217 protein-coding genes, 3 tRNA genes, 1 other RNA gene and 1 riboswitch (1 of these 222 cut by a window edge) are annotated in these 227,790 nt (G+C 73.3%); of the genes, 126 read left to right on the top strand and 95 right to left on the bottom strand.

Translation table 11 applies throughout. The features are described 5' to 3' along the window. From H8838_RS18315 to eccCa, 6 genes are all read right to left on the bottom strand, one after another. Window positions 1-698, bottom strand: the 5' portion of a protein-coding gene (locus tag H8838_RS18315) for a hypothetical protein (protein ID WP_181312055.1). 670 nt of this gene lie to the left of the window's left edge; 698 of the gene's 1,368 nt are visible here — the first part of the coding sequence; it begins with the start codon at window positions 696-698; its stop codon lies off the left edge, out of view. Further along, window positions 695-1,624: a hypothetical protein gene (locus tag H8838_RS18310; RefSeq protein ID WP_181312054.1), complete on the bottom strand. Its 930-nt coding sequence runs from the start codon at window positions 1,622-1,624 to the stop codon at window positions 695-697. The genes H8838_RS18315 and H8838_RS18310 overlap by 4 nt, the downstream gene beginning before the upstream one ends. Before the next feature lie 84 nt (window positions 1,625-1,708). Further along, window positions 1,709-2,140: a hypothetical protein gene (locus tag H8838_RS18305; protein ID WP_185994397.1), complete on the bottom strand. Its 432-nt coding sequence runs from the start codon at window positions 2,138-2,140 to the stop codon at window positions 1,709-1,711. A gap of 149 nt (window positions 2,141-2,289) precedes the next feature. Next, window positions 2,290-2,808, bottom strand: a complete 519-nt coding sequence (locus H8838_RS18300) for a LytR C-terminal domain-containing protein (RefSeq protein ID WP_181312052.1) — start codon at window positions 2,806-2,808, stop codon at window positions 2,290-2,292. Then, window positions 2,805-3,107, bottom strand: a complete 303-nt coding sequence (locus H8838_RS18295) for a type II toxin-antitoxin system VapB family antitoxin (protein WP_181312051.1) — start codon at window positions 3,105-3,107, stop codon at window positions 2,805-2,807. Before H8838_RS18295 ends, H8838_RS18300 begins: the two co-directional genes overlap by 4 nt. Before the next feature lie 56 nt (window positions 3,108-3,163). Next, window positions 3,164-7,156 carry a type VII secretion protein EccCa gene (gene eccCa, locus H8838_RS18290; protein WP_224766250.1) on the bottom strand — a complete coding sequence of 1,331 codons (3,993 nt, stop codon included), beginning with the start codon at window positions 7,154-7,156 and terminating at the stop codon, window positions 3,164-3,166. Between the two features lie 120 nt (window positions 7,157-7,276). On the opposite strand from eccCa, the gene H8838_RS18285 reads away from it, so the two are divergent. The 7 genes from H8838_RS18285 (at window position 7,277) to H8838_RS18255 (ending at window position 13,931) form a co-directional block, all read left to right on the top strand. Then, a complete protein-coding gene (locus H8838_RS18285; protein ID WP_185994398.1) occupies window positions 7,277-8,623 on the top strand; it encodes a hypothetical protein in 1,347 nt (448 codons plus the stop codon). Window positions 8,624-8,754: 131 nt separating this feature from the next. Then, window positions 8,755-9,069, top strand: a complete 315-nt coding sequence (locus H8838_RS18280) for a WXG100 family type VII secretion target (protein ID WP_181312049.1) — start codon at window positions 8,755-8,757, stop codon at window positions 9,067-9,069. A gap of 28 nt (window positions 9,070-9,097) precedes the next feature. Then, a complete protein-coding gene (locus tag H8838_RS18275) occupies window positions 9,098-9,391 on the top strand; it encodes a WXG100 family type VII secretion target (protein ID WP_181312048.1) in 294 nt (97 codons plus the stop codon). 127 nt (window positions 9,392-9,518) lie between these two features. Then, entirely contained in the window at window positions 9,519-10,901 is a 1,383-nt protein-coding gene (gene eccD, locus H8838_RS18270) for a type VII secretion integral membrane protein EccD (protein WP_181312047.1), read from the top strand. Window positions 10,902-10,904: 3 nt separating this feature from the next. Further along, window positions 10,905-12,320, top strand: coding sequence for a type VII secretion protein EccB (locus tag H8838_RS18265; protein ID WP_185994399.1), 1,416 nt, complete (start codon window positions 10,905-10,907; stop codon window positions 12,318-12,320). A 34-nt stretch (window positions 12,321-12,354) separates the two neighbouring features. Further along, a complete protein-coding gene (locus H8838_RS18260) occupies window positions 12,355-13,590 on the top strand; it encodes a S8 family serine peptidase (protein WP_185994400.1) in 1,236 nt (411 codons plus the stop codon). 128 nt (window positions 13,591-13,718) lie between these two features. Beyond that, window positions 13,719-13,931: a hypothetical protein gene (locus tag H8838_RS18255; protein ID WP_185994401.1), complete on the top strand. Its 213-nt coding sequence runs from the start codon at window positions 13,719-13,721 to the stop codon at window positions 13,929-13,931. Window positions 13,932-13,984: 53 nt separating this feature from the next. Here the strand turns inward: H8838_RS18255 and H8838_RS18250 are convergent, their stop codons facing one another. From H8838_RS18250 to H8838_RS18235, 4 genes are all read right to left on the bottom strand, one after another. Further along, the gene (locus H8838_RS18250; protein WP_185994402.1) at window positions 13,985-15,220 is read right to left on the bottom strand and encodes an NYN domain-containing protein; all 1,236 of its coding nucleotides are present in this window, start codon (window positions 15,218-15,220) and stop codon (window positions 13,985-13,987) included. An 18-nt stretch (window positions 15,221-15,238) separates the two neighbouring features. Then, entirely contained in the window at window positions 15,239-16,222 is a 984-nt protein-coding gene (locus H8838_RS18245) for a hypothetical protein (RefSeq protein WP_185994403.1), read from the bottom strand. Next, on the bottom strand, window positions 16,219-16,581 hold the full coding sequence (locus tag H8838_RS18240; protein ID WP_181312041.1) for a GntR family transcriptional regulator: 363 nt from the start codon (window positions 16,579-16,581) through the stop codon (window positions 16,219-16,221). Before H8838_RS18240 ends, H8838_RS18245 begins: the two co-directional genes overlap by 4 nt. A 61-nt stretch (window positions 16,582-16,642) precedes the next feature. After that, complete coding sequence (locus H8838_RS18235) at window positions 16,643-18,106, bottom strand: MFS transporter (RefSeq protein WP_224766249.1); 1,464 nt, start codon at window positions 18,104-18,106, stop codon at window positions 16,643-16,645. 88 nt (window positions 18,107-18,194) lie between these two features. Between H8838_RS18235 and H8838_RS18230 the strand changes: the two genes are divergently transcribed. Further along, window positions 18,195-18,668, top strand: a complete 474-nt coding sequence (locus H8838_RS18230) for a MarR family winged helix-turn-helix transcriptional regulator (protein WP_185994404.1) — start codon at window positions 18,195-18,197, stop codon at window positions 18,666-18,668. Between the two features lie 56 nt (window positions 18,669-18,724). Here H8838_RS18230 and H8838_RS18225 read toward each other — a convergent pair. Beyond that, window positions 18,725-18,813, bottom strand: a tRNA-Ser gene (locus H8838_RS18225). 86 nt (window positions 18,814-18,899) lie between these two features. Here H8838_RS18225 and ffs point away from each other — a divergent pair. The 7 genes from ffs to H8838_RS18190 all read left to right on the top strand — a co-directional run bounded on the left by ffs (window position 18,900) and on the right by H8838_RS18190 (window position 25,253). Then, window positions 18,900-18,989: signal recognition particle sRNA small type (ffs, locus tag H8838_RS18220), an RNA gene on the top strand. A 65-nt stretch (window positions 18,990-19,054) separates the two neighbouring features. Beyond that, the gene (locus tag H8838_RS18215) at window positions 19,055-21,154 is read left to right on the top strand and encodes a DNA polymerase III subunit gamma and tau (protein WP_185994405.1); all 2,100 of its coding nucleotides are present in this window, start codon (window positions 19,055-19,057) and stop codon (window positions 21,152-21,154) included. Window positions 21,155-21,254: 100 nt separating this feature from the next. Then, window positions 21,255-21,617 carry a YbaB/EbfC family nucleoid-associated protein gene (locus tag H8838_RS18210; protein WP_181312038.1) on the top strand — a complete coding sequence of 121 codons (363 nt, stop codon included), beginning with the start codon at window positions 21,255-21,257 and terminating at the stop codon, window positions 21,615-21,617. Between the two features lie 4 nt (window positions 21,618-21,621). Then, the gene (gene recR / locus H8838_RS18205; RefSeq protein WP_185994406.1) at window positions 21,622-22,221 is read left to right on the top strand and encodes a recombination mediator RecR; all 600 of its coding nucleotides are present in this window, start codon (window positions 21,622-21,624) and stop codon (window positions 22,219-22,221) included. Then, entirely contained in the window at window positions 22,214-22,885 is a 672-nt protein-coding gene (locus H8838_RS18200) for a DUF5063 domain-containing protein (protein WP_185994407.1), read from the top strand. The genes recR and H8838_RS18200 overlap by 8 nt, the downstream gene beginning before the upstream one ends. A 65-nt stretch (window positions 22,886-22,950) precedes the next feature. Then, window positions 22,951-24,222: an aspartate kinase gene (locus H8838_RS18195; protein ID WP_181312035.1), complete on the top strand. Its 1,272-nt coding sequence runs from the start codon at window positions 22,951-22,953 to the stop codon at window positions 24,220-24,222. Beyond that, window positions 24,219-25,253 carry an aspartate-semialdehyde dehydrogenase gene (locus H8838_RS18190; RefSeq protein WP_185994408.1) on the top strand — a complete coding sequence of 345 codons (1,035 nt, stop codon included), beginning with the start codon at window positions 24,219-24,221 and terminating at the stop codon, window positions 25,251-25,253. The genes H8838_RS18195 and H8838_RS18190 overlap by 4 nt, the downstream gene beginning before the upstream one ends. On the opposite strand, the gene H8838_RS18185 is transcribed toward H8838_RS18190, so the two are convergent. From H8838_RS18185 to H8838_RS18175, 3 genes are all read right to left on the bottom strand, one after another. Beyond that, window positions 25,237-25,449, bottom strand: coding sequence for a hypothetical protein (locus tag H8838_RS18185; RefSeq protein ID WP_185994409.1), 213 nt, complete (start codon window positions 25,447-25,449; stop codon window positions 25,237-25,239). The genes H8838_RS18190 and H8838_RS18185 overlap by 17 nt on opposite strands. A 138-nt stretch (window positions 25,450-25,587) precedes the next feature. Then, window positions 25,588-25,664, bottom strand: a tRNA-Pro gene (locus H8838_RS18180). Window positions 25,665-25,757: 93 nt separating this feature from the next. Further along, complete coding sequence (locus tag H8838_RS18175) at window positions 25,758-26,699, bottom strand: metallophosphoesterase (protein WP_181312032.1); 942 nt, start codon at window positions 26,697-26,699, stop codon at window positions 25,758-25,760. 26 nt (window positions 26,700-26,725) lie between these two features. On the opposite strand from H8838_RS18175, the gene H8838_RS18170 reads away from it, so the two are divergent. Further along, window positions 26,726-27,184, top strand: a complete 459-nt coding sequence (locus H8838_RS18170) for a GatB/YqeY domain-containing protein (protein ID WP_181312031.1) — start codon at window positions 26,726-26,728, stop codon at window positions 27,182-27,184. A gap of 3 nt (window positions 27,185-27,187) precedes the next feature. Here H8838_RS18170 and H8838_RS18165 read toward each other — a convergent pair whose 3' ends face one another. Beyond that, on the bottom strand, window positions 27,188-29,542 hold the full coding sequence (locus tag H8838_RS18165) for a transglycosylase domain-containing protein (protein WP_181312030.1): 2,355 nt from the start codon (window positions 29,540-29,542) through the stop codon (window positions 27,188-27,190). Window positions 29,543-29,816: 274 nt separating this feature from the next. Here H8838_RS18165 and H8838_RS18160 point away from each other — a divergent pair, with 274 nt between their 5' ends. Continuing rightward, on the top strand, window positions 29,817-30,122 hold the full coding sequence (locus H8838_RS18160) for a WhiB family transcriptional regulator (RefSeq protein ID WP_181312029.1): 306 nt from the start codon (window positions 29,817-29,819) through the stop codon (window positions 30,120-30,122). Between the two features lie 85 nt (window positions 30,123-30,207). On the opposite strand, the gene H8838_RS18155 is transcribed toward H8838_RS18160, so the two are convergent. The 3 genes from H8838_RS18155 to H8838_RS18145 all read right to left on the bottom strand — a co-directional run bounded on the left by H8838_RS18155 (window position 30,208) and on the right by H8838_RS18145 (window position 34,487). Continuing rightward, the gene (locus H8838_RS18155) at window positions 30,208-31,386 is read right to left on the bottom strand and encodes an ArsA family ATPase (RefSeq protein WP_181312028.1); all 1,179 of its coding nucleotides are present in this window, start codon (window positions 31,384-31,386) and stop codon (window positions 30,208-30,210) included. After that, a complete protein-coding gene (locus tag H8838_RS18150; RefSeq protein ID WP_185994410.1) occupies window positions 31,383-32,402 on the bottom strand; it encodes an ArsA-related P-loop ATPase in 1,020 nt (339 codons plus the stop codon). Before H8838_RS18150 ends, H8838_RS18155 begins: the two co-directional genes overlap by 4 nt. Window positions 32,403-33,626: 1,224 nt before the next feature. Then, window positions 33,627-34,487 carry an IclR family transcriptional regulator gene (locus tag H8838_RS18145; protein WP_224766248.1) on the bottom strand — a complete coding sequence of 287 codons (861 nt, stop codon included), beginning with the start codon at window positions 34,485-34,487 and terminating at the stop codon, window positions 33,627-33,629. Window positions 34,488-34,635: 148 nt separating this feature from the next. On the opposite strand from H8838_RS18145, the gene H8838_RS18140 reads away from it, so the two are divergent. Together H8838_RS18140 and H8838_RS18135 are read left to right on the top strand one after the other, a co-directional pair. Continuing rightward, complete coding sequence (locus H8838_RS18140; protein ID WP_181312026.1) at window positions 34,636-35,418, top strand: CoA transferase subunit A; 783 nt, start codon at window positions 34,636-34,638, stop codon at window positions 35,416-35,418. Between the two features lies 1 nt (window position 35,419). Continuing rightward, window positions 35,420-36,049, top strand: a complete 630-nt coding sequence (locus H8838_RS18135; protein WP_181312025.1) for a CoA transferase subunit B — start codon at window positions 35,420-35,422, stop codon at window positions 36,047-36,049. Window positions 36,050-36,072: 23 nt separating this feature from the next. On the opposite strand, the gene H8838_RS18130 is transcribed toward H8838_RS18135, so the two are convergent. Then, window positions 36,073-36,738 carry a response regulator transcription factor gene (locus tag H8838_RS18130; protein ID WP_181312024.1) on the bottom strand — a complete coding sequence of 222 codons (666 nt, stop codon included), beginning with the start codon at window positions 36,736-36,738 and terminating at the stop codon, window positions 36,073-36,075. Next, window positions 36,723-37,973 (bottom strand): sensor histidine kinase, encoded by a 1,251-nt coding sequence (locus H8838_RS18125; protein WP_181312023.1) that lies wholly within the window; start codon window positions 37,971-37,973, stop codon window positions 36,723-36,725. Before H8838_RS18125 ends, H8838_RS18130 begins: the two co-directional genes overlap by 16 nt. A gap of 108 nt (window positions 37,974-38,081) precedes the next feature. Here H8838_RS18125 and H8838_RS18120 point away from each other — a divergent pair, with 108 nt between their 5' ends. From H8838_RS18120 to H8838_RS18110, 3 genes are read left to right on the top strand one after another with little or no spacing between them, the layout of a single operon-like run. Continuing rightward, complete coding sequence (locus H8838_RS18120) at window positions 38,082-38,825, top strand: ABC transporter ATP-binding protein (protein WP_185994411.1); 744 nt, start codon at window positions 38,082-38,084, stop codon at window positions 38,823-38,825. Continuing rightward, complete coding sequence (locus tag H8838_RS18115; protein ID WP_185994412.1) at window positions 38,822-40,777, top strand: FtsX-like permease family protein; 1,956 nt, start codon at window positions 38,822-38,824, stop codon at window positions 40,775-40,777. The genes H8838_RS18120 and H8838_RS18115 overlap by 4 nt, the downstream gene beginning before the upstream one ends. A 10-nt stretch (window positions 40,778-40,787) precedes the next feature. Next, window positions 40,788-41,750: a hypothetical protein gene (locus tag H8838_RS18110; protein WP_181312020.1), complete on the top strand. Its 963-nt coding sequence runs from the start codon at window positions 40,788-40,790 to the stop codon at window positions 41,748-41,750. 25 nt (window positions 41,751-41,775) lie between these two features. On the opposite strand, the gene H8838_RS18105 is transcribed toward H8838_RS18110, so the two are convergent. The 5 genes from H8838_RS18105 to H8838_RS18085 all read right to left on the bottom strand — a co-directional run bounded on the left by H8838_RS18105 (window position 41,776) and on the right by H8838_RS18085 (window position 47,578). After that, window positions 41,776-43,128, bottom strand: coding sequence for an MFS transporter (locus H8838_RS18105; protein WP_185994413.1), 1,353 nt, complete (start codon window positions 43,126-43,128; stop codon window positions 41,776-41,778). A 141-nt stretch (window positions 43,129-43,269) separates the two neighbouring features. Continuing rightward, window positions 43,270-43,764 (bottom strand): Cys-tRNA(Pro) deacylase, encoded by a 495-nt coding sequence (ybaK, locus tag H8838_RS18100; protein ID WP_185994414.1) that lies wholly within the window; start codon window positions 43,762-43,764, stop codon window positions 43,270-43,272. A 41-nt stretch (window positions 43,765-43,805) separates the two neighbouring features. Next, window positions 43,806-44,306, bottom strand: a complete 501-nt coding sequence (locus H8838_RS18095) for a mycothiol transferase (protein WP_181312017.1) — start codon at window positions 44,304-44,306, stop codon at window positions 43,806-43,808. Window positions 44,307-44,366: 60 nt separating this feature from the next. After that, window positions 44,367-46,820 carry an ABC transporter permease gene (locus H8838_RS18090; protein ID WP_185994415.1) on the bottom strand — a complete coding sequence of 818 codons (2,454 nt, stop codon included), beginning with the start codon at window positions 46,818-46,820 and terminating at the stop codon, window positions 44,367-44,369. Further along, complete coding sequence (locus H8838_RS18085) at window positions 46,817-47,578, bottom strand: ABC transporter ATP-binding protein (protein ID WP_185994416.1); 762 nt, start codon at window positions 47,576-47,578, stop codon at window positions 46,817-46,819. Before H8838_RS18085 ends, H8838_RS18090 begins: the two co-directional genes overlap by 4 nt. A 141-nt stretch (window positions 47,579-47,719) precedes the next feature. Between H8838_RS18085 and H8838_RS18080 the strand changes: the two genes are divergently transcribed. After that, complete coding sequence (locus H8838_RS18080) at window positions 47,720-48,172, top strand: hypothetical protein (protein WP_185994417.1); 453 nt, start codon at window positions 47,720-47,722, stop codon at window positions 48,170-48,172. A 7-nt stretch (window positions 48,173-48,179) separates the two neighbouring features. On the opposite strand, the gene H8838_RS18075 is transcribed toward H8838_RS18080, so the two are convergent. From H8838_RS18075 to H8838_RS18065, 3 genes are read right to left on the bottom strand one after another with little or no spacing between them, the layout of a single operon-like run. Beyond that, on the bottom strand, window positions 48,180-48,920 hold the full coding sequence (locus H8838_RS18075) for a hypothetical protein (RefSeq protein ID WP_185994418.1): 741 nt from the start codon (window positions 48,918-48,920) through the stop codon (window positions 48,180-48,182). Beyond that, window positions 48,917-49,609 carry a response regulator gene (locus tag H8838_RS18070; RefSeq protein WP_224766247.1) on the bottom strand — a complete coding sequence of 231 codons (693 nt, stop codon included), beginning with the start codon at window positions 49,607-49,609 and terminating at the stop codon, window positions 48,917-48,919. Before H8838_RS18070 ends, H8838_RS18075 begins: the two co-directional genes overlap by 4 nt. Beyond that, a complete protein-coding gene (locus H8838_RS18065; protein ID WP_185994419.1) occupies window positions 49,606-50,763 on the bottom strand; it encodes a sensor histidine kinase in 1,158 nt (385 codons plus the stop codon). Before H8838_RS18065 ends, H8838_RS18070 begins: the two co-directional genes overlap by 4 nt. Window positions 50,764-50,839: 76 nt before the next feature. Between H8838_RS18065 and H8838_RS18060 the strand changes: the two genes are divergently transcribed. The 6 genes from H8838_RS18060 to H8838_RS18035 all read left to right on the top strand — a co-directional run bounded on the left by H8838_RS18060 (window position 50,840) and on the right by H8838_RS18035 (window position 55,200). Beyond that, window positions 50,840-51,007: a hypothetical protein gene (locus H8838_RS18060; protein WP_181312011.1), complete on the top strand. Its 168-nt coding sequence runs from the start codon at window positions 50,840-50,842 to the stop codon at window positions 51,005-51,007. Then, window positions 51,004-51,483 carry a RidA family protein gene (locus tag H8838_RS18055; protein WP_185994732.1) on the top strand — a complete coding sequence of 160 codons (480 nt, stop codon included), beginning with the start codon at window positions 51,004-51,006 and terminating at the stop codon, window positions 51,481-51,483. The genes H8838_RS18060 and H8838_RS18055 overlap by 4 nt, the downstream gene beginning before the upstream one ends. Window positions 51,484-51,491: 8 nt before the next feature. After that, the gene (locus H8838_RS18050; protein ID WP_224766246.1) at window positions 51,492-52,358 is read left to right on the top strand and encodes an NUDIX hydrolase; all 867 of its coding nucleotides are present in this window, start codon (window positions 51,492-51,494) and stop codon (window positions 52,356-52,358) included. Window positions 52,359-52,420: 62 nt separating this feature from the next. After that, complete coding sequence (locus tag H8838_RS18045; protein ID WP_181312121.1) at window positions 52,421-53,197, top strand: MBL fold metallo-hydrolase; 777 nt, start codon at window positions 52,421-52,423, stop codon at window positions 53,195-53,197. Between the two features lie 46 nt (window positions 53,198-53,243). After that, a complete protein-coding gene (locus tag H8838_RS18040; RefSeq protein WP_185994420.1) occupies window positions 53,244-53,618 on the top strand; it encodes a VOC family protein in 375 nt (124 codons plus the stop codon). Window positions 53,619-53,691: 73 nt separating this feature from the next. After that, the gene (locus H8838_RS18035) at window positions 53,692-55,200 is read left to right on the top strand and encodes an acetyl-CoA hydrolase/transferase family protein (RefSeq protein WP_224766245.1); all 1,509 of its coding nucleotides are present in this window, start codon (window positions 53,692-53,694) and stop codon (window positions 55,198-55,200) included. Here H8838_RS18035 and H8838_RS20105 read toward each other — a convergent pair. Further along, on the bottom strand, window positions 55,092-55,499 hold the full coding sequence (locus tag H8838_RS20105; protein ID WP_224766244.1) for a sigma factor: 408 nt from the start codon (window positions 55,497-55,499) through the stop codon (window positions 55,092-55,094). The genes H8838_RS18035 and H8838_RS20105 overlap by 109 nt on opposite strands. Window positions 55,500-55,568: 69 nt before the next feature. Next, the gene (locus tag H8838_RS18025) at window positions 55,569-56,246 is read right to left on the bottom strand and encodes a Crp/Fnr family transcriptional regulator (RefSeq protein ID WP_181312006.1); all 678 of its coding nucleotides are present in this window, start codon (window positions 56,244-56,246) and stop codon (window positions 55,569-55,571) included. 272 nt (window positions 56,247-56,518) lie between these two features. Here H8838_RS18025 and nth point away from each other — a divergent pair, with 272 nt between their 5' ends. From nth to H8838_RS18005, 4 genes are read left to right on the top strand one after another with little or no spacing between them, the layout of a single operon-like run. Beyond that, a complete protein-coding gene (gene nth / locus H8838_RS18020; protein WP_219924369.1) occupies window positions 56,519-57,196 on the top strand; it encodes an endonuclease III in 678 nt (225 codons plus the stop codon). Beyond that, on the top strand, window positions 57,193-57,750 hold the full coding sequence (locus H8838_RS18015) for a TlpA family protein disulfide reductase (RefSeq protein ID WP_185994421.1): 558 nt from the start codon (window positions 57,193-57,195) through the stop codon (window positions 57,748-57,750). The genes nth and H8838_RS18015 overlap by 4 nt, the downstream gene beginning before the upstream one ends. Next, on the top strand, window positions 57,747-58,463 hold the full coding sequence (locus H8838_RS18010; RefSeq protein WP_181312003.1) for an NUDIX hydrolase: 717 nt from the start codon (window positions 57,747-57,749) through the stop codon (window positions 58,461-58,463). Before H8838_RS18015 ends, H8838_RS18010 begins: the two co-directional genes overlap by 4 nt. Window positions 58,464-58,467: 4 nt before the next feature. Then, window positions 58,468-59,643: a MarP family serine protease gene (locus H8838_RS18005; protein ID WP_185994422.1), complete on the top strand. Its 1,176-nt coding sequence runs from the start codon at window positions 58,468-58,470 to the stop codon at window positions 59,641-59,643. Window positions 59,644-59,656: 13 nt separating this feature from the next. Here H8838_RS18005 and H8838_RS18000 read toward each other — a convergent pair whose 3' ends face one another. Next, window positions 59,657-60,058, bottom strand: coding sequence for a phage holin family protein (locus H8838_RS18000; RefSeq protein WP_181312001.1), 402 nt, complete (start codon window positions 60,056-60,058; stop codon window positions 59,657-59,659). A gap of 139 nt (window positions 60,059-60,197) precedes the next feature. Between H8838_RS18000 and nhaA the strand changes: the two genes are divergently transcribed. Then, on the top strand, window positions 60,198-61,607 hold the full coding sequence (gene nhaA, locus H8838_RS17995) for a Na+/H+ antiporter NhaA (RefSeq protein ID WP_224766243.1): 1,410 nt from the start codon (window positions 60,198-60,200) through the stop codon (window positions 61,605-61,607). Between the two features lie 64 nt (window positions 61,608-61,671). Here the strand turns inward: nhaA and acs are convergent, their stop codons facing one another. The 3 genes from acs to H8838_RS17980 form a co-directional block, all read right to left on the bottom strand. Continuing rightward, window positions 61,672-63,648, bottom strand: a complete 1,977-nt coding sequence (gene acs / locus H8838_RS17990; protein WP_181311999.1) for an acetate--CoA ligase — start codon at window positions 63,646-63,648, stop codon at window positions 61,672-61,674. Window positions 63,649-63,783: 135 nt separating this feature from the next. After that, window positions 63,784-65,379, bottom strand: a complete 1,596-nt coding sequence (locus tag H8838_RS17985; protein WP_181311998.1) for a solute symporter family protein — start codon at window positions 65,377-65,379, stop codon at window positions 63,784-63,786. Further along, complete coding sequence (locus tag H8838_RS17980) at window positions 65,379-65,795, bottom strand: DUF485 domain-containing protein (RefSeq protein ID WP_181311997.1); 417 nt, start codon at window positions 65,793-65,795, stop codon at window positions 65,379-65,381. Before H8838_RS17980 ends, H8838_RS17985 begins: the two co-directional genes overlap by 1 nt. Before the next feature lie 188 nt (window positions 65,796-65,983). Here H8838_RS17980 and H8838_RS17975 point away from each other — a divergent pair, with 188 nt between their 5' ends. Beyond that, window positions 65,984-67,081 (top strand): PP2C family protein-serine/threonine phosphatase, encoded by a 1,098-nt coding sequence (locus tag H8838_RS17975; protein WP_181311996.1) that lies wholly within the window; start codon window positions 65,984-65,986, stop codon window positions 67,079-67,081. A 23-nt stretch (window positions 67,082-67,104) separates the two neighbouring features. Here the strand turns inward: H8838_RS17975 and H8838_RS17970 are convergent, their stop codons facing one another. The 7 genes from H8838_RS17970 to H8838_RS17940 all read right to left on the bottom strand — a co-directional run bounded on the left by H8838_RS17970 (window position 67,105) and on the right by H8838_RS17940 (window position 74,192). Continuing rightward, complete coding sequence (locus H8838_RS17970) at window positions 67,105-68,628, bottom strand: sodium/solute symporter (protein ID WP_224766242.1); 1,524 nt, start codon at window positions 68,626-68,628, stop codon at window positions 67,105-67,107. After that, window positions 68,625-69,056, bottom strand: a complete 432-nt coding sequence (locus tag H8838_RS17965; protein ID WP_224766241.1) for a hypothetical protein — start codon at window positions 69,054-69,056, stop codon at window positions 68,625-68,627. Before H8838_RS17965 ends, H8838_RS17970 begins: the two co-directional genes overlap by 4 nt. Next, window positions 69,053-69,775, bottom strand: coding sequence for a LytR/AlgR family response regulator transcription factor (locus tag H8838_RS17960; RefSeq protein WP_185994424.1), 723 nt, complete (start codon window positions 69,773-69,775; stop codon window positions 69,053-69,055). Before H8838_RS17960 ends, H8838_RS17965 begins: the two co-directional genes overlap by 4 nt. After that, entirely contained in the window at window positions 69,772-70,896 is a 1,125-nt protein-coding gene (locus tag H8838_RS17955) for a sensor histidine kinase (RefSeq protein ID WP_185994425.1), read from the bottom strand. Before H8838_RS17955 ends, H8838_RS17960 begins: the two co-directional genes overlap by 4 nt. A 27-nt stretch (window positions 70,897-70,923) precedes the next feature. Beyond that, on the bottom strand, window positions 70,924-71,736 hold the full coding sequence (locus tag H8838_RS17950; protein WP_185994426.1) for a hypothetical protein: 813 nt from the start codon (window positions 71,734-71,736) through the stop codon (window positions 70,924-70,926). An 82-nt stretch (window positions 71,737-71,818) separates the two neighbouring features. Then, window positions 71,819-73,123, bottom strand: a complete 1,305-nt coding sequence (locus H8838_RS17945; RefSeq protein WP_185994427.1) for a calcium-binding protein — start codon at window positions 73,121-73,123, stop codon at window positions 71,819-71,821. A 109-nt stretch (window positions 73,124-73,232) separates the two neighbouring features. Continuing rightward, window positions 73,233-74,192 carry a class I SAM-dependent methyltransferase gene (locus tag H8838_RS17940; RefSeq protein ID WP_185994428.1) on the bottom strand — a complete coding sequence of 320 codons (960 nt, stop codon included), beginning with the start codon at window positions 74,190-74,192 and terminating at the stop codon, window positions 73,233-73,235. Window positions 74,193-74,218: 26 nt separating this feature from the next. Between H8838_RS17940 and H8838_RS17935 the strand changes: the two genes are divergently transcribed. Continuing rightward, the gene (locus H8838_RS17935; RefSeq protein WP_181311990.1) at window positions 74,219-74,947 is read left to right on the top strand and encodes a Fic family protein; all 729 of its coding nucleotides are present in this window, start codon (window positions 74,219-74,221) and stop codon (window positions 74,945-74,947) included. A gap of 306 nt (window positions 74,948-75,253) precedes the next feature. Here the strand turns inward: H8838_RS17935 and H8838_RS17930 are convergent, their stop codons facing one another. Next, window positions 75,254-76,048: an HAD family hydrolase gene (locus tag H8838_RS17930; RefSeq protein WP_224766240.1), complete on the bottom strand. Its 795-nt coding sequence runs from the start codon at window positions 76,046-76,048 to the stop codon at window positions 75,254-75,256. Window positions 76,049-76,190: 142 nt separating this feature from the next. On the opposite strand from H8838_RS17930, the gene ssd reads away from it, so the two are divergent. The 8 genes from ssd (at window position 76,191) to H8838_RS20355 (ending at window position 82,739) form a co-directional block, all read left to right on the top strand. Then, complete coding sequence (ssd, locus tag H8838_RS17925) at window positions 76,191-77,276, top strand: septum site-determining protein Ssd (protein ID WP_181311988.1); 1,086 nt, start codon at window positions 76,191-76,193, stop codon at window positions 77,274-77,276. Beyond that, on the top strand, window positions 77,264-78,418 hold the full coding sequence (locus H8838_RS17920; protein WP_185994429.1) for a TadA family conjugal transfer-associated ATPase: 1,155 nt from the start codon (window positions 77,264-77,266) through the stop codon (window positions 78,416-78,418). The genes ssd and H8838_RS17920 overlap by 13 nt, the downstream gene beginning before the upstream one ends. Window positions 78,419-78,435: 17 nt before the next feature. Next, the gene (locus H8838_RS17915; RefSeq protein ID WP_185994430.1) at window positions 78,436-79,272 is read left to right on the top strand and encodes a type II secretion system F family protein; all 837 of its coding nucleotides are present in this window, start codon (window positions 78,436-78,438) and stop codon (window positions 79,270-79,272) included. Next, on the top strand, window positions 79,269-80,012 hold the full coding sequence (locus H8838_RS17910; protein ID WP_224766239.1) for a type II secretion system F family protein: 744 nt from the start codon (window positions 79,269-79,271) through the stop codon (window positions 80,010-80,012). Before H8838_RS17915 ends, H8838_RS17910 begins: the two co-directional genes overlap by 4 nt. A 218-nt stretch (window positions 80,013-80,230) precedes the next feature. Then, entirely contained in the window at window positions 80,231-81,505 is a 1,275-nt protein-coding gene (locus H8838_RS17905; protein ID WP_181311985.1) for a condensation domain-containing protein, read from the top strand. 144 nt (window positions 81,506-81,649) lie between these two features. After that, window positions 81,650-81,883 (top strand): DUF4244 domain-containing protein, encoded by a 234-nt coding sequence (locus H8838_RS17900; RefSeq protein WP_185994431.1) that lies wholly within the window; start codon window positions 81,650-81,652, stop codon window positions 81,881-81,883. A 65-nt stretch (window positions 81,884-81,948) separates the two neighbouring features. Further along, window positions 81,949-82,284: a TadE family type IV pilus minor pilin gene (locus H8838_RS17895; protein WP_263458197.1), complete on the top strand. Its 336-nt coding sequence runs from the start codon at window positions 81,949-81,951 to the stop codon at window positions 82,282-82,284. Beyond that, the gene (locus H8838_RS20355; RefSeq protein WP_185994432.1) at window positions 82,281-82,739 is read left to right on the top strand and encodes an Rv3654c family TadE-like protein; all 459 of its coding nucleotides are present in this window, start codon (window positions 82,281-82,283) and stop codon (window positions 82,737-82,739) included. The genes H8838_RS17895 and H8838_RS20355 overlap by 4 nt, the downstream gene beginning before the upstream one ends. Here H8838_RS20355 and H8838_RS17885 read toward each other — a convergent pair. Next, window positions 82,651-82,968, bottom strand: coding sequence for a hypothetical protein (locus H8838_RS17885; RefSeq protein ID WP_185994433.1), 318 nt, complete (start codon window positions 82,966-82,968; stop codon window positions 82,651-82,653). The two genes, H8838_RS20355 and H8838_RS17885, sit on opposite strands and share 89 nt — an antisense overlap. A gap of 9 nt (window positions 82,969-82,977) precedes the next feature. After that, the gene (locus tag H8838_RS17880) at window positions 82,978-85,326 is read right to left on the bottom strand and encodes a DEAD/DEAH box helicase (protein ID WP_185994434.1); all 2,349 of its coding nucleotides are present in this window, start codon (window positions 85,324-85,326) and stop codon (window positions 82,978-82,980) included. Between the two features lie 122 nt (window positions 85,327-85,448). Between H8838_RS17880 and H8838_RS17875 the strand changes: the two genes are divergently transcribed. From H8838_RS17875 to H8838_RS17860, 4 genes are all read left to right on the top strand, one after another. Then, window positions 85,449-85,784 carry an STAS domain-containing protein gene (locus H8838_RS17875; protein WP_181311980.1) on the top strand — a complete coding sequence of 112 codons (336 nt, stop codon included), beginning with the start codon at window positions 85,449-85,451 and terminating at the stop codon, window positions 85,782-85,784. Between the two features lie 209 nt (window positions 85,785-85,993). Continuing rightward, window positions 85,994-88,381: a sodium-translocating pyrophosphatase gene (locus H8838_RS17870; protein WP_224766237.1), complete on the top strand. Its 2,388-nt coding sequence runs from the start codon at window positions 85,994-85,996 to the stop codon at window positions 88,379-88,381. A gap of 150 nt (window positions 88,382-88,531) precedes the next feature. Beyond that, window positions 88,532-89,056 carry a hypothetical protein gene (locus H8838_RS17865; RefSeq protein WP_181311978.1) on the top strand — a complete coding sequence of 175 codons (525 nt, stop codon included), beginning with the start codon at window positions 88,532-88,534 and terminating at the stop codon, window positions 89,054-89,056. A 25-nt stretch (window positions 89,057-89,081) separates the two neighbouring features. Continuing rightward, window positions 89,082-90,551 (top strand): DUF7059 domain-containing protein, encoded by a 1,470-nt coding sequence (locus H8838_RS17860; RefSeq protein WP_317983773.1) that lies wholly within the window; start codon window positions 89,082-89,084, stop codon window positions 90,549-90,551. Between the two features lie 6 nt (window positions 90,552-90,557). On the opposite strand, the gene H8838_RS17855 is transcribed toward H8838_RS17860, so the two are convergent. Beyond that, entirely contained in the window at window positions 90,558-92,339 is a 1,782-nt protein-coding gene (locus H8838_RS17855) for a carboxypeptidase regulatory-like domain-containing protein (protein ID WP_185994437.1), read from the bottom strand. A gap of 220 nt (window positions 92,340-92,559) precedes the next feature. Here H8838_RS17855 and topA point away from each other — a divergent pair, with 220 nt between their 5' ends. Beyond that, window positions 92,560-95,280, top strand: a complete 2,721-nt coding sequence (gene topA, locus H8838_RS17850) for a type I DNA topoisomerase (protein ID WP_185994735.1) — start codon at window positions 92,560-92,562, stop codon at window positions 95,278-95,280. 127 nt (window positions 95,281-95,407) lie between these two features. Here the strand turns inward: topA and nagA are convergent, their stop codons facing one another. Continuing rightward, entirely contained in the window at window positions 95,408-96,529 is a 1,122-nt protein-coding gene (gene nagA / locus H8838_RS17845; protein ID WP_185994438.1) for an N-acetylglucosamine-6-phosphate deacetylase, read from the bottom strand. Beyond that, window positions 96,529-97,284 carry a GntR family transcriptional regulator gene (locus H8838_RS17840; RefSeq protein WP_181311974.1) on the bottom strand — a complete coding sequence of 252 codons (756 nt, stop codon included), beginning with the start codon at window positions 97,282-97,284 and terminating at the stop codon, window positions 96,529-96,531. The genes nagA and H8838_RS17840 overlap by 1 nt, the downstream gene beginning before the upstream one ends. 66 nt (window positions 97,285-97,350) lie before the next feature. On the opposite strand from H8838_RS17840, the gene H8838_RS17835 reads away from it, so the two are divergent. After that, complete coding sequence (locus H8838_RS17835; protein ID WP_181311973.1) at window positions 97,351-98,394, top strand: SIS domain-containing protein; 1,044 nt, start codon at window positions 97,351-97,353, stop codon at window positions 98,392-98,394. Between the two features lie 12 nt (window positions 98,395-98,406). On the opposite strand, the gene H8838_RS17830 is transcribed toward H8838_RS17835, so the two are convergent. From H8838_RS17830 to H8838_RS17800, 7 genes are all read right to left on the bottom strand, one after another. After that, window positions 98,407-99,345 carry an ROK family protein gene (locus tag H8838_RS17830; RefSeq protein WP_181311972.1) on the bottom strand — a complete coding sequence of 313 codons (939 nt, stop codon included), beginning with the start codon at window positions 99,343-99,345 and terminating at the stop codon, window positions 98,407-98,409. Next, on the bottom strand, window positions 99,342-100,091 hold the full coding sequence (locus H8838_RS17825; RefSeq protein WP_181311971.1) for a copper homeostasis protein CutC: 750 nt from the start codon (window positions 100,089-100,091) through the stop codon (window positions 99,342-99,344). The genes H8838_RS17830 and H8838_RS17825 overlap by 4 nt, the downstream gene beginning before the upstream one ends. Continuing rightward, window positions 100,088-101,062, bottom strand: a complete 975-nt coding sequence (locus H8838_RS17820) for an asparaginase (RefSeq protein ID WP_185994439.1) — start codon at window positions 101,060-101,062, stop codon at window positions 100,088-100,090. Before H8838_RS17820 ends, H8838_RS17825 begins: the two co-directional genes overlap by 4 nt. Further along, the gene (locus H8838_RS17815; RefSeq protein ID WP_185994440.1) at window positions 101,046-101,936 is read right to left on the bottom strand and encodes an amino acid ABC transporter permease; all 891 of its coding nucleotides are present in this window, start codon (window positions 101,934-101,936) and stop codon (window positions 101,046-101,048) included. Before H8838_RS17815 ends, H8838_RS17820 begins: the two co-directional genes overlap by 17 nt. Next, window positions 101,933-102,577: an amino acid ABC transporter permease gene (locus H8838_RS17810; protein ID WP_181311968.1), complete on the bottom strand. Its 645-nt coding sequence runs from the start codon at window positions 102,575-102,577 to the stop codon at window positions 101,933-101,935. Before H8838_RS17810 ends, H8838_RS17815 begins: the two co-directional genes overlap by 4 nt. A gap of 36 nt (window positions 102,578-102,613) precedes the next feature. Next, entirely contained in the window at window positions 102,614-103,537 is a 924-nt protein-coding gene (locus H8838_RS17805; protein ID WP_185994441.1) for a glutamate ABC transporter substrate-binding protein, read from the bottom strand. Between the two features lie 81 nt (window positions 103,538-103,618). Then, window positions 103,619-104,371 carry an amino acid ABC transporter ATP-binding protein gene (locus H8838_RS17800; protein WP_181311966.1) on the bottom strand — a complete coding sequence of 251 codons (753 nt, stop codon included), beginning with the start codon at window positions 104,369-104,371 and terminating at the stop codon, window positions 103,619-103,621. Window positions 104,372-104,548: 177 nt separating this feature from the next. Here H8838_RS17800 and H8838_RS17795 point away from each other — a divergent pair, with 177 nt between their 5' ends. Next, the gene (locus tag H8838_RS17795; RefSeq protein ID WP_185994442.1) at window positions 104,549-105,688 is read left to right on the top strand and encodes an ROK family transcriptional regulator; all 1,140 of its coding nucleotides are present in this window, start codon (window positions 104,549-104,551) and stop codon (window positions 105,686-105,688) included. 15 nt (window positions 105,689-105,703) lie between these two features. Here H8838_RS17795 and H8838_RS17790 read toward each other — a convergent pair whose 3' ends face one another. Beyond that, complete coding sequence (locus H8838_RS17790) at window positions 105,704-107,206, bottom strand: metallophosphoesterase family protein (RefSeq protein ID WP_185994443.1); 1,503 nt, start codon at window positions 107,204-107,206, stop codon at window positions 105,704-105,706. A 164-nt stretch (window positions 107,207-107,370) separates the two neighbouring features. On the opposite strand from H8838_RS17790, the gene H8838_RS17785 reads away from it, so the two are divergent. The 6 genes from H8838_RS17785 (at window position 107,371) to H8838_RS17760 (ending at window position 112,198) form a co-directional block, all read left to right on the top strand. Beyond that, complete coding sequence (locus H8838_RS17785) at window positions 107,371-107,676, top strand: hypothetical protein (RefSeq protein ID WP_185994444.1); 306 nt, start codon at window positions 107,371-107,373, stop codon at window positions 107,674-107,676. Window positions 107,677-107,772: 96 nt separating this feature from the next. Next, entirely contained in the window at window positions 107,773-107,985 is a 213-nt protein-coding gene (locus H8838_RS17780) for a hypothetical protein (protein WP_185994445.1), read from the top strand. 325 nt (window positions 107,986-108,310) lie between these two features. Further along, a complete protein-coding gene (locus H8838_RS17775) occupies window positions 108,311-109,612 on the top strand; it encodes a hypothetical protein (RefSeq protein WP_185994446.1) in 1,302 nt (433 codons plus the stop codon). Beyond that, window positions 109,609-110,823, top strand: a complete 1,215-nt coding sequence (locus tag H8838_RS17770) for a hypothetical protein (protein WP_185994447.1) — start codon at window positions 109,609-109,611, stop codon at window positions 110,821-110,823. The genes H8838_RS17775 and H8838_RS17770 overlap by 4 nt, the downstream gene beginning before the upstream one ends. After that, window positions 110,820-111,449 carry a hypothetical protein gene (locus tag H8838_RS17765; RefSeq protein ID WP_185994448.1) on the top strand — a complete coding sequence of 210 codons (630 nt, stop codon included), beginning with the start codon at window positions 110,820-110,822 and terminating at the stop codon, window positions 111,447-111,449. The genes H8838_RS17770 and H8838_RS17765 overlap by 4 nt, the downstream gene beginning before the upstream one ends. Window positions 111,450-111,493: 44 nt before the next feature. Continuing rightward, window positions 111,494-112,198: a hypothetical protein gene (locus H8838_RS17760; protein ID WP_185994449.1), complete on the top strand. Its 705-nt coding sequence runs from the start codon at window positions 111,494-111,496 to the stop codon at window positions 112,196-112,198. A gap of 3 nt (window positions 112,199-112,201) precedes the next feature. Here the strand turns inward: H8838_RS17760 and H8838_RS17755 are convergent, their stop codons facing one another. Further along, window positions 112,202-112,987 (bottom strand): hypothetical protein, encoded by a 786-nt coding sequence (locus H8838_RS17755; protein WP_185994450.1) that lies wholly within the window; start codon window positions 112,985-112,987, stop codon window positions 112,202-112,204. A gap of 135 nt (window positions 112,988-113,122) precedes the next feature. Between H8838_RS17755 and tmk the strand changes: the two genes are divergently transcribed. Genes tmk through H8838_RS17740 form a run of 3 tightly spaced genes read left to right on the top strand, consistent with a single transcriptional unit; the run spans window position 113,123 to window position 116,525 of the window. Continuing rightward, window positions 113,123-113,782: a dTMP kinase gene (tmk, locus tag H8838_RS17750; protein ID WP_224766236.1), complete on the top strand. Its 660-nt coding sequence runs from the start codon at window positions 113,123-113,125 to the stop codon at window positions 113,780-113,782. Continuing rightward, window positions 113,779-114,948 (top strand): DNA polymerase III subunit delta', encoded by a 1,170-nt coding sequence (locus H8838_RS17745; protein WP_224766235.1) that lies wholly within the window; start codon window positions 113,779-113,781, stop codon window positions 114,946-114,948. Before tmk ends, H8838_RS17745 begins: the two co-directional genes overlap by 4 nt. Beyond that, a complete protein-coding gene (locus H8838_RS17740; protein ID WP_185994451.1) occupies window positions 114,945-116,525 on the top strand; it encodes an alpha/beta hydrolase in 1,581 nt (526 codons plus the stop codon). The genes H8838_RS17745 and H8838_RS17740 overlap by 4 nt, the downstream gene beginning before the upstream one ends. A 66-nt stretch (window positions 116,526-116,591) precedes the next feature. Here the strand turns inward: H8838_RS17740 and H8838_RS17735 are convergent, their stop codons facing one another. Beyond that, a complete protein-coding gene (locus tag H8838_RS17735) occupies window positions 116,592-117,533 on the bottom strand; it encodes a TauD/TfdA dioxygenase family protein (RefSeq protein WP_185994452.1) in 942 nt (313 codons plus the stop codon). A 170-nt stretch (window positions 117,534-117,703) separates the two neighbouring features. Between H8838_RS17735 and H8838_RS17730 the strand changes: the two genes are divergently transcribed. The 7 genes from H8838_RS17730 to H8838_RS17700 all read left to right on the top strand — a co-directional run bounded on the left by H8838_RS17730 (window position 117,704) and on the right by H8838_RS17700 (window position 124,284). Next, window positions 117,704-118,870, top strand: coding sequence for an ROK family protein (locus H8838_RS17730; RefSeq protein ID WP_185994453.1), 1,167 nt, complete (start codon window positions 117,704-117,706; stop codon window positions 118,868-118,870). 12 nt (window positions 118,871-118,882) lie between these two features. Then, window positions 118,883-120,481 carry an ABC transporter substrate-binding protein gene (locus H8838_RS17725; protein WP_224766234.1) on the top strand — a complete coding sequence of 533 codons (1,599 nt, stop codon included), beginning with the start codon at window positions 118,883-118,885 and terminating at the stop codon, window positions 120,479-120,481. Window positions 120,482-120,488: 7 nt separating this feature from the next. Next, window positions 120,489-121,448 (top strand): ABC transporter permease, encoded by a 960-nt coding sequence (locus tag H8838_RS17720; RefSeq protein ID WP_181311955.1) that lies wholly within the window; start codon window positions 120,489-120,491, stop codon window positions 121,446-121,448. Then, window positions 121,445-122,248, top strand: coding sequence for an ABC transporter permease (locus H8838_RS17715; protein WP_185994454.1), 804 nt, complete (start codon window positions 121,445-121,447; stop codon window positions 122,246-122,248). Before H8838_RS17720 ends, H8838_RS17715 begins: the two co-directional genes overlap by 4 nt. Continuing rightward, window positions 122,241-123,902, top strand: coding sequence for a dipeptide ABC transporter ATP-binding protein (locus H8838_RS17710; RefSeq protein WP_224766233.1), 1,662 nt, complete (start codon window positions 122,241-122,243; stop codon window positions 123,900-123,902). The genes H8838_RS17715 and H8838_RS17710 overlap by 8 nt, the downstream gene beginning before the upstream one ends. Window positions 123,903-123,924: 22 nt before the next feature. Then, complete coding sequence (locus tag H8838_RS17705; RefSeq protein ID WP_181311953.1) at window positions 123,925-124,113, top strand: DUF6767 domain-containing protein; 189 nt, start codon at window positions 123,925-123,927, stop codon at window positions 124,111-124,113. Window positions 124,114-124,211: 98 nt separating this feature from the next. After that, window positions 124,212-124,284 (top strand) — tRNA-Thr (locus H8838_RS17700). 540 nt (window positions 124,285-124,824) lie between these two features. Here the strand turns inward: H8838_RS17700 and H8838_RS17695 are convergent. Continuing rightward, a complete protein-coding gene (locus H8838_RS17695) occupies window positions 124,825-125,061 on the bottom strand; it encodes a hypothetical protein (protein ID WP_185994455.1) in 237 nt (78 codons plus the stop codon). A 90-nt stretch (window positions 125,062-125,151) separates the two neighbouring features. On the opposite strand from H8838_RS17695, the gene H8838_RS17690 reads away from it, so the two are divergent. Then, window positions 125,152-125,655: a hypothetical protein gene (locus tag H8838_RS17690; protein WP_181311951.1), complete on the top strand. Its 504-nt coding sequence runs from the start codon at window positions 125,152-125,154 to the stop codon at window positions 125,653-125,655. Window positions 125,656-125,916: 261 nt separating this feature from the next. Here the strand turns inward: H8838_RS17690 and H8838_RS17685 are convergent, their stop codons facing one another. Continuing rightward, on the bottom strand, window positions 125,917-126,579 hold the full coding sequence (locus H8838_RS17685; protein ID WP_185994456.1) for a hypothetical protein: 663 nt from the start codon (window positions 126,577-126,579) through the stop codon (window positions 125,917-125,919). On the opposite strand from H8838_RS17685, the gene H8838_RS17680 reads away from it, so the two are divergent. Then, window positions 126,572-127,117, top strand: coding sequence for a hypothetical protein (locus H8838_RS17680; RefSeq protein ID WP_185994457.1), 546 nt, complete (start codon window positions 126,572-126,574; stop codon window positions 127,115-127,117). The genes H8838_RS17685 and H8838_RS17680 overlap by 8 nt on opposite strands. 69 nt (window positions 127,118-127,186) lie before the next feature. Further along, the gene (locus H8838_RS17675) at window positions 127,187-127,582 is read left to right on the top strand and encodes a hypothetical protein (RefSeq protein ID WP_181311949.1); all 396 of its coding nucleotides are present in this window, start codon (window positions 127,187-127,189) and stop codon (window positions 127,580-127,582) included. Here H8838_RS17675 and H8838_RS17670 read toward each other — a convergent pair. After that, the gene (locus H8838_RS17670; RefSeq protein ID WP_181311948.1) at window positions 127,563-127,970 is read right to left on the bottom strand and encodes a hypothetical protein; all 408 of its coding nucleotides are present in this window, start codon (window positions 127,968-127,970) and stop codon (window positions 127,563-127,565) included. The genes H8838_RS17675 and H8838_RS17670 overlap by 20 nt on opposite strands. 72 nt (window positions 127,971-128,042) lie before the next feature. Then, window positions 128,043-129,659, bottom strand: a complete 1,617-nt coding sequence (locus tag H8838_RS17665) for an AMP-binding protein (RefSeq protein ID WP_185994458.1) — start codon at window positions 129,657-129,659, stop codon at window positions 128,043-128,045. Window positions 129,660-129,712: 53 nt separating this feature from the next. Here H8838_RS17665 and H8838_RS17660 point away from each other — a divergent pair, with 53 nt between their 5' ends. Next, window positions 129,713-131,071 carry a GntP family permease gene (locus H8838_RS17660; RefSeq protein ID WP_181311946.1) on the top strand — a complete coding sequence of 453 codons (1,359 nt, stop codon included), beginning with the start codon at window positions 129,713-129,715 and terminating at the stop codon, window positions 131,069-131,071. A 16-nt stretch (window positions 131,072-131,087) separates the two neighbouring features. Here the strand turns inward: H8838_RS17660 and H8838_RS17655 are convergent, their stop codons facing one another. The 10 genes from H8838_RS17655 to H8838_RS17610 all read right to left on the bottom strand — a co-directional run bounded on the left by H8838_RS17655 (window position 131,088) and on the right by H8838_RS17610 (window position 141,067). After that, window positions 131,088-131,786, bottom strand: coding sequence for a hypothetical protein (locus H8838_RS17655; protein WP_185994459.1), 699 nt, complete (start codon window positions 131,784-131,786; stop codon window positions 131,088-131,090). Window positions 131,787-131,915: 129 nt separating this feature from the next. Beyond that, window positions 131,916-132,428, bottom strand: coding sequence for a DUF1360 domain-containing protein (locus H8838_RS17650; RefSeq protein ID WP_181311944.1), 513 nt, complete (start codon window positions 132,426-132,428; stop codon window positions 131,916-131,918). 55 nt (window positions 132,429-132,483) lie between these two features. Beyond that, window positions 132,484-133,851 (bottom strand): sensor histidine kinase, encoded by a 1,368-nt coding sequence (locus H8838_RS17645; protein ID WP_185994460.1) that lies wholly within the window; start codon window positions 133,849-133,851, stop codon window positions 132,484-132,486. Next, the gene (locus H8838_RS17640; RefSeq protein ID WP_181311942.1) at window positions 133,844-134,521 is read right to left on the bottom strand and encodes a response regulator transcription factor; all 678 of its coding nucleotides are present in this window, start codon (window positions 134,519-134,521) and stop codon (window positions 133,844-133,846) included. The genes H8838_RS17645 and H8838_RS17640 overlap by 8 nt, the downstream gene beginning before the upstream one ends. A 2-nt stretch (window positions 134,522-134,523) precedes the next feature. After that, window positions 134,524-136,383: an N-acyl-D-amino-acid deacylase family protein gene (locus H8838_RS17635; protein ID WP_224766232.1), complete on the bottom strand. Its 1,860-nt coding sequence runs from the start codon at window positions 136,381-136,383 to the stop codon at window positions 134,524-134,526. Between the two features lie 45 nt (window positions 136,384-136,428). Beyond that, window positions 136,429-137,610 (bottom strand): geranylgeranyl reductase family protein, encoded by a 1,182-nt coding sequence (locus H8838_RS17630; protein ID WP_185994461.1) that lies wholly within the window; start codon window positions 137,608-137,610, stop codon window positions 136,429-136,431. Then, complete coding sequence (locus tag H8838_RS17625; protein WP_185994462.1) at window positions 137,607-138,422, bottom strand: UbiA family prenyltransferase; 816 nt, start codon at window positions 138,420-138,422, stop codon at window positions 137,607-137,609. Before H8838_RS17625 ends, H8838_RS17630 begins: the two co-directional genes overlap by 4 nt. An 8-nt stretch (window positions 138,423-138,430) precedes the next feature. Beyond that, window positions 138,431-139,459 carry an NAD(P)/FAD-dependent oxidoreductase gene (locus H8838_RS17620; protein ID WP_181311939.1) on the bottom strand — a complete coding sequence of 343 codons (1,029 nt, stop codon included), beginning with the start codon at window positions 139,457-139,459 and terminating at the stop codon, window positions 138,431-138,433. Then, a complete protein-coding gene (locus H8838_RS17615) occupies window positions 139,452-140,006 on the bottom strand; it encodes an isoprenylcysteine carboxyl methyltransferase family protein (protein ID WP_224766231.1) in 555 nt (184 codons plus the stop codon). Before H8838_RS17615 ends, H8838_RS17620 begins: the two co-directional genes overlap by 8 nt. Beyond that, window positions 140,003-141,067, bottom strand: coding sequence for a type III polyketide synthase (locus H8838_RS17610; RefSeq protein WP_181311938.1), 1,065 nt, complete (start codon window positions 141,065-141,067; stop codon window positions 140,003-140,005). Before H8838_RS17610 ends, H8838_RS17615 begins: the two co-directional genes overlap by 4 nt. 118 nt (window positions 141,068-141,185) lie before the next feature. Here H8838_RS17610 and H8838_RS17605 point away from each other — a divergent pair, with 118 nt between their 5' ends. Next, window positions 141,186-142,394: a PAS domain-containing sensor histidine kinase gene (locus H8838_RS17605; RefSeq protein ID WP_181311937.1), complete on the top strand. Its 1,209-nt coding sequence runs from the start codon at window positions 141,186-141,188 to the stop codon at window positions 142,392-142,394. An 11-nt stretch (window positions 142,395-142,405) separates the two neighbouring features. Here H8838_RS17605 and H8838_RS17600 read toward each other — a convergent pair whose 3' ends face one another. Beyond that, window positions 142,406-142,927, bottom strand: a complete 522-nt coding sequence (locus H8838_RS17600) for a PepSY domain-containing protein (protein WP_185994463.1) — start codon at window positions 142,925-142,927, stop codon at window positions 142,406-142,408. A 110-nt stretch (window positions 142,928-143,037) separates the two neighbouring features. After that, on the bottom strand, window positions 143,038-143,208 hold the full coding sequence (locus H8838_RS17595; RefSeq protein WP_181311935.1) for a hypothetical protein: 171 nt from the start codon (window positions 143,206-143,208) through the stop codon (window positions 143,038-143,040). Between the two features lie 127 nt (window positions 143,209-143,335). Here H8838_RS17595 and H8838_RS17590 point away from each other — a divergent pair, with 127 nt between their 5' ends. Together H8838_RS17590 and H8838_RS17585 are read left to right on the top strand one after the other, a co-directional pair. After that, window positions 143,336-144,661: a hypothetical protein gene (locus tag H8838_RS17590; RefSeq protein ID WP_185994464.1), complete on the top strand. Its 1,326-nt coding sequence runs from the start codon at window positions 143,336-143,338 to the stop codon at window positions 144,659-144,661. A gap of 49 nt (window positions 144,662-144,710) precedes the next feature. After that, a complete protein-coding gene (locus H8838_RS17585; RefSeq protein ID WP_181311933.1) occupies window positions 144,711-145,088 on the top strand; it encodes a hypothetical protein in 378 nt (125 codons plus the stop codon). 4 nt (window positions 145,089-145,092) lie between these two features. On the opposite strand, the gene H8838_RS17580 is transcribed toward H8838_RS17585, so the two are convergent. Both H8838_RS17580 and H8838_RS17575 read right to left on the bottom strand, forming a co-directional pair. Continuing rightward, complete coding sequence (locus H8838_RS17580) at window positions 145,093-147,660, bottom strand: SpoIIE family protein phosphatase (protein WP_185994465.1); 2,568 nt, start codon at window positions 147,658-147,660, stop codon at window positions 145,093-145,095. 77 nt (window positions 147,661-147,737) lie between these two features. Further along, the gene (locus H8838_RS17575; RefSeq protein WP_185994466.1) at window positions 147,738-148,358 is read right to left on the bottom strand and encodes a DedA family protein; all 621 of its coding nucleotides are present in this window, start codon (window positions 148,356-148,358) and stop codon (window positions 147,738-147,740) included. A gap of 87 nt (window positions 148,359-148,445) precedes the next feature. Here H8838_RS17575 and H8838_RS17570 point away from each other — a divergent pair, with 87 nt between their 5' ends. From H8838_RS17570 to treY, 4 genes are all read left to right on the top strand, one after another. Next, a complete protein-coding gene (locus H8838_RS17570; protein ID WP_185994467.1) occupies window positions 148,446-150,623 on the top strand; it encodes a SpoIIE family protein phosphatase in 2,178 nt (725 codons plus the stop codon). 128 nt (window positions 150,624-150,751) lie between these two features. Then, a complete protein-coding gene (locus H8838_RS17565) occupies window positions 150,752-151,075 on the top strand; it encodes an STAS domain-containing protein (protein ID WP_181311929.1) in 324 nt (107 codons plus the stop codon). Between the two features lie 89 nt (window positions 151,076-151,164). Then, window positions 151,165-153,354: a glycogen debranching protein GlgX gene (gene glgX / locus H8838_RS17560; protein WP_185994468.1), complete on the top strand. Its 2,190-nt coding sequence runs from the start codon at window positions 151,165-151,167 to the stop codon at window positions 153,352-153,354. Further along, window positions 153,351-157,490 (top strand): malto-oligosyltrehalose synthase, encoded by a 4,140-nt coding sequence (gene treY / locus H8838_RS20100; protein WP_224766230.1) that lies wholly within the window; start codon window positions 153,351-153,353, stop codon window positions 157,488-157,490. The genes glgX and treY overlap by 4 nt, the downstream gene beginning before the upstream one ends. 5 nt (window positions 157,491-157,495) lie before the next feature. Here the strand turns inward: treY and H8838_RS17545 are convergent, their stop codons facing one another. Next, a complete protein-coding gene (locus H8838_RS17545) occupies window positions 157,496-158,809 on the bottom strand; it encodes a hypothetical protein (protein ID WP_185994469.1) in 1,314 nt (437 codons plus the stop codon). Then, window positions 158,806-159,360 carry a SigE family RNA polymerase sigma factor gene (locus H8838_RS17540; protein WP_181311926.1) on the bottom strand — a complete coding sequence of 185 codons (555 nt, stop codon included), beginning with the start codon at window positions 159,358-159,360 and terminating at the stop codon, window positions 158,806-158,808. Before H8838_RS17540 ends, H8838_RS17545 begins: the two co-directional genes overlap by 4 nt. 118 nt (window positions 159,361-159,478) lie before the next feature. On the opposite strand from H8838_RS17540, the gene ppk2 reads away from it, so the two are divergent. Further along, window positions 159,479-160,375 (top strand): polyphosphate kinase 2, encoded by an 897-nt coding sequence (ppk2, locus tag H8838_RS17535; RefSeq protein ID WP_181311925.1) that lies wholly within the window; start codon window positions 159,479-159,481, stop codon window positions 160,373-160,375. Window positions 160,376-160,382: 7 nt separating this feature from the next. Here the strand turns inward: ppk2 and H8838_RS17530 are convergent, their stop codons facing one another. Then, complete coding sequence (locus H8838_RS17530; protein ID WP_181311924.1) at window positions 160,383-160,577, bottom strand: hypothetical protein; 195 nt, start codon at window positions 160,575-160,577, stop codon at window positions 160,383-160,385. A gap of 117 nt (window positions 160,578-160,694) precedes the next feature. Between H8838_RS17530 and H8838_RS17525 the strand changes: the two genes are divergently transcribed. Both H8838_RS17525 and H8838_RS17520 read left to right on the top strand, forming a co-directional pair. Further along, on the top strand, window positions 160,695-161,759 hold the full coding sequence (locus H8838_RS17525) for a serine hydrolase domain-containing protein (protein ID WP_185994470.1): 1,065 nt from the start codon (window positions 160,695-160,697) through the stop codon (window positions 161,757-161,759). Window positions 161,760-161,777: 18 nt separating this feature from the next. After that, window positions 161,778-162,464 (top strand): response regulator transcription factor, encoded by a 687-nt coding sequence (locus H8838_RS17520; protein ID WP_181311922.1) that lies wholly within the window; start codon window positions 161,778-161,780, stop codon window positions 162,462-162,464. A gap of 15 nt (window positions 162,465-162,479) precedes the next feature. Here the strand turns inward: H8838_RS17520 and H8838_RS17515 are convergent, their stop codons facing one another. From H8838_RS17515 to H8838_RS17500, 4 genes are all read right to left on the bottom strand, one after another. Next, window positions 162,480-162,911, bottom strand: a complete 432-nt coding sequence (locus H8838_RS17515) for a hypothetical protein (RefSeq protein WP_185994471.1) — start codon at window positions 162,909-162,911, stop codon at window positions 162,480-162,482. Window positions 162,912-162,934: 23 nt separating this feature from the next. Continuing rightward, window positions 162,935-163,312: a hypothetical protein gene (locus H8838_RS17510; protein WP_185994472.1), complete on the bottom strand. Its 378-nt coding sequence runs from the start codon at window positions 163,310-163,312 to the stop codon at window positions 162,935-162,937. A gap of 86 nt (window positions 163,313-163,398) precedes the next feature. Continuing rightward, window positions 163,399-163,995 (bottom strand): malonic semialdehyde reductase, encoded by a 597-nt coding sequence (locus tag H8838_RS17505; RefSeq protein WP_224766229.1) that lies wholly within the window; start codon window positions 163,993-163,995, stop codon window positions 163,399-163,401. 29 nt (window positions 163,996-164,024) lie between these two features. Next, window positions 164,025-166,175: an ABC transporter permease gene (locus H8838_RS17500; protein WP_185994474.1), complete on the bottom strand. Its 2,151-nt coding sequence runs from the start codon at window positions 166,173-166,175 to the stop codon at window positions 164,025-164,027. 120 nt (window positions 166,176-166,295) lie between these two features. On the opposite strand from H8838_RS17500, the gene H8838_RS17495 reads away from it, so the two are divergent. Next, window positions 166,296-166,907, top strand: a complete 612-nt coding sequence (locus tag H8838_RS17495) for a TetR/AcrR family transcriptional regulator (RefSeq protein WP_185994475.1) — start codon at window positions 166,296-166,298, stop codon at window positions 166,905-166,907. Between the two features lie 3 nt (window positions 166,908-166,910). On the opposite strand, the gene H8838_RS17490 is transcribed toward H8838_RS17495, so the two are convergent. From H8838_RS17490 to H8838_RS17475, 4 genes are all read right to left on the bottom strand, one after another. Continuing rightward, entirely contained in the window at window positions 166,911-167,234 is a 324-nt protein-coding gene (locus H8838_RS17490; RefSeq protein ID WP_185994476.1) for an STAS domain-containing protein, read from the bottom strand. 59 nt (window positions 167,235-167,293) lie between these two features. Next, the gene (locus H8838_RS17485) at window positions 167,294-168,262 is read right to left on the bottom strand and encodes an MsnO8 family LLM class oxidoreductase (RefSeq protein ID WP_185994477.1); all 969 of its coding nucleotides are present in this window, start codon (window positions 168,260-168,262) and stop codon (window positions 167,294-167,296) included. Between the two features lie 37 nt (window positions 168,263-168,299). Beyond that, entirely contained in the window at window positions 168,300-169,652 is a 1,353-nt protein-coding gene (locus H8838_RS17480) for an HNH endonuclease (RefSeq protein WP_185994478.1), read from the bottom strand. A gap of 62 nt (window positions 169,653-169,714) precedes the next feature. After that, window positions 169,715-170,785, bottom strand: coding sequence for an alpha/beta hydrolase (locus tag H8838_RS17475; RefSeq protein WP_185994479.1), 1,071 nt, complete (start codon window positions 170,783-170,785; stop codon window positions 169,715-169,717). 305 nt (window positions 170,786-171,090) lie between these two features. Between H8838_RS17475 and H8838_RS17470 the strand changes: the two genes are divergently transcribed. From H8838_RS17470 to H8838_RS17435, 8 genes are all read left to right on the top strand, one after another. Next, complete coding sequence (locus H8838_RS17470; protein ID WP_219924313.1) at window positions 171,091-172,650, top strand: peptide ABC transporter substrate-binding protein; 1,560 nt, start codon at window positions 171,091-171,093, stop codon at window positions 172,648-172,650. Between the two features lie 95 nt (window positions 172,651-172,745). Next, window positions 172,746-173,753 (top strand): ABC transporter permease, encoded by a 1,008-nt coding sequence (locus H8838_RS17465; RefSeq protein WP_181311909.1) that lies wholly within the window; start codon window positions 172,746-172,748, stop codon window positions 173,751-173,753. Next, window positions 173,746-174,690, top strand: a complete 945-nt coding sequence (locus tag H8838_RS17460) for an ABC transporter permease (RefSeq protein ID WP_219924312.1) — start codon at window positions 173,746-173,748, stop codon at window positions 174,688-174,690. Before H8838_RS17465 ends, H8838_RS17460 begins: the two co-directional genes overlap by 8 nt. Before the next feature lie 7 nt (window positions 174,691-174,697). Further along, window positions 174,698-175,753: an ABC transporter ATP-binding protein gene (locus tag H8838_RS17455; RefSeq protein WP_181311908.1), complete on the top strand. Its 1,056-nt coding sequence runs from the start codon at window positions 174,698-174,700 to the stop codon at window positions 175,751-175,753. After that, a complete protein-coding gene (locus H8838_RS17450) occupies window positions 175,746-176,756 on the top strand; it encodes an ABC transporter ATP-binding protein (RefSeq protein ID WP_185994480.1) in 1,011 nt (336 codons plus the stop codon). Before H8838_RS17455 ends, H8838_RS17450 begins: the two co-directional genes overlap by 8 nt. Before the next feature lie 47 nt (window positions 176,757-176,803). Then, entirely contained in the window at window positions 176,804-178,729 is a 1,926-nt protein-coding gene (locus H8838_RS17445) for a penicillin-binding transpeptidase domain-containing protein (RefSeq protein WP_185994481.1), read from the top strand. A gap of 79 nt (window positions 178,730-178,808) precedes the next feature. After that, window positions 178,809-179,552 carry an HAD family hydrolase gene (locus H8838_RS17440; RefSeq protein WP_181312108.1) on the top strand — a complete coding sequence of 248 codons (744 nt, stop codon included), beginning with the start codon at window positions 178,809-178,811 and terminating at the stop codon, window positions 179,550-179,552. Then, a complete protein-coding gene (locus tag H8838_RS17435) occupies window positions 179,549-182,116 on the top strand; it encodes a glycoside hydrolase family 65 protein (RefSeq protein WP_185994482.1) in 2,568 nt (855 codons plus the stop codon). Before H8838_RS17440 ends, H8838_RS17435 begins: the two co-directional genes overlap by 4 nt. Before the next feature lie 6 nt (window positions 182,117-182,122). Here the strand turns inward: H8838_RS17435 and H8838_RS17430 are convergent, their stop codons facing one another. Next, window positions 182,123-183,058, bottom strand: coding sequence for a LysR family transcriptional regulator (locus H8838_RS17430; RefSeq protein WP_181311904.1), 936 nt, complete (start codon window positions 183,056-183,058; stop codon window positions 182,123-182,125). A 93-nt stretch (window positions 183,059-183,151) separates the two neighbouring features. Here H8838_RS17430 and H8838_RS17425 point away from each other — a divergent pair, with 93 nt between their 5' ends. Further along, a complete protein-coding gene (locus H8838_RS17425) occupies window positions 183,152-183,337 on the top strand; it encodes a hypothetical protein (protein WP_185994483.1) in 186 nt (61 codons plus the stop codon). Window positions 183,338-183,346: 9 nt separating this feature from the next. On the opposite strand, the gene H8838_RS17420 is transcribed toward H8838_RS17425, so the two are convergent. From H8838_RS17420 to H8838_RS17410, 3 genes are all read right to left on the bottom strand, one after another. Further along, window positions 183,347-184,000 (bottom strand): hypothetical protein, encoded by a 654-nt coding sequence (locus H8838_RS17420; protein ID WP_181311902.1) that lies wholly within the window; start codon window positions 183,998-184,000, stop codon window positions 183,347-183,349. Next, window positions 183,972-185,291, bottom strand: a complete 1,320-nt coding sequence (locus tag H8838_RS17415; protein ID WP_185994484.1) for a hypothetical protein — start codon at window positions 185,289-185,291, stop codon at window positions 183,972-183,974. The genes H8838_RS17420 and H8838_RS17415 overlap by 29 nt, the downstream gene beginning before the upstream one ends. A gap of 77 nt (window positions 185,292-185,368) precedes the next feature. Beyond that, a complete protein-coding gene (locus tag H8838_RS17410) occupies window positions 185,369-186,355 on the bottom strand; it encodes an alpha/beta hydrolase fold domain-containing protein (protein ID WP_185994485.1) in 987 nt (328 codons plus the stop codon). A 25-nt stretch (window positions 186,356-186,380) separates the two neighbouring features. Between H8838_RS17410 and H8838_RS17405 the strand changes: the two genes are divergently transcribed. From H8838_RS17405 to H8838_RS17380, 6 genes are all read left to right on the top strand, one after another. Continuing rightward, a complete protein-coding gene (locus H8838_RS17405; protein WP_181311899.1) occupies window positions 186,381-187,334 on the top strand; it encodes a sulfotransferase in 954 nt (317 codons plus the stop codon). A 6-nt stretch (window positions 187,335-187,340) separates the two neighbouring features. After that, window positions 187,341-187,460, top strand: a riboswitch (TPP riboswitch). Beyond that, window positions 187,452-188,513 (top strand): thiamine ABC transporter substrate-binding protein, encoded by a 1,062-nt coding sequence (locus H8838_RS17400; RefSeq protein WP_185994486.1) that lies wholly within the window; start codon window positions 187,452-187,454, stop codon window positions 188,511-188,513. (Overlaps the previous riboswitch by 9 nt.) Then, on the top strand, window positions 188,510-190,165 hold the full coding sequence (locus tag H8838_RS17395) for an ABC transporter permease (protein ID WP_224766227.1): 1,656 nt from the start codon (window positions 188,510-188,512) through the stop codon (window positions 190,163-190,165). The genes H8838_RS17400 and H8838_RS17395 overlap by 4 nt, the downstream gene beginning before the upstream one ends. Window position 190,166: 1 nt before the next feature. Further along, window positions 190,167-191,207, top strand: a complete 1,041-nt coding sequence (locus H8838_RS17390) for an ABC transporter ATP-binding protein (protein WP_185994487.1) — start codon at window positions 190,167-190,169, stop codon at window positions 191,205-191,207. 9 nt (window positions 191,208-191,216) lie between these two features. After that, window positions 191,217-192,266, top strand: a complete 1,050-nt coding sequence (locus H8838_RS17385) for a phosphatase PAP2 family protein (protein WP_181311896.1) — start codon at window positions 191,217-191,219, stop codon at window positions 192,264-192,266. 200 nt (window positions 192,267-192,466) lie between these two features. Next, window positions 192,467-193,858: a C40 family peptidase gene (locus tag H8838_RS17380; protein WP_185994488.1), complete on the top strand. Its 1,392-nt coding sequence runs from the start codon at window positions 192,467-192,469 to the stop codon at window positions 193,856-193,858. 4 nt (window positions 193,859-193,862) lie between these two features. Here H8838_RS17380 and H8838_RS17375 read toward each other — a convergent pair whose 3' ends face one another. Next, window positions 193,863-194,750 (bottom strand): sulfotransferase domain-containing protein, encoded by an 888-nt coding sequence (locus tag H8838_RS17375; RefSeq protein ID WP_185994489.1) that lies wholly within the window; start codon window positions 194,748-194,750, stop codon window positions 193,863-193,865. Between the two features lie 91 nt (window positions 194,751-194,841). On the opposite strand from H8838_RS17375, the gene H8838_RS17370 reads away from it, so the two are divergent. The 4 genes from H8838_RS17370 to H8838_RS17355 all read left to right on the top strand — a co-directional run bounded on the left by H8838_RS17370 (window position 194,842) and on the right by H8838_RS17355 (window position 198,947). Next, window positions 194,842-196,857 carry an acyl-CoA dehydrogenase family protein gene (locus H8838_RS17370; protein WP_185994490.1) on the top strand — a complete coding sequence of 672 codons (2,016 nt, stop codon included), beginning with the start codon at window positions 194,842-194,844 and terminating at the stop codon, window positions 196,855-196,857. Then, window positions 196,854-197,399 (top strand): alpha/beta hydrolase, encoded by a 546-nt coding sequence (locus H8838_RS17365; RefSeq protein ID WP_185994491.1) that lies wholly within the window; start codon window positions 196,854-196,856, stop codon window positions 197,397-197,399. Before H8838_RS17370 ends, H8838_RS17365 begins: the two co-directional genes overlap by 4 nt. A gap of 106 nt (window positions 197,400-197,505) precedes the next feature. Next, a complete protein-coding gene (locus H8838_RS17360) occupies window positions 197,506-198,081 on the top strand; it encodes a carboxymuconolactone decarboxylase family protein (protein ID WP_185994492.1) in 576 nt (191 codons plus the stop codon). Then, window positions 198,078-198,947, top strand: a complete 870-nt coding sequence (locus tag H8838_RS17355; protein ID WP_185994493.1) for an RNA polymerase sigma-70 factor — start codon at window positions 198,078-198,080, stop codon at window positions 198,945-198,947. Before H8838_RS17360 ends, H8838_RS17355 begins: the two co-directional genes overlap by 4 nt. A gap of 39 nt (window positions 198,948-198,986) precedes the next feature. Here the strand turns inward: H8838_RS17355 and H8838_RS17350 are convergent, their stop codons facing one another. After that, window positions 198,987-199,523 (bottom strand): inorganic diphosphatase, encoded by a 537-nt coding sequence (locus tag H8838_RS17350; RefSeq protein ID WP_181312105.1) that lies wholly within the window; start codon window positions 199,521-199,523, stop codon window positions 198,987-198,989. 219 nt (window positions 199,524-199,742) lie between these two features. On the opposite strand from H8838_RS17350, the gene dacB reads away from it, so the two are divergent. From dacB to H8838_RS17290, 12 genes are all read left to right on the top strand, one after another. Beyond that, entirely contained in the window at window positions 199,743-201,176 is a 1,434-nt protein-coding gene (gene dacB, locus H8838_RS17345) for a D-alanyl-D-alanine carboxypeptidase/D-alanyl-D-alanine endopeptidase (protein ID WP_185994494.1), read from the top strand. 9 nt (window positions 201,177-201,185) lie between these two features. Further along, window positions 201,186-202,238 (top strand): zinc-dependent metalloprotease, encoded by a 1,053-nt coding sequence (locus H8838_RS17340; RefSeq protein WP_224766226.1) that lies wholly within the window; start codon window positions 201,186-201,188, stop codon window positions 202,236-202,238. 14 nt (window positions 202,239-202,252) lie between these two features. Continuing rightward, complete coding sequence (gene tilS / locus H8838_RS17335) at window positions 202,253-203,272, top strand: tRNA lysidine(34) synthetase TilS (RefSeq protein WP_185994495.1); 1,020 nt, start codon at window positions 202,253-202,255, stop codon at window positions 203,270-203,272. A 10-nt stretch (window positions 203,273-203,282) separates the two neighbouring features. Then, complete coding sequence (gene hpt, locus H8838_RS17330; protein WP_181311888.1) at window positions 203,283-203,834, top strand: hypoxanthine phosphoribosyltransferase; 552 nt, start codon at window positions 203,283-203,285, stop codon at window positions 203,832-203,834. Window positions 203,835-203,940: 106 nt separating this feature from the next. Then, on the top strand, window positions 203,941-206,007 hold the full coding sequence (gene ftsH / locus H8838_RS17325) for an ATP-dependent zinc metalloprotease FtsH (protein WP_224766225.1): 2,067 nt from the start codon (window positions 203,941-203,943) through the stop codon (window positions 206,005-206,007). A 95-nt stretch (window positions 206,008-206,102) separates the two neighbouring features. Beyond that, window positions 206,103-206,621 (top strand): GTP cyclohydrolase I FolE, encoded by a 519-nt coding sequence (gene folE / locus H8838_RS17320; protein WP_263458209.1) that lies wholly within the window; start codon window positions 206,103-206,105, stop codon window positions 206,619-206,621. A 32-nt stretch (window positions 206,622-206,653) separates the two neighbouring features. Further along, complete coding sequence (gene folP, locus H8838_RS17315) at window positions 206,654-207,457, top strand: dihydropteroate synthase (protein WP_185994744.1); 804 nt, start codon at window positions 206,654-206,656, stop codon at window positions 207,455-207,457. Continuing rightward, on the top strand, window positions 207,454-207,825 hold the full coding sequence (gene folB, locus H8838_RS17310; RefSeq protein WP_181311886.1) for a dihydroneopterin aldolase: 372 nt from the start codon (window positions 207,454-207,456) through the stop codon (window positions 207,823-207,825). The genes folP and folB overlap by 4 nt, the downstream gene beginning before the upstream one ends. Beyond that, entirely contained in the window at window positions 207,822-208,391 is a 570-nt protein-coding gene (gene folK / locus H8838_RS17305; RefSeq protein WP_181311885.1) for a 2-amino-4-hydroxy-6-hydroxymethyldihydropteridine diphosphokinase, read from the top strand. Before folB ends, folK begins: the two co-directional genes overlap by 4 nt. 25 nt (window positions 208,392-208,416) lie before the next feature. Beyond that, complete coding sequence (locus H8838_RS17300) at window positions 208,417-208,950, top strand: DUF3180 domain-containing protein (protein ID WP_185994496.1); 534 nt, start codon at window positions 208,417-208,419, stop codon at window positions 208,948-208,950. A 10-nt stretch (window positions 208,951-208,960) separates the two neighbouring features. Continuing rightward, window positions 208,961-209,560, top strand: coding sequence for a hypothetical protein (locus tag H8838_RS17295; protein WP_181311883.1), 600 nt, complete (start codon window positions 208,961-208,963; stop codon window positions 209,558-209,560). 114 nt (window positions 209,561-209,674) lie between these two features. Continuing rightward, the gene (locus H8838_RS17290) at window positions 209,675-210,760 is read left to right on the top strand and encodes a GNAT family N-acetyltransferase (protein WP_219924310.1); all 1,086 of its coding nucleotides are present in this window, start codon (window positions 209,675-209,677) and stop codon (window positions 210,758-210,760) included. Here the strand turns inward: H8838_RS17290 and H8838_RS17285 are convergent. Continuing rightward, window positions 210,750-211,739 (bottom strand): ABC transporter ATP-binding protein, encoded by a 990-nt coding sequence (locus H8838_RS17285; RefSeq protein ID WP_185994498.1) that lies wholly within the window; start codon window positions 211,737-211,739, stop codon window positions 210,750-210,752. The genes H8838_RS17290 and H8838_RS17285 overlap by 11 nt on opposite strands. 4 nt (window positions 211,740-211,743) lie before the next feature. Here H8838_RS17285 and H8838_RS17280 point away from each other — a divergent pair, with 4 nt between their 5' ends. From H8838_RS17280 to H8838_RS17270, 3 genes are read left to right on the top strand one after another with little or no spacing between them, the layout of a single operon-like run. Further along, a complete protein-coding gene (locus tag H8838_RS17280) occupies window positions 211,744-212,424 on the top strand; it encodes an ABC transporter permease (RefSeq protein ID WP_224766224.1) in 681 nt (226 codons plus the stop codon). Continuing rightward, entirely contained in the window at window positions 212,421-213,146 is a 726-nt protein-coding gene (locus H8838_RS17275) for an ABC transporter permease (RefSeq protein WP_185994500.1), read from the top strand. The genes H8838_RS17280 and H8838_RS17275 overlap by 4 nt, the downstream gene beginning before the upstream one ends. Next, complete coding sequence (locus tag H8838_RS17270) at window positions 213,143-214,108, top strand: ABC transporter substrate-binding protein (protein ID WP_185994501.1); 966 nt, start codon at window positions 213,143-213,145, stop codon at window positions 214,106-214,108. The genes H8838_RS17275 and H8838_RS17270 overlap by 4 nt, the downstream gene beginning before the upstream one ends. Here the strand turns inward: H8838_RS17270 and H8838_RS17265 are convergent. Together H8838_RS17265 and H8838_RS17260 are read right to left on the bottom strand one after the other, a co-directional pair. Further along, entirely contained in the window at window positions 214,105-215,148 is a 1,044-nt protein-coding gene (locus H8838_RS17265) for a phosphatase PAP2 family protein (protein WP_185994502.1), read from the bottom strand. The genes H8838_RS17270 and H8838_RS17265 overlap by 4 nt on opposite strands. Next, the gene (locus H8838_RS17260) at window positions 215,145-216,287 is read right to left on the bottom strand and encodes a glycosyltransferase family 2 protein (RefSeq protein ID WP_185994503.1); all 1,143 of its coding nucleotides are present in this window, start codon (window positions 216,285-216,287) and stop codon (window positions 215,145-215,147) included. Before H8838_RS17260 ends, H8838_RS17265 begins: the two co-directional genes overlap by 4 nt. An 89-nt stretch (window positions 216,288-216,376) precedes the next feature. Between H8838_RS17260 and H8838_RS17255 the strand changes: the two genes are divergently transcribed. The 10 genes from H8838_RS17255 to H8838_RS17210 all read left to right on the top strand — a co-directional run bounded on the left by H8838_RS17255 (window position 216,377) and on the right by H8838_RS17210 (window position 227,640). After that, window positions 216,377-217,504, top strand: a complete 1,128-nt coding sequence (locus H8838_RS17255; RefSeq protein WP_224766223.1) for a sulfotransferase family protein — start codon at window positions 216,377-216,379, stop codon at window positions 217,502-217,504. Beyond that, window positions 217,501-218,436 (top strand): glycosyltransferase family protein, encoded by a 936-nt coding sequence (locus H8838_RS17250; protein ID WP_185994504.1) that lies wholly within the window; start codon window positions 217,501-217,503, stop codon window positions 218,434-218,436. The genes H8838_RS17255 and H8838_RS17250 overlap by 4 nt, the downstream gene beginning before the upstream one ends. Before the next feature lie 185 nt (window positions 218,437-218,621). Beyond that, window positions 218,622-219,560 (top strand): Rossmann-like and DUF2520 domain-containing protein, encoded by a 939-nt coding sequence (locus H8838_RS17245; protein WP_185994505.1) that lies wholly within the window; start codon window positions 218,622-218,624, stop codon window positions 219,558-219,560. Further along, window positions 219,557-220,525 (top strand): pantoate--beta-alanine ligase, encoded by a 969-nt coding sequence (gene panC, locus H8838_RS17240; RefSeq protein ID WP_185994506.1) that lies wholly within the window; start codon window positions 219,557-219,559, stop codon window positions 220,523-220,525. Before H8838_RS17245 ends, panC begins: the two co-directional genes overlap by 4 nt. Further along, window positions 220,525-220,941: an aspartate 1-decarboxylase gene (panD, locus tag H8838_RS17235; protein ID WP_181311872.1), complete on the top strand. Its 417-nt coding sequence runs from the start codon at window positions 220,525-220,527 to the stop codon at window positions 220,939-220,941. Before panC ends, panD begins: the two co-directional genes overlap by 1 nt. A 5-nt stretch (window positions 220,942-220,946) precedes the next feature. Continuing rightward, entirely contained in the window at window positions 220,947-222,686 is a 1,740-nt protein-coding gene (locus H8838_RS17230; RefSeq protein WP_181311871.1) for an L-aspartate oxidase, read from the top strand. Continuing rightward, window positions 222,683-223,630, top strand: a complete 948-nt coding sequence (nadC, locus tag H8838_RS17225) for a carboxylating nicotinate-nucleotide diphosphorylase (protein WP_181311870.1) — start codon at window positions 222,683-222,685, stop codon at window positions 223,628-223,630. Before H8838_RS17230 ends, nadC begins: the two co-directional genes overlap by 4 nt. A gap of 2 nt (window positions 223,631-223,632) precedes the next feature. Next, entirely contained in the window at window positions 223,633-224,406 is a 774-nt protein-coding gene (locus tag H8838_RS17220) for a type III pantothenate kinase (protein ID WP_181312100.1), read from the top strand. Window positions 224,407-224,543: 137 nt separating this feature from the next. Further along, window positions 224,544-224,876 carry a histone-like nucleoid-structuring protein Lsr2 gene (locus H8838_RS17215; protein ID WP_181311869.1) on the top strand — a complete coding sequence of 111 codons (333 nt, stop codon included), beginning with the start codon at window positions 224,544-224,546 and terminating at the stop codon, window positions 224,874-224,876. 193 nt (window positions 224,877-225,069) lie between these two features. After that, window positions 225,070-227,640 carry an ATP-dependent Clp protease ATP-binding subunit gene (locus tag H8838_RS17210; RefSeq protein ID WP_185994507.1) on the top strand — a complete coding sequence of 857 codons (2,571 nt, stop codon included), beginning with the start codon at window positions 225,070-225,072 and terminating at the stop codon, window positions 227,638-227,640. Window positions 227,641-227,790: the final 150 nt, after the last annotated feature.

Below are 227,790 nucleotides of genomic sequence, written 5' to 3'. Positions count from 1 at the left end.
GCCGAGGCGGCGTCGGAGGCGAAGGGCTGCACGCCCAGGGCGCGCAGGCCGCCGCGGGCGGCGAGGGTGCCCCGCTCCCCGGTGAGCGCGGCCGCGGTGAGCATCGAGCGCATCTGCAGCCCGTCCAGGAGGCCGCCGCCGCCCTGCACGTGCTCCATCAGCTCGGGGTTGCTCTCGGCCAGGTGGCTCAGGTACGCCGCAACCCCTTCGCGGTCCAGCGCGTCGGTCTCGATCAGGCCGGCGGAGACGATCGCCCCGCCGAGCGCGACCTCGGGCGCCAGGTAGCCGATGGCGCGTCCGGCGATCGAGCCCAGCGTCTGGTACGCCGCCAGCTGCAGCTCGTCGATCCACCGGTAGGTCAGCACGGTGGCACGCACCACCAGGGCGTCGGCGTCGAGCTCGACGGAGCGGGTCAGCAGCCCGTGCTTGCCGGTCGTCGCGGCCCGGATCTCCTCCTCGGCCTCGGCGAAGGTGGCTGGCGAGAGCGGGGCGGAGGCGGCGACGTCCTCGTCGGCCAGGATGGCGGCGCCGAGGCGGGCCCGGGTGCGCAGGTCGTCCCCGGAGGAGTCGAAGAGGTCGGCCAGCGCCAGCATCTGGTGGTACTTGTCGGCGTTGACCGCCGCGTCGTTGCCGTGCTCCAGCGCCGGGGCCTGCGCCGCGCCGTCCACGTGCGGGATCTGGTCGCGCATCTCGTTCATGCGCTCACCTCCGCGAGCACCGGCGCCAGCGTGGTGGCGAGCTCGTCCGGGGCGACCCGGCGCAGCTCCAGCCGGGGCTCCTGGTCGGTGTGCCGGGGAAGCAGGGCGTGCCAGCCGTCGGCGAGCAGGGTCCAGGAGACCACGCCGACGGGCGTCGTCCGGTCGACGCCGACCCGGGCCGCCAGGACGCGCAGCCGGCCCTGCGCCTCGCCGTGCAGCGCCGCCAGGGCGGTGGCCGCGGTGGCGTCGTCCAGCGGGACGTCGTCGGCCCCCTTGACCGCGCCGCTGCGCTGGGCCACCAGCACCGGGACGAGGTCGGTGCGCCTGGCCTTGACCGCCTCGCCGACCGCGTCGACCAGCGTGTACGGCACGGAGAGGAGCTCCGGGACCGCGGAGTCCTGGAGCCGCAGGTCCTCCGGGGGCACCGGCACCCGGGCCAGCTCGGAGGCCCACTGGTCGGCGGCGAACCAGGAGAGCTCGAAGACCACCCCGTCGACGGTGCCCAGCGTGGCCACGGCACCGCCCGCCTCCCGGTGCCAGGACTTGACCCGGGTGCCGCCGGCGGAGAGGTCGATCTCCAGCGCGAGCTCGGGGGTGGCCAGCAGGCCGACCGCGCCCAGGACGCCCGGCTCGGCACCGCCGGGGCCCAGCAGCCCTCGCCGCGACAGCGTCTCGGCCGGGTCGTGCAGGGCGGCCAGGGCCGCGGCGTAGGCGGCGTCCTCGGTGGAGGCGGTGCTCGTGCCGAGGCGCGCGTCGAGGGCGTGCGTCGCCGCCGAGGTGGGCTCGTCGAAGGGCAGCGGCGCGCCGCCGGCGGCCGTCGCGAGCAGCCTCAGCTCGGGCAGGGTGACCGCGATCCTGCGGGGCAGGCCCTCCAGGACCAGGGGAGTCGGGGCGGGCGGCGGTGCGGTCAGGTCGACGGTCACCATGTCGTGGTCCCTCCAGGGGGTCCGAGGTGCGGGGTCGTACGGCGTGCTCGCACGGCCGCGGGTGGGCGTGGGGTCATCGTCGGGTCACAGCCCCGGAAGCTCGACGTCGAGCCAGTCCTTGTGCCCGCTGGGCGGCGGCACGAAGGCGACCAGGACGGCGTCCTCGGGCTCCGGCTCAGCACCGGGTCGGGCGGCCTCCAGGGTCTCGACCCGGCTCTGGGCGTCGGCGACCAGCGAGGCGACCTTGCGCTCGATCACGACGATCGAGTCCTGGCGGTGGTCCACCTCGTGCACGTGCCGGCTGAGCGACTCCGCGGCGTTCTCGTGCAGGCCGGCGGCCTCGCGCAGGTGGGCGGCCCGCTCCTTGATCCTCAGCCGCATCGCCTCGGCCGCACGGCCGCGCCACGGCACGCTCTCGGCCTGGGCGACCAGGCGGTCGGCGGTCTGGCGGAGCTCCACGGCCTGCTCGCGCAGCTGTCCCACGCGCCGGCGCATGGCTGCCGTCTCGCCGTACATCGGACCCCTTTCCGTGCTCACCGAGGATTACCCCGATCCGAGGGGGGCAAACACCGGGCACATCATTGCAGGAGTCATGGCAGGAGCCACCCTGCCAGGAGCCACCGTCGGCCCGGGGACCAGGCGACCGGGGACCGGGAGACCGGTGATCAGGAGATCTGCTCGGGGGCCATGCAGATCGTGGCGTTGGACTCGACCCCGACCGTCTCCGGGGACTTCTTCGCCCCGCGCAGGCTCGTGAAGCCGTCGCCGACCACCACCACCACGCCGGGACCGAGGTCGGGGCCCTCGACGACCCGCGCGTTGCGGAAGTGCGAGCCGACCAGCTGGACCGCGGGGTTGTTCTTGTTCTTGGCCCAGATCTGCACGCCCTTGACCGAGGTGCCCTCCGGGGCGTTCCCCGTGTCGGCGGGCACGAACCCCCGCGTGACCAGCAGGCTCAGCGTCTTGGAGGCCAGGCCGTTGCGCTTGCTGGCGTTGTAGACGCTCACCGCGACCATGTCGGGGCTGACCAGGGTGCCCTTGGAGACCGAGGTGTCGGTGCACACCGGCACCTCCACCGACTGCGGCAGCGGCCGGGTGAGCGAGCTCCAGCCCCACATCACCGAGCCGAGCAGCAGCACCACCAGCGCGGTCAGGGTCAGGGCGGAGCGGATCCGGGCGGTCATCCGGTGCTCGTCATCTCGTGCACCCGGGCGTGCAGCACGTTGCGCTGGTGCAGGGCTGCGCGCAGGGCCCGGTGCAGGCCGTCCTCGAGGTACAGATCGCCCTCCCAGGACACGACGTGGGCGAACAGGTCTCCGAAGAACGTGGAGTCCTCGTCGAGCAGCGCGACCAGGTGGAGCGTGTCCTTGGTGGTGACCAGCTGGTCCAGCCGGACCTGGCTCGGGGGGATGGCAGCCCAGTCACGGGAGGAGAGCCCGTGCTCGGGGTAGGGCCTGCCGTCGCCCACACGCTTGAAGATCACGTCGCGACTATAACGACGCCACCTGGCGGGCGGTCCAGGAAGCGACCGCCCACCGGCTACATCACCGGGTCCGTCCACGCCAGCTGGACGACCTCGGTGCCCCGGTCGCGGGTGACCAGGCGGGCCCGGCCCGGCTCCGCCTGCTGAGGCCGCACGTTGCCGATCAGCACGCCCTCGTCGCGGGGACCCGAGAGCATGATGCCGGGCATCGCCAGGTCGCGCATCGACTGGATGATCGGGTCGTAGAGCGCCCGGGAGGCGCCGCCGGCCCGGCGTGCGACCACCACGTGCAGGCCGACGTCCCGGGCCTGGGCCATCAACGGCTGCAGCACCTGCGCGGGCGAGCTCTGCGAGGTGGCGACCAGGTCGTAGTCGTCGATCACCACGAAGACCTCGGCACCCGTCCACCAGGTGCGGGTCCGCAGCTGCTCGGGCGTCACGTCCGGGCCGGGTAGACGGTTCTGCAGGTACGCGGCCAGGTCCTGGAGCGCCGGAGCGGCCTGGGTCGCGCTGGTCAGGTAGTTGAGCAGGTACTCCTCGGGGACCTCGCCGAGGAGGGCACGACGGAAGTCGACGACCACGATCTGGGCCTCGGCCGGGGTCCGGGTGCGCATGATCTCCTGGACGTAGTTGCGCAGCAGGGCGCTCTTGCCCGACTGGCCGTCGCCGAAGACCAGCAGGTGCGGCTCGGCCTCCGGGTCGAGGGTGGCCGGGGCCAGCTCCTTCTCGTTGATGCCGAGGATGAGCTCGCGGCCGAGCTGGTCGCGCCGCTTCGCCTCGTCCCGGATCGACTCCAGGGTGATGTGCTCGGGGAGCAGACGCAGCTTGGGGCCCGTGGGGCCCCGCCAGGCCGCGATGGAGCGCGCGACCAGGTCGTCGACGCCCGCGCCGAGGGTGTCGGCCTCGGCCCGCCCGTCGATCCGCGGGAGGGTGGCGAGGAAGTGCAGCTTGCCCGGCACCAGGCCGCGGCCCGGGCGGCCCACGGGGACCAGCGCCGCGACCTTGCGGTCGATCTCGGAGTCGAGCGGGTCACCGAGGCGCAGCTCGAGGCGGGAGCCGAGGATGTCGCGCATCGCGGCCCGGAAGTCCGCCCAGCGGGCGGACGCGGTGACCAGGTGCAGGCCGAAGGTGAGACCGCGGCCGGCGAGCTGCTGGATCTCCATCTCCAGGTCGTCGAACTCCGCGCGCAGCGTGCCCCAGCCGTCGATCACCAGGTAGACGTCGCCGTACCCGTCGTCGGCCGTGCCCTGGGCGCGCCGGGTGCGGTAGGTCTCGATAGAGTCGATGCCCTGCTCGCGGAAGTAGCTCTCGCGGCGGTCGACGATGCCGCTGACCTCCGCCATGATCCGGCGGACGACGTCGGGCTCGGCCCGGGTGCCGACACCGGAGACGTGCGGCAGGCGGGCCAGCGGGGCGAAGGTGCCGCCGCCGAAGTCCATGACGAAGAACTGCGACTCCAGCGGGGTGGTGGTCAGCGACAGGCTGGTCACGATGGAGCGGAGCAGGGTGCTCTTGCCGGTGCGCGGGCCGCCGACGACGGCGACGTGCCCGGCGGCGCCGGCCAGGTTCAGGGTGAGCGTGTCGCGACGCTGCTCCCGCGGGCGGTCGATCGTGCCCAGCGGGACGATCAGGCCCTTGGCGGCTCGCCAGTGCGGCGAGACCAGGCCCAGCTGCGGGTCCTCGACCAGGTCCGGCATCAGCTCGTCCAGCGTGTCCGGCACGTCGAGCGGCGGCAGCCACACCTGGTGGGCGGGCGAGCCGTGCCCGACCATCCGGGAGACCGCGACGTCGAGCATCGAGGGGGCTTCGCCCTGCTGCTTGGCCGCGGGCGCCTCCTCCTGGGCCTCGGGCTCGGGCTCGAGGGTCTGCACCTCGGCGATGGAGAACGGCAGGATGCCGCGCACCATGCCGCCCTCGTCGCGGATCACCCGGCTGCGGCCGGGCGGGGGACCGGAGACGTACGCCGCCTTGAACCGCAGCAGGGTGGACTGGTCCGGCTTGAGGTAGCCCAGACCGGGGACGGCCGGCAGCTCGTAGGCGTCCGGCACCCCCAGCACCGTGCGCGACTCGCCGGCGGAGAAGGTGCGCAGACCGACCCGGTAGGACAGGTGCGACTCCAGGCCGCGGAGCCGGCCCTCCTCGAGCCGCTGCGAGGCCAGCAGCAGGTGGATGCCCATGGATCGACCGAGCCGGCCGATGGCCACGAACAGGTCGATGAACTCCGGCTTGGCGGTGAGCATCTCGGAGAACTCGTCGACGCAGATGAACAGCGACGGCAGCGGGGCGAGGTCCTCCCCGGCGGCGCGTGCCTTCTCGTAGTCGCGGATGGAGGCGTAGTTGCCCGCAGCCCGGAGCAGCTCCTGGCGCCGCACCATCTCGCCGGACAGCGCGTCCTGCATGCGGTCGACGAGGGTGAGCTCCTCGGAGAGGTTGGTGATGACCGCGGAGACGTGCGGCATGTGCGACATGCCGGCGAAGGTGGCGCCGCCCTTGAAGTCGACGAGCACCATGTTGAGCTGCTCGGGCGGGTGGGTCATCGCCAGGCCGAGGACCAGGGTGCGGAGGAACTCCGACTTGCCCGAGCCGGTCGCGCCGATCACCAGACCGTGCGGGCCCATGCCCTGCTGCGCGGACTCCTTGATGTCCATGTGCACCAGGGAGCCGCCGTCGCCCAGGCCGATCGGCACCCGGAGCCGGTCGCGGGCCGGGCGCGGACGCCAGGCCGCGGTGGGGTCGAAGCTGTGCACGTCACCCATGCCGAGCAGCTCCATGAAGTCCGCCGGCCCGGTGATGTCTGCGCTGGCCTCGGTGGTCCCGGAGGAGACGACGTGCAACGGCGCCAGCCGCCGGGCGAACGCCTCCGCGGTGGCCAGGTCGCACTGGTCGACCAGCGCCTTGACCGGCTCCGCGCGCAGCCGGATCGCCAGCACCGGGCACTTCCCCTGCTGCTGGGGGGCCTCGGTCAGCTGCAGGCGCAGCCGGCTGGAGTCCTCCAGCTCGTCCCACCGGGTGGGCAGGTCGAGCAGGGTGACGCCGTGCAGGCCGTCCGGCGGGACGACGTGGTTGCCGGGCGGCAGGTGGCCTCCGTCGATCACCAGCAGGATGTGCGGGGTGGCAGGGCGCTCGTCGGCCCCGAACCGCGGACGCTCGCTGAGGTCGGGCGGCAGCAGCGCGCCGAGGTCGTCGAGCGAGGTGCCCACCATCCGCATGGGTCCCACGGCGTCGGACTCGCGCGCGCTCTGGGCGTGCGGGAGCCACTTGACCCAGTCCCAGTGGGCCAGGTTCGCCTCGGAGGTCAGCACCGCGACGATCAGCTGCTCGGGGTTGTGGAAGGCGGTGGCGGAGCAGATCAGCGCGCGAGCCAGCGAGCGCGACTCCTCCTCGGGGCCGCAGACCTCGACGCGGTCGAAGGCGCGCAGGTCCAGCGAGGCGGGCAGGTTGGGCTGGGTGCGGTGCACCACGAGGAGACGGTGCAGGGCCGAGGCGGCCGCCGGGTCCACCTGGTCGATCGGCGCGCTCTCCGGCGGCACGAGGTCCAGGGAGAGCGGCTGGGCGCAGAGGCCGTAGCGCACGTGCAGGTAGTGCGGGTCGCCCGTCCCGTTCTCCCAGATCCGGGTCCGCTCCTCGGCCAGCGAGGGCAGGGCGCTCGGGTCGGGGTGGCGCCAGGTGAGGGCCCGCCGCTGCTGGGCGGCGGCCTCCCGGGCCAGCTTGCGCACACCGGAGAGGTAGCGCAGGTACTCGGTGCGCGAGCCGGTCACCTGCTGGGCGCGCTGCTTCCGCTGGCGGTCGATCTGGACGACGATGAAGCCCAGGGTGGCGAAGAGGAACATGCCGGCGGCCAGGAAGCTGCGGCCGCGGCCGGCGCCGCCGCCGCCCATGGTGGCCACCAGCACGATCGAGCCGAGGCTGCCCAGCATCGGGATGGCGTTCATCAGGACGCCGGAGGCGCCCTCGTGGTCCTGCAGGGACGGTGGGGGCTGCAGGACGATCTGGCCCGTGGGCATCTCCGGCTCGTCGAGTCTGTGCCCGTTGCGCAGTGCGGTGCTCACACGTCCCCCTCCAGGACCAGCGGCTGGTCGCGGATGATGATAGGCGGAGGGACCGACCGTGCGACTACCCTCGGGGTCGACGTGGCGAGGTGAGGGGGCAGGGTGTCGGAGACTGGTGCCGTGCAGGGCCGTGGGACCTTGGCGCTCAGCGTGCACGGACCTCTGGGCGTCCTGGACCTGGTGGTGCCTGCGGGCGCGACCGCGCACGACGTCGCGCGGGCCTACGCGACCGAGTCCGGCCTGCCCTCGATCCCACTGGTCCAGACCGCCCTGGGCGAGCTGGTCGTGGCAGACCGGCCACTGCGCGAGGCCGGGCTCGAGTCGGGCGACGTCCTGGTGGCGGTCACCGGCTTCCACCGGGGCGGCGCACGGTCCCGCAAGCGCACCGTGGCCGATGTCTCGGGCGAGGTCGCCCCGCTGGCCGTGGTCGCGACCACCGCAGCCGCGCTGAGCGCCGTGCTGGCCGGCTGGTTCGCCTCGTACGCCGCCTTCGACGACCTGCGCTGGCTGGTCGCCGCGCTCCTGCTCGGCACCGGCCTCGTCGCCGCGCTGCCCCTCGGGCGGGTCACCCGGCACCGCAACGTCGCCGCGCCCTCCTTCGCGGTGGGGGCGACGTACGCCGCGTTCGCCGCCGAGGGCTTCTACCAGGCGCCCGCGGTGGCGGCGGCCTGCGCGCTCGGCGCCGCGGCCCTGGCGGCGATCGCCCGCGCCCTGGGCGACGACCGGGACGAGGAGCTGGTCGTGTGGATGGTCGCGGGCGCGGTGGTGGCCGCGGTCTGCGCCTCGGTCCTCCTCCTCGAGCTGGACGCGGTGGTGGCCTGGTCGCTGCTGGTGCTGCTGGCCATGCTCGCCACCCGGGTCGCGCCGTCGCTGGCGATCGACGTGCCCGACGACGCGCTGCTGGAGCTGGACCGGCTGGCGGTGACCGCCTGGTCGGCGCGGGAGCAGCCGCGCGGGCGCCGAGGCCGGATGATCGTGCCCGAGCCGGTGGTGCGCGACCTGGTGGCGCGGGGGACCAGGACGGTGACGGCCGCCGCGGCCGCCGTGCTGGTGGTGCTGGGAGTGGCCGCTCCGCAGCTGGTGGCCTCGGCCAGCGTCGACCTCGACGTGATCGGGGCCCGCTGCCTGCTCTTCTTCGCCGGTGGCGCGATCCTGCTGGCCGCCCGCAGCTACCGGCACGCCGGAGCTCGCGCCCTGCTGCGGCTGGCCGGCCTGTGGTGCTGGGCGGTCCTCCTGTTCGACGTGCTGTCGGCGGCGGGGCCGTCGTGGCGCCTCGGCGTCTTCGCCGGGGCGCTGGCGCTGGGGCTCATCTCCCTCGCCGCGGCGGTGGCGACCGGCCGGGGCTGGCGCTCGGTGTGGTGGGCCCGGCGGGCCGAGGTCGCGGAGACGCTCTGCGGCTCGTTCGGCATCGCCGCCACGGTGGTGGCCTCGGGTCTGTTCAGATTCTTCTGGGAAATGAACTCGTGAGGTGTTTAGCCCGACCCGGCCCGGGTAGATGCTGCCTTGTCCGGGGGCAGGGTATTCCTCCGGGAAACCCGGTGGCACCAGTCACGTCAACGTACTCCGCGGCACTCGGCCGCTGAGGGGGAAGGAACAACATGTCTGAAGCAGGTCTCACAGCGGCCGAACGGGCCCTCAGCAAGGCGGCGGACTCGGTTGAGACCGCTCGCAACGACGTCACCCAGCGCTGCAGCCAGCTGAGCGGCCAGATCGACGCGATCGGTGCCAAGTGGGGCGGCCAGGGCGCGGTCGCGTTCCGCCAGCTGCACGCGGCGTGGCAGGAGAAGCAGACCAAGATCGTCCGCGCGCTCGACGACTTCTCGGAGTCGCTGCGGCAGACCGAGAAGGACAACGTCGCCACCGACGAGGCGCGAGCCCAAGCGTCCTCCAACCTGATGAACCGCCTCGGCTGACGCCGGCCTGACCCCTAGGAGAATGACTATGTCTTTCGATGGAATCCGCGTCGACCACGGCGCCCTCGACCAGGCCTCCGCGGACCTGGTGAATGCCGCCAAGAGGATCGAGACCCGCCTCAACGACCTCGAGAACGAGCTCTCGCCCCTCGCGTCCGACTGGACCGGTTCGGCCAAGGAGAGCTACCGCCAGGCGAAGCAGACCTGGGACAACGCCATGTCCGAGATGATCGTGCTGCTCCAGCAGGTCGGGGGCGCGGTGCAGTCCTCCAACGACGAGTACCGGGCCGCTGACGCCCGCGGCGCCAACCGGTTCAGCTGAACCGACCGAGGAGGCCGGCCGTCCGTGAGGACGGTCGGCCTCCTGCGCGTCTCAGGCCCTTTAGGGTGGGGCCCTGCGTCCGGGGGAACGACGGCCTCGGCATGGATCGACGAGTGGGGATGACGAGATGAGCCAGACGGCCGCGAGCACGTCGGGACTGGTCCGCGTGACGGTGACCTCCGGGTCGCGACGCGTCGACCTCGTGCTGCCCTCGGCGGTCCCGGTCGCCGAGCTGGTGCCCGAGCTCGCCCGCAGCGTCGGCCTGCTGGACGCCTCCACCGTCTACGGCGGCTACCGCCTGGTGACCCAGGACGGCCGCCAGCTCAGCAACGAGGTCGGCCTGACCATCCAGGGCGTCGAGGACGGCGGTGTCCTCGCCGTGGTCGCGGGCTACCGGGAGGACCCGCCGCAGGTCTACGACGACGTCGTCGAGGCGATGGCCGACGCGGTCGAGCACGAGCTCAGCCCGTGGGAGCCCGAGGCCGGACGGCGTACGGCCCTGTGGTCGGCGAGCCTCCTGCTCGGCCTGGGCGCGATGGCCCTGCTGATCCAGGGCGAGAGCCTGCTGGGCGGCGTCGCCGCCGCGGTGATCTCCGCGCTGCTGGTCGCCGGAGCCGTCGTCCTGGCCCGGGGACAGTCCGAGCCCCAGGCCGCGGTGACCGTCTCCCTGCTCAGCGGCCTGTACGCCGCGGTCGCCGGCCTGGTGCTGGCCCCCGGCGAGCTGGGCGGGTGGCAGTGGCCGCTGCCGGAGGAGATCTTCGCGATGCCCCTGGTCTGCGCCGGGGCCGCGGTGCTGCTGGTCGGGGTGGTGGCCCTGGTCGGCCTGGACGAGAGCCGGGCGCTGGTGCTCCCGCTCGTGGTGGTCGGCGCGGTGCTGGCCGCGGTCGGGGGCGTCGTGCAGGTCGTCGGTGGCGAGCCGACGGTCGTGCTCACCGTGGTGCTCACCCTGGTCGTGGTGCTGGGCAACGTCTTCCCGTGGCTCGCTCTCGGCATCACCTCTACCAAGGTGGACCAGGTGGTGACGCTCGCCGACGTGACCAAGGACCCCGAGGACGTCGACCCCGCCCGGGTGGCGGCCGACGCGCGGATGGCCCACGAGATCCTGCTCTCGGTGGCGGCCACGATCGGCGTGCTGATCACCCTCGTGGCGCCGTTCACCGTCGACCGCGGCGTCGCCGGCACCCTGCTGGTGGTCATGTGCTGCCTGGCGGTGATGCTCCGCACCCGCCAGTACCGCACCCGTTCCGAGGTGCTCGCGGGCCTGGTCTCCGGGATCGCCGGCCTGGTGGCGGTCGCCGTCTCGGTGCTCTTCCTGCACCCCGACTGGCGCGCGGGCTCCGCGGTCGCGCTGGCGGTCGTGGGCGCGGTGCTGCTGGTCCTGACCCTCGCGCCTCCCTCGCCGTCGGTGCGCCGCGGCCGGATCGGGGACGTGGTCGAGTCGATCGCCCTGCTCTCGCTGCTGCCGCTGATGGTGCTGGCGGTCGGCCTCTTCGACGCGATCAGGGGCTGAGACGTGGCCACCAAGAAGGAGCTCGTCGAGGCCTACCAGTTCAGCCGCCGTCGGCTGGTCACCGCGTTCCTCAGCGGTGCGCCGGGCGGCCGAGAGGTCGAGCCGACCAAGCCGGTCCGCAGCCTGGTCGGCGGCATCGCCCTCGCGGTGCTGCTCTGCGCCGGCGCCGGCGTCGCCGGATACCTGGGCGGGCGTCCCAACTCCGACTGGAAGGCCGAGGGCAGCTTCGTCATCTCCAAGGACACCGGCGAGCAGTACGTCGTGCTGCGCGGCGGTGACGACCCGGTGATCCAGCGGGTGCCCAACTTCATCTCCGGGCAGCTGCTGCTCGGCACCGCCGAGCCGGACGTCTACACGGTCAAGGACGAGCACATCCGCAGCGTCACCCTCGGCGGCGACCTCGGCATCGAGCGTGCCCCGGCCGGGCTCCCCGGTCCCTCGGAGCTGATCACCAGCGGCTGGACGGCGTGCACCGCCGAGCGGCGGGGCATCAAGGTGCACCTCGCGGCGAGCTCCGACGCCGAGCCGGCGCCGCAGTCGGCCTTCGTCGTCCGGTCCCGCAGCGGGGCGCTGTGGCTGCTGGCCGCGAGCCCGGCCGGGCCGGCGTACCGGTTCGAGCTGCCGACCGGGGCGACCGCCCAGTCGACCCTGCTGGACTCCCTCGGCTTCGGCGCAAGCTCGCAGGCGCCCGAGGTCGACGACTCCTGGCTCAACCTCTTCCCCCTCGGCCCGGCGCTGACCGAGCAGGCGTTCGGCGTGACCCGCGGCGGCGAGCCGGTCGACTACCCGACCCAGGGCGTCGACGGGAACACCGACCTGAGCGGCTACCAGATCGGCGACCTGGTCCGTTCCGGGGAGAGCTTCTACCTGCTCGGCGACACCGGGCCGCAGATCCTGCGCGCCTTCCCCGCCGTGCTCTACACCGCGCTCGTGGCCGACCCGCTGGAGCTGCCGACAGGACTGCGGGCCCCCCGCGAGGAGGCCGGCCACCCGTCCGAGTGGCCGCTGGAGACGCCCGAGCCGCTGGTGGGCGCGGAGATGTGCGCGATGCTCGACGTGGAGGACGGCGTGAGCCACACCGTCGTCGCGACGAACCCCGGCTCCTCCGCCTCGGCGACGCAGGAGCCGGTGGCCGCGGGGTCGCACCAGGTCGTGGTGGAGCCAGCGGGCGGCGCCTACGTGCTGGCCGGCGGCAGCAACGCCGGACGGTCGGGCTCGCCGTACGTGGTCGACGCCAAGGGCGCCAAGTACGCCCTGCTCGGGCCCGCGGTGCCGGACTACATCGGCTACGGCGAGGTGGAGGCGCCGGTCGTCCCGGACGCCTGGCTCGCGTTCTTCCCCGACGGCGTGCCGCTCTCGGTCAACGCCGCCCGCGGGCTGCCGGAGGACGCGCCTGCCGGCGCCGAGGCGGCCTCGTGAGGTCGCGGTGACGCCGGCGTCGCAGGTGACGCGGGTGAGGCAGGCGCCGCGCTGGTCCGTGACGGTCGCGGCGAGCGTCCTGGCGGTCTGCGCGCCCGCCCTGCTCGTCCCTGCGCCCGCGGTGGCCCAGGCGACCGCGGAGGATCCCTGCAGCCGCGACATCCTGGCCGACAGCGAGCGCACCCGCGACGTCGCCGACGGCGTGCAGAACCTGCCGTACTCGCGGATGAACGTGCCGGACGCCCACCGGGTCACCCGAGGTGCAGGCGCGACCGTCGCCGTCGTGGACAGCGGCGTCGGCTCCCTGCCCGGCAAGCCCGTGCGCCAGGAGTCGATCGGCTTCAACGGGCCGCTCGCCTCGGGGCACGGCACCATCGTCGCCGGCCTCATCGCCGGGCCCGACGGTGTGGCGCCGGATGCGCGGCTGATCTCCGTCCGGGTCCTCGACAAGGACGGTCCCGACCTGCAGCAGGGACAGCGGGGGCTCAACTCCTCGGCCGTGGCCGCCGCCCTCCAGCGGCTGGCGGACGTGCACGCCCAGGACCCGATCGACGTGGTCAACATCAGCCTCGCCCTGCGCGACGACGACCCCCAGGTCGGGCGGGCAGTCAAGCGCCTGCTCGACCTCGACGTGATGGTGGTCGCCGCCGCCGGCAACGCCCCGCCCACCGAGGACGAGCGGGCGCCGCGAGGCACGGCGGACAACGACGCCGTGGTCTACCCCGCCGACTACCCGGGAGTGGTCGCGGTGAGCGCGGTCGGTCCCTCGCCGGACATCGACCTGACCGGCTACGTCCTGCCCAACCGGCAGACGGCGGTGGCTGCGCCGGGTGGCGGCGGCCTGTCCTACAACCTCAACGGACAGCGCTGCCAGGTGCCGACCAGCGAGATCGCCACGTCGTGGGCGACCGCCTCGGTGAGCGGCGTGGTGGCCCTGCTCCGGGCGCGCTACCCGAAGGAGAACCGGCGCCAGATCCTCGCCCGGCTGACCCGTACCGCCGAGGGCTCCGAGCTCGAGCCGAACCCGTGGACCGGGGCAGGCGTGGTGCAGGCGGCGGACGCGCTGACCCACGAGCTGTCGCCGAAGCGCGACGGGGAGCTGCGTCGTACCGAGACGGTCGAGCGCAGCGACGCGCTGGCGCCCCCGCCGCCCGACCGGCCGGACCTGTTCGGTCCCTCGCGGAGCATGCTGCTGTGGTTCGGGCTGCTGGCCGGCGCGCTGGTGGCGCTGGCCTTCGTGCTCCGTCCGCTGCTGCGTCGCCGTTCCTGACCCCGCTCCTGGCGTGATCGCCGAACGGCTCGTCCGAGTCTTTCGGAGCCCGTGGAGATCCGGAGGATTCACGCCGGGCTGCGCGGGGTACGGCGGCCGCACAGTTGACCTGGACCCGAGGAGAAGACGTGCGCAACATTCTTGGTTTGTTGATCGTCGTGTGGCTGTTGATCGGAGTCGCAGCCTCGTGGCAGCGCGGCTACTTCGGAGAGGACCGGGACGTCAGCTGCAAGACGTTCGGTGACACCGCCCTGACGATCGTGGCGGGCCCGCTCAACTACGTGGGCGTCAACCCGAAGGTCGACTGCAAGGCAGTCGACGTCCCTCAGCCGTCCAAGTAGTACACCCAGCACTCCAGCACCGGCCCCCGACGCGAGTCGGGGGCCGGTGACGGTCAGGAGGCCGGGGTCGCCCTCTTCCGGGCGCTCCGGGTGGTCTTCGTGACGACCGGGCGGGCCGGCGCCTCGGGGGCGGCCGGCTGCTCCGCGGGCGCGGACTGCTCGGCCGGCGCGGGCGTGGCCTCCGCCTGGGCGGCGGGCTTCTTGGCCGCGGCCTTGCGGGTCCGCGTCCGCGGGGCAGGGCTCTCCTGCTTCGCTTCCGCCTCGGGGGTGCTGGCGGCGGTCGTCCTCTTCCGCGTCCGGCGGGCCGGCTTGCTCGGCTCCTGCTGAGCCGGTTCGGGCTGAGCCGGCTCCGGCTGAGCCGGATCCTGCGCGGACGGCTCCGGCGCGGCCGGCTCCTGCGCGGACGGCTCGGGCGTGGCCGGTACCTGCGGGGGAGCCTCCTGCCGGGTCTGGGCGTGCTTGGTCGGCTGCTTGGCCGCCTGCTTCTTGGCGACGGCCTGCGGCTTCTCCCGGACGATCACCTGCTGGCCGGGCGGGCGCTGCACCTCGAAGGACCCGATCTCGCTGACCAGGTCGACCAGCTTGCCGTAGCCCCAGTTGCGGGAGTCGAAGTCGGGCGCCTGCTTGGCCACGTGCGAGCCGACCGCGCCCAGGGGTGCCCAGCCGTCGTCGTCGGAGCTGGCGTCGATCGCGTCCCGCAGCCACCGCATCAGCTTCGTGTCGCTCTGCAGCTCCTGGCTGCTGCGCCGCTTCGGTGCGGGCTGGTTGCGCGGAGTCCCGGCGTGGTCGCCGTCATCCTCGCGCTCGCCCGTGCTCCCGTGCTGGGCCTCGTCGCTGCCGCGGCGCGGAGGACGCAGCACGTCGAGGTAGACGAACTTGTCGCAGGCTGCCACCAGGGGCTTGGGCGTCTTCTTCTCGCCGAACCCGTAGACGGTCATGCCGGACTCCCGGAGGCGGGAGGCGAGCTTGGTGAAGTCGGAGTCGGAGGAGATCAGGCAGAAGCCGTCGAGGTTGCCGGTGTACAGCAGGTCCATCGCGTCGATGATCAGCGCGCTGTCGGTGGCGTTCTTGCCGGTGGTGTAGCTGAACTGCTGCATCGGCTGGATGGCGTGGGCGTTGTTGGCGTCCTTCCATCCCGCGAGCCGCGGCGTCGTCCAGTCGCCGTACGCGCGGCGGACGGTCGCGGTGCCGTACTTCGCGATCTCGACGAGCAGCGCCTCGATGATGGTGGGCGTGGTGTTGTCGGCGTCGATGAGCACGGCGAGCTTGGGTGAGTCGGATCGGGCCATGCGCTGAGACTAGTGCGGTCAGGCGCTGGTGCCCGCACGGCTGGCCAGAAGGGCGTTGACCAGCTCGGCCGCCTCTTCCGGGCGGTCCACGGTCACCGCGAACTCCGAGCCGGTGTCCAGCGACAGCACCAGCCCGGGCCCCCGGCGCACCACCGCGGCCCGGCCGCGGGTGCTGATCCGGTAGCCCCAGCCGCCCCACCTCATCGGCTCCACCTGCTCGGCCCGGGCCGCGACGATGCTGGTCAGCGGGCGGCGGTGACGGATCAACGGGACCGGGCCCCAGCGCACGGTGACCGCCTCGCGGTCGACCCGGACGGTCAGCCGGTGCATCAGGCCCAGCAGCACGCCGACGCCGACCAGGACCAGCGCCTCCCGCGCCACCCCGGAGGCGAGCGCCGTGCCGGCCAGCACCAGTGCTCCCGCGATCAGCAGCAGCACCCGGGACGAGGCGCGTCCGACCCAGACCACCCGCTCCTGCTCGGAGATGGTCAGGCTGGAGGCGGGGGTGGCCGGCGCCGGACGGCGCGCGCCGGTGCCCCGCACCAGCCGCCACAGCAGCCAGGCCAGTGCGGCCGGCAGGAGCACGACCACGGCGGTCCACAGGTAGGACAGGGTCACGTCGTCGGCCGAGGCCGCGCCCTCGGCGTTGAGCATCACCGTGAGGTAGACGCTCGTCATCAGCCACCCGACCCAGCCGGCGCCGAGGACGACCTCGGCGGCCACCGTCAGGTGCGCGCGCATGCCGAGCGCCGCCGTCCCCACCGCGGCGGCGGCGGCCGCGACGATCCCGGAGAGCAGCGTCATGGTCCGCACCGAGGTGGTGCCGTCCACCTCGCCCGCCGCGTTCCAGTGCCGGGGCAGCGGGTCGGGCACGGAGTCGGCGTACCCGAGCCAGAGCAGCAGCACCAGGAGCGGCGCGCCCACCAGGAGGGCCCCCGCGGCCCAGGCCCTGGCCCGGGCGGCGGTCGGGGCGGTCGGGGGAGTGCTCGAGGTCTGGCTCATGGGTGGGCCTTCCGGATCTCGTCGGCGAGCTGGTCACGGGTCAGGCCCATCCGGACCGCGGTCCGGACGAGCTCGTGGATCTGCTGCTGGAGCTGGGCGCGGTCGAAGGCGCCGGCCCCGGCGTCGGCACGTACGTGCACCCCGCGACCCCGGCGCACGTCGACCAGCCCCTCGTCGCGGAGCGTGGTGTAGGCGCGCAGCACGGTGTGCATGTTGACCGCCAGCCCGGCCGCGAGCTCGCGGGCCGGTGGGAGCTTCTCCCCGGGCTCGAGGTCGCCCGCCGCGATGGCGCCCCGCACCTGGCCGGCGATCTGGTCCGCCAGGCCGGTGGTGCTCGTGGGGTCCAACCGGATCAACATGTTCGTATCGTACTAGAACAATGCGTCTGTATGCACTCGACCGGCGGCCGGCAGTCAGCGGCTAACGGCCGCGGGAGACCGGCTCGAGCTCGCCCGGGACGGCTCCCGGCACGCCACGGGGGATCAGCAGCACGATCGCGGCTCCGAGCGCGGCGGACGCGGCGCCGACGATGAAGCACAGCCGGAACGCGTCGTGGCCCGGGATCTCCGGCACTCCCGGGGCCAGGGAGATGGTGCGCGAGCTGAGCAGGGCGGCCATCACGGCGCCGGCGACGGTGGTGCCGACCGAGCGCATCAGGGCGTTGACCCCGACGCTCGACCCCGCCTCCTCCTCGGGCACGTTCTCCAGGATCAGGGTCGGCATCGCGGCGTAGCCGATGCCCACGCCGGCCGAGACGACGCAGCTGGCCAGCATCAGCTGCCAGGGAGCGTCGGTGAGGAACGTGGCGACCACGTAGCCGAGGGAGATCACCAGGGCGCCGGCGAAGAGGGTGACCCGACCGCCGACGCGGCTCAGCATCCGGCTCGAGACGGGGGTGAAGAGCATCATCGTCACGCCGCCCGGGGCCATCCACAGCCCGGCCTGGAGGATGCTCTGGCCGAGCCCGAAGCCGGTCGCCTCGGGAAGCTGGAGCAGCTGGGGCACGACGATCGCCTGCGCCATCATCCCGAACCCGATCATCAGTGCTGCCAGGTTGGTGAGCAGCACCGGGCGCTTCACCGTGGTGCGCAGGTCGACCAGGGGGTCGCGGTGCCCCAGCTCGTAGAAGCCCCAGACCATCAGCACGACCGCGCCGCCGACGACGCAGCCCAGCGTCCTGCTGTCCGTCCAGCCCCAGCCGGTGCCCTTCGAGACGCCGACCAGGACCGCGACCAGACCGATCGCGAGCCCGATCGCGCCGACCAGGTCTAGCCGGCCGGGGTGCTCGTCCTTCACGTGCGGCACCAGGGCGGCGGTCAGGGCCGCGACCATCACCGCGAGCACGGTGGAGAGCCAGAACAGCGCGTGCCAGTCGAAGCTCTGGGCGATCCAGGCGGCCAGGGGTAGTCCGAGCGCCCCGCCGACGCCGAGGGTGGCGCTGACGGCGGCCGTCGCGGTGTTCACCAGGTGCGGCGGCGTGACCTCGCGCACCAGGCTGATCGCGACCGGGACGAAGCCCATCGCCACGCCCTGCAGCACTCGCCCGGTCAGCACCACCGGCAGCGAGCTGGAGACGGCGCAGAGCAGCGAGCCCAGCGCCAGCAGCCCGGCCGAGACCACCAGCACCGGCTTCTTGCCGGCGAGGTCGGCGATCCGGCCCGTGACCGGCATGGCCACGGCGGCTGCGAGCAGCGTCGCGGTGAGCACCCAGGAGGCGTTGCTGACCGAGGTGTCCAGCAGGCGCGGGAGGTCTCCCTGGATCGGGATGACCAGGGACTGCATGAGCGAGGCGCAGAGGCTGCCGACGCAGAGCACGGCCACCACGACCTTCGCGCTGGCCGAGGTGACGCGGGCGTCGGTGGCACCGGGTGGGGAGTCGAGCACGGGAGACCTTCCAGGTGAATATGCAATCTACACAAGCCGAGACATGTGTATGCTACTTACACATGAGGCAGAGTCAAGCGGAGCGCACGTGACGGGGCACCGGACGTCAGGACCCCTCTCGTCGGCCGAGCAGCTCGCGCGGCTCTTCGTCCACCTCGACCGGCACCGCCGGGTCGCGGAGAGCCGCGCCAGCATGGGACTGGCCGAGCGTCGGCTGATCTGGCTCTTCACCGACGGGCGGGCCCGCACCCTGCGAGAGGTCGCCCACGACCTCGGGCTGGAGCAGTCCACGGTCAACCGCCAGGTCAACGGTGCGATCGCGGCGGGGCTGCTGCACCGCTTCCGTCAGCCGGGCCAGGCCGCCCAGCTCATCGAGCCCACCCCCGAGGGTCGCAGCCGGTTCGACGGCGACGTGAACGCCCAGCTCGTGCTCTTCGAGCAGGCGCTGGCTGAGCTCGGCGACGACCAGGCCGAGCTGCTGAGGCTGCTCGGCCGGTTCGTCGAGCTGTACGGCGACGCCGTGGGGGAGTCGGCGACCCTCGCGCGACCGACCCAGGAATGACGAACGCCGGGACGGTGAGACCGTCCCGGCGTTCCGTGCAGGGTGGAGACCTGCGGTGGCGGAGGATAGGGGATTCGAACCCCTGAGGGCTGTTAACCCAACCCGCTTTCCAAGCGAGCGCCATAGGCCACTAGGCGAATCCTCCGCCGAGGAGGCTACCCGCACCGACCCGGTGCCGAGAAATCGGCCCGCGTTGGCCAGGCGCACCACCCCTCGCCTAGACTCTGCGCCAACCCCCCGTGCGGCGGCATCTCGTCGAATCCCCCAGGGCCGGAAGGCAGCAAGGGCAGATGAGCTCTGTCGGGTGCACGGGGGGCCTTTTCATGCCCGGCCAGGACTATGCGACCCCGGTGGTTCCTGTCGGGCCCGATGGTTAGGGTTCAGACGTGGACTCACCCCTTGCGCTCTACCGCCGCTACCGGCCGGAGACGTTCTCCCAGGTCATCGGGCAGGACCACGTCACCGAGCCGCTGCGCAACGCGCTCGCGGCCGACCGGGTGAACCACGCCTATCTCTTCTCCGGGCCTCGCGGCTGCGGCAAGACGACCTCGGCGCGGATCCTGGCGCGCACCCTCAACTGCGCCCAGGCCCCGGTCGCCGAGCCGTGCGGCGAGTGCGACTCGTGCCGCGAGCTCGCCACCGGCGGCAGCGGGTCCATCGACGTGATCGAGATCGACGCCGCCTCGCACGGTGGTGTCGACGACGCGCGCGACCTGCGGGAGAAGGCGTTCTTCGCCCCGGTCCGCGACCGCTACAAGATCTACATCATCGACGAGGCCCACATGGTCTCCAACCAGGGCTTCAACGCCCTGCTCAAGCTGGTCGAGGAGCCCCCGCCGCACCTACGGTTCATCTTCGCCACCACGGAGCCGGAGAAGGTCATCGCGACCATCCGCTCCCGCACCCACCACTACCCGTTCCGGCTGATCCCCCCGCGGATGCTCAGCGACTACGTGGCCGAGCTCTGCCAGCGAGAGGGTGTGGCGATCGAGCCCGCCGCGCTGCCGCTGGTGGTGCGGGCCGGTGCGGGGTCGGCCCGGGACACCCTCTCGGTGCTCGACCAGCTGATCGGCGGCTCCGGCCCGGACGGGGTCACCCACCAGCTGGCCGTCAACCTGCTCGGCTTCACCCCGGACACGCTGCTCGACGAGGTGGTGGACGCGTTCGCCGCCTCCGACGGGGCGGCGGTCTTCGGGGTGATCGACAAGGTGATCGAGTCCGGTCAGGACCCGCGCCGGTTCGCCGAGGACCTGCTGCGCCGGCTGCGTGACCTGGTGATCGTGGCGGCCGTGCCGGACGCACCCGTGACCGGGCTGATCGACGTCTCCCAGGACCATGGGGAGCGGCTCGTCGCCCAGGCCGCCCGCTTCGGCTCCGCCGACCTCTCCCGCGCCGCCGACCTGGTCGCCGCCGGGCTGATGGACATGAAGGGCGCGATCTCGCCGCGCCTGCTGCTCGAGCTGATCTGCGCCCGGGTCCTGCTCCCCGGGGCGGACCACACCACGGAGGGAGTGCAGGCGCGGATCGACCGGCTGGAGAAGCGGTTCGCCATCGTCGGCCCCGGCTCACCCTCGTCCGCGCTCTCGGCCCAGCCCGTGCCGACCGCGCCCGTGAGCCCGCCCCTGCAGCCTCCGGCGCCCCACACCCCGCTGGCCCAGGCCGCGCCTCCGACGTCCGCGCCTCCGACGTCCGCGCCTCCGACGTCCGCGCCTCCGACGTCCGCGCCTCCGACGTCCGCACCGCCGACCTCCGCTCCGCCCACGTCGGCCCCGCCGGCGCCTGCTGCCAGCCACGCGCCGTCGGGCCAGGCGAGTGACGCGCCGACCACTCCTCCGGGAGCGCCCGCAGGCGGCCTGAGCCTGGTCGACGTACGGCGGCTGTGGCCCGAGATCGTGGACGCGGTGAAGACCCGGCGCCGGCTCGCGTGGATCCTGCTCACCCAGAACGCGCAGGTGAAGGGCGTCGACGACCGGACGCTCACGCTCGGGTTCAACAACCCCGGGGCGCGCGACTCGTTCGTCAGCGGCGGCAACGACGAGATCCTGCGGCAGGCGGCGATCGACGCCGTGGGCGTCGACTGGCGGGTCGAGTGCGTCGTCGACCCCGGCGCCGTCCCGCCCGGTTCCCCCGCCGCGTCGCACACGGTGACCGCCCCGGCGGCCGCCCCCGAGAGTCGGCTGGACCCTCGTGAGCAGCACGAGCCCGGTCGGCCGCCGGAGTCCGCACCCGGCGACGGCCCGGCTGCTGGCGCGGCCGCGCCGGAGCAGGCTGCCCCCGTCGACCCGCAGGGGCTGGAGAAGGCCCGCGGGGCGATCCAGCAGACCCGCACGGGCGGACCGGTCACGCCCGGGGTCGACGAGCGCGCCCTGGCGGACGCCGCGGCCCACCCCGACGACCCCGACGCCGACTCCCAGGGTCTGGACAGCGCCGAGCTGCTCAGGCGCACCCTGGGAGCGGAGATGATCGAGGAGATCGAGCACCGGTGAGCCTCCGGTGGCACGATCCCCAGATCCCCCCGCACGCACGCCGGCCCGGGGGCACCACCCGGGCCGGGACCCAGACCCGACCAGGAACGAGGACCACCCGATGAGCCAGAACCCCTTCGACGCGCTCGGCGGAGCCGGCGGCTTCGACATGAACGCGCTGCTCGCCCAGGCCCAGCAGATGCAGGAACAGCTCACCTCCGCGCACGAGCGGCTCCAGGAGCAGCGGCTCGAGGGCACCGTGGCCGGCGGCGCGGTGACCGTGACCGTGACCGGCGGCGGCGACCTGGTCGCCGTGGCGATCAAGGCGGGTGAGTTCGACGGCAACGAGCCCGACCAGCTCGAGGACCTCGGCGACATGATCGTCGCGGCGTTCCGCGACGCCAAGGCCCAGGTCGACGCCCTCGCGGCCGAGACCCTCGGCCCGCTCGCCGGCGGCGCCGGCGGCCTTCCCGGACTGGGCTGACCTCTTGTACGAAGGCGTCGTCCAGGACCTGATCGACGAGCTCGGCCGGCTCCCCGGGGTGGGACCCAAGAGCGCGCAGCGGATCGCGTTCCACCTGCTCCAGGCCGAGCCGGCGGACGTGCGCCGGCTGGCGGACGTGCTGATCGAGGTCAAGGCCAAGGTGAAGTTCTGCTCCACCTGCTTCAACGTGTCCCAGGACGAGCAGTGCCGCATCTGCCGCGACCCCCGGCGTGACCCCACCGTGCTCTGCTGCGTGGAGGAGTACAAGGACGTCGTGGCGATCGAGCGCACCCGTGAGTTCCGCGGGCGCTACCACGTCCTGGGCGGCGCCATCTCGCCGATCGACGGCATCGGCCCGGACCAGCTGCGGATCCGCGAGCTGATGATGCGGCTCGCCGACGGGGCGGTGACCGAGGTCATCCTGGCCACCGACCCCAACCTCGAGGGGGAGGCCACCGCGACCTATCTCACCCGGATGCTCAAGCCCCTGGGGTTGCGCGTGACGCGACTCGCGAGTGGACTGCCAGTAGGAGGCGACCTCGAGTACGCCGACGAGGTCACCCTGGGCAGGGCATTCGCAGGAAGGCGGTCGGCCGATGACTGAGCACACCCCGCTCTCGAGCGGACTCACGGCGAGGCAGGAGCGCCTGCGTCGGGCCCCGGACGGCGTGGCGGGGGAACCCACCGTGCTGAGCGACGAGCTGGAGGAGTTCGCCGGCCAGATCGCCGACCAGGTGGAGAGCTTCCTGGTCGCGGTGCAGGCGGTGGCCGCCGAGGCCGACGGCGGGCGGGCGATCTCCCCGCTCCTGCTCGAGGTCAGCCAGATCCTGCTGGCCGGCGCCCGGCTGGGAGCGCAGGTCGACTTCCACCCCAGCGCCGAGTACCAGCCCGACATCGGGCCGGAGCCGGACCTCGACCAGCTGCGCCTGCGGCTGGCCCAGACCCTCGGCCCGGTCGACACCTACAGCTTCGTCTTCGATCCCTACCTGCCCGAGGTCGTCGACAGCCAGCTCTCGGACGACCTGAGCAGCATCGCCACCGACCTGGCCAACGGCCTGCGCCACTACCGCACCGGCAACGTCGTCGAGGCGCTGTGGTGGTGGCAGTTCTCCTACGTCTCCTCCTGGGGCAACCTGGCCGGCGCGGCCGTCAACGCCCTGTGGTCGGTGGTGCACCACGACCGGCTCGACGTCGAGTTCACCGGCGAGGACGACCAGGTGGCGGCGGCGAATGAGATGTTGGAGTCGCACGTTCCGACCGGAAGTTAGACTGGATCCCTGGGTCGGCCTGCGCCGACCGGGCCAGTGAAGTCGAGCGAGCAAGGTGGTCGGGCGTGAGTATTGTCGTGCAGAAGTACGGCGGCTCCTCCCTCGCCGACGCCGACGCGATCAAGCGCGTCGCCCGTCGGATCGTCGAGACGAAGAAGGCCGGGCACGACGTCGTCGTCGCGGTCTCCGCGATGGGTGACAGCACCGACGAGCTGCTCGACCTGGCACACCAGGTCTCGCCGCTCCCGCCGGCTCGCGAGATGGACATGCTGCTCACCGCCGGGGAGCGGATCTCGATGGCCCTGGTCGCCATGGCGATCTCCGACCTGGGCTTCACCGCGCGCTCGTTCACCGGTTCCCAGGCCGGCGTGATCACCGACGCGGTGCACGGCAAGGCCAAGATCATCGACGTCACCCCGGGCCGGATCACCACCGCGCTGGGCGACGGCCACGTGGTGATCGTCGCGGGCTTCCAGGGCGTCAGCGCGGACACCAAGGAGATCACCACCCTGGGTCGCGGGGGCACCGACACCACCGCGGTGGCGCTGGCCGCCGCGCTGGGGGCCGAGGTCTGCGAGATCTACACCGACGTCGACGGCGTCTTCAGCGCCGACCCGCGCATCGTCCGCACCGCCCGCAAGCTCGCGAAGGTCTCCTACGAGGAGATGCTCGAGATGGCCGCCAGCGGCGCCAAGATCCTGCACCTGCGGTGCGTGGAGTACGGCCGCCGCTACGGCATCCCGATCCACGTCCGCTCGTCGTTCAGCCAACTGCAAGGCACCTGGGTCGTCGACGACCCGAGTGAGGGAGGCACCATGGAACAGCCCATCATCGCCGGAGTCGCCCACGACCGCAGCGAGGCCAAGATCACCGTCGTCGGCGTGCCCGACAAGGTCGGCGAGGCCGCGCGCATCTTCGAGGCGCTCGCCGAGGCGCAGACCAACCTCGACATGATCGTGCAGAACGTGTCGGCGGTGGCCACCGGGCTCACCGACATCTCCTTCACCCTCCCGCGCAGCGACGGCCAGGCCGCCATGGCCGCGCTGGCCCGGATCCAGGCCGAGGTGGGCTACGAGAAGCTCCTCTACGACGACCGGATCGGCAAGATCTCGCTGGTCGGCGCGGGCATGCGCTCGCACCCGGGCATCACCTCGAAGTTCTTCGCCTCGCTGGCGAGCGCCGGGGTCAACATCGACATGATCTCCACCTCCGAGATCCGGATCTCGGTGATCGTGGCCGAGGACGACGTCGACGAGGCCGTCCGCGCCACCCACACGGCGTTCGACCTGGACTCCCACGAGGTCGAGGCGGTCGTCTACGGAGGGACCGGGCGATGACCAGCATCGGCATCGTCGGCGCGACCGGCCAGGTGGGTGTGGCCATGCGCCAGATCCTCGAGGAGCGGGACTTCCCGGCCTCGCAGGTGCGCTTCTTCGCCTCCGCCCGCTCGGCGGGCAAGGTGCTGCCCTTCCGCGGGCAGGACATCGTGGTCGAGGACGCCGCCACCGCCGACCCGACCGGGCTCGACATCGCCCTGTTCTCGGCCGGCGCCACCACGTCGCGCGCCCAGGCGCAGCGCTTCGTCGACGCCGGCGTGATCGTGGTCGACAACTCCTCGGCCTTCCGCAAGGACCCTGCGATCCCGCTGGTCGTCTCCGAGGTGAACCCCGAGGCGATGGACGACGTGATCGCGGCGGGCCGCGGCATCGTCGCCAACCCCAACTGCACCACGATGGCCGCGATGCCGGTGCTCAAGGTGCTGCACGAGGCAGCCGGGCTGAAGCGGCTCGTGGTCTCCACCTACCAGGCGGTCTCCGGCTCCGGCGTCGCCGGCGTCGAGGCGCTGGCCGGCGGGGTCGAGCGCGCCGGTGACGCCCGCGGGCTGTCCTACGACGGTGCGGCCGTCGAGGTGGGCGACCCCGCGCCGTACGTCGAGCCGATCGCCTACAACGTCGTGCCGCTCGCGGGCTCGATCGTCGACGACGGCCTCGACGAGACCGACGAGGAGCAGAAGCTGCGCAACGAGTCGCGCAAGATCCTCGGCCTCCCCGACCTCAAGGTCTCCGGCATCTGCGTGCGGGTGCCGGTCTTCACCGGCCACTCGCTGGCGGTCAACGCCGAGTTCGACTCCGAGCTGACCGTGGACGCCGCCCGCAAGCTGCTGACCGACGCCCCCGGCGTGGCCCTCGAGGACGTCCCGACGCCGCGCAAGGCGGCCGGCAAGGACCCGTCGTACGTCGGCCGGATCCGGCAGGACGAGGGCGTGGACGGCAACCGCGGGCTGGCGCTGTTCATCAGCAACGACAACCTGCGCAAGGGTGCCGCGCTCAACACCGTGCAGCTGGCGGAGATCATCGCGGCTCGCTGACCCGCGACCCCTCTCCTTCCTCGCCCGGGCCTCCCGGGCTGCTGGCATGCCTGCCTGCGGGCCGCAGGATCCATGTGGCGCCCCCCGCAGCCGCCAGGGCGGGCAGGAGCGCCTCGAACTGCTCGAAGAGCGCCAGCGCGCCCACGGTGGTGCCGCAGACGAGCAGCGCCAGGTGGTGCGGCTGTGTCGGGGTCACGGGTCTCGCCCTCCGGGTGCGGAGAATCTTTCCCAGTAATCCTAGTTGACTACTCGACTTAGGGGGAGGGTCGCCGGCGGGAAATGCACTGAGCTCCCGGACCTCAGGTCCGGGAGCTCGTCGTGCCGGGAATCAAACTGGTCGGGCTGACAGGATTTGAACCTGCGGCCTCCTCGTCCCGAACGAGGCGCGCTACCAAGCTGCGCCACAGCCCGATCGCGGACAGTGCAGGACCGCCCACGAGCATGGCGAGCATACCGGAGCGGACCGCGCCCACCGAAATCGCCCCGCCCTCACGGACACCGAGGTCAGGCCTGGTCGGTCGCGGGACTGCGGGGGACCAGGGTCAGCAGGGTGGCCTCCGGACGGCAGGCGACCCGGAAGCGCACGTAGGGGTTGGTGCCCAGGCCCGCCGAGACGTGCAGCACCGAGGAGCCCGCGTCTCCGGGGGAGGAGTCGGCCGGGTGCCGGTGCAGGCCCCGAGCGCGTGCCGGCTCCAGGTCGCAGTTGGTGGTCAGGGCGCGTCCCCCGGGCAGGCAGACCTGACCGCCGTGGGTGTGCCCGGCGATGATCGCGTCGTAGCCGTCGGCGGCGAACTGGTCGAGCACCCGCAGGTACGGCGCATGGCAGACCGCGAGCCGCAGGTCGGCGGTCCGGTCGGCCGGACCGGCGACGCGGGCCAGGTCGTCGTAGCCCAGGTGCGGGTCGTCGACCCCGGCGAAGCTGATCGACGTGCCGGCGACCTCGAGCCGGCCGAAGCCGTTGGTCAGGTCCAGCCAGCCGGCGGAGTCGAAGGCCTGCTTCAGGTCGGGCCAGGGCAGCTGGGGGACGCGGGTGTTGCGCCGCCCGTCGTCGGGCACCAGGTAGCGCAGCGGGTTGCGCATCCCGGGGGAGAAGTAGTCGTTGGAGCCCAGGACGTAGGCGCCGGGCACGTCCAGCAGCCCCCCGAGGGCGCGCGCCACCACGGGCACCGACCGCCGGTGGGCCAGGTTGTCGCCGGTGTTGATCACCAGGTCGGGGGCGAGGTCGGCCAGCGAGGCCAGCCACTCCTGCTTGCGTCGCTGGTCCGGCGCCATGTGCAGGTCGGAGAGGTGCAGCACGCGGAGCGGGCGGTGCCCGGCCGGGAGCAGCGGCACGTCGACCTCGCGCAGGGTGTACTGCCGGGCCTCCCACGCGCCGTACGCCGCCAGCGAGGCGCCGGCAGCCAGGCCGAGGCCCGCGGCCCGAGAGAGGATCTGCGTCGGAGTCACGCGGCAAGGCTGCCACACTGGAGCACATGAGCACCCTCAAGGACCGTCTCCGTGCCGACCTGACCACCGCGATGAAGGCGCGCGACGAGCTGCGCTCCTCGACCCTGCGGATGGTCCTGACCGCGGTCACCAACGCCGAGGTCGCCGGCAAGGCGCACCGTGAGCTCAGCGACGACGAGGTCGTCGACGTGCTGAGTAGCGAGGCGAAGAAGCGCCGCGAGGCGTCGGTGGCCTTCGACGAGGGTGGCCGGCCGGAGCAGGCCGCCAAGGAGCGGGCCGAGGCCGACGTGCTCGCCGACTACCTGCCGACCCCGCTGACCGCCGAGGAGCTCGAGCGGATCGTCGCCGACGCCGTCGCGCAGACCGGTGCGGCCGGCGAGGGCATGCGGGCGATGGGCAAGGTCATGGGCGCGGTGCAGCCCCAGGTCCGGGGTCGCGCCGACGGGGGAGTCGTCGCCGCCGAGGTCCGTCGCCAGCTGGGCTGACCCTCAGCCGCGGCCCTTCTTGCGCTTCTTCTTGCCCTTGGACTTCTTCTCCGGGATGTAGCCCGTGGACGGGTGCAGCACCACGGTGTCGCCCCCGCTCAGCTGGGCGCCGCCGGCGGGCGTGGTCTCCGCGACCGACCCGTCCGGCACCTCGGAGTTGACGTAGGCACCGATGGTCGGGTTGAAGCCGGCGGCCCGCAGGGTCGCCTCCGCGTCGCTCATCGACTGCCCGACCACGTCGGGGACGGTGGTCAGGGCGCCGGCGATCTGGGCGCTGTCCGGGCGCTGGAAGTCCTCGTCGGGCAGCCACTGGGAGATGACCCGCATCGCGTCACCCCACATCGGACCGGCGACGCCGGAGCCGGACGCGGCGCTGATGTAGCCGCCACCGACGGTCTGACCGCCCAGGGGGATCGGCTGGCCGTACTGGTTGGCGCCGGCGATCATCGAGGCGGCCGCGAGGTTGGGGGTGTAGCCGACGAACCACACCGCGCGTCCGCTCTGGGTGGTACCGGTCTTGCCCGCGGAGACCTGCGGCGGGGCGATGTACTGGCCGAACCCGCCGGGCTCCATCACGCCGCGCAGCACGTCGTTGACCGCGTCGCCGACCGCACCGGGCAGCACCTGCTGGCACTTGGAGGGGTACTCCTTGAGCAGGTTGCCCTGCGCGTCCTCGATCGCGGCCACCGGACGGGAGTCGCAGTGCAGGCCGCGGCCGGCGAAGGTGGCGTACGCCTCGGCCATCTCCAGCGGGCTGGTGTCGGGCACGCCCAGGGTGAACGAGGCGACCCGCTCGGCGCCGTTGCCGTACTCGTCGCCCTCGGGGTTGGTGAGCCGGACGCCCATCTTCTTGGCCAGCTCGTAGGGCTCGCAGAGGCCGGTCTCCCGCATGAGCTGGATGTAGAAGGTGTTCACCGACTCCCGGGTGCCGGTGTACATGTTCTTGGCGCCCGAGGTGGTCGAGTTGCTGACCGTCCACGGGCCGTAGTCGTAGGGCTTGCCGTCGCAGTCGATGTAGTCCTCGCGACGGACCGTCAGGGTCGGCGGGGAGTTGAACGTCTGGTTCATCGAGATGTTGCCCTGCTTGAGGGCGGCTGCGAGCACGAAGGCCTTGAACGTCGACCCGGCCTGGAAGCCGGCCGAGTCGCCGAACTCCTGGGGGACCACGTAGTTGAGGTAGGTCTGTCCCGCCGCCTTGTTCGCGCCCATCGGCCGGGACTGCGAGAGCGCCTTCACGTCACCGGTCCGGGGCTCGACCATGGCCAGCCCGCCGATCGCCTGGTCGGTGGGGTAGACCCGGTTGCGCACCGACTCGTCGGCGGCGCGCTGGTAGTCGAGGTTCAGGGTGGTGCGGATGCTCAGCCCGCCGGACTTGATCATCCGCTCGCGGTCGGCCTTGGTCTTGCCGAGCGAGCGGTCGGCCATCAGGTAGTTGACGACGTAGTCGCAGAAGAACGGCGCGGGCGAGTTCACGCAGCCGTTGGCGGCGGGCTGGATGTTGAGGCCCAGCTTCCTGCTCTTCAGCTGCGCGGCCTTCTCGTCCGGGATCACGTTGAGCTCGGCCATCCGGTCGAGCACGAGGTTGCGCCGGGAGAGGGCCCGCTCGGGGTAGTTGGTGGGGTCGTAGCCGGTGGGGTTCTTCACCAGGCCCGCCAGGGTCGCGGACTCCCTGAGGTTGAGCTGCTTGGCGTTCTTGTTGAAGAAGTGCTTGGCCGCCGCCTGGATCCCGTAGGCGCCGTCGCCGAAGTAGGCGATGTTGAGGTACCGCTCGAGGATCCACTCCTTGCTGTAGTTCTGCTCGAAGGCGATCGCGTAGCGCAGCTCCTTGAACTTGCGCGCGTACGTCTCGTCGGTCGCGGCCCGCCGCTCCTCCTTGGTCTCGGCCTGGTCGACCAGGGTGAGCTTGACCATCTGCTGGGTGATCGAGGACCCGCCCTGGACGACGCCCGCGCTGGCCTGGTTGGTGACCAGGGCGCGCAGGGTGCCGCGCAGGTCCAGGGCGCCGTGCTCGAAGAACCGGTAGTCCTCGATGGCGACGATCGCCTCGACCATCTTCCGGGAGATCTGGTGCAGCCCGACGGTGATCCGGTTCTCGTCGTAGAGCGAGGCGATCAGGTTGCCGTCGGCGTCGTAGACCGAGGTCTTCTGCGCGAGCGGCTTCGCCTCGAGCTCGGAGGGCAGCTCGTCGATGCCGCGCGAGATGTCCTCGCTGGCCGCGCCCATCACCGCCGCGAACGGCAGGGCCAGTCCGGCGGTCAGCACCCCGATGACGGTGGCGACGGCCGCCATCACGCCGAGGTGGGTCATGATCCGGCTGCGCGAGGAGTCCTCGGCCGGCCCCTGGTCAGGCTTCGACATGCACCCAATGTACGGGAGACGGGGGCGTCCTCCCCAGTCCCTGACCAGCACGGATCGCCGGGACGGAGCGGCCGCAGAGTCGCCGCAGGACCACCCGACGCCCCCTCCCGGTGCCGGATGGTCCTGCGGGACTAGTCATTGATGACTATGCAAAGTGGGCCATAAGAGTCTGTTTCGCTACCGGCCCTGGTCCATACCTTTGCTACTGGTCACAAAGCGTGAGTGGACTTCATGGGGATGTCCACCCGCATATTGAGGATCTTGGGGAGAGAACATGTGGGTCGAGGACTGGACGTCAAAGGCAGCTTGTCGGGATTCAGCCCCCGACCAGCTGTTCGTGCGCGGCGCCGAGCAGAACAAGGCCAAGCAGCTGTGCACCGGTTGCTCCGTGCGTACCGAGTGCCTCGCGGAAGCGCTCGACAACCAGATCGAGTGGGGCGTCTGGGGTGGCATGACCGAGCGTGAGCGCCGGGCGCTGCTGCGTCGGCGCCCCGGCTCCAGCTGGCGCAACGTGCTGGAGACCGCCCGCGAGGAGCACACCCGCACCGGCTCGCCCGCGAGCCCGGCCGTCCAGGTCTGAGCCCCGGCACCTGAGCAGGTCGCGGTCCGATCCCTGCGGGGCTCGGGCCGCGTCGTCGTACCCGGGCCCGGACGACCCGGACCGCTCAGCGCTCGCCGGCGAGCAGGGCCCCGATCTCGCGCAGACCCTCCAGGTCGTGCACGTCGGTCGGCAGGGCCCGCACCACCGCGGCGGGGACCGTGGGGTGCGCGGCGGCGAAGCGCTGCTCCAGGCGGGCCTCCCGGGTCACCATGGCGACCCGGTCGGCGTGCAGGCGCAGCAGCCCGGCGGTGAGGTCGCCGCGCCCGCTGCGGCGCAGCCGCTCGGCCGCAGCCGTGGCCTCCTCGGCCGAGAGCTCCACCGCGGGGGGCGGGCTGGCCCGGTTGACCACCAGGCCCGCCAGCGGCATGCCCTCCTCGCTGAGGCGCTCCACGAAGTACGCCGCCTCGCGCAGGGCGTCCTCCTCCGGCGCGGCCACCACCAGGAACGCCGTCTGCTCGTCCTGGAGCAGGGCGAAGGTCTTCTCCGCCCGCGCCCGGAAGCCGCCGAAGAGGGTGTCGAAGGCGGCGACGAAGATCTGCATGTCGCGCAGCACCTGGGCGCCGAGGATCTTGGTCAGGGCGTTGGTGAAGACGTTCAGGCCGGCGGTCATCAGCCGCGCGGGGCCGCGGGCCGGGGCCATCAGCATCCGGATGAACCGGCCGTCGAGGAAGCTGGAGAGGCGCTCGGGGGCGTCCAGGAAGTCCAGCGCCGAGCGCGAGGGTGGGGTGTCCACGACGATCAGGTCGTAGGAGCCGTCCAGCTGGGCCTGCCGGTGCACCTGGCCCAGCTTCTCCATCGCCATGTACTCCTGCGTCCCGGAGAAGGAGCTGGAGAGCGCGGTGTAGAACGGGTTGTCCAGGATCTGCTGGGCCTTCTCCGGCGAGGCCTGGCTGGTGACCACCTCGTCGAAGGTGCGCTTCATGTCCAGCATCATCGCGTCCAGCGAGCCCTTGCCGGGCACGTCCGGCACCGGGCGGGGGGTGTTGTCGAGGGTCTCGATCCCCATCGCCTGCGCGAGCCGGCGGGCCGGGTCGATGGTGAGCACCACGACGCGTCGTCCGCGCTCGGCCGCCCGCAGCGCCAGCGCCGCCGAGGTGGTGGTCTTGCCCACCCCGCCGGAGCCGCAGCAGACGATGATGCCCACGCCGGGGTCGTCGATCAGGGCGTCGACGTCGAGCTGAGGGGCCTCGAGGACGTCGGAGGCCAGCGGCCCCACCCGGGTGCGGCGGTCGCGTGTGCTCATCGGGCCAGCCCCTGTTCCTTCAGTGACTCGGCGAGCTCGTAGAGGCCGCCCAGGTCGACGCCGCCGGCGAGCAGCGGCAGCCGGTACGTCGGTCGTCCCAGCGCGTCCACGATCTCGCGCTGGCTCTCCTCCAGGGCCCGGCGCTCGGCGTGCTCGCGGGCCTCGACCAGGAGCTCGTCGAGCAGGCCCGGCTGGTCGTCGAGGTCGACCTCGGCCAGGTCGGCGCGGATCTGCTCGGTGTCCAGGGTGCCGCGGGAGGCGGCGTCGAGCGCCTCGCCGTCCAGGTCGCGGGAGCGGACCAGGTTGACCACGATCCCGCCGACCGGCAGGTCGGCCGCCTGGAGGTCGGCGATCCCGTCGGCGGTCTCCTGGACCGGCATCTCCTCCAGCAGCGTGACCAGGTGCACGGCGGTGCGCGGGGAGCGGAAGAGCGTCATCACGGTGTCGGCCTGGCTCTTGATCGGCCCGACCTTGGCCAGTCCGGCGAGCTCGCCGTTGACGTTGAGGAACTGGGTGATCCGGCCGGTCGGCGGGGCGTCGAGCACGACCGCGTCGTAGGTGACCGCGCCCTTGCAGCGCGAGTTGCGCTGCACCGCCTCGTAGACCTTGCCGGTGAGCAGCACGTCGCGCACGCCCGGCGCGATGGTGGTGGCGAACTCGATCACCCCGAACCGGTCCAGCGCCCGTCCGGCCCGGCCGAGCTTGTAGTACATCGCCAGGTACTCCATCAGCGCGGACTCCGGGTCGATGTGCAGCGCGCTCACGCTGCCCGCCCGGCCGCACTCGTCGGCGAGGCCCCGGGCGACCCGGGTCTCGGCGTACGGCAGGGGGTCGACGTCGAACATCCGGGCGATGCCCTGACGCCCCTCCACCTCGCAGAGCAGCACGTGCCGACCCGCCGAGGCGAGCGCCAGGGCGAGGGCTGCGGCGACCGTGGACTTGCCGGTGCCTCCCTTGCCGGTGACGACGTGCAGGTCGACCTGGGACCAGTCGGGGGACGGGCTGTCAGCGGTCACGTCGTCAGGATAGGCAGGTGCCGTGTACGGAGTTGTCCGGAAACGCGCCGGACGGGTCTCCGACCGCCTCGAACCACCGCGGAGCGGGCTCCGGCGTCCCTAGGATCGGGGAGCCGCTCGGGGGCCGGCGTGACCGCGTCGCTGTCGGTGTCGGTGACCTGCCGGGGAAGTCACCGACGCCGACGACCGCCGCTCGCGTGCGTTCTCTGCACGTGAAGCGGCCGTACGGCATCTCTCGGCTTAGCCTGACCCCCGCGATGGACGAGACACAGGTGGCAGGCGGCACGGGCGCCTCCCGACCGACCACGCTGGACGAGCTGGCGCTGGCTCTCCGCGAGCTGCGGGCCGACGCGGGGGACCCGTCGTACGCCGAGATCGCCCGCCGCGTGGTGCTCGCCCGTCGGGCGGCCGGACAGACCGAGGCCGAGGCGCGGCTGGCCCGCACCACGGTCTACGACGTCTTCCGCACCGGCCGGCGCCGGGTCGACACCGAGCTGGTCCTGCAGATCGTCCGCGCGCTGGGCGTCGACGACGAGGGTGTCGGCTGGTGGGCCCTGGCCTGCCGGGAGGCCCGGCAGGGGACGGCCGCCGCGCCGGCCGCGCCGGCCGCGCTGGCCGCGCCCGCGCCAGACCCTGAGCCGGTCCCCGCACCGGTGCCCGAAGCCTCCCCCGTACCGACGCCCGAAGCCGTCCCCGCACCGTTGCCCGTGCCGGACCCGCCCCCGGCCTCCAGCGCCGCCTGGACCGGCGGGCTGCTGCTCCTGGTGCTCGGCCTGTGCGTGCTCGGCAACCTCGCCGGACGGCTGCTGGTCAGCTCGCTGGGCCTGACCGTCCACCTGGACATGGGTGGCACCGCCGTGGCGGCGATGCTGCTCGGACCCTGGTGGGGGGTGGCGGTGGGCGTCTCCACCAACGCGCTGGGCTCGCTCGTCGACGGCGTGGGCAGCTCGATGCCGTTCGCGGTGGTCAACGCGGCCGGCGCGCTGGTCTGGGGCTACGGGGTGCGGCGGTGGCGGCTGGGCCGCACGCTGCCCCGCTTCCTCGGCCTCAACCTGCTGGTCGCGGTGGTCTGCTCCCTGGTCGCGGTGCCGGTGCTGGCCGCCCTGGGCGGCTCCGTGGGCCACGGCAGCGACCAGATCGTCGACAACCTGCGCGCGGCCGTCGGCAGCCCGGTCCTCGCCCTGCTCGGCGCCAACCTGGTCACCTCCTGGGCGGACAAGATGATCAGCGGGTTCCTCGCGCTGGTCGTGGTGGCCTCGGTGCCGTTCGCGCTCCGCGGGAGCGCGGTGCTGCCGACGCTGGGCGGGGCCCCGGCGCCACCCCACCCCCGGGCGCCAGCGCCCGGGTGAGGGCGTGCGCCTCCTCGAGCAGGAGCACCCCGAGCTCGCGGCGGCGCGCGGCGGAGAACCGCGCCTCGATCCCGGTCAGGCTCAACGCCCACGCCGGGAGCCCCCGGGCGTCGAAGACGGCCGCCGCCATCCCCCAGCTGCCCTCGACCAGCAGGCCGGGGTTGACCGCCCAGCCCTCTGCCCGGGTCCGGCCCACCCGCTCGCGCAGCGGAGCGCCGGCGTGCGCCTCGCCGTACGTCGGGACCAGGTCCGTCCGCGCCAGGTAGTCCTCGACCTCGCTGTCCGGCAGGTGGCCGAGGATCGCCAGTCCGGCGGAGGCGACGCCGAGGGGGAACCGGATCCCCTCGTGCAGCACGTGGGAGCGGATCGGGAAGCTGCCGTCCTCACGCAGCAGGCAGACCGTCTCGTCGCCGCGGCGGACCGAGAAGAAGGCGCTCTCCCCGGTGGCCACGCTGAGCCGGCGGACCACCGGCTGCGCCAGGGCGGTCACGTCGTACCGGGCGGAGGCTGCGGTGCCCAGCAGGTAGAGCTCGGGGCCGAGGACCCAGCGTCCGCTCTCGTGGTCGCGCTCGGTCAGGCCGGCCTCGGCCAACGAGGTCAGCAGGCGATGGGCGGTGGGGCGGGCGAGCCCGCAGGCCCGGGCCACGACGGAGGTGCCGGCGCCCTCGGGCTCGTGCTCGGCGACCGCGCGGAGCAGGGCCGAGGCGCGGCCGACGACGTCTGAGGGGGTGTCCACTGGATGAACGCTACCGTCCACCCGGGTTCGGACAGCGAGAGATCCGCGTCGACTGGGTGACCGGTCGTTGACCGCCTGCCGGTGGGGCCTCTTGAATGCGGAGACCGGGCCGGTCTCCCCAGCGGCCCCGACGATCCAGGAGGAGCCCATGGACAAGGTCGTGGCCAGCGCCGCCGAGGCGGTGGCGGACATCCCGAGCGGAGCTCGGCTCTCGGTCGGCGGGTTCGGGCTGTGCGGCATCCCCGCGGTGCTCATCGACGCGGTGCTCGACGCCGGGATCGACGACCTCGAGGCCGTCTCCAACAACTGCGGCGTCGACGACTGGGGCCTGGGCAAGCTGCTGATGGCCAAGCGGTTGCGCCGGATGGTGTCGTCCTACGTCGGGGAGAACAAGGAGTTCGCCCGGCAGTACCTCTCCGGGGAGCTCGAGGTCGAGCTGACCCCGCAGGGCACGCTCGCCGAGCGGATGCGGGCCGGCGGGTCCGGCATCCCGGCGTTCTTCACCGCGACCGGCGGCGGCACCCAGGTCGCCGAGGGCGGCCTGCCGTGGAAGTACGACGCCGAGGGCAACGTGGTCGTCGCCTCCCCGCCCAAGGAGACCCGCGAGTTCACCGTCGACGGGGAGACCCGGGAGTACGTGATGGAGGAGGGGATCGTCACCGACTTCGGCCTGGTCCGCGCCTGGAAGGGCGACCGGCACGGCAACCTCGTCTACCGCGACTCCGCGCGCAACTTCAACCCGCTCGCCGCCATGTGCGGCCGAGTGACGATCGCCGAGGTCGAGCACCTCGTCGAGCCCGGCGAGATCGACCCCAACGACGTGCACACCCCCGGCGTCTTCGTGCAGCGGGTGGTCGCCCTGACCCCCGAGCAGGCGGCGGAGAAGCGGATCGAGCGGCGCACCGTGACGCCGCGCGGAGAGGGAGCCTGAGATGAGCTGGACCCGTGAGGAGATGGCGGCCCGCGCCGCCTCGGAGCTGACCGACGGCTCCTACGTCAACCTGGGCATCGGCCTGCCGACCCTGGTGCCCAACTACGTCGCCGACGACGTCGAGCTGGTGCTCCAGTCCGAGAACGGCATCCTCGGCGTGGGCGCCTACCCGCTCGAGGGCGACGAGGACCCCGACCTGATCAACGCCGGCAAGGAGACCGTCACGGTCCGCCGGGGCGCGTCGTTCTTCGACTCCGCGACCTCGTTCGGGATGATCCGCGGCGGCAAGATCGACGCCGCGATCCTCGGCGCCATGCAGGTCTCCGCCGCCGGCGACATCGCCAACTGGATGATCCCCGGCAAGATGGTCAAGGGGATGGGCGGCGCGATGGACCTGGTGCACGGCGCCAAGCGGGTGGTCGTGCTGATGGAGCACGTCGCCCGCGACGGCTCCTACAAGATCGTCGAGGAGTGCTCGCTGCCCTACACCGGGCGCGGCGTGGTGCAGCGGATCATCACCGACCTCTGCGTCCTGGACGTGACGCCGGAGGGTCTGCGGCTCGTCGAGCTGGCGCCCGGGGTGACCGAGGACGAGGTGCGGGAGAAGACGGAGCCCGAGATCCTCGTCTGACCGCCCCGCCTCGCGGGTGTCCGTCAGCCGCGCAGGTAGGTCAGGACGGCGGACACCCGTCGGTCGCTGTCGGGGTCGAGGGGAAGCTTGGCGAAGATGCTGCCGATGTGCTTGCGCACCGCCGCCTCGCTGACGAAGAGCCGGTCCGCGATCCCCTGGTTGGTGTGACCCTCGGCCATCTGCGCCAGCACCTCGAGCTCCCGTGCGGTCAGGGCGGCCAGAGGGCCGTCGGAGCGGCTGCGTCGCAGGAGCTGCCGGACGACCTCGGGATCCACGACCGTGCCGCCCGCTGCGACCCGGTCGAGGCTCGACAGGAAGTCGCGGACGTGCCCGACCCGGTCCTTGAGCAGGTAGCCGATCCCTCCGTCGGGGGCGGAGTCGAGCAGGTCGGCGACGTAGGCGTCGGCGATGTAGGCCGACAGGACCATGACCGCGGTCTCGGGGTGCCCCGCCCTGATCGCGATGGCGGCCCGCAGCCCCTCGTCGGTGTGCGTCGGCGGCATCCGGATGTCGGTGATCACCAGGTCGGGGGTGGTGCGCTCCACGAAGGCGAGCAGGGCGTCGGCGTCGTCGACGTCGGCCAGGACCTGGTGGCCCGCCCGCTCGAGGATCCGGACCAGGCCCTCGCGGAGCAGGGCCTCGTCCTCGGCCACCACGATGCGGAGCGGGCGTACTACGGGAGCGGACATGTCATCCTCACACTCGTCGGGCCTCCCGGCGGACTGGTGATCCTCATGGACCCGTCCATCGCCTCCACCCTGAGCCGGAGCCCCTCCAGCCCGGATCCCGGCCGCGGCTCGGCACCGCCGTGCCCGTCGTCGCTGACGGTGAGCACCAGCGAGCCCGACTCGGTCCAGGCGTGGACCTGCGCCGATCCGGCCCCGGCGTGGCGTACGACGTTGGTCAGCGCCTCGCTGACGAAGAAGTAGGCGGCCGCCTCCACCGGCGCGGGAAGCCGCTCGTCGAGCGCGAGGCCGAGGTGGACCGGTACGGGCGACCGGTCGGCGACCTCGTGGACCGCCGCGGTCAGGCCGTGGTCGGTGAGCACCCGCGGGTGGATGCCGCGCACGGTGGTGCGCAGCTCGGCCAGTGCCTGCTCGGCCTGCTCGTGCGCCTGCCTGACCAGGGTGAGCGTCGGCCCTTCGGCCTCGAGCTCGGCCGACCCCAGGGTCATGGTCAGCGCCAGCAGCCGCTGCTGGACGCCGTCGTGCAGGTCCCGCTCGATGCGCCGACGCTCGGACTCGTAGGCGTCCGCGAGCCCGCTGCGTGAACGGCGTACCGCGGCGACCGCCTCGGCCAGCCTGGCGTCGGACGGGTCGAGCAGCAGGCGGGTGAGCGCGGCGTGGCCGCAGGCCAGCCAGGTGACGACGTACGCCGCGACGACGAGGAGGACTAGGCCGAGCGCCGACGCCATCCAGGGCTCGGGACCGGAGTCGATCCGCCAGCCCGCGAAGTCGATCACGTCGTCGTCCGCGAGCCACGGGGCGAGAAGCAGGATCACCGGAGCGGCGGCGACGGCGGCGGCGAGGAGCCCGACCAGCCAGCCGAGCGTGGCGAGCAGCACCAGGTGCCCGACCTCCGACCACGCCACCGGAAGCCCTCGCTGCACCCGCCACGACTCGCGCAGGCTCGGACGCTCCCCGGACTCCTCCGTGCCGTGCGGGAGGACCAGGCGCAGCCGTCGGCGTTCGAGCACGGCAGCCAGGTGGGCGAGCGCCGGCACGGCGGCGAGGACGAAGAGCCCCACCACCAGGATCACCGTCGACAGGCCGATGCCGAGGACCAGGGCGAGCAGCATCAACCAGGCCAGCCCCACCACGACCGAGCCGAGGTCGTAGGCCAGCGCACGCCACGGCCAGGCCGACAGCAGGAAGCGCCACGGGCGCCCGCGCACCGCGGTCCATGCGTCGGGAGGGCTCGTCACAGGAACGACCCTAGGCAACCGGGCGCGGCAACGGGGTAGCGCCCGCGCTACCTGAACCGGGCGCGCGGGCCCGGGTGTCGCGGAGCGCGCGCTGGTGCAGTGGGAGCCATGACCAGCACCCTGTCCCCGACCGCCGCCGCCGTGACGCTCGACGGAATCGCCCACACCTACGGCTCCCGGAGCGGGGGCGTACGCGCGCTGCGTGGCGTGACCCACGTGTTCCGCCCAGGCACCTTCACCGCGATCATGGGCCCGTCGGGCTCCGGCAAGTCCACCCTGCTCCAGGTCGCCGCTGGGCTCGAACGGCCCACGGAGGGCCATGTGCTGGTCGGCGGCACCTCCCTGGGGTCGCTCGGGCAGAACGAGCTGACCCGCTTCCGCCGTACGTCGATGGCGTTCGTCTTCCAGGCCTACAACCTGCTCGACGCCCTCACCGCGTTCGACAACGTGGCACTGCCCGCCCGGCTGGCAGGGGTCCGGGTGGACCGGGGCGCCGTGCTGGCCGCGCTGGCCCAGGTCGGCCTGGCGGAGCTGGCAGGCCGGCGCCCCGCCGAGCTGTCGGGCGGCCAGCAGCAGCGGGTCGCGATCGCCCGGGCCCTGCACGCGAGGCCGGAGGTGCTCTTCGCCGACGAGCCCACTGGAGCGCTGGACCGCCGGTCCGGGCGAGACGTGCTCGGCCTTCTGCGGGCACTGGCCGACGCGGGGCAGACGGTCGTCATGGTCACCCACGACCCGGTGGCCGCCTCCTACGCCGACTCCGTCCTCTTCCTGGCCGACGGCCGCGTCGTCGGCCACCTCGCGCAGGCGGGCGCCGACGCGATCGCGACGACCATGAACGGACTGGAGCGATGATGCTCTCCCTGGCCCGCCAGAGTGCGAGGGCGTCCTGGCGCGGCTACCTGGGTGCCTTCGTGGCGCTGGCCCTGGGGGTCGCCCTCCTCTCGTTGAGCACCACACTGGTCGGGGCGACCGACGCCACCGCCCGTCAGGAGGGGCTCACCGAGGCCCAACGTGGCCAGCTCGACGGGCTGGCCAGCATGTTCGGCATCATGGCGGCCGTCTCGATGTTCATGGCGGTCTTCGTGGTGGGCAGCACCTTCGGGTTCGTGGTCGCCGCCCGTCAGCGCGAGCTCGGCCTGCTCAGACTGATCGGCGCGACCCCGCGGCAGGTCCGGCGCCTGCTCCTGGGCGAGTCCGTCGTGGTCGCCGCGGTCGCCACGGTCGTGGGCGGTCTGCTCGGACTCCTCGCGGTGCCGGTGGCCTTCGGGCTCGTCCGGGCCATCGGTGTCACCGACCTCCACCTGCAGGCGCCCAGCCCCTGGATCGCCTGGGCGGTGGCGGCTCCCAGCGGGATGGCGGTCGCCCTGCTCGGCGCCAGGCGCTCCGCGCGGAGGGCGTCGCGGACCTCGCCCACCTCGGCGCTGCGGGAGGCGGCGGTCGTCCCGACCCGTCCCTCGCTCGGGGCGCTCGTCGTGGCGGTGACCTGCTTCGGAACCGTGCTCATCCCGTTCCTGCTCGCCTCCGAGCTGCCGCCGCTCTTCGCCCTGATCGCCTCGATCCTGCTGCCGGAGGTCGCCGTGGTCGGCATCCTGGCGATCGGCCCCGCCCTGGTGCCGCGGCTCGCGGCACTGCTGGCCCGGCCGTTCGCCGGCCGTGACGTCGGCGCCCGGATGGCGCGCGACGAGCTCCGGGCGGCTGCCCGGACGACGTCCGCCGTGGCCGCGCCGATCGTCGCGATCTCGGCGATCGCCGGGTCCCTGATGCTCGCGCTCAGCTTCACCGCGGACTGGACGAGCGCGCTCAACACCGCCCAGCTCCGAGCGCCGCTCGTCGTGGAAGGGGTCGAGCCGTCCCAAGCGGCCTCCCTGACGGCGGACCCGCAGGTCGCGGTGGCCGACGTACGGCGGCAGGTCGGCTGGCAGGTCGTCGAGGAGGGCGGGGCCGGCTACCCCGAGCAGGTCGAGGTCGTCGACCCGGTCAGCGCGGCTGCCACCCGGGGGCTGCGCGCCACCAGCGGCGACCTCGGTGAGCTGCACGGTCGCGCGATCGCCGTCACCGAGGGCTGGGTGAGTGAGTCCGGGACCGGACTGGGGGACACGGTCCGGGTCCGGATCGAGGGGGAGCGCATCGGCCTGCGTGTGGTCGCCGTGGTGCCGGAGGCCCCGGACCTGTACGGGGAGCTCCTGGTCGCCACCGACGCGGTCCCGGGCGTCGCAGGGCGACCGACCGGCACCGTCTTCGTGGCACCGCGGCCGGGCGTGGGGCCGGCGGCGCTGACCGAGCACCTCGCCGAGGACCTGAGGGGGACGCCCGCGCGGGTGCTGTCGGCGCAGGAGTGGATCGAGGACACCGATGCCCGGACCCGGCGCTCGAACGACGTCGGGCTCGTCGTCCTCCTCGGGCCGGCAGCGCTCTACGCCGGGATCGCGATCATCAACGCCACCCTGATCGGCGCCTCCCAGCAGCGCCGCCAGCGCCGGCTGCTGGTGCTCCTCGGCGCCACCCGCGACCAGGTGCGCCGAGCATCGATCTGGCAGGCCGGCCTGGTCAGCGCCACCGGGTTGCTGCTGGGCGGGACGATCACGGTCAGCCTGGGCTGGCTGATCCGGACGGCCACGACCGCCGACCTGGCGGGCACCGGAGTCGCCGTACCGCTGACGATCCCGTGGCTGCCCCTGCTGGCGACCGCGTCGACCTGTCTGGCGCTGGGCGTCCTCGCTGCGCTGGTGGGCTCGAGGAGTGCTCGTTCGGAACAGCGCGCGGATGAGACTCGGGGGAGGACGGAGCCCCCCGTCCTGGCCTAGCGTGCCAGGTATGAGCCGCCTCCTGCGCGTCGTCGCCCTGCTCGCCCCGCCCGCGCTGCTCGCCGGCGCGCTGGCCGCCCCGGTCCCTGCGGCGGCACCGCCGCCGGAGTCCCCCGTGCTGGTCTCCCCGGTCGGGGAGCTGCCGCCCGGTCCGCCGATCAGCGGACCGCACCTGGAGGGGCGACGCACCCTGGTCGACGGTGACGTGCGGATCCGCGTCCCGGCCGACATCCTGGTCGTGGGCCGGACGGGCCGGGCGTACATCGTGGAGGAGTACCGCGGCAACGTCGTCGACGTACTGCGGGTCACCCGCGACGGGAAGCGCCGGACGCTGGCCAAGGGTGTCGACGGCTCGCAACTCTCGGCCGACGGTAGCCTGCTGACCACCAGCCGGCTGGTCCGCTTCCGCACCGAGGTGCAGGTGCTGGACGCCCGCACTGGTCGCGTGCGGGCGCGCCGGACGGTGAACGAGGGGGTCTGGGCCCTCGGGGTCGACGAGCGGCGCGTCCTGCTCGGGGGCGTCGGTGGGTCCCTCGGCGGTACCCATCTGTGGTTCCACCGGGCCGGCCGGATCAAGCGGCTCAGCAACCAGAGCGCCTACATCGCCGACCTCGCCGCCGGACTCTATGCGCGGCACACCGACGACGCCGACCAGTACAGCGGCGGCTGCACCGTGATCGCCAAGATCGGCTCCGGCAAGGAGCTGTGGCGAAACTGCGGCGCCTCCGTGGACGACTTCTCGGCCGACGGCCGGTCGGTGCTGATGCGGGCCACCCTCGACGGGACGTCCGCGAGGGTCCGCACGATCCGCGGCAAGCGGGTGCTGCGCTACGCGGTGCGCTACCCCGACTCGCTCGACTACGCCGAGTGGGACACCGACGGCCGGGTCCTGCTGCACGTCGAGGACGAGGACGGGAGGAGTGTCGTGGTGGCCTGCTCCGACCTGGAGTGCACCCGGCCCACGACCTCCTGAGCCCTGACCTCCTGAGCCCTGCCGCTCAGCGGCGTACGGGCTCGTGCGACGCGGTCCGCGAGGCGGCCGCCACCGCGCCCGCGGAGCAGAGGATCGCGACCAGGTAGACCGCCACGAACGCGTCCCAGCCGGCGGCCTCGGTGCGGGCGAAGACCACGCCGGTGATCGCCAGCGCCAGTGCGGCGCTGAGCGAGTCCGCGGCCGCCAGCGCCGAGGAGTTGGCGCCCCGGTCGCGGTCCGAGGAGTGCTCGAGCATCGCCACGCCCAGGCGGGGGAAGCCGAAGCCCATGCCGGCACCGGCCAGCACGTAGGCCGCCATCGCCAGCGGCGCGGGCGCCTCGAGCCAGACCACGACCGTGAGCAGCGTGATGCCCAGCAGCACCACCGAGGTGCCGGTGACCAGGGCGCGGGTGTGGGAGATCTTCGGCAGCCGGGCCTGGGCCTGGCTGGCCAGCGCCCAGACCACCCCGACCCCGGTGAGCGCCAGGCCCGCGGTCGCGGCGGCGATGCCCCACCGCTCCTGGAGCACGAAGACGATGTAGGCCTCGGCGCAGAAGAACCCGGCGCTGAGCAGCCCGCGGGTGGCGATCACCGACGGCAGTCCGCGCCGGAGTCGTACCGTGCCGGGCGGCATCAGCCGGGAGAGGCTGAACAGCACGAGCACCAGGCAGCCGCCGGCCAGCCACAACGAGGAGTCAAGCAGCTTGACCCCGAGCACGGCGGCGCCGGCCACGACCGCCCACCCCAGCCGCGCCAGCTGGGGCGGGTCGGCCTCCTCGACGCCCGAGGGCACGGTGCGCAGGGTGGGGGTGAGCGTGACCAGCGCGAGACCGATCAGCGCCACCACCCCGAGGAAGACCCAGCGCCAGCCGAACGCGTCCGCGATCAGCGCGGCCAGGTAGGGGCCGAAGAGCGAGGGCAGCACCCAGGCCGCGGCGAAGCTGGCCAGGATCGAGGGCTGCAGCCGGCGTGGGTAGACCAGTCCGACCACGACGTACAGGACGACCGTCGCGGCGCCGCCGCCCAGCCCCTGCAGGATCCGCCCGGCGACCAGCACCTCCATCGTGGGTGCGAGCCCGCAGGCGACGAGTCCGAAGGACAGCGCGGTCAGCGCGGTCAGCAGCGGCACCGTCGGGCCGCTCCGGTCGCTCCACATCCCGGCGATCACCATGCCCACGACGCCGCTGGCCAGCGGGGCAGCGAAGGCCAGCGCGTACAGCCCCACCCCGCCGAGCTGCTGGGCGACGTCGGGCATCACGGTGGTGACCGCGAGGGACTCGAACGCGACGATGGCGATCAGGGAGAACGCAGCCACGGTGGTGGCCAGGTAAGTCGGGGAGAGGATCCCGCCCGTCGTCGGCTGCTCGGTCGTCTTCACCGGATGATGCTAGGTCTGGGGCGGAGGCGGTCCGGCGTAGGGATCCCCGCACAGCCGGGGAAACTGGGAGTTGGCGGGGGATACAGCGCGTGCCAACCCACGGGAACCCCGCACAGGCGGGGATTCGTGGGGCGGGCGGGACTAGCGGGCGATGGGGGAGTACGACGCACCCAGCAGCGTGACCAGGTCGTCGGGGGCGAGCTCCACGTCGAGGCCGCGACGGCCGCCGGAGACCAGGATGGTCTCGTGCAGGATCGCGCTCTCGTCGACCACGGTGGGCAGCAGGGTCCGCTGGCCGAGGGGGGAGATGCCGCCCACGACGTACCCGCTGCTGCGTGACGCGGCGGCCGGGTCGGCCATCGTCGCCTTCTTCCTGCCCAGCGCACCGGCGATCGCCTTGAGGTCGAGGCGAGCGGCGACCGGGACGACGCCGACCGCCAGCTCGGGGCGGTCCGAGCCGACGTCGACCACCAGCGTCTTGAAGACCCGCGCGGGGTCGACGCCGAGCGCCTCCGCGGCCTCCATGCCGTACGACGCCGCCCGCGGGTCGTGCTCGTAGGGGTGGAGGCTGAAGGCGACGCCCGCCGCCTCCAGCACCTCGGTCGCGGGGGTGCCACCACCCGCCTTCCTCGCCATGCCCCCAGGCTACGGCCGGGGACGGGATGCGGGGCCGACGGTCAGTGAGTGGCGAGGATGCCCAGCGCGTAGCCGACCTGGCCGACGTGCTGGGTGACGTCGTTGACCACGCTGACCAGCCGGACGCCGAGGGTGACGGGCGGGTCCCAGCGCTCGTCGACGATCCGCTCCGGGTCGTCGTCACCGAGCTGCGCCACGATCTCCAGGGTCCGGGCGTGCACCGCGTCGGCGTAGCCGAGCAGCAGCGCGGAGTCGGCCTGGAAGTGGCCGACCTCCTCGGTGCTCTGGCCGTAGCCGATCGCGTCCCGGTCGTAGGGGAGCGAGAACCGGTCGGCCCAACCCTGGTGCCAGACCTGGGTGCCGGAGACCAGGTCGGCCAGGTGGTCGTCCTGCACACGCAGCGCGTGCCAGGCGATCCACCCGACCGGGTTGGCCTCCGGCCCGGGCCGGGCCAGCAGCATCCCGGGCGGCAGGCCGCCCAGGTGGTCGTGCCAGGACTCGTGGGTGCGGGTGAAGAGGTCGGGGACGAGTGCGGTCCACATCCTCCGCACCGTAGACCTGCACCCGTCCCCTCACCAGCCCCCAGATCGGGCAAGCGACCGCTACTCCATGGCCAGCCCGGCGGCCGGCGCCACCCGCGAGGCGCGCCGCGCCGGCAGCACGCAGGCCGCCAGCCCGGCGAGCGCGGCCACCGCCACCACGGCGGCCAGCTGGAGCGCCGGGACGGAGAACGCCACCTCCTGGGTGACCTGGCCCACCATCACCTGGACCGCCACCCAGGCGAAGGCCAGGCCGATCGCGGTGCCGAGCACCGTGGCCACCATCGAGAGCAGCAGGCCCTCGGTGGCCATCGCCCGCCGCAGCTGGCCGCGGGTCAGCCCCATCGCCCGGAGCAGGGCGTTCTCCCGGCCCCGCTCGAGCACCGAGAGGCCCAGGGTGTTGGCGATCCCGACCAGCGCGATCAGCACCGCGATCCCCAGCAGCCCGACCACCGCGCCGGTGAGGATGTCGATCTGCTGCCCGACCCAGGTGCGCTCGGAGTAGCCGTCGAGCAGGTCCGCGCCGGTGCCGGAGGCCAGCACCGCCAGGTCGCCGCGCAGGTCCTCGGCGTCGGCGCCGTCGGCGGCCCGGACCCAGAGCGCGGAGGGGACGGTGTCGGGCGTCAGCGAGGCCAGGGTCGCGGCCGAGACCAGGCCGGCCTGTCCCCACCCGGTGCCGGTCTCCACGTCGAGCACCCGGTCGCGCCCGTCGACCCGGACGGTGACGGTGCCCTCCTCGGTCCACTGCGTCATGGCCTGCTCGTCGAAGGAGTTGGTGACCTTGTACGGCAGGTGGATCACGCCGTCGGCGGGGGAGAGGCGGGAGGCGTCGCGGGCCACGGCCGCGGCGTCGGCGACCCCCACCAGGGTGACCTCGTCGGGGGCCCCGGCCAGCCGGGCCGTCGTGCCCGGCAGCAGCAGCGCCTCCTCGACGCCGGTCAGCGCCTTCGCGCGGGTGGCGACGTCGTCGGCCAACGGCTGGTCGACCGCGAGGAGCGCGGAGTCCAGCGGGTTGGAGAGGTCCATCTCCTCGTCGACGATCGTCCGGGAGCTGTGCAGCCCGGTGAGCACGGCCGTGGTCAGGGTGACCCCCACCAGCAGCGAGGCCGCGGTGGTCGCCGTACGCCGGGGGTTGCGCACCGCGTTGCCGGTGGCGAGCCGACGTACCGGTCCGTCGCCGAGCAGCCGGCCGGCGAGCCGGATCAGCGCCGGCACCAGCACCGGGCCGAGCAGCAGGACGCCGAGGAAGGTCACGGTGCCGCCGGCCAGCATCACCACGAGGTCGCCGCGGTCGATCGCCAGGGCGAGCAGGGCGACCCCGCCGACCAGGGCGAGCCCGGCCAGGAGCAGTCGCAGCACCCCGGCGCGGGAGGCCACCTCGACGCCGGTGTCGGGGCGCAGTGCGGCGAGCGGCGCCACCCGGGTCGCGGCCCGGGTGGGCAGCCAGGCGGCCGCGACGGTGACCGCGGTGCCCACCGCGATGCTGCCCAGCACCCACGGCAGCCCGAACGCCGGCGAGCCGATCGCGTCGAACCAGATCCCGACCAGGGCCACCACCCCGGTCCCGGCGGCCATCCCGACCAGCACGCCCAGGGTGGAGGAGACCAGTCCCAGCACCAGCGCCTCCAGGCGCACCGACCGGCGCAGCTGGCGGCGGGTCACGCCGACGCAGCGCAGCAGCGCGAAGTCGCGCATCCGCTGGGCGAAGAGGATGGAGAAGGTGTTGGCGATGACCATGACCGCCACGAAGAGGGCGATCGCCACGAAGAGCAGCGCCATGATCGCCAGGTAGTCGACGCCGCGGACGATCTGGGCCTGCTGGTCGGCGACGTAGTCGGCGGTGGCCCACACGTCCACAGCCTCGTCGTCGACGACCGCGAGGGCCTGCTCGGCGGTGCCGCCCCACGCGATCGCCTCGATCCACAGGGACTCGTCGAACCGGCTCAGGTCGGCCCACGGGAGGTAGAGCGAAGCGCCGGTCATGGCCGGGGTGTCGACCAGGCCGACCACCTCGACCTCGACGGTGTCGGGGCCCGACCCGACGACCACGGTGTCGCCCACCGCCACGCCGTTCTGCTTGGCCGCGTTGTGGTCGGCGACCCCCTGGCCGGGTGCGGTCGGTTGGCGGCCGGCCACGAGGTCGAGCCACTGCAGGCTCTCCTCGAGCGGCGCCTCGGAGATCCGGACGTCGTCGCCCAGGTTCACCCCGTCGCGGGTGACCTGCTCCGTCGCGTAGCCGCGGGTGGCCGCCGGGATCCCCTGCTGGCGCGCGTGGTCCATCAGCGTGGCCGCGTCCTCGTTCCCCACGTAGCCGAGGACCACGTCGACCCCCTCGTAGGGGGCGCCGACGTCCGCGGTCAGCCCCTCGCGCATCGCGCTGGAGACGCCGCTGGTGACCATGATGAAGGTGACGCCGATGACCACGGCGACCGCGGAGGCGACGTAGCGGCGGGTGTGCCGGCGCAGCGAGGCCAGCAGCACCGTGCGCATCCCGCGGTTGAGCAGCGACCCGCTCATCGGGCGGTCCGGCGGCGCAGCGCGGTGACCAGCTCGTCCTGGCCGGGCTCGGCCAGGTGGGCGCTGATCGCCCCGTCGTGGATCACCACGACGTCATCGGCGTACGCCGCGGCGTCCAGCTCGTGGGTCACCATCACCACGGTCATCCCCAGCTCGCGCACCGAACGGCGCAGGTGGCCGAGCACCTCGGCGCTGGCCTCGCTGTCCAGGTTGCCGGTGGGCTCGTCGGCGAAGACGATGTCGGGCTGGGTGACCAGCGCGCGGGCGATCGCCACCCGCTGCTGCTGCCCGCCGGAGAGCTGGCTGGGCAGGTGGCCGAGCCGGTCGGCGAGGCCGAGCACGCCGACCACCGAGTCGTAGCGCTCCCGGTCGACCGGCCGCCCGGCCAGCTCGAGCGGGAGCAGGATGTTCTGGCCGGCGGTGAGCATCGGCAGCAGGTTGAAGGCCTGGAAGACGAAGCCGATGTGCTCGCGGCGGAAGAGGGTCAGGGCGGTGTCGTCCATCCCGGCCAGGTCGCGCCCGGCCACCGAGATGGTGCCGCTGGTGGCCGCGTCGAGCCCGGCCAGGCAGTGCATCAGCGTCGACTTGCCGGAGCCCGAGGGGCCCATGATCGCGGTGAACCGGCCCGCGGGCAGGTCGAGGTCGACCCCGCGCAGCGCGTGCACCGCGTGGTCGTCGTGTCCGTAGGTCTTGGTGAGGCCGCGGGCGGTGGCTGCGAGGCCGGTGCGGGCGTTGCCCGCGAGGTCGGTGGTGGTCATGTGACCAGACTGCCGTCGCGCCGGGCCGTTTCCGTCGGCCCGGGGACCGAACCCGGCGTACGCCGAGGGGCGGAGGCCGCCGGGTCGGCGTACGACCAGGGGAGGACGGAGACGGCTGGCCGTGGTCGGTAGCCTCGGGCCATGCTGCTCAGTCGCAACGACGTCGCCATGGCCCTCGTGACCGGGGCCGCCACCCTGATCGACCCGCAACGACTCTCGCCCAGGATGCGCCGGGCGTACCGGCTCTCCGCGACCGCCTTCGTCGGCGTCGGCGGCTATGTCGCCACGGGCCAGATGGAGGAGGACGAGCTGCTGCCGCCGCCGGTCCGGGCGGCGATCGCCGGCGGGATCGCCGGGACGGTCTACGCCACCTGGCGCGGCGCGGAGAAGCTGGACACCGCCTCCGTCGGCTGGCTCGAGCGCCGCGGGATGAAGCGCCCCCGGGTGGCGCTCGCCGTGGGCGGCACGCTGCTCACGCTGGGGATGAGCGCCCTGGAGAAGTGGGGCGAGCAGCGCGAAGCGGAGAAGAAGGTGACGGCCGCCCCCGAGGAGCAGGTCGAGGTGACGCCGGACCCGGGCGACGCCCCCGCCTGAGCGGGACTCAGCGAGCAGTGGGGGGCAGCAGGAGGGCGAGCAGCAGCGCCCAGCCCTCGGTGAGCCGCCGGCTCCCGGGGGCGGGCGGCCGGAGCAGCCCGGCCGGGCCACCGAGCACGAGGTAGGCGACCGGACCCAGCGGAGCCCCCAGCAGCACCAGCCAGGCCCACGCCGCCCGGGTCGCTCGCTGCGGGTGCTCGTGCCACGCCAGGACGGTGAAGGTGGTCAGCCAGAGCACCAGCAGCACCCAGAACGACTCCATCGGGGTCTGCCAGCCGAAGAGGGTGCCGTGGCTGGACGGGCGGTCCACCTCGACGACCCGCACGTCGGCGTCGAGAGCGGCCAGCCGGTCCGCCAGGCCCGGCTCGACCACGGGGACCCGGGCGCCCCAGTCGTCCAACGGCGTGCCGCTCCGGGCCAGCGTGGCCTGCCGTCCCGGCGTCGCCTCCACCGCCGTCGCCGCCTGCCGGCCCCAGCCCGAGCGCCAGCGCAGCTCGACGGTGGAGTAACCGCGCGACTGCGGGGCCAGCCCGCCCACCACCTCGAGCGTCTCGACCTCGCCGGCCCGCAGGTCCGCCTCGAGGTCCGCGAGCGTGGCCGGCCGGAGCGCCACGAGACTGAGCCAGACCAGGGTCACCACCCAGCCCGCGAGCAGCAGCCGCGCCAGCCACCGCACCGGCCGGCCGACAGGGGCCTCGGCGCCGACCGGTGCCGGAGCCGGGGCCGACACCGGCGCCGCGACGCTCACGCGCTGACCAGACCGGTCTCGTAGGCCAGGACCACCAGCTGCACCCGGTCCCGGGACCCGGTCTTGGCGAGGATCCGGCCCACGTGGGTCTTCACCGTCGTCTCGGCGACCACCAGGTCCGCGGCGATCTCCGGGTTGGTCCGGCCCTGGGCCACCAGCATGAGCACCTCGCGCTCCCGCTCGGTGAGCGCGGCGAGCCGGTCGTCGGTCGGCGCACTGCCCGGCTCGGGCAGCGCGGCGAAGTGGTCGAGCAGCCGGCGGGTGGTGCTCGGGGCCACCACCGCGTCTCCGCGGTGCACCGCCCGGATCGCGCCGAGCAGGTCCGGCGGGGTGGCGTCCTTGAGCAGGAACGCCGAGGCACCGGCGCGGATCGCGGCGAACGCGTACTCGTCGAGGTCGAAGGTGGTCAGCACGATCACCCGCGGGGCCTCGGGCCGGGCCAGCAGCCGACGGGTCGCCTCGACGCCGTCCATCCGGGGCATCCGCACGTCCATCAGCACCACGTCGGCGGCGGTCACGGCGAGCTGCTGGAGCGCCTCGCCGCCGTCGCCCGCGTCGCCGACGACCACCATGTCGTCCTGGCTGTCGACCAGCATCCGGAAGCCGGCCCGGACCATCTGCTGGTCGTCGACGAGGAAGACCCGGATCGGGGCCCCGGGCACACCGGTCCACTCGTGCTCAGAGCTCACCGGGGGATCCTCGCACGCACCGTGAACCCGCCACCAGGGGCCGGACCCGCCTGCACCGACCCGCCGTGCACGGCGGCCCGCTCCCGCATCCCGACCAGGCCGTGGCCGTCCCCTGGGGGCGCGGCGGCGCCGCGTCCGTCGTCACAGACCTCCAGCAGCACCTCGCGTCCGACCTCGACAGCGACCCGGACCGCGGCCGCCGGCCCGGCGTGCTTGCGGACGTTGGTGAGCGCCTCCTGGACGATCCGGTACGCCGCCAGTCCGACGCCCTCGGGCACCGACGCGGCCTGCTCGGGGTCGGGGAGCTTCGCCTCGAGATCCATCCCGGCCGCCCGCGCCTCGTCGAGGAGATGCGGCAGGTCGCCCAGCCCCGGCTGCGGGCGGACCCCGGAGTCCCCGGAGCGGAGCAGCCCGAGGAGCCGGCGCATCTCGGTGAGGGCCTCGCGGCCGGTGACCCCGATCGTCTCCAGCGTCCGCACGGCCACGTCGGGGTCCTTCGCCGCGGCGTACCGGGCGCCGTCGGCCTGCACCACGATCACCGACAGACCGTGGGCGACCACGTCGTGCATCTCCCGGGCGATCCGCGAGCGCTCGTCCTGGGCGGCGAGCTGCACTTCGCGCTCGGCGATCCGCTCCGCCTGCTCGGCGCGGTCGAGCAACGTGGCCACGTGCGCCTCGCGGGTGCGGCCCACGGTGCCCAGCGCCCACGAGGTGATGACGATCGCGCTGATGCTGAGGAAGTTGGGCAGCAGCCTGGCCCAGGTCAGGCTCAGCGAGGAGCTCCAGTCGACGGTCGCCACGGCGGCCGCGAGGACGCTGACGCCGAGCGCCGTCCAGGCTCCGGCCGCGGTCCCGAAGCGGGCCGCCGAGTAGACCGCCACCGGGAACGCCAGCTGGCTCCAGATGGGGGAGTCGATCACCAGCACCTGGCACGCCGAGGCCAGCGCCACGGCGGCGAAGGCAGCAAGCGGGCGGCTGCGCCGCCACAGCAGTGGCACGATCTGCGCGAACCCCAGGATCGTCCACCAGGGGTCGGTCCCCGCGACCGCGATCACCAGCACGGGAAGGAGCAGCCCCGCCACCAGCAGCCGGTCGAAGTAGCGCCGACCGCGTGGTCCCAGCTGCCAGGGCGCGCGGGGGCTCGGGTGCTGCATGGTCGCCAAGGTAGCCCGCGCGCAGGCCTCGTACGTCAGACCAGGGGAGGATCCTGGCGCCGAGTATGGTCCCCCCATGAACAAGTGGGAGTACTTCACGGCGCCGATCCTCAACCACGCCGCCAAGCAGATCCTGGACAACTTCGGGCAGGACGGCTGGGAGCTGGTCCAGCTGATGCCCGGCCCGACGCCCGACAACTACGTCGGCTTCTTCAAGCGCCCCCTCGGCGGAAGCTCGCTCTGATGCACCCCGAGGAGAGGCTCGCCGAGCTCGGCCTGACCGTCCCCGAGGTGGTCGCCCCCGTCGCCTCGTACGTGCCGGCGGTGCGGACCGGGTCGCTGGTGCTGACCTCGGGTCAGCTGCCGATGCGCTCCGGCGCGCTGATCGCCACCGGCAAGGTCGGCGACCAGGTCAGCGCGGAGGTGGCGACCGAGTGCGCGCAGCAGTGCGCGCTCAACGCGATCGCCGCGGTCAAGGCTGAGGTCGGGGACCTCTCCCGGGTGGTCCGGGTGGTCAAGGTGGTGGCCTTCATCGCCTCCACCCCCGACTTCACCGGCCAGCCGCAGGTCGCCAACGGCGCCTCCGAGCTGCTCGGCCGGGTCTTCGGCGACGCCGGCGTGCACGCCCGCTCCGCGGTCGGCGTCCCGGTGCTGCCGCTGGACGCTCCGGTCGAGGTCGAGATCATGGTCGAGATCGCGGCGCAGACCCCGGAGGCCTGAGCGTGCGGATGCCTCTGCCCGAGCGACTGGTCGAGCACGCCATGCGCTACCGCGACGGAGACGCGACCCCGGTCGAGCCGCGGGACGCGGCCACCGTGGTGCTGATGCGTCCCGGCGACGGTGAGCCCGACCTCTACCTGCTCCGCCGACAGACCTCGATGGCGTTCGCCGGCGGGATGTGCGTCTTCCCCGGTGGTGGGGTCGACCCCCGCGACGACGATCCCGAGGTCGCCTGGGCCGGCCCGTCGCCGGCCGAGTGGGCCAGCCGGCTCGCGGTCGACGAGGACCAGGCTCGCGCGCTGGTCTGCGCCGCGGTCCGGGAGACCTTCGAGGAGTCCGGGGTGCTGCTCGCGGGGCCTTCGCCCGACAGCGTCGTGGGCGACACCACGGGCGACGACTGGGAGGCCGACCGGGTCGCCCTGGAGAGCCGCGAGCTGCACTTCAGCGACTTCCTGGTCCGCCGCGGGCTGGTGCTGCGCACCGACCTGCTCGGCGCCTGGTCGGGGTGGCTGACGCCGGAGTTCGAGCCCCGTCGCTACCGCACCTGGTTCTTCGTCGCCTCGCTGCCCGAGGGCCAGGTGACCCGGCACGTCGGCACCGAGGCCTCCTCGGTGCGCTGGGTCGCGGGCTCCGAGGCCGTACGCCGGGTGGAGGCCCAGGAGATCGGCATGATGCCGCCGACCTGGCTCACCTGCCTGGACATCTCGCGCTACGCCGACCCCGACGAGGTGCTGGCCGCCTCCCGCGGGCGCACGGTGGAGATGTTCACCCCCGCGCTCCAGGCGGACGGGGAGGAGTGGACGCTCTCCACCCACCCGGACTACGTCGACCTGCTCGCCGAGCACTTGCGCCGGGTCGGCCGGAGCGGTCCGTGACCTGGGCCGGCGGCGGGTTCGGCGAGCGCGCGAGGTGCGTGCTGGCACCCAACCCCAACGTGATGACCCTCGACGGCACCAACACCTGGGTGCTGCGCGAGCCGGGCGCCGCGCGCTCGGTCGTGGTCGACCCCGGGCCGTCGATCCTCAGCCACCTCGACGAGGTGGCCGAGCAGGCCGGCCAGGTCGGCGTGGTGCTGCTGACCCACCACCACCTCGACCACAGCGAGGCGGCCAAGGAGTTCGCGGAGCGGATGGGCTGCGGGGTCCGGGCCCTCGACCCCGCGCACCGGCTCGGCTCCGAGGGCCTGGCGGACGGCGACGTGGTCGAGGTCGACGGGCTCGAGGTGCACGTGGTCGGTACGCCCGGGCACACCGCCGACTCGCTCTCCTTCCTGGTCCCGGCCGAGCGGGCGATCCTCACCGGCGACACCGTGCTGGGCCGGGGCACCACCGTGGTGGCGCACCCCGACGGGCAGCTCGGCGCCTACCTGGACTCCCTGGACCGTCTGCACGCGCTGGCCGACGCCCGCGAGGCGCAGGCCATCTGGCCCGGCCACGGCCCGGTGATCACCGACGCGCTGGCGGCCCTGGACCTCTACCGGGCCCACCGCCGCGACCGCCTCGCGCAGGTGGAGCAGGCGCTGCTCGCCCTGGCCGACCAGCCGACGCTGGCCCGTGCCCTGTCCGAGCTGGACCTCGCCCCCGGCAGCGGAGCGACCGTGACCCCGCGCAGCGTGGTGGAGCGGGTCTACGCGGACGTCGACCCCGTGCTGTGGGGCGCCGCGGAGCTCTCGGTGCGGGCCCAGCTGGCCTACCTGGTCGAGCAGATCCGCTAGGCCGGGACGGCGCGCGCTGTCGGCGGTGCGTGCCATGCTCCGGCCCATGGGAGAGAGCACGAAGCACCACCGGTTGGACTACCTCGAGCTTCCCGTCGACGACCTGGCAGCCGCCAAGGCGTTCTACGGCGCGGCCTTCGGCTGGGAGTTCACCGACTACGGCCCCGGCCCCGACTACGTCGGGATCAAGGGCGGCGACGGCGAGGACGAGATCGGCGGCTTCCGCCTCGATCCCGACGCGACGTCCGGAGGGCCGCTGCCGATCCTCTTCTCCGACAATCTCGACGGCAGCCTGCAGGCCGTCCGGATCGCGGGCGGGGAGATCGCGATCGGGCCCTACGACTTCCCCGGTGGTCGGCGCTTCCACTTCCACGACCCCAGCGGCAACGAGCTCGCCGTGTGGTCGCCGGCGGGTGCCTGAGGCAGGGTGTCCGCTGAAGCCGACCGGAGGACCGCATCGTCCCCGTCTCCGCGCGTTTGCGATGATCACGGGCGTGAGCTCCCGGATCACCGACCCCGACCTGCTGGCCCGTGTGACGACCGCCGAGGAGGCGGCCGCCCACATCAACCCTGGCGACAACGTGGGGATGAGCGGCTTCACCGGCGCCGGTTACCCCAAGGAGGTGCCGACCGCGCTGGCCAAGCGGGTCCTGGCCGCCCGGGAGCGGGGCGAGGAGTTCAAGATCGGCCTGTGGACCGGCGCCTCCACCGCGCCGGACGCCGACGGCGTGCTGGCTGACGCACACGCGATCTCCCAGCGGCTGCCCTACAACTCCGACCCCACGCTGCGCGCCCTGATCAATGCCGGCGAGGTCGACTACGTCGACGCCCACCTGAGCCACTCCGCGCCGTACATGTGGTTCGGCTTCTACGGCCGGCTCGACGTCGCCGTGGTGGAGGTGACCGCCGTCCTGCCCGGCGGGATGCTGGTGCCGAGCAGCTCGGTCGGCAACAACAAGACCTGGTTGGACCAGGCCGACAAGGTGATCCTCGAGGTCAACTCCTGGCAACCACGCGAGTTCGAAGGCTTCCACGACGTCTACTACAAGACGGCGCTGCCACCGCACCGGGTGCCGATCCCGCTGGACGACCCCACCGACCGGATCGGCGAGCCCTACCTGCGGGTCGACCCGGCCAAGGTGGTCGCGGTGGTGGAGACCCGGGCCCCGGACCGCAACAGCGACTTCACCGCTCCGGACGCCGTCTCCGAGGCGATCGCCGGGCACGTGCTCGACTTCCTGCGTCACGAGGTCTCGGCGGGCCGGATGCCGCCCGAGCTGCTGCCGATCCAGTCCGGGGTGGGCAACGTCGCCAACGCCGTGCTGGCGGGCCTGGGCGGCAGCGAGTTCAGCGACCTGGTGGCGTTCACCGAGGTGATCCAGGACGGGATGCTCGACCTGCTCGACGACGGCACCCTGCGCTTCGCCTCCGCGACCTCGTTCGGGCTCTCGGACGCCGGGGTGAAGCGGTTCATGGACGGGATCGACCACTACAAGGGCCGGATCCTGCTGCGCAGCGAGGAGATCTCCAACCACCCCGAGCTGGTCCGCCGGCTCGGCGTGATCGCGATGAACGGGATGATCGAGACCGACATCTACGGCCACGTGAACTCCACCCACGTGATGGGCAGCGCGGTGATGAACGGGATCGGCGGCAGCGGCGACTTCGCCCGCAACGCCTACCTCAACTTCTTCGTCTCGCCCTCGACCGCCAAGGGCGGAGCGATCTCCTCGATCGTGCCGATGGCCAGCCACGTCGACCACACCGAGCACGACGTGCACGTGATCGTCACCGAGCAGGGACTCGCCGACCTGCGCGGGCTCTCCCCGCACGACCGCGCGCGCAAGGTGATCGCGAACTGCGCGCACCCGACGTACCGCGACCGGCTGACGGACTACATGGACCGCGCGATCGCCGCCCGGCCCACCGCGCGGCACACCCCGCACCTGCTCTCCGAAGCGCTGAGCTGGCACCAGAGGTACCTGGACACCGGGAGCATGTGAGCTAGCGGGTCCGGCGTCGGGTCGGCAGCGGCGACCGGTCGGTCGTCGTACGACTCGAGCGACCGCTCGGCGAACCGCTTGCGGCGCCACCAGGAGACGTTCTGGGTGTAGAGAACCCGGCGTGCGTAGGCCTCCGGGTGACCGTCGATCCGCTCCCAGTGCCGGGCCACCTGGAGGAGCGCGGTCTGCAGCAGGTCCTCGGCGAGGTGGTGGTCACCGGTGAGCAGGTACGCCGTCCGGCCCAGGGCGCGCGAACGCGCGGCCACGAACTCGTGGAACTGCTGCTCGTCGGCGCGCATCGCCACCCCCTTCACCACTCAAGACGCGCCGGAGGGCGCATCCGGGGGGTTGTGCGGCCGAGAAGTTCCTCAGCGGGAGCGGCGGCCCAGGCGCTCGACGTCCATGATCACCACGGAGCGCGGCTCCAGGCGGATCCAGCCGCGGGAGGCGAAGTCGGCCAGCGCCTTGTTGACCGTCTCGCGCGAAGCGCCGACCAGCTGGGCGAGCTCCTCCTGGGTGAGGTCGTGGTGCACGTGCACCCCGTCGTCGGCGGTGCGGCCGAACCTGTCGGCCAGGTCGAGCAGCGCCTTGGCCACCCGGCCGGGGACGTCGGAGAAGACCAGGTCGGAGACGACGTCGTTGGACTTGCGCAGCCGGCCAGCCAGCTGGGACAGCAGCCCGCGGGCCACCATCGGGCGGCCGTCGAGCCACTTGAGCAGGTCGTCGTGGCTCAGCGAGGCGAACGCGGCGTCGGTCACGGCGGTCACCGTCGCCGAGCGCGGGCCGGGATCGAAGAGGGAGAGCTCGCCGAACATCTGCCCGGGGCCCATCACGGCGAGCAGGTTCTCCCGGCCGTCGGCGGCCGAGCGGCCGAGCTTCACCTTGCCCTCGAGCACGATGTAGAGCCGGTCACCGGAGTCGCCCTCGTGGAAGAGGACCTCGCCGCGGCGCAGCCGGGTCTCGGCCATCGAGTTGCGCAGGGCCCCGGCGGCTTCGTCGTCGAGACTGCTGAAGAGTGGTGCCTGTCGCAGCACGTCGTTGTCCACGAGAAATCCTCCGGAAGGTGTGCGGCTCGTCCCAGAAACCGTCCGCTGAACAGGTGTCACCCTCGATCCTAGCCGTGGTGGGGGTCACAGGGGGAGAAGTGGGTGCATCGACGCCCGCTCGGGCCTGCCCCTGGTAGACGCGCGCCCGCGGTCCCAGAGGTGCTGTCGGCGTCGCCACGTACCCTGGGCGCGTGCCCGCCGCCCGTACTCCGTCCGCCCGACCCCGCTCAGGACCCGGCCCTGCGGCCGCGTCGGAGAAGCCCGACACCGCGCTGGTGCGCCGGGCCCGGAAGATCGACCGGGTGCTCGCCGAGACCTACCCCGACGCCGCCTGCGAGCTCGACTTCGACGACCCGTTCCAGCTCCTGGTGGTCACCGTGCTCAGCGCGCAGACCACCGACCGCCGGGTCAACGCGGTGCGTCCCACCCTGTTCGCGGCGTACCCGGACCCCAAGGCGATGGCCGCAGCGCCCCGCGAGCACCTGGAGCAGATCGTCGGCCCCCTGGGCTTCTTCCGGGCCAAGACCGAGGCGCTGCTCAAGCTGAGCGCGGCGCTGGTCGAGCGGTACGACGGCGAGGTCCCTCCCCGGCTCGAGGACCTGGTCACACTGCCGGGCGTGGGCCGCAAGACCGCCTTCGTGGTGCTCGGCAACGCGTTCGGCATCCCGGGGATCACCGTCGACACGCACTTCGGCCGGCTGGCCCGCCGCTTCGGCTGGACCACCGAGACCGACCCGGTCAAGGTCGAGCACGCCGTGGCCGCGCTGTTCCCGAAGAAGGACTGGACGATGCTGTCGCACCGGGTGATCTGGCACGGGCGCCGGCGGTGCCACGCCAAGAAGCCGGCCTGCGGCGCGTGCCCGGTGGCCAAGCTCTGCCCGTCGTACGGCGAGGGGCCCACCGACCCGATCGTCGCGGCCGCCCTGGTCAAGACGCAGGGGCCGGCGTGAGGGCTGCCATCCGGCGCTCGGTCGCCGCGCTGACGGCCGCGCTGCTGCTCGGGCTGGTCGCGGGGTGCACGAGTGACGACGGCTCGAACAGTGGCTCGTCCGGCGGCAGCCAGGCGGCCACCCTGCCGGCCCCGCTGCCCGACGTCGAGCTCGAGGGGTTCGACGGCGGCGAGCCGCTCGACCTGGCCGAGCTGCGCGGGCCCGCCGTGGTCAACTTCTGGGCCTCCTGGTGCGGTCCGTGCCGGCGCGAGATGCCGATCCTCGAGGAGTTCGCCCAGAAGCACGCCGGCGAGGTCGAGGTGGTCGGGATCGACTTCCAGGACGTGCAGACCGACGCCGCGCGCGACCTGGTGCAGGAGACCGGCGTGACCTACCCCCTCTACGTCGACCAGGACGGTGTGCTGGACCGGGCCGCCCCCTTCCCGCACCTGCGCGGCCTGCCGTTCTGGGCCTTCGTCGACGCGGAGGGACGCGTGGTGGAGTGGCAGTTCCTGGAGATCAAGGACCTGGCCCAGCTCGAGGAGCTCGTCGAGACCCACCTGGGGGTGGCATGACCGAGAGTCCCGACCTGAGCCGGTTCCCGACCTGGCTGCACCCGGTGGTGGAGCGCTGCGGGGAGGTCACCGCCGACCACCTGACCCGGTTCGTGGTGCCGCCCGACAGCGACCCGCGGCGCGGTGCCGTGCTGATGGTCTTCGCCGAGGGCGACGACGGCGAACCGGAGGTGCTGCTCACGGAGCGCGCCCACCACATGCGCAGCCAGCCGGGGCAGGTCTCCTTCCCGGGCGGGCACATCGACCCCGGGGAGACGGTCGTCGAGGCGGCCCTGCGCGAGGCCTGGGAGGAGATCGGGCTGGCGCCCGCCGAGGTCGAGGTCTTCGGGGAGCTCCCCGAGCTGTGGCTGCCCCCGGCCAACTTCGCCGTCACCCCGGTGCTCGGCTACTGGCGCGACCGCGGCGAGGTGAGCGTGGTCAGCCCCGACGAGGTGCACGCCATCCACCACGAGCGGATCTCCGAGCTCCTCGACCCCGCCCACCGGATCAGCGTCCGCCACCCGTCGGGCTGGGTCGGCCCCGGCTTCCTCATCGGCGAGGACAAAGAGCTCATCCTGTGGGGGTTCACCGCCGGGATCATCTCGCGGCTCTTCGAGTTCCTCGGGTGGGGCACGGAGTGGGACAGGTCCAAGATGCGCGAACTTCCGGCACGCATGCTGCAAGGTGAGCAGGCACGGGCCGACCTCGCGCCCAACACCAACCTGCGGGAGTAGTCGCGTGAACGTCCTGGACTGGGTCCTCCTGGTCATCGCAGCCACGTACGCGCTCTCCGGCTACTGGCAAGGCTTCATCACCGGCGCCTTCGCCACCGCCGGACTGCTCCTCGGTGGCCTGCTCGGGGTCTGGCTGGCGCCGGTCGCCCTGGGCGACGCGGCCCCCTCGCTCTGGGTCTCGCTGGGGGCGCTGCTGATCGTCATCCTCAGCGCCTCGGCCGGCCAGGCGCTGCTGCAGTACCTGGGCGCCCGGATCCGGGACGTGATCACCTGGCAGCCCGTGCGCGCGGTCGACGCGGTGGGCGGCGCCGCGCTCAGCGCAGCCGCCGTCCTGGTGGTGGCCTGGGCGCTGGGCGTGGCGATCTCCGGCTCCCGGATCGGCGCGATCACCCCGCTGGTGCGCAGCTCGGAGGTGCTGGCCCGGGTGGACCGGACGCTCCCGGACGGGGCGGACCGGGTGCTGCAGGCGTTCAACAACGTCGTCGGGACGACGTTCTTCCCCCGCTACCTGGAGCCGTTCGCCCCCGAGCGGATCGTCGATGTCGAGCCCGGGGACGCCCGGATGCTCCAGGACCCGGACGTGGTCGCCGCCGAGCCGGCGGTGCTCAAGGTCTACGGCAGCAACGAGTGCGGGCGGGGCGTCGAGGGCACCGGCTTCCTCTACGCGCCGGGGCGGCTGATGACCAACGCCCACGTGGTGGCCGGGGTCGACGAGCCGGAGGTGGTGCTGCCCGGCGGCGCCGTCCCGGCGACGGTCGTCCACTACGACCCCGACCTGGACGTCGCGGTGCTCGCCTTCGCCGCCGAGGGCCTGCCGACGCTCGCCTTCGACCTGGAGTCCGAGCCGCGTGAGGCGATCGCCGTCCTGGGCTACCCGCAGGACGGCCCCTACGACGTGCAGAGCGGGCGGATCCGCTCCGAGCAGCGGCTGCGCTCGCCCGACATCTACGGCAACGGGGCGGTGATCCGCGAGGTGCTCTCGCTCCGCGCCCAGGTGCGTCCCGGCAACTCCGGCGGCCCGGTGGTCAACTCCGACGGACAGGTGGTCGGCGTGGTCTTCGCCGCCTCCGTCTCCGACGTCGAGACCGGCTACGCGGTCACCTCGGAGCAGGTCGCCGAGAGCGCGGCGCTGGGCGTGCGCAGCAGCGACCCGGTGGACACCGGCACCTGCGCGGGCTGACCGGGCTGAGCGGTCAGCCGCGCTTGAGGATGTCCTTGGTCTCCTGCGCCTGGTGGATCGCCCGCTGCGGCGCCTTGACCTGGCGGACCTTGCGGTAGCCGAGGAACCCCAGCAGCGCGCCGATCGCGAGGTAGACCAGGGTGACGATCAGGAACGCCCAGTGCAGGTCCAGGCCGCGCCCGTTCCAGTGCAGGAAGTAGGCGATCGTCGCCGAGAGCATGATGACGGCCAGCAGGCCGAGGAATGCGGCACCGGCGAAGAGCCCGATGCCGGTGCCACCGGCCTTGACGCTGACCTTCAGCTCGCTCTTGGCGAGCTGGATCTCCTTGTTGATCAGGGTGGAGATGTCGCGACTCGCGTCGCTGATCAGTCGGCCGATGGTCGGATCGGTGTCCTTGACCGGTTCGGTTGCCATGGCGCGACCCTACACAACCCGCGGGAGGCCTCCCAGTGGCGTTGGTACGCTGGCCCCTGGTGTGCCGGGAAGTCTGGTCGGCTCACCGGCCGACCGGCCGGTGGAAGGCTGTTCCCGACCCCCCGAAAGGGCCCTCTGCGTGAGCGCGAACGACAACTCCTCCCCCGAGCACGGCCGAAACCCGGACGACCAGGTCTGGGCCTCCGGCCCGATCTACAGCATCAGCGACCGTCCGCTGGCCCGGCTGGTGGCTCGACCGCTGCGCGACTTCCTGCGGATCGAGGCCTCCGGCTCGATCCTGCTGCTGCTGGCCACCCTGGCGGCGCTGATCTGGGCCAACTCACCGGCCGCCGCCTCCTACGACTCGTTCTGGCACACCCCGATCACCCTGGACCTGGGGATCGTCGAGCTCTCCGAGAGCCTGCAGCACTGGGTCAACGACGCCCTGATGGTCATCTTCTTCTTCGTGGTCGGCCTGGAGATCAAGTACGAGCTGGTCAACGGCGACCTGCGCGACCCGAAGTCGGCCGCGCTGCCGATCGTGGCGGCCTTCGGCGGGATGGTCGTGCCCGCCGTGATCTACCTGGCCGTCGTCGGCGGCGGCGACGGCTCCTCGGGCTGGGGCATCCCGATGGCCACCGACATCGCGTTCGCGGTCGGCGTGCTCGGGGTGCTCGGACGACGGATCCCGTCGGCTGCCCGGCTCTTCCTGCTCACCCTGGCGATCGTCGACGACATCGGCGCGATCATCGTGATCGCCGTCTTCTACACCGAGGACCTCGCCCTGGGCTGGCTGGCGCTGGCCGGGGTGCTGCTGCTGGTCATGGTGGCGATGCGCGCGCTGAAGATCTGGGCGATCTGGGCCTACGCCGTGGTCGGCGTGCTGCTCTGGTTCGCGATGCTCGAGTCCGGCGTGCACGCCACCCTGGCCGGCGTCGCGATCGGCCTGATCACCCCCGCGGTGGCGCTGCTGCGTGAGGACGTCTCCCGCACCTACGCCCAGGAGGCGCTCGCCGACAAGCGGCTGGACCCCGAGGAGCTGAGCCGGCTCCGGTTCCTGCTCAACGAGTCGGTGCCGGTCGTGGAGCGCCTCCAGACCTCGCTGCACCCGCTCTCGGCGTACGTCGTGCTCCCCGTCTTCGCGCTCGCCAACGCCGGGGTCAACCTCGGCGGCGGCGTGCTGGGCGAGGCGGTCCAGTCCGACATCGCGCTGGGCATCGTGGCCGGCCTGGTGCTCGGCAAGCCGATCGGCATCCTGCTGTTCAGCTTCCTGGCGGTGAAGATCGGCCTCGGCCGGCTGCCCGAGCACACCACCTGGCCGATGATCGGCGGCCTCGGCGCGGTCGCCGGCATCGGGTTCACCGTCAGCCTGTTCATCGCCGGGCTCTCCTTCCCCGGTGCCGAGCTGCTGACCGAGGAGGCGAAGGTCGGCATCCTCGGCGCCTCGGTGATCGCCGCGGTGATCGGTGTGGTGCTGCTGCTGGTCCTCTCGCCCAAGGACGCCGAGGCGGAGCTGGAGCCGGACCCCGAGGGCGAGGCCCGGGTCTGACGCACGACGCCCCTCGTCCCGTGCGGGACGAGGGGCGTGCGGGCGGTCCGTGAGCAGCGTCGGCTCAGTCCTCCGAGGCGGCCGCGCCGGACTCCTTCTGCTTGATCAGGTCCATCACCGTGGAGTCGGCCAGGGTGGTGACGTCGCCGACCTCCCGGTTCTCCGCGACGTCCTTGAGCAGGCGGCGCATGATCTTGCCCGAGCGGGTCTTCGGCAGCTCGGGCACGATCATCACCTGGCGGGGCTTGGCGATCGCGCCGATCTCCTTGGCCACGTGGGTGCGCAGCTCGTTGACGATGTCCGCCCCGCCGTCGCCGGCGGCGTCGCGCAGGATCACGAACGCGCAGACCGCCTGACCGGTGGTGTCGTCCGCGGCCCCGACCACGGCCGCCTCGGCGACCTTGGGGTGGGAGACCAGGGCGGACTCGATCTCGGTGGTGGAGAGCCGGTGCCCGGACACGTTCATCACGTCGTCGACCCGGCCGAGCAGCCAGATGTCGCCGTCCTCGTCCTTCTTGGCGCCGTCGCCGGCGAAGTAGAACCCGGGCCAGCGCGACCAGTAGGTGTCCTTGAACCGCTGGTCGTCGCCCCAGATCGTGCGCAGCATCGCCGGCCACGGCTCCTTGAGCACGAGGTAGCCGCCGGACCCGTTCGGCACGGACTTCGCCTCGTCGTCGACCACGTCGGCCGAGATGCCGGGCAGCGCCTTCATCGCCGACCCCGGCTTGCCGGCGGTGACGCCCGGCAGCGGGGAGATCATGATCTGACCGGTCTCGGTCTGCCACCAGGTGTCGACGATCGGTGCCCGTTCGGCGCCGATGTGCTTGCGGTACCACATGTAGGCCTCGGGGTTGATCGACTCACCGACCGAGCCGAGGAGCCGGATCGAGGAGAGGTCGAACTTCGCCGGGATGTCGTCGCCCTGCTTCATGAAGGTCCGGATCGCGGTGGGCGCGGTGTAGAAGATGGTCACGCCGTACTTCTCCACGATCTCCCACCAGCGGCCCTTGTGCGGGGAGTCGGGGGTGCCCTCGTACATCACCTGGGTGGCGCCGTTGGCCAGCGGTCCGTAGACCAGGTAGGAGTGGCCGGTCACCCAGCCGACGTCGGCGGTGCACCAGTAGACGTCCGTGTCGGCCTTGAGGTCGAAGACGCTCCAGTGCGTGTACGACGTCCCCACCAGGTAGCCGCCGGTGGTGTGCAGGATGCCCTTGGGCTTGCCGGTGGTGCCGGAGGTGTACATGACGTAGAGCGGGTGCTCGGAGTCGTGCAGCTCGGCCTCGTGCTCGGTCGAGGCGGCGTCGACGACGTCGTGCCACCACACGTCGCGGGTCTCGTCCCAGTCGACCTCCTGGCCGGTACGCCGCACGACCAGCACCTTCTCCACCTGCTGGCCCTGCGCCTCGGCCTTGACCACGGCCTCGTCGACGGCGGGCTTGAGCGCGGAGGCGTTGCCCCGGCGGTAGCCGCCGTCGGCGGTGATGATCACCTTCGCCTCGCAGTCGCTGACCCGCGAGGCGAGCGCGTCGGCGGAGAACCCGCCGAAGACGACCGTGTGCGGCGCTCCGAGCCGGGCGCAGGCGAGCATCGCCACCACGGTCTCGGGGATCATCGGCATGTAGATGGCCACCCGGTCGCCCTTGCGCACGCCGAGCTCGGTGAGCGCGTTCGCGGCCTTGCAGACCTCGTCCTGGAGCTGGGCGTAGGTCAGGTCGCGGGTGTCGTCCGCGGGCTCGCCGACCCAGTGCAGGGCGACCTTGTCGCCGCGGCCGGCCGCGACGTGCCGGTCGACGCAGTTGACCGAGGCGTTGATCGTGGCGCCGGTGAACCACTTGGCGAAGGGCGGGTTGCTCCAGTCGAGGACCTGGTCCCACTTCTGGCCCCAGTCGAGGCGCTCGGCGGCGTCGGCCCAGAAGGCCTCGCGGTCGGCGTCCGCCCGCTCGTAGGCCTCCGCGGTGACGTTGGCGGAGGCGGCGAGGTCGGCGGGCGGCTCGAAGCGGCGGTTCTCCTGGAGCAGGTTCGACAGCGTGTCGTCAGCCATGAGAGGGGACTCCTGTGTGTGGGAAGGGGTGGACTGTGACCGAGGTCTCGTCGCGACGAATGTACCCAGATCCCGCGGGACGGCGTACGAGAGGTGGGAGGGCTGCTCCCGTCGTACGCCGCCCCGCAGGGTGTCTCAGTGCACGACGGCCCGCTCGGCGCCCGCGCCGGTGAGGGCGCGGACCTCGAGCTCGGTGTAGCGCTCGGCCGCCTCGGGCTCACGCGAGGTGATCGACCCGATGAAGCCGAGCAGAAAGCCCAGCGGGATCGAGACGATGCCCGGGTTCTGCAGCGGGAACCAGGCGAAGTCGGCGTCCGGGAAGAGCGCCGTCTCCGAGCCGGAGAAGACCGGCGAGAAGATCACCAGGCCGACCGCCGAGATCAGGCCGCCGTAGATGCTCCACACCGCCCCGCGGGTGTTGAAGCCCCGCCAGAACATGTTGAACAGGATCGCCGGCAGGTTCGCCGAGGCCGCCACCGCGAAGGCCAGGGCGACCAGGAAGGCGATGTTGAGCGACTGCGCCGGGATCGCCAGCAGGATCGCCACCAGGCCGATCACGGCGGCCGCGATCCGCGACACCTTCATCTCCTCCGCCTCGGTCGCCTGCCCCTTGCGGATCACCGAGTTGTAGATGTCGTGCGCCACCGACATCGACGACGTCAGCGTGAGCCCGGCCACCACCGCGAGGATCGTGGCGAAGGCGACCGCCGCGATCAGCGCCAGCAGGATCGCCCCGCCGGTGGAGCCGACCCCGCCACCCACCACCTCGGCGAGCCTGGGTGCGGCCAGGTTGCCCGCGGCGTCGAAGTCGTCCGGGGCGATCAGCGCGGCCGCGCCGAAGCCCAGCACCAGGGTGAAGAGGTAGAAGGTGCCGATCAGTCCGATCGCCCAGAGCACCGACTTGCGGGCGTCCCGCGAGGTCGGGGTGGTGTAGAAGCGGATCAGGATGTGCGGCAGACCCGCGGTGCCGAGCACCAGGGCCAGCCCGAGGGAGATGAAGTCGATCTTGCTGGTCAGGTCGGCGCCGTACCGCAGGCCCGGCTCGAGGAACGCCTGCCCGGCCCCGTTGTTGGCGGCCGCCGCACCCAGCAGGTCGGAGATGTTGAAGTCGAACTTGATCAGCACCAGCACCACGATCAGCGCCGAGCCGGTCATCAGCAGCACCGCCTTGACGATCTGCACCCAGGTGGTGCCCTTCATCCCGCCGACGGTCACGTAGAAGATCATCAGCGCGCCGACCACGAAGATCGTCAGGTTCTTCACCCAGCCGCCCTCCACGCCGAGCAGCAGCGCGACCAGGGCGCCCGCGCCGACCATCTGGGCCAGCAGGTAGAAGATCGAGACCGCGACCGTGCTCACCGCGGCCGCGGTCCGCACCGGGGTCTGCCGCATCCGGTAGGCGAGCTGGTCGGCCATCGTGTAGCGGCCGGAGTTGCGCAGCACCTCGGCGACCAGCAGCAGCGCCACCAGCCAGGCGACCAGGAAGCCGATCGAGTAGAGGAAGCCGTCGTAGCCGTAGAGCGCGATCGCTCCGGAGATGCCGAGGAACGAGGCGGCCGACATGTAGTCGCCGCCGATCGCCAGCCCGTTCTGGAAGCCGGAGAAGCCGCGGCCGCCGGCGTAGTAGTCGGCCGCGCCCGAGGTCTGCCGGCTCGCCCAGAAGGTGATGCCGACGGTGAGCGCGACCACCGCGAGGAAGAGCGCGGCGGTGAGGATCTGGTTGCCGTCCATCAGAGGTCCGCCTCCTCGGCGCCGTCGCGGCCGGTCTCGGGCTGGTGCCCGGGGCGGGGACTGCCGGTGATTCCGCGGCCCGCCCGGTCGGCGTCGAACTCCTCGTTGAGCTGGCGGGCCAGCGGGTCCAGGTGCTTGTTGGAGTACTGGCTGTAGAGGTAGGCGATGCCGAAGGTCGTGACGAACTGGAGCAGCCCGAAGACCAGCGCCACGTTGATGTTGCCGAAGAGCACGTGGTTCATGAAGCCGGGCGCGAACATCGACATCACCACGTACAGGCCGTACCAGCCCATGAACACCGCGGTGGCGGGGATGATGAAGCGGCGGTAAAGGTGGCGCAGGCGGGCGAACTCCGGTTGCTCGGCGAGATGGTCGTAGATCGGATCGTGGCGCGCGGCCTGGTCGGATGTGCTCATGGGGGCTCCCTCCCTGGGGGTCGTGTGACGTGAGTCACCTTGGACCGGCGCGCGAGCCGGCGCGAGCCTGCGAGGTGCACGCATCGCCCAGCGGAGGCGCCGGATCGACGAACGGTCGGTGCGCCGCGACGAACGGCGCCGGGTAGCGTTCTCCCGACGGCCCACGGAGGCCGACGGAAGGCTGAGAGGTGCGGACCAGGACCGAGTGGCTGGGTGCGGCGGTGGCCACCCTGACGTTGGGCGTGCTCGTGCTCCTGGACGTCGCCCAGCGCGATGCCGCGGTGGCGCTCTCCCCGTTGTTCGCGCTCGCTCCCCTGATCGCCGCCGCGGTGCTGCCGGGGCGGGTCACCGCGCTGTTCGCGGCCGCGGCCGTGCTGCTCGCCGTGGCCGCCGGCTGGTGGAACGGGGACGCCGACACCACCCAGCACTGGGTCCGGGTCGTGGACGTGCTGCTGATGGGTGCGGCCGCGGTCGCGGTGGCCGCCTTCCGGGTCTACCGCGAGCGTCAGGTGCTCCGGCTGACCACGATCGCGGAGGTCGCCCAGCGGGCGGTGCTCCCGGTGCTGCCGGCCCACGCCCGGCGTACCGACATCGCCGTGCGCTACCAGTCGGCGGCCCGGGACGCGGTGATGGGCGGGGACCTGTACGACTGCTACCACTCGCGCAGCCACACCCGGTTCCTGCTCGGAGACGTGCGGGGCAAGGGGATCGAGGCGATCGAGCAGGCGGCCCGGGTGATCCGCGCGTTCCGCCAGGCCGCCGCCGTGCAGCGTGAGCTCGGTGTGGTCGCCGAGGACATGAGCGGCTACCTGATGCCGTTCTTCGACGAGGAGGAGTTCGTCACCGCGGTGCTGATCGACACCACCGAGGCCGGCCGGGCGTCGCTGGTCAACGCCGGGCACCCGCCGCCGCTGCTGGTGCGGGCCGACGGGACGTGCGAGTTCATCGAGGTCCCCGCGGACCTGCCGCTGGGGCTCGGGGTGAGCTTCGAGCGGCACGAGTTCACCTGGGAGCCCGGCGACCGGCTGCTGCTCTACACCGACGGGGTGAGCGAGGCACGAGACGCCCGCGGAGAGTTCCTGGACCTGCGCAGCGTGGCGCCGCTGCTGGTCGGGGGCACCGTGGACGACGCTCTCGACCGGCTGCTGGGCGGGGTCCGCGCGCACGCGGTCGGCGGCGAGCTCAACGACGACGTGGCGGTGCTGCTGCTCGAGCACACCGCCGCCGGCGACGAGTACCTCCCCCAGGCGGGGGAGCACGACTGGCGTACGTCGCTGCAGCGCTGACCAGCGCTCCAGGTCGATGGTCGCTAGCGCTCCAGGTCGACCGCCTCAGGGGTGTGCAGCCGCACCATGAACCGGCGGGCGTCGACCCGGGAGCGGCCCGCGGTGGCTCGGCTGACCAGCACCATCGTGGCGAACGCCGCCGGGACGCTCCAGGCGGCCGGCTGCCCCAGCAGCACGGTCGTCCAGCCGGTGGTCGCGGTCGTCACCAGCGTCCAGACCACCGCGAACCCCGAGCCCAGCCCGCCCACCACCAGGCCGGCGATCGCCCCCGGCGCGGTCAGCCCCCGCCACCAGATGCCCAGCACCAGCAGCGGGCAGAACGTCGAGGCCGCGACCGCGAAGGCCAGGCCGACCACCCGGGCCAGCCCCACGTCGGCCGCGGTGAGCGCGAGGACCCCGGGCACCACCACCGCGAGCACCGCGCCCACCCGGAAGGCGGCCACCCCCGAGAGGCGGCGCCCGCCGTACCTCCGCCCGGTCACGTCCTGGCCGAGCACGCCGGCCACCGCGATGGTCAGCCCCGAGGCGGTGGAGAGGAAGGCGGCGAACGCGCCGGCGGTGAGCAGGCCGGTCAGCACCTCCCCACCCAGGCCGGGCAGCATCAGCCGGGGCAGCTCCAGCACCAGCGAGTCGGCACCGCCGGTCTCGGCCAGCTCGGCGGCGTAGACCCGGCCCAGGGCGCCGTAGACGGGCGGCAGCAGGTAGAAGAGGCCGAGCAGGCCCAGCACCACGAGCGTCGTACGTCGGGCCGCCCGCCCGTCGGGGTTGGTGTAGAAGCGGACCACCACGTGCGGCAGCCCCATGGTGCCCAGGAAGGTCGCCACGATCAGCGAGTAGGTCACGTAGAGCCCCTGGGGTCCGCCCTCGCCCAGCGGGATCGACCAGCCGCCGGACCCGTCCGGGGTGCCGGCCCCGGCCGGGTTGACCGCCCCGTCGCCGACCCAGACCACCAGGAGCACGGCGGCCGGCACCAGCAGGGCGGTCAGCTTGAGCCAGTACTGGAACGCCTGGACGAAGGTGATCGAGCGCATGCCGCCCGAGGTCACGTTGGCCAGCACCACCAGGGTCACCACCAGCGTGCCCACCCACGGGGGTGCGCCGACCGCGGAGCGCAGCGTGAGCCCGGCCCCCTGGAACTGGGGCAGCAGGTAGAGCCAGCCGATCACCACCACCAGCAACGAGCAGACCGCCCGGACCGCCCGGGACTGCAGCCGGGCCTCGGCGAAGTCGGGCAGCGTGTAGGCGCCCGAGCGGCGCAGCGGGGCGGCGACCAGGACCAGCAGCACCAGGTAGCCGGCGGTCCAGCCAACGGGATACCAGAGCATGTCGGCGCCGAAGGTCAGCACCAGTCCCGCGACGCCGAGGTAGGAGGCGGCCGAGAGGTACTCCCCGCCGATCGCCGAGGCGTTCAGCCCGGGACGCACCGTGCGGGAGGCGACCATGAAGTCGCTGGTGGTGCGCGAGATCCGCAGCCCCCAGGTGCCGATCGCCAGGGTCGTCAGCGAGACCAGCACCACGCCGGTCAGCCCGGACCAGGAGTCGATCACCGGGCGTCCGCCTGCCCGTCCGGCGCGCACTCGGCCTCATCCGCCGTTCGCGCCGGCAGCGTCCCGGCGACCAGGTCGGCGAAGTCGGCCTCGTTGGCCTCGGCCCGGCGGACGTAGACCCAGCCCAGCAGCAGCAGCAGCGGGTAGACGAGCACCCCCAGCAGCAGCCACGGGATCGGCACCCCGAGCAGTCGCACCTCGGCCAGGTGCGGGGCCAGGTGGAAGAGCAGCGGCAGCGCGCCGACCGTCAGCGCCAGCACCAGCAGCACGCCCAGGGCCAGGCGGCGCTGCTCGCCGACCAGGCTGCCCATGAGGATGTCGCCGACCCGGGTGCCCGCGTCGATGTCGGGGGTGCCTGGTCGCCGTGCCGCTCCGGTACGCCGAGGCGGCCCGGTGACCCGGACCCGTTCGGGCGGCGCCGGGCTCATCGCCGCACCAGCAGCTCGCGCAGCGCCCGCGTGTGCCGGCGGCTCACCGCGAGCTCGACCCCGCCGACCACGACGGTGCAGCGGCCCTGGTCCATCCGCAGCTCGCGGACGTGGGGCAGGGAGACCAGCAGGGATCGGTGGATCCGGACGAACCCGGCCGCCCCCCACTCGGACTCCAGGCTGGAGAGCGGGGTGCGGACCAGGTAGGAGTCGGAGTCGGTGTGCAGCCGGGCGTAGTCCCCCTGGGCCTCCACGTGGGTGATGTCGCTGCGGCTGACGAACCGGGTCACCCCGCCGCGCTCGACCGGGACCTGCTCGTCGCCGGGAGCCTGCGGCCCGGCGCCGCCCTCGACCACCCGGCGTACGGCCTCGGCGAGCCGGTCCTCCCGGACCGGCTTGAGCACGTAGTCGACGGCGCGCAGCTCGAAGGCCTCGACCGCGTGCTGCTCGGAGGCGGTCACGAAGACGATCGGCGGCGGTGCCTTGAACCGGGCGAGCACCTGCGCCATCTCCAGCCCGGTGAGCCCCGGCATCGAGATGTCGAGGAAGACCGCCCCGACCTCGTGCTCGCGCAGCACCCTGAGCGCCTGGGTGGCGGAGTCGCAGGTCAGCACCTCGACCACCCGGGGGTCGCGGGAGAGCAGCCAGGAGAGCTCGTCCAGGGTGGGTTGCTCGTCGTCGACCACCAGGACGCGCAGCCCGCCCGGCTCCTGGCTCATGCGTGCACCCCCGGGGCGAACTTCGGCACCCGCACGGTCACCTTGGTCCCGGCGCCCCGGGCGGTCTCGACCACCAGGCCGTAGTCGTCGCCGAAGGCGTTGCGCAGCCGGGCGTCGACGTTGCCCAGCCCTACCGAGTCGAGCGCCTCGTCGCCGGCCAGGGCGCGGCGTACCCGCTCGGGGTCCTCGCCGACGCCGTTGTCCTCCACCTCGATCACGCACTCCTGGCCCAGGTCGCGGGCCACGATGCTCAGGTGGCCCACCCCCTCGGCGGCCTCCAGCCCGTGGCGGACGGCGTTCTCGGCCAGGGGCTGGATGCACAGGAACGGCACCGTCACCGGCAGCACCTCGGGGGCGATCTGCAGGGTCACCCGCAGCCGGTCGCCGAACCGGGCCTGCTCGAGCAGCAGGTAGCGCTCGATCGAGCGAAGCTCCTCGGCCAGGGTGGTGAACTCGCCGTGGCTGCGGAAGGAGTAGCGGGTGAAGTCGGCGAACTCCAGCAGCAGCTCGCGCGCCCGGTCGGGGTCGGTCCGGACGAAGCTGGCAATCGCGCCGAGGGAGTTGTAGATGAAGTGCGGGCTGATCTGCGCGCGCAGGGCACGCACCTCGGCCTCCATCGCCCGGGTCCGCTGGGCGTCGAGCTCGGCGAGCTCGAGCTGCCCGCTGACCCACCGGGCGACCTCGTGGGTGGCCAGCAGCAGCCCGGCCGTGGGTTGGGGAGCGAAGGCCAGCAGGGCGCCGACCATCCGCTCCTCGACCACCAGCGGGGTGGCGATGGCGTGCCGGACCGGACAGGTGGAATCCACGCAGGCGAGGTCGCCGGAGTCCGCCGTGCGGGTGCCGCCGTGCTCGAAGACCGGGCGCAGCAGGTCCGGCACCTGGTCGGTGTGGTGGCTGCCCACCCCGTCCCAGGCCAGCACGCCGGCGGTGTCGGTCAGCGCGACCGCCGGGGAGCCCAGCAGCGCCCGCAGGTGCTTGACCGACCGCTCGGCGCTGGTGGTGGTGAGCCCTTCGCGCAGCGCGGGGGAGGCGAGCGAGGCGGTGTGCAGCGTGTGGAAGGTGGCGCGGTCGGCCTCGGTGCCCAGCGGCGTACGTCGGAGGAACCGCGGCCACACGCTCATGTGACGCAGGTTACTGGGCGGGCGCCCTCATCGCTCGCAGCGCTTGGTGACCTCGGCGCGACACAGGTCCTTCCCGCTCCAGCCGTCGATCCGGTCGCGTCCGCGTCCGCCGATCAGCCGGTCGTCGCCGAGGCTGCCGAGGATCCGGTCGCGGCCCCGGCCGCCGCTGAACCGGGCCCGCATCCCGTCCGGGCAGTTGTCGAAGAAGTCGTTGGTGTAGAGCTCGTGGTAGTTGTCCGCCAACCGCGAGATCCGGTCGCTGCCCCTGCCGCCGGTCGCCTTGAGGTCGCAGCCGGTGAGGGAGAGGCGGTTCGGTCCGGAGGTGCCGAGCAGGACGGCCCGCGCGGCCAGCAGCCACGCGTCCTCGAACCCGGTCGCGGTGGCCTCGGCCGGCCCGCTCAGGGACTCGTCGGTGTGCACCTCGCCGCGGGCCAGGTCGAGGGAGAGCTGGCCGTCCAGGCTGCCCAGGTTGAGGTAGTCCCGGCCGCGGCCGCCGACGAAGGTGTCGCCTGCGGCGGAGGTGTAGGTCAGCACCGTCACCTCGTCGTCGCCGGAGCCGGCGAAGACCTGGACGGCGCCCTCCCCAGCGTCGTCCTCGACGCAGATCACGTCGTCGCCGCCGAGCGCCCGCACGGTCGCGGGCGGGGTGGCCACGATGACGTCGCGGCCCTCGGTGCCGACCAGCTCGCCCGTGCCGGTCAGCGTCGCTTCCGCGAACCAGCAGCCGTAGTGCTCCGTGCCGGCCACCGCCGTGGTCGTCGTGCTGGCCGAGGCGCCGGCGACGAGGCTGGAGGCCGCCAGGACTCCGGCGGTGAGGACGAGGACAGGGCGGACGCGCATGCGAGCTCCTTGGTGGTACGGGGTGGACGGCAGTGAGACGCCGCCGGGACCAGGAAAGTTGTGGGCCGGTGCGCGACCGGGCTCAGCGGCGCTCGCAGGACTTCCGCTTCTCGGCCTGGCACAGGTCACGGCCGGGCCCGCCGACGGCCTTGTCGCGGCCCGGTCCGCCGTAGAGCTTGTCGCGGCCCTCGCCGCCGACCAGCTTGTCCCGCCCGGGGCCGCCGAGCATCTTCGAGCGCTTGCCGCAGCCGTACGCGGGGCTGTCGAGCCGCTTGAGCACGTCACCCCGACCGAGGCCGTACGCCCGCACGGTGCACCCGCCGACGCTGAGCCGGTTGCCTTGGCCGTCACCCTTCGCGGTGGCGTTGCGCGCCCACACGGTGGCGTCGGTGAAACCGGTGGCGGTGGCGACCAACGCGCCGCGCTTGCGCCCGCCACGCAGCACCTGGCCGGCACCGAGGTCGACGGTGAGGCGCTCGCCGGGCGAGGAGATCTCGAGCTCGTCGCGGCCCTCGCCGCCGTCGTACCGGCTGTCGGTGGCCGCCTGCGGAGCCGCCTCCACGTGGTCGTTGCCCGCGTCCATGGTGACCAGCACCGAGCCCACGGGACCGCCGGAGGCGTCGGTGTAGCGGAGCCGCTCGTTGCTCGGCGAGCCGCGGAAGATGAACCGGCCGGCGGTCGGGACCAGGTCGAACTGCTCGAAGGCCACCCAGTTGTGCTGGCGCTTCTCGTTGCGGTTGGCCACCCCCTTGCCGTTGTGGATCCACCAGGAGGCACTGCCGGACAGGTCGAGGTCGAGGGTGTCGCTGTTGCGCCCGCCGGAGATGCTGCCGGCGGTGCGGGCGGTCACCCCGCGCAGCGCCAGCCGGTCGTTGCCCGGCCCGAGGTCGACGGTGTCGGCGTTGGGCTGGCCGGGCGCGCCGGAGGCCACCACGTCGTCGCCGCCGCCGGTGAGGAGCGTGTCGGCGTCCACGTCGGCCACCAGGCCCTCGCCGTGGGTGCCGACGGTGTCGGCGCCCTCGCCGCCGAAGAACCGGTCCGATCCCGCGCCGAGGAAGACGCTCGCCGGGGCGTCGCCGGCGCTGATGGTGTCGACCACGTCGTCGCCCGTCGCGGTGTCGACGTACGGCGTCCCGCCGGTCACGCAGACCAGGTCGTCACCGCCCAGGGCGCTGACCACCGAGGCGCCGTTGGTGACCACCACGTCATTGCCGGGAGTCGCGGTGAGGGGCACGCCCGGGGTGCCGACGACGGTGGCGGCGGCGCCGCGGCAGGTCTCCACCGCGTACGCCGGGCCGACCCCGACGGCGGCGAGGCCGCTCGCGCCGAGGCAGGTGGCGGCGAGTCCGGCGAGCAGCCGGCTCCTGGACGGGATGCGGACACTCATCAAGATCCCCCTCGAGACTGGACGACCGTCGGCACCGGACGCCGTCGGTCCTCCGAGCATGCCTCGCCGGCGGGTCGCTCAAACCCCGCCCGAGCAGATCGCGCTCAGATCAGCGGAAGTCGATCAGCAGCATGTCGGTGTCCGTGCCGTCGGAGCGGAACGTCTCCAGGCTGCGCGCCCGCCGGGCCGCCTCCGACCGGTCCGACCGGTCCGACCGGTCGGCCGGGACGTCCGGGCCGGCCTCGACCGCTCCGTCCTCCGGCTCCGCGGCCGACTCGCTCGCCGCCGGATCGTCGTCGGTGCGGAAGAGTCCCGGCTGGTGCACGACCTGGGTGCGCAGGCAGCGCACCAGGTGCGGAAGCTGCATGCCGTCCATGCCGCGGCCGTACTCGGCGTACAGGTCGAGCACCTCGGCCACCCGGTCCTCCTGGGCGGCGGGGTCGAGCCTGGCCACGTGCGGGCGGCAGAGCACCAGGTCGCGGACCGACTCGGCGTTGATGTCCTGCCAGGCCTTGAAGGTCTTCTCCTCCACGAAGCTGAAGAGCGGGGAGTGCACCAGCTGGTCGTGCACCGGGGGGCGCTCGGCGTCCGGGCCGTCGAGCAGGCGGCCCAGCCGACGCACCCACGGGATCCGCTCGTCGCGCTCGTGCCAGACCAGCGCGAGGTGGCCGCCGGGGCGCAGCGTCCGCGCGATCGCGTCCAGGGCGGGCTCGGTCTCGAAGAGGTGGAACGACTCCGCGCAGACCACCACGTCGACCGAGCGGTCCGGGACTCCCGGCTCCTCGGCCCGGCAGGTGCTGGTGCGGGGCGCGCGGGCGCCCCGGGGCAGCTGCTCCAGCAGCACCTCCAGCATCGCCGGCTCGGCGTCGGTCGCGTGCACGTCGTGGCCGGCGGCGACCAGCTGACGGGTCAGCCGACCCGTCCCGGCGCCCAGCTCGAGCACGCTGCGGGCGGACCCGCCGACCAGCCAGTCCGCGACCTCCCGGGAGTAGTCCGGGCTCCCGCGGTGGTAGACCCGTGCCTCGTCGCGCGTGAGGGGGGCCCGGTCCGGGGGTTGCTCGCTGGTCATTGGCCCCAGGCTACTAGCGTGGAGGAGTGAGCACGGACCCCTTGGCCTGGTTGACGCAGCTCGAGGGCGTCTCCTCGGCGTACGCCGCCACCCGCGACGGCATCGACGTGATGCTGCGAGACCGCGGACTACGGCGTACCTCCCCGGAGACCACGGCGGAGTCGCTGATGCGCGGCGCCCACGCCTCGGCGGTGCTCGAGGGATCCGCCAGTGAGCTGGCCGACCTGGCCGAAGGGCGCGGCGACCAGGTCGCCCAGGACGCGCTGCGGCTCTCCGCGGTGCTGCTCTCCACCGCGCCGGCGCTCTCCACGTCGCCGTTGCAGGCGCTGGCCCGGCTGCACGCGGTCGCCTCGGCGACCTCGCTGCCCGAGGACCAGCGCGGTCGCCCCCGCGACCAGGCCTCGGCGGACCGGCTGCGGAGGGTCTCCGAGCTGCTGCTCGCCCCCACCGAGGCCCCGGCCCTGCTGGTGGCCGCGCTCGTGCACGCCGACCTCGCCACCGCTGCGCCGTTCCCCTCCCACAACGGGATCGTCGCCCGGGCCGTGGAGCGGCTGGTGCTGGTGGCCCGCGGGGTGGACGCCAAGTCGCTGGTCGTCCCCGAGGCCGGCCACCTCGCGTTGCGGCCCCAGTACGAGTCCAACCTGCGCGCCTACCGCGACGGCGGGGAGCGCGGGGTGCACGCCTGGGCGCTGTACGCCGCCGAGGCGTACGCCGCAGGCGCCGAGGCGAGCCCGCTGCGCCGCTCCGCGGGCTGAGATGCGAGCGGCACCCGAGCCTTCTGGATCGGGTGCCGCTGCTGACACGTGCGCCGGGCTACCAGGCGTGCATCTCTGAGTTGTGGCCCAGCAGTCTCCCGCCGGGACCATCTCCCTTGCGAAGGGTGGATCGCCGCGTGGGTACCCGGCGCACGTGCTGTACTCCGGAGTTCTGCTCTCTGTTCTACGCCCCTCCCCGGGGGCACGCAAGCCCGGCGGACGTGGCCCCCAGCACGCTGTGCGGATATCGGTCGGGCGCGCTTCGAGCCGGCCCGCCGGGAGCCTGGCGGGAGCCTGGAGCGACGCTCAGGCCGGTCCGTGACGCCGCTTGGCGCTCGCCCACACGTAGCCGCCGACGGCTACCACGCCGCCGACCGCCAGCGCGGCCAGCGCCGGCTTGCCGGGCAGCCCCACGCGGGAGCGCAGCGCCACCGGGCGGCTGAAGGTGAGCACCGGCCAGCCGCGCTCGGTCGCGATCCGACGCAGCTCCTTGTCCGGGTTGACCGCGAACGGTCGCCCGACCACCTGGAGCATCGGCACGTCGGTGACGGAGTCGCTGTAGCCGTAGCTCTCGGCGAGGTCGTATCCGCACTCATGGGCCAGCGACTCGATCGCCCGCGCCTTCTCCTCGGCGTACGCGTAGTACTCGATGTCGCCGGAGTACTTGCCGTCGACGATCTCCAGCCGGGTCGCGACGACCCGGTCGGCGCCCAGCATCTCCGCGATCGGTCCGACGACCTCGAGGCCGCTGGCGGAGACCACGACCACGTCGCGCCCGGCGGCGTGGTGCTCCTCGATCAGCTCGACGGCCTCGTCGTAGACGATCGGGTCGACGACGTTGTGCAGGGTGTCGGCGACGATCTCGCGGACCGTGGCGACGTCCCAGCCGGCGACCAGCTTGGACATGAACAGGCGCATCCGCTCCATCTGGTCGTGATCGGCGCCGCCGACCAGGTAGACGAACTGCGCGTAGGCCGAGCGCAGCATCGCGCGGCGGGTGATGAGTCCGCCGGCCTGGAACGGGCGGCTGAACGCGAGCGTGCTCGACCGGGCGATGATCGTCTTGTCGAGGTCGAAGAAGGCCGCAGTGGAGCTGGGCATGTGCTCCATCGTAGGTCGGGGGTGCTGCCCGGCACCGGGAAACGGCCCCGTGGCCCTGCACAGGCCCGCCCGCTCGCCGGTTCGTCCACAGCCCGGGACCTGGACGGCGCCTCCCAGGACCATGCCCCGCCAGAGTCGGTGCATGGCTGAGACGGGGGCGCAGAGCGATGCGGATGCGGGGCGGGATGCGGGCGCGGGCGGGCTGCTGGTCGTCAGCCGGGACCCGCGGCTGGTCGAGGAGGTGCACCGGCTGGCTGCCGGTGCGGGGGTGATGCCGCGGGTCGCCGGGGGCGAGGCGGCGGCGCTGGCCGAGTGGCCGGGCGCGTCGGTGGTGCTGGTGGGCTTCGACCTGGCGGGCCGACTGGCCCTGCTCCGCCCGCCCCGGCGGCCCGGGGTCCACCTCGTGGGCTGCGCCGACCCGGAGGAGGGCGAGTTCCGCCGCGCGGTCGAGCTCGGTGCGGAGGCGGTGCTCCGGGTGGACCAGGCCGGCGACTGGCTGGCAGGGCTGATGTCCGACCTGGTGGTGGCCCGGCGCCGGGGCCGGGTGCTGGCGGTCCAGGCCGGGTCGGGTGGTGCCGGGGCCACCACCCTGGCGTGTGCGCTTGCCCAGGTCGCCGTCCGCAGCGGCCCGGCGCTGGTGGTCGACACCGACCCGGGCGGTCCGGGGGTCGACCGGGTGCTGGGGCTCGACGGCGAGCCCGGCCTGGGCTGGTCCGCGCTCGCCGGCGCCACCGGCCGCCTCAGCGGCGTCTCGTTGCGGGACGCCGTCCCCGGTCGCGACGGGCTCGGCGTGCTCACCTGGGGCCCCGGTACGCCGGTCCCTCCGGCTCCCGAGGTGGTCCGGGAGGCGTTGGCCGCGGCTCGCCGGGTCCACGACCTGGTGGTGGTCGACCTGCCGCGCCGCTCCGGCGAGCTGGTCGAGGAGGTCGTCACCCGCGCTGACCGGCTGCTCGTGGTGCTGCGCCCGACGCTGACCAGCGTCGCCGCCACCGCCCGTGTCCTGGAGGGGCGGGGTGACCGCGCCGCCCTGGTGCTGCGCGGCCGCGGGCTCTCGCCGGGCTCGGTGGAGCGGACCGTGGGCGCGCCGGTGCTGGTGCAGATGCTCGACCAGCGGGGCCTCGAGGAGGCCGTCGAGCTGGGGCTCGGACCTGCCCGTGGCCGGCGTGGGCCGCTCGCGCGGGCCGCCGCGGAGCTGCTCGCCGGGCTGGGAGAGCCGTGGGCGGCCTGAGCGCGACCGCGCCGGAGATCGTCGAGGCGGTCCGCGAGCAGCTGGCCCGCGAGCACGGCGAGCTCACGCCTCACCGGGTGGCCGACGTGCTCCGGCGCCAGGGCCGCCCGGTGGGCGACGACGCGGTGCGGGCGATCCACGACCTGCTGCGCCGCAGTGCCTTCGGCGTCGGTGTGCTGGAGCCGCTGATCGACGACGAGTCCGTGACCGACGTCCTGGTCAACGGCGCCGGGCCGGTCTGGGTCGACCGGGGCCGCGGCCTGGAGCGCACCGACGTGGAGCTGGTCGACGAGGCCGAGGTGCGCCGACTCGCCCAACGCCTCGCGGGCCTGGGCGGGCGCCGCCTCGACGACGCCACCCCGTGGTGCGACGTCCGGCTCCCCGACGGCACCCGGTTCCATGCGGTCCTGGCGCCGGTGGCGCGTCCCGGGACGCTGATCTCGCTGCGGGTGCCCCGGGCCCGGGCGTTCGCCCTGGAGGACCTCGTGACCAACCGGGCGCTCACCGCCCCCGGCGCCCGGCTGCTCGGCGACGTGGTCGCCCGGCGGCTGGCCTTCCTGGTCAGCGGCGGCACCGGGTCGGGGAAGACCACGCTGCTGGCGACCATGCTGGGGCTGGTGCCGCCCACCGAGCGGATCGTCCTGGTCGAGGACTCCTCGGAGCTGAGACCCGAGCACCCGCACGTGGTCGCGCTGGAGGCTCGGCCGGCCAACGTCGAGGGCCGCGGTGCCGTGGATCTGCGGCTGCTCGTGCGCCAGGCCCTGAGGATGCGCCCTGACCGGTTGGTCGTCGGGGAGGTGCGCGGGGGCGAGGTGGTCGATCTGCTGGCCGCGATGAACACCGGGCACGAGGGTGGTGCAGGGACGCTGCACGCCAACGCCGCGACCCAGGTGACCGCCCGGATCGAGGCGCTGGCGGTCACGGCCGGCCTCGGCCGGGACGCGGCCATGAGCCAGCTCGGCGCGGCCGTCGACCTGGTGCTGCACGTCGTCCGGGGCGAGGACGGGGTACGCCGCCTCGCAGAGGTCGCCGTGCCGTCCCGCGGGCAGGACGGGACCCGGATGGTCACCGCCCTGACCTTCGCCGCCGACGGGACCCTGGCCGAGGGCCCAGCCGCCGACGACCTGGCCCGCCGCCTGTGACCGGCTCGGGGCCCTCGGTGGAGATCTGGCTGACGGTCGTCCTGGCCGCCGCGGGGGCCGCCCTGCTGCTGCCGGTCCGGTGGGCGGCGCTCCCGTCCCCGCCGCCCGGCGCGACGGCTCCCCGGACGTGGGTCCGGCCACCGGCGCCGGCCCTGGCCCTGACGGCTCTCCTGGTGGTCGGGCTGCTGGCTGCGACGCTGGTGCCGGGTCTGCGCGAGAGCTCGGGCGACTCCGCCGCGACCGGCGCGAGGGCGCTGCTGCACGGGGCGATCGCGACCGCGCTGGGGTGCGCCGGAGTGCTGCTGTGGCGGCGGGGACGGCAGCGCCGGGCGGCGGCGCAGCTCGCCGAGCAGGTGCTCGAGGCCTGCCTGGTGCTGGCCGACGAGCTGCGGGCCGGACGGAGCGCGGAGCGGGCGCTGGAGCTGGCCGCTCAGGGCTGCTCCGCGCTGGACCCGGCGGTGCGGGCGGCACGGCTCGGCGCCGACGTGCCCGGGGCGTTGCGCCGCGGAGGGCACCGGGACCTGCGGCTGGTGGCCGGAGCCTGGCAGGTGGCCCACCGCAGCGGCGACGGCCTGGCGGACGCGCTGGCCCGGGTCGGGGAAGGGCTCCGAGCCGCCCGGGCCACCCGGCGGGTGGTGGGCTCCGAGCTCGCCTCGGCGCGGTCGACGGCCCGGCTGCTGGTCGCCCTGCCGGTCCTGGCGCTGGTCGCGGCCCAGGGCACGGGCGGCGGATCGTGGCAGTTCCTGCTGACCACCACCGCCGGGACCCTGTGCCTGGCCGCGGGGCTGGTGCTGGAGGTCGCCGGGCTGTGGTGGATCGAGTCGATCGCCGGCTCGGTGGAGCGCGAGCTGTGAGCCCGGCGCTGCTGGCGGGGCTTGCCCTGGGGGCGGCGATGCTCCTCGTCCGGAGCCCGCGACCGAGCCTCCGGCCGCCGTACGATCCGCCCGGGTACGGCGCGGGCGCCCAGGCGGCGGGCCGGGCCGCCGGGGGACGCTCCCCGGTACGTCGAGCGGTCGTGGCGGCGCTCGCCGGAGCCGGGGCGTGGCTCTTCGTCGGCGGACCGCTCGGCCTGCCGTCGGCGGTGCTGGTCGCCGTCGTCTGCTGGCGGTTGCTGGGGCGCTCGGAGCCACCCGCGGTCCGCCGGGCCCGGGTGCAGGCGACCCGCGAGCTGCCCCACCTGGTCGGGTTGATGGCGGCGGGCCTCCGCGCGGGCGCGCCGCCCTCCGCGGCGTTGGCCGGCGCCTGCGCCGCACTCCCGGGGGCCGCGGCGGAGGCGTTCGCCGGCGCTCGGGCCAGGTTGGCGCTCGGCATGGACCCGGCGACGGTGTGGGACGAGCTCGCCGAGGAGCCGGGCATCGCCGTGCTCGGCAGGGCCCTGGCCCGGGCGCACCAGACCGGCGCGCCGGTCAGCGACACGGTGGAGGCGCTGGCCGTCCAGCTCGCCCAGGAGGGACGAGCGGCCGCCGAGGACCGGGCCCGCGGCGTCGGGGTCTGGGCCGCTCTGCCCCTGGGGCTGTGCCTGCTGCCCGGCTTCCTGCTGTTGGGCGTTGTGCCTGTCGTGGCAGGTCTCGCCGCCCAGCTGGGAGCGCGGTGAGCACGGGACCCTTGACAGCCAGTGGGTCGCCCGGGACTCTGTGATGCCTCGTCAACGCTGTTGAGGCTTTTTTCGGGTGACGGGGACCCAGCAGGGAGGGCCGGGTGCGTACGACACATCTGGGCGCCGCGCACGTGCGCCCCGGGAGGGTCACGGCATGGGTGCCGTCCGACCGGTGCGCCAAGGCGCTCGGGGTCAGCCCACCTGACGAGCGACCCGTGACCGTCGACCAGCGCCAGCACCTGCTGGCCGCCTCGGGCAGCCCGCGTCCCGATCCGGCCGAGGCGCCGTGGATCGGGCTCTCCGGCCGGCTCGTGCCGGGCGCGGAGGACGCGGTGCCGGCCGCCCTGGCCAGCTTCTTCGACCGCCACGAGAGCCTGCGGTGCGACTACGAGCGGCTCGGGGGCGAGTTCTTCCGCCGGCTGCTGGCACCCGGTGAGGTGGAGTTCGTCGCCCTTCCGCTCGGGGACGACCTGGCCGCGGCGGAGGCCCACGACTGCCTGGTCGAGCACCTGACGGCCAGCGCTCAGCCGCACGTGTGGCCCCGGGCCGGGTTCGTCACCGTGGAGTCGGAGGACTCGCTCACCCTGTTCGCGGCGTTCGACCACGTCACCTTCGACCTCGTCTCGATGCATGCCGCCCTCGACGAGCTGCCGCTGTTGCACGCCGCCTACGCCCGGGGCGACGGGCCGGGGCCGGTCCCCGCGGCGCCCCCCAGCCACCTGGACCATGCCGCCGGCGAGCAGGCGCGGCTCGCCGGGCTGACCGCGGAGGACCCGCGGATGGACGTCTGGCGCGAGGTGGCGCAGGCCGGGGACGCCGCCGGGCTGCCGCTCTCCTCCGGGGTCTCGCGAGGCGGGCGGTGGGGCCACGAGCTGGTCTCCATGCCGCTGGCCACGCCGGGCGAGACGGCCGAGCTCGACGAGCTGGCCGGGCGCTGGGGGACGGACCTGGAGACCGTGCTGATCGCGCTGATGCTGCGCGCCATCGCCGACCAGGAGGGGCCGGGACCCTACGAGCTGGCCGGTCTGCTGAAGGTCCCCGGCCGTCCGCCGGAGCACGCCAGGTCGGTCGGCTGGTACGCGGCCGTGGTGCCGCTGCTGCTCACCGTCGACCCCACCGCCGAGCTGCGCACCGTCTGCCGGCAGGTGGTCGCCGCGCGGGACCGGTCCGCGCACGGGGCGATCCCCACGCCGCTGGTCCACCGGCTGCTGCCCGACCTGCGGGAGCCGTCGCTCGTGCTGGGCTTCGTCGACCACCGCCGGAGCCCGGCGGAGGGCTGGATGCTCAACGAGTCCCGGGCCCTGCTGGGCCGGGTGCCCGCCGACGACCAGATGCACGCCTGGATCACCTGCCTGCCCAAGGGGACGGTCTTCGAGGCCCGTCACCCCGCCATCCCCGCCTGCTCGGCCTGGGTGGCCACCCTGACCGTCACCATGCGCCGCGCGCTGCTCGCCGAGCTCGCCGCGTCGGAGGTCCTGCAGCCGCAGTGACCCGCCGGGCCGCGACTCGTCCACAGCCGCCTCCCGCGCCCGTTGCTCCACAGGCTCGCAGCACCTCGCCCGCGCGCCCGCCGTCGAGTCCCGAGGCTGGTGCCGGTCGGCCACGTCCGGTGGCTGCGACACCGAGGAGCGAGGATGCGGAAGACGATCACGAGGGTGGGACGGGGCACGCGGGGCGGCCCCGCCGGGGTGCGGGCGCGCAGGCGCCGCCGCGACGAGCAGGGCATCACCACCGCGGAGTACGCCGTGGGCACCGCGGCGGGCGCCGGCCTGGCGGGGCTGCTCTACAAGATGCTCACGGGCGGGTTCGGCGACAACCTGCTCAAGACGCTGTTCAAGCACGTCCTCGAGCTGCTGGGCATCGGGTGAGGTCCGGGGCGACCCGTCATCCCCGCCCAGGCGGCCGAGCAGGGAGCCGCACCGAGCACGGGTCCGTGACCGCCGAGCTGGCGATGGGCATCCCGGTGCTGCTGGCCGTGGTGCTCGCGCTGGTCTGGATGCTCTCCCTCGGCGTGGCGCAGCTGCGCGTCGTCGACGCCGCCCGCGAGGTGGCGCGGGCGCTCGCCCGGGGCGAGTCCGAGGCACGGGCCCGGGAGTGGGGAGGACGGGTCGCCCCGCCGGGCGCCCGGATCGACGTCGGGCGCTCCGACGGCCTGGTGGTGGTCCGGGTCAGGGCCATCCTCGAGGCCGACGGGCTGCTCGGCGCGCTGCCCGGGGCCCGGCTCCAGGCGGAGGCCGTCGCCGCCGAGGAGGAGGGCGAGGCGGAATGAGGTGGCAGCGCGGCGCGCGGGGACTGAGGCAGCCGCGCGACGAGCGGGGAGCCGCGACCGTCCTGGTGGTCGCGATGGTGGGCGTGCTGCTCACGGTGGCGGTAGGCGTGGCCGGGGTCGGTGGGCTGCTGCACGCGCACCGGCGGGCACAGGGGGCGGCCGACCTGGCGGCGCTGGCCGCCGCGCAGGCGCTGCTCACGGGAGCGCCCCCGTGCCCGCGTGCGGCGGAGGTGGCCTCCGCCAACGGGGCCACGCTGAGGTCGTGCCGGACCGAGGGGGAGGAGGTGGTCCTGGAGGTGGAGGTCGGCGCGCCCCCGCTGCTGCCGGTCGTGGCCGAGCTCCGTGGCCGGGCCCGAGCCGGTCCGGTCAGACGGTCGGGCCGCCGTCGCTCCGTGGCTCGCTGCCGCGCTCCTCCTCGGCCCCCTCCGAACGGGCCCGGTCGAGCTTGGCGTTGAGGTTGCGCAGCTCCTTGCGCTCGCGCCGGGCGGCAATGCTGCGGCGGGTGCCCCACCGCAGGATGCTGATGCCCCAGATCACGCAGGCGCCGGCCGCCGCCCCGATCAGGAAGATGGTGAGCGCGGTCAGGTCCATCCCCAGCAGCTCGGCGCGCCCCTCGCTCACGAAGAGCGCCGCCAGGATCGCGATCGCGCCGACGATGATCAGGACGAGCCCCAGAGCCACCATAGGGCCAACCTAGCGGGCAGCCTGGTCGAGCAATAGGTCCAGCAGGCGGGTCGCGCCGGCCTTGTCCAGCGGGTTGTTCTGATTTCCGCACTTGGGGGACTGGATGCACGACGGGCAGCCCTCGTCGCACTCGCACGCCGCGATCGTGTCCCGGGTCGCGGTCAGCCACCGCCGCGCCGAGCGGTAGCCGCGCTCGGCGAAGCCCGCCCCGCCCGGGTGGCCGTCGTGGACGAAGACGGTGAGCACGCCGGTGTCGGGGTGCCGGGCGGTGGAGACGCCGCCGATGTCCCAGCGGTCGCAGGTCGCGAAGAGCGGCAGCAGCCCGATCGAGCAGTGCTCGGCCGCGTGCGCGCTGCCCGGCAGGTCGGCGGCCGCCAGGCCCGCGGAGTCCAGCACGTGGTCGGGCACCTGCCACCACACCGCGGTCGTCCGCAGGTCGCGGGGCGGGAGGTCCAGCGGCGTCTCGGCGATCACCTCGCCGCTGGGCTGGCGACGGGTCAGGTAGGAGACGACCTGGTGGGTGACGTCGACCTCGCCGAGGGAGAGCCGGCAGTCGCCCCAGTACTCGTGCTCGCGCTCGGCGACGATGCTGATCTCCGTGGTCTCCCGCGCCGCGGTGGTCCACGGCACGTCCGTGCGCTCCATGGTGGCCACCCGGTCCTCCAGGTCGAGCTCGCCGACGAGCCAGGACTCGCCGCGGTGCAGGTAGACCGCGCCGGGGTGCGCCGTCCCGTGCACGCTGGAGGCGTCCACGGTGCCCACCACCCGTCCGCTGGAGCCCTCGACCAGCTGGAAGGGCGACCCGCCGGTGGAGCGGATGTCGGTCACGTCGCTGGGCCGGCTCCGGTCGGTCCAGTACCAGCCACGGGGGCGGCGCCGCAGCAGCCCCGCGTCGGTCAGCCCCTGCACCGCGGCCGCCGCGGAGGGGCCGAAGAGCGGCAGGTCGGCCTCGGTCAGCGGGGCCTCGTACGCCGCGGCGCACAGGTGCGGGGCCAGCACGTAGTGGTTGTCCGGGTCGAAGACGGTCGCCTCGACCGGGGCGCCGAACAGGCTCTCGGGGTGGGCGACCAGGTAGGTGTCCAGCGGGTCGTCGCGGGCGACCAGGACCGCCAGCGCGTCCTGCCCCTCGCGCCCGGCCCGGCCGATCTGCTGCCACATGGCCGCCCTGGTCCCCGGGAAGCCGGCGAGCAGCACCGCGTCCAGCCCGCTGATGTCGATGCCCAGCTCGAGGGCGTTGGTGGCGGCCAGGCCGGTGAGCCGTCCGGCCCGCAGGGCTGACTCGAGCTGGCGGCGCTCCTCGGGGAGGTAGCCGCCGCGGTAGGCCGCCACCTGCGTGGGCAGCTCGGGAGCGACCTCGCCGAGCAGCTCGGCGGCCCGCACCGCCACCTGCTCCACCCCGCGCCGGGAGCGGACGAAGGCCAGGGTGGCGACCCCCTCGGCAACCAGGTCGGCCAGCAGGTCGGCGGTCTCCGAGGAGGCCGCGCGGCGTACCGGGGCACCGTTCTCGCCCGTGAACGAGGTCAGCGGCGGCTCCCACAGCCCCAGGGTGAGCTCGCCGTGCGGGGAGTGGTCGGCGGTCAGGGCCAGCACGTCGAGGCCGGTCAGCCGGTGCGCGGACTCGGCCGGCTCGGCCACGGTCGCCGAGAGCAGGACGAAGGTGGGGGACGCGCCGTACATCGCGCAGACCCGCCGCAGCCGACGCAGCACCTGGGCGACGTGCGCCCCGAAGACGCCGCGGTAGTGGTGGCACTCGTCGACCACCACGACCTGCAGCGAGCCCAGGAACTTGGCCCAGCGGCTGTGTCCGGGCAGCAGGGAGCGGTGCAGCATGTCGGGGTTGGTCAGCACGTACTCCGCGTGGTCGCGGGCCCAGTCGCGCTGCTCGCGGCTGCTGTCACCGTCGTGGGTGGTCGCCCGGACCCCCGTCCGGAGCTCCTGGAGCCCGGCCAGCTGGTCGTGGGCCAGCGCCTTGGTGGGGGAGAGGTAGAGCACGCCCGCGCCGCGCTGGTCGCGCGAACCCCGCGCCTCGAGCACGGCGGTCAGGGCGGGGAGCTGGTAGGCGAGCGACTTGCCCGACGCCGTGCCGGTGGACAGGATGACGTGCTGGCCGGCACGCACCGCGTCGGCGGCCACGACCTGGTGGCGCCAGGGTGCGCGGATGCCGCGTCGCTCGAAGGCGGCCCGCACCTCCGGGTGCGACCAGGCCGGCCATGGCTCCGTGACCGCGTCGCGGGCCGGGACCACCTGCACGTGCCGCAGCCGCTCCTCCCGTCCGGGGACGTGGCCCAGGCGGGCCAGGAGGTCGCCGGTCCGGCGCCGGGGGACGCGGGCCGTGCTGGGAGAAGGAGGAGGAGCCACATCCAGAAGTGTGACAAGGGAGGCCGACAGGTGACGAAGCGTGGTTTGATATCTTGCGCAAGCAGCACGGCGGCGTTCCTGCCCCAGTGCTTGATTCCCGCGGAAAGGCCGAGGAGCACGACGTGGACCTGACTCTTGAGACCCGCGACATCGACGGCAAGACCGTCGTCGCGGTCGGGGGCGAGATCGACGTCTACACCGCCCCCAAGCTGCGCGACAAGATCACCGAGCTGGTCGGCGCCGGGGTGTACGACCTCGTGATCGACCTGGCGGACGTGGAGTTCCTGGACTCCACCGGCCTGGGCGTCCTGGTGGGCGGCCTGAAGAAGGTGCGCGCCCACGACGGGTCGCTGGCGCTGGTGTGCAACCAGGACCGGCTGCTGAAGATCTTCCGGATCACCGGGCTGGCGAAGGTGTTCGCCATCCACGAGGACCAGACCAGCGCGCTGGCCGGCTGACCCTCCCGGTACTCGATCCAGCACTCGACCGCTCGCCCTCCGGGGCGGGCGGTCGAGTCGTGTCCGGGTGCGTCCGTTCCGGTCGTTGACGCTGGGTCGGTGACTCCTGGTCCACGAACGCTGCGAATCACTACGTGACAGGCGTCACATCTGGCTAGACTCCGGCCACGGCACGACGCCTGTGACGACGGAGGACGCAGATGCTCGGGATGCAGACGGAACTCTTCGCGCCAGACCTCTCCGGAGGAAACCTGGCGCTGGTGGTCGCGGTGCTGGTGATCGCGCTGGCCGCCCTGGCGATGGCCGCGGTCTTCCGCGGCCAGGTGCTGGCGGCCAGCGAGGGGTCGCCAGCCATGCGCGCCATCGCCCTGGCGGTCCAGGAGGGTGCCAACGCCTACCTGGCCCGGCAGTTCCGCACCCTGGCGGTGTTCGCCGCGATCGCCTTCTTCGTGCTCCTGGTGCTGCCGGCCGACGACCTCTCCGTGCGGATCGGGCGCTCCGTCTTCTTCCTGCTCGGCGCCGCCTTCTCCGCCGCCATCGGCTATCTGGGCATGTCGCTGGCGGTCCGAGCCAACCTGCGGGTCGCAGCCGCGGCCCAGGCCGAGGGACGCGACCCGGCGATGCGGATCGGCTTCCGCACCGGCGCGTTCGTGGGCATGGCGACCGTGGGTCTCGGCCTGCTGGGCGCCAGCACGGTGGTGCTGATCTACCGCGACCAGGCGGCGCACGTGCTGGAGGGCTTCGGCTTCGGTGCCGCCCTGCTGGCGATGTTCATGCGCGTGGGCGGCGGCATCTTCACCAAGGCCGCCGACGTCGGCGCCGACCTGGTGGGCAAGGTCGAGCAGGGCATCCCCGAGGACGACCCGCGCAACGCCGCGACCATCGCCGACAACGTGGGCGACAACGTCGGCGACTGCGCCGGCATGGCCGCCGACCTCTTCGAGTCGTACGCCGTGACCCTGGTGGCCGCGCTCATCCTCGGCTCGCAGGTCTTCGGCGACAAGGGCCTGGTCTACCCGCTGCTGATCCCCGCGATCGGCGCGCTGACCGCCGTCCTGGGTGTCTTCCTCACCCGTCCGCGGGCCGGGGAGAACGGCCTGACCACGATCAACCGCGCCTTCTACGTCTCCGCGGCCGTCGGCGCGGTCGCCTCGGTGATCCTCTCCTACCTCTACCTGCCCTCCTCCTTCGCCGACTTCGGCCTGGCCTTCGCCGGGCTGGACGGCGACCCCCGGTTCATCGCCTCCGCCGCGGTGGTGATCGGGATCGTGATGTCGGCCGGGATCCTGGCGCTGACCGGCTACTACACCGGCACCGAGTTCCGTCCGGTCAAGGACGTGGGCAAGACCTCGCTCACCGGCCCGGCCACGGTCATCCTCTCGGGTCTCTCGGTCGGCTTCGAGTCGGCCGTCTACACGACCGTGGTGATCGGCGCTGCCGTCTTCGGCGCCTACCTGCTGGGCGGGGCGGCGCTGACCGTCTCGCTCTTCGCCGTCGCCCTGGCCGGCTGCGGCCTGCTCACCACGGTGGGCGTGATCGTCGCGATGGACACCTTCGGCCCGGTCTCTGACAACGCCCAGGGCATCGCGGAGATGTCCGGCGACGTCGACGAGGAGGGGGCGCAGATCCTCACCGAGCTCGACGCGGTCGGCAACACCACCAAGGCGATCACCAAGGGCATCGCGATCGCCACGGCGGTGCTCGCCGCGACCGCGCTGTTCGGCTCCTACGCCACCTCGGTCGCCGAGGCGCTGGCGGAGGCCCGGCCCACCGAGGACGAGCTCGGCCTGCTCAGCTTCCAGGTCTTCAACCCCGCCGTCCTGGTGGGCGTGCTCCTCGGCGCCGCGGTCGTCTTCCTGTTCTCCGGGCTCGCGATCAGCGCCGTCGGCCGGGCGGCCGGCGCCGTGGTCTTCGAGGTGCGCCGTCAGTTCCGGGAGATCCCCGGGATCATGGAGGGCACCACCCGCCCGGAGTACGGCAGGGTGGTCGACATCGTCACCCGTGACTCGCTGCGCGAGCTGGTCGCACCGGGACTGCTGGCGGTGCTCGCCCCGGTCGCGGTCGGCTTCGGCCTGGGCGTGACCGCGCTGGCAGGCTTCCTGGCCGGCGCGATCGGCACCGGCACCCTGATGGCCGTCTTCCTGGCCAACGCCGGCGGCGCCTGGGACAACGCCAAGAAGCTGGTCGAGGACGGGCACCACGGGGGCAAGGGCTCGGAGGCGCACGCCGCCACCGTCATCGGCGACACCGTCGGCGACCCGTTCAAGGACACCGCCGGGCCGGCCATCAACCCGCTGATCAAGGTGATGAACCTGGTCTCGCTGCTGATCGCCAGCGCGGTGGTCTCCCTGAGCGTGGGCGAGGACCAGAACGACGTGGCGCGGATCCTGATCGCCCTGGCCGCGGTGGCGATCATCGTGGTCGCGGTCTGGCTCTCCAAGCAGCGCCAGGTGGCGATCGCCGACGACGGCGACGAGGGCGGCTCGTCGGCCTTCGGCGGGCACAGCAGCGGCCACCGGGACAGCCCGGGAGACAGCCACGGTGGCAGTCACGGGGGCAGCCAGACCACCCAGCCCCAGGTGGCCCCGGAGGACTAAGGTCCCGGGCGCCCAGCGGCGCGCCCAGGGGGCGGCGAGGAGGGTGCGACCTCACCGCACCTCCCCTATAGTCGGCCGGAGTCGGGCGTGATGCGCGCGCCCTCATCGAAGGGCTGTTCTCCTATGCGTCGTCGTCTCGTCCCGGTCGCCATGACCATCCTCATCCCGTTCGTCCTGACCGCCTGTGGCGGCGACGGCGACGGCAGCAGCGACGAGGCCAAGCCGTACGTCGACGCGATGGCCGAGACGCTGGCCGAGGGCGACTCGCCGATGGACAAGGGCGAGGCCGAGTGCTTCAGCGAGGGCTTCGTCGACGTCGTCGGGATCGACAAGGTCAAGGAGGCCGGCAGCGCCGAGGAGTTCGCCGGGGAGTCCGGCAACCTGGACTTCGCCTCGCTCGACCTCACCGACGAGCAGGGCAACGAGATCTACGAGAAGTTCGACGACTGCGGCGTCGACCTCCGCGAGGAGCTGATCTCCCAGATCAACGCCGACGCCGAGCTGCCCGAGGCCGGCAAGGAGTGCGTCGAAGAGGCCATCACCGACGACACCCTGCGCGACTTCTTCGTGACCTCCATGGTGGAGGGCCAGGAGGCCAGCATGGGCGACAACGACCTCACCGCCGCGCTGATGGGCTGCATGTCGGAGCTGCAGCCCAGCCCGTCCGCCTCCTGAGATCGCCTCTGGGAGGATGAGCGGCATGCTCGCCTCCCAGCTGCGCCAGGCCCTGCAGGCCGCCGACTTCACCTACGACGCCGTCGCCGGCCTGCTGGGGCCGCAGGCCCACGCCGCGCTGGCCCGCAACGAGACCGCCCCGGGGGCCCGGGCCACCGGCGGGGGCTCGCCGCTGGAGACCCTGACCCGGCTGTTCCTCCTCCAGGTGCCCGTGCCGCTCGCCCGGGCGGAGGAGGCGCTGCCGGGTCTGGTGGACCGGCTGGCCGTCGAGGGCCTGCTGGAGCAGTCCGTCGGTGAGGTGGCGGCGCGCCTGGACGTGCGCCCCTACGCCACCGACGACCCCGAGCGCCGCGACCTGTGGGTGGTCAGCGACCTGACCCCCGGGCTGGACGGTGCCCCGAACCGGGTCGGGGCCGAGCACGTGCTGGGGATCAGCCCGGCGTCGACGTCGCTGGCCCAGATGACGCTGCGCGAGCCGGTCGGCTCCGCCCTGGACCTGGGCACCGGGTGCGGGGTCCAGGCGCTGCACCTGGCCACGCACAGCGACCGGGTGGTCGCCACCGACGTCAACCCCCGGGCCCTGTGGATGACCCGGTTCAACGCCGCGCTCAACGAGGTCGAGGGCATCGACGTGCGCGACGGCTCGTTCTTCGAGCCGGTGGCGTCGGAGACGTTCGACCTGATCGCCACCAACCCGCCGTTCGTCATCTCGCCGGCGACCGGCGAGCGGCTGGTCTACCGCGACTCCGGGCTGCCGGGCGACCGGGTCGTCGAGCACATCGTGCGGACCGCGCCGGGCCTGCTCAACGACGGCGGCTGGTGCCAGGTGCTGGCCAACTGGGTGATCGAGCGTGACCGGCCGTGGGCCGAGCGGCTGGAGGAGTGGGTGCCCGAGGGCACCGACGCCCTGGTCGTGCAGCGCGAGGTGCTCGACCCCACGGCGTACGTCGAGCTGTGGCTCAAGGACGCCGGGCACCACGGCGGCCCCGACTACGTACGCCGCTACGACACCTGGCTGAGCTGGTTCGACGAGCAGGGCATCGAGGCCGTCGGCTTCGGCTGGATCAACCTGCGCAAGAACGGCCCGACCCGCGGCGCGGCACGTGAGCTCGTGGAGTGGCCCTACGAGGTCGAGCAGCCGATCGCCCCGGCCACCGCGCGCTGGGCCGCCGCCCAGGACCTGCTGCACCGCACCGACGACCTCGCCGCGCTCCGGCTGGTCACCCCGGGCGACGTCGTCCAGGAGACGCAGGGCACCCCGGGCGCCGACGACCCGGAGACGATCGTGCTGCGCCAGCAGCGCGGCCTGCGCCGGGCCCGCCAGGTCGACACCGTCGAGGCCGCCCTGGTCGGCGCCAGCGACGGCGAGCTCACGGTCGGGCAGATCCTCGACGCGGTCGCCTCGCTGCTCGACCAGGACGCGGCCGGGCTCCGGGAGACCTACCTGCCGGTGGTCGCCGAGCTGGTGGCCGAGGGGTTCCTCACCGGAGCCTGACCCGGGTCAGCGCAGCCGCACCTTCACCGTGCGCGAGGTGCCGGCGGGGGCGGTCCCGGACGGGACGACGCGGGCGCGCAGCTTGACCACGCCCCGGCGGTTCGCGGCCCGGGCGAGCGCCTTGGCGGAGATCTTGACCCGGAGCGTGCGCTGCACGCCCGCCGGGACCTGCACCTTGGCCAGCACCTTGGTGCCGACCCGCAGCTGGAGCCGGCCCGCGACGCTCCCGTTGCCGTACGCCGCCACCGTCACCTTGACCACGAGCGTGCGGCTGCGACGGATCGTGCCCGGGGCCTTGATCGACACCGTGGGCGCGGCCTCGGGCGTGGGCGTCGGAGACGGAGAGGGCGTGGGCGTGGGCGTGGGCGTGGGCGTCGGCGTCGGCGTCGGCGTCGGCGTGGGCGTGGGGGACGGAGTCGGGGACGGCGTCGGCGTGACCACCGGCAGCACCCCGCCCACCAGCGTCCCGAGGTCGACCGTCGCCCCGCGCAGGCTGTTCTGCGGGGTCGGGGTCTCCGGGTAGTCGCTCCCACCGCCCAGGTAGACGGTGGTGCCGTCGGCCGCGACGAAGGCCAGCGAGACCACGACCCCGGCCGGCACCCGCACGGAGAAGCGGCCGTCCGCCGACGTCGGGGCGCTCACGCCGTTGGGGGAGAAGAACGTCCCGTCCCACTCGAGCACCTGGACCTGCGCCCCGGCCACCGGCGAGCCGGTGGGGCCGGTCAGGCGCCCCCGCACCCGCAGCGGCGCGGTGAGCGTGTGGTCGCGCAGCAGGTCCCCCGCGGCGGGGTCGTGGGTGAAGACGCCGGGGGACGTCGGCCCGGTCGGCGCGGCACCGCCCAGCCACCCGGAGACGGCGACCTCGGCGGCGCTCCCGGAGCCGGCGTCGAAGAACAGGGTGTAGGTACCCGCGGTCGGCACGGCCACGCCGTACCTGCCCTCGCTGCGGCTGGTCTGCTGCCCGGCGAGCACGAACTCGCCCAGCGCGGCGTCCCAGCGGTGCAGCTGCACCTCGACCCCGCGCAGCCCGGCGCCGTCGGGGGCGGACACGGTGCCGCGCACCGAAGGGGCGGCCTTGAGGGTGAGGTCGGCGGTGACGTCCTCGCCCACGGGCAGCGGGTCGGCGGCCAGCGGGTCGGTGCCGCCGCCCAGGTAGGCGAGCGGGAACCCGGGCGCCGAGGCGCCCACGGTGTACCAGCGGCCGTCGCCGACCAGCACGTCGGTGAACCGGAAGGCTCCCTGCGCGTCGGTGGTGGTCGCCTGGACGACCTCGGCGCTGGCGAAGTCCGTCGGGCTCCCGCTGAGGCGGAGCAGCTCGACGTCCGCGCCGGCGATCAGGACGCCGCCCCGGTCGCTCACCGTCCCCGAGACGGTGCCCCGGGGGTAGCGCTGGAGGGTGACGGGAGAGACCTCCACGGTGGTGTTGGCGGTGACCGTGACCCGACCGGGCAGGGTCTGGGTGACGAAGACGTCGCTCTCCTCGGCGAGCGTCACCGTGTAGCTCCCGACCGGGGCGTCGACCTCCCAGCGACCGTCGAACTCGGTCTCGCTGCGGTACGTCTCCCCGAGGGCGCCCCGGAGCGTGACGTCGACGCCGGGGGACGCGGCACCCTCCGCGTCCCGCGCCACGCCGACGACGACTCCCCATTCCGGGTCGTCCGCCGAGGCGGTCGATCCGGCGAGACCGAGGCCCGTGACCAGCGCGACCACGAGCGTGGTGACCAGCGCGGCGAGCGGGCCCGATCGGCCGGAGGACGAGGTGCGGGCGGGCGGGCGCGGCTGATTCACCCGCGCACCCTAGGCGGGTGCCGACCTCCCGACCACGACTCGCCGGGTATTACCCTCAATTTGGGGACGACGCGCCGGCGAAGCCGGGCGCGCAGAGCAGCGTCCGGGCGGTCGCCTCGCGGGTCCCGCGAGGGACGGGGAGGCCGGGAGACCCATCTGGGCGCGCTACCGTGTCGACCTGAGCCCCGCTTGGGGCCCCTGGAGCAAGGAACGAGTGAAGTTGGCGCACAAGCTGGTCATCGTGGAGTCGCCCACCAAGGCCCAGAAGATCGGTGGGTACCTCGGCAAGGGGTACGTGGTCGAGTCGTCCATCGGCCACATCCGCGACCTCCCTCAGAGTGCGGCCGAGATCCCCGCGAAGATCAAGGACAAGCCGTGGGGACGGTTCGGCGTGGACGTGGAGAACGGCTTCGAGCCGTACTACGTCGTGCCCCGCGACAAGAAGAGCCACATCACCAAGCTCAAGAGCCTGCTCAAGGACGCCGACGAGCTCTTCCTCGCCACCGATGAGGACCGCGAGGGCGAGGCGATCGCCTGGCACCTCCTCGACGAGCTGAAGCCGAAGAACATCCCGGTCCGCCGGATGGTCTTCCACGAGATCACCAAGCCGGCGATCCTGGCGGCGGCGGAGAACCCGCGCGAGATCGACATGGACCTGGTCGAGGCCCAGGAGGCGCGCCGCATCCTGGACCGCCTCTACGGCTACGAGGTCTCCCCGGTGCTGTGGAAGAAGGTCATGTCCGGCCTCTCCGCGGGCCGCGTGCAGTCGGTCGCGACCCGCCTGGTGGTCGACCGGGAGCGCGAGCGGATGAAGTTCCGCGTCGCCTCGTACTGGGACCTGGAGGGCACCTTCGACGGCGGCGCCGACGCCGACCCGCGGATGTTCCCCGCCAAGCTGCACTCGGTCGACGGCAAGCGGGTGGCCCGCGGCTCCGACTTCACCCAGACCGGCGAGCTCAAGTCCGCCGACTCGGTGGTGCACCTGGACCGCAAGGCCGCCGAGGCCTTGGTGGAGGGTCTCTACGACACCTCCTACGAGGTGCGCTCGGTGGAGTCCAAGCCGTACAAGCGCTCGCCGTACGCGCCGTTCCGGACCACCACGCTGCAGCAGGAGGCCGGGCGCAAGCTCGGGATGAGCGCCTCGGTGGCCATGTCGGTCGCCCAGCGTCTGTACGAGAACGGCTTCATCACCTACATGCGTACCGACTCCACCACGCTCTCCGCGGCGGCGGTCGGTGCGGCGCGCGACCAGGTCCGCGAGCTGTACGGCGCGGAGTACCTGCCCGACGCCCCGCGCACCTACGCCTCGAAGGTGAAGAACGCCCAGGAGGCGCACGAGGCGATCCGGCCCGCCGGCGACACCTTCCGCACCCCCGCCCAGACCGGGCTCAAGGGCGACCAGTTCCGGCTCTACGAGCTGATCTGGATGCGCACCGTGGCCTCCCAGATGAAGGACGCGGTCGGCCAGTCGGTCTCGGTCCGCCTCGGCGGCACCGCCGCGGACGGTCGCGACGTGGTCTTCGGCGCGTCGGGCCGGGTGATCACCTTCCACGGCTTCCTCAAGGCGTACGTCGAGGGGCTGGACGACAGCTCCAAGCAGCGCGACGACCAGGAGGCCCGGCTGCCCGAGCTGGTGCAGGGTGCGAGCGTCAGCGCCGCCTCGGTCAGCGCCGCCGGCCACGAGACCAAGCCCCCGGCCCGCTACACCGAGGCCACCTTGATCAAGGAGCTGGAGGACCGGGAGATCGGCCGGCCCTCGACGTACGCCTCGATCATCGGCACGATCCAGAACCGCGGCTACGTGTACAAGAAGGGCACCGCCCTGGTGCCGGCCTGGATCGCCTTCTCGGTGGTCCGGCTGATGGAGGAGCACTTCCCGCGGCACATCTCCTACGAGTTCACCGCGGACATGGAGGACATCCTCGACGACATCGCGGGCGGCCGCCGCGACCGCGTCAGCGAGCTCGGCGAGTTCTACTACGGCTCGGACAAGATCGCCGGCCTGCACCCGCTGGTCACCGGCCTGGGCGACATCGACGCGCGCGAGCTGGCGACCTTCCCGGTCGGCGGCCCGGACTCCGGGATCCACCTGCGGGTGGGCCGCTACGGCCCGTACGTCGAGGAGGTGCCGGGGCCGGACGACGACGGCACCGCCGCGGCCCGTCGCGCCAACGTCCCCGAGGACCTGCCGCCCGACGAGCTGACCCTGGAGAAGGCCAAGGAGCTGCTGGCCAACCCGGCGGGCGAGGAGATCGAGCTCGGCGTCCACCCCGAGACCGGTCTGAAGGTGGTGGCCAAGAACGGGCGCTACGGCCCGTACGTCACCGAGGTGCTCCCGGAGGACGCGCCGAAGAACGCCAAGCCGCGCACCGGCTCTCTCTTCAAGTCGATGTCGCTGGACACGGTGACGCTCGACCAGGCCGTCCAGCTGCTCTCGCTGCCCCGGGTGGTCGGCACCGACGCCGAGGGCGTCGAGATCACCGCGCAGAACGGCCGCTACGGCCCGTACCTGAAGAAGGGCACGGACTCGCGCACGATCGAGTCCGAGGAGAAGCTGCTCAGCATCACCCTGGACGAGGCGCTGGCGATCTACGCCCAGCCCAAGGCCCGGGGTCGCGGGGCCGCGACCGCGCCGCTCAAGGAGCTGGGCAACGACCCCGTCTCCGGGCAGCCGATCGTGGTCAAGGCCGGTCGGTTCGGTGAGTACGTGACCGACGGCGAGTACAACGCCACCCTGCGCAAGGACGACACGGTCGAGGAGATCACCCTCGAGCGCGCCGCCGAGCTGCTGGAGGAGCGCCGCGCCAAGGGCCCCGCCAAGAAGGGCGCGAAGAAGGGCGCCAAGAAGACGACGAAGAAGGCCACCGCGAAGAAGGCGCCGGCCAAGAAGGCGGCGGCGAAGAAGACCACGGCGAAGAAGGCCGCGGCGAAGAAGGCCTGACCGGTGTCGGTTTCACCGGGTCCCCGGTGAAACTCTCACTTCCACACCGTTGCAACGGTGTGGAAGTGAGAGTTTCGTACGGGAAGTCCGGCTGAGGTCAGAACCAGTCAGTCATCCAGGAACCTGCCTAAGCCCGGCCGCGCAGACGCCCACCGTGCACCACCTCGGTGACCTGCAGGGCTGCGTCGAGCGCCACCAGGTCCGCCCAGGCGCCCGGCGCGAGGCGCCCGACGTCGGCCAGGCCGAGCATCGCCGCGGGGGAGGCGGTGGCGGCGCGCAGCGCCACCAGCAACGGCACCCCGGCGACCTGGACGGCGTACCGGACGGCCTGGGCCATCGTGAGCGTGCTGCCGGCGATGGTCCCGTCGGCCAGCCGCGCCTCGCCGTCGCGGACCTGCACGGCGAGCCCGCCGAGGGTGTAGTCGCCGTCGGCGGCCCCGGCGGCCGCCATCGCGTCGGTGACCAGCACGACGCGGTCGGGGCGCGCCCGGGCCACGCTGCGGACGACCGCGGGGTGCAGGTGGACGCCGTCGGCGATCAGCTCGACGTACACCTGGTCGGACTCGAGCAGCGCGACCGCCGGTCCGGGCTCGCGCTGGTGCGGGGCGCGCATCGCGTTCATCAGGTGGGTGGCCACGGTGACCCCGGCGTCGATCGCGGCGACCGTCTGGTCGTACGTCGCCTCCGTGTGTCCGGCGGCGACCACCGAGCCCCGCTCGCGGAGCAGCGCGACGGCCTCCAGCGCGCCGGGCAGCTCGGGTGCGAGCGTGACCATCCGGACGGCCCCGGGGGCGGCGTCCAGGACCTGCTCGACCGCCGCGCGCTCGGGCGCGCCCAGCAGGGCCGGGTCGTGCGCCCCGGCGCGGGCGGGGCTCAGCCAGGGGCCCTCGAGGTGGACGCCGACCAGCTCGCCGGCCGCCACCAGCGGCGCCAGGGCGGCGACCTGCCCGGCCAGCCCGGCGACGGACTCGGTGACCAGGCTGGCCATCGTCGAGGTGGTGCCGGAGCGCAGGTGCGCGGCGACCGCCGCGCGGGCGGCCTCGGGTCCGTCGGTGAAGGCGTGCCCGCCGCCGCCGTGGCAGTGCGCGTCGACGAACCCGGGCGCGAGGGTGTGCCCGGGCAGGTCGAGGTCGGCGGCGGCGCCGGGTCGGCCCTCGCCGACGCCGGTGATCCGGTCACCCTCGACGGTGACCCATCCGGGCTCGAGGAGGCGGTCGGGGAGGGCGACCCGGTCGGCGGTGATCAGCATCAGTCGAGCATCGAGCGGGTCAGGGACATGTGCAGCTGGTAGCGGTCTCCGCGGTAGGCGGAGACGACGTGCTCGACCGGGGTGTCCGCGGCGGTCGAGGTGCGCTGGAAGACCATCAGCGGGGCTCCGGACGGGGCCGCCAGCAGGGCGGCCCGGTCGGCGTCGGCGGAGTCGGCCCAGACGACCTGCTCGGCGGCGTCGATCACCGTGCCGTAACGGGTGGCGAGCAGGTCGTAGAGGGAGCCGGCGAGGTCGTGGGCGTCCAGGCCGGGCAGCAGCGCCTGCGGGTACCAGCCGTCCTCCAGGGCCATCGGGGTGTCGTCGGCGAGCCGGAGCCGGACCAGGTGCCAGGCCTGCTCGCCCTCGGCCAGGCCGAGCGCCCGCGCGACGTCGTCCGCCGGCGTCTCCACCCGCACCGAGACCACCCGGGTCGTGGGCCGGACCCCGCGTCGGGCCATGTCCTGGGTGAAGGAGGCCAGGTGGAGCCGGCTGCCCAGCCGTGGCCGGGCCACGAAGGTGCCCTTGCCCTGCGCCCGCTCGAGCAGGCCCTCGGCGATGAGCGCGTCGATCGCGGTCCGCACGGTGCTGCGGGAGACGTCGTAGGTGCCCATCAGCGCCCGCTCGGAGGGGATGGCGTCACCGGGACGCAGACCGCGTACGGCGTCCACCAGCAGGTCTCGCAGTTGCGCGTGCTTGGCCACCGGGCCGCCGAGGAGTCGCGCCGTGCCGGCGTCGTGGTCGGGGTGCGTGGTCACGGCGACACCCTACCGCGCAAGTGGTACGGTCCAGTCCGTACCAGTGGAAGAACAGCAGGAGCGACGATGACCGCCAGCACCCGGATGGCCCACGAGATCGCCGAGGGGCCCCACGCCCTCGAGCGGACGCTGGCCGACCTCCTCCCGCTCCGTGCGGAGCTGCGTGCCCGGGCCGCCGGCCGCCGCCGGGTGCTGTTCGCCGCCCGGGGGACCAGCGACAACGCGGCGGTCTACGGCCGCTACCTGCTGGAGACCCAGGCCGGGATCGGCACCGCGCTCGCGGCGCCCAGCGTCGCCACCCACTACGCCGTGGCGCAGGACCTCTCGGACGCGCTGGTGGTCTCGGTCTCGCAGTCCGGCGCCACCCGGGAGATCGTCGACTACCAGGAGTGGGCCCGCACGCAGGGCGCCGCGACCGTGGCGGTGACCAACGTGGCGGGCTCCGAGCTCGCCGAGCGCGCCGACGTGGCCCTGGTGACCGGCGCCGGTCCCGAGGTCGCGGTCCCGGCGACGAAGACCTACCTGGCGCAGCTCGCCGCGATGGGCGTGCTCGCCTCCGCGCTCTCTCCCGACCCGGTCGTGCTGGAGGAGCCGCTGCTCCGCAGCGTCGGCGAGGTCTCGCGGCTGCTGGCCGAGCGGCGCGGGGTGAGCGAGCTCGCCGCCGCCCTCGCCGAGGCCGCCACGGTCGTCGTCTCCGGGCGCGGCGTGGTGCTCGGCACCGCGCTGGAGATCGCGCTGAAGCTGGAGGAGACCTGCCTGCGCCCGGTCCGCGGCTACTCCTACGCCGACCTGCGGCACGGACCGGTCTCGGTGGTCGGCGACGACACCACGGCGGTGCTGGTGAGCGCCCCCGACGGCCCCTTCGCCCCCGCCATGGCCCAGCTGGCCGCCGACCTGCGCGGCCGGGGCGCCCGGGTTCTGGGGATCGGCGGGGACGACGCCTTCGCGGCCGCCTGCGACCTGGTCGTGCCGGGGCCGCGGCTGCCCGAGGCCGTCGCGCCGCTGGGCCTGGTCGTGCCGGCCCAGCTGGCCGTCGAGGAGAGCGCGCGGCTCCTCGGGCTCGACCCCGACGCCCCCCGGTCGCTGGCCAAGGTCACCCAGACCGACTGACCGGCCGACCGCTCAGGCCCGGGCGCCCCAGGCGTCCGGGTCGACCTCGACGCCGGCCGCCCGCGCGGCGAGCAGCGCGGCCCCGGTGAGTGCGGCGTCCGAGCCCAGCGTGGAGACCTCCACCGCCGGCGGGGTGCGCCAGGTGAGGGCGGCGCGCAGACCCGCGCGGACGGGGTCGAGCAGCGCGTCGCCCGCCTGGGCGAGCCCGCCGCCCAGCACCACCAGCTCGGGCTCCAGGGTCAGCGTCAGCGAGGCGAGGCTGGTCACCCAGGCGCGCACCGCGTCGTCCCAGACCTGCTGGGCGACCCGGTCGGTGACGAGGCGCTCGGCCACCTCGCGGGCGGTCGCCGGACGCCCGGTGAGCTCCAGGTAGCGGCGGGCGATCCCGCCGCCGGAGGCGTAGACCTCCAGGCAGCCCCGCTGACCGCACGGGCAGGCCTCGCCGTCCGGGACGACGGGGGCGTGACCGAGCTCGCCGGCGCCACCCGCGCTGCCGGCGACCAGCGTGCCGCCGACCACCAGGCTCGCGGCGATCCCGGTGCCGATGGAGACGTGCACGTAGTCGCGACGCCCCCGGGCGGCCCCGAGCAGGCCCTCGGCCTCGCCCGCGGCCCGGGCGTCGTGCCCCACGGCCACCGGCACGTCGAGCCCGGCACGGACCAGCGCCGAGAGCGAGACGTCGGTCCAGTCCAGGTTGGAGGCGTAGCGCACCACGCCGGCCTCGGGGTCGATCACCCCGGGGGAGACGACGCCCGCCCCGACCACCGTCAACCCCTCGTCGCGGGCCTGCCGTCCGAGGTGCCGGGCGGAGTCGGTGACGGCCTGCTCGGCCGCCGCGCCCTGCCCGGTGGCCAGCCACTGCCGGGACAACACCCGGCCGTCGGCCCCGACCAGCGCCGACTTGATCGTGGTGCCGCCGACGTCGACGGCGAGCAGCGCTGCCCCGCTCACGAGGCGACCCCGGCGACGGCGGCGACCACCTGGGCCACGACCTCCTGGCTGGTCACGCTGCGCGACCCGGCGTCGTACTGGCTGGAGCCGGTGGTGCTCGCGGAGGGCACCACGGTGGCGGCCCGCAGGTGCAGCTCGCGCGCCCCGGTGGCGGTGAGCACCGCGGCCGCGTTGTGCGGACGGACACCGCCGGCCACGACGATCCGGATCCGGTCGCCCGCGGCGCGGACCAGCCCGGCCAGCGAGTCGAGGTGGTCCATCGCCGGCCCGTCGCCGCCCGAGGTCAGCACGGCGGCCACCCCCAGGTCGGTCAGGCGGCCGAGCAGCCGGTCCGGCTCGCCGGTGCGCAGGGCGGTGTCGAAGGCCTTGTGGAAGGTGACCGGGCAGGGGCCGGCGGCGGCGACCAGCTCGGTCACCGCCTCGTCGTCGAGGTCGCCGTCCGGGGTGAGCGCGCCGAGGGTGAACCCGAGCCGTTCGTCCTCGCCGAAGACCGCCCGGGTGGCCGCGACGTCGGCGAGCATCACGTCCAGCTCGGGCCGGGAGTGCACGAAGTCGCCGCCCCGGGGCCGGACCAGCACCTGCAGCCCCAGCGGACCGGCCTCCCGGGCCGCCTGGCACAGGAAGCCCAGGGTCGGCGTGGTGCCGCCCTCGGAGAGCGAGGCGCACAGCTCCACCCGGTCGGCTCCGCCGTTGAGCGCCGTCTCGGCGCCCCCGATGTCGTCGACGCAGATCTCGACCGCGGTCACGCGGCGCCGCCGGTCGCGGCCAGCAGGTCCGCCCCGAGGTCGATCTCGCCGACCGGCACGCCCCCGCCGAGGACCGGCAGGTCCATCAGCGAGGCGGCGCCGGAGACGTCCACGCCCACCGCGCGGAGCGCGGCCAGGCCGACCAGGGTGGTGGCCCGGGGGTTGCCGTCGGCCATCTTCATCGCCACCGCCTCGCCGGTCGGCGCGGCCATGCCGATGACGCCCTCGGCGCCGCCCTTGGAGAGCAGTCCCGGGACCAGCCGCATCGCGTCGGAGTTGGCGTGCGGCTCGCCGCCCACGAAGAACGGGTGGGCCCGCATCTGCTCGGCGACCACGGCCGCGTCGGTGCCCGGCTCGGCCAGCACGAGGCGACGGAAGGAGTCGGCCAGGCCGCGCACCGTGACCCCGAAGAGCGGGGCGCCGCAGCCGTCGACGGTCACGTGCCGCACCGGGCCGCCGGTCATCTCCTCCACGACCTCGCGGACGACGACCTGGAACGGGTGCGCGGGGTCGAGGTAGCCGGCGGTCTCCCAGCCGTTGGTGGCGCAGGCCAGCAGCATCGCGGCGTGCTTGCCCGAGCAGTTCATCCGGAGCCGGTCGGCGCTGCCGCCGGCCGCCAGGATCGCGTTGCGGGTGGGCTCGTGCTCGGGCAGGTCCACCGGGCAGCCCAGCGCGTCCGGCTCCAGGCCGGCGCGCGCCAGCAGCCGGCGTACGACCTCGACGTGGCGGTCCTCGCCGGTGTGGCTGCCGGCGGCGATCGCCACCTCCTCGCCACTCAGCGGAGCGCCCGCGCGCAGGCACGCCTGGGCCTGCAGCGGCTTGACCGTGGAGCGCGGCAGGATCACCTCGTCCGGGTCGCCCACCGCGAGGGCGACCTCGCCTGCGGCGTCCAGGACCACCAGGTGACCGGTGTGCCGGCTCTCGATGAAGCCGCCACGACGGACGACGGCGAGCTCAGCCACGCTGCTCACCCGCCATCAGGGTGGTGCCGGTGGTGGCCAGCGCGGGCGGGGGGACCGGGGCGTCCGCGCGGGCCCGGAGCCGGGCGGCGAGGAAGGAGAGCGATCCGTTGACGATCAGGTACATGAGGGTCACCACGAGATAGGTCTGGATGAGGAGTCGGTTGTAGGAGGTCAGCACCTGGGCCCGGTAGAGCAGCTCGGTGAAGGCCACCACGAAGCCCAGCGAGGTGTCCTTGAGCAGGCTCACCAGCTGGGAGACGAGGGAGGGGGTGACGTTGCGCAGGGCCTGGGGGAGGACCACGGCGCGCACCACCTGGGAGCGTCGCAGGCCGAGGCTCAGACCGGCCTCGGTCTGGCCGCGGGGCAGGCTCAGGATGCCGGCGCGGACGATCTCGGCGAACGCCGCGGAGTTGGCCAGCACCAGCGGGATGGTGAGCTTCCACAGCACGTCGGGGTTGAACCCGTACGACGGGAGCGCGAAGAGCATCACGTAGATCAGCAGCAGCACCGGGACGGTGCGGAAGAGCTCGATGTAGACCACCGCGGGCACGCGGATCGCGGTGCTGCGGCTGGTCCGGGCGACGGCGAGCAGGGCGCCGATCGGCAGGCTGAGCACCGCGACCACGGCGGCGGCGAGGAGGGTGCCGCGCAGGCCGACCAGGAGGTACTCGGCGATGCCGGACTCCAGGAAGGGGGTCCACCGGTCGGCGGCGAGCTGGCCGGCCTGGTCGAGCTCGCGCAGGGCGAGGGCGACGACGGCGGCGAGCGCCAGCACGGTGAGAAGGGTGGCGATCCGGACGCGACGGCGGGCGCGGGGTCCGGGGGTGTCGTAGAGGAAGGCCAGCTCGTGGGTGCGACCGGCCTTCGGGGAGGTCGTGCTCATCGCTGCACCGCCACCTTCTTCTCGACCCGGCCGGCGAGCACGCCCAGGCACAGCGCCATCGCCATGTAGACGGCCCCGACCCCGGCGTAGACGACGATCGGCTGGGCCGCGACGTTGTTGATCCGGTTGGCCGCGCTGGTCAGCTCGACCACGCCCACGGTGGCGGCCAGCGCGGTGTTCATCAGCAGGGCGATGCCGACGTTGCCGAGCGGCTGGACCACGCCGCGCAGCGCCTGGGGCACCACCACCTTGCGCATCACCTGGGCGAACCGCATGCCCAGGGCGCGGGCCGCCTCCACCTCGCCCGGCGCGACGGTGTTGACCCCGCTGCGCACGGCCTCGGCGACGTACGCCCCTTCGTAGAGGGCGAGCACCACCACGACCGTCGTGGTCAGCGGCATCAGCAGGCCCGCGTCGGGCAGGGCGAAGACGGCGAGAAGAAGGAGCGCCAGCAGAGGGACGTTGAGGAAGAACTGGACGAAGCAGAACGCGACCCCCCGCAGCACCGGGACGGGGGAGACCCGGGCCACGGTCACCAGGATGCCGATCACGAGTGCTCCCAGGGAGGAGAGAGCGGTGATCAACAAGGTGGTGCCGAGTGCGTCGACGACGAGGTCGCCGTACTGCGTGAAGACGTCCATGCCTCTTCCTGTCTGTCCCTCTGCCGGCGATCCGGCTCAGGAGCCGGGGACCGAACCGATCTCCGGCGGGTTGGGCGCCTCGCCGCCGACGGCCTCACCGATGGAGTCCTCGAAGGCCTGGGCCCACTGGCCGCCCTCCTGGATCTTCAGCAGCCAGTCGTTGACGAAGTCCTTGAACTGCTGGTCCTTCGGGGGGAGGCCGATGCCGTAGGGCTCCTCGGTGAACGGGTCGCCCGCCACCTCGAGGTCGGGGTTGGACGCCGCCTGGGTGGCGAGCAGGAGGTAGTCCTGCACGTAGGCGTCGCCGCGGCCCTGGAGCAGCGCCGCGATGGCCTGCGGGTCGGTGCCGAAGGTGATCAGCTCGGCGTCCGGGACCAGCTCGGGGACGGCCTCGACGGCGGGGGTGTTCGCGCCGGCGATGACCTTCTTGCCGGCCAGGTCGTCGATGCCCTCGATGTCGCTGCCGGCCTTGGTGGCCACCGCGAGCCCGGAGAGGAAGTAGGGGCCGGCGAAGTTGATCTGCTCGGCGCGCTCCTCGGTGATCGTGTAGGTGTTGAACACGACGTCGACGGTGCCGTTCTGCAGCAGCGCCTCACGGGTCTCCGAGGCGGGCGGGACGATCTTCACCTCGGGCTCGCCGATGATGTAGGTCGCCAGCAGCTTGGCCAGGGTGATGTCGAAGCCCTCGACCTTGTCCGGGTTCGTGGGGTCCTGCTGGGAGAGCAGCGGCGCGTCCAGCGCGGCCGCGACGACGAGCTCGCCGCGCTCCTTGATCTCCGCCATGATCGAGCCCTCGGGGATGTCCGCCTCGTCGGCGACGGGGGCGTCGGCGAAGATGCCGGTCGGCTTGCCGCCGTCGGAGTCGGAGTCGCTGTCGGAGCCGCAGGCCGCGAGCGTGAAGCCCAGGGCGAGGACGCCGACCGTCGCGCCGAGGCGCTTCCAGGGTCGGGTGTGGGACATGGATGGTTCCCTTTCCTTCGGGTGCTGCAACAGTGCTGGCCCCCGGGCGGCGTCAGTGGCGCCGGGTGCCGTGCGGGGGTCTCAGTGGGACATGACCGACTCCAGGAACGCGCGGGCGCGCTCGCTGGAGGGCGAGGTGAAGAAGGTCTCCGGCGCGGCCTGCTCGACGATCCGGCCGCCGTCCATGAAGACGACGCGGTCGGCGGCGCGGCGGGCGAAGCCCATCTCGTGGGTGACCACGACCATGGTCATGCCGTCGCGGGCCAGCCCGGTCATCACCTCCAGGACCTCGTTGATCATCTCGGGGTCCAGCGCGGAGGTGGGCTCGTCGAAGAGCATCACCTTGGGGCGCATGGCGAGCGCGCGGGCGATGGCCACCCGCTGCTGCTGGCCGCCGGAGAGCTGCGCGGGACGACGGTCGGCCTTGTCGGCCAGGCCGACCCGCTCGAGCAGGGACATGGCGTGCTCGCGCGCCTCCGCCTTCTTGGCGCGGCGCACCATCGTCGGCGCCAGCACCACGTTGTCGAGCACCGAGAGGTGGGAGAAGAGGTTGAACGACTGGAAGACCATGCCGACGTCGGCGCGGACCCGGGCCAGCTCGCGGCCCTCGGCCGGCAGCGGCACCCCGTCGATGCGGATGGTGCCGGAGTCGATGGTCTCCAGCCCGTTGATGGTCCGGCACAGGGTCGACTTCCCGGAGCCCGAGGGGCCGACCACGACGACGACCTCCTGACGGCCCACGGTCAGCTCGATGTCGCGCAGCACGTGCAGCTGGCCGAAGTGCTTGTCGACGTGCAGCAGCTCGAGCACGGGGGTCGCGCTGGGGTGGGACATCGTCTGGACCTCCAGTCGCAGGACGTTGTGGTGGCGCCGAACTTAATCCATAGTTTGGGGTACGAGAACAGAGATTAAATGTTCGATTCTGGATCAACTGCGGCGGGTACGCGCTACTGTGTCCCGGCTCACTGCACCGATCCGCCCGCACTCGACCCGAGGAGCCCCGAGAAGCGCATGGCCAGCCCCCACGCCTCCGTGCTCGACGAGGTCCGCAGCGGCCGGGCCGCCTCGCGCGCCGACGTCGCGCGGGTGCTCGCCGTCTCGGCCTCGACCGCCTCCGCGCGGGTCGACGCCCTGGTACGGCGCGGGCTGCTGGTCGAGCACAGCGAGTCGGGGGCCCGGGTGGGCCGCCGGCCCCGTCGTCTCAGCCTGCGCCCGGGCCTGGGCACCGTCGCGGCGGTCGAGCTTGGCCCCGTGCGCGCCCGGACGGTGCTGGCCGACCTCACCGGCGAGGTGCTCTGCGTCGGCGACGTCCCGGTGCCGCTCACCCGTGGCCCCGAGGAGGTGCTGGGCGCGGTGGCCGAGGCGCTGCGCGCCCAGGCTCCGGACGACCGGCCGCCCCTGCACGCGGTCTGCGTGGGCGTGCCCGGTCCCGTCGGTCCGGCGCTGGACCATGTCGTCGCCCCGGCGCGGATGCCGGGCTGGAACGGGGTGGACGTGGCCGCCCTCGGCCAGCGGCTCTTCGGTGTGCCCACGATGGTCGAGAACGACGCCAACCTGATCGCGGTGGGGCAGCACCAGCACCGACCCGGCGGGGGTCAGCGGGTGGTGGTCACCGTGGACGCCGGGATCGGCTGCGGGGTGCTGGTCGACGGCCGGCTCTTCCGCGGCGCCTCGGGGATGGCGGGCGACATCAGCCACACGACCGTGGCCGACGCGCCCGAGATCCCCTGCTCCTGCGGGCGCACGGCCTGCCTGGACGTGGTGGCCAGCGGCTCCGCGCTGCTCGACAGCCTGACCGCGGCCGGGGTGGCCGCGGAGGGCATGGACGACCTGATCCGGATGGTGCACGACGGCCAGCCGCTCGCCACCGGCCTGGTCCGCGAGGCGGGGGAGCGGATCGGCGCGGTGCTGAGCACCGTGATCAGCTTCTTCAACCCCGACGAGCTGGTGCTCGCCGGCCCGGTCAGCTCGCTGCCCACCTTCATGGCGGCGCTGCGCTCGACCGTCTACGCCTCCTGCCTGCCCGCGACCACCGCCTCGCTGACCATCACCCGCGCCGACGACGAGGGCGAGGCGACGCTGGCCGGCGCCGTCCGGGTGGCGGCGGACAAGGCGTTCGCCGAGGGACCGCTGGCGGCGCGCATCGGCTGACGCCGCCGTTCCCGGCTAGCGGCGCGTCACCCGCGGCCGCCGGACCGCGCGGGCCGGCGCCACGGCGGGATCGGTCGGGGTGAGGACGACCTTCAGTCGCACCCGGCGGGTGCCCTTGCCCGCCCCGCGGGGGAGCCGGCCCAGCCGCACCTTGGTGGCGGCCGCCCCGGTGACCCGCACCGTGCGGACCGTCGTACGCCGGCCCACCCGCAACGTCACCCGGGCCTTTCCGGCCGTCGACGACCGCACCCAGACCAGGGCCTTGCGGCCCGGCCGCAAGCGGGTCCGGGGGATGCCGACGCGTGCCCGCTGCGGGGTCGCGGCGGGCGGCGGCCCGGCGGCGGGAGGACCAGCCGGCGGGGGACCGCTCACCGGCGGAGCGCCCCCGCCGACCACCCGCTTCGACCCGTCGGCCGCCTTGTGGATGGTGAAGGAGTCGAACACCCCGCCGACCACCAGGGGCTGGGCCGGCACCGTGTAGGCGCCGGGTGCGGTCTCGGCCAGGTAGGAGCGGTAGACCAGCCGGTCGGCGGAGACCGTCACCACCTGGTACGTCGTCACCCGGGCGCCGGTGAGCACCTGGGCGGCCCCGTTCGCCGTCCACACGTTCCGGGCGGGGACCTCGAGGTTGTAGTGCCGGTCGCCGGAGTTGCTCACCACGAAGACCGGGCCGTCGGTGACGCCGGGCTCGGTGGTGCGGTCCTGGTTCAGGTAGCCGCGCGCATAGGCGTGGTCGTGGCCCATCTGCACCAGGTCGACGTCGTGCCGGCTGAAGACCGGCAGCCAGTGCCGACGCAGCAGCGGCTCGTCGCGGCCCGCGGTCGCGGAGAGGACCGGCTGGTGGAAGGTGACGACGTTCCAGCGGGCCGGGGATCGGGTCAGGACGTGGTCGAGCCAGGCCGCCTGGTACTCCACCCACACCTCCGCGATCCGGTCCGCCGGGCAGTCGCTCCCCGGCGCCGTCGTGCACGCCGGCAGCGACGCCGGGGTGAGGAAGGTGAGGTCGCGAGTGGCGTTGACGGTGACGAAGCGGACGCTCTGGTAGTCGGTGAAGTAGACGGTCTCGTGCGCCAGGTCGCGCCAGTGCGCGAAGAGGGCGCGGTACTGGCGGGCGGCGTCGGTCTCGCCCACCGCCCGCTGCGCCAGGGCACCGACCGTGCCGGTGTCGGGGTGGTTGGCGGGGTACTCGAAGTGCGCCTTCCACGACCGCAGCAGCCGGTCGCCGGCGTACTCGTGGTTGCCGGGGGCGGCGAGCACGTTCGTGGTGGCCGCGGACCGGGCCATCCCCCGGAACCAGCTCTCCCAGAGGTGGTCGTGGTTGCCGACGTCGACCAGGTCGCCGGCGTGCACCGAGCCGATGGAGTCCGGAGCGCTCGCCTCCGCCATCGCGACCACCCGCGGCCAGGTGGTGTCCAGCCCGGTCTGGGCGTCGCCGTAGTAGACGTACTGGAGGTCGGGGTCGGCGGGATCCGCCGTGGCGAACTCCGCCCAGGCCGACCAGGCACCGTCTTCGCCCACCCGGTAGCGGTACGCCGTGCCCGGGGGCCAGGCCGTCCAGGACGGCGGAGAAGTGCCGACGGGACTGGTTGGGCGCCGGCCCGCGGACGGCCGCGGCGACCGAGCGGACCGCGCCCCCGTCTGCCCGCTGGAGCTGGACCTGACCCGTCGTCTCCTCGGGGGCGGTGGCGAGCCAGGTGACCGCCTGCGACGTCGCAGGCGTGGCGGTGGGGGTGAGCACGATCCGGCTGGGCCCCGGCGCGAGCGGCTCGGGCGGCCCGGGCTGCAGGGCGAGCCGGTCCAGCGACCACCAGATGTCGGAGCTGTCCGGCCGGCCCTGGTGGAGCGCGACCGCGAGGGTGTTGGTGCCCACGCGCAGCGCCGAGGCCGGGATGGTGAAGTCCAGGTCGCCGCCGACGCCGTCGTCGAAGGCCAGCGTCGGGGTGGTCGGCTCGACCAGGTGCCGGACCACCTCCTGGCCGTTGACGTAGACCAGCGCCGCGTCGTCGACGTAGGAGTCGCCGACCAGGTCCCGCCCGGTGGCGAGCATCGCGGGCGTCACCTCGAAGGTGGTCCGGAAGAAGTAGGTGCGCACGTGCGAGGTGGCGCCGGCGGGGCGGATCGGCAGCTGGGTGACCGCGACCCGGCCGGCGTCGAAGGCGGGGGTCTCGGTGCTGCTGCCCAGCCGGCGACCGCCGAAGCCGCCGCGTCCGCTGGGCCACCGGCTGTCGTCGTACCCGGCCCTGGTCCACGCCCCGGGGTCCTGCGGGGTCCCCGGGTCGGTGTCGTCGGCGAGGTAGCGCCAGGTGGTGCTCGCGTCGACCAGCGGGCCCGGGTCGGCCGCGAGTGCGGTGGGCGGAGCCGCAGGTAGGGCGCTGAGCGCGCCCGCCGCCAAGAGTGCGGCGAGGGCGGTGGTCAGGCTGCGTGGCACGCGGGATCCTCTCGTCGGGCGCCCCGATCGAGTCCCTCCGCAGGTCCCCCGCCCGGCCCTACTGTGACGGGTCGCGGCGGACGGCGCCAGCACGGTTCGCGTCCCGGACACGCGGAGCTCCCGGGACGTCGTACGGTTCTCCCGCCGCGAGCGCGGCCAGCACGAGCAGTCAGCACGAGGAGAGGGAGGACCGGGTGGCCGAGCCCGACGTCGACGCCATCGTGGCCGACCTGGTCAGCACCGGGGTGCACCGCGGTCCCGGCACCCAGACCTGGATCGGCGACCGGCAGCTGGCCCAGATCACCGAGGCCGCGGAGGCGGGCGACGTCCCGCTCCGGCTGGTGCTGCTGGCGCCGCCGTCGTCCGGGCAGGGCGACCTCTACCAGGGCGACGACCTGCTGGTGCGGATCCACGACGCGGGCGGTCCCGACGGGCTCTACGTCGGGGTCAACGGCGTCTGGTCCGAGACCGGCGAGCCGGGTCCGCCGACCCTGCCGTTCCTCCAGGACGGCTCCTCGCTGCACCTGGCCCTGCAGCAGTGGGGGACCGTCGGCGGTCTCGGCGACGTGACCGACGACCTCGACCTGGTCCTCTCCTACGGCAACGGCCCCGGCGAGGCCTACCCGCTCGGCGAGGGCCTGCTGCGGGTGGTGGAGGCGCTCGGCGAGGGCACCTTCCCCGCGCTGGTCGACTCCGCCCACGAGGGGCTCGACCTCCGGCTGGCGGAGGACGACGAGGGCACCGCTGAGGACCCCGCTGACGAGACCGCCGACGAGACCGGCACCGGAGTGCCTGCTCCTGCCGGCGAGCAGTCCGGCGACGAGGGCGTGGGCGGTGCCGACGTGGCGCTCGGCGTCTTCGTGGCCCTGGTGGCCGTGGCCACCGCGGTGACGCTCCTGGCACGCCGCGCCCGGCGCCGGGCGCAGGCGGCCCGCACCTTCGAGCTGCCCGACTCGGTGCTCGACCGGGTCCGCTCGGCCGGTGACGCCGACCTGCTGCGCCGGGCCCGCAAGGACGTGCTCGCGCTGGGCGAGGCGATCGACGCCGCCGAGATGGACGGCGCCGACAGCCCGGCCTGGGCCGCGGCGCTGGACCACTACGACGCGGCCGGGCGGCTGCTGCCCCCGACCGACGACCCGGTCGACCCCCTGGACGCCGCGGGGGCCGTCGTCCTGGCCGACCGCGGCCGGCAGGCGCTGGCCGCCGCCGAACGCGGTCGGGCCTTCACCCCCACCACCACGTGCTTCCTCAACCCCCTGCACGGGCGGGCCGAGCTCGACCGCACCCTGGAGCACAAGGGACGGCGCCTCAAGGCGCCGGTCTGCACGACCTGCCGCAAGGACCTGGAGGCCGGGCGCCGGCCCGACATCCTCGACGTGGTCGTCCGCGGCGTCCCGCAGCACTACTTCGAGACCGGCCGGGAGCCGTGGGCCTCGACCGGGTTCGGCGCGCTCGACCCCGACCTGGTCACCCGACTGCACCGGGGCCTGCGATGAACGTCGACGAGCTGGCCGACGAGCTGGCGGAGGCCTTGGCCGACGACCCGGTCGTGGTCGACCCGCTCTTCGGCAACGGTCGCACCGAGGAGGTCCGTGAGGCGCTCACCGAGGCGGTCGAGGAGCTGGACTTCCCGGCGTACGTCGTGCTGGTGCCCCGCCCCGAGGGCCTCTCGGCCAGCGACCCCGACCGCGAGCTGGCGACCCTGCTGCACGAGCGGATCGGGGGTGACGGCGTCTACGTCGTGCACACCGACACCACCGGCTACGGCGACGCGGTGGTCTCCTTCGGGGACGTCCCCGCGGCCGACGTGCGGTACGAGGTGTCGCTGCGCCAGCCGGCGGGCGAGATCCGCGAGCTCAATCCCGCCGGGCACGCGGCGCGCGACCTGGCGGTGATCGCCGCCGACGGCAGGCTGTCGCAGGCCGACTACGAGGCGTACGCCGAGGAGACGGTCTGGCAGCGCCCGCCGGAGTGGGACGTGATGACCCGCGAGGTCCCCGACACCGGTGCCTACGCCTTCTTCACCACCCTGGCGTTCGTGGTGGTGGGTGGCAGCGCCTGGCTGGTGCTGCGCACGATCGCCCGGTGGCGCGAGACCGGCCTGGTCCCGCAGCCGCGGGCGGCGCTCCCGGTCGAGGGCCCCGCGCAGGTGCGAGCCCGCGCCGAGCGCGAGCTCGACGCGCTCGCCGAGCGGCTGGCTGCCACCGCCGACCGGCCGCTGTCCGCCGAGACGCGCGAGCTGGTCGACGGCTCCTACGACACCGCCCGCGGCGTGCTGGCCGACGCCGGCACCGAGGAGCGGGACCTGGCCGACCTGGTGGGCGCCCTGGTGCTGGTCCGGGTCGCCGACCGGGCGCTGGACGCCGCCGACGCCGCCGCACGGCCCCGGAGTCGTCGGGCGTCGCGGCGCGCCCCGCTACCGGCGTACCTGCCGTGCTACTTCGACCCGCGCCACGGGGAGGCGGTGCGCAGGCACACGGTCCCGGTGGGCGACCGGCGGTTGGCCGTGCCGGCCTGCCGACACTGCAGCGACACCCTGGACGGGATCCACACGGGACCCCCGCACCCGATGCTGGTCCCGGCGGGGCTGCTGGGTCGTCCGCGGCCCTGGTACGAGCAGGACACCGTGTGGGCGCGCACCGGCTACGGCGCCTCCGTGGACGAGCTGTGGCCGCACGTCGCGGGCGACCGGCGGAGGGTCCGATGAACCGGCTCACCTCCCTGCTCGTCGCCGGCCTGCTGGGCACGCTCGCCGTCCTCGTGGTCGACTCCCGCCTCGACGCCTCGGCCGACCTCGGTGAGGGGGCGGGCGACCGGGTGCTGGCCGCCGTCGAGGGGCTGCGGGACGACTCGGTCCACGTCGACGCCGCGAGCCGCGCGATGCTGGACGAGGAGGGTGAGCAGGCGATCGCCGAGGCGCTCGCCGAGCGGGACCTCCCGGTGTACGTGCTGGTCTGGCAGGACAGCTGGTTCGCCGGCTACGACCACTACCTGCAGGCGGCCGAACAGGTGCTGGCCCACCTCGACGAGCCCGCGGCGCTGGTGCTGTGGCAGGGCCCGGACCACAGCACCACCCAGGTCACCGAGGGCTACCGGCTCACCGAGTACGAGCCGGACTACCTGGGCGACCCGGCGCTGCGGATCCCGGAGTGGTTCGCGCAGCTGCCCGAGGAGCCGCTGGAGCGGCTCGGCGACGAGTACGGCGGCCCGGTCGGCGGGTTCTTCCTCGGGCTCTTCCTCGGCCTGGCCGTGCTGCTGGTCGTCTGGGTGCTGATCGGCATCGTCCGGCTGGCCACCGGCCGGCGGTTCCGCAACCTGCCGGCGCGCACATGAGCGGGCACCGGCGTACGAGTCGCTGCACGACAGCTGCTCTGGCGGTGGCCGCGCTCCTGCTGGGCACGGCCACCGCCGCGCACGCGCGCCCTGAGGCGGGTGCCGCCGCGACGTCGTACCCCTGGCACACCGGGATCGTCGCCACCACGTTCTGGGTCGGGGAGATCTTCGATCCGGACGCCGAGGACGGCAGCCAGATGATCTCCACCTACGACGACCACTGGTACGAGAGCTACGGCGGGTGCGACGGCCGGGTGGTCGGCGGCGAGTGCCGCACCGAGCGCCGCTTCCGGCGCGACGGCTGGTTCCCCCGGCAGATGACCCCGAAGCAGAACCCCTTCTACCTCGACCTGCCCTACGACGACCTCAACGACCCGGTCGGCTTCGCCCGCCGCGGCGAGGTGATCCCCTGGGCGAGCCGCCCGCGCTACGCGGCGCTCGTGGACGACCCGCAGGTGAGCCTGATGAAGAACCGCTGGGTCCGGCTCACCTCCCGGGGCCGTACCTGCTACGGACAGATCCAGGACGCCGGCCCCGGGAAGTACCACGACGCGCGCTACGTCTTCGGCCACGGCGACGCCCGCCCCGCCTCGAAGCGCTACAACAACGCGGGGATGGACGTCTCCCCGGCGCTCAACGGCTGCCTGGGCTTCCGCTCGCTCGACGGGGACCGGGACCGGGTGGACTGGCAGTTCGTCGACGCCAGGGACGTGCCGCGGGGACCCTGGCGCCGCCTCGTCACCCGCTGAGGCTCAGCGACGTCCCTTCTTGCCCTTCTTGCCGGCCTTCTTCTTGCCGGCCTTGAGGGTGAAGTTCTCGGAGACCGCCGTGCCGACCTTGCCCAGGTCGCTCAGGACGCGGAACGTGGTCTTGCCCTTCCAGGTGTGGCGGTAGCGCAGCTGAGCCCGACCGTTGACCTTGGTGTAGTCCCGTGCGCCCTTGACGTTGACCCACTTCGAGCCCTTGAGGCGCTGCAGCTGCGCGCTCGCGTTGCTGGTGCCGAAGAAGGCTCCGGACGGGCGTTCGTCGGTCACGGTGGCGTTGACCTTCACGTGCTGCCCGAGCCGCGGCTTCTTCGTCGACGGCTTCGCCGTGACCGCGGAGTACGGCAGGCGCAGGTCGAAGGTGAAGGGCGTCACCGGCGTGAGCGTCTTCGGGTACTTGTTGCCGACCTGGTCGGTGACCTCGTAGGTCCCGGTCACGGTGTAGGTCCCGGGCAGGTCGCTGCCCCCGCAGAACCGCTTGGTCTCGATGCCGGTCGTCGGGTCGCCCTTGCTGATGTAGGCGGAGCCCGCGGACGTCCCGTCGGGCGCCTGGAAGGAGAGCTGGATGTTCCAGGTGAGCACGGTGAGCGGGGGAGTGACCGAGTAGCTGATCGGGTGGTCGGTGCACTCCGCGAACAGGACGCCGGGCCCCGCGCTGACGGTGGCCGTGAAGGCGTCGGCCTGGGCCTCGGCGCTCTGCCCGGGTGCGGCCAGACCTGCCAGACCCAGCACGGTGGTGAGGACGAGGACGGAACCGCGCAGCGACCTGTTCATGGTGGCCTTTCCAAGGGTGGTGGTTGGCGAGGATCCTGGCGGTGCGGCACCCCTCCCGCAAGGGCGTCCGCGATGTGGGCCTGGCGCCCGGAGCACACCCGGTCGCCTGTCGGGCCCGGCCCGTAGGGTGTGCACGTGAGCCAGTCCGTCGTGCCCGTGTACTCCGAGCGCGGGGTCTTCGTCTGCTTCGAGGGCGGCGAGGGAGCCGGCAAGTCCACCCAGTCCCGCGCCCTGGCCGAGTGGCTGCGTGGCGAGGATCACGAGGTGGTGCTCACCTTCGAGCCCGGCGACACCGCGGTGGGCAAGCGGCTGCGACAGATCGTGCTGGACCCTGCGACCGGCGACCTCTCGGACCGGACCGAGGCGCTGCTCTACGCCGCCGACAAGGCCGAGCACGTCGACACCGTGGTCCGTCCGGCGCTGGAGCGCGGCGCCGTGGTGATCACCGACCGGTACGTCGACTCCGCGCTGGCCTACCAGGGCGCCGGCCGTGCGCTGGCAGCGAGCGAGGTCGAGCCGGTGATGCGCTGGGCCACCGGCGGCCTGCGCCCGCACCTGACCGTGGTGCTCGACCTCGCGCCGGAGACCGGCCTGGGCCGGTTCACCGAGCGGGACCGGATCGAGGCCGAGGCGCCGGAGTTCCACCAGCGGGTACGGGAGGCGTTCGTCGCGATGGCCGCCGCCGACCCCGACCACTACCTGGTGCTGGACGCGCGCGCCCCGGTCGAGGAGATCGCGGCGGCGATCCGGGTCCGGGTCGAGCCGCTGCTGGCAGCGACGGTGGTGGGTCGGTGACCGCCGTCCAGCTCCCGTCGGGGGCGATCTGGGACACCCTGGTCGGCCAGCAGCACGTGGTGGAGGTCCTGGCCCGCGCGGCGCGCGGCGAGGCGATGACCCATGCGTGGCTCTTCACCGGGCCTCCCGGCTCGGGCCGCTCCAACGCCGCGGTGGCGTTCGCCGGCGCGCTGCAGTGCGAGCGTGCGGGCTGCGGGGAGTGCCACGCCTGCCGCACGGTGCTCGGGCGCACCCACGCCGACGTCACCGTCGTCCGCACCGAGAAGCTCTCCATCGGCGTCGAGGAGATCCGCGACCTGGTCCGGAAGTCGGCGCTCTCGCCCAACGGCGCGCGCTGGCAGGTGATGATCGTCGAGGACGCGGACCGGCTCACCGACCGGGCCTGCAACGCGCTGCTCAAGGCGATCGAGGAGCCGAACGCCCGGACCGTGTGGCTGCTGTGCGCCCCCTCGGCCGAGGACGTGCTGGTCACCATCCGCTCGCGCTGCCGCCTGGTCACGCTGACCACGCCGACGGCCGCCGACGTGGCCTCGTTCCTGGTCCGCACCGAGGGCGTGGGCGAGCCGCTGGCCGCGCACGCCGCCCGGGCCAGCCAGGGCCACATCGGGCGCGCCCGGGCGCTGGCGCTCGACGAGGACACCCGCAACCGCCGCGCCGAGGTGGTCCGGCTGCCGGCCCGGCTGACCTCGCTGGGCTCCTGCATGACCGCGGCCTCCAACCTGCTGGAGGTGGCCAAGGCGGAGGCGGAGGCGCAGACCTCCGCGCTGGACACCAAGGAGAAGGCGGAGCTGGAGCGCTCCTACGGGATCGAGGGGCGCGGCAAGCGGCCCAAGGAGTACGCACCCGCCCTGCGCGACCTGGAGAAGGGGCAGAAGACCCGCGCCAAGCGGCGCGTGCTCGACGTGGTCGACCGCAGCCTGATGGACCTGGTCTCGGTCTACCGGGACGCGATCGCGTTCAAGCTGGGCGCCCCCGGGCAGCTGGTCAACGAGGAGATCCGCGTCGACATCGCCATGCTGGCCCGGCGCTCCTCTCCCGAGGAGCACCTGCGGCGGATCGAGGCGATCTTCACCGCGCGCGAGCAGATGCTGGAGTTCAACGTGCCGCCGGCGATGGCACTGGAGTCGATGATGGTCGCGCTGCGGCTGGAAGGTGGGACGCGATGAACCGCGTGGTGGCCGGGCTGCTGGTGCTCGCTCTGGTGCTGGGGGCGGGCGCCGTGGGCGCGTCGTTCCTACTGGGCGGGGACGACAGCTCCTCGTCGTCCTCCTCGGGGGAGAGCGGCGGAACGACCCGGGAGCCCGAGCGGCCCGTGCGCAGCGGCGACGAGCCGGACGAGGGCGCCACCGAGGCGCCGTCGCCTGACCTGCAGCCCTACTACTCCCAGACGCTGGAGTGGAGCGAGTGCGGCGAGTTCGAGTGCGGCTGGCTCGAGGCGCCCCTGGACTACGAGGACCCGGACGGGAAGACCATCGACCTCGCGCTGCTCAAGGTGCCCGCCGAGGCCCCGGACCAGCGGGTCGGCTCCCTGGTGGTCAACCCCGGCGGTCCCGGCGCCCCGGGCACGGAGTACGCCGCGCAGGCGGCGCTGGCCTTCCGCCCACCGTTGCTCGACCACTTCGACGTGGTCGGCTTCGACCCGCGCGGCACCGGACGCAGCAACCCGATCGACTGCGTGAGCGACGCCGAGGTCGACGAGCTGCGCGCCAGCGACCCGGACCCGGACGGTGCGGCCGAGCTGGCGGAGTCCGAGGAGGACTCCGCCCGGTTCTTCGAGGGGTGCCGGGAGAAGAGCGGTGACCTGGTCGACCACGTCTCCACCGTGGAGGCGGCCAAGGACATGGACATCCTGCGGGCCGCCCTCGGGCAGGACGAGCTGGACTACCTCGGGGCCTCCTACGGCACCCAGCTGGGCGCCACCTACGCGGAGCTCTTCCCCGACCGGGTCGGCTTCATGGTGCTCGACGGCGCCGTGGACGTCTCCCTCGACGAGCGCCAGGCGAGCCTGGACCAGGCGCGCGGGTTCGAGACCGCGCTGCGGGCCTACGTGCAGAACTGCGTCGACGGCGGCGACTGCTACCTGGGCGACTCGCTCGACGAGGGGCTGGCCTCGATCAAGGAGTTCCTCGACGAGGTCGACCAGAAGCCGATCCCGGCGGGCGACCGCGAGCTGCGGGCCGGTGACGCCTTCTACGCGCTGGCAGCCCCGCTCTACAACCGCGAGTACTGGAGGCTGCTGGACCAGGCGCTGAAGTCCGGGATGGAGGGCGACGGCCGCCAGCTCATGATGCTCGCCGACCTCTACTCCTCGCGCGGTCCCGACGGCTACACCGACAACTCCAGCGAGGCGATCCGGGTGATCAACTGCCTCGACGACCCGACCTCGATCCCGGTCGAGGAGGTGCCCGCGGAGTTCGAGGCGTTCGAGAAGGCCTCGCCCACGCTGGGCCGGATCTTCGCCTGGGCCCTGACCGGGTGCGAGGACTTCGACGGCCGCACGACCGAGCCGCTGGAGATCGACGGCGCGGGTGCGCCGCCGATCCTGGTCACCGGCACCACCCGCGACCCGGCCACGCCCTACAAGTGGGCCGAGGCCCTGGCCGACCAGCTGGAGTCCGGCGTCCTGCTGACCCGTGACGGCGACGGCCACACGGCGTACAACCGGGGGAACGAGTGCGTCGACGAGACGATCGAGTCGTTCCTGGTCGACGGCAAGGTGCCTGACGGCGACGTCACCTGCTGACCCGTTGCACGCAGCAGCCGGCCGGGTCCGTGGGGAACCCGACCGGCTGAGCCTGTTCCGGCGGGATTAGCTCACCAGCGCGCCGATGTCGGAGAAGGAGGCGGCGTCGCCCACGCGCGGGATGCTGGTCCGGCCGTCGACCCCTACCGGGATGTCGCCGGCGACCGTGATCCGGCGTACCTCCCGGGGTTGGGTGTCGAAGTCCGCGACGGCGTAGTGCTGGGTGGCGCGGTTGTCCCACATCGCCACGTCACCGGGCTGCCAGGTCCACCGGATGGTGTTCTCCAGCTTGGTGACGCGGTCCTGGAGCAGGTTGAACAGGATCGCCGACTCCTTCTGGTTGAGGCCGACGAACTTCTTCACGAAGTGGCCGAGCAGGAGCGTCCGCTCCCCGGTCTCCGGGTGCACCCGGACCACCGGGTGCTCGGTCTCGAACCTGGTCGAGGCGAACTGGGAGCGGGTGAACGACCGGTGCGACTCCTCGACCGCCTCCGGTGACTCCGAGGACGCGGCGTAGTCGTAGTCGTTGCTGTGCACTGCCCACAGGTTGTCGACCAGCGCCCGGAGCGAGTCCGGGAGGGCCTCGTAGGCGGCTGCCGTGTTGGCCCACACCGTGTTGCCCCCGTACGCCGGGATGGTCACGCCGCGCAGGATGCTGATCGCCGGGATCCGGTCGACGAAGGTGACGTCGGTGTGCCAGCTGTTGGCGGCCATTCCCTTGTTGGCGGTCAGGGTGAAGATCCGCGCGCTGCCGGTGTTCACCGTCGGGTGGGCGGTGGTCAGGCTGCCGAGCTGCTCGGCGAACGCGATGTGGCCCTCGTCGTCGAGGTGCTCCTGGCCGCGGAAGAAGACGACCTTGTGCTCGAGCAGGGCGGACCGGATCCGGCCCACCGTCTCGGCGCCCAGGTCGGGGCCCAGGTGGACGCCGTCGATGCGGGCGCCGATGCGTCCGCCGAGCTGCTGCACCTCGAGGGTGCCGGTGGCTGCGCGGTCAAGGCTGATGGTCATGGGTTCCTCCGGAGTGCGTGGGGTCGAGCCCTCACCATCCGGTCCGTCGAGAGCGGCCCTCAAGGGTTCGAGGCGCGGTGGCGCGAACTCCGTGGCGGGGTTGAGACCCGGGGACAGGCACGACAATATCTGCCATTCTCAATCAACTTACTTCACTTTGAGGAGGGCGGATGGCGCAGCAGTCGTCGACCATCGTGGTCAGCCGGGGCAGGTTCGGCTCGCCGGCCGGCCGGGTGCTGGAGCAGGTGCGGGGTCGAGGACTCGCCACCCGCGACGAGCTCGCCGGCCCCACCTGTCTGAGCGCCCGCACCGTGGCGCGCACCGTCGCCTCCCTGCTCGAGGGCGGCCTGCTCCGCGAGCGCCCCGACCGGGCGCGGGCCGGCAGCATCGGCCGCCCCGGCACGCCGGTGGAGATCGACCCCACCCTCTACGTGACCGTCGGGGTGCACGTCGGGACCCGCCTGCTCACCGTCGCGGTCGGGGACCCGTCGGGCCGCGTGGTCGACAGTCGCACCACCGACAAGCTGCCCGCCGACCCGCTTGACCTCGACTGGGTGGGCAGCCGGCTGGTCGAGATGCTCCGGACGCTGCCCGGGCGCCGCCCGCTGGTCGCGGGGATGGTCGCGCCGTGGCGCGACATCGGCCTCGACCAGCACGCCACCGGCGCGGCGTTGCGTGAGGCGCTCGGGCTCGAGGTGACCACCAGCGAGCACATCGCCGCCGTCGCCGCCGCGGAGTACATCCACCGCAGGCACGGCACCGCCGGGATCACCACCTACCTCTACGTGCGCAACACCACGGGCTTCGCGGTCGCCCGGGAGAGCGGTGGGGAGGCAGAGGTCTCCCGGGCGGCCCGGCTCACCCACTTCCCGACCCGGGCCGACGTGCCCTGCTCCTGCGGGCGGACGGGCTGCCTGGAGGCCAGCACCAGCGACCACGCCGTCGCCGTCCGCGCCCACGCCGCCGGCCTGGTCGACGAGCCGGTGGTCGAGGCGCTCTACGAGGCCGCCGGCGCGGGGGTGCCGGCGGCCCGGGAGCTGCTCGTCGAGCGGGCCCGGCTGCTCGGGGAGACCGCGGCGCTGGTCCGGGACATGATCGACCCGGACCGGATGATCCTGGTCGGCCAGGCGTTCACCGACTTCCCCGGCGTCCTGGACGAGGTGGTGGCGGCCTTCGCCGGGACCACCACCCTGCCTCCGCTCGACCTCTCCTTCACCCGCTTCGGCGCGGGCATCCAGGCCCTGGCCGCCTGCACGGTCGCGCTCGCCCCCGTCTACGACGACCCCTTCGCGGTCCTTCCGACGCCGTTCCGACCCGCCCACTCGCACGCCCTCTGAAAGGCCGCACCCGTGACCGACTCTCGTTCCCTCCTGCCCTCCCGACCGGCATCCCGACGGCTGGTCTCCTCCGCCCTCGCCGCCCTGGCCACGGGGGTGCTGCTCGCCGGCTGCACGTCCGCCGTCGGGGAGCAGTCCGCCACGTCCGGCTCCGGGTCCCAGGGCCCCGTCGAGGGCGGCACCCTGCGCGTCGCCGCCACCACCGACCACGTCCCGGCCTCGGTCTTCGGCCAGTCCAGCGACGTGGGCAACACCCTGATCGGCCTGGTCTACGACTCCCTGGTCGAGTACCCGCACGACAGCCTGGATGCCCAGCCCTCGCTGGCCACCTCCTGGGAGGTCGCGGAGGACGGTCGGTCGATCACCCTGCAGCTGCGGAACGACGTCACCTTCCACGACGGGCGGCCCTTCACCTCCGAGGACGTCAGGTTCAGCATCGAGACCTTCGCCGACCCGGCGTGGGCGGTCCAGGTGCAGCGCACCGCCGCCGCGGTCACCGGCTTCGACACCTCCGACCCGCACGCGATCACCCTGGAGTTCGCGCACCCGCTGAGCAACATCCTCGACCTGCTCGACATCGTCCCGATCGTCGACTCCGAGTCGTTCCCCGGCCTCAAGGAGGCCAGCACCTACAACGGCACCGGCCCCTTCCGGTTCACCGGCTGGCGGCCCGGGACCGGGATGACCTTCGAGCGCAACGAGGACTACTGGAAGGGTGCGCCCGACCTGGAGGCGGTCGACGTCTCGGTGGTGCCCGACGCCCAGGCCCAGGTCGCCGGGCTCCGGTCCGGCCAGTACGACCTGGCCCTCGGCGTCACCCCGCGCGACGTCGAGACCCTGGAGCAGGACCCGAAGTTCGACGTCCACGACTTCGAGGGCGCCACCCAGCAGCAGTACCTGGGCTTCCAGCTGAAGAACCGGGACCTCCAGGAGGTCCGGCTGCGCCAGGCGATCGCCTACGCGGTGGACCGGGAGCGGATCGTCGAGGAGCTCTACCGCGGCAGCGCGGTGGCCAGCGGGCTGCCCTGGTCGCCGTCCTCCCCGGCGTACGACGAGGAGAAGGGGCAGACCTACGCCCGGGACGTGGCCAAGGCCCAGCAGCTGGTCGCCGAGCTGGGCGACGTGCCGACCCTCCCGCTCCAGTTCGCCGCCGGTCAGCCGGCGGGGGAGACGATCGCCCAGATCGTCCAGGCCAACCTCGAGGAGATCGGGCTGGAGGTGGAGCTGAAGCCCACGGAGTTCGCGCAGATGTACAAGCAGCTGGTGGGCGCGCAGTTCGAGGGCCTGTGGATCTTCGGCCACACCTACGCCCAATACACGCCGGCGACGCTGACGGTCAGCGCCTTCCCGTTCAACGCCGCGCACAACGCCTCCAACTTCGTCGACGAGCAGTACCGCGCCGACTCCGACGCCTCCTGGAAGGTCGCCGACCCCGCGTCGGCCGAGGCGGAGGAGCCCTTCGACCGGGTCAACGACCACATCGTCGACAACGTCTGGCTCACCGACCTGGTGACCAGCCACCCGCGGGTCGTCACCACCAGCGCGGTGCACGGGATCGACTACAGCAAGCGCACCGAGCTGCTGCTCGACGAGGCGTGGAAGGACCAGTGACCCGCTGATGCTGCGCTACGTCCTGGGGCGGCTGCCCTCGGCGCTCGGCCTGCTGGCCGGCGCGTCGCTGCTCATCTTCTGGCTGATGCGACTGGTGCCCGGCGACCCCGTCGACGCCTTGGCCGGCCCCGACGCCACGCCCGAGGCGCGGGCGGCGATCCGGGCCGACCTCGGCCTGGACCAGCCCTTCCTCACCCAGTACGTCGACTGGCTGGGCGACGTGCTCACCTTCGACCTGGGCCGCTCGTTCGTGGTCGGCGGGCAGGTCAGCGACCTGCTCGCCGACGGGGCGGCCAACACGGTGGTGCTCACGCTGACCGCGCTCGCCCTGGCGGTCACCTCCGCCCTGGTCACCGCGGTGACCGCCGTGGTCGCCCAGCGGCGGTGGCTGGACGGGCTGCTGGCCGGGATCAACACGGTCGCGCTGGCCTTGCCCACCTTCGCCACCGGCCTGCTGCTGGTGCTGGTCCTCGCGGTGCTGCTGCCGGTGCTGCCCTCGGGCGGCACCCCGCCGGGCGGCTTCCTGGCGCGGCCCGACATCTCCGTGCAGTACCTGCTGCTGCCGGCGACCTGCCTGGCGGTCCCGGTCTGGGCAGGGCTCTCCCGGTTCCTCACCGAGGCGCTGCGCTCCCAGCTGCGCCAGCCCTACGTCACCACCGCGCGCGCGGTCGGCATCCGGCACTCCCGGATCGTGCTGACCCAGGCGCTGCCCAACGCGCTGCCCTCGGCGGTCACGGTGCTGGGCATCCAGCTCGGCACGCTGCTGGGCGGGGCAGTGCTGGTGGAGGCGATCTTCACCTGGCCCGGGCTGGGCCGGCTGATCGAGGAGGCGATCTCCGCGCGTGACTACCCGGTGGTCCAGGTGCTGCTGCTGCTCTCGGTGACGGTCTTCGTGGTCACCCAGCTGGTCACCGACGTGGTGCACGCCTGGCTGGACCCGCGGATCCGGATCGGCGGTGCGGCATGAGGAGCGCGCTGACCTCCGCCAAGGGGATCGCCGGGCTGGCGCTGGTGGCGGGGATCCTGCTGCTCGGACTGGTGGGCCCCCTGCTGGCGCCGTACTCCCCGACCCAGCAGGTCCCGGGCGCCAACCTGGTCGGCCCGTCGGCGTCGCACTGGCTGGGCACCGACGACGTCAACCGGGACGTGCTCTCCCGCACCCTCGCCGGGATCCGGGTCGACGTCCTGATCGTCTTCCTGGCGGTGCCGACCGGGGCAGTGCTCGGCATGCTGATCGGGCTGGTGACCAGCTGGTGGAAGGTCACCGACGTGCTCACCCAGCGGGTCTTCGACCTGGTGCTGGCCTTCCCCACGCTGATCCTGGCGATCGCGCTGGCCGCGGTGATCGGGCCCGGGCTGTGGACGATCGTCCTGGTGGTCGTGTCGATCGAGGTCCCGGTCTTCGGCCGGCTGGTGCGGACCTCGCTGCGCACCGTGCGCGAGATGCCGTACGTCGAGGCCGCCGAGGTGGTCGGCGCCCGCCCGGCGTGGGTGCTGCGCCGGCACGTGCTGCCCAACTCGCTGGAGCCGCTCACTGTGCAGCTGGCGCTGTCGATGTCGGTGGCGGTCTTCATCGAGGGAGCGATGAGCTTCCTCGGCATCGGGGTCAAGGCCCCCGATCCCTCGCTGGGGTCGCTGCTCAAGGACGGCACGCGCCTGATGTACGACGCGCCGTTCCTCTCCCTCGGCCCGCTCGTCGTGGTGCTGGCCCTCGTCCTCGGGCTGCTGCTCGTCGCCCAGTCCCTCTCGGAGGCCCACCGTGCGTGAACCCACCGTGACCGATCCGCTGCTCACCATCGACCACCTGGCGATCTCCTTCGCCCAGCCGCGCCCCGCGGTCAACGACGTCTCGCTGCGGATCGCCCCGGGCGAGGTGCTCGCCCTGGTCGGGGAGTCCGGGTCGGGCAAGTCGATGACCGCCCGGGCCGTGCTCGGCCTGCTGCCTCCGGGGGCGCGGGCGTCGGGCTCGATCCGGTTCCGCGGCGAGGAGCTGCTCGGCCTGGACGACGCGGCGCTGTCGCGGTTCCGCGGCAGTCGGGTCGCGATGGTCTTCCAGGAGCCGCAGACCGCGCTCAACCCGGTGCGGACCGTGGGCTGGCAGATCCGCGAGGCGCTCCGGGCCCACGGCCGGGTCGACCGGGGGCAGGCGCGGAGCCGTGCGCTCGAGCTGCTGCGCCAGGTGGAGATCCCCGACCCCGAGGAGCGGCTCGGCTACTACCCGCACCAGCTCTCCGGGGGGCAGAAGCAGCGGGTGGTGCTGGCGCTGGCGCTGGCCAACGAGCCCGACCTCCTGCTGGCCGACGAGCCCACCACGGCGCTGGACGTCACCGTGCAGGCGGAGATCCTCGCGCTGCTGCGCCGGATCCGGGACCGCACCGGCACCAGCATCCTGCTGATCACCCACAACATGGGGGTGGTCGCGGAGATCGCCGACCGGGTGATGGTGCTGCGGCAGGGCGACGTGGTCGAGGAGGGGGAGACCGGCAGCCTCTTCGCCGACCCCCGCCACTCCTACACCCGCCAGCTGCTCGACTCGGTGCTGCGGTTGCCCGCGCAGGGCGAGGCCGGCGAGCCGGTCCAGCTGGTGGCACCCGGTCCGGGCCCGGGCGGGACGCCCGCGCTGCGGTTCACCGACGTGCACGTGCGCTACGGCTCCTCCCGCAGGGGCCGGGCGTTCCCCGCGGTCACCGGGGTGAGCCTCGAGCTGGCGCCCGGACGGGTGCTCGGGCTGGTGGGGGAGTCGGGCTCGGGGAAGACCACCTTGGGCCGGTTGGCGGCCGGACTGGTGCCGCTGGCCGAGGGTCGGGTGGAGGTGGGCGGCCGGGACCTCTTCGCCCTGCCGGCCCGGCAGCTGCGGGAGCTCCGCCGCGACCTCGCCTTCGTCCACCAGGACCCGGAGGCCTCGCTGGACCCGCGGATGAGCGTGGGCGCCTCGATCCGGGAGCCGCTGGACATCCACGGGGTCGGCACCCCTGCCGAGCGGCGACGCCGGGTGCACGAGCTGCTGGAGGCGGTGCGACTGCCTGTCGACATCGTCGACCGGCGGCCCCGGGCGCTCTCCGGCGGTCAGCGGCAGCGGGTGGCCCTGGCCCGGGCGCTGGTGCTGCGGCCCTCGCTGCTGGTGGCCGACGAGCCGACGAGTGCCTTGGACGTCTCGGTGCAGGCCGACGTGCTCGCGCTCTTCCGCGCGCTCCAGCAGGAGCTGGGCTTCGCCTGCGTCTTCATCAGCCACGACCTCGCGGTGGTGCACCAGGTCGCCGACGAGGTGGCGGTGCTGCGCCGCGGCGAGGTGGTGGAGTCCGGCCCGGTCAGTCAGGTCTTCTCCCGCCCGCGGCACGACTACACGCGTGCGCTGCTCGCCGCCGTCCCGGTGCCGGACCCGGCCGCCCGGGTCGAGCCCAGCGTGGAGGTGGCCTCGTGAACAGCGGGAGTAGCGTGGAGAGGTGAGCAGCAACGACCCGCGGTGCCCCGTCCGCCCGGGTGACTACTGCTCGCTCTGCGTCCCGGGCGCCAGCGGCCCGGAGAACTGCCCGTTGGTCGCGCTGGTGATGTCCGACCCGGACCTGCGGGAGCGGCTTGCCCAGCTGCAGCGCGAGGAGCGCGAGGACGCCGAGCGGCGCCGTACGGGGTAGTGCGAGACAGGCCGTGGGCGGTTTTCGCCCTCGGGGCCCGGTGTCCGTATACTTCCCCGGGTTGCCCGACCACGCCCTCGTGGACAGTCGGGCAGCACGCCGCCTTAGCTCAGTCGGTAGAGCGAATCACTCGTAATGATTAGGTCGTCAGTTCGATTCTGACAGGCGGCTCAGATAGGGCCCCTGGCCTGCAGCGATGCAGACCAGGGGCCTCCTTCGCGTCCAGGAGTGGCGCGGGATCCCGGCGAAACCCTGGTGCTTCGTCTTGGCAGCACCACGTTCCCACGGGGTCGAGGAGTCGACCGAGTTGGCTGATGGTCGGCGAGGAGACCCCCGATCCCATAGCGTGAGCACCACATCAAGACGGGAGGACGCCGCCTCCAGGGCCACCAGCCGCACCCGGAGCGCAGGCGCGGTCGATGATTCCGAACTCGTCCTCGTCGTCCCCCACGCGGAACTCCACGTACGCAGGCTCGGCCGGCGGGTGCGGGAAGGCGTAGTAGGGCTGGACCTGGAGCGCCTCGGTGTACCAGTCGCGGGCTGCACCCAGGTCGTCGGTAGAAGCTCAGGGTGGCGAATCCTCGAAACACGCGGCCTCCCGCGGAATGTGGGCGTTCAACCACCCCAGCACCGGATGGGCTCGTGGCGAGCACGTTGTCGCTCCGCGTGAGCGAGCGCGACATGCTCAGCGTCCGTGAGTCCCTCGCGACGTCACGTCCATGGGGACGATCCCGGTCCAGTCGGCGTCTCCGCGTCGTTGGTCACCTTCCTCGTCGTGAGGAACAGGGCCAGCATGCACAGGGCCCAGGCAAGGGCCAACCACCCGTCGGCCACGTCGCCCGTCGCGAAACAGGCCACTGCCCAGACCACCCCGTAGACCAGGCCGGCCAGGCCCACCCATCGGCCCGCCCGAGCGGCACGCAGCGCCCGCGTCGACTTGTCACCCATGGCGCTTCCCCTCCGGACACGGAGACCAGAACGTATCGGACTCGCCGTCGCGCCGCTACGGTGAGCGCCCAATCGAGGAACAGGAGCCCCATGAAGAAGCGCGCCGCCGTCATCGTCTCCCTGCTTGCCACCGCCACGCTGGCCCTCGTGCCGCCGTCCCAGGCAGCGACCGGGGCCGCCAAGGACAAGACCGGAGACGCCCCGGCCAAGCTGGACCTGACCCGCGTGAAGGTCTCCCACACCGCCGCCAAGGTGGTCATCACCACGAAGGTCCGCAAGCTGAAGAAGCGCGACACCCAGTTCTACGGCTACTACGTCGAGGGCCCGACCGCGCGCTACGCCGGCACCAGCCACCGCAAGCGCAACGGCAAGGTCGAGGAGAGCTGGTACTTCCGTCCCGAGGACAACCTGGTGCCGACAGAGTGCGGTGTCCGCACGAAGTGGAACATCAAGAAGTCGAGGATCCGGACGACGATCCCCCGCTCCTGCATCGCGGACGCGGGCACCCTCTCGTTCCGTACGTCGATCGGGCCGGGCACGAAGAACGGCGACGTCTCCGACGTGACCGAGGCCTTCAGCGTCACCCAGGACTGAGGCCTTCAGGGAGTTTTCCCTGCTGTCTCCGCAGGTGAGACGGAGGGGCCTTTTCGGGGTCGAACTGTCGGTGGCGTCCGGTTCAGTTCTCGTATGGACCTGACGGGTGTGGTGCTGGAGGAGCTGTCGCAGACGCGGCTGCTCGACCACGCCGACGAGGTCTCCCGGGTCCGGCGCGAGTGCGAGGTGCAGGAGCTGCGGATCGCGGTCCAGCACGCGGTGCTCAACAACCCCGGCACGCTCGACCCCGACCTGGCCCGACTACCCGGCCGAGAGCGTGCTCGGCGCTACGGCGGGCCGGGCACGGCCGAGGTTGCCGAGTTCTGCTGCGCCACCCTGGCCGCCGGGCTCGGCATCAGTCCGGGGGCCGGGGCCTCGCTGATCGCCGACGCCCTCGACCTCGCCACCCGGCTGCCGCTGCTGTGGCGTCGGGTCCAGGCCCTCGAGGTCCGTGCCTCCTACGCTCGGCACGTCGCCCGCAGGACCCGCGACCTCGAGCCCGACCAGGCGCGGTACGTCGACTGCAGGGTCGTCGAGTCCGCCGACGGGCGGATCCCCTGGTCCCGGTTCGAGGTGCTGGTCGCGGCGGCCGTGGCGGCCGCCGACCCAGTCGCGGCCGCCGAGCGGGAGGAGATCGCCGCCCAGGACCAGTTCGCCAAGCCCACTCGATCCACCGAGCACGGGCTGCGCGGCTTCTACGTGCGCGGGCCCTTCAACGTCATCGCCCTGCTGGATGCCCGGGTCGCGTACATCGCCGACATCCTCGCCGACCTTGGCGACGCGGACCCCGTCGACCGGCGCCGGGTCAAGGCCGTCGCGGTGCTCGCCAACCCCCACCTGGCCGTCGAGCTCATCACCGCCTTCACCCAGTGGAGCGACCGAACCCAGCGATCCCGCCGACCCCGGCGAACCCGCGGTGCGCACCGGTCCGCGCCCGATCCTCGACTGGACCAAGGTGCTGCCCCAGGTCACCGTCACCGTCCACACCTACGCGCCGGCCTGTGCATGCGACGAGCCCGGCACCGGGATCGTCCGGATCCCCGACCACGGCCCGGTCACCGCCGACTGGGTCCGCCGGTGGCTCGGGGAGTCCGCCTTCACCATCCGCCCCGTCCTCGCCGTCGAGGGACAGGCCCCGGTGGACGCCTACGAGGTCCCCGACTCCCACCGGCGCGCCGTGCAGGTGCTCAACCCCGCCGACGTCTTCCCCTACGCGACCAGCACGAGCCCCGGGTCGCACCAGCTCGACCACACCCGCGCCTACCAACGGGGGAGACCCGGGCAGTCCCGCATCGGGAACTACGGCCCGATGACCGGTTTCCACCATCGGATCAAGACGCACGGCGGCTGGCAGGTCCAGCAACCGTTCCCCGGCATCTTCCTGTGGCGGGATCCGTACGGCGCCCTCTACCTCGTCGACCACACCGGCACCCGCCGCCTCACCGTCGACCTGGCGGCCTGACCAGACGGGCGCTCGTTCTGCGTAGACGTCTGCTCAACGAACCCCTACCCTGACTCGCGGGGGTGGTGCGTGGTGAGCAATGCTCAGCGCCTGTCGGCAGGGTCGATCCTGGTCGTCGCGATGGCGGCGTTCCTGCCCTGGATGTCCGAGTGGGACGGCAACGTCTACGGACTCGACGGTGACGGCGTGATCACCCTGGTGCTCGCCGTGGTGGGCGGGGTCGTGCTCGCCACCTCGGCGGGATACGTCCCGCCGAAGAAGAACGCTCCGGCTCCCGGGCGCGGCCGGGACGTGGCGCTGCTGGTCCTGGCCGGTGTGGTCGGGGTGATCGCCCTGCTGGACCTGGGCGGCTCGGCGGCCATCGGGCTCTACCTCACCCTGCTCGGTGCGCTCGGCTGGCTGGCCGGTGCGGGCTGGCAGCTCGTCTCGTCCGGGCAGCCGGTCGTCACCGATCGGCGCCGCTGAGCAGACCGGCGTGCACCAGCATCCGCTCCACCCGCTCGCGCTCCAGCTCACGCTGGACCCCCCAGGGCAGTGAGCCGAGCCGGGTCTCGTACTCCAGGGAGTGGCAGACGGTGAGCAGGACGTCGTCGTACGCCTCGAGCCAGCCGCGCAGCCGCGCCACCGGCGTCCCGGCCGGCGCGTGCCGCAGGTCCGCGCGGATCCGGTCAGCGTCCGCGAGCGCCTGCTCCACCGGCGGACAGTGCGGCATCTCGGGCTGCGGCGGCAGCACGCCCCACCGCTGGCCGGTCCGGAGTGCCCGCGTGCGGTAGGTGTCCCACTCGGGGAACACCCACAGTGCGCACAGGGCGACGGCCAGAGCGCCGACCCGGAAGACCAGGAGCTCGTTCACGACCTCCAGCGTCCCTCGCAGGACGGTGGCCGCCCAAGAAAGACCGGGGTGGGTCTGTTCACACCCGGAAGGTCAGCCCAGGCCGAGCAGGCGCACGGACTCCTCACGCATCTCGACCTTGCGGATCTTCCCGGTCACCGTCATCGGGAACTCCTCGACCGCCAGCACGTAGCGCGGGATCTTGTAGTGCGCCAGCTTGCCGGCGGCGAACTCGCGCACGCCGGCCGGGTCCAGCGCGGTCGCGCCGGGCCGCATCCGGATCCAGGCGCACAGCTCCTCGCCGTACCGCTCGTCGGGGACGCCGACGACCTGCACGTCCTCCACGTCGGGGTGGGTGTAGAGGAACTCCTCGATCTCGCGCGGGTAGATGTTCTCCCCGCCGCGGATCACCATGTCCTTGATCCGGCCGACGATCGTGCAGTAGCCGTCCTCGCGCATCACCGCCAGGTCGCCGGTGTGCATCCAGCCCTCGTCGTCGATCGCCTCGGCGGTCTTCTCCGGCTCGTCCCAGTAGCCGAGCATCACCGAGTAGCCGCGGGTGCACAGCTCGCCGGTCTGTCCCCGGGGCACCGTCTCGCCGCTGACCGGGTCGACGACCTTGACCTCCACGTGCGGGTGGACCCGCCCGATGGTCGCGGTACGCCGCTCCAGGTCGTCGTCGGCGCGGGTCTGGGTGGAGACGGGGCTGGTCTCGGTCATCCCGTAGGCGATCGAGACCTCGGCCATGTGCATGTCGTCGACGCAGCGCTTCATCACCTCCACCGGGCACGGCGAGCCGGCCATGATCCCGGTGCGCAGGGTGGAGAGGTCGAAGGAGTCGAACTCCGGGTGGCTCTGCATCGCGATGAACATGGTCGGCACCCCGTAGACGGCGGTGCACCGCTCGTCCTGGACCGTCCGCAGGGTCACCTCGGGGTCGAAGCCGGGTGCCGGGATCACCATGGTGGCCCCGTGGGTGGTGCAGCCGAGGTTGCCCATCACCATCCCGAAGCAGTGGTAGAAGGGCACCGGGATGCAGAGCCGGTCCTCGTGCGTGAGGTTGATCGTCTCGGTGACGAAGTAGCCGTTGTTGAGGATGTTGCGGTGGCTCAGGGTCGCGCCCTTGGGGAAGCCGGTGGTGCCCGAGGTGTACTGGATGTTGATCGGGTCCGTGGGGCTCAGGCCGGCGGTCCGCTCGGCCAGCGTGTCGTCCGCCAACGCCTCGCCGGAGGCCAGCAGCTCGTCCCAGCCCGGGGTGCCGAGGTAGACCACCCGCTCCAGCGCGGTCTGCTCGCGGGTCTCCTCGACCATGCCGCGGTAGTCGCTGGTCTTGAACGACTCCGCCGCGATCAGCATCCTCATCCCCGACTGGTTCGCGACGAAGGCGAACTCGTGGGTGCGGTACGACGGGTTGACGTTGACCAGCACCACGCCCGCCTTCGCCGTGCCGTACTGCACCAGCGTCCACTCCGCGCAGTTCGGCGCCCAGACGCCCACCCGGTCCCCGGGCCGCATCCCGGCGGCGATCAGGGCGCGGGCGACCCGGTCGACGTCGCGGCCCAGCTCGGCCCAGGTCCAGCGACGCCCGGTCGCCACCTCGACCAGCGCCTCCCGGTCGGGATGCGCGGCGACCGTGCGGTCCAGGTTGGCCCCGATGGTCTCCTCGAGCAGCGGCGAGTCGGTCTCTCCGGCGGCATACGAGGGCGTCATGACCCAACTCTGCGTTGTGACGCGCATCTCACGCAAACTGGCACACTGAGGTCATGATCGCCCTCCACACCGCCGTCGCGATCGTCCTGGCGATCGGCCTCATCATCCGGTTCAAGGTCGATCCGGTGATCTCGCTGATCGTCGCCTCCCTCTACCTCGGCCTCGCCTCGGGGGTCGGGCCGACCGGCACGATCGAGGCGATCGCCACCGGCTTCGGCGAGATCATGGCCGAGGTCGGCCTGCTCATCGGCTTCGGCGTGCTGATCGGGTCGCTGCTGCAGAAGGCGGGCGCGTTCCGCCGTCTGGTGGAGGTGCTGGTCCGCGCGGTCGGGGCGAGCCGCCTGCCGTACGCCCTCTCCGCGCTGCTCTCCACGGTGATGCCGTCGATCTACGTCGACGTGCAAGTGGTGCTGGCCTCGCCGGTGGCGCGGTCGGCCGCACCCCGGCTCGGCCGCCACGGCCTGCCGCTGTTCGCCTCCGCCCTGGGCGCGGGCATCTTCGCCGGCTACGTCTTCGTCATCCCCGGCCTGGCGGCCATCTCCATCGCCGGGCTGCTCGACGTCTCCCTGGGGCTGTGGCTGGTCTACGGCATCGTGATCGGACCGGTCACCGCGGTGCTGACCACCCTGGTGATGCGGGTCGTGCTCCGCACCCGCTACTGGCGCCCGGACAACGACGAGGACGGGCGAGAGGCGCTGGCCGAGGCCGACGCCGAGCGCGAGGCGGAGCACGAGGTGATGACCAAGGGCGGGCGCCGGCTCCCGCTGGTGGTGCTGCTGCTGCCGATCCTGGTGCCGCTGGCGTTGATCGCCTTCGGTGCCTTCGCCGACCTCTTCGAGTTCTCCACCCCGGTGATCGCCTTCCTCGGCGACGCCAACTTCGCCCTCTTCGTCGGCCTGGTCGGCGCCTACCTGCTCTCCCGGCGGACGATGGGGATCGGCCACACCCGCAACGCGATGGAGGAGGGCTTCCACACCACCGGCGAGATCCTGCTGATCACCGGCGTCGGCGGGTCGCTCGGTGCGGTGATCGGGGCGACCGACCTCGACCAGGTGCTGGCCGACCTCTTCTCCGCCGACACCGGGGCCCCGGTGATCCTCACCCTGCTGCTGGCCTGGTTCATCGCCGCCCTGCTCCACCTGGCGATCGGCTCGGTCTCGGTGGCCGCGATCACCGCGGCCGGCATCATCGCCCCGATCCTCGGCTCGCTCGACGTGGCCCCGGTGGCGGTCGGGCTGGCGATCGCCTCGGGCGCGATGTTCGCCCTCCAGGTCAACAGCAACTTCTTCTGGATGTTCAAGGCGCTGCTCGGCCTCTCCACCTCCGGTGCGCTGAAGACGCTGACCGTGGCGACCTCCGTGGCGTCGGTGATCTCGCTGCCGATGGTGCTGGTGGTGGCGCTGATCGCCTGACCCGGCGGTCAGGCCGTCAGAACTGGGCCACCCACTCGCCGCACCCGGTGGTGCGGAAGAACCCGCCGTCGGTCAGGGTGATGGTGATCGTCTCGCCCTCGGCCGCGGTCTGCTCGTCGCCCGGGGGCACCGCGCTGTCCTCGTCGTCGGTCTGCACCCAGGTGCAGTCACCGCTCGCGGCCACTGCCTCGTACGTGCCGGCCTCGACGTCGACGCCGACCTCGAAGACGCCGTCGGTGTCCACGACGTCCGTGCCGGTGCCCCCGTCGGTCAGCTCCTGCTCGGCCTCGGCGACCGCCTTCTCGCGGGTGGCGACGGCCTTCTCCTGGCGGGTCAGGGCCTTCCGCTGCCTGGTGACCTTCTTGCGCGCCTTCGCCAGGTCGGCCTGGTCCTCGGTGAGCGAGGCCTCGCGTGCGTCCAGGTCGTCCTCGAGGCCGCGCAGCTCGGCGGCGCGGGCCTCACGGTCGCTGCCCCGGTCGAGGGGGTCGAGGGTCGCGCCGCCGGCGAACCCGGCCGCTCCGGCCAGCAGGGCCACGGTGACCACGATCGGCCAGGTGCGTCGCCGCCCGGCGTCGGCCGGCGCGGGGGCAGGGGCCTCGGGGGCGGGGCCCGGAAGCTCGTCCTCCTGCGGGGCCTCGTACGACGGGAGCGGCTTGGGCTCCACGTCGAAGCGCCCGTTGGCGATGTCCCTCCAGGTGTGCGGCGTCTCGGTCATGCGCTGTGTCGTCCTCGGTCTGGTCTGCGCGACGGGCGCGCGGCGAGACCGTCGTGGTCCCGCGGGGGGCCAGTGAAGCCTGCCCGAGGGCCGGAGGGGGCGGGAATCGACAAAGACGAAGCCCGCCGGTCAGTCCTGCCGCAGCCGGGCGTAGGCGTGCTGGAGGAAGTCCGAGGCGGACACCACGACCATCACCGCGGCCGCAGCGCGGGTAGCCCGGGGCGCGAACGTCAGGCCGGCGACGTACGCCGTGCTCACCCACACGCCGAGGCAGAACGGGCAGGTGAGGAGCTCGCCGATGGTGTGCCGCACCGGTCCGGCGTCGTCGCGCGGGTGCTCCACGTGCTCCCCGGAGCCGGCCGGCTCGTCGAACTCGACGAACGGCGCGCGCAGCGGACTGGCGACCGACGACTTGGAGATGAGCCGGGTCAGCTTGTGCGCGGCGATCCCGCCCAGCGCCAGGTCCTGGAGGTCGTAGCGCTCGGGCACCGTGCCGGGTCGCGCGCGGGCGACCGCCGCCACCAGCCCGACCATCGCGGAGTAGGAGAGCATGCTCCCGGCGAAGCCGGCGAGGTTGACCTCGCCGTCGGGGTCGTAGGCCCGCGTGGGCAGCTTCGTGGCCAGGGAGGCGGAGAGGTCCATGGTGCTCCTCGGGTCGTCGGTGCGGCCTCCGGTGCGTACCCAGTGCCCACCCGCTTCACCCCGCGTCGGGCACGCCGGGAAGCCGGACCACGAACCGCGCGCCGCCCTGGACGGTGACCGACCCGCCGTGGGCCTCGACGACCGAGCGGACGATGGCCAGGCCGAGGCCGCTGCCTCCGGCGTCCCGGGCCCGGGCCTCGTCGAGCCGGACGAACCGCTCGAAGACCCGCTCCCGCTCCTCGGGTGGGATCCCCTGGCCGTCGTCGCTGACGACCAGCACCACCTCGCGGCCGCCGGGTCCGGCCGGGTGCAGCTCGACCGTGACCCGGCTCCGGGCGTGCCGCACCGCGTTGTCGAGCAGGTTGCGCACGACCTGGCCGAGCGCGACGGGATCGCCGAGCACCCGGGCCGCGCCCACGGCCGAGGCGTCCACGGTCACTCCCTCGCGCCGGGAGCGACGTACGCCGGCCAGCACCAGGTCGTCGAGGTCCACCTCGCGCCGGACCAGGGCGGCCCCGGCGTCGTCTCGGGTGAGCAGGAGCAGCTGCTCGACCAGGTGCTGCATCCGCACCGACTCCGCGAGCACGGCCTCGGCCAGCTCGCCCTCGGGCAGCGCGTCGGGGTGGGCCACCGCGACCTCGGCCGTCTGCCGGATCGAGGCCAGCGGGGAGCGGAGCTCGTGCGAGGCGTCGGCCACGAACCGCCGCTGACGCTCCGATGAGCCCTCGAGCCGGCCCAGCATCAGGTTCATCGTCCGGGCCAGCCGGTTCACCTCGTCGCGGGAGCGGGGCTCGGGCACCCGGCGGTCCAGCCGGTCGCCGGTGATCTGCTCGACCTCGCGGCGGATCCGCTCGACCGGTGCGAGCGCCCGCCCGACCACCAGCCAGGTGACCCCGGAGACCACCAGCAGCACCAGCGGGAGGCCGACGACCAGGGGAGGCACCAGGGCGGCGATCGAGTCGTCGACCTCCTCCCAGGAGACCGCCACCACGACGACCGCGTCCTCGCCGTCGCCCGGCAGCTCGACGTCCTCGGTGGCCACCAGGTAGTCGGAGTCGGTGCCGGGGACCCGGACCCGCGCGGTGTCGGAGGCCGGGAGGGCGGGCAGGCCGGGCTGGGAGGAGCGCAGCACCCGGCCCTCCTCGTCCTGGACCTGCCAGAGGGGTTCGTCCTCGTCCAGGTCGTCAGGGTCGTCGTCCAGGTCGCCGTCGTCCTCGCCCGGCGCGGGGAGCCCCGAGGCCTCGACCTGCTGGGCCAGGGCGGCGGTCCGCTGGGTGGCGGTCGCCTCCAGGCCGTCGCGGAGCGACCCGCGAACCAGCCAGACCAGGGCGATCGCGCCGACCAGCAGCGCGAGCGCGACGACGAGGGTGGCCGCCGCGGTGGTGCGCACCCGCACCGACGACCGGGCGGAGCGCTCAGCCACCGTCGCTCGCCAGCCGGTAGCCCGCGCCGCGCAGGGTCTGGATGGCCTCCCGCCCGAAGGGCCGGTCGATCTTGTTGCGCAGGTGCCGGACGTAGACCTCCACGATGTTGGGGTCGCCCTCGAAGTCGACGTCCCACACGGCGTCCAGGATCTGCCGCTTGGAGACCACGTCGCCGCGGTGCCGCATCAGGTGCTCGAGCAGGGAGAGCTCCCGGGCGGTCAGGTCGAGCTCGGTCTCCCCGCGCCAGGCACGGCGGGCCGCGGGGTCCAGCCGCAGGTCGCCGGCCTCCAGCTGGGTGGGCCGCTCCCGGGCTCCCCGGCGTACGACGGCGCGCAGCCGGGCGACCAGCACCGGGAAGGAGAAGGGCTTGGTCAGGTAGTCGTCCGCGCCGGTGTCCAGGCCCTCGACCTGGTCCCACTCGCCGTCCTTGGCGGTGAGCATCAGCACCGGGGTCCAGTTCTGCTCGCGACGCAGCGTCTCGCAGACCTTGTAGCCGTTGATGCCGGGGAGCATCAGGTCGAGCAGGATTGCGTCGTAGTCGTGCTCGCGCGCCAGCCAGAGCCCGTCCACGCCGTCGTGGGCGACGTCGACCGCGAACCCCTCCGCCTCGAGGCCGACCTTGAGCGAGCGCGCGAGCCGCTGCTCGTCGTCGACGACGAGTACGCGCATGGTCAGCCTCCGGGGGTCGGGGCTCCCATTCTCGCCTGGGCCTGCTGAACCTGCGCTGAAGGCGTCGTCCGGGGCTCGGCCGACCGCGTGCCGGCCCGCAGGAAGCGGCCGGTCCGCTCCTGGCCGAGCGCCTCGGTGGCGGCGCCGTCGCGCCACACCGCCCGGCCGCCCACCATCACCAGCGGGACGGTCGCGTCGTTGCGGTTGACCATCCGCGACAGGCCGCCGTACTGCGCGCACGGCTCCTCGGCGTACTCCTCGAGGGAGTCGTCGAGCCGCTCGGGGTCGACCAGCATCAGGTCGGCGCGGTCCCCGAGCCGCAGGTGGCCGGCGTCGATGCCGTACCAGTCGGCGAGCTCGCCGGTCATCCGGTGCACCGCCCGCTCCATGGTCAGGAACGGCTCGCCGGCCCGCTCGGCGTCGCGCACGTGCTTGAGCAGCCGTAGCCCGAAGTTGTAGAACGCCATGTTGCGCAGGTGGGCACCGGCGTCGGAGAAGCCCATCTGCACGCCCTTCTCGGCGGCGATCTTGCGGAGCACCTGGGGCCGGTGGCCGGAGATCGTGGTCCGCCAGCGCACGGCCGTGCCGTGCTCGATCACCAGGTCGAGGAAGGCGTCGACCGGGTGCTGCCCGCCGCGCTCCACGCCGACCTGGCCGAACGACTTGCCGACCACGTCGGCGTCGGGACAGGCGACGATCTCGGCGTCGAAGAAGTCGCGGTGCCACACCCGCGGGGAGTACTTCGCCTCGTAGTCCTTGCGGAACGCCGCCCGGTACGCCGGGTCGCGCATCAGCTCGTCGCGAGCGATCTTCTCGCTCAGGTGCAGGGCGGCGGCGCCGGTGCCGAACTCCTCGAAGATCACCAGGTCGACGCCGTCGGCGTAGACCTCGAACGGGACCGGCAGGTGCTGCCAGCGGAAGTCGGCGCCGAGCCGGTTGACGGTGCCGGCCAGGCCGCGCATCAGGTGGATGACGAACGGGATGGCCTTGAGGTCGGCCGCCGAGAGCAGGCTGGTGCGCAGGGGGCGCCGGCCCAACCGGGGCAGGCCGATCGAGTGCAGTGCCTGCACCAGGATCGTGTGCGGGTGGGAGGCGTCCGGCCCGGCCTGGAGCACCCGGTCGCGGCGGCGCAGGATCGACCGGAGCCGGCGCATCTCCCGGCTCCTGGCGAAGGTCGAGGGCAGGGTGCGTGATCGGCACAGGTCGCCGTCGAGCTTGTCGAAGAGCAGCTGCTGGGCCGACATGCCGACGAAGCCGGCCGCCAGCGCCGACTCCAGCAGCTGCTCCATCCGGCGCAGCTCGGCCTCGGTGGGGACGACGTCGTCACGGGTCGCCCGGTCCAGCCCCATCGTGGCGGTGCGCACGTCGGAGTGGCCCAGGAACGCGGCCAGGTTGGGTCCCAGGGGGAGCCGCTCGAGCGCCTCGACGTAGGAGGCCGCGTCGTGCCAGGTCTTCTGCTCCTGCACGTGCTCGATCACGTGCTGCCGGGGGATCGCCTCCACCCGGCCGAAGAGGTCGCCCGCGTCGACGCTGTCGACGTGCACCGTCGAGAGCGAGCAGGAGCCGAGCAGGACGGTGGTGACCCCGTGCCGCAGCGACTCCACCAGGGCCGGCCCCTGGAGCACCTCGACGTCGTAGTGGGTGTGGATGTCGATCATCCCGGGGAGCAGCCACAGCCCGTCGGCGTCGACCACGTCGGGGCAGCCCGTGGTGTCCAGCGGCTGGGCGGAGACCGACTCGACCCGCCCGTTCCGCAGCCCGACGTCACGGACCTCCGAGGGGGCTCCGGTGCCGTCGAACCACCGGGCCCGACGGATCACGGTGTCGAACGGGCGCATCTCGCGCAGTGTGCTCTGGCTCACATCGTCGGACGGCATGGTGCATGGAACCGCGGCCCGGGGCGGGTGTCAACGGGCCGGAGACCCTGGTGCTCGGGTCGGTAGGAGGTGCCGGACCAGGCGCCCGGCCAGGCGCGGGGTGATCCGTCCGTCGCCCAGTCCCAGCTCGACCAGCTGGTCGAAGACCCGGCGGTCGGCGGCGGCCGCCCGGATCCCGGCGTCGACCACGGCCGGCACCCGGGTCAGCCGGGCCGCGGTCCAGGTGTGGTGCAGGTGCCGGCCGAGCAGCCCGCGCACCGCCGTCCGGTGCCGCAGGCCCGCCTGGTCCGGGGCGCCGGCCCCCAGCGCGCGGGCCGCCGAGACGCCCGCCAGGGCGCCGGTCGCCACCGCGTAGTAGATCCCCTCGCCGGTCATCGGGTTGACCAGCCCGGCGGCGTCGCCGGCCAGCAGCACCGGTCCGTCGGGCTGCTCCGGCCCCCAGCCCCACGAGGAGAGCGGCAGGTGGTGGGCGCGCCAGTCGGTCCCGGTCGCGGCAGCACCGGGGACCAGCCGCTCCAGCTGGTCCAGCAGCAGGGCACGGCTCAGCGGCTCACCGTCGCCGGCCAGCTCGCCGTACCCCACGTTGACCAGGCCGTCGCCGCGGTCGAAGGCCCAGGCGTACGCCGGCTGCGGCCGGTCGCCGAACCGGATCAGCTGGCGCCGCGCCAGGCGGGCGGTCACCGGCGCGTAGCCCCGGATCGCCAGCGCCTGCGGGCTGCGCTCCGCCGCGCCCACCGCGACCCGCACCGCCGAGTGCGCCCCGTCCGCGCCGACCACCACCCGGGCCAGCAGCCGCCCGTCCAGCAGGACGCCGTCCGGGCCCACGGTCAGGTCGCGGACCCGGTGGTGCAGCAGCGTCGCGCCGGCGGCGGTGGCGTGCTCCACCAGCCGTGCGTCGAGCACCCGGCGCGGCACCACGTGCACCGGGCGCGCCATCCGGTTGCCCACCACCCGCTCGCCCCGGGCCAGGTCGAGCCGGCTCAGCGGGGTCCACCCGGAGACCACGTCTCCCGCCCCGAGCGGCTCGAGCACGTCCAGCACGTGCGGGGCGACCCCGTCCCCGCAGCACTTGTCCCGGGGGAAGTCCGCCCGGTCCAGCAGCGCGACCCGCAGGTGCGGGGCGTGCCGCAGCGCCGCCAGGGCGGCGGTGGCCCCGGCCGGCCCGGCGCCCACCACGGCCAGGTCCCAGGCGGGGGTGGGCGAGCCGCTCATCGCGCCGCCACCACCAGGACCGCGTCCACCAGGGCGATCGCCATCGCCGCCCGGAACGGGGTCCGGCCCCCGGCGAGCAGCGCGACCCCGCCGAGCACCAGCACGACCGCGACCGCGCCCAGCACCAGCGGCCAGGCCGTCGACCGGGTCGCCTCGTCCCCGGTCGCCAGCACCCCGGCCGCCACGATCAGCGAGGCCGCGACCAGCACCAGCGCCGCCGCCACCGTCGAGCCGCGGGCGCCGAGCCGGTGCGGCAGCCCGTGGACGCCGGTCGCGGCGTCGTCGGCCAGGTCCGGCAGGGTGTTGACCAGGTGGGCGCCCACCCCCAGCATCGCGCCCGCCACCGGCACCCAGGCCGGGGGGAGGGCGGCGTCCGGCCCGGCGAGGGCGACGAAGACCGTGAGGCCGCCGAACGCCACGGCGTAGGGCAGCCAGGAGAGGGCGGTGGCCTTGAGCCTGAGGTTGTAGGCCCAGCCGGCGGCGACGCAGACCAGGTGGACCAGCCCCGGCAGCCAGCCGCACGCCAGCGAGAGCACCACGGTGGCGGCCACCGCGACCCGGCACGCGGTGGCGACCCGCGCGACCGAGAGCTCGCCGGTGGCCAGCGGCTTGTCGCGGCGGCCCACGTCCCGGTCGCGCCCGGCGTCGAGGAGGTCGTTGGACCAGCCGATGCTCAGCTGGCCGGTGAGCACGGCGGCCGCGACCAGCGCGGTACGGCCGGGCGAGAGCCCCTCGGCGACCGCCAGCGCCGCGGCCAGCACGGTGACCGCGACCACGGGGCCGGGGTGGGAGGCCCGCAGCAGGGCGGTCACTGGACTCGTCACTGGGGCCTCGCCAGCTGGTCGACCGCGGCCGCGAAGACGCGGGGCAGCCGGCGCGCCGCCGGCACGATCATCCGCCGCACCGGACCTGCCCGGGTCGCGGTGACCAGGCCGAGGGTGAGCAGCTCGTGCCGGCGGCCCAGCCGCCGCGAGCTGACGGCGTACGACGCCGGGTCGTCGGCGGTGATCGCCCGGACCGCGGCCTCCGCCTGCGCCGTCCCCAGGGCGATCCCCTCGCCGGTGAGCGCGTCCACGTAGCCGGCGGCGTCGCCGACCAGCAGCACCCGGCCGCGGACCCGCCCGGTCACCCGCTGACGCAAGGGTCCGGCGCCGCGGACGGCACCCGCCCCGTCGGCGTCCCGGAGCCGGTCGAGCAGCCGGGGGAACTGGTCCAGCAGCACCTCGAACGGGAGCCGCTCGGCGCTGAGCACGGCGACGCCCACCTGGTGCGGGCCCACCGGGGTCACGTAGGCCTCGGCGCCGCCGGCCCAGTGGACCTCGACGTGCGAGCTCCACGGGGTGACGGCGAAGTGCCGGCGCAGGCCGTAGCGGCGGCTCCGGGTGGGGGTGCCGCCGAGGCCGACCAGACGGCGTACGGGGGAGTGCAGACCGTCGGCGCCCACGAGGTAGCGGGCCGGACTGCCGTCGACCAGCAGGTGGGTCTCGCGGTCGACGACCGCCTTGACCGCGGTGTGCTCCACCGGGATGTCCGCGCGCTCGACCCGGTCCAGCAGGGCGGCGTGCAGGGTGGTGCGGCGCACGCCCAGTCCGGAGCCGCGGCGGAACGGTGCCTCCGCGGTGCGCCCGCGCCCGTCGAGGTAGCGGATCCCGGTGATCGGCTGCCCCGCCGGGTGCACCCCGAGCTCGCGCAGGCGGGCCACCGCGCCGGGCATCAGTCCCTCGCCGCAGGCCTTGTCGACCACCCCGGCCCGTGGTTCGCGGACCACGACGTCGAGGCCGGCGCGGGCGGCGTACAGCGCCGTGGCCAGTCCGACGGGGCCTCCGCCGGCGACCACGAGGTCACGCATGGGCCTGGTCGGGGCGGTGCTCGGAGTCCGGCGGCAGCGTGGCCAGCGCCTCGTCCTCCACCCGGATCCGGGTCCGGAGCAGGAACGCGTTGGCCACGGTGAAGAGCAGGGCGGTGATCCAGCAGCCGTGCACGAGCGGGAGGGCGACGCCCTCGGCGACCACCGCGACGTAGTTGGGGTGGCGGAACCAGCGGTAGGGCCCGGACCGCACCGGCGCCAGCCCGGGCACGATGATCACCCGGGTGTTCCACCGGCGCCCGAGGGTGGCGATGCACCACCAGCGCAGCGCCTGTGCGGCCACCACGACAGCGAGCATCGACCAGGCCAGCGCGGGTGGCACGTCCGGTCGTCGCCAGAACGCCTCGAGCAGCATCGCGACCAGGAAGCCGGTGTGCAGCAGCACCATCACCGGGTAGTGGCCCCGGCCGGACTCGACGCCGCCGCGGGCCATGCTCCAGGCGGCGTTGCGGGTGGAGACCACCATCTCGGCCAGGCGCTCGAGCGCCACCAGGGCGACGACCACCACGAAGGCGGTCAGCGTGGTCACGCCGCGCTCCCGTCGCGCGCCCGCAGCAGCACCAGCTCGGAGCAGAAGCCCGGTCCCATGGCCAGCAGCATCCCGTAGGAGCCGGGGGTGGGTGGCCGCTCGCGCAGCGTGTCGGCGAAGACGTGCAGCACCGAGGCCGAGGAGAGGTTGCCGATCCGGCGCAGCGAGTCCCGGGTCAGCGCCAGGTCGTGGTCGGTGAGCTCCAGGGTGTCGCGCAGCGCGTCGATCACCTTCGGCCCGCCCGGGTGGCAGACCCAGAAGCCGATGTCGTCGCGGGTCAGCCCGTGGTCGGCCAGGAAGCCGTCGACGTCCTCGCGCAGGAAGCGTCCGACGATCGCCGGCACCTGCGCGTCCAGCACGATCCGCAGGCCGGTGCTGCCCACGTCGAAGCCCATGGTCCGCTCGGTGTCGGGATAGAGCCGGCTCCGGGTGGCCAGCACCTCGACCGGCCCGCGGCGGCGCGCTCCGGCGGCCACCAGCGCCGCGGCCCCGTCGCCGAAGAGGCCGCTGGCGACCAGGTTGGCGACCGAGACGTCGTCGCGCTGGATCGTCAGGGAGCAGAGCTCGACCGCGACCAGCACCGCGACGTCGTCGGGATGGCCGACCAGGTAGTCGTGCAGCCGCGCCGTGCCGGCGGCGCCGGCCACGCACCCGAGCCCGACGATCGGCACCCGCTTCACGTCGGGGCGCAGGCCCACGACCGCCGCGATCCGCGCCTCCAGCGACGGGATCGCCAGGCCGGTGACGGTGGCCGAGACGATCATGTCCACGTCGCTGGGGAGCAGGTCGGCCGCCTTGAGCGCGTCCTCGAGGGCGCGTGCGCCCAGCGCGACGGCATGTTCGAGGAAGAGGTCGTTGGCCTGGTCGAACGAGCCGAGCTCGGCGTACTGCTCCAGGGGAAGCACCAGGTGCCGCTGGTCCACCCCCGCGTTGCCGTGCAGGACCCGCAGCTTGCGCTCGTCCAGTGCGCCCCGGGCCACCACCCGGGCCAGGGCGTCGGTGATCTCGCCCTGGGGGTGACGGTGCGGCGGCAGCGCGCCGGCGACGGAGAGGATGTCCATTGTCGCCATGCGTACCCCACACGGGGGATTCGTAGGCAGGGGGTGATTCGAGGGGTGGGACGGCGACCGTCCAAGCCCTACTCTCGAAGGTGGGGGGCGAGCACGCGGGGAGGTTCGCATGAGGGAAGACGCGCGACCACGTGGTGCCGATTCCCTGAGCGCCCGTTCCTCGCCCGCCGAGGCCCGCGAGCGCTACCGCTCGCTGTTCACCCACATCCCGCAGGCCGCCTTCGCGCTGGACCGGGAAGGGAGGCTGCAGGCAGCCAACCCGGAAGGCTGCCGGCGCGCCGGGTACACCGAGCCCGAGATGATCGGGATGTCCTTCCTGACCATGGTCGCCGAGGAGGACCACGAGCGTGCCCTCGCCGCCTTCCAGGAGGTGCTCGCCGGCCGCCCCCGCACGCTGGAGTGCCGTCTGCACCGCGCCGACGGGGAGCACGTGGACACCAGGCTCACCGTGATCCCGGTGGTCGTCGGCGGCGAGGTGACCGGGGTGCACGGGGTGGTCGACGACGTGACCGCGCGCAAGCAGGAGCTCCGCGACCTGGAGGAGGCCCGGCGGGTGGCCGTGGAGGCGAGCCTGGCCAAGTCGATCTTCCTCTCCAACGTCAGCCACGAGCTGCGCACGCCCCTGGCGGCGATGGTCGCGGCGCTGGAGATGCTGGAGGACGTCGACCTGCCGCCGCCGGGGGCGCCCCTGCTGGCCACCGCCCAGCGTGCCGGGGAGCGACTGCGGCGGCTCGTCGACGACGTGGTGGACTTCCACGCCCTGTCCAAGGCCGAGGCCAGGTCCGAGCCCGCTCCCTTCGACCCGCGGCAGGTGGTCGTGGCCGCGGTGGCCGCGGTCGCCCCGGCGGCTGAGGCGACCGGTCTGACGCTCGCCATCGAGGTGGCCGAGCCGGTGCCGGTCCGGCTGGTCGGCGACGCCCCGCGGTTCGCACAGGCGCTGGACATCCTGCTCGACAACGCGGTCAAGTTCACCGCGCGGGGCCGGGTGCGGGTGCGGGTGGGCGAGGTGCCCGCGACCGGCCGCAAGCACGGCCGGCACCGGAGCGACGACGCCAACGAGGGCCCGCTCTGCGTCCTGCGGGTCGAGGTGAGCGACACCGGCATCGGCGTGACCCCCGAGCAGCACTCGGTGCTCTTCGACCCCTTCGTGCAGGGCGACGGGTCGGTGACCCGCAGGTACGCCGGGACCGGGCTGGGCCTGGCCATCCTGCGCGAGCTGGTCGGGCTGATGGGGGGCACCTACGGACTCACCAGCACTCCGGGGGCCGGCACCACCGTGGAGCTGATCCTGCCGTTCCAGGCGGTGGCACCGGCCTAGCGTGCTGCCGCTCAGTCGTCGACGTGCTTGTCCAGGACCTCGAAGTCGGCATCGAGGTCGACCTCCCACTCGGTGCCGTCGTCGGCCCGGACCTCGACGGAGTAGCTGCCGGCGTCCTCGGCCTCGACGTCGGTCACGGTGCCGGAGCCGACCGCCTCCAGGGCCGCCTCCTCGGCGGAGGTGCGCTCGGTGTCGGTCAGCGCCCGGTCGTCGTCCCGGTCGTCCGTGTCGTCGTCCTGGTCCTGGCGGAGCACGGCGAGGTCCTCGTCCAGCTCGACGTCGAACTCGGAGCCGTCCTCGAGCCGGACCTCCACCTCGTAGGCGGTGCCCCGGTCGTCGCTGTGCTCGACCTCGGTCGCCGTGCCGCCCGCCGCCTTCTCCGCGGCAGCCGCCACCTGGTCACGCCGGTCGCCGGTCACGTGGTCGTCGGCACTGGCGCTGGTCGCCCAGAACGCCCCACCGGCGCCGAGGACGGCGACGGCCGCCAGGGTGGGGACGAGAACGCGTGCACGGGGGAGTCGAGGGGTCTTCATGGTCTTCCTTCCACAGGTCGTCCGGCGGCTCCGGACTGGGATGGCACCAGTCTGCGAACGCCTGCTGAATCTCACCTGAAGGCGGCTGAAGGCGCGTTCAGCGAGGCCGCTCAGTCGGCCGGGACGAGGAACGCCACGCCCAGCAGGTAGAGCCCGATCAGGACCGCGAAGACCGCGACCGTCACCAGCAGCGGCTTCCACGGGCCCTTGCGCGGGCCGTTGAGGGGCTGGTCCGTGGTGGGCAGAGTGCGCTTCTGGGCCTGCTCGTCAGGGGTGGCCACGTCTGTCTCTCCTCGGTCGGGATCGGTGTCGTGGCCTCCGGTACCCAGGCTCCGCCCGTTCCATCGCCGTCCGCGCTAGCCTGACCGGCGCTGTCGCCAGGGGGGCGAGGTGGAGCAGGGGGAGACGATGAGCCGGATCCTGACCAAGGTGTGCCTCGTGCTGGCGGTGGTCCTCACCGGCCTGGTCACCGTGGGAGCTGGACCGGCCGCGGCCGACGGCGGTTCGCCGGTGGGACGCTTCGACGAGCTCACGTCCAGCCTCCCAGGGACCATCAACGTCCGGGGGTGGGCATTCGACGAGTCCGCGCCGGCCGCCGTGATCCCGATCCACGTCTACGTGATCGCACCCGGCCACCAGGAGATCCACGTCATCCGCACGGGCAAGGCCCGGCCCGACGTCCAGGCGGTGCACGGGGTGGGCGCGAACAGCGGTTTCTCCGAGGCGATCTCGGTGCGCGCCCGGGGCCAGGTCGAGGTGCGTGTCTACGGCATCGACGTGCAGGCGCCGGGCGGCAACGTCCTCCTCGGCACGCGCTCGGTCTCCGTCGGGGACCCCGACCCGATCCTGCAGGTCGACTCGGTCGTGAGCAACGCCCACCAGACGGTGCAGGTCGAGGGGATCGCTTTCGACCCGTCCGAGTACCTCCGTCCCGTCCAGGTGCACGTGTACGTCGGGGGGCGTGCCGGCCAGCCGGGGGTGGAGGGGCCGTTCGTCACCCTGGCGGACAAGCAGAGGGAGCCCGTCATCACGGGAGGCTTCGCGCTGACGTTCCACACCCAGAACCTGTGGGCGGACCAGCCGGTGTACGTCTATGCGGTCAACCACGGGGAGGGCGTCGACACGGTGGTCGGCCCCACGATGGTCAACATCAAGCGCGACACCACGGCGCCCCCCGCGCCGAGCATCGTCCGGGGGCCCGGCGCCTCGGCGAGCGCGGGGACGGTGACGTTCGAGTTCACGGTCGACGAGCCGTCGCCCCGGTTCCAGTGCCGCTGGGACGAGCGGGGCTGGGAGTCGTGCGAGAGCCCGGTCAGCCGACCGCTCGAGGCGGGGGAGCACACGTTCGACGTGCGCGCCATCGACCTGGCCGGCCTGGTGGGGCCGTTCAACCGGCAGCGGTTCACTCTCACGGGCACCACCAGCGGCCAGCCCCCGGGGAACGGGGGACCCGGCGACGAGTCCGGTCCCGGGAAGCCGCGGGTGAAGGTGCGGGCGGTGGATCGTGGGTCGAAGCTGCAGGTGCGGGTCACCCCGGCCCGGAACGCGGTGAGCTACCGCTTCGTGGTCCAGCGCAAGGTGGGCTCGACGTGGCGTCGGGTGGCCAGGAGCGCGACCCGGGGCAAGGCCGAGAAGCGGGTCCTGGACCTGCGGCGGGGGCGCTACCGGGTGGTGCTCACGGCCCAGCACGGGCTGCCGGCGCAACGCAGCGCGACCGTGCGGCTGCGTCGCTAGGGGCGATCCGGCTGTGCCCGGCCCGCTCGGGGCAGGCATCCTTGGTGCCATGCGATTCACCGAGCACGAGCTCACCACCGCCTTGACCGCGGCGGCCAAGACGATGGTCGCGGCTCGGCGCAAGGACGTGCGCAAGGGCAAGGCCACGGTCGACGACGTGTGGGAGTCAATGGACCGCTACCAGCGCTACCAGCTGCTCGACGGGCTGGGCGACCAGCTCCTGCCGGTGCTGCTGGCACTGCCCGACGTGGAGGTCCCGGACGGGACGAGCCCGGCGTTCTCCGACGCCCAGGTGGTCGCCGCCGTGGAGGAGAGCCTCGGCGAGGCCGGCGGCCGGCTCAAGCGCAAGGTGCTGGTGGCCGGGCGGGCCGCCCTGGTCCGGGCCGCCCTGGACGCGCTGCCGCCCCGGTGGACGCCGCCGGAGTGACGGGTCAGCCGCGGACGCGGACCGCGACCAGCGCGACGTCGTCCTCGGACTGCGGTGGCAGCATCCGCTCGAGCAGCGAGTCCAGGAGGGCGCCGAGGTCCGGCGCCCGGGACGCCTCCTCGAGCAGCACCCCGCACAGCTCGTCGACCCCGTCGTCGAGGTCCTGCCCGCGGCGCTCCACCAGGCCGTCGGTGTAGAGCAGCAGCAACGCGCCCACCGGCAGGGTCGTGGTGTGGTCGTCGCGGGGGAAGTCGGCGTCCAGGCCCAGGAGCAGGTCCGGCGCCTCGGCGCTGAGCACCTCCACCCGGTACGAGCCGTCCGGCTGGGGCAGGACCACCAGCACCGGCGGGTGCCCGGCGTTGGACCAGGTGACCTTCAGCGGCGAGCCCGGCTCGCCCGTCTGGTCGAAGGCGGCGGCGACCACCGTCGCGGTGGTCTCCACCTGCAGGGCCTCCATGGCCAGGTCGACGCTGCCCAGCACCTCCCCGGGGGTTCCGGGGTGGGTCACGGCGATCCCGCGCAGCAGCCCGCGCACCTGGCCCATCGCGCCGGCCGCCTCGACGTCGTGCCCGACCACGTCGCCGATCACCACGACCAGGTCGCCGGACGGGCGCACGAACGCGTCGTACCAGTCGCCCCCGACCTGGGCGGCCTCGGCGGCGGGCGAGTAGCGCACGGCCACCTCGACCAGCTCCGAGCGCGGCGGGGCGGTGAGCAGGCTGCGCTGCAGGGCCTCGGCCATGTCGCGCTGGGCACCGTAGGCCCGGGCGTTGTCGAGGGCGAGCGCAGCCCGCCCGGCCAGGTCGTTGAGCATCTCGACGCTCTGGGTGGTGAACGGCCCGCGCTCCGCGCTCCGTCCCAGGGTGAGCAGGCCGGTGACCCGACCGCGGCGGATCATCGGCACGAAGAGGGCCTGCTCGGGGTCGAGCTCGCGGTAGCGGTCGACCGCCGGACCCGGCTCCATCCCGGCGACCACAGCGTTGCGGGCGTCGTGGGCCAGCAGGGTGGCCCGGCTGCGCAGGGCCCGCGCCTGGAAGGAGCTGTCCCGCAGGGCGGGGATCCGGACGGCGGCATAGGCCGCGAGGGTGTCGCGCTCGGCCGGGTCGTGGTGCCACCAGCCGAGGTCGCGCAGGTCGCGCCGCCAGTCGTGGCTGGAGAGGGGGTCGGGGCCGTCGGCGACGGTGACGATGCACCAGTCCGCGACCGAGGGCACCAGCAGCTTCGCCAGTGCCCCCACCCCCTTCTCGGTGTCCAGGGTGTCGGTGAGCGCGGCAGTGACCTCGGCCAGCAGCCGGGAGCGCTCGGCGCTGTGGGCCAGCTCGGCCTCGGTGCGGCGGCGCTCGGTGATGTCGAGGAAGTAGACCGACAGGCCGTCGGGCGAGGGCCAGGCCCGCACCTCGTACCAGCTGTCCAGCGGGGCGGGGTAGTACGCCTCGAACTGCTGGTGCTCGCCGCTCGTGATGGCGTGGCGGTACTGCCGCTCGAACTCGCTGCCGACGGTCTCGGGGAAGAGCTCCCAGACGACCTCGTCGACCAGGCGCGTGGTGACCGCGCCCAGGAGCCGCTCGGCCTCGGCGTTGACGAAGGTGAACCTCCAGTCGGTGTCGAGGTGGTAGAACGCCGCGGGCATCGACTCCAGGATCCGGGTGACCCGGGCCTCGCCGTCCTGCGCGGCGGTGGAGTCGAAGGCGGCGCCGACCAGACGGGCGGCCTTGCCGTCCTCCCCGACCAGGACGTTGCCGCGGGAGGTGACCCACCGGACCTCGCCGCCCGGCTGGACGATCCGGTAGTCGGTGGCGAAGAGCCCGCAGGTGGCGATCGCCTCGCTGAGCAGCTGGCCCACGCGCTCGCGGTCCTCGGGGTGGACCATCTCCTGGAACGCCTCGATGGTGCCGCCGAAGGAGCCGGCGTCGGTGCCGAACAGGTCCATCAGCCGGTCGTCCCACCGGAGGTCGCCGTTGCGCAGGTCCCAGTCCCAGGCCCCCACGCCGGCCGCGTCGACGGCCAGCTGCCAGACCAGGCGGTCGTCGTGCTGGCTGTTGGTCAGCGCGGCGACCCGCAGCTCGGCGGTCAGGGTCTCGGCCAGCTGCTCGAGCAGTGTCAGGTCCTCGGGCCGCCACTCGCGCGGCTCCCCGTCGATGACGCACAGGGCGCCGATCACCTGGCTGTCGGCGAGCAGCGGGGCGCCGAGGTAGGAGCCGACCTCCCCGGAGACCACCGCGGGCAGCGCGTTGACCCGGTCGTCACTGGCGGCGTCGGGCACCACGAGCGGTCCGCCGGCGTTGACGACCACGGCGCACAGGGCGTCGTCCTCGGGCCACTTCATCAGTGCCCGGTGCGCGCTCTTGCCCAGGCCGGCCATCACCGTGCGGACGTCGGGCAGCAGCGTCATCCGGGCCGAGGAGGCGCCGAGGAGACGGGCGGAGAGCTCGACGAGCCGGTCGACGCGGTGCGTCCCGGCCAGCGAGGAGGCGCCCAGCTCGCTCGACGAGGGCTCGGACGGGGTGTCCGCGGCGCTCGCAGGAGGCCCGCCAGTCGGTGACGACTGTGCGGGAGAGGTCTCAGAGATCACGCATTCCTCCGCTCGGCTGCGTCGAGTCTGACACGAAAGCCGTGCGGATGGGACTCTCTGGCCGGTCTGGACCCGGGCTACTCCGCCAGCCCGCCCTGGTGGTGGCGGTGCAGCAGCCGCCAGAAGCCGTAGGCCGCGGCCAGTGCCAGCACGACCACGATCACCCGCGAGGCGCTTCCGACGTACCCCTCGACCAGGTGCCACCGGGCGCCCAGCTGGTAGCCGGCGCCGACCAGCAGGGCGTTCCAGGCCAGCGAGCCGAGCGCGGTGTATCCGACGAAGGCGGGCAACGGCATCCGGTCGACGCCGGCGGGGATGGAGACCAGGCTGCGCACGCCGGGCACTACCCGGCCGACGAGCACCGCCGTGCGGCCGTGCCGGGCGAACCAGTCCAGCGAGCGCTCCACGTCGCGTCGGTGCAGCAGCGGCAGCCGGTCGGCCAGCACGCAGACCCGCTCGGCCCCCCAGACGGCCCCGGCCCAGTAGAGGAGCAGCGCCCCGACCACCGAGCCGACGGTGGCCCACACCACCGCGGCGACGACCGAGTAGTGGTCCAGGCTGGCGGTGTAGCCCGCCAGGGGCAGCACCACCTCCGAGGGGACCGGGGGGAACACGGTCTCCAGCGCGGTCGCCACCCCGACACCGGGCGCACCGACCGCGCGCATGATCTGGACCAACCAGTCGAGGACGACGTCCATGGCGGCCGACCCTAGCTAGGTGGGACAAGCCTGACGGAGTTGTGGAAGAGCCCGTGCCGAGGGTGCGATTTCGGTAGCCTTGCGCCTGTGCCGTCGCCCGTGTCCCCTTCCCGCGACGCGCCCCGGGACCGGCTTCCGGCCGACCGCTCGTCCGTGCTCCTGGTGGGGCCGACCCGGGCCGAGCGCTACGCCCTCGACGACCTCCCCGACCTGGTGGTCTGCGCGGCCGAGGACCTGGCTGCCGCCCTGGCCGACGACGCCGCCCCGGAGCTGGTGGTCCTCGGCTCCGGCGTCCCCGCCCCGCTGTCCCTGGTGCCGATGGTCCGGGACCGGCACGTCGGGGTGACGGTCCTGCTGCTCACCACCCCGATGACCGAGCCCGACCTGCGGCGCGACGTGGCCGCGCAGGGCCGCCCCGACGACCTGGTCCTGCTGGGCATCGACGAGCTGCGCCCTTCCGTCTTCGGGCGGGTGAGCGCGCGGGCCCCGCGGGGTCGCCACCCCCAGGTGCTGGCGACCCTGCCCCAGACCCTGACGGCGGGGACGAGCGCCGCGACCGCGGTGCAGCCGGCTCCCGCCGTCGACTTCGGTCCGCTGCTGGACCGTGCGCCGGTCGGGGTGGTGCTGAGCGGGAGCGACGGGCAGCTGCTCGGCTGGAACCGGAAGGCCTCCGTGCTGCTGGACCTCGCCCACCTGGTGGCCGGCGTCGAGGGACGCCTGTGCGACGTGCTGCCCCAGGCGGTGCCGCTGCTGCGCGCGCTCGACGCGGCCGGTCCCGAGGACGAGGCCCGGGAGCTGGGGCTGGTCGCGCCGACCACCGCGGGGCGGCACCTGGAGGTGACCGCGGTGCGGACCGAGGCGGTGCCGGACGGCATGCCCGGGGCGTCGGGGACCGCGGGCGCGGTGCTGCTGCTGCTGGTCGACGTGACCGAGCAGCGGCTGGCCGAGCGCGGTCGCGAGCGGCTCAGCCGCCAGGTCGACCTGCTGGGCCGGATCTCGGAGTCGTTGACCAGCACCCTGGAGATCGAGGAGGCGCTCTCCCGGCTCGCCGAGGTGCTGGTGCCCGAGTTCGCGGACTGGGTCTGCATCCAGCTGGGCGACGACATGGACGACCTGTCGCAGGTCACGGTCCTGCACCGCAACCCCGCCCTGGCGGGCACCGCCGCCAGGATGCGCGCGCGGCACCGCCTCTTCGCCTCAGAGGGAGCGCCCAGCCGCCGGGTCGCCTCCGGCGGGGGTCCGCTGCTGATGAACCGGCTCGACGAGCAGGACCTCTACCGCTCGGTCGCCGACGAGGAGCTGCGCGAGCTGGTCCGGCAGATGGGGGTGGGCAGCCTGCTCGCCGTCCCCCTGCCCGGGCGGGACGGCATCCTCGGCTCGATGGTCCTGGTGCGCGACGAGGCACGCAGCGAGTTCCGCCAGTCGCACCTCGCGGTCGCCGTCGAGGCCGGGCGGCGGGCCGGGTCGGCGCTGGACAACGCCCGCCTCTACCGCAGCCACCACGACCTGGCGACCGAGCTTCAGCGCAGCCTGCTGACCGCCCCGCCCCGGGTGGCGCACGGGCCGATCGCGGTCCGGTACGTGGCCGCGGCCCACGAGGCCCAGGTCGGCGGCGACTGGTACGACGCGTTCAGCCAGCCCGACGGCAGCACCGTGCTGGTGGTCGGCGACGTGATCGGCCACGACCGGCGCGCCGCCGCCGGGATGAGCCAGATCCGGGGCGTGCTGCGCGGCATCGCCTACACCACGGGGGAGGACCCGGCCCAGCTGCTGCTCCGGGCCGACCGGGCGATGGAGGGGCTGGCCATCCTTTCCATGGCGACCGCCGTGGTGGTCCGGCTGGAGCCGACCGTGGCGCCGGGCATCGGGGAGCGGCCCAGCGACCTGCGGCTCTCCTGGTCGTGCGCGGGCCACCCGCCGCCCATCCTGCTCACCCCGGAGGGCGAGGTCCGGCTGCTGGGCGCCGACGACGGCGAGCTTCCCACGCCGGACCTGCTCCTGGGCCTGGACCCGCAGGCGCCCCGCACCACCTCGCACGCCCTGGTGCCGGACGGCTCGACCCTGCTGCTCTACTCCGACGGCCTGGTCGAGCGCCGCGGGGAGGACCTGGACCACAGCATCTCCCGGCTGGCCGACGCCCTGGCCCTGGGTCCGGCGGCGGAGTCGCTGGAGCAGCTGTGCGACCGGGTGCTGGAGCAGCTGCTCCCGGTGGAGCCGGAGGACGACGTGGCGCTGGTCGCCGTACGCCTCGGCTCCGAGCTGTAGCCGGCCTGCTCCGCGTCCGGCAGGTGAACGGGTCGCTCCCCGTGTGAAGTCTTCGTGACATCACGGCGCGATCCCTGCACGCCGGGGGCGCGGCTGCCTAGGCTGGCGGCGAGGGGGAGGAGGACCGGATGCGCCGTACCGAGCTGCACCTGCACCACCCGGCCGAGCGCCCGATCGAGACCTCGGCCGTGCTCGAGGTCGGCGGGGTCCTGGACGCCGTGGGCGCCTACGACCTGCGCAGCTGCGTGGAGGAGGCGCTGCGCGCCCAGGCGCACGACCTGCTGCTGGACCTCTCCCGCGTGGTCACGGTCGACCTCGACGGCCTGGTCGCCCTGGACTGGTGCGTCGACCGGGCCGCCCAGGCCCGGGCCCGGGTCACCTGCGGTGCGTGCAGCCGCCCGGTGCGGGTGGCGCTGCGGGACCGCGGCACGCCCTGGGCCTCGGTCGTCTGAGGCCCCGGCGGCCGGGTGTGCTGCCCCGGGGCGATGGGTACGTGGCTGCGTTGGAACGTTCAACCCGCCTCGATCCTTAGGAGTCACTCGTGCAGGTCTGGCCTGGAACCGCGTACCCGCTGGGAGCGACGTACGACGGCAGCGGCACCAACTTCGCACTCTTCAGCGAGGTGGCCGATCGGGTGGAGCTCTGCCTGTTCGAGGTCGACGCCGACACCGGCGAGCGGCGCGAGACCCGGGTCGAGGTGACCGAGGTCGACGCGCACGTGTGGCACTGCTACCTGCCCGGTGTCCAGCCGGGCCAGCGCTACGGCTACCGCGTGCACGGGCCCTACGACCCGGCCCAGGGCCTGCGCTGCAACCCGAACAAGCTGCTGCTCGACCCCTACGCCAAGGCCACCGACGGCGACATCGTCTGGGACCAGTCGCTGTTCAGCTACCAGTTCGGCGACGAGGACAGCCGCAACGACGACGACTCCGCCGACCACATGACGCTGGGCGTGGTGATCAACCCGTTCTTCGACTGGGAGGGCGACCGCCGGCTCGCGGTGCCCTACTCGGAGTCGCTGATCTACGAGGCGCACGTCAAGGGGCTCACCGAGCTGCACCCCGACGTCCCCGAGGAGCTGCGCGGCACCTACGCCGGGGTGGCGCACCCGGCGATCACCGACCACCTCACCAAGCTGGGCGTCACCGCGATCGAGCTGATGCCGGTGCACCAGTTCGTCCAGGACTCCACCCTGCTCGACAAGGGCCTGCGCAACTACTGGGGCTACAACACCCTGGGCTTCTTCGCCCCGCACGCCGACTACGCGGCCACCCGCGACGTCGGGCAGCAGGTGCAGGAGTTCAAGGGGATGGTCAAGGCGCTGCACGCCGCGGGCATCGAGGTCATCCTCGACGTGGTCTACAACCACACCGCGGAGGGCAACCACCTCGGGCCGACGCTGAGCATGCGCGGCATCGACAACGCGGCGTACTACCACCTGGTGTCCGACGACAAGAAGTACTACATGGACTACACCGGCACCGGGAACTCGCTCAACGCCGGCCACCCGCACTCGCTCCAGCTGATCATGGACTCGCTGCGCTACTGGGTCACCGAGATGCACGTCGACGGCTTCCGCTTCGACCTCGCCTCGGCGCTGGCCCGGGAGTTCTACGACGTCGACCGGCTGGCCACCTTCTTCGAGCTCGTGCAGCAGGACCCGGTGGTCAGCCAGGTCAAGCTGATCGCCGAGCCCTGGGACGTCGGCCCCGGCGGCTACCAGGTGGGCAACTTCCCGCCGCAGTGGACCGAGTGGAACGGCAAGTACCGCGACACGGTGCGCGACTTCTGGCGCGGCGAGCCCACGCTGGGCGAGTTCGCCAGCCGGCTCGCTGGCTCCTCCGACCTCTACGAGACCTCGGGCCGCCGGCCGTTCGCCAGCATCAACTTCGTCACCGCCCACGACGGCTTCACCCTGCGCGACCTGGTCTCCTACAACGAGAAGCACAACGAGGCCAACGGCGAGGACAACAACGACGGGGAGAGCCACAACCGCTCGCAGAACTTCGGCGTCGAGGGGCCGACCGACGACATCGAGGTGCTGGCGATGCGGGCCCGGGCGCAGCGCAACCTGATCACCACCCTGCTGCTCAGCCAGGGGGTGCCGATGATCCTGCACGGCGACGAGATCGGCCGCAGCCAGGACGGCAACAACAACACCTACGCCCAGGACTCCGAGATCTCCTGGGTGCACTGGGACCGGGCCGACTGGCCGCTGGCCGAGTTCACCGCGGCGGTGGCCCGGCTGCGCGCCGAGCACCCGACGTTCCGGCGCAAGCGGTTCTTCACCGGCGACACGGTGCGCACCGACGAGGACAGCCGGCTCAACGACATCGTCTGGCTGCACCCCTCGGGCGAGCCGATGGCCGACGGCGACTGGGAGGCCGACGGCGCCTGTGCGATCGGGATGTACCTCAACGGCCGCGGGATCCCGGGCAAGGACGCCACCGGCAACCCGCTGGTCGACAAGCACTTCCTGCTCTACTTCAACGCCGGCGAGGAGCCCGTGGAGACGGTGCTGCCCTCGCCGGAGTACGCGGAGGAGTGGGAGGTGGTGATCGACACCGCCGCGGCCCGGCTCGAGACCGAACCGCTGCCGGCCTCGGCGAAGACCACCCTGGAGGGCCGCAGCGTGCTGGTGCTGCGGGAGTTCACCGAGCCCGAGCCCGAGGCCGACACCTCGGTGGCCGCCTCGCTGGTGGCCCTGGCGGAGCCGGGTGCCGCCTCATGACCGCGCGGCGGCTGCCTCGCAGCACCTACCGGCTGCAGATCACCGAGGAGTTCGACCTGCTGGAGGCCGCGCGCACGCTGCGGTACCTGCACGAGCTCGGCGCCGACTGGGTCTACCTCTCCCCGCTGCTCTCCTCCGAGACCGGCAGCAGCCACGGGTACGACGTGGCCGACCACCGGGCGATCGACCCGTCCCGCGGCCGGGCCTCCGGGTTGGCCGCGCTGGCAGCGGAGGCGCAGCGGCTGGGGATGGGCGTGCTGGTCGACATCGTGCCCAACCACGTGGGCATCGCCGCCCCGTGGCAGAACGAGTGGTGGTGGCACGTGCTCACCCACGGCGCGCAGTCGCCGTACGCGGGGGCCTTCGACATCGACTGGGAGGCCGGCGGCGGCCGGCTGCGGATCCCGGTGGTCGGCGACGACGACCTCGAGGAGGTCGACGGGGTGACCCGGATCCGCAACCTGCGGGTGGAGGCCGGCGAGCTGCACTACCACGACCACCGGTTCCCGCTGGCGCCCGAGAGCGTGCCCGGTCTCGACCCGTACGACGCCGATCCGGACGAGGTGCACGCCCGCCAGCACTACGAGCTGGTCAGCTGGCGGCGCGCCGACACGGACCTGAACTACCGGCGCTTCTTCGCGGTCAACACCCTGGCCGCGATCCGGGTCGAGGAACCGGAGTGGTTCGAACAGTCGCACGCCGAGATCCGCCGCTGGTTCGACGAGGGGCTGGTCCAGGGGCTGCGGGTCGACCACCCCGACGGGCTGCGCGAGCCGGCGAAGTACCTCCAGGACCTCGCCGCGCTGACCGGCGACGGCTACGTGCTGGTGGAGAAGATCCTCGAGCCCGGCGAGCAGCTGCCGACCTCGTGGACCACCGACGGGACGACCGGCTACGACGTGCTCGCGCTGGTCGACCGGGTCTTCGTCGACCCGGCCGGCGAGAAGCCGCTGGACGCGCTGGAGACCCGGCTGCGTGGCGGCGAGGTCGACTGGGCGCAGATGGTGCACGACTCCAAGCGGGTGGTCGCCGACGGGATCCTCCAGTCGGAGGTCCGCCGGATCGCGCGCGAGGTCGCGCACGTGCTCGGCGACGACTCCCCCTCGCCGGCCGAGCTGGGCGACGCCGTCGCCGAGCTGCTGGCCTGCTTCGAGGTCTACCGCTCCTACCTGCCCGAGGGCCACGAGCACCTGGACCGCGCGGTGGCGGCTGCCCGGCACCACCGGCCCGACCTGGCCCCGGTGCTCGACGTGCTCGCGCCGGTGCTCGCCGACGGCGCCGCGGACCCGGCGCTCCGGTTCCAGCAGACCAGCGGGATGGTGATGGCCAAGGGGGTCGAGGACACCGCCTTCTACCGCTGGGCGCGGCTGACCTCGCTCAACGAGGTGGGCGCCGACCCGTCGGTCTTCGCGGTCTCCCCGGACGAGCTGCACGCGGCGATGGCGGACCGGCAGGCGCACTGGCCGCACGCGATGACCGCCGCCTCCACCCACGACACCAAGCGCGGGGAGGACACCCGCGCCCGGATCAGCGTGATCGCCGAGGTCCCCGAGCTGTGGGAGCGCGCCCTGGACCGGCTGCTGGCGCTGGTGCCGGTGCCCGACCCCGGGTTCGCCAACCTGCTCTGGCAGGCCGTGGTCGGCGCCTGGCCCGCGAGCCGGGAGCGGCTGCACGGGTACGCCGAGAAGGCGATGCGCGAGGCAGGCCAGCGGACCACCTGGACCGCCCCCGACGAGGAGTTCGAGGCGGCGGTGCACCGGTGCGTGGACGCTGCCTTCGACGACCCCGAGGTGCTCGCCGTGGTGACCGAGGTGGTCGACGCGCTGGCCGCGGCCGGCTGGGTCAACTCGCTCGGCGCCAAGCTCGTCGGTCTCACCGTGCCCGGCGTGCCGGACGTCTACCAGGGCAGCGAGCTGTGGGAGCAGAGCCTGGTCGACCCGGACAACCGCCGCCCGGTCAGCTTCGAGCACCGGGCCGACCTGCTGAGCCAGCTCCGGCTGGGGGAGCGGCCGCACGTGCACGCGCACGCCGACGACGACGGCGCCGCCAAGCTCCTGGTCACCCACCTGGCGCTGACCGCCCGGCGCGACCACCCCGAGTGGTTCACCGGCTACCGGCCGCTGTCGGCGCACGGGCCGGCCGCCGATCACGTGCTGGCCTTCGCCCGCACCGACGAGGGGCAGGGTGCGGTCACGGTCGCCACCCGGCTGCCGGTGGGACTGCTCCGGGCCGGGGGCTGGCGCGAGACCACCCTGGCGCTGCCGCCCGGGCAGTACGTCGACCTGCTCACCGACCGCCGGGTCCGCCCCGACAGCGAGGGGCTGGTCGAGGTCGACCACCTGCTGGCCGACTACCCGGTCGCCCTGCTGGTCCCCGACACCGACCCGGGCCGACGCGGCCGGTTCGACGTGTGGGCGCCCAAGGCCGAGTCGCTCGAGCTGGTCGTGGGCCAGGAGCCCGCGCAGCGCGTGGTCGAGATGGAGCGGGGAGCCGACGACTGGTGGCACCCGGTCGGTCCCGAGCCGCTGGGCGAGGTCGACTACGGCTACCGGGTCGACGGCGGCGACCAGGTCGTCTTCGACCCGCGGGCCCGGCGGCTGCCCGACGGGGTGCACGGGCTGGCGCGTACCGACGACCCTGCGGCACACGAGTGGACCGACGCCGGCTGGACCGGGCGCCAGCTGGCCGGGTCGGTGATCTACGAGCTGCACGTCGGCACGTTCACCCCCGAGGGCACCCTGGACGCTGCGATCACCCGGCTGGACCACCTCAAGGAGATCGGCGTCGACCTGGTCGAGCTGCTCCCGGTCAACGGCTTCAACGGCGCCCACAACTGGGGCTACGACGGGGTCGCCTGGTTCACCGTGCACGAGGCGTACGGCGGCCCCGCGGCGTACCGACGGTTCGTCGACGCCTGCCACGCGGCCGGCCTGGGCGTGATCCAGGACGTCGTCTACAACCACCTGGGCCCGTCGGGGAACTGGCTGCCGAAGTTCGGGCCCTACCTGGCCGAGGGGCGCAACACCTGGGGCGACTACGTCAACCTCGCCGAGCCCGAGGTGCGCGCCTACGTCCTCGACAACGTGCGGATGTGGCTGGAGGACTTCCACGTCGACGGGCTGCGGCTCGACGCCGTGCACGCGCTGCGCGACGAGTCGCCGACCCACGTGCTGGAGGAGATGGCGGTGCTCGCGGGCCGGCTCTCCGCCCAGCAGCGGCGTCCGCTGACCCTGATCGCGGAGTCGGACCTCAACGACCCGACGCTGATCACCCCGCGCGAGGCCGGGGGCTACGGACTCGACGGGCAGTGGAGCGACGACTTCCACCACGCGGTGCACGTCGCGCTGACCGGGGAGACGTCCGGCTACTACGCCGACTTCGCCCCGCTGGCCGCGCTGGCGAAGGTCTGCGAGAAGGGCTTCTTCCACGACGGCACCTGGTCCTCGTTCCGGGACCGGGAGCACGGCAGGCCGCTCGACGTCGAGCACATGCCCGGGTGGCGGCTCGTGGTCTGCAACCAGAACCACGACCAGATCGGCAACCGGGCCGCGGGCGACCGGCTGACCGCGCACCTCGACGACGACCAGCTGGCGGTCGCGGCGCTGCTCACGCTGGCCGGGCCGTTCACCCCGATGCTCTTCCAGGGGGAGGAGTGGGCGGCCTCGACGCCGTTCGCGTTCTTCACCTCCCACCCGGAGACCGAGCTGGGGCGGATCGTCTCCGAGGGGCGGGTCAAGGAGTTCGAGCGGATGGACTGGGACGTCTCGACCGTGCCCGACCCGCAGGACCCGCAGACCTTCCTCTCCTCCACGCTCGACTGGGCCGAGGCCGAGGGTGGTCGGCACGCGGTGCTGCTGGAGGTCTACCGATCGCTGGCCGCACTGCGGCGCGAGCTGCCGCAGCTCACCGACCCGGACATGCTCCGCACCTCGTGCGAGTACGACGAGGACGCGCGCTGGTTCGTGATGCACCGGGGAGAAGTGGCGGTCGCGGTGAACTTCTCCGACGAGCCGGTGACCGTCGACCTGGGCAGCGACCACGTCGTCCGTTGGGCGACCCCGGCCGGCGCCACGCTGGTGCCGGGCGGGGTGGAGCTGCCCGCGCACGCGGGAGCGGTGCTGCTGCCGCTGGACTGACCCGCTCACCAGGTCGACTGCTGCACCTCCGGCAGGTACGCCGGCTCCAGCATGTCCCCGGCGACCGGCTCGGTCAGCCGCTCGACCGCGCCGTCCCGATCGAACCGGACGAGCTGCCACGCGCCGCCCTGGAACACGGAGGCGACCAGGTGCTCCTCGTCCTCCCACTCGGCGTAGGCCACCTGGCCCATCTCCGCGGTCGTGGCGCTCCGCTGCCACCGCACCGACCCGGTCGTCAGGTCGTAGACGGCCACCGTCGGGTGGTAGCCGCCGTTCTCCGTGCCCCAGGCCAGCAGCGAGGTGGCGTCGGGGGAGAAGGTGGCGAAGACGTGCTCGCAGGTCTCGACCAGCACCGACGTCTCCGCCGCCCCGGGGCCCTTGCCGTAGACCTCCGAGCAGGCAGTGCCTTCGCCGAGGCGCCGGATGCCGGCGGTCCAGGTGGTCCAGGACGTCTCCTGCGGGTCGCCGAGGGAGATGGAGTCCGAGTGCCGGAAGAACTCCTCGGTCGTCCCCTCGACGGGGAGCACCTCCTGTCCGGTGACCAGGAAGCCGGGGCCGGGCACGCCGGACGTCCCGACCCGGACCACGCAGCCCGACTCCTGCCCGCCCGGCTCGGGGGTGGCGAAGCAGTCGCGGCCGGCTAGGTCGGTGACCGTCAACCGGGTGGCCCCGTCGACCTGCGCGAGCACCCGGGGCTCCTCGACCCGCGCGGCGAGCACCATCACCTCGCCGTCGGGGTCGGCCCACGCGACCTGGGTGTGGGTGTCGTCGACCGCGAAGCCCTGGACCGTCCGGTGCGCCTGGCGCGTGGTGCCGCCGGAGTCGGTGACCTCGACGTACCCGACGCCCTCGTCGTCGCGGGTCAGCACGACGTACCGGCCGTCCGCGAGCGCGGTGTGGTGGACCGGCTCGTGCTGGAGCTCGAGCAGCGTCTCGTTGCCGTCCCGTTCCACCACCACCGGTATCTCGCCGGTCAGGTCGAGATAGCCGATGCTCGGCGCCGGACCGCTGGGCAGGTCCCGGAAGTCCAGGGTGGTGTCGCCCGGCAGTGCGTGCTCGGGGGTGGGCGCCGGGGCCGGCGTGGGCCGGGGAGCCACCGGTGCCTCCGAGCCCCGGTCGAAGGCGGGCGCCACCGCCAGCGTGGCCGGCACCAGCACGGCCGCGACCGCGGCGGCGAGGCCGACGGCCGTCGCGCGACGGCGCCGTACGATCCGCCGGGCCCGGCCCTTGACCCCCGCCAGGTCCAGCGGGGTGCGCGCGCCGCCGCTGTCGGCGTGCCGGTGCAGGGCGTCCTGCAGCTGCTGCTCGAGGGTGTTCATCGGCCCTCCTCCTGCCTGTCGAGGTGCCTGTCGAGCTGGTGGTCGAGTGCGGTCGGACGGCTGGCGGCACGCTCGCGCAGGGTGGCGAGCGCCCGGCTCGCTTGCGACTTGACCGTCCCCGTGCTGATCCCGAGCGTCGCGGCGATCTCGGCCTCGGAGAGCTCCTCGTAGTAGCGCAGCACGACCACCGCCCGCTGGCGGGGCGGCAGCGACTGCACGAGCCGCCACAGCCCGGCGCCCGCTCCGTCGTCGTACTCGTCGAGGACCGCGGTCTCGGGCAGCCGGTCCGAGCTGCGCTCCAGCCGCTTCCACGCGCGACGCCACAGCGAGTGGTGCTCGTTGACCACGATCCGGCGGACGTAGCCGTCCAGCGACTCGCGGTCGCGGACCTTGTCCCAGGACAGGTAGAGCTTGGCGAAGGCGGTCTGCACCAGGTCCTCCGCACCCGCCCGGTCCCCGGTCAGCAGGTAGGCCGTGCGCAGCAGCGAGGCCTGTCTCCCTGCCATGTACGACGAGAAGTCCTCGTCCACCGCATCCTCCGTGGCATACATCGTGCCGCCCTCTGGCTTGGCGATCCTCGCAGCGAAGACGCGGGAACGGGGGAAGAGGTTGCCTCGGGTACGCAGCCTGACTCGGGGTACACAGCCTTCCTCGGGGTACACAGGGACCATGCCTCAGCACATGGACCTGCGCCACTACATCGACTCCCTGCGCGACGAGGGCTACACCGTCCGCGACGACCAGGGCGAGGACCCGATGCTGATCGGGCCCGACGGGTCCGCGGTCGAGACCTGGCGGGAGAACTACCCCTACGACGAGCTGATGAGCCGCGACGACTACGACGTGGAGAAGTACCTGCTCCAGATCGAGCTGCTCAAGCTTCAGTACTGGGTCCAGGACACCGGGCAGCGGGTCGTGGTGGTCTTCGAGGGGCGCGACGCCGCCGGCAAGGGCGGCACGATCAAGCGGTTCATCGAGCACCTCAACCCGCGTTCCGCGCGGGTGGTCGCGCTCAACAAGCCGACCACCACCGAGCAGGGGCAGTGGTACTTCCAGCGCTACGTCTCGCACCTGCCGACGGCCGGCGAGATCGTGCTCTTCGACCGATCCTGGTACAACCGCGCCGGCGTCGAGCGGGTGATGGGCTTCTGCACCGACGAGGAGTACGACGCCTTCATGAAGCAGGCGCCGCTGTTCGAGGAGATGCTGTCGGAGTCGGGGATCCACGTGACCAAGCTGTGGTTCTCCGTCACCCAGCAGGAGCAGCGGACCCGGTTCGCGATCCGCCAGCTCGACCCGGTGCGCCGCTGGAAGCTCTCCCCGATGGACCTGGAGAGCCTGGACAAGTGGGAGGACTACACCGAGGCCAAGGAGCAGATGTTCCTGCGCACCGACGTCGACGGCGCCCCCTGGCACACGATCAAGAGCAACGACAAGAAGCGCGGCCGGATCAACGCGATGCGGCTCTTCCTCAGCCTCTTCGACTACGAGGGCAAGGACGAGTCGGTCGTGCTGCCGCCCGACCCCGAGCTGGTGAAGCGGGGCCGCGACGCCGTGGGCGACTGAGCGAGCCTCAGGAGAGGCCGCGGCGGGCGGGTCCGGTGACCCAGCCGACCACCAGCACGCCCCAGATCAGCATCATGCCGGCCACCGCGGCCGGCTCGACCGACCCGGTCTTGGCCCACATGCCCAGGACGAAGGCGGTGAATCCCGACGCGATGACGCATGCCAGGTTGAGGGCCAGGGTCTCGAGTCGTTCGTCGATCACCACTCCATGGTCACCCCGAACGGGGCTGTGGTCGCGAGAATCCGACGAAAACGTCGGGAAATCTCGACCAGCGCCCGCCTCTGGACAGTCGACCCGTCCTGGGTCAGGGTGCGGCTTATGAGGACGACCAGGCTCAAGTCAGTCGTCGCGCTGGTCGCGACCGCGGTGATCGCCAGCACGGCGTACGCAGCAGGCGCAGGCGTGACCGGGGCATCGGCGCGGGCGGGCAGCGACGCCCGGACGCTGGTCGCCGAGGCGAAGGCGGCCGACTCCCACTGCGTCACCGTGGTGCGCGACGGCAAGGTCCTGCTGAGCCGCGACCTGGCGAAGAAGGTCGACACCACGATCGCGTGGTCGATCACCAAGTCGGTCACCTCCCTGCTGGTCGGGATCGCGCAGGACAAGAAGATGCTGAAGCTCGACGACCGGGTCGCCCGGTACGTGCCGCAGTGGCGGGGGACGGCGTCGAAGCGGGTCACCATCCGGCACCTGCTGGCCAACACCTCGGGCCGGGAGTGGGACGCCCGCACCGACTACCAGGTGATGATCGCGGCCCGGAACAAGACCCGGTTCGGGATCCGGCTCGACCAGCAGCACCGGCCCGGCACCACGTGGGCCTACAACAACTCCGCGATCCAGGTGCTCGAGGCGGTGCTGGAGAAGGCGACGAAGCGGCCGGTCGCCGACTTCGCCCAGGCCACCCTGTTCGGGCCGCTGCGGATGCGGAACACCTCGATCGAGACCGACGTCGTCGGCAACCCGATGCTCTTCGGCGGCATGCGCAGCACCTGCCCCGACCTGGCCAGGCTCGGCGTGATGCTGGCCGACCAGGGCAGGTACGACGGCCGGCGGATCGTCTCGCGGCGCTACGTCCGCGAGGCCACCCAGCGGCCGAGCTCGGAGCTGAACACCGCCTACGGCCTGCTCTTCTGGATCAACGAGCCCGGTCCGGTGCTGTCACCGCTCCCGCCCCCGGCGGGGACCCCGACGGCTCAGGGGCCGATGGTCCCCACCGCGCCCGAGGACGCGTACTGGGCGCTCGGCCTCAACCAGCAGATCCTGCACGTCTCCCCGACGGAGAAGATCGTCGCCGTGCGGCTCGGCGACCCGCCGCCCGCCGACGGGCCGCTGACCATCGATCGGTTCACCGACCTGGCCCGGGCGGTCGCCGGAGCCTCCTGAGCGCGCTACCGTCGAGAAGTGGCGCAGGTGCTCCTCATCGAGGCCGACGACCGGGTCCGACCGCACGTGGTGCGTTCGCTCGGGGAGCACGGGCACGCCGTCTCCTGCGCCGCGACCGGGATGGCAGGCCTGAGCATGGCCGTGGAGGGGCGCCCCAGCGTCGTCGTCCTGGAGCTGTGCCTGCCGGACGTGGACGGCACCCAGGTGCTGACCATGCTGCGTGCGGTCAGCGACGTGCCGGTGATCGTGGCCAGCACCCGGGACGACGACGCCTCGCTGATCGGCTGCCTGGACGCCGGGGCGGACGACTACGTGGTCAAGCCCTGCGCCCCCGGGCTGCTCGAGGCCAGGATCCGGGCGGTGCTCCGCCGAGCGGGGTACGCCCCGGCGGCCCGGCCGCACCTGCGCGTGGGCGGGCTCGACATCGACCTGGCGGGGCGGCGCGTCGCGCTCGACGGGCTGGGCCTGGAGCTCTCGCCCCGGGAGTTCGACCTGCTCGCCCACCTGGCCGAGCACGCCGGCGAGGTGGTGACCAAGCCGCGGCTGCTCAGCGACGTCTGGCACCAGGCGTGGGGCGGCTCGGAGAAGACCGTCGACGTCCACCTCTCCTGGTTGCGCCGCAAGCTCGGGGAGTCGGCCTCCAGGCCTCGCTACGTGCACACCGTCCGCGGGGTGGGGGTCCGGTTGGCTGCTCCGGGGGAGTAGGTCAGGGCACGTGGTTCAGGGCACGTACACCGAGTTGCGGCACTGTGGTCCGCCGCCGACCCGCCGGGCGGTGAAGCCGAACGACTCGCGGCCGGCCCGGTTGGAGGCGAAGCGGTCGACGTCGATCTCGCCCTCGCGGTCGGCTCTCCGCGTGATCCGCGCGAACCGGGTGCCGTTGTGGCGCAGGACGATCCGCCAGCGGGTGCCGGCGCCCACCCGGTCGAGCTCGACCGAGACGTCGTACCCGCGGCCATCCCGCTCCACCGAGAGCTCGTAGCGCCCGGGGCCGCACCGGCCCCGCCGGTGAACCTCGACCCCACCCTGGGCGGAGGCGGTGGCGCCGGTCGCTGCGGGTGCTGCGGCCTGGGCCGGTGCCGCGACCAGCGCGGTGAGCGGCAGCGCGAGCAGGCCGGCCAGTACAGCGGTGCTCTTCTGGATGGATCTCATGGTGTCTCCTCCTCGGTGCGGGCTCAGTCGTGCGTCGCCTCGACCCTGCACTCCGTGCCGTCGGGCGAGAGGGCGACGACGGTGAAGTCGTTCCCGGCGTCCTTGTCGGCGGTCAGCTCGACCTCCAGCTCGCCCTCGTCGTCGGTCGCGCGGGAGCCCTCGAAGACCACGGCGGAGTCCTGCTGCACCACCACCTGCCAGGTCTGTCCGCTGTCCGGGGTCTGGAGGGAGAAGTCGACCTGCACCCCGCCGTCCTCGCCGTCGAGGGAGAGGTCGTAGGTGTTGTCCGAGCAGTCGCCCGAGACCACCGTCTCGTCCTCGAGCTGGACGGCGGCGATGATCAGCCCCGCGACGGCGAGCACCACCACGATGACGAACACGATCAGGGCGGGCTTCTTCATGCCTCACCGTCGCCAGCGCCGGGTTAAGGGCGCACCCTGCTCGGGTGAAGGGAACGCTAAGAAGCCCGCCCGTGCCCGCAGCGGGCTCAGACCTCGCGCACGACCTCGTCCAGCGCGAGCCGCGGCAGCCGGTCGAACCAGGCGTTCTCGGCCGGGCGGCCCAGGTTGACCACGATCAGCGTCTTGAGCGTGCCGTCGGCGAAGAACTCCTGGTCGATGCCGTCGGCGTCGAAGCCGGTCATCGGACCCGCGGCGAGCCCGGCCGCGCGGACCCCGACCAGGAAGTAGCCGGCCTGCAGAGTGGCGTTGAACCGGGCCATCTGCTCGCGGCCTGCCGCGTCCCCGGCGAACATGTCGCGCGCGCCGGGGAAGTGCGGGAACGTCGTCGGCAGGTGCTCGTGGAAGTCGGTGTCGGCGGCCAGGATCGCCACCAGCGGGGCGGTGGCGGTCTTGTCCCGGTTGCCGTCCGACATGTGCTTGAGCAGCCGCTCCCGGCCCTCGCCCTGACGGACCAGCACGATCCGCAGGGGCTGGGTGTTCATCGCGGTCGGCCCGAACTTGATCAGCTCGTAGATGGCGGCGACCTGCTCGTCACTCACCGGCTCGTCGGTGAAGGCGTTCGCGGTCCGGGCCTCGGTGAAGAGGAGGGCCTGGGCGTCGGGGGAGAGAGCGAGAGTGTTCACGTGCGGGTCCAACCTCCTTGAGAGTTCAATTATTCCGGGGACGACGACCGGCTCGGCTGGTACCGCGGACCCATCGGCGCGGGCGCCGGGGCGCTCGACCGGTTGAGCCACCGGTCGACCACCAGCAGGTTGAGGGCAAGCCCGACGGCGCCCCAGACCAGCAGCACCAGGACGTTCCCGCCGATTCCCACACCGTCGAGGTAGACCACCGAGCGCACCAGGTCGACCGCCGCCGGCAGCGGCAGGATGTCGGCCAGGGGCCGGAAGACCGGGGGCACCATCCAGATCGACAGGCCGCCGCCCGAGGCCGGCACGCCCGCAAGCATGACCACGACCATCACCGGGATCAGCCCGAACAGTCCGGCCACCCGGATCACCGCCGCGCTGGCCCAGGCCACGCAGAAGACCGTGAGCGCTCCGTAGCCGATCAGCTCCAGCGCGACCCCGTTGACCGCACCGATCAGGACGTCGTAGAGGAACCAGAACCAGACCGAGATCCCCACCGACCAGCCGGCGACCAGCGGCAGCAGCTGACGGGTCCGGGTCAGGTCCGGCGCCCCGCCGCGCATCACCGCGAAGAACAGGAAGCCCGCCATGATCCAGCCCATGCCGACGTACATGCTGTTGCTGCCGCCGGTGTCGTCGCCGGTGAGCGGCGCGATGTCGTCGAGCGCCAGCTCGGCACCGGACCCGGCCGCCACGGCGCCGAACATCTGCTGCACCGCAGACTGCTGGCTCGCGCCGGCGCCGCCGGCGGTGACCAGGGTCGGCTCGCCGTCCGCGCTGGTGGGGAGCACGTACGCCGCGACCAGCTCCTGGCTGCGGACCAGGTCGGTGGCCTCGTCGGCGGAGGTGACCACCCGCAGGTCGACGTACTCCCCGAGCTGCGGCTCGACCGCCGCGACGAACCGCTCGGCCTGCGCGGCCGGTCCGACGACCGCGACCGGCATGTCGTTCACGTCGGCCTCGTGCATCGAGAAGCTCATCAGGGTGACCACGGTGATCATGATGGTGAGCGGGAAGAGCGCCACCGCGGCCACGCGGCGGCGGTAGGGGGCGACCGGACCGCCGGCCAGGGCCGGCAGCGGGGCGTCAGGCTCGGTGTAGAGCGGGCCGCCGACGATCAGGTGGCCCGAGCGCCGCTCCTTGAGCGCGGCCAGCGCGAGGGCGGCGACCAGCCAGACCGCGAGCGTGGTCACGTGGCCCCAGAACCCCTGGCCGTCGAAGTAGATCGCCGAGCGCAGGGCGCCGCCGGCGGCCGGCAGTGGCAGCACGCCGTTGAGCCACTCGATGAAGCCGGGCATCGAGTGCACCGACAGCGCGAGGTTGGAGGCCGGGACGCCGAAGACGACCCACAGCAGCATCCCGAGCAGGACGGCGAAGGGCCCGAGCACCTTGGTGAAGAGCAGCTGGGCCGTGCCGACCGCGGCCACGGCGAGCGTGCCGACGCCGAGGAAGAGCGGGTAGTGGCCCTCGACCGCGCCGACCAGCGGTCCCAGGATCAGCCAGACCAGCGAGCTGGTCAGCGCACCCCAACCGACGACCGCGGGGAGGAACCGCCGCAGCCGCAGCAGGTTGGGGGTGCCCATCAGCATGCCGCTGAGCGGGACGTAGCCGGCGAGCATCATGCCCATCGCCGCGAAGAGCACCATGGTGCCGGTGCTGTCCCCCGCGGGCAGCGGCGTGCGGTCGACGGTCTCGACCTGCCAGCCCTGCGCCATCGCCGCCGGCGCGAGCTGCTGGGAGACCACGGTCGCCTGGGAGGCGCCTGCCGCCATCGCGTGGTGGATCTTCGCGACCGGCTGCTTCCCCCGCTGCTTCGCCGGCTGGGTGGGCAGCTCGACGGCCCCGGCGAGGGTGCCGTCGCCGATCAGGTCGTCCACCTCGTCGAGGTCGTCGACCAGGCGGACGTCGAGGGCGCCGTCGGCGTTGTCCTCCAGCTCGGCGGCGAAGCGCTCGGCGGCGGCCCCCTGGCCGACGACGGCGACCGGCAGGTCGCGCGGCTGGGCGGCGTGCATCGTCCCGACGTAGGTGGCGTACATCATCGTGACGATCAGGAACGGCATCACGAAGAGCGCGACCATCCGGCCCTTGCGCTCGGCCGGGGACTCCGGGGGCGGCGGGGGGTACTTCGCCGCCGGGCCTGCGGTGCTGTCTGGGCTGGTGGTGCTGCTGGTCACGGTGCTCCTGGGGCGGTGGGTCATTCAGGAGCGTCAGCGTAAGTCACGTGGCTTACAATCGGGCCATTGTCGGTAGATTGATCTCCGTCACCAGCGACGACCAGCGACGAGGAGGCAGGGATGGCGCGTCCCGACGCGCGCGGAGCCCTGCTCGACGCGGCCGAGCGGCTCTTCGCCGAACGCGGCATCCCGACCGTCTCGGACCGTCAGGTCGCGGAGGCCGCCGGCAACACCAACCACTCCGCGGTGCGCTACTACTTCGGTGGCCGCGAGGGCCTCCTGCTCGCGCTGGTCGAGCGCCACCGGGCCGGGCTGAGCGCCGAGCACCGCCGGCTGTTCGCGGAGTCGGACTCCATGGTCGGGGACGTCCGGGCCCTGGTGCTGCCGATGACCACCAGCTTCGCCGCGCTGCCGAGCCCGTCGTGGCGGGCGCGCTTCCTGGACCAGGCGCTGCACGACCCGCCGACCGTCTCCCTGATGCGGGACGCCGGAGAGCGCGACTCGGCCGCTGCCGACATCGTGCGGTCGGTGGTGGCCCGGCTGGCCCACCTGGACCCGACGATCGTCGAGGCCCGGGCTCGACTGACCACCCAGGTGGTCAGCTCGACCTGCGCCACGATCGAGGCACGCGCCGAACGCACCGGCGAGCCGGCCCGCTGGCACGAGGCGGGCAGCTTCCTGTGCGACGCGATCGCCGGAATGCTGCAGGCGCCCATCACCGAGCCGCGGTGAGGCTCACTCGTCCTCGAGGATGGTGAACACCCGGTCCAGCGCGGTGACCCGCAGGACGTTGAGCAGCTGGGTGCGGTGGCAGCGGAGCGCGAGGCTGCCCTTCAGTGCGTGCGCCCGCCGGCGGGCACCGATCAGGGTGCCCAGCGCGGTCGAGTCCAGGAACGTCGTGTGGTCGAGGTCGACGACGAGGTCGACCTGGCCTGCCATCAGCAGCTCCTGGATCGCCTCGCGCAGCTGTCGCTGGGTCGCCAGGTCCAGCTCACCGTGCGGCACGACCACCGCGCGGCCCTGCGCGTCGGTCCGGGTCTCGACCCAGAACTTCTCCACCGGAATGGTGATCCTCCCCCGAGGTCGGGACGTGGTGCGCGGTCACCGTAACCCGGCGCTCAGCGCAGCAGTGCGGCCAGGGCGGCGTCCGAGGCGGCCAGCGCGTCCCGGTCGTACGTGGATCCCGACGCGAGCAGCTCGTCCGCGCCGGTGGCCTCAGCCAGCTGCTCCAGCCGTCGGCGGACGGTGGCCGGTGATCCCGCGGTGACCCGGTCGAGCCCGGCCTGCGCCCGAGCGGCGTCCCGGTCGTCCGCGAGCCGTTCCCGGATCTCCGGCACCGGCTGCAGCGGGTCGAAGGAGCCGGTCCGCCGGGACGCGACCATCGCCCACACCTCGGGCAGTGCCAGGTCGCGGGCCTCGGCGTCGGTGTCTGCCACCAGCACGTCCAGGGAGATCGTCACCGACGGCTCGCTGCCGCGGTGCGGCCGGAAGTCGCGGCGGTAGCCGGCGAGCGTCGCCGGCAGGTCGGGGGAGTCGAGCACCGGACCGCCCAGCACCACCGGCAGGCCGAGAGCGGCCGCACCGACGATCCCGCGGCCCGTGGCCAGCACGAAGAGCGGGACGGGGGTCTCCACGACCGGACGCGCGGTGACCGGAGCGGTCCGCTCCAGGTAGCCGCGCAGCTCGGCCACGTCGTCGAGGAAGTCGTCGGGCTCGGCGTCGGGGCGGCGCAACGCCTGCCGTACGGGCGGGGTGAAGCCCAGGGTGCGGCCCACGCCGAGGTCGACCCGGTCGCCGTACAGGCCGGCGAGCATCTGGAACTGCTCGGCTACGACCAGCGGCTGGTGGTGGGGGAGCATCACCCCGCCCGAGCCCAGTCGGATCCTGGTGGTGCGGGCGCCGACGGCGGCCAGGAGCACGGCCGGGGCGCCCGAGGCGATCCCCGGGACCCCGTGGTGCTCGGCGGCCCAGAATCGGGCGTAGCCGAGCCGCTCCACCGTCACGGCACGCTCCACCCCGTGCTGCAGGGCGGCGCCGTCGGGGTGGCCTGCGCGGGTGCGGGAGCGGTCCAGGAGCGAGAGTCTCACCTGGGCGCAACAGTGCCGGGTCGGCTGCGCTTCCCGGCTAGCAGGGGAGGGGCGGTGGCCGCCCGTACACGGTGCGGCCGCTGCTGGTGCGGCTGGCGATCTCGGGGCTGCGGCCGGCGTGCCCGACCCAGCTCGTCCAGCCCGGCGCCTCCTTCACCTGGTTGCACGCCTCGCACAGGCCCTGGCCGTTCCGGTACGCCGTCGGGCCGTCCTCGCGGGCCGGCACGACGTGGTCGAGATGACGGATGGCCGCGTCGCACCACGGGGTCCGGCACCTCTCGCCGTCGCGGAGCCGGATCATCTCGGCCAGGAGCCCGTGGAAGCGCCGGGTGGTCTGCTCGACGGCGACCAGCTGGCCATCCTCCGGGAGGGCGAAGAGGCGCCGGACCGCCACCTCCTGCCGGTCGAAGGCCTCGCCCAGGAGCTGGCGGCACACCTCGGCCGGCAGGTGGCCCGACCCCTGCACCCAGCCCGCGGTGTCGCTCGCGCCGAGCAGGCTGTCCAGGCTCAGCACCAGCCGCAGGTCGATGCGGCGCGGGGCGACCGGGTCCAGGCCGGTGAGTCGCTGGACGAACGCGTCTGCCCGGACCTGGTCCGCGGTGCGCGGGTCGCCCTCCGCCCGGGCGGAGCTCGCAGCCTCTCGCAGGGCCTGCATCACCGGGCCGTAGTGCTCGGAGCGGACCACCGCGGTGATCCGCCCCGTGCCGTCGCCCAGCATCCGCCCGGAGACGTGGCGCCGGGCCCGGGACCTCGCCATCCGAGCGCCGGCGTCGGGATCCGCCTCCGTGGTGAGCCGGCGGACCAGGTCGCGCAGCTGCTCGGTGCCGAGGGTGGCCGCGGAGCCGGCGCAGGGGCCGTGCCACAGCGCGACGTCGACCCGCACCCGGTCGTCCGGGTCCAGGTCGTCGGTCTCGCGCACGACGAGCAGCGCCCGCTCCTCGGTCAGCTCGCCGCGCTCGAGTGCCGCCAGGGTGCCGGGGAGGTCGTGGACCAGGGCATCGGCGGCCGTGACCAGGAAGCGTCCCCTGGCCGGCGCCTCCCGCCGCGCGAGTCCGAGCTGGGAGCCCACCGCGGGCTCGACGGAACGGGCGCCGACCCGCGCCAGCCGGGTCCGCTCGCGCGCGGCGTACGCCGCCGTGACCCGCACCTGCGCGGCGGCGGCAGCCGCCTTCAGTGCCTCCAGGGCCTCGACCTGGGCGAGGCAGTCCGCGCTCCGTCCGGGGGCTGCGCTCACCTCGGCGAGCATCGCCGCGAGCGCGGAGAGCTCCGGAGTGCTCCAGGGCACCTCCGCCGCGCCGCAGCCCGAGTCCGCGGAGGAGTCGTTCCACGCGTCCCGGCACCACGCGACCGGGTCGTGCGGCAACGTATGGGCGGCTGACTCTTCGATCATGTGTTCGAGAATAGGCGTGACCGCCGACAGTCCGAGATGGGTGATGCGTCAGTCGTCCAGGCTCACGCCCGCTGAGCCAGCCCGTGCGCCGTGAGCCACCGGTCCACCGTCTCGTAGGCACGGCGACGCGGCTCGGGCAGCGAGAGGAAGACGTCGTGGCGGGCGTCGGGCACCGGCACCACGGTGGTCTCGTTCCCCAGGCACCCTGCCCACTGGGCGATCTGCCGTACGTCGAGCACCACGTCGGCGCGGTCACACTCCTCGGCCCAGCGGCCGGAGAAGAGGGTCTTGTCCGAGCGGAGCACCAGGGACGGCACGCCGACGTCGAGCCCTCGGTGCAGCCGGGCGTGGCCGCGACGCACCGCGGCCAGCCAGCCCAGGGTCACCTGGTCGCCGGTCAGCGGCTTCATCGACACGTCGTAGTCCCACTCGCCCTGCCCCGCACCGCTGGGGTGCAGCGAGTCGCCGTACGCCGTGGTGACCCCCAGGCTCAGCGCGCGCATCGGCTGCACCCGGGCCAGCCCCCGGACGAGCCGGGTGACGGGTCCCCGCAGCACGGCGTTGGCCAGGGGGGTGGAGCCGCCCTGCAGGTCGAACCACGGGCTGTTGAGGACCAGGCCGGCGATCGGCGCCACGCGGCCCGCCCGCCGGCGGCGGTCCAGCCACAACGGCGTGATCAGGCCGCCGGTGGAGTGGGCGACCACGACGACCGGGACGTCTGCGGTCTCGGAGCGGACGCGCGCCAGGGCCAGCTCGAGCTCCTGGTCGTAGCGGGCCAGGTCCTTGACGAAGTGCGGGGTCTGGCCGTCCTTGCGGGCCCGGCCCGACTTGCGCAGGTCCAGGCCGTAGAAGGCCAGGCCGCGCTCGGCGGCGAAGTCGGCCAGCTCGGTCTGGAAGAAGTAGTCGGAGAAGCCGTGCACGTAGAGCACGGCCCCGGCGACGGTCTCGGACGGCCGCATCTTGCGGCGGACCAGCACGGCCTCGATCCACCCCTCCCCGTCGGGGTCCTCGCCGAGGTCGAAGCGCAGCTGCTGGTAGCCCTCGCCCAGCAGGTCGGGGGCCCAGCCGTCGCTGGTCCGGGTGGCCTCCTGGGGGCTGGTCGGGTCGTTCGTCTCGTCGGCGCGGGTGCTCACGCGACGAGTGTGGTGCCGGACCGAGCGGCGCACAAGCGCCCGGCAGAACCCCGGTGAGGTCGACGTCACTCCCTGACGGTCCGATGTGGGGTGTCCGGTACGCAGAACGCACAGGCGCGCGTCACTCCGGCATCGGTGCAGTCACAAGTCGATAACACCCCCTCGTCTTTTCTGCGGATGAGTGACACGGTGACGCCGGGACGAACACCGTCCTTTCCGTGCGCCGGGGACGGCGTTCTAGATGGAGGCTTTGTATGCGAAGGACAGCAAGGGTGAGGCTCGCGGCGACTGTCGCAGCGCTCGGCATGCTTACCGCCGCCTGTGGCGGATCGGACTCCGACGACTCGGAGTCGACTGGAGGCGGGTCCGCCGGTGGCGACCTGCGGATCTACAGCTCTGAGCCCGCGTTCCTGGTGCCCAGCGCCGCGGACGACGAGCCGTCGATCCTCGTGGTGCGCCAGCTCTACCGCGGCCTGGTCAAGTACGACCAGGAGGGTGCCCCCCAGCTGGACGTCGCCGAGTCGATCGAGTCGGACGACAACAAGACGTGGACCGTCAAGCTGAAGGACGGCTACACCTTCACCAACGGCGAGCCCGTCGACGCTGACTCGTTCCTCCGTTCCTGGAACTACGCGGGCAACGTGAGCAACGCGCAGAACAACTCGTACTTCATGGGCCGCATCGCCGGCTTCGACGAGATGCAGAAGGAGGGCGTGAAGAAGAACGCCACCTTCTCCGGTCTGAAGAAGGTCGACGACCTCACCTTCACCATCGAGCTGACCGAGCCCTTCTCCGGCTTCGAGTCCGTCCTCGGCTACTCCGGGTTCTTCCCGATGGCCCAGGAGTGCGTCGACAACTTCGACGCCTGCAACAAGCAGCCCATCGGCAACGGTCCCTACATGATCGACGGCGAGTGGGAGAACAACGTCCAGATCAAGCTCAAGCGCAACGAGGACTACGCGGGTGAGGACGCCGGCAAGCCGGACACCCTGACCTACCGCATCTTCGACGACGTCGAGGCCGCCTACGCGGCGTTCGAGGGCGGCGAGCTGGACGTCATGTACACCGTCCCGCCGAACAAGATCGCCGAGGTCGAGCAGAACTACGGCGAGACCCTGCTCAAGGAGCCCAGCTCCAGCTTCACCTACCTGGGTCTGCCCACCTACGACGAGCGCTTCCAGGACCCGAAGCTCCGTCAGGCCCTCTCCATGGCGATCGACCGCCAGGCCATCATCGACGCCATCTTCGACGGCTCGCTGGCCCCGGCCACCGGCTTCGTCGCGCCGAACTTCGACGGCGCCCGCGAGGGCATCTGCGAGTACTGCGAGTTCGACGAGGACGCTGCCAAGGCCCTGTACGAGGAGACCGACGGCATCGAGGGCCCGGTCGAGCTGTGGGCCAACGCCGGCTCGGGTCACGAGGAGTGGCTGCAGGCCATCGGTGACGGCTGGAAGAACACCCTGGGCATCGACTACAAGCTCAAGGTCGACATCACCGACTTCGGTCAGTACCTGAAGGTCGCCGACGACAAGAAGTTCACCGGCCCGTACCGCCTCGGCTGGGGCCCGGACTACCCGGTGATGGAGACCTACCTGGCTCCGCTGTACACCACCGGTGCGAGCAGCAACAACTCCGGCTACGCGAACCCCGAGTTCGACAAGCTGATCCAGGAGGGTGACGCCGCCGACTCGCTCGAGGACGCGATCCCGTCGTACCAGGCCGCTGAGGACCTCCTCGCCGAGGACATGCCGGTCATCCCGATGTGGTGGGGTCTGACCACCGTCGTCTGGAGCGACAACGTCGCCGAGATGGTCCACAACCCGATCACGGACGTGGACTACGGCCAGATCACGATGAACAACTAGCAAGTCCGTTCCATCACGCTGGATCCTGACGTGGCGGCGGCTTCCTCCGGGAAGTCGCCGCCACGGCGGGCCCGGCCCCTCCAGGAGGACCCACCGTGGGACGTTACGTCGTCCGGCGCCTGCTCCAGTTCATCCCGACCGTGCTGGGCGCCATCTTTCTCTTGCACTACCTGACATCGCTGGGCATCCAGCTGGGCGGAAACCCCGTTCGCGCGATCTTCGGCGACCGGCGCCCCACCGAGGCGCAGATGAACGCCATGGCGGACTCGCTCGGTCTCGGTGACGACTGCCTGACCCGGGTGGGCGACCCGTGCGTCGGTCTCTACTTCGACCGGCTGCAGTCGATCTTCCTCCAGTTCGACCTGGGGTCGAGCTTCACCGGCCGCCCGGTCACCGACATCATCGCCGACGGTCTCTCTGCCACCGTCAAGGTCGTCGTGATCGCGATCATCTTCGAGATCCTCGTCGGCATCACCGCCGGTGTGCTCGCCGGTCTGCGCTCGGGCAGCTTCATCGACTACCTGGTGAAGATCAGCACCGTGCTGGCCATCTCCGTCCCGATCTTCGTCCTGGGCTTCCTGGTCCGCGACATGTTCCTGGTCAACGTCGGCAACTGGTTCCGCGGCGGGGACTGGCCGGACTGGTTCGCCTACGGCGTGATGAGCCCGGTCTACAAGCCGGACTACCCCTGGGCCAGCCTGGTCATCCCGGGCCTCGTCCTCGGCTCCATCTCGCTGGCGACCACCGCGCGACTGACCCGGACCAGCATCCTGGAGAACGTCCGCGCCGACTACGTGCGCACTGCCCGGGCCAAGGGCCTGCCGCAGCGTCGCGTCATCGGCGTGCACACGCTCCGCAACTCCCTCATCCCCGTGGTGACCTACATCGGGATCGACTTCGGCGCCCTGATGGGTGGCGCCGTCGTGACCGAGGGCATCTTCGGGATCCCAGGAATCGGCCGGGAGATCTTCCGGGCCATCCAGCAGCAGCAGCCGTCCGTGGTGGTCGGCATCGTCACCGTCCTGGTGCTGGTGTTCCTGGTGATGAACCTCCTGGTCGACATCCTGTACGCCGTTCTCGATCCGAGGATCCGCTATGACTGACCCCTCCAGCATGACCACCGGGGCGACGGCCACCACGTCGCCCACCGCCGGCGACGGCCCCGCGGACGCCGCGCGCGTCACCGCTCCGGGCAAGCCCAGCAGCCTGTGGGGGGACGCGCGCAAGCGCCTCGTGCGCAGCCCGGTGTTCATGCTCTGCATGCTCTACCTGCTCCTCGTCACCTCGATGGCGGTCTTCCCGAAGCTGTGGACCAGCCAGGACCCGTTCGCCTGCTCGATCAGCAACTCCCGGGTGCCCCCGAGCGGGGACCACCCGTTCGGTTTCAACCTGCTCGGGTGCGACTACTACGCGCACGCGATCTACGGCGCCCGTCCCTCGCTGGCGATCGCCCTGGTCGCCACCGCGGCGGTCGTGCTGCTCGGCGGGGCGATCGGTCTGCTCTCCGGCTTCTTCGGCGGGTGGCTGGACGCGGTGATGTCCCGCGTCACCGACATCTTCCTGTCGCTGCCGTTCCTGCTGGGTGCGCTGGTCGTGCTGGCCGTCGTGCCGGGTCGCAACATCTGGACGATCTCGCTGGCCCTGATCGTGCTGGGCTGGACGACGATCGCCCGGATCATGCGCGGCAGTGTGATCGAGGCACGCAACCTCGACTACGTGCAGGCCGCGCGCGCCCTGGGGGCGACGAACTACCGGATCATGGTCCGGCACATCCTCCCCAACACGATCGCGCCGGTGCTGGTCTACGCCACGATCATGCTCGGCAGCTTCGTCGCCGCCGAGGCGACCCTGACCTACCTGGGCGTCGGCCTCCAGCCGCCGGCCGCGTCGTGGGGCGTGATGATCTCCATGCACGACGACTACTTCGACACCGACCCGTGGCTCCTGCTGTTCCCGGTCGGCCTGCTCGTGGGAACCGTCCTTTCGTTCATCCTCGCGGGCGACGCACTGCGCGACGCCCTCGACCCGAAGCTCCAGTGAGGGTTCGATGACAGACTCCAACACCGAGGTGCTGGGCCACGAGGGCCCGGCCACCTCCGGGCGGCTCCCCAGCCAGCCCGAGCCCCCGCTCGAGGTCAAGGACCTGCACGTCGAGTTCCGCACCCGCGCCGGGGTCGCCCACGCCGTCAACGGCGTGAGCTTCCGCGTGGAGGCGGGCGAGACGCTGGCCATCCTCGGCGAGTCCGGCTGCGGCAAGAGCGTCACCGCCCAGGCGATCATGGGCATCCTGGAGACCCCGCCGGCGGCGATCACCGGCGGCGAGATCCTCTACCGGGGCACCGACCTGCTCAAGTTGCCCGAGGATGAGCGGCGGTCGTACCGCGCCCAGAAGATCTCGATGATCTTCCAGGACGCCCTCTCCGCGCTCAACCCGGTCTTCACCGTCGGCTACCAGCTCGCCGAGCTGTTCCGCGTCCACCGCGGGATGTCCCGCAAGGACGCCAAGGCCCGCGCGGTGGAGATGCTCGACCTGGTCAAGATCCCGGCCGCGGCGCAGCGCGTCTCCGACTTCCCCCACCAGTTCTCCGGGGGCATGCGGCAGCGGGTGATGATCGCGATGGCGCTCGCCCTCGATCCCGAGGTGCTGATCGCCGACGAGCCCACCACCGCGCTCGACGTCACCGTGCAGGCCCAGATCATGAAGCTGCTCGCGGAGATCCGCGAGGAGCGTCAGATGTCGCTGATCCTGATCACCCACGACATGGGCGTGGTCGCGGACGTGGCGGACCAGATCGCCGTGATGTACGCCGGCAAGGTGGTCGAGCGCGCGCCCGTGCTGGACATCTACGCCAAGCCCTCGCACCCCTACACCAAGGGTCTGCTGGAGTCGATCCCGCGGCTGGACCGCAAGGGCCAGGACCTGGCCGTGATCGGCGGCCTGCCGCCGGCGCTGACCAGCGTCCCGCCCGGCTGTGCGTTCAACCCGCGCTGCCGCTACGCGCGCGACGTGTGCCGCCAGGACCCGCCGCCGCCGGACTACGTCGTCGCCGCCCAGCACACCAGTGCCTGCCACTTCTGGAAGGAGGTCCGGGAAGGTGAGTGAGACCGTTCTCGAGACCCACGACCTCGTCAAGCACTACCCGCTGACCCAGGGCATCGTCCTGCGCCGCCAGGTGGGTGCGGTCAAGGCCGTCGACGGCGTCAACGTCACCCTGCGCCGGGGCGAGACCCTCGGCATCGTCGGGGAGTCCGGCTGCGGCAAGTCGACGCTGGCGAAGCTGCTGACCGGCCTGGAGACCCCGACCTCGGGGTCGATCGTGGTCAACGGCACCGACCTGTCCACGCTCTCGCCGCAGCAGGTGCGCAAGGCCCGCCGCGACATCCAGCTGGTCATGCAGGACCCGTACACCTCGCTGAACCCGCGGATGACCGTGGGCGACATCATCGGTGAGCCGTTCGAGATCCACACCGACGTCGCGCCCAAGGGCAGCCGGCGGGCCAAGGTGCAGGAGCTGATCGACCTGGTCGGCCTCAACCCCGACCACATCAACCGCTACCCGCACCAGTTCTCCGGCGGTCAGCGCCAGCGCATCGGCATCGCCCGGGCACTCGCGCTGCGCCCGGCGATCATCGTCTGCGACGAGCCGGTCAGCGCGCTGGACGTCTCGGTGCAGGCGCAGGTGATGAACCTGCTGGAGCGGCTCCAGGGCGAGCTCGACCTGTCCTACGTCTTCATCGCCCACGACCTGTCGGTCGTGCGGCACATCGCCGACCGGGTCGGCGTGATGTACCTGGGCCAGGTGATGGAGGTCGGCACCGAGACCGACATCTACGACCACCCCACGCACCCCTACACCCAGGCGCTGCTCTCCGCGGTGCCCGTGCCGGACCCGACGCTGCGCGGGCTGCGGGACGAGATCGTGCTCGAGGGCGACGTGCCCTCGCCGGCCGACCCGCCCTCGGGCTGCCCGTTCCGGACCCGCTGCTGGAAGGCGGAGGACATCTGCGCCGAGGAGCGTCCCGCGCTGGTGCCCCGCCCGGCGCACCCGCACCCGAGCGCCTGCCACTTCGCGCAGGAGCGCGACGTGGTGCACGCCGACAGCTGAGGCGTCGGTCCCTCGACCTCGTGACGACGGTGCGGCAGGATCCCCCCATGCCTGCCGCACCGCCCGTCTCCCGTGTCTCGCCAGTCCCGTCCCGGCTGATCGGCGTGCTCGCCCTGCTGGTGGCGGCCTCGGGCTGCTCGCTGCTGGGCGGTGACGACGAGCCCGGCCCCGAGACGGTGGCCGAGCAGCTGGCCACCTCGGCCCAGGGCCTCTCCCTGGAGGGGGTGCCGCTGACCGGCCAGGCGGTCGACCCGGACCCGCTGGAGCAGGCGACCACCGCGGTCACCGACGTGCCCGTCTCGGTCGAGCTGCTCGAGGTTGAGGAGCTGGAGGGCGACGAGGAGCCCGCGCAGGCGCTCGCCCGGCTGGGCTGGTCCTGGGAGCTGGCGGGCGACTTCTGGGACTACGAGTCCAGCGCCGTCCTGGTGCGGGGCGAGGAGGGCTGGCAGGTGGACTGGTCGCCCACGGTCCTGCACCCCGAGCTGGCGGAGGGGCAGAGCCTCGCGGTCACGACCCTGTCGCCGCCCCGCGGGCGGGTGCTGGGCGCCGGCGGTGAGCCGCTCGTGGTGGAGCGCAAGGTGCTCCGGTACGGCGTGGACAAGGCCCGGGTGCCTCAGGGCCAGGCGCGGCGCAGCGCCCGCAGGGTGGCCGACGTCTTCGACCTCGACCGGGCGGCGTACGTGAAGAAGGTCGAGGCCTACGGGCCCGAGGCGTTCGTCGAGGCGATCGTGCTGCGTGCCGACGACGCGGTCGACCAGGTCCCCCCGTCGTACGCCGACATCCCGGGCGCCGCGGTGATCGAGGACGCGATGCCGCTGGCCCCGACCCGGGACTTCGCCGCCGAGCTCCTCGGCCGGGTGGGCCCGGCGACCGCGGAGGTCGTCGAGGCGTCGGAGGGGCGGATCCGGCCCGGCGACGACGTCGGGCTCTCCGGCCTCCAGGCGCGGTACGACGAGCAGCTGTTCGGCACCCGCGGCGTCCTGGTCCGGGCGCTGCCCGCCGACGGCACCGAGGGGGAGGCGACGGTCCTGCACGAGCGGGCCGCACAGGCGGGCCAGGACCTGGCGCTCACCCTCGACCGTCGGTTGCAGGAGCGGGCCGAGGAGCTCCTCGAGCGGTTCGGAGGGACCGCCTCGGCGCTGGTCGCGGTCCGGCCCTCGGACGGGCACCTGCTGGCCGCTGCCAGCGGACCGGGCGCCGAGCTGAACGCCGCCACCTTCGGCCAGTACGCCCCCGGCTCGACGTTCAAGGTCGCCACCGCCCTGGCGCTGCTCCGGGCGGGCCTCGAGCCCCAGGACCCGCTGCCCTGCCCGGCGACCACCGTGGTGGACGGGCGCACCTTCGGCAACTACGACGACTACCCGGCCACCCGGCTGGGCCGGATCCCGATGCGCACGGCCTTCGCGCACAGCTGCAACACCGCGATGATCGGCGCCCGCGACCAGCTCGGCGAGGGCGACCTCGCGGCGGCGGCCGCCTCCCTGGGGCTCGGCGTCGACCACGACCTGGGCTTCCCGGCGTACTTCGGGCAGGTCCCGGAGCCGGAGACCGAGACCGAGCGGGCTGCCTCGACGATCGGCCAGGGCAGGGTGCTGGCGAGCCCGATGGCGATGGCCGCCGTCGCGGCCTCGGTGGCCGGCGGACGCACGGTGCTCCCGGTCCTGCTCCCCGACCAGCCCGCCCCCACGCCGTCGGGACCGGAGCTGACCGCGCAGGAAGCCGAGCAGCTGCGCGGGCTGATGCGTGCGGTGGTCGTCGAGGGGTCGGGCCGGCTCCTGGCCGACGTGCCGGGCGCGGTCGGGGCCAAGACCGGCACCGCCGAGTTCGGGGAGCCGGGCCCGGACGGGAGCCTGCCCACCCACGCCTGGATGATCGGCTACCGCGACGACCTCGCGGTCGCGGTCTTCGTGGAGCGCGGTGACTCCGGCTCCGGGACTGCCGGTCCGGTGCTGGAGACGTTCCTGCGCCAGTGACCGATCACACGCCAGACGGCCCCGGGGTCGGGTAGACCTGCGCGCCTAGGCTGGAGTGGTGAGCGAACACGACGAGGCAGTGGACTGGGCCGACTACGACGCCGTGCTCTTCGACCTGGACGGGGTCGTCACCCCGACCGCCGAGGTGCACATGCGCGCGTGGTCACAGATGTTCAACGACTTCCTGGCCGACCCGGCCGCGCCCGGGGGCGGTGACCGGTCGCCGTACACGGACGCGGACTACTTCGCCCACGTCGACGGCAAGCCCCGGTACGACGGGGTGCGCGACTTCCTCGCCTCGCGCGGCATCACGCTCCCCGAGGGCAGCGACGGGGACGCCGGCGACGCCGCGACCGTGCGGGGGCTGGCCAACCTGAAGAACGAGGACTTCAACCGGGTGCTCGAGCGTGACGGCGTCGAGGCGTTCCCCGGCTCCGTGCTGCTGCTCGACCACCTCCGCGAGCTCGACCTGCCGCTGGCCGTCGTCTCCTCCTCGCGCAACGCCCCGGCCGTGATCGAGGCCGCCGGGCTCGCCGACCGGTTCCGCGCGGTGGTCTCCGGCGCAGTGGCCGAGGACCGCGGCCTGCCCGGCAAGCCTGCCCCGGACACGTTCGTGCACGCGGCCGAGCTGGTCGGCGCCCCGGTGGCGCGGACCGTCGTCCTCGAGGACGCGGTCTCCGGCGTCGAGGCAGGCGCCGCGGGCGGCTTCGGGCTGGTCATCGGCGTGGACCGCGGGGCCGGGCGCGAGGCACTGACCCGCGCCGGCGCCTCCTTGGTCGTCTCCGACCTGGCCGAGCTGGTCCCGGCGGAGGTGCGGCGATGAGCCGGGGCCGCCGCTACCGCGCCCACCACCCGCTCGACCGGCACCGCTTCCCGGCCGACCCGTGGGCGCTGGTCGAGACCGAGTACACCGGCGAGGACCTCGGGCGGACCGAGACGCTGTTCAGCGTGGCCAACGGCTACCTCGGGATGCGCGGCAACCCCGAGGAGGGCCGCGAGGCGATCGAGCAGGGCACCTACATCAACGGGTTCCACGAGACCTGGCCCATCCGGCACGCGGAGGCCGCCTTCGGCTTCGCCCGCACGGGTCAGACCATCGTCAACGTGCCCGACGCCAAGGTGGTCAAGCTCTACGTCGACGACGAGCCGCTGATGCTCGGGACCTCCGAGCTCGAGCACTACGAGCGGGTGCTCGACTTCAGCACGGGGACGCTGCGGCGCGAGCTGATCTGGCGCACCCCGTCCGGCAAGCGGGTCAAGGTCGAGTCGAGCCGGATGGTGTCGATGACCGAGCGGCACCTGGCCATCGTCACCTTCGAGGTCACGATGCTCGAGGGCAACGCCGCGATCGTGGTCTCCTCCCAGCTGCTCAACCGCCAGGACGGGACGGACGAGTACTACCAGAAGCCCGTCTCCGACGAGCAGACCGATCCGCGCAAGGCGGGTCACTTCGTCGGCCGGGTGCTCCAGCCCAAGCACCACTGTGCGCATGACGACCGGATCGGGCTGGGGTACCGGTGCAGCCACTCCGGGATGACCCTGGCGGTCGAGGCGCAGCACCACTTCACCACGACCGACGACCACGACTCCCAGCTCCGCAGCACCGACGACCTGGCCAAGCAGGTCTTCCGGATCGAGGCGACCGAGGGGAACACGGCGCGGCTGGAGAAGATCATCACCTACCACACCTCGCGCGGGGTGCCGGTGCGCGAGCTGACCGACCGGTGCGAGCGGACCCTGGACCGGGCCGCCCGGCACAGCGTCGCGGTCTACCAGGAGCGGCAGCGCCACTGGTACGACGAGTTCTGGGCCGAGTCCGACGTCCTGGTCGACGCCTCGCCCGAGATCCAGCAGGCGATCCGGTTCAACCTGTTCATGCTCGCCCAGGCCACCGGCCGGGCGGACGGCCAGGGGATCGCCGCGAAGGGCGTCACCGGCTCGGGCTACGAGGGGCACTACTTCTGGGACACCGAGATCTACGTGCTCCCGTTCCTCACCTACACCCAGCCCGCGCTGGCCCGCAACGCGCTGCACTTCCGGCGCCGCATGCTGCCGGCGGCGCGGGCCCGCGCCGCGGAGATGGCCCAGAGCGGGGCGCTCTTCCCGTGGCGCACGATCAACGGCGAGGAGGCCTCGGCGTACTACGCGGCCGGCAGTGCGCAGATGCACATCAACGCCGACATCGTGCACGCGGTGATGAAGTACGTCGCCGCGACCGACGACACCGACTTCCTGCGCCACGACGGGGTCGACCTGCTGGTCGAGACCGCCCGGATGTGGCGCGACCTCGGGTTCTGGCGGGGCAACGGAGGGGCGACCTCGTTCCACATCCACGGCGTCACCGGGCCGGACGAGTACACGACGGTGGTGAACAACAACCTGTTCACCAACCTGATGGCCCGGGCCAACCTGGAGTCCGCGGCCCGGGTGCTGACCCGGATGGAGGAGCTCGAGCCGGACGCCTACGCGGTGGTGGCCTCCCGGCTCCGGATCCAGCCCGACGAGGTGGTCGAGTGGCAGCGCTGCGCCGACCTGATGACGGTGCCCTTCGACGAGGGCCTGGGCATCCACCCGCAGGACGACTTCTTCCTCGACCGTGAGGTGTGGGACCTCTCCCAGACCCCGGAGAGCCTGCGGCCGCTGATGCTGCACTACCACCCGCTGGTCATCTACCGGTTCCAGGTGCTCAAGCAGGCCGACGTGGTGCTGGCCCTCTTCCTGCACGGCGACTGGTTCACCGCGGAGGAGAAGAAGGCCGACTTCGAGTACTACGACCCGATCACCACCGGCGACTCCACGCTCTCGGCGGTGGTGCAGGCGATCGTCGCGGCGGAGGTGGGCTACCACGAGGCGGCGATGGACTACTTCCTCCAGGCGCTCAACACCGACCTGGGCGACCTGCACGACAACACCGTCGACGGGATCCACGTGGCGTCGGCCGGCGGTGTGTGGGCGGCGCTGGTCAACGGGTTCGGCGGGATGCGCGACTACCAGCGCCGGCTCACCTTCGAGCCGCGGCTCCCGGCGACCTGGGGGTCGCTGACCTTCCGGGTCACCTGGCTGGGCAACCGGATCCGGGTCCACCTCACCCAGGAGCGGATCACCTTCGAGGTGGTCCAGGGGGACGGGACGGTCGAGCTCGAGGTATGCGGCCAGACCTACAAGGTCAGCCCGGAGCGCTCCCTCGAGGTGCCGCTGACCGACCAGGGGCCGCGGATCGACGGGCTGCTGGGCGACAAGCCGCAGACCGGCGGCGTCCGCTCCGACGGGTCGAAGATCACCGCCGGGGTCCCGGACCCGATCGTGCTCCCGGACCAGTACGACCCGTACACCTCGCCGTACGCCACGCCCGCCCCCGGCAGCGACCCGGACGCCGACCGGCTCTGACCCCGGCTACCGGGACGCGGCGGCCGGGATCGGCTCCGCGATCGACTGGATCCGCCGGGTCGCCAGCTCGATCATCAGCCGGGTGGCGGGGGAGAGGGTCGCGCCCCGGCGGTGCACGATGGCCAGGGTGTCCCACTGCCGGGGGCGCAGCGAGACCCAGCCGGCGCTCGGCGCCAGCCGGGGGAGCAGGGCCTCGGCGACCCCGCGCGGCACGACGGAGTCGACGTACCCCATGCCGACGAGCTCGACGGCGGTCTCGGCGTCCTCCACCTCGATCCGGGTCACCGGGTTGCGGCCGGCCTCGTGCAGCATCTGCCGCAGCACCATCCGGGTGGAGTCGACCGCGCGCCAGGTCGTCTCCGGCATCACCAGGGAGGCCTGGGAGAGCCGGTGCGCGGTCACCGGCGTCTCCAGGTGGGCGGGGTTCGCGCTGATGTAGACGAGCTCGTCGCGAGCCACCGGGGTCACTTCGAGCCCCTCGCTGCTCAGGGCGGGCACGGCGATCATCGCCGCCTCGAGCCGGCCGCGCCGCAGCTCGTCCTGGACGTCGCTGGAGTTCTGCCCGATCAGCTCCACCCGGACGCCGGGGTAGCGCGAGAGCACGTCGGCGACCAGGTCGGCGCCGGCGTAGAGCCGGGCGGTGCCGAACATGCCGAACCGGATCGTGCCGGTCTCCAGCGAGACCGTGCTCTGCACCGCGCGCAGGGCGTCCTCCGCGGCGGCCAGCACCCGCTCGGCGTAGGGCCGCAGCTCGTCGCCCGCGTCGGTCGGCACGACGCCGCGTCCGACCCGGTGGAAGAGCGGTACGCCGAGCGACTTCTCCAGGCTGCGCACCTGCTCGGAGACCGACGGCTGGGCGTACCCCAGGTCCTCGGCCGCCGCCGTGATGGAGCGGCGTTCGTAGGTGGCCAGGAAGCAGGTGAGCTGGTGCAGCGAGAGCATGGGCCACAGCGTACGCATGCATAGGGATGACCTAGGGGAGCCAAAGAAAAGAAAGGCTACCCCTATGCAGAGTCATTGCGGAGAATGGTTCCCATGCTGTTCACCCACCCCTGCACCGCCTGCCACAAGGTCCAGCTCATCTTCCCCAGCCAGGCGCACGCGGTGACCGCGACGCCGGCGGGTCCGGAGCTGACCTTCACCTGCTGGTGCGGAGCCGAGCAGCGGCACCTGATGCGCGACGGGTCGGCCTCGCGGGGCGAGGTCGAGCTGATCGCCTGAGCCGCACGCTCAGCGGCGCCGTTTCCGGCGGCCGTTGTGCCTCGGGGACGCCTGTTCCTCCGAGGGCTGGGGCTCTTCGTCCGGGTCCGGTGCCAGCGTGCGCGGCTCGGTGGCCCACCAGCCCTCCGCCCAGCCGTCGACCCGGGCGGCCAGCGTCCGGGCCAGGTGCCCGTGGACGCCCCGGTTCGGGATCCACGGCAGTGGGCGGGCCGGGCCGTGCAGCTCGACCCGGTAGAGCATCGCGCTCCAGTCGGGGTCCTCGTCGACCCGGCTGGCAGCGAGCTCCCCGGCCACCCGCTCCTCCATCCGGGAGACGTACTCGAACTCCCGGCGTACGTCGGACCACAGCGACCGCCAGCTCCGGCGCTGCGCGTACGGCGACCCGTAGAGCTTGGCCTTCACCTGGTTGAGCGTCAGCTCGAACCGGCGGCTCTCCTCGACCAGCTCGCGCGCCATCTCCTGCCCGTGGTCCAGCTTGCGCCGGGCCGCGGGGACCAGCACGGCGTGGCTCGCGGCGGTGTGCCGCGCCGCCATCGTCAGGAAGGTGTCGACGGCGGGGTAGCCCTCGTGCGGATCCCTCATCGAGTGGGCCCGCTCGGCCTGGTCGAGCCGCGCTGCCAGGGCCCGATGGGTCTCACGGGTGTGGGGGAGCAGGGTGTCCATCCGAGGAACCTCCCGTGACCGGTGTCACAGACGTCTCCTCCAGTGTGCGTCGGTCCGAGGGTGCGGACAAGCGATCGCCGGGTCGCCGCCCCCTGGCCCGGGCGAGCAGGCCGACCACCAGCGCCACCGCGCCGGCGAGCGCGAGCAGGTGCAGCGTCGCCGGCCACAGGTCGAGCCCCAGCGTCCCGGTGAGCTCGCCGCGCCCCTCCTCCCCCCACGACTGCCCGGCCACCCGGCCGGTGCCGGAGAGCCGGGAGACCACGGCCAGGCCGGGCAGCACCACCGCGAGCAGCGCGAGCCAGCGCAGCAGGTCCCCCGGCACCCGGCGTACGTCGGTCGAGGAGCGGGCCACGCGCAACGCGCTGAGCCCGAGCACCAGGACCGCCACCGGGATCGCGGCCCACAGGCCCGGCTCGGAGTCGGTCCAGTGGCCCAGGCGGGAGTGGAACGCGCCGAGGGTGACCTCCAGGTCGCCGGACGCCGAGCCGTCCACGGTGTAGCCGGCCGGCCCCAGGGCTCCGAGCGCGAGCACCGCGAACCCCCAGGTGGCCAGGGCGGCGAGGCCCAGGCCGACGCCGCTGGCCGCCTCGACGGAGACGTCCCCGGTCGGCGCCGGGTCGCCACCGGCGAGCATCAGCACCCCCAGCACCCCGGCGACCGGCAGCAGGAGCAGCAGGGTGACGAGGCCGTGCACCGGGGCCCGGAGCCGCTCGCCGAGCGTCGTCACGGCCAGCACCCCGAGCACCCCGAGCATCAGGGCGAACGCCCCGAGCGGGGCGCGCCACGGCACCACCCCCGCGTCCCCGCGCACCTGGTCGGCGTCGCGGGCGGCGATCCAGTCGAGCGCGACCAGGATCCCGCCGGAGCCGGTCCGGGCCAGCAGGGCGACCACCAGGACGCCGACGGCGACCAGGGCGGCCGCGACCGCGGCGTCGACCAGAGGGGTGGCGGCCCCGGTGTGCGGCACGTCGCGGCTGACGCGGCGGAACGCGAGCACGGCGGTGGCCCCGGCCAGCAGGGTCAGGGTCAGCGGGACCGCGGTCGCGCTCCCGCTGGCGGTGCCGCCGACCACGACGAAGCTGCCGCTCATGCTGCCGTCGACGCCGGCACCGAACGCGCCTGCGAGCAGCACGCCCGCCGTGGTCAGGAGCTGCCCGAAGGTCATCGACGCCGTGGCGATCAGCCACGCCAGCAGCAGCGAGGCCGCGCCGGTGACCGCCAGCGTGGCCCCCGCGACCGCGGCGCCACGGCGTACGGAGCCGGGCAGCGTGCCGGGTCGCGGGTCGGACATGGCTGACAGGGTGCCGCACCGCTCGTGATGGTGCCAGGACGACCAGACCCTGAGACCTGCTGAGACCTGCTGGAACCTCAGCGCGCCAGGAAGGCCAGCACCTGGCGGAACGCCCGGTCGGCCTCGGGCACCAGGGGCAGCAGGGGGTAGACGTGCAGCAGCCCCGGCTCCTCCACGCTGGTGAGCTCCCAGCCCGCCTCCGCCGCATGACGGACCAGCAGCCGGAAGCCGGGCAGCAGGGTGTCCCGAGTGCCCCCGAGCAGCAGCGTGGGCGGCAGGTCGGCCAGCGAGCCCAGCCCCGGCGAGACCTCGGGCCGGCGCAGGTCCGCCTCCGACCCGGCCCACCAGCCGGCGTAGGCGTCGATCTTGCCCACGAAGAGCCACGGGTCCCCGGCGGTGGCCTGCGCCGTCTCCTCCGGGGTGGTGCCGGCGAGGTCGACCCACGGCGAGATCAGCACCGTCCGCGCGGCGCGCGGCCCGCCGGTGTCGCGCATGGCCTGGGCGAGCGAGAGGGCGTAGCCACCGCCGGCGGAGTCACCGGCCAGGACCAGCTCGCCGCCGCCTTCCGCCGCCTGGACGGCGTACCGGCCGGCGAGCCCGACGAGCGCCTCGTGGGAGTCGCGCCAGGTGTGCTCGGGGGCCAGCGGGTAGTCCGGCAGCACGATCCGCGCACCGGTGGCCCGGGCCAGCCGGCAGACCCACCGCAGGTGGAACGGGTCCAGCCCGAAGGCGTACCCGCCGCCGTGCAGGTAGAGGACCGTGAGCCCGGGACTCGTGCCCGCGGCTCGGGCCCGGGGCGTGACCACCCAGCTGGGGAAGCCGGCGGAGTCGTCGCGCTCGACCGCGAACCGCCGGGTGAACCCGGGGACCGCCCAGGTGGGCAGCCCCGCCGGCTCCGCACGCCGCCGGGCCAGCACCCGCCGGCGCTCGGCCTCGGGGTCGGTGAGGTCGCCGCTGCGGCGGACCACCGGCAGCGCCCGGACCAGCAGCCGGTGCCGGAAGCTGGGACGCGGGATCGGGTCGAACAGGGTCGGATCGACCGGGGAACGGGAGACGGCGGGCACGCGAGCACCCTAGGCTCTGGCCACCATGAGGGGGCAGACGCGCGACCAGGACCCGACCGTCGTCTACCTCGCCGGCTGGGGACGCAGCGGCTCCACCCTGCTCGAGCGGCTGCTCGGCGAGCTCCCCGGCGTCACCCTGCTCGGGGAGGTGGTCCACCTCTGGGAGCGGGGTCTGCACGAGGACCAGCTCTGCGCCTGCGGCGCGGCCTTCTCCGCGTGCCCGTTCTGGACGGCCGTGGGCGCGCGGGCCTTCGGCGGCTGGCAGGCTGTCGACCTCGACCGGCTCGCGTACCTGCGGGAGCGGGTGGACCGGCAGCGCCGGATGCCGCGCACCGCACGCCGCAGACCCGACCCCGGCACCCGCGCCGAGGTCGAGCAGTACGCCGGCCACTTCCGCGCCGTCTACGCCGCGGCCCAGCAGGTCGGCGGCGCCCGGGTGCTGGTCGACTCCAGCAAGGAGATCCCCACCGCGCTCACCCTCAGCCACCGCGACGACCTGGACCTGCGCGTCCTGCACGTGGTGCGCGACGCGCGCGGCGTGGCCTACTCCTGGGCGAAGACCGTGGCCCGCCCCGAGGCCGGCGGCGAGCCGATGCCGCGCTTCTCCCCGGCGCGCAGCACCGGGCTGTGGCTCTCGGGCAACCTGACCGTGCAGGCGCTGGCCTGGCGCGGCGTCCCGCTGACCCGGATGCGCTACGAGGACCTGGTCGCCGATCCTGCCGCGGCGCTGGCCGAGGCCTGGCGGGCGCTCGACCTCCCAGGCTCGCCGGAGCTGCCGGTGCGCGGGGGCGGTGCCGCCGGCCCGCCCGAGGTCGACCTCGGGCCGTGCCACTCGGTGGCCGGGAACCCGATGCGGTTCCGGACCGGGCCCACCGAGCTGCGGGCCGACGAGGAGTGGCGCGCCGCGATGGCTCCGGGCGACCGGCGGCTGGTCACGGCGATGGCGTGGCCGCTGCTGCGCCGGTTCGGCTACCGGTAGGCTGGCACCACCAGACAGGGGAGCACCCGGCGTCGCGACGCCACGTGCTGAGAGTGCGGGAGAGCCCGCAGACCCTCCGAACCTGCACCGGTTAGCACCGGCGAAGGGAGTCAGAAAGTGAAGCGTCCTGCCCTGCTCGCAACCGTGGGGGTGGTGGGCCTCGGCCTGCTCGCCGCCTGCAGCACCGGCGGCACCACCAGCGCGGAGGAGTCCGGCCCCGAGCGCAGCCGCGAGGTCATCCTGGTCACGCACGACTCGTTCACCCTCCCCGAGGAGCTGCTCGAGGAGTTCGCCGAGCAGACCGGCCAGGAGCTGATCGTCCGGGCCTCCGGCGACGCCGGCGCGCTGAGCGCCAAGCTCGCGCTGACCAAGGAGAACCCGACCGGCGACGTCGCCTTCGGGATCGACAACACCTTCGCCTCCCGGGTGCTGGACGAGGGGGTCTTCGCCCCGGTCGAGGTGGAGCTGCCGCCCGGCGCCGAGGAGTACGCGCTCGCCGACGGAGCCGACCGCCTGGTCCCGGTCGACGTCGGCCACGTGTGCCTCAACATCGACGACACCTGGTTCGACAAGAACGAGGTGAAGCCGCCGCGGACGCTGCAGGACCTGACGAAGCCGGCGTACGAGGACCTCACCGTCGTGCCCGCCGCCTCCACCTCCTCGCCGGGGATGGCGTTCCTGCTCAGCACCGTGGCGGCCTTCGGCGACGAGTGGCCCGACTACTGGCAGGAGCTGCTGGACAACGGCCTCAAGGTCGTCGACGGCTGGAGCGACGCCTACTACACCGACTTCACCCAGGGCGGCGAGAACGGCGACCGCCCGATCGTCCTCTCCTACGACTCCTCGCCGGCCTTCACCGTGGCCGAGGGCCAGAAGCGGTCGACCACCAGCGCGCTGCTGGAGACCTGCTTCCGCCAGGTCGAGTACGCCGGCGTGCTGGACGGGGCCCCGAACCCCGAGGGCGCCCGGGCCCTGGTCGAGTTCCTCACCGGCCCGGAGGTGCAGGCGGCGCTGCCGGAGTCGATGTTCGTCTTCCCGGTCGACCCGACGGTCGAGCTCCCCGACGCGTGGGCCGAGTACGCGGTCCAGCCCGAGCAGCCCTTCGAGGTCGACTCCGAGGAGATCGCGGCCAACCGGGAGCAGTGGCTCCAGCAGTGGACGGAGATCACCACCCGGTGAGCGCGGGCCGGCGGGCTGCGACGCGCCGGCTGCTGGTGCTGGCCGGGCTCTCGGCCGGACCGCTGCTGGTGCTCGGGGTCTTCTTCGGGCTGCCGGTCGCGGCCATGGTGTCGCGCGGCTTCCTCGACGACGGGTCCCTCGACCTCGGCGGCGTGCTGGAGGTGCTCGGCCGCCCCCGGGTGCACCGGGTGCTGGCCTTCACCCTGGGCTCCGCCCTGGCCGGGACGCTGCTCTCGCTCGCCCTCGGCCTGCCCGCGGCGTACACCCTGACCAGGCTCCGGCTGCCCGGCCGGCGGGTGGTCCGGGCCGCCCTGCTGGTGCCGTTCGTGCTGCCCACGGTGGTGGTCGGCGTGGCGTTCCGCCAGCTGCTCGCCGACTCCGGCCCGCTGGGCGGCCTGGGCCTGGACGGCACCCCGGTGGCGATCGTGCTGGGCCTGGCCTTCTTCAACGCCGCCGTGGTGGTGCGCGGGGTCGGGGCGGCCTGGGAGTCCCTGGACCCGCGGCCCGCGGAGGCGGCCGCGGCGCTCGGCGCCACGCCCTGGCAGGTGCTGCGCACGGTGACCCTGCCCGCGCTGCGCCCGGCGATCGTCTCGTCGGCCTCGGTGGTCTTCCTCTTCTGCGCCACCGCGTTCGGCATCGTGCTGACGCTCGGCGGGGTCCGCTACGCCACGGTGGAGACCGAGATCTACCTGCTCACCACCACCCTCTTCGACCTGCAGGCCGCGGCGGCGCTCTCCCTGCTCCAGCTGGTCGTGGTGGCGGGCCTGCTGCTGGTCACCGGTCGGCTGCGGGCGACCACGACGGCGCTCAGCCGGGCCGTGCCGAGGCCGCGGCGGCCCGCTGCGGCCGACGTGCCGGCCCTGCTGGTCACCGGGCTGCTGCTGGTCTTCGTCGCCACCCCGCTGACCGCCCTGGTCGCCGGGTCGCTGCGGGTGCGCGGTGGCTGGAGCCTGGACAACTACCGCGCGCTCTCGGGCACCGGGGAGGACCGGGCGTTGCTGGTCCCGGTGACCGAGGCGCTGGCCACGTCCTTGCGGGTCGCGGTCGACGCCACCTGGATGGCGCTGCTGCTCGGCCTGCTGCTCGCGGTGGTGGTGACCCGCCGCTCCCACGGGCGCACCGAGCGCCGGCTCCGGTCCACGGTGGACGCGCTGTTCATGCTGCCCCTCGGCGTCTCGGCGGTGACGCTCGGCTTCGGCTTCCTGATCGCCCTGGACCGGCCCCCGGTCGACCTGCGCGACTCCCCGTGGCTGGTGCCGATCGCCCAGGCGCTGGTGGCGCTCCCCCTGGTGCTGCGCACGCTGGTCCCGGTGCTGGCCGGGATCGACGACCGGCAGCGGCAGGCCGCCGCCTCGATGGGTGCCGGACCGCTGCGCACCTGGCTGACGGTCGAGGCGCCGGTGGTGTGGAAGCCGCTGCTGGCCGCCAGCGGCTTCGCCTTCGCCGTCTCGCTGGGGGAGTTCGGTGCCACCTCCTTCCTGGCCCGGGACGAGAACCCGACGCTGCCGGTGGTGATCTACCAGCTGATCGGCCATCCCGGGGAGATGAACTACGGGATGGCGCTGGCCGCCTCGGTGGTGCTCGCGGCCACCACCGCACTGGTCGTGCTGGCCGTGGAGCGGCTGCGGGTGCCGAGCGTGGGAGCCTTCTGACATGCCCGACGAGGAGGATCTGCGGCCCGCGCTCTCCCTGCGTGGTGCCTGCGCGGCGTACGACGGCAAGCCGGCCCTGGTCGACGTCTCGCTGGACCTGCCGGCCGGCGAGGTGCTCGCGGTGCTGGGCCCCTCGGGGTGCGGGAAGTCCACGCTGCTACGGGTGGTCGCCGGCCTGGAGCCGCTGAGTGCCGGGACCGTGCTCTTCGACGGCGACGACCTGGCCGGGCGCCCCACCCACCGGCGCGGCTTCTCGCTGATGTTCCAGGACGGGCAGCTCTTCGCCCACCTGAGCGTGGCCCGCAACGTCGGTTACGCCCTGCGGCTGGCCCGGCGGCCGCGCGCCGAGGTGCGGTCCCGGGTCGCCGAGCTGCTGGCACTGGTCGGGCTGGCGGGCTACGAGGACCGGATGCCGGCGACGCTGTCGGGCGGGGAGCGGCAGCGGGTGGCGCTGGCCCGGGCCCTGGCGGTGCGGCCCCGGCTGCTGCTCCTCGACGAGCCGCTCTCGGCCCTGGACGCCGCGCTGCGCGAGTCCCTGGCCGCCGACCTGCGCGCGATCCTGGTCGCGGCCGGGACCACCGCGGTGATGGTGACCCACGACCACGAGGAGGCCTTCGCGGTCGCCGACCGGCTCGCGGTGATGTTCCGGGGCCGGGTCGTCCAGCAGGGGCCGATCGGCGAGGTGTGGGCGTGGCCCGCGGACGAGGAGACCGCGACGTTCCTGGGCTACCCCACGGTGCTCGCCGGGGAGCCCGCCGACCGGCTGGCCCGGGCCGCCGGCCTGGCGGGTGGCCGGGTGCTGGCACTGCGCCGCTCAGCGCTCCGGGTCGATCCCGAGGGGCCGGTGGCCGCCACGGTGACCGCCGCGGTGGCGACGCCCGAGCTGCTGCGCCTGCAGGTCGACGTCCCCGACGTCGGGGCCCTGCACGCGGTGGCCTCCCGTGGGGCCCAGGTCACGGTGGGCCAGGAGGTCCGGCTGGCGGTCGACCCCGACCGCCTCGCCCCCGTGGGCGCGAGGACCGAGGTCTCCCGGAGTCTCTAGACTGCGGGGGTGTATCGCCGTTCCCACTACCTCCTGATCGGCGTCGCCGCCACCATGGGCGTCCTCGCCGTGGTGGCCGCGATCGCCCTCGACCGCACGCTCGTCGACCCCGACGGCTTCCTCGGTCCGTCCTGGGCGCGGCTCCCGCTGCTGCTCGGTGCGGCGCTGCTCGCCGACATGCTGCCCCGGTTCGTCTGGGCAGGGCGCGGTCACCCGGGCCTGGGCTGGCAGGCGGTGCGCGAGCGCTGGCGCACCCACTGGAACCGCGAGCGGCTGACGCTGGTGGTGATGGGCGTCGTCTGCTTCTACATCACCTACGTCAGCTACCGGAACCTCAAGTCGTTCCTGCCGTTCATCATGGGCGACACCAAGTACGACCGCGAGCTGCACGTGCTCGACCGGGCGCTCTTCCTCGGCACCGAGCCGGCCGAGGTGCTGCACGCCGTCTTCGGCACCGGGATCAGCGCCCACGTGCTCTCCACGATCTACCTGTGGTTCCTGCCGCTGGTGCCGATCGGCGTCGCGGTCTTCCTGGTGTGGTCGCGCAACATCGCCTTCGGCTACTGGTTCGCCAACTCCCAGGTGCTGATCTGGACGCTCGGCACGGCGTCGTACTACGCGCTGCCCACCCTCGGCCCCGGCTTCCGCTACCCCTGGCTCTACCAGGAGCTGCCGGAGACCGGCACCAGTGCGTTGATGGAGGCGTTGTTCTACGGGCGCAAGGGGGTGATCCACGACGGGATCGAGGGTGCCGTGCAGTCGGTGGCCGGCTTCGCCAGCCTGCACACCGGCGTCACCCTGCTGGTCGCGCTGATGATCCAGTACACGATGCGCAACCGGATCGTGAAGATCGTCTTCTGGGTCAACTTCGGAGTCACCGTGATCGCCACGCTCTACTTCGGCTGGCACTACGTGGCCGACGACCTGGGCGGCGTGGCGATCGCGCTCGTCTCGTTCTACCTGGGCGGCCTGGCGGCGGGGCAGAAGTTCACCAAACGGGGGCTCCGGCAGGACCGGACGCCCGAGGAGGACGCCGTCCCGACGGCCGACCCGTCGTAGCTCGCGGCCGAATTACAACGATGTCATTCGTCAAGGCGACACGCCGATGTGACGCAAGTTTCTGAAGTTTTCTGTTCCTTATGTGACGAAAGCGCACTAACGTGTCTGCTGTGTCTCGGGCGGTGGGGAAGCCGCCCGAGACGCAGCCGCGTCGGTGACCCGCCGCCCGGCTGAGGCAGGGCAGGCAGGGGAACGACGGCGTGCGCTCACGACGACAGCTCAAGGCACGACACACGGTGCCGGCGATCGCGGCGCTCGTGGTCGCGCTCGCCGCCCCGGCCGGCGCGCTCGGCCCGGCGCGCACGGTCGACCTGCCGGCCCCCTCGGCCGAGGAGGTGGCCACGGCCGAGCAGGCCGCCGGAGCCGCCGCCCGCGGCGTGGCCGCGGTCCGCGCCGACCTGGCTCTGGCCCGCCAGGAGCTGGACGCCTCGTCCATCCGGGCGGCCCAGGCCGCGGAGCAGGCGAACCGGACGGCCTGGGAGCTGCGGGAGGCAAAGCGGTCCGCCCGGGCCGCCCGGGCGGCAGCCGACGCGGCGACCGCGCAGCTCGACGCCCAGCAGGCGGCGTACCGGGAGACGCTCGTCGGCTCCTACCAGTCCGCGCCCCAGGTGGAGTCGCTCGCCGCGATGGTCGAGTCGAACGGCATCGAGACCTACCTGCAGCGCGCCATCACCGCGGAGACCGCCGTGGACGCACTCGAGGGCTCCTACGACCGGTTCCGGGCCTCCGCCGTGCTGAGCGAGTCCGCCCTCGCCTCGGCCGACCGGGCGCAGGAGCACGCCGAGTCCCTCGCCGACGAGGCGCGCGCCGCGCAGGAGTCGGCCCAGGCCACCCTGGCGGCCGCCGCACAGGAGGCCGCCGCGATCGAGGAGCGGCGCAGCAGCCTGGTCTCCGAGCTCGCGCAGCTGCAGGGGGTCAGTGTGGCGCTGGCCGCGCAGCGGCAGACCGCGCTCGAGGAGCGAGCGGCTCGTGCGGTCGCCCGGGCCGAGGAGCGGCGCCGCCAGGAGGCGGCCAGGCTCGCGCGCGAGCAGCAGGTGGTCGTGCCGACCCCGACGCCTGCGCCCACGCCCACCCGGACGGCGGCCCCGACGCCGGTGCCGACGCCCACCCGGACCCCGACGCCCACGCCCACCCCCACACCGACGCCGACCCCGACTCCGCCGCCGACCCCGGCTCCGGCGCCCAGCCCCACGCCCACGCCGGCACCGAGTCCGCCACCCGCCTCCCCGACGGGGGCGCGCGCCGCCATCGCGTTCGCCACCGCCCAGCTGGGCGAGCCCTACCGCTGGGGCGCGGCTGGCCCGGACGCCTGGGACTGCTCGGGGCTCACGGCGATGGCCTGGGCGTCCGGCGGGGTGCGGCTGCCGCACTACTCGGCGGGCCAGTACGCCGCCTCGACGCCGGTGCGCCCCTCCGAGCTGGCTCCGGGCGACCTCGTCTTCTGGGGCTCGTCGTCCAGCCCGTCGTCGATCTACCACGTCGCGCTCTACGTGGGCGACGGGATGATCGTGCACGCGCCGCGCACCGGTCGCCCCGTGGTCAAGGAGTCGATGTACTACTGGCGCACGCCGAACTTCTACGCCCGCCCCTGATTCCCTACTGCGGCGCGGGGGAGACCCGGGTGGCGAAGCGGGAGGCCAGCTCGCCCGGGTCCAGGGACCCGTCGAGGATCCGGGTGGTCGGCCAGTGCGAGGTGTCGATCCCGGAGAGCCGGGTGAAGAGCGCCAGGTCCTCGGCGTACAGGTCGGCCAGGCCCGCCAGGTCCTCGGCGGTCGGGGCGGTGCCGGGCACCTGCTCGGCCCCGGCGTACCGGTTGCGGAGCGGCGGCCGCTGCTCGAAGCGCGGCAGGCCGAGGTGGTCGGTGACCCGGTCGACGACCGTGTCGTAGTCGGCCAGCATCTGCCGGAACTCCAGCAGCAGCCACTGCTCGCGGTCGAAGACGGTGAAGCCGTGCTCGAGCTGGCCGCCGTAGTAGCCGCGGGCGATCCCCGACAGGTGCTTGTAGCGCATCGGCCGCACGCCCTCGGGCAGCGTGGTGGGGAACGAGGTGGGCCGGAACTCGGTGAGGAAGCCCGGCCAGTCGGGCCAGGCGGGGTGGCGGGTGCGCAGCATCGTCCAGTGCGAGAAGAGCCGCTCGAGGGGGTCGCGGAAGATCGCGATCAGCGGCATGTCCGGCTTGTAGGCGGCCATCCGCTCCAGCGCCCGGGGCCACATCAGGTAGACCGGCGTGGAGTCGCCCACCATGGTGTGGATCGCCGCCCGCTTCGGCGCGGTGTAGTCGCGCGCGTAGTCGGGGTGCTCCCAGTCGTACTCCTCGTCGTTGAAGAAGTGCGCCTCCTTGCGCGGGGGCCGGCAGACCAGCGGGTGCTGGCTGATGGTCCCCGAGAGCGTGGAGGTGCCCGACTTCTGGGCCCCGACGATCGAGAAGTTGTAGCCCAGCCGACCGAAGGGGGTCTCCTCGGGCTCGGGACGGGGAGGAGTCACGAGGGCGAGGTTACCGACCGGCCCGGACAGGGCGGTACAGACCACTCCCGAGCGGTGAATCGCCCTACCTACTCGTGGGTACCGTCGAGGCATGAGCGCCGAGACCGTCACCCCCGCCCAGGCCGCCGCAGCCGAGGAGTCCGTCTCCGACGACGGCTACCGCCAGCCCGACGTCGACGTCGAGGCGATGACCCGGCTGCTCGACGGCCGGTACGGCGGAGTGCGCCAGCTGGTCCGCGACAACCTGGTCCGGTACGCCGACGTGCTCACGGATGCCGAGGAGCTGGACTCCGACGCGTTCCGCGAGCGGGTCAAGGACGTCGTGGTGGAGCTCGCCGGGACCGGCCAGACCGGGATGGGCCTCCCCGTCGAGTACGGCGGTGGCGGCGACGTCGGCGCCTCGATCGCGGCCTTCGAGACGCTCGCCTTCGGCGACCTCTCGGTCCTGGTCAAGGTGGGCGTGCAGTTCGGTCTGTTCGGCGGCGCGATCCTCCAGCTCGGCACCAAGGAGCACCACGACCGCTGGATGGCCGACATCATCGCCGGGCGGCTGATGGGCTCGTTCGCGATGACCGAGACCGGCCACGGCTCCAACGTGCAGGCGCTCGGCACGGTCGCGGTCTACGACCCGGAGACGGCTGAGTTCGTGATCAGCACGCCCGACGAGGCCTCCCGCAAGGACTACATCGGCAACGCCGCCCGGCACGCCGAGCTGGCGGTGGTCTTCGCCCAGCTCGAGGTCGCCGGCGAGCGGCACGGTGTGCACGCGTTCGTCGTCCCGGTCCGGGTCGACGGCGAGCCCGCGCCCGGTGTCCGGATCGAGGACTGCGGGCCCAAGATGGGCCTCAACGGCGTGGACAACGGCCGGTTCTGGTTCGACCAGGTCCGGGTGCCGCGTACCCACCTGCTCAACCGGTTCGCCGACGTCAGCGAGGACGGCGTCTACAGCAGCGAGATCGAGAGCCCGGGCCGCCGGTTCTTCACCATGCTCGGCACCCTGGTCCAGGGCCGGGTCTCGGTCGGCGGCGCGGGGATCAACGCCGCCAAGGTGGCGCTGGCGATCGCGATCAAGTACGCCGACCACCGCCGCCAGTTCGAGGCCGCCGACCCCGACTCCGAGCAGTTGCTGCTCGACTACGGGATGCACCAGCGCCGGCTGCTGCCGCTGCTGGCCCAGAACTACGCCCTGCACTTCGCCCAGGAGGTGGTCGCCGAGCAGCTGCACGACGTCTTCTCCGGGATCACCGACGACCCCGAGAACCGGCGGCTGCTGGAGTCGCGGGCCGCGGGCACCAAGGCGCTCGGCACCTGGCACGCCACCCGGACCATCCAGGAGTGCCGCGAGGCCTGCGGCGGCGCGGGCTACCTGTCCACCAACCGCTTCCACGCGCTCAAGGCCGACACCGACGTCTTCACCACCTTCGAGGGCGACAACCACGTCCTGCTCCAGCTGGTGGCCAAGGGCCTGCTCACCGACTACGCCGGCGAGTTCGAGGAGATGGACCAGTTCGGCATGGTCCGGTTCGTCGCGGGCCTGGCCGTGGAGACGGTGCTGGAGAAGACCGCCGCACGCAAGCTGCTCGAGCGGATCAAGGACGTGCTGCCCGGCGGGGACGACTGGGACCAGGAGGCGGGGCTGCTGGACCCGCAGTACCAGGTCGCCATGCTCCGGTACCGCGAGGAGCACATGCTCGGCGGGGTCGCCCGGCGGCTCAAGGCGGGCGTGGACAACGGCGGCAACCCCGGCGACGTCTTCTCCGAGGTGCAGGACCACGTGATCGCGGCCGCCCGGGCGCACATGGACCGGCTGGTGCTCGAGGCGTTCGTCGCCAAGACCGCCGCGCTGCCCGACAGCGACAACAAGGTCGCGCTCAACCTGCTCTGCGACCTCTACGCGCTCACCACGATCGAGTCCGACCGGGCCTGGTTCATGGAGCACGGACGGCTCTCCATCGCCCGGAGCAAGGCGATCACCCGCGAGGTCAACAGCCTGTGCCGCAAGGTGCGGCCGCTCGCCTCGGACCTGGTCGACGCCTTCGGCATCCCGCGGGAGATGCTCCGCTCCGAGGAGCTGCTCGCGCACGAGGCCGTGGGGGTCGACGGATGAGCCGAGGGCTCGCCCTGGTCCTCCCGGGCCGGGGCTACCCGCCCGCCGCCCCGCTCCTCCACTTCGCCCGCCAGGCGCTGGTCCAGCACGACTTCGCCGCCCGGGCGGTCGCGTGGGCGAGCGACCCGACCACGCCGTCGGAGGACGAGGCGGACTCCTGGGTGCGCAGGCACGTCGAGGAGGCGGTGGCCCAGGAGGGCGGCGCCGAGCCCGCGCTGCTCGTCGGGAAGTCGCTGGGCACTCGCGCCGCGTCGTACGCCGCCGAGCGCGGCGTCCCGGCGATCTGGCTCACCCCGCTGCTCACGGTGCCGGAGGTGGCCGACGCGATCGCCGCCAACCCGGCCCGCCAGCTGGTGGTCGGCGGGCTGGTCGACGAGCTGTGGGACGCCGAGGTCGCCGAGCGCCTGCTCCGGGGCGGCTGCGACGTCCTGGAGATCCCGGACGCGGACCACTCGATGGGCACCAGGGACGCGGTGCGGTCGGCGGAGATCCAGTACGCCGTCGCCGAGGCGACCGAGCTCTTCCTGCGCTCCCTGGGCTGACTGCGGCCCCTCCTCCGCCGGTGGGTGTCACAGATCCCGCCCGGGCGGTGTCTCCCTGTCGAGGACCGGCCGACGAGCGGTCGGCCGCGACGGCAGGAGGAGAGAGATGTCCAGCAGCTTCCGGATCCCCGAGGCCCGGCCCGACGGCGCCTACGGCGCGGTGATGACCCGCGTCGCCCGGCGGATGTGGGGCCAGGTGCCCGACAACGCCTACGTGCTGTGGCACAACCGTGCGGTGCTGCGCGCGGTCTTCGGCTTCGAGCGCAAGGTCGCCTCGTGGTCGGCGCTCGACGCACACCTCAAGACCTATGCCGTGATGGCGTCGGCAGGCAGCATCGGCTGCTCCTGGTGCCTGGACTTCGGCTACTTCATGGCCCGTGAGGAGGGGCTGGACCTGGCGAAGGTCCGCGAGGTGCCGCGCTGGCGCGACTCGACGGCCTTCACCGACCTCGAGCGCGACGTCATGAAGTACGCCGAGGCGATGACCGCCACGCCACCGACGGTGACCGACGAGATGGTCGCCCGCCTGGACGAGGCGCTCGGTCACGCGGCGGTGGTCGAGCTGACGATGATGGTCGCGGTGGAGAACCAGCGGTCCCGGTTCAACTCCGCGATGGGGCTGGCCAGCCAGGGCTACTCGGACGTCTGCGAGCTGCCGCTCGCCGTACCCTCGACGACGTGACCGAGCCGACCGACGCGTTCGTCGCCCACCGCAACCTGCTCTTCACGGTCGCCTACGAGATGCTCGGCTCGGCGGCCGACGCCGAGGACGTGCTCCAGGAGACGTGGCTGCGGTGGGCCGAGGTCGACCACGCCCAGGTGCGGGACCCGCGGGCCTACCTGGTGCAGACCGTCACCCGCCAGGCCCTCAACCGGTTGCGGACCGCCGCCCGCCGCCGCGAGGAGTACGTCGGTCCGTGGCTGCCGGAGCCGCTGCTGACCGTCCCGGACGTGGCCGACGACGTGGAGCTCGCCGAGAGCGTCTCCACCGCGGTGCTGCTCGTCCTGGAGACCCTGACGCCGACCGAGCGGGCGGTCTTCGTGCTGCGCGAGGTCTTCGGCCTGGAGTACGCCGAGATCGCGGCTGCCGTCGACAAGTCGCCGGCCGCGGTGCGCCAGGTGGCGCACCGGGCCCGGGAGCACGTCGCGGCCCGGCGTCCCCGGGCCGTGGTCGCCCCGGCGGAGTCCCGGGCGGTGGTCGAGCGGTTCCGGGCGGCGACGGGCTCCGGGGACCTCCAGCAGCTGATGGACGTGCTGGCCCCCGACGTGGTGCTCCTCAGCGACGGCGGCGGCAAGGTCAGCGCCGCGCTCCGGCCGATCCGCGGCCGCGACAAGGTGCTGCGCTTCCTGACCGGGGTCAGCCCCGAGGGGCTCGAGCTGGTCCCGGTCTGGCTCAACGGGGCGCCCGCGGTCCAGTTCGTCGTCGCCGGCCGGGTCGACGGGATCGGCACCATGCTGGTCCAGGACGGACTGGTGACCGCGCTCTACCTGGTGCGCAACCCGGACAAGCTCGGCTCCCTGGAGACGCCGAACGCCCTGACTCGCTGAGTCAGGGCGTCCGGGTGGTGCTGGGTCAGTTTGTCCGGGTCAGTTCTTCTCGCCGAGGGAGTCGTCGGCGATGTTGGCCAGGTCGCTGCCATGGCCCTCGGTCTTGGCGCGCTCGAACGAGGCGTGGATCTCCGCCTCGGCCTCTTCGCGGCCGGTCCACTCGGCGCCCTCGACGGACTTGCCGGGCTCGAGGTCCTTGTAGACCTCGAAGAAGTGCTGGATCTCCAGCTGGTCGAACTTGGAGACGTCGCCGATGTCCTGCAGGTGCTCCATCCGCGGGTCGTGGGCGGGCACGCAGAGCACCTTGTCGTCGCCGCCGGCCTCGTCGGTCATCCGGAACATGCCGATCGCGCGGCAGGCGATCAGGCAGCCGGGGAACGTCGGGTTGCCGAGGATGACCATCGCGTCGAGCGGGTCGCCGTCCTGGCCCAGGGTGTTCTCGATGTACCCGTAGTCGGCCGGGTAGGCCGTCGAGGTGAAGAGCATCCGGTCGAGGCGGAGGCGCCCCGTCTCGTGGTCGACCTCGTACTTGTTGCGCTCACCCTTGGGGATCTCGACCAGCACGTCGAACTCCAGCACGGATTTCACCTCGTCATCTCTACGTCTCAAGCGGGCTGTGGTCCACGTCGACCAGCGGTTCTCCTGCTGTGCGGTGGAACCGCCAGGACAGTCCCCGGGACGTGACGGGGGTGATTGTCGCGCACAATGGACCCGCACACACAGTCGGGAGGCCCACACGTGCAGCGACGTGATCCAGGTCACACCGGTACTTCGGCGCCGCCCCGACGCAGCCGGGTGCTGCGGTGGGGGCCGGTGCTGCTCGTCGTGCTGCTGCTCGCGGCCGCGGTCGGGGCCCGGCAGACGTCCTGGTCGCCGGCCTTCCTCGCGCCCGCTCCGGAGGCTGCCCCGGCGACCGCGCAGTCGCCGCTGCTCCCGGACCCGCCTGCCCCCGCTCCGGTGGCCGAGGCGGTCGTGCCCGGCGCGCTCGACCCGGCTGCGGTGCGCGCCGCGGTCGGCCAGGGACTGCGCGACGAGGACCTCGGCCCGCACGTGGTGGCCGAGGTGGCCGACCTGGTCGGGAGCGAGCCGGTGCTCACCGCCGGTCGCGGCCCGGTGGTGCCGGCCTCGACCACCAAGCTGCTCACCGGCGTCGCCGTGCTCTCCCTGCTGCCGCCCGAGACCCGGTTCCGGACCCGGGTGGTCACCGGTGCCCGACCCGGTCAGCTGGTGCTGGTCGGCGGCGGCGACCCGCTGCTGGCCTCCGAGCCCGTCGGCCCGGGCGCCTACCCCGAGCGGGCCGACGTGGTCACCCTGGCCGAGCGGACGGCGCAGGCGCTGGCCGCCGACCAGACCGCCGGGACCCGCCCCCGGGTGCGCCTGCGCTACGACACCAGCCTGTTCACCGGGCCCGACGACAACCCCCACTGGCGCCCCGACTACGTCGGCGACCAGATCGTCTCCCGGATCGTCCCGCTCTGGGTCGACGGCGGGCGCGACGACTCGGGCTGGGGCCGCGTCGAGGACCCCGCGCTGAGCGCGGCCCAGCGGTTCGCCGAGGCCCTGCGGGAGAGCGGCGTCCAGGTGATCGGTACGCCGCGTCCCGCGGTCGCCGACCAGACCGCCGAGGAGGTCGCGGCCGTCGAGTCCGCGCCCCTGGACCAGCTGGTCCAGCAGATGGTGGAGGTCAGCGACAACGAGACCGCGGAGGTGCTGGCCCACCACGCCGGCCTCGCGGCCTCGGGGGAGGGCAGCTTCGCCGCCGGCTCGGTGGCGGTCGCCGACGCACTGACCGGGCTGGGGCTCGACGTCTCCGGCGACCGGATCCACGACGGGTCGGGCCTGTCCCGGAAGAACCTGATCTCGGCGAGGACGCTGCTGGAGACCGTGCGGCTCGCCGCCTCGCCCGAGCACCCCGAGCTGCGCGCGGTGGTCGAGGGGCTGCCGGTGGCCGGGTTCAGCGGCTCGCTTACCACCCGGTTCGTCGAGGGGCCGCCGGCCGGTCCCGGCCGCGTCCGGGCCAAGACCGGCACGCTGACCGGGGTGCACGCCCTGGCCGGCCTGGTCACCGACGCCGGGGGCGACGTGATGGCCTTCGTGCTCGCCGCCGACCGGGTGCCGGCCGACCGCAGCCTGGACGCCCGGGAGGCGCTGGACCGGGTGGCCGCCGGGCTGGCCGGTTGCCGGTGCGGGACCGCCGAGACCGCCGGAGGCTCGGGCACGGGCGGCTAGGGTCGCTGCATGGAGTCGCAGGGAATGGTCGACTGGGAGCTGGCCGCACGGATCGGCGCGCGCGCCGCGGGCCCGGGCCCGGTGGTGAGCGCGGCGGAGGCGGACGAGGCGGTCGCCGAGCTGCGGGACGGGGCGAACCGGTCGACCGGGCTGGTCGCGGAGTTCACCGGCCTCGAGGCCGCCTGGGGCGAGGCCCCGGTGCTGGTGGTCGACCGGGCCGGCTGGGTCCGGGCCAACGCCGACAGCTTCGCCCGGGTGATCGACCCGCTGGCCTCGCGGCTGACCGACGGCAAGCCGACCCCCAGCGGGATCGTCAAGGCGGTCGGCTCCCGGGTCACCGCCGCGGAGGTGGGCGGGCTGCTCGGCTTCCTCGGCGGCAAGGTGCTCGGCCAGTTCGACCCCTTCCACGAGCCGGCCGGCCGGCTGCTGCTCGTGGCTCCCAACGTGGTGCACGTGGAGCGCGAGCTGCGCGCCGACCCGCACGACTTCCGGCTCTGGGTCTGCCTGCACGAGGAGACCCACCGGGTCCAGTTCACCGCCGTCCCGTGGATGCGCCAGCACCTGTTCTCGCTGATGGACCAGGTGGTCGGCGCGGTCCAGCCCGACACCATGGTCGCGGACGTGGTCAGCCGCGCCTCCCAGCTGGTCCGCGCGACCCGGGGCACCGACGGCGAGCGCGGCGGGAGCCTGCTGGAGCTGATCGGCTCCCCGGAGCAGCGGGCGCTGATCGACCAGGTCACCGGGGTGATGTCCCTGCTCGAGGGGCACGCCGACGTGGTGATGGACGGCGTGGGGCCGGAGGTGATCGGCTCGGTCGCCTCGATCCGGAGCAAGTTCAACGCCCGGCGCGGCGGGACCGGCACCCTGGACCGGCTGCTGCGCCGGCTCCTGGGCCTGGACGCCAAGATGGCGCAGTACCGCGACGGTGCGGCGTTCGTGCGCACGGTGATCGACCAGGTCGGCATGGAGGGCTTCAACGCGGTGTGGGCCGACCCGTCGCACCTGCCCACCAAGGACGAGATCCACGCCCCGGCGACCTGGGTCGCCCGGGTGCACGGCTGACCCGGGGCCCGGACGTGGGAGGTCCCGACCCGGCGGTCGCCGCCTGCCGCGTGGCGGTACGCCGCGCGCTGGCCGACCTGCGCGCCCAGCAGCCCGGCACCCTCGTGGTGGCCTGCAGCGGGGGAGCGGACTCCCTGGCGCTGCTGGCGGCCTGCGTCTTCGAGGCCCGCGCCCGCGACGCCGACCCCGGCTGGCGGGTGGTCGGCGCCACCGTCGACCACGGCCTGCAGGAGGGTTCCGCCGAGCAGGCCCAGCGGGTGCTGGCGCAGATGGAGGCGCTCGGGGTGGACGAGACGTTCAGCGCCCGGGTCCGGGTCAACGCCGCGGGCCAGGGGCCGGAGGCTGCGGCCCGCGAGGCCCGGTACGCCGTGCTGGGCGAGATCGCCGCCCGCACCCAGGCCGCCGCGGTGCTGCTGGGCCACACCCTCGACGACCAGGCCGAGACCGTGCTGCTCGGGCTGGGCCGGGGCAGCGGCGGCCGGTCGATCGCCGGGATGCGCCGCGAGCTGGTCCGGGACGGGACCCGCTACCTGCGCCCGCTGCTCGACGTACGGCGCGGTGCGACCGAGGCCGCCTGCCGGGCCCAGGGCCTGGACTTCTGGGTCGACCCGCACAACAGCGACCCCCGGTTCCTGCGGGCGCGGGTGCGCCACGACGTGCTGCCGGTGCTCGAGCGCGAGCTCGGGCCGGGGGTCACCGAGACCCTGGCCCGGACCGCCGACTCGCTGCGCGCCGACATGGAGGCGCTCGACGAGCTCACCGACGCCGCGCTGGCCGCTCCGGGGGCGCTGGAGGTGGCGTCGCTGGCCGCGCTGCCGGTGGCGCTGCGCCGGCGGGTGCTGCGGGCGGCCGCGGTCCGGGCCGGCGCGCTGGACGGCGAGCTCTTCGCCGCCCACGTGCTCGCCCTCGACGAGCTGGTCACCCGCTGGCGCGGACAGCGCTGGGTGGACCTGCCCGGGCATCTGCGCGCCCTGCGCCGCGAGGGCCGCATCGAGTTCGAGCACGCCGTCGGCCCGGGTTCGGCGCGGGGTTAGGGTACGCGTCATGGAAGCCACCGATGTCGAGAACGATCTGGTCAACGTGCTCTTCACCGAGGATGCGATCCAGGCCCGCCTCAAGGAGATGGCCCTGCAGATCGCGGACGACTACCAGGGCCGCGACATCCTGATGGTCGGCGTGCTCCGTGGCGCGGTGATGGTCATGGCCGACCTGGCCCGGGCGCTGCCGGTGCACGTGGAGATGGACTGGATGGCGATCAGCTCCTACGGCGCGGGCACCAAGTCCAGCGGCGTGGTGCGGATCCTCAAGGACCTGGACACCGACATCAGCGGCCGGGACGTGCTGATCGTCGACGAGATCATCGACACCGGGCTCACGCTGAGCTGGCTGGTCAACAGCCTGAGCACCCGCAACCCGGCCTCGATCGAGATCGCCACGCTGCTGCGCAAGCCGGAGGCTCTCTCCATGCCGGTGGAGCCGAAGTACATCGGCTGGGACATCCCCAACGAGTTCGTCGTGGGGTACGGCCTGGACTACCAGGAGCGGTACCGCAACCTGCGCGACATCGGCACGCTCGCCCCGCACGTCTACTCCTGAGCCGCTTCTCATCCTGCGCGCTGCGGGCGTCTACCGCCTCCGCTGGGACGAGGCAGGTACCGTCGTGTTGCAACAAACTCCTTCGTCCTGATCGCGAAAGAAGCCTGTGAAGCGCATTTTCAAGGGTCCCTGGCTGTGGATGGTCATCGCCGCCCTCGGTGTCCTGCTGGCCATCCAGTTCCTCGCGCCCAACGACGGGTACGACGAGATCACCACCGCGGAGATGAACGACTACATCGCCGCAGGTCAGGTCGACGAGATCACCTTCGTCGACGGTGACCAGGAGGTCCGTGCCACGCTCGACAAGGACGTGCGCGACGGCTCCGACAAGGTCGTCTCGTTCTGGCTGACCGGCACCCAGGCCGACATCGAGAAGGCCGTCGCCAAGCAGTACGAGGCGGGTGACATCAAGGAGTACAACACCGAGGTCCCCAAGCCCAGCGTGATCGGCTCGATCCTGCTGACGCTGCTGCCCTTCGTGCTGATCGTGCTGCTGTTCATCTTCCTGATGAACCAGGCCCAGGGCGGCGGCGGCCGCGGCGTGATGCAGTTCGCCAAGTCCAAGGCGAAGCTGATCAGCAAGGACATGCCGAAGACCACCTTCACCGACGTCGCCGGCTGCGAGGAGGCGATCGAGGAGCTCGGGGAGATCAAGGAGTTCCTCGCCGAGCCCGCCAAGTTCCAGGCGGTCGGCGCCAAGATCCCCAAGGGCGTCCTGCTCTACGGCCCGCCCGGCACCGGCAAGACGCTGCTGGCCCGCGCCGTGGCCGGCGAGGCCGGGGTGCCGTTCTACTCGATCTCGGGGTCGGACTTCGTCGAGATGTTCGTCGGCGTCGGCGCCTCCCGGGTGCGCGACCTGTTCGAGCAGGCCAAGGAGAACGCCCCCGCGATCGTCTTCATCGACGAGATCGACGCCGTCGGCCGCCACCGCGGCGCCGGCATGGGCGGCGGCCACGACGAGCGCGAGCAGACCCTCAACCAGCTGCTCGTCGAGATGGACGGCTTCGACGTGCGCGGCGGGGTCATCCTGATCGCGGCCACCAACCGGCCCGACGTCCTGGACCCGGCGCTGCTGCGGCCCGGCCGCTTCGACCGGCAGATCCAGGTCGACGCCCCGGACCTGCACGGACGCCACCAGATCCTCCAGGTGCACTCGCGCGGCAAGCCGATGGCGCCCGACATCGACCTGCTCAGCGTGGCCCGCCGGACCCCCGGGTTCACCGGTGCCGACCTGGCCAACGTGCTCAACGAGGCGGCGCTGCTGACCGCCCGCTCCAACGAGAAGCTGATCACCGACGAGAACCTCGACGAGGCCATCGACCGGGTGATCGCGGGCCCGCAGCGGCGTACCCGCCTGATGAGCGAGAAGGAGAAGCTCATCACCGCCTACCACGAGGGCGGCCACGCCCTGGTCGCGGCGGCGCTGCCCGGTACCGACCCGGTGCACAAGGTGACGATCCTGCCGCGCGGGCGGGCGCTGGGCTACACGATGGTGCTGCCCGACGAGGACAAGTACTCCACCACCCGCAGCGAGATGCTGGACAAGCTGGCCTACATGCTCGGCGGCCGGGCGGCCGAGGAGATGGTCTTCCACGACCCGACCACCGGCGCCGGCAACGACATCGAGAAGGCCACCAACCTGGCCCGCGCGATGGTCACCCAGTACGGCATGACCGAGCGGCTGGGCGCGATCAAGCTCGGCGAGACCCAGGGCGAGCCGTTCCTGGGCCGCGACATGGGCCACCAGCGCAACTACTCCGAGGAGGTCGCCGCGGCGGTCGACGAGGAGACCAAGAACCTGCTGGCCACCGCCCACCAGGAGGCCTTCGACATCCTGGTCGAGAACCGCGACGTCCTGGACGCGCTGGTGCTCGAGCTGATGGACAAGGAGACGCTCGACAAGGCCGAGATCGCCAGGATCTTCGAGGCACTGCGGCTGCGGCCCCGTCGTCCCGCGTGGACGGGTAGCCCGACCCGTACGCCGTCGGACATCCCGCCGGTGGAGATCCCGCAGGCGATCCGTGACCGGGCCAAGGCCAACGGCACCACCACCGACCAGGAGTCGGAGAGCAACGTCATCCTCACGCCGCCGGGCAGTGAGGGCGACGTGCACGGAGGGATGCCACCCACCGGCTCCACGCCGACCCCGCCCAGCCCCGGGGCAGGCGCGTGACCGACCGGATCGGCCTGGTGGCGCGCGACCCCGACTCGGTGCCCGACTTCGACCACGACCGGGCCGAGGCAGCGGTCCGGGAGCTGCTGGCCGCGATGGGGGAGGACGTCGAGCGCGAGGGGCTGCGGGAGACGCCGGCCCGGGTCGCCCGTGCGTACGCCGAGCTCACCCAGGGCCTGCGGCAGCGGCCGGAGGACGTGCTGAGCACGGTCTTCGACCTCGGGCACGACGAGATGGTGCTGGTCCGCGACATCGAGCTCTGGTCGATGTGCGAGCACCACCTGGTGCCGTTCACCGGCGTGGCGCACGTGGGCTACATCCCGGCCGAGAGCGGCAAGATCACCGGCCTGTCCAAGCTGGCCCGGCTGGTCGACGTCTACGCCAAGCGGCCCCAGGTCCAGGAGCGGCTCACCACCCAGGTGGCCGACGCGATGATGGGGATCCTCGAGGCCCGGGGCGTGATCGTGGTGATCGAGGCCGAGCACCTGTGCATGACCATGCGGGGGGTGCGCAAGGCCGGCGCCCGCACCATCACCTCGGCGGTGCGCGGCATCATGCACAACGCGGCCACCCGCAGCGAGGCGATGGCACTGATCCGGTCCGGCACCCGGTGAGCCGGCCGGAGCCGGCCGGTCGCCCGCTCGTGATGGGCATCGTGAACGTGACCCCGGACTCCTTCTCCGACGGCGGCCGCTGGGCCGACCGGGACTCCGCGGTCGCGCACGGGCTCGAGCTGGTCGCGCAGGGTGCCGACATCCTCGACATCGGCGGCGAGTCGACCCGTCCCGGCGCCACCCGGCCGCTGGTGGCCGAGGAGCTGGACCGGGTGGTCCCGGTGATCGCCGAGCTGGCCGCGTCCGGTGCCCTGGTCTCGGTCGACACCATGCGGGCCGAGGTCGCCCGGGCCGCGGTCGCGGCCGGCGCCCGGATCGTCAACGACGTCAGCGGCGGCCTCGCCGACCCCCGGATGATCCCGGTGGTGGCCGACTCCGACGCGACCTTCGTGGCCATGCACTGGCGGGCCCACGCCGAGCACATGGACTCCTTCACCACCTACCCCGACGGCGTGGTCGCCGGGGTGCGCCGGGAGCTCGCCGAGCGGCTGGCGGCACTGCGCGCCGCCGGTGTCCCCGACGAGCGGATCGTGGTCGACCCCGGGCTGGGGTTCGCCAAGACGGCCGAGCACAACTGGGAGCTGCTGGCCGCCCTCGACGAGCTGGCCTCCCTGGGGCTCCCGCTGCTCGTGGGCGCCTCCCGCAAGGGGTTCCTGGGCCGGCTGCTGGCGGACGCCGACGGCGTCCCCCGCCCGGTCGACCAGCGCGAGCACGCGGGGTCGGCGCTGGCGGTCCTGATGGCCCAGCAGGGGGTCTGGGGTCTGCGCGTGCACGACGTCCGTGCGACCCTCGACGCGCTGACCGTGTGGCAACGACTCGAAGGAGGGGCCCGATGACCGACGAGCTGACCATCACCGGGCTCGAGTGCTGGGGCCACCACGGCGTCTTCGACTTCGAGCGCCGCCAGGGGCAGAAGTTCGTCGTCGACCTCACCCTCGGCGTCGACACCTCGGTCGCCGCGGCAAGCGACGACCTGAGCGACACCGTCGACTACGGCACGCTGGCCGGACGCGTCAAGAACGCGGTGGAGAGCGACCCGGTCGACCTGATCGAGACCCTCGCGCAGCGACTCGCTGATGTGGCGCTGGGGCAGGACCGTGTTGAATGGGTGCGGGTACGGGTGCACAAGCCCGACGCGCCCATCGACGCCACGTTCGGCGACGTGACGCTGACCATCACCAGGAGCAAGGGGACCGACCAGTGACAGAGACGCCCAACCCGCACATCGTGGACGCCGACTTCCTGACCGGCGAGATGCACCCGATCCGTCGGGTCGTCATCGCGCTCGGGTCGAACCTCGGCGAGCGGATGGCGGCGCTGCAAGGGGCGGTGGACGCGCTGGCCGACACCCCCGACGTCTGGCTCACCAGCGTCTCCGACGTCTACGAGACCGACCCGGTGGACGCCCCCGAGGGCTCCAAGCCGTACCTCAACGCGGTCGTGCTGCTCGACACCACGCTGCCGGCCCACCGCCTGATGGAGCGGGCGCTGGCCGTGGAGATCGCCTTCGACCGCGAGCGCAGCGACGTGCGCAACGCCCCGCGCACCCTGGACGTGGACCTGATCCAGGTCGGGGACCGGCGCGCCGACGACGACCTGCTCCGTCTTCCGCACCCCCGCGCCGGCCAGCGCGGCTTCGTGCTCAAGCCGTGGCACGACCTCGAGCCGGACGCCGTGCTGCTGGACTCCGGCCCGATCGCCGAGCTGCTCGAGCAGGTGGACCTCTCCGGGGTCCGCAAGCGCGAGGACCTCTCGCTCGAGCTCCACTGAGCGACGAGACGCACCGGTCCCGCAGATGACCGCCCTGCCGCCGGAGCCGCCCGACCCGGGGTCACCCCGGCCGGGCGAGGAGCCGCCGGACGAGCCGGGCGGGCCGAGCAGCCTGCGCCCCCTGGGCCCGGGCCCGCTCACCGCGGCGGTGATCCTCGGCCTGGTGCTGGGCTGGCTGTGGCACCCGGTCGCCGAGCGGCTGACCGGCACCGCCCCGGTGCTCGCCTGGGGCCAGGCACTGGCGCTCTTCTTCGTCGCGCTCATCCTCGGTGCGGTCGCCCTGGTGACCTGGCGGGCGGTGCACGTGCGCCGGGAGCGGATGGAGGCCCGGCGGATGGTCAACCGGCTGGTGCTGGCCCGGGCCTGCCTGCTCGTGGGCGCCCTGCTGGCCGGCATCTACACCGGCTACCTGGTCTCCTGGCTGGGCTCCCCGGCCGAGCTGGCCGACGACCGGATCCGGCACGCGGGAGCCGCTGCGCTGGGTGGTGTGACGATCGTCGTCACGGCGAAGCTGCTCGAACGCGCGTGTCGCGTCCCGAAAGGCAACCCTCACCTCTAGCCTGAGGGTCATGACTTCCCCGTCTGCTCGTTCCAGCGCCCGCCGACGTCAGCGCAGCACGCGCCTCACCGTCGCCAGCGGTTTGCTGCTGCTCGCGGCCGTCCTCGTCTTCGGGGCGATCGCCACTGGCCAGTACCTCCTGGTCCTCCTCGCCGCGCTTGCCGCGCTCGTGCTGGGCGCCGCCGCGACCCGGATCACCTACTCCGAGCTGGTGCAGACCCGCCGTGACGCCGCGATGGACCGCGCGCAGCAGGCGCAGGCCTACCGCGACATCACCGCCCGGCGGACGGCGGAGAGCGCGGCGTTCGCCGCGGACATGCAGACCCGGATCGAGGAGCGCGAGGAGACCATCGGTCACCTCGAGAGCGAGCTGGGCAAGGCGCTGGAGCGCGCCGCCACCGCGACGCTGAAGATGAACGCCGAGGCCCGCCGCGCCGACGTGGCCGAGCTGGAGGGCCTCAAGCTCAGCGAGGTGCTGGAGAGCTCCGAGCAGCGCGCCGCCGAGGCGGTCGTCCGGGTCGCCGAGCTGGAGGCGGAGATCGACGCCCTGCGGGCCGAGCTGGAGGCCTGGCAGGCCGCGGCGAGCCGGGCGGCGTACAAGCGCGCCTGACCTGACGAACGAGAGCGGGACGTCCCCCGTGGCTCGGCCCCGACCACCCCGGTCGGAGCGCCGGACCGCGGGGGACTTGCCATGTCCTGGAGTGTCGTACGGAACAATCGCCCTGTGATCCCCGACGACAACAGGTTCGAGAGTGACCCCGACGCCGCGCTGCCGGACGACCCCGGACTGCCGGAGGGATGGGTCGCCGAGCCGCCGGACGGGGACTCCGCCGCCGACGTCGCCCGGCTCACCTGGCTGCTGCGCGAGCACGAGCGGACCGCCCGCGGCTGGGCCGGGGCGAGCGAGCAGGACGTGCTGGTCGAGGTCTCCAGCCACGGGCTGGCGATGCGGGAGAACCTGGTCATCCGCGACGCCGAGGGCCAGATCCGCGCCTGGGCGAGCGTGCACGACCGCTCCCTGGGGCGGATGCTCTACGTGCACGTCGTCGACCGCACGATGACCGACTCCGAGGCCCGGCGCTGCTCGCGGGTGATGTTCGACTGGGCCGAGCTGCAGGCGCGCACCGTGGGCGCGGCCCGCGGCGTGAAGACCCAGCAGATCGACACCGGGACCTTCGAGGGTGACGAGCGTCAGCACGCCTTCCTCGTCGAGCGGGGGTTCGAGAAGGTCCGCACCTGGTGGCAGATGAGCCGCCCGGTGACCGCGGAGGAGGAGGAGCTGGTCTCCGACCCCGAGCACTGGGAGGACCGCGGTGTGCGGTTCCGGGCCGTCGCCCGCCAGGGCGACGGTATGCCCGACGAGGCCGACCTGCGCGCGGTGCACGACGTCCTCGAGGGCGCCTTCACCGACCACTTCAACTCCTCGGAGGAGACCTTCGAGGAGTTCGTGCACCGGCTCCGGGAGGATCCCGGGCACCGCTGGGACCACTGGTGGCTGGCCGAGCTGCTCGACGGGGAGACTCCCGAGCCGTGCGGCGCCCTGGTGGGCACCGTCTCGGAGTCGCCGCGCGGCCCCAACGGGTCCTACGTCTCCTACCTCGGCGTGCTCGAGTCGGCCCGGGGACGGGGCGTGGCCAAGGGGCTGCTGCGCACGGTGATCGCCGACGCCGCGGCCCGGGGCCGGGACCGGGTGGGGCTCGAGGTGGACGCCGACTCGCCCACGGGGGCGGAGGGGCTCTACGTCTCCATGGGCTGGGAGACCCGGTACGTCACCGAGTCCTGGCACAAGGACGTGCCGGTCACCGCCTGAGCGAGGCGCGCAGCTGGGCGTGCACCCCGGCCGGGGTGAGCACGCCCAGGAAGATCGGGCCGCGGCGTACGCCGAGCATCGACCGGTCCTCGCGCAGCATCAGCGCCAGCGCCTCCTCGAGGGTGGAGTCGATGCCGATCGCGGCGCCCAGCTGCCCGCCGGTCACCCCGTCCAGCGGTTCCAGGTGCGCCTCGTCGATCGGGGTCACCGAGAGCCGGCGCAGGCCGCGGGTGGCCCCGACGAAGTCCTCGACGAAGTCGTCGGCCGGGTGGGCCAGCAGCTCCTGCGGGGTGCCGTACTGGGCGAGCCGGCCACCCTCGGCGAAGACGGCCACCCGGTCGCCCATCCGCACCGCCTCGTCGATGTCGTGGGTGACCAGCAGCACCGTCTTGCCCAGGTCGCGCTGGAGCCGGGAGAACTCGTCCTGGAGCCGGGTCCGCACCACCGGGTCGACCGCGCCGAACGGCTCGTCCATCAGCAGCACCGGCGGGTCGGCGGCCAGCGCCCGGGCCACCCCCACCCGCTGCCGCTGACCGCCGGAGAGCTGGTGCGGGTAGCGCTGCCCGTAGAGGTCGGGGTCCAGGCCCACGGTGGCCAGCAACTCGCGCGCCCGCTCCCGGGCCGTCGCCTTGGACTCCCCGTGCAGCAGCGGCACGGTCATCACGTTGGCCTCCACCCGCTGGTGCGGGAAGAGCCCCACCTGCTGGATGACGTAGCCGATGTTGCGGCGCAGGGCGTGCGGGTCGACGTCGGTCACGTCCTGGCCGTCGACCAGGATCCGGCCGGTGGTCGGCTCGATCAGCCGGTTGACCATCTTCAGCGTCGTCGACTTGCCGCAGCCCGAGGGGCCGACCAGGCAGACCAGCTCGCCGCGGGCCACGTCGAGGTCGAGCTCGACCACGGCGACCGTGCCGTCGTCGTACGTCTTCCCGACGCCGCGCAGGGAGAGCATCGGCGTGTCCGACCCGGTAGCGTCCATGCCCGTGACCCTACTGGCCGAGCCTTCCTGCTACAGCAGGCTGCGCAACGACTGGTGGTGTCCCGAGTACGTCGTCGACCGGCGCGAGGAGATCCTCGACGCCACCGCCCAGCACCTGGCCCTGACCGTGAGCGCGGTGCTGCTCGGCCTGCTGCTCGCCGTCCCGCTGGCGCTGCTCGCACGCCGGGTGCCCCGCGTGGAGGCGGGCGTGCTGGGTGTGACCACCGGGATCTACACGATCCCCTCGCTGGCCCTGTTCCCGTTGCTGCTGCCGTTCACCGGGCTGAGCGCGACCACGGTGGTGATCGGGCTCGCGCTCTACGCCCTGACCATCCTGGTCCGGGCGATCCTCGACGGCCTGCGCGCCGTTCCCGACGACGTCCGGGAGTCGGCCACCGGGATGGGCTACTCACCGGGCCGGCGGCTGCTCCGGGTCGAGCTGCCGCTCGCGCTGCCCGTGCTGATGGCCGGGATCCGGGTGGCCACGGTCTCCACGGTGGCGCTGACCACGGTCGGGGCGCTGGTCTCCTACGGCGGCCTGGGCAACCTGCTGGTCACCGGGGTCGAGGAGTCCTTCCGCGCGCAGGTGCTCACCGCCTCGGTGCTCTGCGTGCTGCTGGCCTTCGCGCTGGACGCCCTGCTCGTGCTGGTCCAGCGGCTGCTGACCCCCTGGGTGCGCGCATGAACGTGCTCGCCGACACCTGGGCCTATCTTCGCGACCCCGACAGCTGGCTGGGGCCCGGCGCGATGCTCGACCTGCTCTGGCAGCAGCTGCTGCTCACCGGGACGGCGCTGGCGGTCGCGGTGGCCCTCGGCCTGCCGCTGGCGCTCTGGCTCGGCCACCTGGGCCGCGGCGGGTTCGTGGCGATCAACGTCTCGGCCGTGGGTCGGGCGGTGCCCACCTTCGCGCTGCTGGCGATCCTGGTCGCCGCCGACTGGCCGGGCAGCGACACCCTGGGGCCCTACGGCCGGGCCGGCCTGGCCACCCTGATCGCGCTCACGCTCTTCGCGCTGCCCCCGCTGATCACCAACGCCTACGTGGCGATGACCGAGGTGCCCGCCGACGTGAAGGAGGCGGCCCGGGGGATGGGGATGACGGGGCGGCAGCGGTTCTGGCGCGCCGAGCTCCCGCTGGCGCTGCCGCTGGTGCTCGGCGGGGTCCGGCTGGCGCTGGTCCAGGTCTGGGCGACCGCCACCATCGCCGCCCTGGTCGCCGGCCCGGGGCTGGGCCGGGTGATCACCGACGGCTTCTACCGCAACGACTACGGCCAGGGGCTCGCCGGCGCCGTGGTGGTGGCGGTGGTCGCGCTGGTGTTGGAGATCGTCGCCGCGCGGGTACAACGCCTCAGCCGGCCCACCGACCGCCGACCAGACCCCCTCAGCGTCAACCCCGGGAGAGAACGATGACCGCTCCGCGCACCCGCAGCCCCCGCCGACTGCTCGCCTCGGCGGCCGTCCTCTCCCTGGCCGTGCTGGCCGGCGCCTGCGCCGGCGACGACCTGTCCTCGGACGAGGCCGGGAACGACGAGGGTGGCGGGAGCCAGGGCAGCGTGACCCTGGCCAGCCAGAACTTCGGCGAGGCCGCCCTGGTCACCGCCATGTACGCCGAGGTGCTCGAGGACGCCGGGTACGACGTGACCACCAAGCTGGTCGGCTCCCGGGCGGTCTACATGGAGGAGTTCCCCGGCGAGGTCGACGTCGTCCCGGAGTACGTGGCGGGCATCTCCGACTACCTCAACACCAGCGCCGACGGCGCCGACGCCGAGCCGATCACCACCAACGACGCCGCCGAGTCGATCGACGCCGCCCAGCCGCTGCTGGACGACGCGGGGATCACCCTGCTGGAGCCCTCCGAGGCGACCTCCCAGAACGCGTACTTCGTCACCACCGAGCGCGCCGAGGCCGAGGACCTCACCGCCCTCTCGGACCTGGAGGGCGAGAAGGTCGTGCTGGCCGCGGCCCCCGACTGCGAGGGGCGCGACGACTGCGAGAAGGGCCTGGCGGAGACCTACGGCATCGACGTCACCGAGCTGCTCCCGCTCGGCTTCGGCAGCCCGCAGACCTACCAGGCGGTGATCGACGGCGAGGCCGACCTCGGCCAGAGCGGCACCCTGGACGGGACGCTGGAGTCCCAGGGCCTCGTGCTGCTCGAGGACGACCGCGGCATCCAGCCCGCGCAGAACCTGGTGCCGGCGGTCTCCACCGAGTTCCTCGACGCCAACCCCGACGTGCAGGACCGGCTGGAGGGGCTGATGGGGGCGCTGGACAACGAGACCCTCGGCGACCTGATCGCGCGGGTCACCGTCGACCGGGAGAAGCCGGAGGACGTGGCGAGCGAGTGGCTGCAGGAGCAGGGCCTGGTCTCCTAGGCGCTGGCCTTCGTATCCCGGGCCCGGCGGGCGGCCAGCCACCCGTCCGGGTAGCGGCGCTCCCACAGGTGACAGCCGACCAGGACCGCCACCACGGCCAGCAGCCCGGCGATCACGTCGACCACGTAGTGCTCGGCGTAGTAGACCAGCGTGAACGACATCAGCAGCGGGTAGAGCGGCAGCAGCCAGCGCAGCGTCCGGACCAGCCGGGACCCGTGGCGCATCCGGAGCATCGCGTACGCCGTGACCAGGATGGCGACGCCGGCGTGCAGCGAGGGCATCGCGGCGACCTTGTTGCTCACCACCGACATCTGGTGGTGCAGCCCGCTGGCCGGGCTCAGGTCGAACCAGCCGCGGGCGGTGATCCGGGCGATGTCCGGGGTCAGGTAGCCGTCCAGCGCGGCCATCCACGGCGGGGCCATCGGGTAGGTGATGTAGATGACCAGGGCCAGCATGTTCAGGCTCAGGTAGCGGCGCATGAACGGGACCCACGCGTCCCGGTTGCGCACCCACAGCACCGCCGCGATCACCGGGGCCACGACGAAGTGGGTGTAGTAGACGGTGGTGAACCCGACGTCGTACCAGGCGGGCGGGGTGGTGCGCAGGCACGGGTCGCCGCACAGCCAGCCCTGCAGTGCCTCGGTCGGCAGGGTCCCGCCGAAGAGCGCGCGGTCGGCCTCGATCGGCTCGGTCACGTGCACGGTGGCGAAGCCGAGGTCGTCGGCGATGCCCCGGCTGTAGAGGTAGACGGTGAGCAGCACCAGCGGCAGCGACCAGTCGCGGAGGAAGGCCAGGTGGTCACGCCAGGGCGCCTGGATGTGCCAGGCGACGGTGCCGGCGAACAGGAAGCCGAAGACCTGGTACGTCGAGCGCGGCGGCGCGAGCACCACGCTCCAGGCGACGAGCACGGCGAGGAAGACCAGCATGGCCAGCGTCCGGGCTCTCCGGCTGGTCGGGCCGTAGCGGGGCGGGGCCACCACGGGCGGCGGGACCGTCCCGGTCGCGCTGGGGGCCGGAGCGGACTGGGTGCGTGGGCTCATGGGCGCGGCTGCTCGTGCGGCGCGATCTCCAGCGCGGAGTCGGGCACGCTGGCCGCGCGGACCACGTCACCGGGGATGGCCAGCCGCAGACCGTCGTAGGTGCGGGGCGGCGGACCGGTCAGCGAGGTGAACCAGGTGATCAGGGCCTCCGCGTCCGCTCGCCGGTTGCGCTCGACCAGGTAGCCGCAGGACCGGTGAACCGGGGGGAGCCCGGAGTGCACCAGCGAGCGTTCGCCCCACAGCTGGCCGATGCCCTCGCGCAGCAGCTCCCACCAGGCGTCCGAGCAGCCGGGGATGACCAGGAAGTAGCGCCACAGGTCGCCCGGCAGCACCCGGTCGACGAAGACCCGGGTCACTGCCGGGTCGCCGTGCGCGAGCACGGACTCGAGCGCCATCTGCTTGGTCGCCCACCGGTCGACCAGGTCGGAGACCTCGCGCCTCTGCTGGGTGATCGAGCTGCCGTCGGTGCGGATGCGCCAGTGGTAGACCGGCGCCTGGAGCACGTCGAACGTGCCGGCCAGGTAGGCGCGGGTGGTGGCCGGCTGGTCCTCGTAGTGGACCTGCTCGGGCCAGGAGAGCTGCTGGGCGTCCCAGAAGGAGCGCCGGAAGAGCTTGTTCCAGGCGAAGACGTCGCCGAGGATCTCCGGGTGCTCTCCGACCCGCGCCCGGGTCCGGCCCGGGGTGTGCAGCCGGCGCATCCACGGCGGCTCGTGCAGCCCGGCGCCGTCGGGCGGGGGCGCCTCCCAGCGCAGCACGGAGCCGGTGGCGAAGTCCGAGCCGCTCTCCTCCAGCGACCCCACCAGGTCGGCCAGGGCGTTCGCCGGCAGCACGTCGTCGGAGTCCAGGAAGGCGAGGTAGTCGCAGTCCAGCGCGGCGGTACCGGCGTTGCGGGCCGCGCCCAGCCCGCCGTTGGGGGTGTGCAGGACGGTGATCCGGGAGTCGCGCGCGGCGTACTCCTCGGCGATCTCGCCGCAGCGGTCCGGCGAGCCGTCGTCGACCACCACGGCCCGCCAGGTCGTGTGCTGCTGGGCGATCAGGCTGTCCAGTGCCTCGGGCAGCCACTGCTCGACGCCGTACGCCGGCACCACGACCCCCACCTCGGGCGAGCGTCCGCGCCGGCGGAGCAGGGACCACTTCATGGGGACGAGCCTAGAGCAGCAGGGCGCGACCCGGAGCGTCTCCCGGTGCCCCCGCGCGTACGTCGGGACCTCGGATAGGCTCACCGACCGTGACTGGAGCAGGAGCTGTCGGCGGCGTCCCCGGGCGTGCGCCCGACGAGATGAACACCGACGGAGTGCCACGCAAGGTCCTCTTCGTGGCCGGGGCCGGACGCAGCGGCACCAGCACGCTCGCCGGCATCCTCAGCCTGCTGGGCATGCACGTGCCCAAGCCCGAGGTGCAGGCCGACGCCAGCAACCCCAAGGGGTTCGGCGAGCCCGCCTGGGCGGTCGAGGTGCACGACCAGTGGCTGCGCGAGGCCGGCGTCCAGGTGAGCGACTCGCGCCCCTCGGCGTGGTTCGAGACCGGCCGGATCGCCAGCCGCGAGCCCGCCCGCATCCGGGTCTCGGACTGGCTGGAGGGCCACTTCGCCGAGCACCCCGAGCTGGTCGTCAAGGACCCGCGGCTCAGCTGGTTCCTCGGCCTGTGGCGGGTCGCGGCGATCCGCACCGGCGCCACCCCGGTCTTCGCCACCATGCTCCGCCCGCCGGCCGAGGTGGTCGGCAGCAAGCAGAAGTACTACGCCAACAAGCTCGGCTCCGCGCACCTGGCCGCGAGCTGGCTCAACATGCTGCTGCACACCGAGAAGGCCACGCGGGAGTCCCTCAGCGGGTCGACGGTCGGCGGCGGCCGCGCCTTCGTCCGCTACGAGGACCTGCTCAGCGACTGGGTCAGGACGACCATGGCGCTGGGCCACAAGCTCGACGTGCAGTCGGTGATCCACACCCGCAGCGACCAGATCCGCGAGGTGCACCGGTTCATCGACCCGAGCCTGCGCCGGGTCAGCCTGACCCTCGACGACCTGTCGCTGCCGCCCCGGCTGCACGAGCTGGTCTCCGAGACCTGGGCGGAGCTCAACAAGCTCGCCGACGAGGGCGGGGACACGCCGCAGGCGCACGCCACCCTCGACCAGCTCCGGGAGGCCTACACCGCCCTCTATGAGGAGTCCGAGGCGATCTCCAAGTCGTCGGTGGTCGCGGCCCGCATCGACCAGGCCCGGCAGGACGCGGAGGCCGCCGGCCCGGCCGGCAGGCCCGCGCTGACCGACCTGGTGCCGCACGAGGTGCGCGCCAAGATCCCGCCGTCGGTGCGCCGGGGCGTGCGCAAGGCGCTGGGACGCGAGCGGGCCTCCGAATGATCCCCATCGGGCAGGGTGAGGGCCTCATCAATCTCGAGGGGCACACCGAGTTCGACATCACCTGGCCCTGGCGGCGGCCCGGCGGGCTGGCGCGCGGCGCCACCGCCGTGCTCCGGGTCAAGAACGAGGCCCCGGGGCTGAGGTTCGTGCTGCCGCCGCTGCTGCGCGCCGTCGACCACGTGCTGCTGGTCGACAACAACTCCACCGACGGCACCGCGGACGAGGCGGTCCGGGTCGCCGAGGCCGCCGGCCGGTCGGAGAAGCTGACCGTGCGCTCCTACCCCTTCGACGTGGCCCGCGCCGGCGCGGAGCACCTGGCGGTGCACGAACGCTCGGTCCACTCGCTGGCGTACTTCTACAACTGGTGCTTCTCGCACGTGCGCACCCGCTACAGCTGGAAGTGGGACGGCGACATGGTGCTGACCACCGAGGGCGAGGTCTCGATGGGTGACCTCTCCTGGCAGGTCGGCACCACGGACGCGGTCATCCGTTTCCCGCGCCACGGCCTGTACGTCGAGTCCGACCGCCGCGCGTTCCTCGACCTGGGCCTGCGCAACATCGAGGAGTGGGGCTTCCCGATGAGCCCGGACTTCGTCTACTCCAAGGCTCCCGAGTGGGAGATCCGCACCACGCCGGAGCGGTTCGAGATGTTCGCCCTGCCCCAGGGCCTGTGCGTGGAGCTGAAGTGGCTCGACGGCGACGAGTTCGCCCACTGGACCGACCCGCAGTCGTTCGCCACCAGCCTGCGCAACCGGCGCAAGCGCCGGGAGTGGACGGTCTGGAACGCCCTGCAGGAGGGCACGGTGCCCGAGGGCGTGGTGGAGATCGTCGCCCCCGAGGGAGTGCACGTGATCGACCACGTGACCCACGACTGGCTGCCGCGCGCGCCGCGTCCGTTCGTGGTGGACGACCCGGCGCACGCCGCCGGCTGAGCCTGCCTGCGCCCCTCTCGCGGACCCACGTGGCCCACGTCACACGGCGCCCGGTTCCCACCTGTGACACGCCGACGTAGGCTCAGGTCGCACACCAACACACGAGCCACATCGTCTGGTACCCGTCCCGGTCTCGGTGCTTCGGCACCGAGGTGGTCGGAGGGACTGAAACGAGAGGTTTACCCATGACCACCACCCTTCGGGTGGGCGTGGTCGGCGCCGGTCGCGTCGGCGCCGTCCTCTCGTCAGCCCTGCGCGATGCCGGCCACCTCGTCGTGGCCGCCGCGGGGGAGTCCGACGCCTCGCGCCGACGGATCGAGCAGCTCCTTCCCGGGGTGCCGATCGCCAAGCCGAGCGCCGTGGCACGTGCCTGCGACCTGCTGCTGCTCACGGTGCCCGACGACATGCTCGGCAACGTCGTCTCCATGCTCGCCGCCAGCGGCTCGCTGCGCGAGGGCCAGATCGTCGCGCACACCTCCGGCCGGCACGGGCTCGCCGTCCTGGCTGCGGCCACCGCCGTGGGCGCCCGCCCCCTGGCGATCCACCCGGCGATGACCTTCACCGGCACCGCGATCGACCTGCCGCGGCTCAGCGGCTGCGTCTTCGGCGTGACCGTCGGCGCCGATGAGCGCGCGGTCGCCGAGCGGCTGGTCGCAGACCTCGGCGGACGCCCCGTCTGGGTCGAGGAGGAGCGCCGCACGCTCTACCACGCCGGGCTCGCGCACGGCGCCAACCACCTGGTCACCCTGGTCGCCGAGGCCCGCGAGGTGCTCGCCGCCTCCGGAGCCGACGACCCCTCGGCCATCCTGCGGCCGTTGCTGACCGCGGCCCTGGACAACGCGCTGGCCGCCGGCGACGCGGCCCTGACCGGCCCGATCGTGCGCGGGGACGTGCAGACGGTCGAGGCGCACCTGGCCGACCTGCAGGCGCATGCGCCGCAGTCCGTGGCGTCGTACGTCGCGCTGGCCCGCGCCACGCTCGGCCGCGTCGTGACCGACGGGCGGGTGCTGCCCATCCGGGCGGCCCGGATCATCGCGCTGCTGGACGGCGCCACCCGGGCGGTCGTGCCCGGCCCGGCCGCCACGGCGGAGCCCGCCGGCGACGAGGGCGGCCCGACGAGATGACCGGGTCCCCCCTCCTCGCGCGCAGTCGCGAGGAGCTCTCCGAGGCGCTCTCCGCCCTGGCCGCCCAGCGCGGCGGCGACGGCCTGGTCGGCTACGTGCCCACGATGGGCGCGCTGCACGAGGGGCACGCCAGCCTGGTGCGCGAGGCGCGCCGGCGGGTCGGTCGGCAGGGCCGCGTGGTGGTGAGCATCTTCGTCAACCCGCTCCAGTTCGCCCCGACCGAGGACCTGGACCGCTACCCCCGCACGCTGGACGCCGACGTGGAGGTCTGCACCGAGAACGGCGCGGACGTGGTCTTCGCGCCCAGCCCCGAGGAGGTCTATCCCGGTGGGGTGCGGGCGGGCCACACCGACGAGCAGATCACCGTCGACCCCGGCCCGCTGGCGCTCGAGCTCGAGGGCCGGGTCCGGCCGACCCACTTCCGCGGCGTGCTCACGGTGGTGGCCAAGCTCTTCGGCCTGGTCCGGCCCGACGTGGCGGTCTTCGGGGAGAAGGACTACCAGCAGCTCGTGCTGATCCGGCAGATGGCCACGAACCTCTGCCTGGGTGTCGAGGTGGTCGGGGCCGAGACCGTCCGTGAGGCGGACGGCCTCGCCCGGAGCAGCCGCAACCGCTACCTCGACCCCGAGCAGCGGCAGCAGGCCACCGCCCTGCACCGGGTGCTCAGCGCCGCCCGCGAGGCGGCCGACTGGGGGCCCGACGTGGCGATCGAGGCGGCCCGCGCCGAGCTGCGGCGCTCGCACGGCGTCGACCTGGACTACCTCGAGCTGCGTACCCCCGAGCTCGCCCCCCTGCCCGGCCCTCCCGCGCCCCTGCCCGAGGGGACGCCGGCCCGGATCCTGATCGCCGCGCGCGTGGGCAGCACCCGGCTGATCGACAACATGCCCCTGACCCTCGGCCCCCGCCGAGAACCCCGCACCACCCCCAGCAGCACCCCCAGCAGCACCCGAAGAGGAGACCTCTGATGCTTCGCACGATGATGAAGAGCAAGATCCACCGCGCCACCGTCACCCAGGCGGACCTGCACTACGTGGGCTCGGTCACGGTCGACGAGGACCTGCTCGACGCCGCCGACCTGCTCGCCGGAGAACTGGTGCACATCGTCGACATCGACAACGGTGCCCGGCTGGAGACCTACACGATCGCCGGCGAGCGTGGCTCCGGCATCATCGGCATCAACGGTGCCGCCGCCCGCCTGGTGCACCCCGGCGACCTGGTCATCCTGATCGGCTACGGCCAGATGGAGACCGCCGAGGCCAAGGAGTTCCAGCCCTCCGTGGTCTTCGTCGACGGCGAGAACAAGATCCTCGCCACCGGCTTCGACCCGGCCGAGACCTTCGGCGACCCCTCGCTCAAGCGCGGCGACCTGATCGGCCGCTGACCCAGGTGACAGGGAGCCGAGGAGCCCGGCTGCGCGTCCCGTCCCGGCTGGCCGCGCCCGCGCCGGGGTGGACCACCCGCGCGGACGTGGTCGTGGTCGGCTCGGGCATCGCCGGGCTGACCGCCGCGCTGCGCATCGACGCGGCGGCCCCCGGACTGAAGGTCCTGGTGGTGACCAAGGACGTGCTGCACGCCGGGTCGACCCAGTGGGCCCAGGGCGGCATCGCCGCCGCCCTGGGGCCGGGGGACACCCCCGCCCAGCACGAGCACGACACCCTGGTGGCGGGCGCCGGCGCCTGCGACGTCGAGGCCGTCCGCACGCTGGTCACCGAGGGGCCGGCCGCGGTGCACGAGCTGATCGCCCTGGGCACCCGCTTCGACCTCCACCCCGACGGCGAGCTGAGCCTGACCCGGGAGGGCGGGCACCTGCGCGACCGGATCGCGCACGCGGGCGGCGACGCCACCGGCGCGGAGATCCAGCGGGCGCTGATCGCCGCGGTGGAGCGGGCCCCGCAGATCGAGGTCATCCAGCACGCCCTCGCCGTCGACCTCCTGCTGGCCGGCGACGGAGGCGTGGCCGGGCTGACCCTGCACGTGCTGGGCGAGGGGCAGCGGGACGGCGTGGGCGCCGTGCACGCTCCCGCGGTGGTGCTGGCCAGCGGCGGCCTGGGACAGGTCTTCTCCTCCTCCACCAACCCCGCGGTCGCCACCGGCGACGGGACGGCGCTGGCCATGCGCGCCGGCGCGGTGGTCCGCGACCTGGAGTTCGTCCAGTTCCACCCCACCGTGATGTACCTGGGCCCCGACTCCTCGGGTCAGCAGCCGCTGATCTCCGAGGCCGTCCGCGGCGAGGGCGCCTTCCTGGTCGACTGGGAGGGCCGCCGGGTGATGGCCGGCGTGCACGAGCTCGCCGACCTGGCCCCGCGCGACGTGGTGGCCAAGGCGATCACCCGGCGGATGCTCGAGACCGACCGTCCGCACCTCATGCTGGACGCCCGGCACCTGGGCGCGGAGTTCTGGGAGCGGCGCTTCCCCACGATCCTGGCCACCTGTCGCGCGCACGGCGTCGACCCGGCGACCGACCTGATCCCGGTCGCGCCGGCCCAGCACTACGCCTCCGGCGGGGTGGCCACCGACCTCGACGGCCGGACCTCGGTGCCCGGCCTCTACGCCACCGGGGAGGTCGCCTGCTCGGGCGTGCACGGCGCCAACCGGCTGGCCTCCAACTCGCTGCTGGAGGGACTGGTCTTCTCCCGCCGGATCGCCGCGGTGCTGCCCGGCGAGCTGCGGGCGGCCCAGGAGCCGGCCAACCAGGAGCCGGCTGGCGAGGCCTGGCTGGTGCCCGGGTCGGTACGCCGTGAGCTGCAGGCGCAGATGACCCGGCACGTGGGCGTCCTCCGCTCCGACCGCGGGCTGCGCGAGACGCTGGACCGGCTGGGGTCGCTGGCCGGGGACCACCAGGGCGGGTCAGACGGCACGCCCGCGCCGGGCGTGGACGCCTGGGAGACCACGAACCTGCTCACCGTGAGCGCCGCCCTGGCCCAGGCCGCCCTGCTGCGTACCGAGACCCGCGGCTCGCACTGGCGCGAGGACCACCCCGACCGCGACCCGCGGGTGGCCGGTCACGTCGACGCGTGGCTGGAGGACGGGGTGGTGCACGCGCGCTGGACCCCGTCGCCGTCCACCGACCCCGGCGACCTGATCGCCGCCCCCGATCCCCTTCAGCCCACCGGGAGTCCCGCATGACCGTCACCCAGCCCTCGCAGTCCGCCTCGTCCGGGAGCCGGTTCCCGGGCACGCTGCCGGCCCGCCTGGCGGACGAGCTGACGGCCGCCGGCCTGGAGCCCGACGCGGTGCTCGCGATGATCCTGGGAGCGCTGGCCGAGGACCTGCCCGACGGCGGCCTGGACGCCACCAGCGTGGCCACCATCCCCGCCGAGCAGCAGGGCACGGCCGGGTTCAACGCCCGGGAGCCCGGCGTGGTCGCCGGTCTCGGTCTGGCGGAGGCGGTCTTCGCGGTGGTGATGGGCGACGAGGTGCGCGTCACCGACCGGCTGCCCGACGGGACGCGGGTCGCCGCGGGGGACCGGGTGATGACGGTGAGCGGACCGGTTCGCGGTCTGCTGACCGCGGAGCGGACGGCGCTGAACTTCGCCAGCCACCTCTCGGGGGTGGCCACCGCGACCTCGCGCTGGGTCGAAGCGCTGGAGGGCACCGCCGCCCGGGTGCTGGACACCCGCAAGACACTGCCCGGCTGGCGCGCGCTGCAGAAGTACGCCGTGCGCTGCGGCGGCGGGGTCAACCACCGGTTCAGCCTGGTCGACATGGCGATGGTCAAGGACAACCACGTGGTCGCGGCCGGGGGCGTCGTCCCCGCGCTCGAGGCCGTCCGGTCCGCCTTCCCGGGGCTGCCGGTGGAGGTCGAGGTCACCGACCTGGACGAGCTGGTGGCGCTGCTGGATGCCGGCTGCGACCGGATCCTGCTCGACAACATGGACGCCGCCACGATGACCGAGGCGGTGCGGCTGCGCGACGAGCGGGCCGACGGCCGTCGGGTCGAGCTGGAGGCCTCGGGCGGGCTGACCCTGGACCGTGCCCGCGAGGTCGCCGCCACCGGGGTCGACTACATCTCGGTCGGGGCGCTGACCCACTCGGTCACCGTCTTCGACCTGGGCATGGACCTGACGTGACCGTGCTGCTCGCGGTCGACATCGGCAACAGCGACACCGTGCTGGGGTTGATGGTCGGCGAGGAGGTGGTCGCCTCCTGGCGGGTCGCCACCGACGAGCGGCGGACCGCCGACGAGTGGTCGGTGCTGGTGCGCGGCCTGCTGGCCGACACCGAGCACGGCGCGGCGTTGAGCGGCGTGGCAGTCTGCGCCACGGTGCCGGCGGTACTCGCGGAATGGCGGGAAATGATCGCCACGCATTTCTCCTCGCTCGCGTCGGTGATCGTCGAGCCGGGCGTGCGCACCGGAATCCCGGTGCTGATGGACAATCCCCGCGAGGTCGGAGCCGATCGCATCGTCAATGCGCTCGCGGCGGCCCGGACATACGGGGCTCCGGCGGTCGTGGTCGATTTCGGCACCGCGACGACGTTCGACGTGGTGAATTCCGACGGCGCGTTCGTGGGCGGCGCCATCGCGCCGGGGATCGAGATATCCGCCGAGGCGCTGGGACGCCGCGGAGCCCAGCTGCGCCGGGTCGAGCTCAAGCGGCCGCGCTCGGTGATCGCGAAGAACACCGTCGAGGCGCTGCAGTCCGGGATGGTCTTCGGCGTGGCCGCCCAGGTGGAGGGCATGGTCGCGCGGATGGTGGCCGAGCTCGGCGTCCGCCCCGAGGAGGTCCGCGTGGTCGCCACGGGACACCTGGCGCCGCTGGTGCTGGCGGAATGCGGGTGCTTCACCGCGCACGCGCCCTGGCTGACGCTGCACGGGCTGCGCATGGTGCACGAGCGCAACTGCTGATCGCAGCCTGGGGAGGGGATTGGGTCCCCGATCTCCGGGATAGGGTAAAAAGTTCCGAAGGAATTGTCGCGGGTAAATAACCTGTGGCAAAGTCTCAGGTAATTGCTTGAATCCCCCCCGGACAAAGGAATACGCACGTGGCGCAGAAAGTGAACATCGTGCTCGTCGACGATCTCGACGGCAGCGAGGCGACCGAGACCGTCAGCTTCGCACTGGACGGCACCTCCTACGAGATCGACCTCAACGACGAGAATGCGGCAGCGCTGCGCGAGGCGCTCAGCGGATATGTCGGTCACGCCCGCAAGGCCTCGGGTGGCAACCGCCGTGGCGGTCGTCGTACCGCCTCGGCCACGACGTCGGGCCCCAGCGCCGCGGACGTCCGCGCGTGGGCGCGGGAGAACGGCTACGAGCTCTCCGAGCGGGGCCGGGTCCCCGCCGAGGTGCGCCAGGCCTACGACGCCGCGCACTGATCGAAGGGCCCGGGCTGTTCGCTGTCTGTTCGCTGTCAGCGGACCGCCCGGGTCTCCCCACCGGGAACACGTAGGCTGTGGGGAGAGTTGGAACGAGTGTCCGCGCTTCTGCTGCGCCCGGCCGTGGTCGGTCTTCATCGGGGGAGCGGTCATCACGTACCACCTGTGCACACTGCTGAGAATCGAGGCGCACATGTTCGAGCGGTTCACCGACCGAGCCCGGCGAGTTGTCGTGCTGGCCCAGGAAGAGGCCCGCATGCTCTCCCACAACTACATCGGGACCGAGCACATCCTGCTCGGGCTCATCCACGAAGGCGAGGGTGTCGCCGCGAAGGCGCTGGAGTCGCTGGACATCTCGCTGGAGGCGGTGCGCGCCCAGGTCGAGGAGATCATCGGCCAGGGCCAGCAGGCGCCGTCCGGTCACATCCCCTTCACCCCGCGCGCCAAGAAGGTGCTGGAGCTGTCGCTGCGCGAGGCGCTGCAGCTGGGGCACTCCTACATCGGCACCGAGCACATCCTGCTCGGCCTCATCCGCGAGGGCGAGGGCGTCGCCGCCCAGGTGCTGCAGAAGCTCGGCGCCGACCTCAACCGGGTGCGCCAGCAGGTCATCCAGCTGCTCTCGGGCTTCCAGGGCAAGGAGGCGGCCGGTGCCGCCGCCAGCCCCGGGGCCAGTGGCGCCGAGGCTCCGTCCTCCTCGCTGGTCCTCGACCAGTTCGGCCGCAACCTGACCCAGGCGGCCCGCGAGGGCAAGCTCGACCCGGTGATCGGGCGCGAGCAGGAGATCGAGCGGGTCATGCAGATCCTCTCCCGACGCACGAAGAACAACCCCGTGCTGATCGGTGAGCCCGGCGTCGGCAAGACCACGATCGTCGAGGGCCTGGCCCAGGACATCGTCAAGGGCAACGTGCCCGAGACGCTCAAGGACAAGCAGATCTACACCCTCGACCTGGGTGCCCTGGTCGCGGGCAGCCGCTACCGCGGTGACTTCGAGGAGCGCCTGAAGAAGGTGCTCAAGGAGATCCGCACCCGCGGCGACATCGTGCTGTTCATCGACGAGATCCACACCCTGGTGGGTGCCGGAGCCGCCGAGGGCGCGATCGATGCCGCCAGCATCCTCAAGCCGATGCTGGCCCGCGGTGAGCTGCAGACGATCGGCGCGACCACGCTCGACGAGTACCGCAAGTACCTGGAGAAGGACGCCGCGCTCGAGCGCCGCTTTCAGCCGATCCAGGTCGCGGAGCCGTCGATCGCGCACACCATCGAGATGCTCAAGGGGCTGCGCGACCGCTACGAGGCGCACCACCGGGTGACCATCACCGACGAGGCGCTGGTCTCCGCGGCCACCCTGGCCGACCGGTACATCTCCGACCGGTTCCTGCCGGACAAGGCGATCGACCTGATCGACGAGGCCGGCTCGCGCCTGCGCATCCGCCGGATGACCGCGCCGCCGGACCTGCGGGCCTTCGACGACCAGATCGCCGAGGTGCGCGAGCGCAAGGAGGCGGCGATCGACGGGCAGGACTTCGAGGCCGCAGCCCGCCTGCGCGACGAGGAGAAGCAGCTCACCGCGAAGAAGTCCGAGCGCGAGAAGCAGTGGCGCGCCGGTGACATGGACGAGATCGCCGAGGTCGACGAGGAGCTCATCGCCGAGGTGCTCGCCGTGGCGACCGGCATCCCGATCGTCAAGCTCTCCGAGGCGGAGTCCACCCGCTTGCTCAACATGGAGGAAGAGCTGCACAAGCGGGTCATCGGCCAGGAGGAGGCCGTCAAGGCGCTCTCCCGGGCGATCCGTCGTACCCGTGCCGGCCTCAAGGACCCGAAGCGTCCGGGTGGGTCGTTCATCTTCGCCGGCCCCTCGGGCGTCGGCAAGACCTGGCTGTCCAAGACGCTCGCCGACTTCCTCTTCGGCGACGAGGACTCGCTGATCCAGCTCGACATGAGCGAGTTCAGCGAGAAGCACACCGTCTCTCGGCTCTTCGGCTCCCCGCCCGGCTACGTCGGGTACGAGGAGGGTGGCCAGCTCACGGAGAAGGTGCGGCGCAAGCCGTTCTCGGTGGTGCTGTTCGACGAGGTCGAGAAGGCGCACCCGGACATCTTCAACTCGCTGCTCCAGATCCTGGAGGAGGGACGCCTGACCGACTCCCAGGGTCGGGTGGTCGACTTCAAGAACACCGTCATCATCATGACCACCAACCTCGGCACCCGGGACATCGCCAAGTCGGTCAACCTCGGGTTCTCCCAGGTCGGCGACACGGCGGGCTCCTACGACCGGATGAAGGCCAAGGTCTCGGACGAGCTCAAGCAGCACTTCCGCCCCGAGTTCCTCAACCGTGTCGACGAGATCATCGTGTTCCCGCCGCTGTCGCAGGACCAGATCGTCTCGATGGTCGACAACATGGTCGAGGCCGTGGAGAAGCGTCTCCGCGACCGCGACATGGCGCTGGAGCTGACCCAGGCCGCGAAGAACCTGCTCGCGACCCGGGGCTTCGACCCGGTGCTGGGCGCCCGACCGTTGCGCCGGACCGTGCAGCGCGAGATCGAGGACACCCTCGCCGAGAAGATGCTGTTCGGCGAGATCGGCCCCGGTCAGATCGTGCTGGTCGACGTGGAGGGCGAGGGGCCGTCGGCCACCTTCACCTTCCACGGCCAGAAGGTCAACAAGCTGCCGGACATGCCGCCGCTGGAGACCGTCCCCGAGGGCGCTCCCAGCGAGGGCCCGGACGACACCTCCGGCCCCGTCGACGTCCCCCGCGCGGAGGACTGAGACAAGCAGCCCCGGCGCCCCGGTCACCTCTGGTGGCCGGGGCGCCGTGCTGTTTTTGTGGCCGGTTTCCCATGAACCCCCGCCTGTGCGGGGATCCTGAGACTTGGCGCGGGATACAACGGGCACAAACCCACGGGTTCCCCGGTCAGG

It is taken from the genome of Nocardioides campestrisoli (genome assembly GCF_013624435.2).
Taxonomy (GTDB): Bacteria; Actinomycetota; Actinomycetes; order Propionibacteriales; family Nocardioidaceae; genus Nocardioides; species Nocardioides campestrisoli.
The sequence above is the reverse complement of the archived record's forward strand: the minus strand, read 5'-3'. Positions and strand labels throughout refer to the sequence as shown.

Coding starts and splice junctions, on each gene's coding strand:
- H8838_RS18310 (WP_181312054.1), bottom strand. CDS start 1,624: ATGGTGACCGTCGACCTGACCGCACCGCCGCCCGCCCCGACTCCCCTG.
- H8838_RS18305 (WP_185994397.1), bottom strand. CDS start 2,140: ATGTACGGCGAGACGGCAGCCATGCGCCGGCGCGTGGGACAGCTGCGC.
- H8838_RS18300 (WP_181312052.1), bottom strand. CDS start 2,808: ATGACCGCCCGGATCCGCTCCGCCCTGACCCTGACCGCGCTGGTGGTG.
- H8838_RS18280 (WP_181312049.1), top strand. CDS start 8,755: ATGTCTGAAGCAGGTCTCACAGCGGCCGAACGGGCCCTCAGCAAGGCG.
- H8838_RS18275 (WP_181312048.1), top strand. CDS start 9,098: ATGTCTTTCGATGGAATCCGCGTCGACCACGGCGCCCTCGACCAGGCC.
- eccD (WP_181312047.1), top strand. CDS start 9,519: ATGAGCCAGACGGCCGCGAGCACGTCGGGACTGGTCCGCGTGACGGTG.
- H8838_RS18250 (WP_185994402.1), bottom strand. CDS start 15,220: ATGGCCCGATCCGACTCACCCAAGCTCGCCGTGCTCATCGACGCCGAC.
- H8838_RS18245 (WP_185994403.1), bottom strand. CDS start 16,222: ATGAGCCAGACCTCGAGCACTCCCCCGACCGCCCCGACCGCCGCCCGG.
- H8838_RS18240 (WP_181312041.1), bottom strand. CDS start 16,581: ATGTTGATCCGGTTGGACCCCACGAGCACCACCGGCCTGGCGGACCAG.
- H8838_RS18210 (WP_181312038.1), top strand. CDS start 21,255: ATGAGCCAGAACCCCTTCGACGCGCTCGGCGGAGCCGGCGGCTTCGAC.
- H8838_RS18200 (WP_185994407.1), top strand. CDS start 22,214: ATGACTGAGCACACCCCGCTCTCGAGCGGACTCACGGCGAGGCAGGAG.
- H8838_RS18190 (WP_185994408.1), top strand. CDS start 24,219: ATGACCAGCATCGGCATCGTCGGCGCGACCGGCCAGGTGGGTGTGGCC.
- H8838_RS18170 (WP_181312031.1), top strand. CDS start 26,726: ATGAGCACCCTCAAGGACCGTCTCCGTGCCGACCTGACCACCGCGATG.
- H8838_RS18165 (WP_181312030.1), bottom strand. CDS start 29,542: ATGTCGAAGCCTGACCAGGGGCCGGCCGAGGACTCCTCGCGCAGCCGG.
- H8838_RS18160 (WP_181312029.1), top strand. CDS start 29,817: ATGTGGGTCGAGGACTGGACGTCAAAGGCAGCTTGTCGGGATTCAGCC.
- H8838_RS18155 (WP_181312028.1), bottom strand. CDS start 31,386: ATGAGCACACGCGACCGCCGCACCCGGGTGGGGCCGCTGGCCTCCGAC.
- H8838_RS18140 (WP_181312026.1), top strand. CDS start 34,636: ATGGACAAGGTCGTGGCCAGCGCCGCCGAGGCGGTGGCGGACATCCCG.
- H8838_RS18135 (WP_181312025.1), top strand. CDS start 35,420: ATGAGCTGGACCCGTGAGGAGATGGCGGCCCGCGCCGCCTCGGAGCTG.
- H8838_RS18130 (WP_181312024.1), bottom strand. CDS start 36,738: ATGTCCGCTCCCGTAGTACGCCCGCTCCGCATCGTGGTGGCCGAGGAC.
- H8838_RS18120 (WP_185994411.1), top strand. CDS start 38,082: ATGACCAGCACCCTGTCCCCGACCGCCGCCGCCGTGACGCTCGACGGA.
- H8838_RS18115 (WP_185994412.1), top strand. CDS start 38,822: ATGATGCTCTCCCTGGCCCGCCAGAGTGCGAGGGCGTCCTGGCGCGGC.
- H8838_RS18110 (WP_181312020.1), top strand. CDS start 40,788: ATGAGCCGCCTCCTGCGCGTCGTCGCCCTGCTCGCCCCGCCCGCGCTG.
- ybaK (WP_185994414.1), bottom strand. CDS start 43,764: ATGGCGAGGAAGGCGGGTGGTGGCACCCCCGCGACCGAGGTGCTGGAG.
- H8838_RS18095 (WP_181312017.1), bottom strand. CDS start 44,306: ATGTGGACCGCACTCGTCCCCGACCTCTTCACCCGCACCCACGAGTCC.
- H8838_RS18090 (WP_185994415.1), bottom strand. CDS start 46,820: ATGAGCGGGTCGCTGCTCAACCGCGGGATGCGCACGGTGCTGCTGGCC.
- H8838_RS18085 (WP_185994416.1), bottom strand. CDS start 47,578: ATGACCACCACCGACCTCGCGGGCAACGCCCGCACCGGCCTCGCAGCC.
- H8838_RS18080 (WP_185994417.1), top strand. CDS start 47,720: ATGCTGCTCAGTCGCAACGACGTCGCCATGGCCCTCGTGACCGGGGCC.
- H8838_RS18065 (WP_185994419.1), bottom strand. CDS start 50,763: ATGCAGCACCCGAGCCCCCGCGCGCCCTGGCAGCTGGGACCACGCGGT.
- H8838_RS18060 (WP_181312011.1), top strand. CDS start 50,840: ATGAACAAGTGGGAGTACTTCACGGCGCCGATCCTCAACCACGCCGCC.
- H8838_RS18050 (WP_224766246.1), top strand. CDS start 51,492: ATGCCTCTGCCCGAGCGACTGGTCGAGCACGCCATGCGCTACCGCGAC.
- H8838_RS18045 (WP_181312121.1), top strand. CDS start 52,421: ATGACCCTCGACGGCACCAACACCTGGGTGCTGCGCGAGCCGGGCGCC.
- H8838_RS18040 (WP_185994420.1), top strand. CDS start 53,244: ATGGGAGAGAGCACGAAGCACCACCGGTTGGACTACCTCGAGCTTCCC.
- H8838_RS20105 (WP_224766244.1), bottom strand. CDS start 55,499: ATGCGCGCCGACGAGCAGCAGTTCCACGAGTTCGTGGCCGCGCGTTCG.
- H8838_RS18010 (WP_181312003.1), top strand. CDS start 57,747: ATGACCGAGAGTCCCGACCTGAGCCGGTTCCCGACCTGGCTGCACCCG.
- H8838_RS18000 (WP_181312001.1), bottom strand. CDS start 60,058: ATGGCAACCGAACCGGTCAAGGACACCGATCCGACCATCGGCCGACTG.
- acs (WP_181311999.1), bottom strand. CDS start 63,648: ATGGCTGACGACACGCTGTCGAACCTGCTCCAGGAGAACCGCCGCTTC.
- H8838_RS17985 (WP_181311998.1), bottom strand. CDS start 65,379: ATGGACGGCAACCAGATCCTCACCGCCGCGCTCTTCCTCGCGGTGGTC.
- H8838_RS17980 (WP_181311997.1), bottom strand. CDS start 65,795: ATGAGCACATCCGACCAGGCCGCGCGCCACGATCCGATCTACGACCAT.
- H8838_RS17965 (WP_224766241.1), bottom strand. CDS start 69,056: ATGAGCCCGGCGCCGCCCGAACGGGTCCGGGTCACCGGGCCGCCTCGG.
- H8838_RS17960 (WP_185994424.1), bottom strand. CDS start 69,775: ATGAGCCAGGAGCCGGGCGGGCTGCGCGTCCTGGTGGTCGACGACGAG.
- H8838_RS17955 (WP_185994425.1), bottom strand. CDS start 70,896: ATGAGCGTGTGGCCGCGGTTCCTCCGACGTACGCCGCTGGGCACCGAG.
- H8838_RS17950 (WP_185994426.1), bottom strand. CDS start 71,736: ATGCGCGTCCGCCCTGTCCTCGTCCTCACCGCCGGAGTCCTGGCGGCC.
- H8838_RS17945 (WP_185994427.1), bottom strand. CDS start 73,123: ATGAGTGTCCGCATCCCGTCCAGGAGCCGGCTGCTCGCCGGACTCGCC.
- H8838_RS17940 (WP_185994428.1), bottom strand. CDS start 74,192: ATGACCAGCGAGCAACCCCCGGACCGGGCCCCCCTCACGCGCGACGAG.
- H8838_RS17930 (WP_224766240.1), bottom strand. CDS start 76,048: ATGCCCAGCTCCACTGCGGCCTTCTTCGACCTCGACAAGACGATCATC.
- ssd (WP_181311988.1), top strand. CDS start 76,191: ATGGCTGAGACGGGGGCGCAGAGCGATGCGGATGCGGGGCGGGATGCG.
- H8838_RS17900 (WP_185994431.1), top strand. CDS start 81,650: ATGCGGAAGACGATCACGAGGGTGGGACGGGGCACGCGGGGCGGCCCC.
- H8838_RS20355 (WP_185994432.1), top strand. CDS start 82,281: ATGAGGTGGCAGCGCGGCGCGCGGGGACTGAGGCAGCCGCGCGACGAG.
- H8838_RS17885 (WP_185994433.1), bottom strand. CDS start 82,968: ATGGTGGCTCTGGGGCTCGTCCTGATCATCGTCGGCGCGATCGCGATC.
- H8838_RS17870 (WP_224766237.1), top strand. CDS start 85,994: ATGCAGACGGAACTCTTCGCGCCAGACCTCTCCGGAGGAAACCTGGCG.
- H8838_RS17865 (WP_181311978.1), top strand. CDS start 88,532: ATGACCATCCTCATCCCGTTCGTCCTGACCGCCTGTGGCGGCGACGGC.
- H8838_RS17860 (WP_317983773.1), top strand. CDS start 89,082: ATGCTCGCCTCCCAGCTGCGCCAGGCCCTGCAGGCCGCCGACTTCACC.
- nagA (WP_185994438.1), bottom strand. CDS start 96,529: ATGCTGATCACCGCCGACCGGGTCGCCCTCCCCGACCGCCTCCTCGAG.
- H8838_RS17835 (WP_181311973.1), top strand. CDS start 97,351: ATGACCGCCAGCACCCGGATGGCCCACGAGATCGCCGAGGGGCCCCAC.
- H8838_RS17815 (WP_185994440.1), bottom strand. CDS start 101,936: ATGAGCACGACCTCCCCGAAGGCCGGTCGCACCCACGAGCTGGCCTTC.
- H8838_RS17810 (WP_181311968.1), bottom strand. CDS start 102,577: ATGGACGTCTTCACGCAGTACGGCGACCTCGTCGTCGACGCACTCGGC.
- H8838_RS17805 (WP_185994441.1), bottom strand. CDS start 103,537: ATGTCCCACACCCGACCCTGGAAGCGCCTCGGCGCGACGGTCGGCGTC.
- H8838_RS17800 (WP_181311966.1), bottom strand. CDS start 104,371: ATGTCCCACCCCAGCGCGACCCCCGTGCTCGAGCTGCTGCACGTCGAC.
- H8838_RS17795 (WP_185994442.1), top strand. CDS start 104,549: ATGGCCAGCCCCCACGCCTCCGTGCTCGACGAGGTCCGCAGCGGCCGG.
- H8838_RS17770 (WP_185994447.1), top strand. CDS start 109,609: ATGAACGTCGACGAGCTGGCCGACGAGCTGGCGGAGGCCTTGGCCGAC.
- H8838_RS17765 (WP_185994448.1), top strand. CDS start 110,820: ATGAACCGGCTCACCTCCCTGCTCGTCGCCGGCCTGCTGGGCACGCTC.
- H8838_RS17755 (WP_185994450.1), bottom strand. CDS start 112,987: ATGAACAGGTCGCTGCGCGGTTCCGTCCTCGTCCTCACCACCGTGCTG.
- H8838_RS17740 (WP_185994451.1), top strand. CDS start 114,945: ATGAACCGCGTGGTGGCCGGGCTGCTGGTGCTCGCTCTGGTGCTGGGG.
- H8838_RS17735 (WP_185994452.1), bottom strand. CDS start 117,533: ATGACCATCAGCCTTGACCGCGCAGCCACCGGCACCCTCGAGGTGCAG.
- H8838_RS17730 (WP_185994453.1), top strand. CDS start 117,704: ATGGCGCAGCAGTCGTCGACCATCGTGGTCAGCCGGGGCAGGTTCGGC.
- H8838_RS17720 (WP_181311955.1), top strand. CDS start 120,489: ATGCTGCGCTACGTCCTGGGGCGGCTGCCCTCGGCGCTCGGCCTGCTG.
- H8838_RS17715 (WP_185994454.1), top strand. CDS start 121,445: ATGAGGAGCGCGCTGACCTCCGCCAAGGGGATCGCCGGGCTGGCGCTG.
- H8838_RS17695 (WP_185994455.1), bottom strand. CDS start 125,061: ATGGGTGACAAGTCGACGCGGGCGCTGCGTGCCGCTCGGGCGGGCCGA.
- H8838_RS17690 (WP_181311951.1), top strand. CDS start 125,152: ATGAAGAAGCGCGCCGCCGTCATCGTCTCCCTGCTTGCCACCGCCACG.
- H8838_RS17665 (WP_185994458.1), bottom strand. CDS start 129,659: ATGACGCCCTCGTATGCCGCCGGAGAGACCGACTCGCCGCTGCTCGAG.
- H8838_RS17660 (WP_181311946.1), top strand. CDS start 129,713: ATGATCGCCCTCCACACCGCCGTCGCGATCGTCCTGGCGATCGGCCTC.
- H8838_RS17655 (WP_185994459.1), bottom strand. CDS start 131,786: ATGACCGAGACGCCGCACACCTGGAGGGACATCGCCAACGGGCGCTTC.
- H8838_RS17650 (WP_181311944.1), bottom strand. CDS start 132,428: ATGGACCTCTCCGCCTCCCTGGCCACGAAGCTGCCCACGCGGGCCTAC.
- H8838_RS17640 (WP_181311942.1), bottom strand. CDS start 134,521: ATGCGCGTACTCGTCGTCGACGACGAGCAGCGGCTCGCGCGCTCGCTC.
- H8838_RS17630 (WP_185994461.1), bottom strand. CDS start 137,610: ATGAGCGGCTCGCCCACCCCCGCCTGGGACCTGGCCGTGGTGGGCGCC.
- H8838_RS17620 (WP_181311939.1), bottom strand. CDS start 139,459: ATGCGTGACCTCGTGGTCGCCGGCGGAGGCCCCGTCGGACTGGCCACG.
- H8838_RS17610 (WP_181311938.1), bottom strand. CDS start 141,067: ATGGACATCCTCTCCGTCGCCGGCGCGCTGCCGCCGCACCGTCACCCC.
- H8838_RS17605 (WP_181311937.1), top strand. CDS start 141,186: ATGAGGGAAGACGCGCGACCACGTGGTGCCGATTCCCTGAGCGCCCGT.
- H8838_RS17600 (WP_185994463.1), bottom strand. CDS start 142,927: ATGAAGACCCCTCGACTCCCCCGTGCACGCGTTCTCGTCCCCACCCTG.
- H8838_RS17590 (WP_185994464.1), top strand. CDS start 143,336: ATGAGCCGGATCCTGACCAAGGTGTGCCTCGTGCTGGCGGTGGTCCTC.
- H8838_RS17585 (WP_181311933.1), top strand. CDS start 144,711: ATGCGATTCACCGAGCACGAGCTCACCACCGCCTTGACCGCGGCGGCC.
- H8838_RS17575 (WP_185994466.1), bottom strand. CDS start 148,358: ATGGACGTCGTCCTCGACTGGTTGGTCCAGATCATGCGCGCGGTCGGT.
- H8838_RS17565 (WP_181311929.1), top strand. CDS start 150,752: ATGCGCCGTACCGAGCTGCACCTGCACCACCCGGCCGAGCGCCCGATC.
- treY (WP_224766230.1), top strand. CDS start 153,351: ATGACCGCGCGGCGGCTGCCTCGCAGCACCTACCGGCTGCAGATCACC.
- H8838_RS17545 (WP_185994469.1), bottom strand. CDS start 158,809: ATGAACACCCTCGAGCAGCAGCTGCAGGACGCCCTGCACCGGCACGCC.
- H8838_RS17540 (WP_181311926.1), bottom strand. CDS start 159,360: ATGTATGCCACGGAGGATGCGGTGGACGAGGACTTCTCGTCGTACATG.
- ppk2 (WP_181311925.1), top strand. CDS start 159,479: ATGCCTCAGCACATGGACCTGCGCCACTACATCGACTCCCTGCGCGAC.
- H8838_RS17525 (WP_185994470.1), top strand. CDS start 160,695: ATGAGGACGACCAGGCTCAAGTCAGTCGTCGCGCTGGTCGCGACCGCG.
- H8838_RS17515 (WP_185994471.1), bottom strand. CDS start 162,911: ATGAGATCCATCCAGAAGAGCACCGCTGTACTGGCCGGCCTGCTCGCG.
- H8838_RS17510 (WP_185994472.1), bottom strand. CDS start 163,312: ATGAAGAAGCCCGCCCTGATCGTGTTCGTCATCGTGGTGGTGCTCGCC.
- H8838_RS17495 (WP_185994475.1), top strand. CDS start 166,296: ATGGCGCGTCCCGACGCGCGCGGAGCCCTGCTCGACGCGGCCGAGCGG.
- H8838_RS17480 (WP_185994478.1), bottom strand. CDS start 169,652: ATGATCGAAGAGTCAGCCGCCCATACGTTGCCGCACGACCCGGTCGCG.
- H8838_RS17470 (WP_219924313.1), top strand. CDS start 171,091: ATGCTTACCGCCGCCTGTGGCGGATCGGACTCCGACGACTCGGAGTCG.
- H8838_RS17460 (WP_219924312.1), top strand. CDS start 173,746: ATGACTGACCCCTCCAGCATGACCACCGGGGCGACGGCCACCACGTCG.
- H8838_RS17455 (WP_181311908.1), top strand. CDS start 174,698: ATGACAGACTCCAACACCGAGGTGCTGGGCCACGAGGGCCCGGCCACC.
- H8838_RS17445 (WP_185994481.1), top strand. CDS start 176,804: ATGCCTGCCGCACCGCCCGTCTCCCGTGTCTCGCCAGTCCCGTCCCGG.
- H8838_RS17435 (WP_185994482.1), top strand. CDS start 179,549: ATGAGCCGGGGCCGCCGCTACCGCGCCCACCACCCGCTCGACCGGCAC.
- H8838_RS17430 (WP_181311904.1), bottom strand. CDS start 183,058: ATGCTCTCGCTGCACCAGCTCACCTGCTTCCTGGCCACCTACGAACGC.
- H8838_RS17425 (WP_185994483.1), top strand. CDS start 183,152: ATGCTGTTCACCCACCCCTGCACCGCCTGCCACAAGGTCCAGCTCATC.
- H8838_RS17420 (WP_181311902.1), bottom strand. CDS start 184,000: ATGGACACCCTGCTCCCCCACACCCGTGAGACCCATCGGGCCCTGGCA.
- H8838_RS17415 (WP_185994484.1), bottom strand. CDS start 185,291: ATGTCCGACCCGCGACCCGGCACGCTGCCCGGCTCCGTACGCCGTGGC.
- H8838_RS17405 (WP_181311899.1), top strand. CDS start 186,381: ATGAGGGGGCAGACGCGCGACCAGGACCCGACCGTCGTCTACCTCGCC.
- H8838_RS17390 (WP_185994487.1), top strand. CDS start 190,167: ATGCCCGACGAGGAGGATCTGCGGCCCGCGCTCTCCCTGCGTGGTGCC.
- H8838_RS17370 (WP_185994490.1), top strand. CDS start 194,842: ATGAGCGCCGAGACCGTCACCCCCGCCCAGGCCGCCGCAGCCGAGGAG.
- H8838_RS17365 (WP_185994491.1), top strand. CDS start 196,854: ATGAGCCGAGGGCTCGCCCTGGTCCTCCCGGGCCGGGGCTACCCGCCC.
- H8838_RS17360 (WP_185994492.1), top strand. CDS start 197,506: ATGTCCAGCAGCTTCCGGATCCCCGAGGCCCGGCCCGACGGCGCCTAC.
- H8838_RS17340 (WP_224766226.1), top strand. CDS start 201,186: ATGGAGTCGCAGGGAATGGTCGACTGGGAGCTGGCCGCACGGATCGGC.
- hpt (WP_181311888.1), top strand. CDS start 203,283: ATGGAAGCCACCGATGTCGAGAACGATCTGGTCAACGTGCTCTTCACC.
- folE (WP_263458209.1), top strand. CDS start 206,103: ATGGGGGAGGACGTCGAGCGCGAGGGGCTGCGGGAGACGCCGGCCCGG.
- folP (WP_185994744.1), top strand. CDS start 206,654: ATGGGCATCGTGAACGTGACCCCGGACTCCTTCTCCGACGGCGGCCGC.
- folB (WP_181311886.1), top strand. CDS start 207,454: ATGACCGACGAGCTGACCATCACCGGGCTCGAGTGCTGGGGCCACCAC.
- H8838_RS17300 (WP_185994496.1), top strand. CDS start 208,417: ATGACCGCCCTGCCGCCGGAGCCGCCCGACCCGGGGTCACCCCGGCCG.
- H8838_RS17295 (WP_181311883.1), top strand. CDS start 208,961: ATGACTTCCCCGTCTGCTCGTTCCAGCGCCCGCCGACGTCAGCGCAGC.
- H8838_RS17285 (WP_185994498.1), bottom strand. CDS start 211,739: ATGGACGCTACCGGGTCGGACACGCCGATGCTCTCCCTGCGCGGCGTC.
- H8838_RS17275 (WP_185994500.1), top strand. CDS start 212,421: ATGAACGTGCTCGCCGACACCTGGGCCTATCTTCGCGACCCCGACAGC.
- H8838_RS17270 (WP_185994501.1), top strand. CDS start 213,143: ATGACCGCTCCGCGCACCCGCAGCCCCCGCCGACTGCTCGCCTCGGCG.
- H8838_RS17265 (WP_185994502.1), bottom strand. CDS start 215,148: ATGAGCCCACGCACCCAGTCCGCTCCGGCCCCCAGCGCGACCGGGACG.
- H8838_RS17260 (WP_185994503.1), bottom strand. CDS start 216,287: ATGAAGTGGTCCCTGCTCCGCCGGCGCGGACGCTCGCCCGAGGTGGGG.
- H8838_RS17250 (WP_185994504.1), top strand. CDS start 217,501: ATGATCCCCATCGGGCAGGGTGAGGGCCTCATCAATCTCGAGGGGCAC.
- H8838_RS17245 (WP_185994505.1), top strand. CDS start 218,622: ATGACCACCACCCTTCGGGTGGGCGTGGTCGGCGCCGGTCGCGTCGGC.
- panC (WP_185994506.1), top strand. CDS start 219,557: ATGACCGGGTCCCCCCTCCTCGCGCGCAGTCGCGAGGAGCTCTCCGAG.
- panD (WP_181311872.1), top strand. CDS start 220,525: ATGCTTCGCACGATGATGAAGAGCAAGATCCACCGCGCCACCGTCACC.
- nadC (WP_181311870.1), top strand. CDS start 222,683: ATGACCGTCACCCAGCCCTCGCAGTCCGCCTCGTCCGGGAGCCGGTTC.
- H8838_RS17210 (WP_185994507.1), top strand. CDS start 225,070: ATGTTCGAGCGGTTCACCGACCGAGCCCGGCGAGTTGTCGTGCTGGCC.